The 230,686-nt window shown below is 59.3% G+C and carries 206 protein-coding genes, 11 pseudogenes and 1 riboswitch (1 of these 218 only partly in view); of the genes and pseudogenes, 113 read left to right on the forward strand and 104 right to left on the reverse strand.

Annotated elements, in window-relative coordinates; translation table 11 throughout:
- A protein-coding gene (locus tag AARI_RS14830; protein ID WP_013350090.1) for a cupin domain-containing protein crosses the window boundary here: on the reverse strand, positions 1-313 show its 5' portion. 35 nt of this gene lie to the left of the window's left edge; 313 of the gene's 348 nt are visible here — the first part of the coding sequence; the start codon lies at positions 311-313; its stop codon lies off the left edge, out of view.
- Between the two features lie 246 nt (positions 314-559).
- Here AARI_RS14830 and AARI_RS14835 point away from each other — a divergent pair, with 246 nt between their 5' ends.
- Together AARI_RS14835 and AARI_RS14840 are read left to right on the forward strand one after the other, a co-directional pair.
- Complete coding sequence (locus AARI_RS14835; protein WP_013350091.1) at positions 560-1,246, forward strand: IclR family transcriptional regulator; 687 nt, start codon at positions 560-562, stop codon at positions 1,244-1,246.
- Between the two features lie 47 nt (positions 1,247-1,293).
- Positions 1,294-1,989, forward strand: a complete 696-nt coding sequence (locus AARI_RS14840; protein WP_049862661.1) for a hypothetical protein — start codon at positions 1,294-1,296, stop codon at positions 1,987-1,989.
- 68 nt (positions 1,990-2,057) lie between these two features.
- Here the strand turns inward: AARI_RS14840 and AARI_RS14845 are convergent, their stop codons facing one another.
- Positions 2,058-2,876, reverse strand: a complete 819-nt coding sequence (locus AARI_RS14845; protein ID WP_146041035.1) for a hypothetical protein — start codon at positions 2,874-2,876, stop codon at positions 2,058-2,060.
- A gap of 492 nt (positions 2,877-3,368) precedes the next feature.
- Here AARI_RS14845 and AARI_RS14850 point away from each other — a divergent pair, with 492 nt between their 5' ends.
- Positions 3,369-4,160, forward strand: coding sequence for a MerR family transcriptional regulator (locus tag AARI_RS14850; RefSeq protein ID WP_013350093.1), 792 nt, complete (start codon positions 3,369-3,371; stop codon positions 4,158-4,160).
- 18 nt (positions 4,161-4,178) lie between these two features.
- Here the strand turns inward: AARI_RS14850 and AARI_RS14855 are convergent, their stop codons facing one another.
- Positions 4,179-4,385 carry a helix-turn-helix domain-containing protein gene (locus AARI_RS14855; RefSeq protein WP_041649024.1) on the reverse strand — a complete coding sequence of 69 codons (207 nt, stop codon included), beginning with the start codon at positions 4,383-4,385 and terminating at the stop codon, positions 4,179-4,181.
- Positions 4,386-4,611: 226 nt separating this feature from the next.
- On the opposite strand from AARI_RS14855, the gene AARI_RS14860 reads away from it, so the two are divergent.
- A complete protein-coding gene (locus AARI_RS14860; protein ID WP_013350095.1) occupies positions 4,612-5,094 on the forward strand; it encodes an Lrp/AsnC family transcriptional regulator in 483 nt (160 codons plus the stop codon).
- Between the two features lie 76 nt (positions 5,095-5,170).
- Here the strand turns inward: AARI_RS14860 and AARI_RS14865 are convergent, their stop codons facing one another.
- From AARI_RS14865 to AARI_RS14885, 5 genes are all read right to left on the reverse strand, one after another.
- The gene (locus tag AARI_RS14865; protein WP_081461168.1) at positions 5,171-6,376 is read right to left on the reverse strand and encodes an MFS transporter; all 1,206 of its coding nucleotides are present in this window, start codon (positions 6,374-6,376) and stop codon (positions 5,171-5,173) included.
- Positions 6,377-6,378: 2 nt separating this feature from the next.
- Positions 6,379-6,783, reverse strand: coding sequence for an arsenate-mycothiol transferase ArsC (locus AARI_RS14870; RefSeq protein ID WP_013350097.1), 405 nt, complete (start codon positions 6,781-6,783; stop codon positions 6,379-6,381).
- 154 nt (positions 6,784-6,937) lie between these two features.
- Positions 6,938-8,461 (reverse strand): APC family permease, encoded by a 1,524-nt coding sequence (locus tag AARI_RS14875; RefSeq protein WP_013350098.1) that lies wholly within the window; start codon positions 8,459-8,461, stop codon positions 6,938-6,940.
- A gap of 151 nt (positions 8,462-8,612) precedes the next feature.
- Positions 8,613-9,485, reverse strand: a complete 873-nt coding sequence (locus AARI_RS14880) for a universal stress protein (RefSeq protein ID WP_013350099.1) — start codon at positions 9,483-9,485, stop codon at positions 8,613-8,615.
- A gap of 3 nt (positions 9,486-9,488) precedes the next feature.
- Positions 9,489-10,916 (reverse strand): flavin monoamine oxidase family protein, encoded by a 1,428-nt coding sequence (locus AARI_RS14885; RefSeq protein WP_013350100.1) that lies wholly within the window; start codon positions 10,914-10,916, stop codon positions 9,489-9,491.
- Between the two features lie 106 nt (positions 10,917-11,022).
- Here AARI_RS14885 and AARI_RS14890 point away from each other — a divergent pair, with 106 nt between their 5' ends.
- Positions 11,023-11,670: a TetR/AcrR family transcriptional regulator gene (locus AARI_RS14890; RefSeq protein ID WP_013350101.1), complete on the forward strand. Its 648-nt coding sequence runs from the start codon at positions 11,023-11,025 to the stop codon at positions 11,668-11,670.
- Positions 11,670-11,897: a LapA family protein gene (locus AARI_RS14895; protein ID WP_041649027.1), complete on the forward strand. Its 228-nt coding sequence runs from the start codon at positions 11,670-11,672 to the stop codon at positions 11,895-11,897. Before AARI_RS14890 ends, AARI_RS14895 begins: the two co-directional genes overlap by 1 nt.
- Here AARI_RS14895 and AARI_RS14900 read toward each other — a convergent pair.
- The 9 genes from AARI_RS14900 to AARI_RS14940 form a co-directional block, all read right to left on the reverse strand.
- On the reverse strand, positions 11,894-12,082 hold the full coding sequence (locus AARI_RS14900) for a hypothetical protein (protein ID WP_013350103.1): 189 nt from the start codon (positions 12,080-12,082) through the stop codon (positions 11,894-11,896). The two genes, AARI_RS14895 and AARI_RS14900, sit on opposite strands and share 4 nt — an antisense overlap.
- A gap of 161 nt (positions 12,083-12,243) precedes the next feature.
- On the reverse strand, positions 12,244-12,615 hold the full coding sequence (locus AARI_RS14905; protein ID WP_013350104.1) for a hypothetical protein: 372 nt from the start codon (positions 12,613-12,615) through the stop codon (positions 12,244-12,246).
- Between the two features lie 354 nt (positions 12,616-12,969).
- Positions 12,970-13,215 carry a hypothetical protein gene (locus tag AARI_RS14910; RefSeq protein ID WP_013350105.1) on the reverse strand — a complete coding sequence of 82 codons (246 nt, stop codon included), beginning with the start codon at positions 13,213-13,215 and terminating at the stop codon, positions 12,970-12,972.
- Positions 13,216-13,414: 199 nt separating this feature from the next.
- Positions 13,415-13,903 (reverse strand): Lrp/AsnC family transcriptional regulator, encoded by a 489-nt coding sequence (locus AARI_RS14915; protein ID WP_013350106.1) that lies wholly within the window; start codon positions 13,901-13,903, stop codon positions 13,415-13,417.
- On the reverse strand, positions 13,900-14,469 hold the full coding sequence (locus tag AARI_RS14920; protein WP_013350107.1) for a DedA family protein: 570 nt from the start codon (positions 14,467-14,469) through the stop codon (positions 13,900-13,902). The genes AARI_RS14915 and AARI_RS14920 overlap by 4 nt, the downstream gene beginning before the upstream one ends.
- Before the next feature lie 2 nt (positions 14,470-14,471).
- The gene (locus tag AARI_RS14925) at positions 14,472-15,728 is read right to left on the reverse strand and encodes an MFS transporter (RefSeq protein ID WP_013350108.1); all 1,257 of its coding nucleotides are present in this window, start codon (positions 15,726-15,728) and stop codon (positions 14,472-14,474) included.
- 7 nt (positions 15,729-15,735) lie between these two features.
- Positions 15,736-16,860, reverse strand: a complete 1,125-nt coding sequence (locus AARI_RS14930; RefSeq protein WP_162094126.1) for an NAD(P)/FAD-dependent oxidoreductase — start codon at positions 16,858-16,860, stop codon at positions 15,736-15,738.
- 9 nt (positions 16,861-16,869) lie between these two features.
- Entirely contained in the window at positions 16,870-17,187 is a 318-nt protein-coding gene (locus tag AARI_RS14935; protein ID WP_013350110.1) for a bifunctional 3-phenylpropionate/cinnamic acid dioxygenase ferredoxin subunit, read from the reverse strand.
- A 95-nt stretch (positions 17,188-17,282) separates the two neighbouring features.
- Complete coding sequence (locus AARI_RS14940) at positions 17,283-18,212, reverse strand: BadF/BadG/BcrA/BcrD ATPase family protein (RefSeq protein ID WP_013350111.1); 930 nt, start codon at positions 18,210-18,212, stop codon at positions 17,283-17,285.
- A gap of 606 nt (positions 18,213-18,818) precedes the next feature.
- Here AARI_RS14940 and AARI_RS14945 point away from each other — a divergent pair.
- A complete protein-coding gene (locus AARI_RS14945) occupies positions 18,819-20,768 on the forward strand; it encodes a S8 family serine peptidase (RefSeq protein WP_013350112.1) in 1,950 nt (649 codons plus the stop codon).
- Positions 20,769-20,866: 98 nt separating this feature from the next.
- On the opposite strand, the gene AARI_RS14950 is transcribed toward AARI_RS14945, so the two are convergent.
- A complete protein-coding gene (locus AARI_RS14950; protein ID WP_041650145.1) occupies positions 20,867-22,651 on the reverse strand; it encodes an L-lactate permease in 1,785 nt (594 codons plus the stop codon).
- 371 nt (positions 22,652-23,022) lie between these two features.
- Complete coding sequence (locus tag AARI_RS14955; protein ID WP_013350114.1) at positions 23,023-23,820, reverse strand: dioxygenase family protein; 798 nt, start codon at positions 23,818-23,820, stop codon at positions 23,023-23,025.
- 502 nt (positions 23,821-24,322) lie between these two features.
- Between AARI_RS14955 and AARI_RS14965 the strand changes: the two genes are divergently transcribed.
- Positions 24,323-24,766 carry a MarR family winged helix-turn-helix transcriptional regulator gene (locus AARI_RS14965; RefSeq protein WP_013350115.1) on the forward strand — a complete coding sequence of 148 codons (444 nt, stop codon included), beginning with the start codon at positions 24,323-24,325 and terminating at the stop codon, positions 24,764-24,766.
- A gap of 65 nt (positions 24,767-24,831) precedes the next feature.
- Here the strand turns inward: AARI_RS14965 and AARI_RS14970 are convergent, their stop codons facing one another.
- Positions 24,832-28,047 (reverse strand): DEAD/DEAH box helicase, encoded by a 3,216-nt coding sequence (locus tag AARI_RS14970; RefSeq protein ID WP_013350116.1) that lies wholly within the window; start codon positions 28,045-28,047, stop codon positions 24,832-24,834.
- A 139-nt stretch (positions 28,048-28,186) separates the two neighbouring features.
- Positions 28,187-28,308, forward strand: a riboswitch (SAM riboswitch).
- 30 nt (positions 28,309-28,338) lie between these two features.
- Between AARI_RS14970 and AARI_RS14975 the strand changes: the two genes are divergently transcribed.
- Positions 28,339-28,890, forward strand: a complete 552-nt coding sequence (locus AARI_RS14975) for an OsmC family protein (RefSeq protein WP_013350117.1) — start codon at positions 28,339-28,341, stop codon at positions 28,888-28,890.
- A gap of 81 nt (positions 28,891-28,971) precedes the next feature.
- On the opposite strand, the gene AARI_RS14980 is transcribed toward AARI_RS14975, so the two are convergent.
- From AARI_RS14980 to AARI_RS14995, 4 genes are all read right to left on the reverse strand, one after another.
- Positions 28,972-30,000, reverse strand: a complete 1,029-nt coding sequence (locus tag AARI_RS14980; RefSeq protein WP_013350118.1) for an L-idonate 5-dehydrogenase — start codon at positions 29,998-30,000, stop codon at positions 28,972-28,974.
- Between the two features lie 13 nt (positions 30,001-30,013).
- Positions 30,014-30,784, reverse strand: a complete 771-nt coding sequence (locus AARI_RS14985; protein WP_013350119.1) for an SDR family oxidoreductase — start codon at positions 30,782-30,784, stop codon at positions 30,014-30,016.
- Positions 30,785-30,955: 171 nt separating this feature from the next.
- The gene (locus AARI_RS14990) at positions 30,956-31,663 is read right to left on the reverse strand and encodes a FadR/GntR family transcriptional regulator (protein WP_013350120.1); all 708 of its coding nucleotides are present in this window, start codon (positions 31,661-31,663) and stop codon (positions 30,956-30,958) included.
- A gap of 24 nt (positions 31,664-31,687) precedes the next feature.
- Entirely contained in the window at positions 31,688-33,364 is a 1,677-nt protein-coding gene (locus tag AARI_RS14995; RefSeq protein WP_013350121.1) for an L-lactate permease, read from the reverse strand.
- A gap of 146 nt (positions 33,365-33,510) precedes the next feature.
- On the opposite strand from AARI_RS14995, the gene AARI_RS15000 reads away from it, so the two are divergent.
- From AARI_RS15000 to AARI_RS18725, 5 genes are all read left to right on the forward strand, one after another.
- Positions 33,511-34,275, forward strand: coding sequence for a (Fe-S)-binding protein (locus tag AARI_RS15000; RefSeq protein WP_013350122.1), 765 nt, complete (start codon positions 33,511-33,513; stop codon positions 34,273-34,275).
- Between the two features lie 17 nt (positions 34,276-34,292).
- Positions 34,293-35,744, forward strand: a complete 1,452-nt coding sequence (locus AARI_RS15005) for a LutB/LldF family L-lactate oxidation iron-sulfur protein (RefSeq protein WP_013350123.1) — start codon at positions 34,293-34,295, stop codon at positions 35,742-35,744.
- Positions 35,741-36,373, forward strand: a complete 633-nt coding sequence (locus tag AARI_RS15010; RefSeq protein WP_013350124.1) for a LutC/YkgG family protein — start codon at positions 35,741-35,743, stop codon at positions 36,371-36,373. Before AARI_RS15005 ends, AARI_RS15010 begins: the two co-directional genes overlap by 4 nt.
- A 199-nt stretch (positions 36,374-36,572) precedes the next feature.
- Entirely contained in the window at positions 36,573-37,751 is a 1,179-nt protein-coding gene (locus tag AARI_RS15015) for an MFS transporter (protein ID WP_013350125.1), read from the forward strand.
- A 125-nt stretch (positions 37,752-37,876) separates the two neighbouring features.
- The gene (locus tag AARI_RS18725) at positions 37,877-38,323 is read left to right on the forward strand and encodes a DUF4190 domain-containing protein (protein ID WP_013350126.1); all 447 of its coding nucleotides are present in this window, start codon (positions 37,877-37,879) and stop codon (positions 38,321-38,323) included.
- A 138-nt stretch (positions 38,324-38,461) separates the two neighbouring features.
- On the opposite strand, the gene AARI_RS15025 is transcribed toward AARI_RS18725, so the two are convergent.
- Positions 38,462-39,004, reverse strand: coding sequence for a YceI family protein (locus tag AARI_RS15025; protein WP_013350127.1), 543 nt, complete (start codon positions 39,002-39,004; stop codon positions 38,462-38,464).
- Between the two features lie 219 nt (positions 39,005-39,223).
- Here AARI_RS15025 and AARI_RS19740 point away from each other — a divergent pair, with 219 nt between their 5' ends.
- Positions 39,224-39,382, forward strand: coding sequence for a hypothetical protein (locus AARI_RS19740; protein ID WP_013350128.1), 159 nt, complete (start codon positions 39,224-39,226; stop codon positions 39,380-39,382).
- Between the two features lie 152 nt (positions 39,383-39,534).
- Here the strand turns inward: AARI_RS19740 and AARI_RS15030 are convergent, their stop codons facing one another.
- Genes AARI_RS15030 through AARI_RS15045 form a run of 4 tightly spaced genes read right to left on the reverse strand, consistent with a single transcriptional unit; the run spans position 39,535 to position 43,130 of the window.
- Positions 39,535-40,512: a glycine betaine ABC transporter substrate-binding protein gene (locus AARI_RS15030; protein WP_013350129.1), complete on the reverse strand. Its 978-nt coding sequence runs from the start codon at positions 40,510-40,512 to the stop codon at positions 39,535-39,537.
- Positions 40,509-41,237 carry an ABC transporter permease gene (locus AARI_RS15035; protein ID WP_013350130.1) on the reverse strand — a complete coding sequence of 243 codons (729 nt, stop codon included), beginning with the start codon at positions 41,235-41,237 and terminating at the stop codon, positions 40,509-40,511. Before AARI_RS15035 ends, AARI_RS15030 begins: the two co-directional genes overlap by 4 nt.
- Positions 41,234-42,436, reverse strand: coding sequence for an ABC transporter ATP-binding protein (locus AARI_RS15040; RefSeq protein ID WP_081461222.1), 1,203 nt, complete (start codon positions 42,434-42,436; stop codon positions 41,234-41,236). The genes AARI_RS15035 and AARI_RS15040 overlap by 4 nt, the downstream gene beginning before the upstream one ends.
- 52 nt (positions 42,437-42,488) lie before the next feature.
- The gene (locus tag AARI_RS15045; RefSeq protein ID WP_013350132.1) at positions 42,489-43,130 is read right to left on the reverse strand and encodes an ABC transporter permease; all 642 of its coding nucleotides are present in this window, start codon (positions 43,128-43,130) and stop codon (positions 42,489-42,491) included.
- Between the two features lie 219 nt (positions 43,131-43,349).
- Here AARI_RS15045 and AARI_RS15050 point away from each other — a divergent pair, with 219 nt between their 5' ends.
- The 4 genes from AARI_RS15050 (at position 43,350) to AARI_RS15060 (ending at position 47,209) form a co-directional block, all read left to right on the forward strand.
- Complete coding sequence (locus AARI_RS15050) at positions 43,350-44,207, forward strand: fumarylacetoacetate hydrolase family protein (protein ID WP_013350133.1); 858 nt, start codon at positions 43,350-43,352, stop codon at positions 44,205-44,207.
- Positions 44,208-44,317: 110 nt separating this feature from the next.
- Positions 44,318-45,379 carry a GTP-binding protein gene (locus AARI_RS15055; protein WP_013350134.1) on the forward strand — a complete coding sequence of 354 codons (1,062 nt, stop codon included), beginning with the start codon at positions 44,318-44,320 and terminating at the stop codon, positions 45,377-45,379.
- Positions 45,369-45,491, forward strand: a complete 123-nt coding sequence (gene ykgO / locus AARI_RS19350) for a type B 50S ribosomal protein L36 (RefSeq protein ID WP_081461171.1) — start codon at positions 45,369-45,371, stop codon at positions 45,489-45,491. Before AARI_RS15055 ends, ykgO begins: the two co-directional genes overlap by 11 nt.
- 227 nt (positions 45,492-45,718) lie before the next feature.
- Positions 45,719-47,209 carry an alanine/glycine:cation symporter family protein gene (locus tag AARI_RS15060; protein WP_013350135.1) on the forward strand — a complete coding sequence of 497 codons (1,491 nt, stop codon included), beginning with the start codon at positions 45,719-45,721 and terminating at the stop codon, positions 47,207-47,209.
- A gap of 86 nt (positions 47,210-47,295) precedes the next feature.
- On the opposite strand, the gene AARI_RS15065 is transcribed toward AARI_RS15060, so the two are convergent.
- A complete protein-coding gene (locus AARI_RS15065) occupies positions 47,296-48,141 on the reverse strand; it encodes an HpcH/HpaI aldolase/citrate lyase family protein (RefSeq protein WP_013350136.1) in 846 nt (281 codons plus the stop codon).
- Positions 48,142-48,754: 613 nt separating this feature from the next.
- On the opposite strand from AARI_RS15065, the gene AARI_RS15070 reads away from it, so the two are divergent.
- Positions 48,755-50,236, forward strand: coding sequence for an amino acid permease (locus AARI_RS15070; protein ID WP_013350137.1), 1,482 nt, complete (start codon positions 48,755-48,757; stop codon positions 50,234-50,236).
- A gap of 24 nt (positions 50,237-50,260) precedes the next feature.
- Here AARI_RS15070 and AARI_RS15075 read toward each other — a convergent pair whose 3' ends face one another.
- The 3 genes from AARI_RS15075 to AARI_RS15085 all read right to left on the reverse strand — a co-directional run bounded on the left by AARI_RS15075 (position 50,261) and on the right by AARI_RS15085 (position 52,534).
- A complete protein-coding gene (locus AARI_RS15075) occupies positions 50,261-50,668 on the reverse strand; it encodes a DUF4262 domain-containing protein (RefSeq protein ID WP_041649039.1) in 408 nt (135 codons plus the stop codon).
- A gap of 52 nt (positions 50,669-50,720) precedes the next feature.
- Positions 50,721-51,185 (reverse strand): DUF4262 domain-containing protein, encoded by a 465-nt coding sequence (locus tag AARI_RS15080; protein WP_013350139.1) that lies wholly within the window; start codon positions 51,183-51,185, stop codon positions 50,721-50,723.
- 173 nt (positions 51,186-51,358) lie between these two features.
- Positions 51,359-52,534, reverse strand: a complete 1,176-nt coding sequence (locus AARI_RS15085) for an NAD(P)-dependent malic enzyme (protein ID WP_013350140.1) — start codon at positions 52,532-52,534, stop codon at positions 51,359-51,361.
- A gap of 381 nt (positions 52,535-52,915) precedes the next feature.
- Here AARI_RS15085 and AARI_RS15090 point away from each other — a divergent pair, with 381 nt between their 5' ends.
- The 3 genes from AARI_RS15090 (at position 52,916) to AARI_RS15100 (ending at position 55,548) form a co-directional block, all read left to right on the forward strand.
- Entirely contained in the window at positions 52,916-53,305 is a 390-nt protein-coding gene (locus tag AARI_RS15090; protein ID WP_013350141.1) for a helix-turn-helix domain-containing protein, read from the forward strand.
- On the forward strand, positions 53,302-54,159 hold the full coding sequence (locus AARI_RS15095; RefSeq protein WP_013350142.1) for a hypothetical protein: 858 nt from the start codon (positions 53,302-53,304) through the stop codon (positions 54,157-54,159). Before AARI_RS15090 ends, AARI_RS15095 begins: the two co-directional genes overlap by 4 nt.
- A gap of 153 nt (positions 54,160-54,312) precedes the next feature.
- The gene (locus AARI_RS15100; RefSeq protein WP_013350143.1) at positions 54,313-55,548 is read left to right on the forward strand and encodes an aminotransferase-like domain-containing protein; all 1,236 of its coding nucleotides are present in this window, start codon (positions 54,313-54,315) and stop codon (positions 55,546-55,548) included.
- 96 nt (positions 55,549-55,644) lie between these two features.
- Here the strand turns inward: AARI_RS15100 and AARI_RS15105 are convergent, their stop codons facing one another.
- On the reverse strand, positions 55,645-56,577 hold the full coding sequence (locus AARI_RS15105; protein ID WP_013350144.1) for a LysR family transcriptional regulator: 933 nt from the start codon (positions 56,575-56,577) through the stop codon (positions 55,645-55,647).
- A 72-nt stretch (positions 56,578-56,649) separates the two neighbouring features.
- On the opposite strand from AARI_RS15105, the gene AARI_RS15110 reads away from it, so the two are divergent.
- Positions 56,650-57,708, forward strand: coding sequence for a YeiH family protein (locus AARI_RS15110; protein WP_013350145.1), 1,059 nt, complete (start codon positions 56,650-56,652; stop codon positions 57,706-57,708).
- A gap of 37 nt (positions 57,709-57,745) precedes the next feature.
- Here the strand turns inward: AARI_RS15110 and AARI_RS15115 are convergent, their stop codons facing one another.
- Positions 57,746-58,525 carry a 3-hydroxybutyrate dehydrogenase gene (locus AARI_RS15115; protein ID WP_013350146.1) on the reverse strand — a complete coding sequence of 260 codons (780 nt, stop codon included), beginning with the start codon at positions 58,523-58,525 and terminating at the stop codon, positions 57,746-57,748.
- 236 nt (positions 58,526-58,761) lie between these two features.
- On the opposite strand from AARI_RS15115, the gene AARI_RS15120 reads away from it, so the two are divergent.
- Positions 58,762-59,466, forward strand: a complete 705-nt coding sequence (locus AARI_RS15120; RefSeq protein WP_013350147.1) for an NUDIX hydrolase — start codon at positions 58,762-58,764, stop codon at positions 59,464-59,466.
- Between the two features lie 11 nt (positions 59,467-59,477).
- Here AARI_RS15120 and AARI_RS15125 read toward each other — a convergent pair whose 3' ends face one another.
- Complete coding sequence (locus tag AARI_RS15125; RefSeq protein ID WP_013350148.1) at positions 59,478-60,614, reverse strand: acyl-CoA dehydrogenase family protein; 1,137 nt, start codon at positions 60,612-60,614, stop codon at positions 59,478-59,480.
- A 120-nt stretch (positions 60,615-60,734) separates the two neighbouring features.
- Here AARI_RS15125 and AARI_RS15130 point away from each other — a divergent pair, with 120 nt between their 5' ends.
- A complete protein-coding gene (locus AARI_RS15130) occupies positions 60,735-61,244 on the forward strand; it encodes a GNAT family N-acetyltransferase (protein ID WP_013350149.1) in 510 nt (169 codons plus the stop codon).
- On the opposite strand, the gene AARI_RS15135 is transcribed toward AARI_RS15130, so the two are convergent.
- Complete coding sequence (locus AARI_RS15135; protein WP_322786087.1) at positions 61,241-61,552, reverse strand: winged helix-turn-helix transcriptional regulator; 312 nt, start codon at positions 61,550-61,552, stop codon at positions 61,241-61,243. The two genes, AARI_RS15130 and AARI_RS15135, sit on opposite strands and share 4 nt — an antisense overlap.
- Positions 61,553-61,694: 142 nt before the next feature.
- Between AARI_RS15135 and AARI_RS15140 the strand changes: the two genes are divergently transcribed.
- The 5 genes from AARI_RS15140 to AARI_RS15160 all read left to right on the forward strand — a co-directional run bounded on the left by AARI_RS15140 (position 61,695) and on the right by AARI_RS15160 (position 67,424).
- Positions 61,695-62,303 (forward strand): NAD(P)-dependent oxidoreductase, encoded by a 609-nt coding sequence (locus AARI_RS15140; RefSeq protein ID WP_013350151.1) that lies wholly within the window; start codon positions 61,695-61,697, stop codon positions 62,301-62,303.
- Positions 62,304-62,434: 131 nt separating this feature from the next.
- Complete coding sequence (locus AARI_RS15145; RefSeq protein ID WP_013350152.1) at positions 62,435-64,099, forward strand: ABC transporter substrate-binding protein; 1,665 nt, start codon at positions 62,435-62,437, stop codon at positions 64,097-64,099.
- A 6-nt stretch (positions 64,100-64,105) separates the two neighbouring features.
- On the forward strand, positions 64,106-65,038 hold the full coding sequence (locus tag AARI_RS15150) for an ABC transporter permease (protein ID WP_013350153.1): 933 nt from the start codon (positions 64,106-64,108) through the stop codon (positions 65,036-65,038).
- Positions 65,035-65,832, forward strand: coding sequence for an ABC transporter permease (locus AARI_RS15155; RefSeq protein WP_013350154.1), 798 nt, complete (start codon positions 65,035-65,037; stop codon positions 65,830-65,832). Before AARI_RS15150 ends, AARI_RS15155 begins: the two co-directional genes overlap by 4 nt.
- Positions 65,829-67,424 carry a dipeptide ABC transporter ATP-binding protein gene (locus AARI_RS15160; RefSeq protein WP_013350155.1) on the forward strand — a complete coding sequence of 532 codons (1,596 nt, stop codon included), beginning with the start codon at positions 65,829-65,831 and terminating at the stop codon, positions 67,422-67,424. The genes AARI_RS15155 and AARI_RS15160 overlap by 4 nt, the downstream gene beginning before the upstream one ends.
- Before the next feature lie 103 nt (positions 67,425-67,527).
- Here the strand turns inward: AARI_RS15160 and AARI_RS15165 are convergent, their stop codons facing one another.
- Positions 67,528-68,316 carry an ABC transporter ATP-binding protein gene (locus AARI_RS15165; protein ID WP_013350156.1) on the reverse strand — a complete coding sequence of 263 codons (789 nt, stop codon included), beginning with the start codon at positions 68,314-68,316 and terminating at the stop codon, positions 67,528-67,530.
- A gap of 229 nt (positions 68,317-68,545) precedes the next feature.
- Here AARI_RS15165 and AARI_RS19745 point away from each other — a divergent pair.
- The 4 genes and pseudogenes from AARI_RS19745 to AARI_RS19370 all read left to right on the forward strand — a co-directional run.
- Positions 68,546-68,767, forward strand: a pseudogene (locus AARI_RS19745) (aldehyde dehydrogenase family protein); the annotation flags it as partial.
- Positions 68,768-68,875: 108 nt separating this feature from the next.
- Positions 68,876-69,165 (forward strand): annotated as a pseudogene (locus AARI_RS19360) (alcohol dehydrogenase catalytic domain-containing protein); the annotation flags it as partial.
- Between the two features lie 33 nt (positions 69,166-69,198).
- Positions 69,199-69,429: an MDR/zinc-dependent alcohol dehydrogenase-like family protein gene (locus AARI_RS19365; protein ID WP_157867164.1), complete on the forward strand. Its 231-nt coding sequence runs from the start codon at positions 69,199-69,201 to the stop codon at positions 69,427-69,429.
- A gap of 7 nt (positions 69,430-69,436) precedes the next feature.
- Positions 69,437-69,871, forward strand: a complete 435-nt coding sequence (locus AARI_RS19370; protein WP_041649044.1) for a zinc-binding dehydrogenase — start codon at positions 69,437-69,439, stop codon at positions 69,869-69,871.
- A 139-nt stretch (positions 69,872-70,010) separates the two neighbouring features.
- Here AARI_RS19370 and AARI_RS15185 read toward each other — a convergent pair whose 3' ends face one another.
- On the reverse strand, positions 70,011-71,699 hold the full coding sequence (locus AARI_RS15185; RefSeq protein WP_013350157.1) for a long-chain-fatty-acid--CoA ligase: 1,689 nt from the start codon (positions 71,697-71,699) through the stop codon (positions 70,011-70,013).
- Between the two features lie 122 nt (positions 71,700-71,821).
- On the opposite strand from AARI_RS15185, the gene AARI_RS15190 reads away from it, so the two are divergent.
- Positions 71,822-73,525 (forward strand): nuclease-related domain-containing DEAD/DEAH box helicase, encoded by a 1,704-nt coding sequence (locus AARI_RS15190; protein ID WP_041649046.1) that lies wholly within the window; start codon positions 71,822-71,824, stop codon positions 73,523-73,525.
- Here AARI_RS15190 and AARI_RS15195 read toward each other — a convergent pair.
- Together AARI_RS15195 and AARI_RS15200 are read right to left on the reverse strand one after the other, a co-directional pair.
- Complete coding sequence (locus AARI_RS15195) at positions 73,522-74,622, reverse strand: alanine racemase (RefSeq protein ID WP_013350159.1); 1,101 nt, start codon at positions 74,620-74,622, stop codon at positions 73,522-73,524. The two genes, AARI_RS15190 and AARI_RS15195, sit on opposite strands and share 4 nt — an antisense overlap.
- A 109-nt stretch (positions 74,623-74,731) precedes the next feature.
- Positions 74,732-75,568, reverse strand: coding sequence for an IclR family transcriptional regulator (locus AARI_RS15200; protein ID WP_013350160.1), 837 nt, complete (start codon positions 75,566-75,568; stop codon positions 74,732-74,734).
- 55 nt (positions 75,569-75,623) lie between these two features.
- On the opposite strand from AARI_RS15200, the gene AARI_RS15205 reads away from it, so the two are divergent.
- The 5 genes from AARI_RS15205 to AARI_RS18730 all read left to right on the forward strand — a co-directional run bounded on the left by AARI_RS15205 (position 75,624) and on the right by AARI_RS18730 (position 81,485).
- Positions 75,624-76,079, forward strand: a complete 456-nt coding sequence (locus tag AARI_RS15205; RefSeq protein WP_013350161.1) for a VOC family protein — start codon at positions 75,624-75,626, stop codon at positions 76,077-76,079.
- Positions 76,080-76,243: 164 nt separating this feature from the next.
- Positions 76,244-76,948 carry a CoA transferase subunit A gene (locus tag AARI_RS15210; protein WP_013350162.1) on the forward strand — a complete coding sequence of 235 codons (705 nt, stop codon included), beginning with the start codon at positions 76,244-76,246 and terminating at the stop codon, positions 76,946-76,948.
- A 2-nt stretch (positions 76,949-76,950) separates the two neighbouring features.
- Positions 76,951-77,601, forward strand: coding sequence for a CoA transferase subunit B (locus AARI_RS15215; RefSeq protein ID WP_013350163.1), 651 nt, complete (start codon positions 76,951-76,953; stop codon positions 77,599-77,601).
- A complete protein-coding gene (locus tag AARI_RS15220) occupies positions 77,598-78,767 on the forward strand; it encodes an acetyl-CoA C-acyltransferase (protein WP_013350164.1) in 1,170 nt (389 codons plus the stop codon). The genes AARI_RS15215 and AARI_RS15220 overlap by 4 nt, the downstream gene beginning before the upstream one ends.
- Positions 78,768-79,004: 237 nt before the next feature.
- The gene (locus AARI_RS18730) at positions 79,005-81,485 is read left to right on the forward strand and encodes a polysaccharide biosynthesis protein (RefSeq protein WP_013350165.1); all 2,481 of its coding nucleotides are present in this window, start codon (positions 79,005-79,007) and stop codon (positions 81,483-81,485) included.
- Positions 81,486-81,582: 97 nt separating this feature from the next.
- Here AARI_RS18730 and AARI_RS15230 read toward each other — a convergent pair whose 3' ends face one another.
- A complete protein-coding gene (locus AARI_RS15230) occupies positions 81,583-82,143 on the reverse strand; it encodes a histidine phosphatase family protein (protein ID WP_013350166.1) in 561 nt (186 codons plus the stop codon).
- A gap of 64 nt (positions 82,144-82,207) precedes the next feature.
- Positions 82,208-83,041, reverse strand: coding sequence for a metallophosphoesterase family protein (locus tag AARI_RS15235; protein WP_157867165.1), 834 nt, complete (start codon positions 83,039-83,041; stop codon positions 82,208-82,210).
- Positions 83,042-83,285: 244 nt separating this feature from the next.
- Here AARI_RS15235 and AARI_RS15240 point away from each other — a divergent pair, with 244 nt between their 5' ends.
- The 8 genes and pseudogenes from AARI_RS15240 to AARI_RS15275 all read left to right on the forward strand — a co-directional run bounded on the left by AARI_RS15240 (position 83,286) and on the right by AARI_RS15275 (position 90,922).
- A complete protein-coding gene (locus tag AARI_RS15240; protein ID WP_013350168.1) occupies positions 83,286-84,236 on the forward strand; it encodes a beta-ketoacyl-ACP synthase III in 951 nt (316 codons plus the stop codon).
- A 181-nt stretch (positions 84,237-84,417) separates the two neighbouring features.
- A pseudogene (locus AARI_RS15245) lies at positions 84,418-84,714 on the forward strand (ArsR/SmtB family transcription factor); the annotation flags it as partial.
- A gap of 106 nt (positions 84,715-84,820) precedes the next feature.
- Entirely contained in the window at positions 84,821-85,690 is an 870-nt protein-coding gene (locus AARI_RS15250; RefSeq protein ID WP_226910621.1) for a TIGR03086 family metal-binding protein, read from the forward strand.
- Complete coding sequence (locus AARI_RS15255; protein ID WP_226910614.1) at positions 85,656-86,135, forward strand: SRPBCC family protein; 480 nt, start codon at positions 85,656-85,658, stop codon at positions 86,133-86,135. The genes AARI_RS15250 and AARI_RS15255 overlap by 35 nt, the downstream gene beginning before the upstream one ends.
- A gap of 137 nt (positions 86,136-86,272) precedes the next feature.
- A complete protein-coding gene (locus AARI_RS15260) occupies positions 86,273-86,977 on the forward strand; it encodes a FadR/GntR family transcriptional regulator (protein ID WP_013350170.1) in 705 nt (234 codons plus the stop codon).
- Entirely contained in the window at positions 86,974-87,969 is a 996-nt protein-coding gene (locus AARI_RS15265; protein WP_013350171.1) for an asparaginase, read from the forward strand. Before AARI_RS15260 ends, AARI_RS15265 begins: the two co-directional genes overlap by 4 nt.
- A gap of 44 nt (positions 87,970-88,013) precedes the next feature.
- On the forward strand, positions 88,014-89,429 hold the full coding sequence (locus AARI_RS15270) for an aspartate ammonia-lyase (protein WP_013350172.1): 1,416 nt from the start codon (positions 88,014-88,016) through the stop codon (positions 89,427-89,429).
- A 14-nt stretch (positions 89,430-89,443) separates the two neighbouring features.
- Positions 89,444-90,922 (forward strand): annotated as a pseudogene (locus AARI_RS15275) (amino acid permease).
- Positions 90,923-91,008: 86 nt separating this feature from the next.
- Here the strand turns inward: AARI_RS15275 and AARI_RS15280 are convergent.
- Positions 91,009-91,812 (reverse strand): hypothetical protein, encoded by an 804-nt coding sequence (locus AARI_RS15280; RefSeq protein ID WP_013350173.1) that lies wholly within the window; start codon positions 91,810-91,812, stop codon positions 91,009-91,011.
- 205 nt (positions 91,813-92,017) lie between these two features.
- Between AARI_RS15280 and AARI_RS15285 the strand changes: the two genes are divergently transcribed.
- Positions 92,018-94,075: a S9 family peptidase gene (locus tag AARI_RS15285; protein WP_013350174.1), complete on the forward strand. Its 2,058-nt coding sequence runs from the start codon at positions 92,018-92,020 to the stop codon at positions 94,073-94,075.
- A 6-nt stretch (positions 94,076-94,081) separates the two neighbouring features.
- Here the strand turns inward: AARI_RS15285 and AARI_RS15290 are convergent, their stop codons facing one another.
- From AARI_RS15290 to AARI_RS15325, 8 genes are all read right to left on the reverse strand, one after another.
- Positions 94,082-96,628, reverse strand: a complete 2,547-nt coding sequence (locus AARI_RS15290; protein WP_157867166.1) for a hypothetical protein — start codon at positions 96,626-96,628, stop codon at positions 94,082-94,084.
- Complete coding sequence (locus tag AARI_RS15295; protein ID WP_013350176.1) at positions 96,628-98,085, reverse strand: hypothetical protein; 1,458 nt, start codon at positions 98,083-98,085, stop codon at positions 96,628-96,630. Before AARI_RS15295 ends, AARI_RS15290 begins: the two co-directional genes overlap by 1 nt.
- Before the next feature lie 59 nt (positions 98,086-98,144).
- A complete protein-coding gene (locus tag AARI_RS15300) occupies positions 98,145-99,041 on the reverse strand; it encodes a sigma factor-like helix-turn-helix DNA-binding protein (RefSeq protein WP_013350177.1) in 897 nt (298 codons plus the stop codon).
- Entirely contained in the window at positions 99,041-99,481 is a 441-nt protein-coding gene (locus tag AARI_RS15305; RefSeq protein ID WP_013350178.1) for a carboxymuconolactone decarboxylase family protein, read from the reverse strand. Before AARI_RS15305 ends, AARI_RS15300 begins: the two co-directional genes overlap by 1 nt.
- 134 nt (positions 99,482-99,615) lie before the next feature.
- Positions 99,616-101,031, reverse strand: a complete 1,416-nt coding sequence (locus AARI_RS15310) for a dihydrolipoamide acetyltransferase family protein (protein WP_013350179.1) — start codon at positions 101,029-101,031, stop codon at positions 99,616-99,618.
- Between the two features lie 21 nt (positions 101,032-101,052).
- Positions 101,053-102,030, reverse strand: a complete 978-nt coding sequence (locus tag AARI_RS15315; RefSeq protein WP_013350180.1) for an alpha-ketoacid dehydrogenase subunit beta — start codon at positions 102,028-102,030, stop codon at positions 101,053-101,055.
- Positions 102,031-103,173, reverse strand: coding sequence for a pyruvate dehydrogenase (acetyl-transferring) E1 component subunit alpha (gene pdhA, locus AARI_RS15320; RefSeq protein WP_013350181.1), 1,143 nt, complete (start codon positions 103,171-103,173; stop codon positions 102,031-102,033). It abuts the gene before it with no gap.
- A gap of 127 nt (positions 103,174-103,300) precedes the next feature.
- Positions 103,301-104,410, reverse strand: a complete 1,110-nt coding sequence (locus AARI_RS15325; protein WP_013350182.1) for a histidinol-phosphate transaminase — start codon at positions 104,408-104,410, stop codon at positions 103,301-103,303.
- A gap of 82 nt (positions 104,411-104,492) precedes the next feature.
- Between AARI_RS15325 and AARI_RS15330 the strand changes: the two genes are divergently transcribed.
- Entirely contained in the window at positions 104,493-104,879 is a 387-nt protein-coding gene (locus AARI_RS15330; RefSeq protein ID WP_013350183.1) for a phage holin family protein, read from the forward strand.
- Positions 104,880-105,040: 161 nt separating this feature from the next.
- On the opposite strand, the gene AARI_RS18735 is transcribed toward AARI_RS15330, so the two are convergent.
- Together AARI_RS18735 and AARI_RS15340 are read right to left on the reverse strand one after the other, a co-directional pair.
- Complete coding sequence (locus AARI_RS18735) at positions 105,041-106,390, reverse strand: hypothetical protein (protein WP_013350184.1); 1,350 nt, start codon at positions 106,388-106,390, stop codon at positions 105,041-105,043.
- Positions 106,391-106,392: 2 nt separating this feature from the next.
- Positions 106,393-106,665: a hypothetical protein gene (locus AARI_RS15340; RefSeq protein WP_013350185.1), complete on the reverse strand. Its 273-nt coding sequence runs from the start codon at positions 106,663-106,665 to the stop codon at positions 106,393-106,395.
- Positions 106,666-106,804: 139 nt separating this feature from the next.
- Here AARI_RS15340 and purB point away from each other — a divergent pair, with 139 nt between their 5' ends.
- Complete coding sequence (purB, locus tag AARI_RS15345) at positions 106,805-108,214, forward strand: adenylosuccinate lyase (RefSeq protein ID WP_013350186.1); 1,410 nt, start codon at positions 106,805-106,807, stop codon at positions 108,212-108,214.
- Between the two features lie 184 nt (positions 108,215-108,398).
- Here the strand turns inward: purB and AARI_RS15350 are convergent, their stop codons facing one another.
- The 6 genes and pseudogenes from AARI_RS15350 to AARI_RS15375 all read right to left on the reverse strand — a co-directional run bounded on the left by AARI_RS15350 (position 108,399) and on the right by AARI_RS15375 (position 116,221).
- Positions 108,399-109,163 (reverse strand): hypothetical protein, encoded by a 765-nt coding sequence (locus AARI_RS15350; protein WP_013350187.1) that lies wholly within the window; start codon positions 109,161-109,163, stop codon positions 108,399-108,401.
- 127 nt (positions 109,164-109,290) lie between these two features.
- Positions 109,291-110,109, reverse strand: a complete 819-nt coding sequence (gene xdhC / locus AARI_RS15355) for a xanthine dehydrogenase accessory protein XdhC (protein ID WP_013350188.1) — start codon at positions 110,107-110,109, stop codon at positions 109,291-109,293.
- A 2-nt stretch (positions 110,110-110,111) separates the two neighbouring features.
- Entirely contained in the window at positions 110,112-112,445 is a 2,334-nt protein-coding gene (gene xdhB / locus AARI_RS15360) for a xanthine dehydrogenase molybdopterin binding subunit (protein ID WP_013350189.1), read from the reverse strand.
- Positions 112,442-113,947, reverse strand: a complete 1,506-nt coding sequence (locus AARI_RS15365) for a xanthine dehydrogenase small subunit (protein WP_013350190.1) — start codon at positions 113,945-113,947, stop codon at positions 112,442-112,444. The genes xdhB and AARI_RS15365 overlap by 4 nt, the downstream gene beginning before the upstream one ends.
- A gap of 272 nt (positions 113,948-114,219) precedes the next feature.
- Positions 114,220-115,683, reverse strand: a complete 1,464-nt coding sequence (locus AARI_RS15370; RefSeq protein ID WP_041650205.1) for an NCS2 family permease — start codon at positions 115,681-115,683, stop codon at positions 114,220-114,222.
- Positions 115,684-115,718: 35 nt separating this feature from the next.
- Positions 115,719-116,221: pseudogene (locus AARI_RS15375) on the reverse strand (nucleoside deaminase).
- Between the two features lie 436 nt (positions 116,222-116,657).
- Between AARI_RS15375 and AARI_RS15380 the strand changes: the two are divergent.
- From AARI_RS15380 to AARI_RS15390, 3 genes are read left to right on the forward strand one after another with little or no spacing between them, the layout of a single operon-like run.
- On the forward strand, positions 116,658-118,067 hold the full coding sequence (locus AARI_RS15380) for an MFS transporter (RefSeq protein ID WP_013350193.1): 1,410 nt from the start codon (positions 116,658-116,660) through the stop codon (positions 118,065-118,067).
- A gap of 1 nt (position 118,068) precedes the next feature.
- Entirely contained in the window at positions 118,069-120,204 is a 2,136-nt protein-coding gene (locus AARI_RS15385) for a molybdopterin oxidoreductase family protein (RefSeq protein WP_013350194.1), read from the forward strand.
- Positions 120,201-121,691, forward strand: coding sequence for an FAD-dependent oxidoreductase (locus AARI_RS15390; protein WP_013350195.1), 1,491 nt, complete (start codon positions 120,201-120,203; stop codon positions 121,689-121,691). Before AARI_RS15385 ends, AARI_RS15390 begins: the two co-directional genes overlap by 4 nt.
- Positions 121,692-121,874: 183 nt before the next feature.
- Here AARI_RS15390 and AARI_RS15395 read toward each other — a convergent pair whose 3' ends face one another.
- Both AARI_RS15395 and AARI_RS15400 read right to left on the reverse strand, forming a co-directional pair.
- Positions 121,875-122,318, reverse strand: a complete 444-nt coding sequence (locus AARI_RS15395; RefSeq protein WP_013350196.1) for a hypothetical protein — start codon at positions 122,316-122,318, stop codon at positions 121,875-121,877.
- Positions 122,319-122,641: 323 nt separating this feature from the next.
- Positions 122,642-123,019 carry a nitrite reductase (NAD(P)H) small subunit gene (locus AARI_RS15400; protein ID WP_013350198.1) on the reverse strand — a complete coding sequence of 126 codons (378 nt, stop codon included), beginning with the start codon at positions 123,017-123,019 and terminating at the stop codon, positions 122,642-122,644.
- Positions 123,020-123,377: 358 nt separating this feature from the next.
- On the opposite strand from AARI_RS15400, the gene nirB reads away from it, so the two are divergent.
- Positions 123,378-125,993 carry a nitrite reductase large subunit NirB gene (gene nirB, locus AARI_RS15405; RefSeq protein ID WP_013350199.1) on the forward strand — a complete coding sequence of 872 codons (2,616 nt, stop codon included), beginning with the start codon at positions 123,378-123,380 and terminating at the stop codon, positions 125,991-125,993.
- A gap of 22 nt (positions 125,994-126,015) precedes the next feature.
- Here the strand turns inward: nirB and AARI_RS15410 are convergent, their stop codons facing one another.
- Positions 126,016-127,005 carry an aldo/keto reductase gene (locus AARI_RS15410; protein ID WP_041649058.1) on the reverse strand — a complete coding sequence of 330 codons (990 nt, stop codon included), beginning with the start codon at positions 127,003-127,005 and terminating at the stop codon, positions 126,016-126,018.
- A 133-nt stretch (positions 127,006-127,138) separates the two neighbouring features.
- Between AARI_RS15410 and AARI_RS15415 the strand changes: the two genes are divergently transcribed.
- Entirely contained in the window at positions 127,139-128,026 is an 888-nt protein-coding gene (locus AARI_RS15415; protein ID WP_013350201.1) for an SPFH domain-containing protein, read from the forward strand.
- Between the two features lie 73 nt (positions 128,027-128,099).
- Here AARI_RS15415 and AARI_RS15420 read toward each other — a convergent pair.
- From AARI_RS15420 to fdhD, 3 genes and pseudogenes are all read right to left on the reverse strand, one after another.
- Positions 128,100-129,582, reverse strand: a pseudogene (locus tag AARI_RS15420) (nucleobase:cation symporter-2 family protein).
- Between the two features lie 151 nt (positions 129,583-129,733).
- Complete coding sequence (locus tag AARI_RS15425) at positions 129,734-132,055, reverse strand: FdhF/YdeP family oxidoreductase (RefSeq protein WP_013350202.1); 2,322 nt, start codon at positions 132,053-132,055, stop codon at positions 129,734-129,736.
- A gap of 57 nt (positions 132,056-132,112) precedes the next feature.
- Positions 132,113-132,943, reverse strand: a complete 831-nt coding sequence (gene fdhD, locus AARI_RS15430; protein ID WP_013350203.1) for a formate dehydrogenase accessory sulfurtransferase FdhD — start codon at positions 132,941-132,943, stop codon at positions 132,113-132,115.
- 95 nt (positions 132,944-133,038) lie between these two features.
- On the opposite strand from fdhD, the gene AARI_RS15435 reads away from it, so the two are divergent.
- Positions 133,039-133,878 (forward strand): GNAT family N-acetyltransferase, encoded by an 840-nt coding sequence (locus AARI_RS15435; protein WP_013350204.1) that lies wholly within the window; start codon positions 133,039-133,041, stop codon positions 133,876-133,878.
- Here AARI_RS15435 and AARI_RS15440 read toward each other — a convergent pair.
- A complete protein-coding gene (locus tag AARI_RS15440) occupies positions 133,856-134,626 on the reverse strand; it encodes a VOC family protein (RefSeq protein ID WP_013350205.1) in 771 nt (256 codons plus the stop codon). The genes AARI_RS15435 and AARI_RS15440 overlap by 23 nt on opposite strands.
- A gap of 191 nt (positions 134,627-134,817) precedes the next feature.
- Here AARI_RS15440 and AARI_RS15445 point away from each other — a divergent pair, with 191 nt between their 5' ends.
- On the forward strand, positions 134,818-136,377 hold the full coding sequence (locus AARI_RS15445; protein ID WP_013350206.1) for a long-chain-fatty-acid--CoA ligase: 1,560 nt from the start codon (positions 134,818-134,820) through the stop codon (positions 136,375-136,377).
- Between the two features lie 6 nt (positions 136,378-136,383).
- Here AARI_RS15445 and AARI_RS15450 read toward each other — a convergent pair whose 3' ends face one another.
- Entirely contained in the window at positions 136,384-137,178 is a 795-nt protein-coding gene (locus AARI_RS15450; RefSeq protein ID WP_013350207.1) for an enoyl-CoA hydratase/isomerase family protein, read from the reverse strand.
- 72 nt (positions 137,179-137,250) lie between these two features.
- Positions 137,251-137,496 (reverse strand): annotated as a pseudogene (locus tag AARI_RS15455) (ABC transporter permease subunit); the annotation flags it as partial.
- Between the two features lie 142 nt (positions 137,497-137,638).
- Between AARI_RS15455 and AARI_RS15460 the strand changes: the two are divergent.
- A complete protein-coding gene (locus AARI_RS15460) occupies positions 137,639-138,202 on the forward strand; it encodes a DUF456 domain-containing protein (protein ID WP_226910667.1) in 564 nt (187 codons plus the stop codon).
- Here the strand turns inward: AARI_RS15460 and AARI_RS15465 are convergent.
- The 4 genes from AARI_RS15465 to AARI_RS15480 are packed head-to-tail and all read right to left on the reverse strand — an operon-like array spanning position 138,199 to position 141,621.
- Complete coding sequence (locus AARI_RS15465) at positions 138,199-138,804, reverse strand: response regulator transcription factor (RefSeq protein ID WP_013350209.1); 606 nt, start codon at positions 138,802-138,804, stop codon at positions 138,199-138,201. The two genes, AARI_RS15460 and AARI_RS15465, sit on opposite strands and share 4 nt — an antisense overlap.
- On the reverse strand, positions 138,801-139,955 hold the full coding sequence (locus tag AARI_RS15470; RefSeq protein WP_013350210.1) for a sensor histidine kinase: 1,155 nt from the start codon (positions 139,953-139,955) through the stop codon (positions 138,801-138,803). Before AARI_RS15470 ends, AARI_RS15465 begins: the two co-directional genes overlap by 4 nt.
- Positions 139,952-140,707 (reverse strand): ABC transporter permease, encoded by a 756-nt coding sequence (locus tag AARI_RS15475; protein ID WP_013350211.1) that lies wholly within the window; start codon positions 140,705-140,707, stop codon positions 139,952-139,954. Before AARI_RS15475 ends, AARI_RS15470 begins: the two co-directional genes overlap by 4 nt.
- Positions 140,704-141,621 (reverse strand): ABC transporter ATP-binding protein, encoded by a 918-nt coding sequence (locus AARI_RS15480; RefSeq protein WP_013350212.1) that lies wholly within the window; start codon positions 141,619-141,621, stop codon positions 140,704-140,706. Before AARI_RS15480 ends, AARI_RS15475 begins: the two co-directional genes overlap by 4 nt.
- Before the next feature lie 347 nt (positions 141,622-141,968).
- On the opposite strand from AARI_RS15480, the gene AARI_RS15485 reads away from it, so the two are divergent.
- Positions 141,969-142,643 carry a DedA family protein gene (locus AARI_RS15485; RefSeq protein ID WP_407637045.1) on the forward strand — a complete coding sequence of 225 codons (675 nt, stop codon included), beginning with the start codon at positions 141,969-141,971 and terminating at the stop codon, positions 142,641-142,643.
- Between the two features lie 3 nt (positions 142,644-142,646).
- On the opposite strand, the gene AARI_RS15490 is transcribed toward AARI_RS15485, so the two are convergent.
- Positions 142,647-143,126: a DUF2695 domain-containing protein gene (locus AARI_RS15490; protein ID WP_157867168.1), complete on the reverse strand. Its 480-nt coding sequence runs from the start codon at positions 143,124-143,126 to the stop codon at positions 142,647-142,649.
- Here AARI_RS15490 and AARI_RS18740 point away from each other — a divergent pair.
- From AARI_RS18740 to AARI_RS15525, 9 genes are all read left to right on the forward strand, one after another.
- Positions 143,119-143,976, forward strand: coding sequence for a helix-turn-helix transcriptional regulator (locus AARI_RS18740; RefSeq protein ID WP_013350215.1), 858 nt, complete (start codon positions 143,119-143,121; stop codon positions 143,974-143,976). The two genes, AARI_RS15490 and AARI_RS18740, sit on opposite strands and share 8 nt — an antisense overlap.
- Before the next feature lie 379 nt (positions 143,977-144,355).
- Positions 144,356-145,552 (forward strand): IS110-like element ISAar2 family transposase, encoded by a 1,197-nt coding sequence (locus AARI_RS15500; protein WP_013348203.1) that lies wholly within the window; start codon positions 144,356-144,358, stop codon positions 145,550-145,552.
- Positions 145,553-145,945: 393 nt separating this feature from the next.
- On the forward strand, positions 145,946-146,494 hold the full coding sequence (locus AARI_RS18745) for an alternate-type signal peptide domain-containing protein (protein WP_013350216.1): 549 nt from the start codon (positions 145,946-145,948) through the stop codon (positions 146,492-146,494).
- Between the two features lie 38 nt (positions 146,495-146,532).
- The gene (locus AARI_RS15510) at positions 146,533-147,066 is read left to right on the forward strand and encodes a signal peptidase I (protein WP_157867169.1); all 534 of its coding nucleotides are present in this window, start codon (positions 146,533-146,535) and stop codon (positions 147,064-147,066) included.
- A 17-nt stretch (positions 147,067-147,083) separates the two neighbouring features.
- A complete protein-coding gene (locus AARI_RS15515; protein ID WP_157867170.1) occupies positions 147,084-147,695 on the forward strand; it encodes an LPXTG cell wall anchor domain-containing protein in 612 nt (203 codons plus the stop codon).
- A complete protein-coding gene (locus AARI_RS19375; protein ID WP_081461177.1) occupies positions 147,688-148,275 on the forward strand; it encodes a SipW-dependent-type signal peptide-containing protein in 588 nt (195 codons plus the stop codon). The genes AARI_RS15515 and AARI_RS19375 overlap by 8 nt, the downstream gene beginning before the upstream one ends.
- Complete coding sequence (locus AARI_RS15520; RefSeq protein ID WP_013350220.1) at positions 148,275-148,835, forward strand: signal peptidase I; 561 nt, start codon at positions 148,275-148,277, stop codon at positions 148,833-148,835. Before AARI_RS19375 ends, AARI_RS15520 begins: the two co-directional genes overlap by 1 nt.
- 322 nt (positions 148,836-149,157) lie before the next feature.
- On the forward strand, positions 149,158-149,670 hold the full coding sequence (locus AARI_RS19750; RefSeq protein ID WP_013350221.1) for a hypothetical protein: 513 nt from the start codon (positions 149,158-149,160) through the stop codon (positions 149,668-149,670).
- Between the two features lie 418 nt (positions 149,671-150,088).
- The gene (locus AARI_RS15525) at positions 150,089-151,396 is read left to right on the forward strand and encodes an ISL3 family transposase (protein WP_013350222.1); all 1,308 of its coding nucleotides are present in this window, start codon (positions 150,089-150,091) and stop codon (positions 151,394-151,396) included.
- A gap of 65 nt (positions 151,397-151,461) precedes the next feature.
- Here AARI_RS15525 and AARI_RS15530 read toward each other — a convergent pair whose 3' ends face one another.
- The gene (locus AARI_RS15530) at positions 151,462-152,658 is read right to left on the reverse strand and encodes a pyridoxal phosphate-dependent aminotransferase (RefSeq protein ID WP_013350223.1); all 1,197 of its coding nucleotides are present in this window, start codon (positions 152,656-152,658) and stop codon (positions 151,462-151,464) included.
- Positions 152,659-152,894: 236 nt separating this feature from the next.
- Here AARI_RS15530 and AARI_RS15535 point away from each other — a divergent pair, with 236 nt between their 5' ends.
- On the forward strand, positions 152,895-154,790 hold the full coding sequence (locus AARI_RS15535; protein ID WP_013350224.1) for a metallophosphoesterase family protein: 1,896 nt from the start codon (positions 152,895-152,897) through the stop codon (positions 154,788-154,790).
- A gap of 42 nt (positions 154,791-154,832) precedes the next feature.
- Here AARI_RS15535 and AARI_RS15540 read toward each other — a convergent pair whose 3' ends face one another.
- A complete protein-coding gene (locus AARI_RS15540) occupies positions 154,833-155,957 on the reverse strand; it encodes a YkvI family membrane protein (RefSeq protein ID WP_013350225.1) in 1,125 nt (374 codons plus the stop codon).
- Between the two features lie 266 nt (positions 155,958-156,223).
- Between AARI_RS15540 and AARI_RS15545 the strand changes: the two genes are divergently transcribed.
- The 4 genes from AARI_RS15545 to AARI_RS18755 all read left to right on the forward strand — a co-directional run bounded on the left by AARI_RS15545 (position 156,224) and on the right by AARI_RS18755 (position 157,506).
- Entirely contained in the window at positions 156,224-156,481 is a 258-nt protein-coding gene (locus tag AARI_RS15545) for a hypothetical protein (protein ID WP_041649066.1), read from the forward strand.
- A gap of 158 nt (positions 156,482-156,639) precedes the next feature.
- The gene (locus AARI_RS19755; RefSeq protein ID WP_157867172.1) at positions 156,640-156,783 is read left to right on the forward strand and encodes a hypothetical protein; all 144 of its coding nucleotides are present in this window, start codon (positions 156,640-156,642) and stop codon (positions 156,781-156,783) included.
- A 69-nt stretch (positions 156,784-156,852) separates the two neighbouring features.
- Complete coding sequence (locus AARI_RS18750; RefSeq protein WP_157867173.1) at positions 156,853-157,158, forward strand: hypothetical protein; 306 nt, start codon at positions 156,853-156,855, stop codon at positions 157,156-157,158.
- A 78-nt stretch (positions 157,159-157,236) separates the two neighbouring features.
- A complete protein-coding gene (locus AARI_RS18755; RefSeq protein WP_049862667.1) occupies positions 157,237-157,506 on the forward strand; it encodes a hypothetical protein in 270 nt (89 codons plus the stop codon).
- Between the two features lie 57 nt (positions 157,507-157,563).
- Here the strand turns inward: AARI_RS18755 and AARI_RS15555 are convergent, their stop codons facing one another.
- Positions 157,564-157,980 carry a carboxymuconolactone decarboxylase family protein gene (locus tag AARI_RS15555; protein WP_081461178.1) on the reverse strand — a complete coding sequence of 139 codons (417 nt, stop codon included), beginning with the start codon at positions 157,978-157,980 and terminating at the stop codon, positions 157,564-157,566.
- A 317-nt stretch (positions 157,981-158,297) separates the two neighbouring features.
- Between AARI_RS15555 and AARI_RS15560 the strand changes: the two genes are divergently transcribed.
- From AARI_RS15560 to AARI_RS15570, 3 genes are all read left to right on the forward strand, one after another.
- Complete coding sequence (locus AARI_RS15560; RefSeq protein ID WP_013348684.1) at positions 158,298-159,743, forward strand: IS481-like element ISAar22 family transposase; 1,446 nt, start codon at positions 158,298-158,300, stop codon at positions 159,741-159,743.
- A gap of 160 nt (positions 159,744-159,903) precedes the next feature.
- A complete protein-coding gene (locus tag AARI_RS15565) occupies positions 159,904-160,566 on the forward strand; it encodes an HAD family hydrolase (RefSeq protein WP_049862669.1) in 663 nt (220 codons plus the stop codon).
- An 89-nt stretch (positions 160,567-160,655) separates the two neighbouring features.
- Complete coding sequence (locus AARI_RS15570; protein ID WP_013350227.1) at positions 160,656-161,243, forward strand: HAD-IA family hydrolase; 588 nt, start codon at positions 160,656-160,658, stop codon at positions 161,241-161,243.
- Positions 161,244-161,346: 103 nt separating this feature from the next.
- Here the strand turns inward: AARI_RS15570 and AARI_RS19760 are convergent, their stop codons facing one another.
- From AARI_RS19760 to AARI_RS15580, 3 genes are all read right to left on the reverse strand, one after another.
- On the reverse strand, positions 161,347-161,514 hold the full coding sequence (locus AARI_RS19760; RefSeq protein WP_157867174.1) for a hypothetical protein: 168 nt from the start codon (positions 161,512-161,514) through the stop codon (positions 161,347-161,349).
- 89 nt (positions 161,515-161,603) lie between these two features.
- Positions 161,604-162,272: a hypothetical protein gene (locus AARI_RS15575; RefSeq protein WP_013350228.1), complete on the reverse strand. Its 669-nt coding sequence runs from the start codon at positions 162,270-162,272 to the stop codon at positions 161,604-161,606.
- A gap of 186 nt (positions 162,273-162,458) precedes the next feature.
- Positions 162,459-163,205 carry a formylglycine-generating enzyme family protein gene (locus tag AARI_RS15580; RefSeq protein ID WP_013350229.1) on the reverse strand — a complete coding sequence of 249 codons (747 nt, stop codon included), beginning with the start codon at positions 163,203-163,205 and terminating at the stop codon, positions 162,459-162,461.
- A gap of 182 nt (positions 163,206-163,387) precedes the next feature.
- Here AARI_RS15580 and AARI_RS15585 point away from each other — a divergent pair, with 182 nt between their 5' ends.
- Positions 163,388-163,783 carry a hypothetical protein gene (locus AARI_RS15585; protein ID WP_013350230.1) on the forward strand — a complete coding sequence of 132 codons (396 nt, stop codon included), beginning with the start codon at positions 163,388-163,390 and terminating at the stop codon, positions 163,781-163,783.
- 47 nt (positions 163,784-163,830) lie between these two features.
- Here the strand turns inward: AARI_RS15585 and AARI_RS15590 are convergent, their stop codons facing one another.
- Positions 163,831-164,373, reverse strand: a complete 543-nt coding sequence (locus AARI_RS15590) for a GNAT family N-acetyltransferase (protein ID WP_013350231.1) — start codon at positions 164,371-164,373, stop codon at positions 163,831-163,833.
- Positions 164,374-164,608: 235 nt separating this feature from the next.
- On the opposite strand from AARI_RS15590, the gene AARI_RS15600 reads away from it, so the two are divergent.
- Positions 164,609-165,759 (forward strand): IS3-like element ISAar43 family transposase gene (locus AARI_RS15600; protein WP_096257316.1). Its coding sequence is split into 2 segments (ribosomal slippage): positions 164,609-164,879 and positions 164,879-165,759, totalling 1,152 coding nucleotides; the frame shifts between segments, so codons are not numbered across the junction.
- A gap of 335 nt (positions 165,760-166,094) precedes the next feature.
- Here the strand turns inward: AARI_RS15600 and AARI_RS15605 are convergent.
- Positions 166,095-166,457 (reverse strand): hypothetical protein, encoded by a 363-nt coding sequence (locus tag AARI_RS15605; RefSeq protein ID WP_041649068.1) that lies wholly within the window; start codon positions 166,455-166,457, stop codon positions 166,095-166,097.
- A gap of 601 nt (positions 166,458-167,058) precedes the next feature.
- Between AARI_RS15605 and AARI_RS15615 the strand changes: the two genes are divergently transcribed.
- Together AARI_RS15615 and AARI_RS19385 are read left to right on the forward strand one after the other, a co-directional pair.
- Positions 167,059-168,003 carry an alpha/beta fold hydrolase gene (locus AARI_RS15615; RefSeq protein ID WP_013350236.1) on the forward strand — a complete coding sequence of 315 codons (945 nt, stop codon included), beginning with the start codon at positions 167,059-167,061 and terminating at the stop codon, positions 168,001-168,003.
- A 230-nt stretch (positions 168,004-168,233) separates the two neighbouring features.
- Positions 168,234-168,446, forward strand: a pseudogene (locus AARI_RS19385) (integrase core domain-containing protein); the annotation flags it as partial.
- Positions 168,447-168,602: 156 nt separating this feature from the next.
- On the opposite strand, the gene AARI_RS15620 reads toward AARI_RS19385, so the two are convergent.
- Together AARI_RS15620 and AARI_RS15625 are read right to left on the reverse strand one after the other, a co-directional pair.
- Positions 168,603-169,610, reverse strand: coding sequence for a restriction endonuclease subunit S (locus AARI_RS15620; protein ID WP_013350237.1), 1,008 nt, complete (start codon positions 169,608-169,610; stop codon positions 168,603-168,605).
- A complete protein-coding gene (locus AARI_RS15625) occupies positions 169,607-171,472 on the reverse strand; it encodes an HsdM family class I SAM-dependent methyltransferase (protein WP_013350238.1) in 1,866 nt (621 codons plus the stop codon). The genes AARI_RS15620 and AARI_RS15625 overlap by 4 nt, the downstream gene beginning before the upstream one ends.
- Before the next feature lie 433 nt (positions 171,473-171,905).
- Between AARI_RS15625 and AARI_RS15635 the strand changes: the two genes are divergently transcribed.
- Positions 171,906-172,514, forward strand: a complete 609-nt coding sequence (locus AARI_RS15635; RefSeq protein WP_013350240.1) for a tetratricopeptide repeat protein — start codon at positions 171,906-171,908, stop codon at positions 172,512-172,514.
- A 634-nt stretch (positions 172,515-173,148) separates the two neighbouring features.
- Here the strand turns inward: AARI_RS15635 and AARI_RS15640 are convergent.
- From AARI_RS15640 to AARI_RS19395, 7 genes are all read right to left on the reverse strand, one after another.
- The gene (locus AARI_RS15640; protein WP_013350241.1) at positions 173,149-173,451 is read right to left on the reverse strand and encodes a hypothetical protein; all 303 of its coding nucleotides are present in this window, start codon (positions 173,449-173,451) and stop codon (positions 173,149-173,151) included.
- 300 nt (positions 173,452-173,751) lie between these two features.
- Positions 173,752-175,029, reverse strand: coding sequence for an ISL3-like element ISAar13 family transposase (locus AARI_RS15645; protein ID WP_013348761.1), 1,278 nt, complete (start codon positions 175,027-175,029; stop codon positions 173,752-173,754).
- A gap of 231 nt (positions 175,030-175,260) precedes the next feature.
- Positions 175,261-177,201, reverse strand: coding sequence for a heavy metal translocating P-type ATPase (locus AARI_RS15650; protein WP_013350242.1), 1,941 nt, complete (start codon positions 177,199-177,201; stop codon positions 175,261-175,263).
- A complete protein-coding gene (gene cmtR / locus AARI_RS15655) occupies positions 177,198-177,566 on the reverse strand; it encodes a Cd(II)/Pb(II)-sensing metalloregulatory transcriptional regulator CmtR (protein ID WP_013350243.1) in 369 nt (122 codons plus the stop codon). Before cmtR ends, AARI_RS15650 begins: the two co-directional genes overlap by 4 nt.
- A 159-nt stretch (positions 177,567-177,725) precedes the next feature.
- Positions 177,726-178,973, reverse strand: a complete 1,248-nt coding sequence (locus AARI_RS15660) for an ISL3 family transposase (protein WP_013350244.1) — start codon at positions 178,971-178,973, stop codon at positions 177,726-177,728.
- 165 nt (positions 178,974-179,138) lie between these two features.
- Complete coding sequence (locus AARI_RS15665) at positions 179,139-179,768, reverse strand: HAAS signaling domain-containing protein (RefSeq protein ID WP_013350245.1); 630 nt, start codon at positions 179,766-179,768, stop codon at positions 179,139-179,141.
- Positions 179,765-180,103 carry a PadR family transcriptional regulator gene (locus tag AARI_RS19395; protein ID WP_013350246.1) on the reverse strand — a complete coding sequence of 113 codons (339 nt, stop codon included), beginning with the start codon at positions 180,101-180,103 and terminating at the stop codon, positions 179,765-179,767. Before AARI_RS19395 ends, AARI_RS15665 begins: the two co-directional genes overlap by 4 nt.
- Positions 180,104-180,217: 114 nt before the next feature.
- Between AARI_RS19395 and AARI_RS20150 the strand changes: the two are divergent.
- From AARI_RS20150 to AARI_RS15700, 5 genes and pseudogenes are all read left to right on the forward strand, one after another.
- Positions 180,218-180,833: pseudogene (locus AARI_RS20150) on the forward strand (transposase); the annotation flags it as partial.
- Positions 180,834-181,146: 313 nt separating this feature from the next.
- The gene (gene istA, locus AARI_RS15685; protein ID WP_013350247.1) at positions 181,147-182,610 is read left to right on the forward strand and encodes an IS21-like element ISAar7 family transposase; all 1,464 of its coding nucleotides are present in this window, start codon (positions 181,147-181,149) and stop codon (positions 182,608-182,610) included.
- Entirely contained in the window at positions 182,607-183,338 is a 732-nt protein-coding gene (istB, locus tag AARI_RS15690) for an IS21-like element ISAar7 family helper ATPase IstB (protein WP_013348174.1), read from the forward strand. Before istA (AARI_RS15685) ends, istB (AARI_RS15690) begins: the two co-directional genes overlap by 4 nt.
- Positions 183,335-183,667 carry a hypothetical protein gene (locus tag AARI_RS15695; RefSeq protein WP_013348173.1) on the forward strand — a complete coding sequence of 111 codons (333 nt, stop codon included), beginning with the start codon at positions 183,335-183,337 and terminating at the stop codon, positions 183,665-183,667. Before istB (AARI_RS15690) ends, AARI_RS15695 begins: the two co-directional genes overlap by 4 nt.
- Positions 183,668-183,800: 133 nt before the next feature.
- Positions 183,801-185,189, forward strand: coding sequence for an IS256-like element ISAar6 family transposase (locus AARI_RS15700; RefSeq protein WP_013350248.1), 1,389 nt, complete (start codon positions 183,801-183,803; stop codon positions 185,187-185,189).
- Between the two features lie 34 nt (positions 185,190-185,223).
- Here AARI_RS15700 and AARI_RS15705 read toward each other — a convergent pair whose 3' ends face one another.
- Entirely contained in the window at positions 185,224-186,294 is a 1,071-nt protein-coding gene (locus tag AARI_RS15705; protein WP_013350249.1) for an IS1595-like element ISAar1 family transposase, read from the reverse strand.
- A gap of 436 nt (positions 186,295-186,730) precedes the next feature.
- Between AARI_RS15705 and AARI_RS15710 the strand changes: the two genes are divergently transcribed.
- Together AARI_RS15710 and AARI_RS15715 are read left to right on the forward strand one after the other, a co-directional pair.
- The gene (locus AARI_RS15710) at positions 186,731-186,973 is read left to right on the forward strand and encodes a hypothetical protein (protein WP_013350250.1); all 243 of its coding nucleotides are present in this window, start codon (positions 186,731-186,733) and stop codon (positions 186,971-186,973) included.
- 426 nt (positions 186,974-187,399) lie between these two features.
- Complete coding sequence (locus tag AARI_RS15715; RefSeq protein ID WP_013350251.1) at positions 187,400-187,702, forward strand: hypothetical protein; 303 nt, start codon at positions 187,400-187,402, stop codon at positions 187,700-187,702.
- A 90-nt stretch (positions 187,703-187,792) separates the two neighbouring features.
- On the opposite strand, the gene AARI_RS15720 is transcribed toward AARI_RS15715, so the two are convergent.
- The 3 genes from AARI_RS15720 to AARI_RS15725 form a co-directional block, all read right to left on the reverse strand.
- Positions 187,793-188,992: an IS256-like element ISAar5 family transposase gene (locus AARI_RS15720; protein WP_013348199.1), complete on the reverse strand. Its 1,200-nt coding sequence runs from the start codon at positions 188,990-188,992 to the stop codon at positions 187,793-187,795.
- A gap of 119 nt (positions 188,993-189,111) precedes the next feature.
- On the reverse strand, positions 189,112-189,759 hold the full coding sequence (locus tag AARI_RS19765) for a hypothetical protein (RefSeq protein WP_096257432.1): 648 nt from the start codon (positions 189,757-189,759) through the stop codon (positions 189,112-189,114).
- Positions 189,760-189,922: 163 nt separating this feature from the next.
- Complete coding sequence (locus AARI_RS15725) at positions 189,923-191,230, reverse strand: ISL3-like element ISAar23 family transposase (protein WP_013350252.1); 1,308 nt, start codon at positions 191,228-191,230, stop codon at positions 189,923-189,925.
- Between the two features lie 940 nt (positions 191,231-192,170).
- Here AARI_RS15725 and AARI_RS18765 point away from each other — a divergent pair.
- Genes AARI_RS18765 through AARI_RS15740 form a run of 3 tightly spaced genes read left to right on the forward strand, consistent with a single transcriptional unit; the run spans position 192,171 to position 195,236 of the window.
- The gene (locus AARI_RS18765) at positions 192,171-192,887 is read left to right on the forward strand and encodes a hypothetical protein (protein WP_157867175.1); all 717 of its coding nucleotides are present in this window, start codon (positions 192,171-192,173) and stop codon (positions 192,885-192,887) included.
- Complete coding sequence (locus AARI_RS15735; protein ID WP_013350253.1) at positions 192,862-194,622, forward strand: type IV secretory system conjugative DNA transfer family protein; 1,761 nt, start codon at positions 192,862-192,864, stop codon at positions 194,620-194,622. Before AARI_RS18765 ends, AARI_RS15735 begins: the two co-directional genes overlap by 26 nt.
- The gene (locus AARI_RS15740; RefSeq protein ID WP_013350254.1) at positions 194,619-195,236 is read left to right on the forward strand and encodes a DUF4913 domain-containing protein; all 618 of its coding nucleotides are present in this window, start codon (positions 194,619-194,621) and stop codon (positions 195,234-195,236) included. Before AARI_RS15735 ends, AARI_RS15740 begins: the two co-directional genes overlap by 4 nt.
- Positions 195,237-195,447: 211 nt before the next feature.
- Here AARI_RS15740 and AARI_RS20155 read toward each other — a convergent pair whose 3' ends face one another.
- Together AARI_RS20155 and AARI_RS15750 are read right to left on the reverse strand one after the other, a co-directional pair.
- A complete protein-coding gene (locus tag AARI_RS20155) occupies positions 195,448-196,017 on the reverse strand; it encodes a DUF6036 family nucleotidyltransferase (protein WP_013350255.1) in 570 nt (189 codons plus the stop codon).
- Complete coding sequence (locus AARI_RS15750) at positions 196,014-196,595, reverse strand: helix-turn-helix domain-containing protein (RefSeq protein ID WP_013350256.1); 582 nt, start codon at positions 196,593-196,595, stop codon at positions 196,014-196,016. The genes AARI_RS20155 and AARI_RS15750 overlap by 4 nt, the downstream gene beginning before the upstream one ends.
- Positions 196,596-197,655: 1,060 nt before the next feature.
- On the opposite strand from AARI_RS15750, the gene AARI_RS18770 reads away from it, so the two are divergent.
- From AARI_RS18770 to AARI_RS15765, 3 genes are all read left to right on the forward strand, one after another.
- The gene (locus AARI_RS18770; RefSeq protein ID WP_013350257.1) at positions 197,656-198,444 is read left to right on the forward strand and encodes a hypothetical protein; all 789 of its coding nucleotides are present in this window, start codon (positions 197,656-197,658) and stop codon (positions 198,442-198,444) included.
- An 18-nt stretch (positions 198,445-198,462) separates the two neighbouring features.
- Entirely contained in the window at positions 198,463-198,705 is a 243-nt protein-coding gene (locus tag AARI_RS15760; RefSeq protein ID WP_013350258.1) for a hypothetical protein, read from the forward strand.
- Between the two features lie 204 nt (positions 198,706-198,909).
- Positions 198,910-200,217, forward strand: a complete 1,308-nt coding sequence (locus tag AARI_RS15765) for an ISL3-like element ISAar23 family transposase (RefSeq protein WP_013347623.1) — start codon at positions 198,910-198,912, stop codon at positions 200,215-200,217.
- Positions 200,218-200,772: 555 nt separating this feature from the next.
- On the opposite strand, the gene AARI_RS18775 is transcribed toward AARI_RS15765, so the two are convergent.
- Positions 200,773-202,491 carry a C-terminal helicase domain-containing protein gene (locus tag AARI_RS18775; protein ID WP_102598997.1) on the reverse strand — a complete coding sequence of 573 codons (1,719 nt, stop codon included), beginning with the start codon at positions 202,489-202,491 and terminating at the stop codon, positions 200,773-200,775.
- 35 nt (positions 202,492-202,526) lie between these two features.
- Here AARI_RS18775 and AARI_RS15790 point away from each other — a divergent pair, with 35 nt between their 5' ends.
- Entirely contained in the window at positions 202,527-204,095 is a 1,569-nt protein-coding gene (locus tag AARI_RS15790; RefSeq protein WP_013350259.1) for a recombinase family protein, read from the forward strand.
- Positions 204,096-205,310: 1,215 nt separating this feature from the next.
- Here the strand turns inward: AARI_RS15790 and AARI_RS15795 are convergent.
- A complete protein-coding gene (locus AARI_RS15795; RefSeq protein WP_140393397.1) occupies positions 205,311-205,565 on the reverse strand; it encodes a hypothetical protein in 255 nt (84 codons plus the stop codon).
- A gap of 328 nt (positions 205,566-205,893) precedes the next feature.
- Between AARI_RS15795 and AARI_RS15800 the strand changes: the two genes are divergently transcribed.
- Entirely contained in the window at positions 205,894-206,583 is a 690-nt protein-coding gene (locus AARI_RS15800) for a hypothetical protein (RefSeq protein WP_041649090.1), read from the forward strand.
- Positions 206,584-207,299: 716 nt separating this feature from the next.
- On the opposite strand, the gene AARI_RS15810 is transcribed toward AARI_RS15800, so the two are convergent.
- Positions 207,300-208,510, reverse strand: a protein-coding gene (locus tag AARI_RS15810) for an IS3-like element ISAar25 family transposase (protein WP_076611950.1) whose coding sequence is annotated in 2 segments (ribosomal slippage) — positions 207,300-208,264 and positions 208,264-208,510 — 1,212 coding nt in all. Because the reading frame shifts where the segments join, the coding sequence is not laid out codon by codon here.
- Positions 208,511-208,620: 110 nt separating this feature from the next.
- Between AARI_RS15810 and mobF (AARI_RS20160) the strand changes: the two genes are divergently transcribed.
- Both mobF (AARI_RS20160) and AARI_RS15820 read left to right on the forward strand, forming a co-directional pair.
- Entirely contained in the window at positions 208,621-209,514 is an 894-nt protein-coding gene (mobF, locus tag AARI_RS20160) for a MobF family relaxase (RefSeq protein WP_231849401.1), read from the forward strand.
- Between the two features lie 54 nt (positions 209,515-209,568).
- Entirely contained in the window at positions 209,569-212,124 is a 2,556-nt protein-coding gene (locus AARI_RS15820; protein WP_231849402.1) for an ATP-dependent DNA helicase, read from the forward strand.
- A gap of 4 nt (positions 212,125-212,128) precedes the next feature.
- Here the strand turns inward: AARI_RS15820 and AARI_RS15825 are convergent, their stop codons facing one another.
- Both AARI_RS15825 and mobF (AARI_RS15830) read right to left on the reverse strand, forming a co-directional pair.
- A complete protein-coding gene (locus AARI_RS15825) occupies positions 212,129-212,644 on the reverse strand; it encodes a ClbS/DfsB family four-helix bundle protein (protein WP_041650241.1) in 516 nt (171 codons plus the stop codon).
- A gap of 192 nt (positions 212,645-212,836) precedes the next feature.
- The gene (gene mobF, locus AARI_RS15830; RefSeq protein ID WP_049862675.1) at positions 212,837-215,482 is read right to left on the reverse strand and encodes a MobF family relaxase; all 2,646 of its coding nucleotides are present in this window, start codon (positions 215,480-215,482) and stop codon (positions 212,837-212,839) included.
- A gap of 603 nt (positions 215,483-216,085) precedes the next feature.
- On the opposite strand from mobF (AARI_RS15830), the gene AARI_RS15835 reads away from it, so the two are divergent.
- Positions 216,086-216,520 (forward strand): hypothetical protein, encoded by a 435-nt coding sequence (locus AARI_RS15835; RefSeq protein ID WP_013350266.1) that lies wholly within the window; start codon positions 216,086-216,088, stop codon positions 216,518-216,520.
- Between the two features lie 280 nt (positions 216,521-216,800).
- On the opposite strand, the gene AARI_RS15840 is transcribed toward AARI_RS15835, so the two are convergent.
- On the reverse strand, positions 216,801-217,223 hold the full coding sequence (locus tag AARI_RS15840; protein ID WP_013350267.1) for a hypothetical protein: 423 nt from the start codon (positions 217,221-217,223) through the stop codon (positions 216,801-216,803).
- A 1,648-nt stretch (positions 217,224-218,871) separates the two neighbouring features.
- On the opposite strand from AARI_RS15840, the gene AARI_RS15845 reads away from it, so the two are divergent.
- Positions 218,872-219,783 carry a GT-D fold domain-containing glycosyltransferase gene (locus AARI_RS15845; protein ID WP_013350268.1) on the forward strand — a complete coding sequence of 304 codons (912 nt, stop codon included), beginning with the start codon at positions 218,872-218,874 and terminating at the stop codon, positions 219,781-219,783.
- Positions 219,784-220,191: 408 nt separating this feature from the next.
- Here the strand turns inward: AARI_RS15845 and AARI_RS19775 are convergent, their stop codons facing one another.
- Positions 220,192-220,362 carry a hypothetical protein gene (locus AARI_RS19775; RefSeq protein WP_157867177.1) on the reverse strand — a complete coding sequence of 57 codons (171 nt, stop codon included), beginning with the start codon at positions 220,360-220,362 and terminating at the stop codon, positions 220,192-220,194.
- Between the two features lie 414 nt (positions 220,363-220,776).
- Between AARI_RS19775 and AARI_RS18780 the strand changes: the two genes are divergently transcribed.
- From AARI_RS18780 to AARI_RS15910, 11 genes and pseudogenes are all read left to right on the forward strand, one after another.
- Positions 220,777-221,901, forward strand: coding sequence for an amidase domain-containing protein (locus AARI_RS18780; RefSeq protein ID WP_013350270.1), 1,125 nt, complete (start codon positions 220,777-220,779; stop codon positions 221,899-221,901).
- 33 nt (positions 221,902-221,934) lie between these two features.
- Positions 221,935-222,354: a hypothetical protein gene (locus AARI_RS15860; protein WP_013350271.1), complete on the forward strand. Its 420-nt coding sequence runs from the start codon at positions 221,935-221,937 to the stop codon at positions 222,352-222,354.
- Between the two features lie 91 nt (positions 222,355-222,445).
- Positions 222,446-222,865, forward strand: a pseudogene (locus AARI_RS15865) (recombinase family protein); the annotation flags it as partial.
- Between the two features lie 1,068 nt (positions 222,866-223,933).
- Positions 223,934-225,399, forward strand: a pseudogene (istA, locus tag AARI_RS15870) (IS21 family transposase).
- Positions 225,396-226,127, forward strand: a complete 732-nt coding sequence (gene istB / locus AARI_RS15875) for an IS21-like element ISAar7 family helper ATPase IstB (protein ID WP_013350273.1) — start codon at positions 225,396-225,398, stop codon at positions 226,125-226,127. The pseudogene istA (AARI_RS15870) and the gene istB (AARI_RS15875) overlap by 4 nt, the downstream one beginning before the upstream one ends.
- Complete coding sequence (locus AARI_RS15880) at positions 226,124-226,456, forward strand: hypothetical protein (RefSeq protein ID WP_013350274.1); 333 nt, start codon at positions 226,124-226,126, stop codon at positions 226,454-226,456. The genes istB (AARI_RS15875) and AARI_RS15880 overlap by 4 nt, the downstream gene beginning before the upstream one ends.
- An 888-nt stretch (positions 226,457-227,344) precedes the next feature.
- Positions 227,345-227,761 (forward strand): hypothetical protein, encoded by a 417-nt coding sequence (locus tag AARI_RS19780; protein ID WP_096256523.1) that lies wholly within the window; start codon positions 227,345-227,347, stop codon positions 227,759-227,761.
- 286 nt (positions 227,762-228,047) lie between these two features.
- Positions 228,048-228,299: a hypothetical protein gene (locus tag AARI_RS15890; protein WP_041649099.1), complete on the forward strand. Its 252-nt coding sequence runs from the start codon at positions 228,048-228,050 to the stop codon at positions 228,297-228,299.
- Positions 228,300-228,570: 271 nt separating this feature from the next.
- Positions 228,571-229,692: a hypothetical protein gene (locus tag AARI_RS15895; RefSeq protein WP_013350276.1), complete on the forward strand. Its 1,122-nt coding sequence runs from the start codon at positions 228,571-228,573 to the stop codon at positions 229,690-229,692.
- A 51-nt stretch (positions 229,693-229,743) separates the two neighbouring features.
- Entirely contained in the window at positions 229,744-230,055 is a 312-nt protein-coding gene (locus tag AARI_RS19785; protein ID WP_141392956.1) for a hypothetical protein, read from the forward strand.
- Between the two features lie 240 nt (positions 230,056-230,295).
- A complete protein-coding gene (locus AARI_RS15910; protein ID WP_013350278.1) occupies positions 230,296-230,643 on the forward strand; it encodes a hypothetical protein in 348 nt (115 codons plus the stop codon).
- Positions 230,644-230,686 lie beyond the last annotated feature (43 nt).

A 230,686-nucleotide genomic window follows, 5' to 3' on the forward strand; every position in this document is an offset into this window, starting at 1 on the left:
GGATCCGTGCGTACACCGCATGCAGGACGTTGGCTTCAACGAATATGCAGCCGCCAACGGCCAGCGGATATTTGCGCCCTTCTACGGTGAACTCGATTTTGCCTTCAATGACCGAGACGATGATCGGGGTGCGGGCTACATGTTCTTTCAGCTCGACATCCGCGTCAAAGGCAATTTCCGTAATCTGCGCTTTTTCCCCTGCGAAGATTCGCTTGGCCGCATATTTTCCCGGTTTCATCGGGTTGCGTTCCGCATTGCCCAGCGCTGAAACCGAAATCAGCTCGTATTGTTCAGCAGCTGTATTTTTACTCAAGTGAATTCCCGCTTTCGGGTGTATATGAATCGGCGTCGATTTAACTACTAGCATGCTCCTTTTCCCCTTCGGGGTCCAACTGCCGCCGCAAACCTGCAGGCTTCTGCGCTGCCACACGTCAAGGCGTAAGCTTCCGAATCCAGGAACCCACGGCTGGCAGCTGCACCTTGCAACGCCGTGTTCTTTTTTACACGGGGTTTCCCGTTCAAGAAGCGCGGCAAATCCGGTCTGTGCCATGATCAGAGCGTGAATAAAGACGCTACCCCACCCTCTCGTACCGCAGGGTCGCAAACTCTCGCGCGCGGTCTAGCGGTCCTCCGCTTGGTCACGGAAGCTGCCGACGGTTTGTCTCCCGCTGAGGTAGCCGCAGCAGCCGATGTGCATCGCACCGTGGCGTACCGGATTCTAAATACCTTGTGTGATGCCCAGATGCTGCACCGGGGATCCGATGGCCGCTACCGCGGCGCGGCCGGCTTGCTCCCCTTGGCCGCGGCTGGCCACCAGCATCTTCGCACCGCGGCTTTGCCTTTGCTGCGCGAAGCGGCCGATGAATTGGGCATCACCGTTTCGCTCTTGGTGCGCGAAGCAGATATCGCTGTGGTCTCGCCACGTCACGGCACCTATCACGTTGCTTTTTCCGAAGGCTCGCATCACCCCATCACACAGGGAGCCGCGGGCCTGGCACTGCAGGCTGCCGAACCCGAGCGCGCCACCGATTCCGAGCAGATCCGCGATGTGCGCAAACTTGGCTATGCACAGACCTTCGGGCAAGTGGAAGAGAACATGCATGGCTTGGCTGTGCCCCTGAAGCTCGGCGCCGGCCAGCCTTTTGCATGTCTGAATGCGATTACCGTTCGCGAGCAGCATGCTGCGGATTCGGCCAAGACTCTGCAACGCATCGGGGCCGAACTTTCTCGGACTATCCGCACCTGATCCACTTTTCGGCATCAACCGATGAACGCCGCGACCACGCAAAGGCGATGGTTGACCTGTCGCTGACCATGGGCAAGGTCATCAAGATCGCCAACCCACTGGGAGTATTCGCTCGCGATACGGCCTCCAGCGTGCTGAACCTCTTCCCTTCGGTGAAGAGCTACTTCGCCGACATGCGCTTCAAGCCCATGCCCCGCTACGTCAAGGGCGTGCTCGCTGACCCGAGCACTAAGGCTTCAGGAACCGCCAACGGCAAACTGACAAACAAGCTGATCCCCTTCACCACAGCAAACACCAACATTTCTCCAGTGGGCGTACAGTTCATCCAACCCAAGGTACGCACCGATGAACTCGGAACAGTGCTGCTTGATGAGGCTGTCGGAAAATGGTGGACATTGCTGGTCTGTGGCAATGATCCCGTTGATGTCCTGCCTGCCGAAACCCTCGCCAAGCTCAAGGATCTGGGCGCACGCCTCGTGGCCGTCGTTCCAGAAACACAGTATGAGTGTGCCAAGCGGGATATGCACGAAGAAACATTGGTCCTTGCAGATACTGCCGGGCGCCTGAAGAAATGGTTCGACGACCGCCCGACACCGATGCTGTTGATCCGTCCGGATCGATTCGTTGCTGGCGCCTGCCTGAACCAAGATGGCCCTGAAACCATCGATGCGGTCTTAGCGGCAATGAACTTCCATAGCTCAGCGCGCTCCGAGCAAGATCCAGCACCTGCACTAGCCAACTAGCATCAAAAGCGCGGGGCTTCACTGATCTAATGATCAGTGAAGCCCCGCGCTTTTTGCCGCGATACGGTCTAGCGGCGGCGTACCTTGCGTACGATTAGCAACACCACGCTGGTAAGCATCGCAGCAGCAAGGCTGACCAGAAGGGGCGTCTGCCACGGCACTTCAAGAACGCTGCCGGTAAATTCGTTCCAGAATGAACCCAAGGATTTCCAACCCACTGCTTTGGATTCAATGACACGGGCTATGCTTTCTACAATTGCCGGCATCACCCATTGGGTGGCCAGAGCAAAGACCCACATCAGCAGATTCATGATTCTCAAGAACCCAACGAATCCCAGAATCAACCCGAGGATTAGCGGTCCGGAGTACCACAGGTACACGTAGAAGGACTGGGCCCCGGCAACAAGTGAAGCGACAATCTGCAGCCAATAGCTCACACCGACGGTGAGCGTTGCATAGAAAAGCACGGCGATCGGCAACCGTAATTTCACGCTTAGGAAGTACCAAGCAAGGCTAATGATCAGCAGGCCGGAAAATACCCACAGATGGTAGGTAGAGCCCGCGGAAATCACTCCGCTGAAGAGCTCCGGCTCAAGCGCATAGAGCCCTTGGAACCCCAGGCCCAAAAGACCTAAGACCATGCCCACGGAAGTCACAACCGTAAAACTGGTGCGGCCATATCCAAAGGTCCTGGCAAACCAGCTGCCCCAGAGCGTCACCACGGCGAAGACCACCAAGAGTCCTTGTGCATCGTCGCTGCTGTGAGGCAGGATCGATTTGTCCTCCTGGCCTATCCATAGCCACGGCAACACGACGATCGCATTGATCAGCAATCCAGCAACCACTTGCATCCACCAGTTTCGCCAGACGCGCCTCATTGAACCCACTTCCGCTTCTTTGTGTTCCTACCGGCTCATTGTTCCAGAGCCGTGGCGATAGAGCATGAAAGCATTGGGGCGTTTCCCCGGATTGGGATAGCGACGGCGAGAGCCACCGGGCCATGGGTGATTAAAAGCCAGATAGCTCGTGGCCATTCCAGAATTTGGAATGGGCACGAGCTATCTGGTCTAAATCCATGTCCTAGCCTTAGCGTGGGTGGCCAGCGCTCCTGGATGGCGTAAATGCAGATGGTCTACGTCAGCAGGCGGTCCTCGTTGATTCCGGCGGTAACCTTTTCAACTTCATCTGTTTACAGTGAACTACACATAGATCACACTGTGCAACAGGCATGCGATCGAGTAGTCAATATGATCAAGGAGCAAAGGAAACTCCCGTTATTATTCATCATTTTGCCATGAGGGCTGAATCACACCCTGCTCACCGGTGGCACAGAAAAGGCTGTTGACTTTGACGTAGCGTCAACCGATACCGTGTAAGTCATGAAGGATCCAACAGCCCGCCGATCGGAAGCCATCCACCCGATTGCGCACGTCTCGAAATCTGCTGGCATCAGCAGCCGTACATTGCGGCACTACGACCAAATCGGCTTGCTGGTTCCAGACCATGTGGCTGCCAACGGCTACCGCTATTACACCGATGGACAGCTGGTCAGGCTGCAGCGGATCCTTCTGCTCAAGCAACTTGGCCTCAAGCTGGAAACGATCGCCGAAATCCTAGATGAGGAACGCGATGAACTGGCGGCATTGGGTACCCATAAGGAGCAGCTGCACCAACAGCAAGCAGCCTTGGAACGACAGATCGCCGCTCTGGAACACAGTATTTCAGCACTTACTACAGGAGATCCCATGGAACCCGGCAAAAGCTTTGATGGATTCAACGAACAGTACAAGCAAGAAGTCACCGAACGTTGGGGTGGCGATGCCTATGAATCCTCGGCTAAGTGGTGGAACGCTAAAACAACGAACGAACGCACTTCCTTCATTGATGAAGTCAAAGAGCTGAATGCCGCATGGATCCAGGCTGGCGAACTGGATGTGGCTGCCGACAGCCAACACGCACAGGATCTTGCCGCTCGCCACGTGCAATGGCTGAACAGCGTACCCGGCACGCCAATGACCTCCGGGGACCAGCAACAGCACAAAACATTCATCTGCGGCCTTGCCGAGATGTATGTAGATGATGCGCGTTTTGCGAAGAACTACGGTGCTTATGCCACTTTGGTCCGCGACGCGTTGAAGATCTTTGCCGAACGAAATATCAACGTTGGGTAGAAGCCACCACTAGTGCACTTAGGCCTGGGATTCGTTAGCGATATCGCTGCGGGCCTGAGCGTAGCGTTCCTCAATGTAGTTCTCCAGCGCTACGCGTTCCACGCGCCACATGCCCCGTCCACCAATTTGAATGGCTGGCAGTTCACCGCTTTTCACCAGGGCGCGAACCTGAGGAAGCTTTACATTCAGTTCCTCTGCCACGTCTTCTAACCGCAAAAACCTCATATCAAAAGGTTACTGTGCTTAGCGCTCATTTGATCTCAGATCAGGTAATTTGTGGACAAAAGATGATGATCTGCCCATTGACTTCTCCGCCGCTCCTTGCAGCAGGCCGGCATGCAACATAATCAGCCAATCCGCGCAACACATTTGGGATTCACTGGTCATATTGACTAAAATCTAAGTTGGTACTTATGCACGCGCAATACAACCTGTCACAGGAGACCAGCACATGAATTCGGATACGTATCAGCTCGATGAAACCGACCGACGTATCCTATTGGCACTCGACGCGGATCCACGCGTCCCCATCATGATGCTGGCACAACAGTTGGGACTTGCCCGCGGAACAGTGCAGACCCGATTGGAGCGCTTGGCCCATTCAGGTGCCTTGCGCCCGAACACCGCTCGAATCCTTCCTGCAGCTATGGGCCGTGGCGTAAGCGCCTTCGTTAGCGCAGAACTGAATCAGGCCAATTTGAATGATGCCATCGCGGCACTGCGCCAGATCCCAGAAGTGCTGGAATGCGTTGCACCTGCAGGCGATACCGACCTCTTGATTCGGGTGGCCGCCACCGACCCAGATGACCTATACCGCGTAAGTGAAGAAATCCGTTTGTGCCCGGGTATTACCCGCACTTCCACCTCAATGATTCTGCGCGATGTCATCCCCTTCCGCACTACCGAGCTGCTCAAGAAGCTGAGCCGGGATTAATTCTTTTTCCCCGCTCAGGCCAATGCGTGAACGCCGTTGCCGTCACCTTAGAGGTGATCGGCAACGGCGTTTGGCATTATGGGCTGTTCCGGACTTCTTCAAGGACGACATTCGGCAGATATTTCCGTGAGCGGTACACCTGCATCATCGACAGCAGACAGAGCACCGCAAGTATCCCGATGAATATCGCGGGGTGGGCAATAGAGCGCCACAGGGCGAAGAAGGTCGGGAAGGTGAACCCGATGAAACAGCACATGTAGAATCTGCCGGTCAATTTTCCAACGTCGGCGCTGCCAGCAAGATCCAAGACCTGGCTGAGCCCTGCAACCAGCAAAATGCCATTGGCCGCGCCAGCAATGACGAAAGCAATGGTTCCCAAGAATTCCGAACCGCTCAGGGACACCACGATCATCAGCAAGAGCCCTGCGAGCGAGGTAGCTAGCCCTGCCATCAGCAATTGGATTTTACCCAAGTCGTTGAATCGCTTCACGAATGGCTGGATCAAGGTTCCCATGCCCATGGTTACCGCTACCGCCAAGGTGGTGTAGAACAGGCTGGATTCACCTGCTCCATTGCTCAGTGCCGGGACGATAGCGAAGCCAGTTGCAGCCATCCCAAATACCCATGGAGCTGCGGGCAAGACGATGCGGTAGAAGCGCTGAAGATTCTCCGGAGTAGTTGGTTCTGCTCGTGAATGATTCCCTGCTAGGTCAACAGAAGAGTCTTCTTTGGCAGTGAATAGCAGCAATAACCAGGCGAAAGCCGCTACGCCGTGAACCGAATATGCCAGTTCGGGACTCGCTGTTGCACCGACGATAGCTCCGGAGATTACCGGGCCAAGCGCGAACCCCAGCGACGTGCATAGCGCCGCACGAGTTGCTCCGGCAGGTCCTGGGCTGATCAGCTTCACCCAGCTGGTGATGGCAACCATGGCCAGGCCCATGCCAAAGCCGGTAAAGACGCGTCCGGCATACAACCCAGAGTCGTGCATCGATCCGAAGATCAGCCCGGCAGATCCGAGAATTGAGCACATCAGCGCCAGCAGGGAAAACGGCTTGCGCCCGAATTTGTCGGCTAGCGGGCCGCCGAAAGCCAACGCGGGAATCATCCCCAGCAGGTAGCTGGCCATGACGAGCATCGCTTCGAACTCGCTGAGCTCACGGAATTGCTGGTACCAGCTGATCAGCGAGACGTATTGGTTGGCACACCAACCGGTGAGTACAAGGCACGCACTAGGAAGCCACCATGGAGTTGTCTTGTTGGTGGTTGAGCGAAGGTTGATTTTTACCGCTCCAACTCGTGGAACAGTTCACGCACACGGTCAGCGATTTCATCACGGATCATGTTCATTCGTTCGGCGCCAGTGATGCCGTCTTCGCTTGGCTCGTAAGTCACCCAGCGTTCGGTTTTGATCGCCGAGTCGAATTGCGGGTTCGCATCCGATCCGAGGATCACTACCCGGTCGACCTGCCCGACAAGGCTGGGGTCGATGCCCTTAGGCGTTCCCTGGGACATGTCGGCACCAGCTTGTGAAAGCGATTCAACCGCTTCTTGGTTGATACCTGAACCTGGGTTGGTTCCAGCAGAATAGCTGGTCACTTTCCCTTCAGAAATGTAGTCCATCAATGCGGCCGCCATTTGCGATTTGCCGGCATTGCGAGAGCAGATGAAAAGTACCGAGTTAGCCATGAACCTATTGAACCATTCACCGAGCAAATAAGAGCCTTAAGGTTTCAAGGTTGCGAAGCAAGGCACCTGCCGCCCATGGCGTCAATCTCGTCCATAAGTGCTTTGAGCCACCGGCGACCAAGTCGCAGGTGGCTCAATGCGTTTTATCCCAGCGCTATTTCAGCACCTTGTACGTCTTGATGGTCTCTCCACGGAAGAACGCGGGCCGGCGTATCCGCATCCACAACATGATGGCCACGCCGATCAACAGCACGCCACCCCCGAGGATGAACACCATACCTACTCCCCCAATGTTCGAACCCGAGCCGTACTCCGGATCCATGGATTCAATCGCAGTAGCAAAGAACATCACCAGCAGCACGACGCCGCCCAACAGCGGAGCCAAGAACTTGCAGAAGAAGTTTCTGGCATTGGCGAACAGCTCCCCACGAAAGTACCAGACACAAGCCAAAGCGGTCAGTCCGTAGTAGAAGCAAATCATCAGGCCCAGCGCGGTGATGGTATCCCACAACGCATTCTCCGAAAGCAGCCGGGTAATCACATAGAATGCTGCCGCCGCGGCGGCTGCCGCAAAGGTCGCTACCGACGGGGACATGAAGCGAGCAGAAATCTTGGCGAAGCTCGATGGCAACGCCTTGTAGTAGCCCATGGCCAGCAAGGTACGCGCCGGAGAAACCATAGTGGACTGCAGGGAAGCCGCCGAGGAGGACAAGATCGCCAAGGACATCAGGATGGCCAACGGCCCCATGATCGGTCCGGAAAGCACCGCAAAAATGGATTCTTGGTTCTCCGGGTTGCCTGCACCCAGACCGGTTGTCCCCACACCGGCCCAGTAGATCACCCCGATGGAGACAGCCAGGTACAGGGCGATGATCACCAGCACGGTCCAGGTGGCACCTTGGCCGGGGACCTTCTTCGGGTTTGTGGTTTCCTCGTTCATGGTCAGGGTGACGTCCCAGCCCCAGAACACGAAGATGGACAATGAAATGCCAGCGGCGAACGCAGTGAAGGAATCGATGCCAGTCGGGTCAAACATCTGCCAGGTAATGGGCGTTGCATCATTGGGCGTATTGGAGGTCAATGCCATGTAGGCGAAGAGCAACAGCACGCCCACCTGGAACCCGACCAAGAGGTATTGGAAGACTTTGGTGGTATTCATTCCCCGGTAAGAGATGCAGGCAGCCACCGCAATGAATACCAGTGTGGTGGGGATATTGATCCAGAGGTTGTTAGTCAGGTCCGCAATCCACTGCTGGCCGGTGATCTGGGCAATCAGGATATAAAAGAAGTCAACTGCCACGGCGGCCAGATTGGACAGCACAATCACCGTCGCGGCGATCAAGCCCCATCCGCCCATCCAGCCAATCATGGGGCCAAAAGCCCTGGTAGCCCAGGTGAAGGAGGTACCCGAATCCGGCATGGCATTATTCAGCTCGCGGTAGCCCAATGCCACCAGGAGCATCGGGAGGAAGCCGGCCAGCAGGATCGCTGGAAGGCTGGTACCCACTTCAGCCACGGTAGCCCCCAAACCTGCAGTGAGGGTATAGGCCGGGGCGATGCAGGAAATGCCGATAACGACAAGTCCCAAGACCCCTACGGTGCCTTTGGAAAGTCCTTTTTCGTGCAATCCGCTCTCGGAATGTGCAGGCGGCGATGCCTGACTCAGGTCTTGCGACATGGTGATTACCTTAAATTATTAATGAGGTGTCCGTGCGTCGGTCAGAAGTACCGAGCCACCTTCCAAATCGTTCAGAGGGACACGGATCTGCTAAAGGCAGACCAACTGTGTCCGAGGACAAAGGGATCGTGCAGGAATTATGTGTTTACGGTCAGCCGTTGGCATCAAGTGTTGGGATTACGCCTATCGGGACATTCAACTGGCTGAGAATCCGTTGGGCCTTGGCCCCGATGAACAAACGGCGCGGGGTTGCCAGCCTGGCCGAACCAAGCAGGGCCAGATCGCCGTCCTGCCAAGATAGCTGGGCGGTAGCTTCGTCTAGGCCGGTACCAGAGACCACTTCGATGGCCGCGTTCAACCCCAGTGATTGCGTCAGTTCGCGAAGATAACTCTCGGTAGCAGCAAGATGCGAATCCAGTTCTTGAGCCGGGTCAGCCATTTCCGCATGGGCCACCAAAGTGGCCACACGAAGCGGCAGCGAGCAGGCTGCAGCAATTCGTGCTGAGAGGTCGATGACGTCCCGAGCGCCTGGTCGGTCTCCGACAAAGGCGGTCAACCGGGTAATCTTCCCGTCTGCCGCACGCAGCGTAGCCAGCGAAGCCGGCGATGACATGAACACGGCCATCGGTGAAGAGTGCAACAAGGCATTGGCGATGGCCCCTGGTGTGAAGAACCCCGCCCGGTGGCGCTTGCGTCCGCCAAGCACGATGCCGTGGGCCCCGAACTCTTCGCCCAATGCGATGAGCCCTTCGGCCACAGAAGGCACGGAGCGGGCTACCACCGAAGTGCTGATTGAGTCGGGAACCATGGCCAGCGCTTCGGAGGCCCAACGATCTACTTGGGCTGAGAGGATGGAAGAAAATCCATGATCCCCACCCGGGTAGACAGCGCTGAACGGGGTCGCCGCGGGCAGCACGATGGCAATGCGCAAGGATGCGTCGCGGGTACCGGCCACCAGGGCGCTGGCCAGTTCAATAGCTTCGGCACCGCGTTGATCCGCGGTGTATCCTACGAGTAATTTCATGGTTTAGGCGTTGACCTTGTCTTTGCCTGCGGTCAGCGTGGCCACTCCGTCATAGCTCTGGTCATAGGTGGTTCCATCCAGTGCTGCAATGATTCGTGCGGCACTGCGCCGACCCATGCGAACCGCTCCATCCACGTGCTGGAAGCCTTCGCCTGCCAGATCCGAGGAGGAGAAGTAGATCGGACCGACATTCTCGTTTTGCGCTGGGCCAAAGCGGTGCAGTCCGCCCAGGTCATAGCTGGTGGCATAGGCGCCGCGAGTCCACTCTTCGGCGGCGAAGTCCGAGAGGTAGAAGACTTTCGGTTCCAGGGCCTTCTCGCCCAGGTACGCGGCCATGGCCTTGAGGATCGCAGCGCGGCGCTGCTCCTCATCCAGTTCCCACATGGCATCGGCGTTCAAATCCGAGATGAATCCAACCAGGGTGCCCGTCTCTTCACCAATGTAGGTGTTGTCGTAGAGCTCCTGGACCAAGCTGTTGGGTCCGAAACAGGTTCCTGACAATCCTTCATTGCGCCAGAACGGGGTCTCGTAGACAGCATGGACCTTGATCACCAGTCCCATCGACTGGTGCTGGTGGGTAATTTGCTGCTTGCGAGGCAGCGCCGGAACATAGGAGATGCGCGAGTACAGGTTTGGCGGCACCGCCAGCACAACCTTCTTGGCCGAGACCGTGATGCTGCTGCCATGAGCAACCACTGCATCTTCAGACCATTCGAGCTTCAGCACAGGGTTGTTCAGGAAGACAATATCTTCTCCCAGCCTTTCGGCCATGGCCTTGGAAACGCCCTGCATGGAACCCACAATGCGCCGGTCCAGGATGAAGTCCTCATCCACCAAGTTGTCGAAGGATCCGGCCGAGGAGGCCATGAGCACAGCTTGCAGGGCAGAGAAGGTATGAGCTGGCTTGGTCAGCATGCCGCCGGCAATGAACAGTCCCACGTTGTTGCAGGCCAGCTCATCGGTGCAGTGCTGCCGCAGGAAATGGTGGAAGGAAATCTTATCCAGTTCTTCTGCCTGCGGGTGTTCCCATGGCTTGTCAGGATCCATGTCAGCAGCCAGCTCATTCATGAGCTTTACCAGCTTGTCCATTTCGGCCACGGTACTTTCGGCCACGGGGAAGTCCGCCCCTTCATAGGCGATCGCCTCGCCTTCCTCGGTGAGGTACACGCTCTTGCCTTCTTTATAGCGTTCAAAGGTTTCGATGCCCAGTTCATTGATCAGCGAGTAGAGTCCGGTCTGGTCTGGACTGATCCATTGGCCGCCGATTTCGATGGTTGCACCGTCCATGACATCAGTCCAGGTACGTCCGCCCACGCGGTCCCGGGCTTCGAGCACTGCTACGGACTTGCCAGCCTTGTTCAGTTCATAAGCTGCACTCAGTCCGGAGGGCCCAGCTCCGATGACGACGACGTCGCGTTCTAAATGTTCCATGTTCGACTCCCTTGAACAATAAAATGAATCCGATTCATTTACCTGTCATATAGCATAGAGTACGAACATCCAGTTGTGAAGCAACCCACGTCAGGAAGAGATACGCATGAGCGAGACGGAAGCGAGGCGAGCCGGCCGTCCCCGCAAGGCAGTGCTTAACCGCGAACGCATTACCGAGCATGCGCTGGAACTCGTTTCCGACGATGGCTACGAGTCTTTTACCATGCAGCGACTGGCTAAATCCTTAGGTGTCTCACCCTCAGCCCTGTACAACCATGTCGATTCCAAAAACGACCTTTTGCAGTGGATCCAGGAACTGGTCATGGCCGATATCGATACGTCAGTTTTTGACGAAGCAGATATCAAGGAAGCATTGCTCCAATGGGCCACGAGCTACCGCAACGTCTTCGCGCGGCATATTCCCTTGATTCCGGTTATTGCGGTACTGCCCGTTTCCGATTCACCGCGCACCTTGGGCATGTACGAGCGCGTTGCTGAAGCGCTGAGCGATTACGGCATGGCAGAGAGCGAAGTTGTTCCAACAATTGTCGCACTGGAGTCATTCATCTTTGGTTCGGCTATGGACACGGCTGCTCCACATGACATTTTCGATACCCGAAACCATCAGGACCTCACCCCGCATTTCACCCAGGCGGTGGCAGCGCAACGGCGATCGAAGCTAAATACCAGCGACGATTCATTCCAGCACGGGCTTTCGGCTCTCGTGACCGGACTACTAGCGATTCGGAGTTGATGTTGAGCTACCATCCTGAACAACGAAAGCCCCGTAAAGGCCCCGCTCCCAAGCAATGGGCCGCGATTGCGCTAGTAATCGTCGCGCTGGTCTTCATCTTGCAGAACTTGACCTTCGTGCGTGTGGAATTCTTCCTGATCCACTCCACGGCTCCGCTCTGGCTTATCTTGCTCATCACCTTGGCCGTAGGCTATGCCATCGGGCGGTTCTCCGGAAGACGCGGCTAATCTTCGAGGATTGCCCACTCCCCCACTTGCTCATTATCGGAGTCGTAGACATCCTCCTGAGCGCCGGCAACGATCGGATACATGGCGACGTTCGTTGACCAATCGCGCAGAATCTTCTGAAGCTCTTCCAACGGCTTGAGCTGCATGTTCTCGGTATCGAAGTTAACTTCCAAAACAAAACGCATGGCTGCTCCATCCTTCTCGTTGCCGCCATCCTATGCCCGCAAGCCAAGAATTACGAGACTTGTCCCAAACGCTTTGGTGCAGTATGCATTGTGTATGGAGAATCGAAAACGGGACCCCGAAGTGCCTTCGGAATCCCGTTTTCTAGAAATGCTTTGGAGTGCTACTGGGATGCGCCCATGTAGGTCAGCGACTGGATAGCTTCATTGCCACCGATCTTGTACAGCGCCAGCACCAGGCCACCGAAGACAATGCCCATGACGGCGGAGAATCCAAGGGAGATCTTGACCAGGGAACGTACTTCGCCTCGGCCGACTTCTGCTTCATCATTCAGGTAGCGAACTGCGCCTTGGCTGAAGCTGGCTGCTGGTGTCAATGCTGGAACGGGAGCGGCAATCAAGTTCGAAGCGCTGTCGATCGCTCCGTCACGCAGGTATGCAACAGTCATGCGGTTCTTACGATCCTGGCGAAACTTGACGATGCTGGCACCATGGCGCGCCAAAAGAATATCTTCGCCGAGGGGGATCGAAGCCATTGCTGTTGCTCCTAAATAATTTTCATTGACGCATTTCCAGTCATATCCATCATTTCCGACCATTTATCTATTGAGAAGTGCTTTGTTCAGAAGCCCACATGCACTTGTGATGCAATCCGCATGTTTTCGGGGCTAAATCGTGTTTTCTGGTGACCGGGGACATAGTTTTAGAGAATTGTTCTTCACTAATTATTTGGCGTCATTTCTCCTGCCGCCGACTAGTTTCCCGATCATATATCCTGAATTGTTCACGGCCTATAAATGCGGTGGCCAGCACGCATTTTCTTCAAGACGCACTTGAGCCCCCGTCCAAAATGGACGGGGGCTCAAATGACTCTTTAGATCAAAGCAAACCTAAGCTGCTTTGAGATCCTGGCCATCGCGTTTGCGCTGGCGCTTTGCTGCGCGAATCTGCATTGCCAAATCATGATTCGACAGGTCCTCTGGCGAAGCAACACCACGTTTGCGCGCCTTAGCTATCAAAACTTGGCGAATCTCAGCCTTATGCGTGCGCTTGTAGCGCATAACCAGCACGGCGGTTGAGACTGATAAAACAATCAGCATCACCAGTGCAGTGAATACAGCTGCATCAAAATTCATAGTCTTCTCGACCTCCCCATTCTTTCAGTAGTAGCTGCGGTGGGGCCGTCGCCTTGCTGGGCAATCTTTCCCAACGGACAACGGGCCGCAGCGTACTAAGAGAAGAACAACAAGTTTAGCATGTTTCTTCGAAGAATGCAGTGTCGGGAGTAACTCCTGCGAACACCTGGTTCACGCAAAAAGTCGCCAAGAGTCAAGGCTAGAACTCTCCGCTGCCGTGTCCATGTTCGAATACCAGGGATGTCTGGGTGGTCGCGACCGCAGGATTAGCAGAAAGGTTGTCGAGCACGAACTGCCGCACATCCGAGGAGTTGCGCACCGCGACGTGCAGTACGAAGTCATCTGCGCCGCCGAGGAAGAATAGCTGTCGCACACCGGGCTTGCTGCGCATGTCAGAGGCGAAGTTGGACATCAAATGGCGAGCGCCGGGGCGGATCTTCACAAAGATCAAGGCTTCTAGTTCCCGGCCCAGCACCTGTGGGTCCACCTCAATGGTGAAACGGGAGATCACACCGGAATCGCGTAAGGCATTTAGCCGTGCCAGGCAGGTTGACGGGGCTATCCCCAGCTCTTCAGCCAAGGAATTATTCGTCCGCCGCGAGTTCTTGGTCAGCAGCGCCAGCAGCTTCCGATCAATGTCATCCAGCTGCGCTGCTCGGCTCTCACGTCCGGATCCACTCATCGTCATTCAGCCGCACCTGCTCCCATTTGTCGCGGTTCGCTTGATTCATCATACGACCGGTCAATCGTTGATTCCGCCGTACTGCGGCTAGGGGCATCATCTTCTTGCCGATTGCGGCGGCGCAAGCGCAACATCAGGAACACCACCACGCCGATTACCACGGTCCCTGCTACCAGCCATGGCCAGTCCAAGGCGATCCAGGCATAGATGACCGCCATGCCAACCGTGGTGTAGATCAGCGCCCAGAGCAGGGATCCGATGATGACCGCCGGCAAGTACCGCCGCAACGGCATGCGGCTGGCACCAGCCGAAGCATTCACCGCCGTTTGAATGCCGATGGTCAGAAAACTCAGTGGAACTGCCAGCACGCCCCAGCGACTGATGAATCGCTGGGCACGCCGATAGCCCGGACCTTGCAGATGCTTATCGAAACGCGTGCGCTCCATGCCCTTGGCTATCCCCCGACCAACCCAATAGGTCGCGTTTCCGCGGGCAAAAGCCCCGCAGAAAAAGAACGCAAACGTCAACGCGAACGGTGCGTCATTGACCAGCCATGAGATTGTCTCGAGCATGCTCAGGGGACGCTTTTAATCTGGCGAACCAGAACTGCACCGAAGAGGCTGACCACCACGGAGCATAGGAACAGTGTTGAGTAGCCACCGAACCAGGTAACTGCCAGCCATGCGATCAGCGGGGCAGCTACCTGCGGCAGCGAGTTGGCGATGTTGATCATGCCCAAGTCCTTGCCTCGCGAATCAGCGTTGGGCAGTACCTGGGTCAGCAGCGCAAAGTCCACGGCCAGGTAGGCTCCAAAGCCAATACCCAGCAGCACTGCTGCGATCACTGCGAAGGTGAATGTCGAAGAAACTGCCAAGACACCTGCAGCGGCGGCGACAATCACCGAGGAGATGATCACGTACTTCTTGCGCTTGCCATCCTTATCCGAAAGCTTGCCGGAGATGACCGAGGAGAAGATCACGCAGAAAGCGTAGATCGCGGTCAGCACCAGCACGCCTTGGGCCGGGTCCGGGTGGCCGATTTCGTCTTGCAGGAAGAACAGCAGGTAGACCAGGCATAGCTGGCAGCCCAGATACAGCAAGAAGCGCGTCAGCCATGCCCATCCGAAGTCGGCGTGCTTGACCGGGTTGATCCAGAAGCTCTTGGCGAACTCCAGCGGCTTGATTGGCTCCAGCGTTCCCTTGGGCAGCGCCACGTCCTGGCGCATCAGCACGAACGGAATGGAACAGATCGCCACGGCGGTAGCCACGATAGCGTAGCCGAAAACAAGATTGCTCGCAGCGACCATGCCGATCACCGCGCCAATCAGCGAACCGCAGGTCTGGCCCAGGGCAACTAGCCCGCCAACCATTCCGCGCTGCTCTACCGGCACCTTGTCCGGGATCGCGGCGAAGATTGCAGCCAGTGCGGCATTGCCGGCTGCTTGCATCAGCGCCCAGCCGATGACCAGCATGCTCACGGTCTGCGCAGTGGACATCAGTAGCAAGGCCAGCGCACCGCAGATGGTGCCGAAGAAGACCCATGGTATGCGGCGCCCGAATTTCGAAGTGCTTCGGTCACTCAGTGCACCGAAGAGCGGATTGGCAACCAACGAGACGGCTGCACCCACACCGGTGACTAGGGAGAGGATCGCGTTCTTCTGGCTGGCATCCAGCTGTTCTGCATGCAAGCCCAGCAAGACCTGGATGGGAGCGAAAAAGCCCACATTGATGCCTATATGGACTATGACAACCGCGGCGATCCAACCTGGGCCAACGCGTTCGCTAGGCGCTTGCAAGGCAAGTGGAACCTTGAAGGGTTCTGCTGCACTCATAGAATTCTTACCGGCCTAACTCGCGAGGACCCACCGTTGGGTCCTTCAACTGTTCAACGCTTGGGGTCAGCGATTTTTCGATTAGCCGTCTGACGGCCTTAGCCATCAAGCCACCATCAATCATGGAAGCGGAAACCAGTGAGCCGTCGGCATCCAGCCCGAAGACCGTCTGGATCCTGCCCCGGCGGTTCATCCGGGTCACGGTGCGGGTGGCTTTGCTGAAGTCCCCAACGGTTTCCACATGCATTTCGTGGCGGTCGCTCCAGAACCAAGGGACCGAGCGTTTGGGTGCGGCAGTGCCCATGATGGTGGCCGCTGCTTGGGCGGCATCTTCCATGGCCGATTCCCAATGCACCGCGCGCGGCTGGTTTTCCTGCCGCGCGGCATCACCGATCGCCAGCACCTGCGAGTTGCTCGGCGAACGCTGTTGCGCGTCCACCAGAATTCCGTCAGCTACGCTCAAGCCCAGCTGTTCGGCGAGCGCAGTTTCCGGTTCGACGCCGATAGCCGCCACGATCAGTTCTGCTTCGTGGCGCTGGCCATCGACCACGACGTGGTTTGGACCCACTTCAGTGACCGCTCCGCTGAGGGTGGCTATGCCGTGGTTGGCATGATCTGCGTGCAGCTGTTCGGCAAGCTCCTGGCCCAGCACATGGGCCAGAGGAGCGGCAGAGCTGGAAATCAGGGTGACCTGCGCGCCGGACATCTTGGCAGTAGAAGCGAATTCGGCGCCTACCAGTCCCGCTCCGATGACAAGCACGCGTTGGCCGAACATTCCCGATTCCAAGACGTCTGAAATAAAGGCTGCGTCAGCGGCACTGTGCAAACTGCGTGCAAGGTGTCCGCCGGAGACATCCAATGCCTTGGGCGTGGTGCCGGTAGCCAGCACTAGCCAGTCTTCAGCCGACTGCGGCAGCTGCAGGTTTTCCACTTCTTCCTGGATTAGACCGACGTTGTTCTGCTGGTACCAGGACAGCGGTGCAAACGGTTCAACCTGCAGGGATTTGCTCAGCGGAGGGCGGTCATAGGGCAGACCTTGGGCATCGCTGATCTTGATGGATCCGGGGTAGTTCTGCTGCACCAGATGCCGGGCCAGGGTGTACCCGGCGACCCCGCCTCCGATAATGTGCACTGAAAGCATCTAGACTTCAAGCTCCAAGAAGCCGTCCACGACGTTTACCTTGTAGGTCCGGGCATCCACGGTAGCTGGCATGCACAGCACCTTGCCGGTCTTCAAGTCGAAGCTCGATGAGTGCAACGGGCATTCCACGGTGCAGTCTTCGATCCAGCCATCGGAGAGCGACGCGACTTCGTGCGTGCATTCATCCTGCAGGGCATAGAAGTTGCCGTCTTCGGCGTGGAAGATCGCGATGTCTTCGCTCGCGCCGCTGTCTTTGGCTTCAACCAGCAGCGATTCGCCTTCTGGGATAAGATCTACGGGTCCGACTCGGAAACTCACGATGACTCCTTAATAATCACGACGTTTACCACTAATCTTGTCACCTATTGCGCAACAGCGCCTACTTGATGATGCGCGGCCCCGCTGTCAGCGATTTACCGCTGCGTTCCGAAGCGTGATACCAGCTCTTGCAAAGCATGATCCTCAGGTAGCCGCGACAGCCTTTGTGCACCGTCCAGCCCATTTCCGGAACTGTCTTGAAGCTGTGCGGCTGGGATTAGCCGCTCTAGTTCTTGGGCAAAGCTGTTCTTGACGTATTCACCGGCAAGCACTCCCCCGATGCCCGCGACCAATACCGGCCCGGCCCCCTGGGCCAAAGCTACTCGGCGCAATGCGGTTGCTGCTGAATTGGCCAGTTCACTTCCTGCACGCGCGCAGATCTGGGCGGCAATCGCATCGGTGGCGGCCAGGTCTGCGGCAACCTGAGCAAAGGAGGCAACCGTTGCTACCCGTTCCGGCATAGCTTGCAGTTCAATATAGGCTTCGGTCAGGTCTGGCCAGCGCGCGGCCAGCTGATCGGTCAGCGCCGTGGCAGGCCCCCGGCCGTCAAAACCACGCATCGCAGCGTCCATGGCTTGCTGGCCGATCCAGTAGCCACTGCCGATATCGCCCATGATGTGGCCCCACCCGTCGATTCGTGCCACGGCGTCGTGGCCCACTGCCAGGGTGACTACTCCGGTCCCTGCTGCAACAACAACCCCGTGATGGTCACCTAACGCACCTAGATAGCTGGTCACCGAGTCGTGAGCCAATGCGATTTGGCCAGTAGCTGGGGAATCGATGAGTTCAAAGAGCTGGCGGGCATCGTGTTCAGCTTTCACCAGTCCGGTGGTGCCTACGCTGATTACTGCGGAAGGCGCGTTGTGCTCCGCAATTGCTTGATTGATCGCACGGGCAAGTTGAGGAAGTACTGGTTCTTGGGTTTGTACGCCGGGAAAGCGAAGTTCTTGCGTCTCATCACCGTGCTCGAAACGCATTTTAATGCCGGTCTGCCCGCCGTCTACTGACAAAAGCCCAGATACCATTTACCTATTCCCTTCTTTGACCAGCTTCAGCCTACGCCTTCGGGGCTCATCGGGCTCGGCACTATTGCGCCTTACTGCTGCGCGATTCGATTCTTGCAATAAATGCGGCCTCTTCGAAGTTGGCTTGACCATCCCAGCCACCCACCTCACTGATCAGGTTCGGCGGAGAACAACCCCTTTCGATCTTGCGCATTCCCAAGAATTCGGTTTCTCAATGAATTAGATATCCAACTGAGCCTCTGCAATCGCATCTATCCGGCCAGATTTACCGGCCAAGATGCATCCAGTAAACTCCCCCTCATCTTTGGATAACTTCGCCTGCGTCGGATATTACTTGACACGTTTGCTGTAGTCAGATCAAATCTGAAAATTTTCATCCAAATTCTTCGACAAATAACTATCATTCATTTCGCTAATCCGTGATTCCGCCGGGGTACACGCACGTAAATATGTGAAACACCTTTTTAGTACATGTGTGAATATAAAAGATTTATTTGAGAAATACTTCCATTAGGTGTTACCGACCAGTTACGCTCCTACCGGCACACACCTGGTCGATTGATCACCGAACCTTGTGCGCCCAAAAACCCAACAAGGAGAACATCAATGGCACGTTTTTCTACCCCTCTTCGGAGAACCCTGGCCGTCTCTGCGGCCGTCGTGATCGGAATGAGCGGCTTCGGCGCCGGCGCATTGCCAGCCAACGCCGCCCCAGTAACCGCTCCGGCGGAAAAGTCCCTCCCCAAGGCTCAGGGAGAAGCAAAGGTCAAGATTGGCTCGGTCGAATCAGCTGAGTCCTACGACCAGTTCATCGTCACCTACAAGGCTTCAGCCAACACCGCTGGCAAGTCATCCCGCGCTAAGGCCTGGGGCAAAGCCGCCAAGGCAGCTGGCGTTTCCGTCAAGGAAATGCGCGCCATGGCCACCGGTGGTTTCGTAGTGAAGGCCGACGAAAAGCTCAAAGGCAATGGCGCCAAGGAGTTCATGGCCGATATCGCAAAATCTGGTCTTGTGGAGTCGGTGGAACCCGATGCCATCATGAAGATTTCCATGACGCCAAACGACACCCGGTACGACGAGCAGTGGCACTACAGCGGCACCAACGGAATGCGCCTGCCTTCAGCTTGGGACATCGCCACGGGCCAGGGCAGCATCGTCGCTGTCTTGGACACCGGCATCACCTCGCACTCGGATCTAAATGCAAATGTCATCTCCGGCTACGACTTCGTGTCCAGTTCTTCTTCGGCACGTGATGGCAACGGCCGCGACTCCAATCCTCAGGATGAAGGCGACTGGTACGCCGCCGGTGAATGCGGCGGTAGCTACGCGGGCAGCTCCTCCTGGCACGGCACCCACGTGGCGGGTACTGTCGCGGCTGTCACCAACAACTCCAGCGGTGTCGCTGGCGTTGCCCCGAACGCCAAGATCCAGCCAGTGCGTGTTCTGGCTAAGTGCGGCGGCAGCCTCTCTGACATCGCTGATGCAATCATTTGGGCTTCGGGCGGTTCAGTGTCCGGTGTTCCCAATAATCCAACCCCGGCAGACACCATCAATATGTCCCTAGGCGGTGGCGGCGCATGCGGCACCACCTATCAGTCAGCAATCAACGCTGCGGTTTCGCGCGGCACGTCGGTAGTCGTGGCCGCAGGCAACGAAAGCCAGAATGCTTCAAACTCTCGTCCAGCCAACTGCGATAACGTCATCACCGTAGCGGCCAGCAACCCATCGGGCGCACCGTCGTACTACACGAACTACGGTTCAGCCATTGACGTGACTGCACCAGGCGGCGACACCCGCTACTCCGGCCAGGGCGTACTTTCCACCATCAACACCGGTTCCACCACCCCATCAAGCCAGGGCTACGCTTTCTACCAGGGCACCTCCATGGCTACCCCGCACGTAGCGGGCATGGTCGCCTTGATGAAGTCGGTGGATCCTGCAATGTCCCCTGCCGCTGTTGAAACTGCATTGAAGCAGGGCACCCGCTCCATGCCAGGTGGTTGCAGTATCGGTTGCGGTGCAGGCCTGGTGGATGCCACCAAGATCATGAATGCGTCGGATGGCACCGAGCCAACTCCAAACCCAGATCCAGAGCCAAGCGGCAACCTGCTGCTGAACCCAGGTTTTGAAAGCGGATCTGACCACTGGACTGCTAACCGCGCTGACACCTTCGAGTCGGGTACGGCCGCCCGTTCCGGCAACGGACTGGCTGGCCTGAATGGCTGGGGCAATTCCAACACCTACACCTTGGATCAGAAGGTCACCATCCCAGCAGATGCCAGCAATGCACAGCTGAAGTTCTACCTACGCGTGCTGACCAATGAAGGTACTTCCTACAGCCAGTACGACAAGCTGACCGTACAGGTACTGGACGGCTATGGAACTTACAACATGGGCACCTGGTCTAACTTGGATGCCAGCTCCTCGTATCAGTTGCAGACTGTCGATCTGGACAACTTCCGCGGCAAGACCGTAACCCTGCGCTTCAAGGGCGTCGAAGACAGCTCGCAGGCTACCTTGTTCCGCATTGACGATGCATCGGTAACCGCCAACTAGCACCAAGCTCAATTTGATTCTTGCATGACAGGAGCGGGGCATCGGATTCTCATCCGATGCCCCGCTCCTTTGTGCCTATTTCCGCCTTCTTGCGATGCCTAGCGGACTGCGGCCTGCTTCGCCGCATTGTCACGCTTGATCATCCATGCTCCGATGGCGATCAACGCCAGCAGGAGCAGAACCAACATGATGGTCCCCGGGTTCAAGCCAATACCGTACACGAACAGGTACGCGATGACGCCACCAGCCAGGCAGTAGTAGCTGGTAACCAGAATCGTCTTGCGCAACAAGTCACCCTCGCGACCCAGCAAGCCCACGGTTGCCGAAGCAGCCACGATGTTGTGGATCGAGATTGGATTGCCACCGGCACCGCCGACAGCCTGGGCTGCCACAATCGCTTCCGGATCGACACCGATTTGCGCACCGGTGGAGAACTGGAACTGCGAGAAGGTCAGGTTGGAGATGGTGTTGGAGCCCGCAACGAACGCACCCAAAGCACCGATCCACGGCGCGATCAACGGCCACACACCGCCAGAAATCGCCGCTGCACCCTCGGCCAGCGTCACCGGGATACTTGCCAGACCCGAGTCATTCAGCTCAGGTCCGGACTGGATCAAGATGCGTACTAGCGGTACCGCGAAGAGCAGGGCTACCGCAGTACCCCACAACTGGGCTGCCGAAACCTTGAAGGCTCGGGCAATCTGCGCTCCGCTCATCTTGTGCAACACGAAGGCGAGGCAGGAAGCCAAGATCATCATGAAGCCAGGCAGGTAGAACGGCTGAATGGAAGTGGTGATTCCGGTACCGAGAATATCGGCCACTGGAATCTGCAGACCGGTCAGGAAGGTTTTCACTTCCGGAATTACGCGGGTCAGAACCAACAGCACACCCATCAACAGGTACGGCGACCAAGCGCTGAGCTTGCCAACGGTAATGGTGCTGTCAACAGCGTTTTCCGGATCCAGCTTGCCGCTCCATCGCTCGTTCCAACTCGGACGAGGACCGAAGTCAAAGACATCCTTTGGCATCAGGAAGCCACGGCTGGAGGTGAACATTACCAACGCCAGGCCGACCAATCCACCAAATAGCGATGGGAACTCTGGGCCGAGGAAACGAGCGGTCAGCACCGAAGGCACGGTGAAGGCCAGCGATGCATAGATGGCAAATGGCCAGATTTTCAGGCCATCGCTGAAACGGCGTTCCGGGCCGAAGAAGCCAGTGAGCATGCAGACCATGATCAGCGGGATCAGCAGACCGATAATGCCGTGCATAAGTGCTACTTGGAAGCCGATGCTGCTGACGAATTCAGGCATGGTCAAACCGAGCACATTGATACGTTCGGCCACGGCTGGATCGCCCCCAAGACCCTGATTCACACCAATCAGAATTGGGGTGCCCACGGCACCGAAGCTAACCGGAGTGCTCTGGATGATCAGGCCAACCATGACCGCTGCCATTGCCGGGAAGCCCAGGGCCAGAAGCAGTGGTGCAATCACCGCTGCAGGAGTACCAAAGCCGGAAGCGCCTTCGATGAAGCTGCCGAAAAGCCAGCCAATGATGATGGCCTGAACTCGCCGGTCGGCGGAAATGTTGTTGAAGCCTGCTCGGATGGTGTTCATGGCACCACCCACCGTGAGGGTCGCGAGCAAGAGCAATGCGCCGAAGACGATATAAAGCATCGTTGAGGCAATTACCAGGCCTTCGATGGATGCTGCGAGCACGCCATTGAAGTCCATTTTCCAAACCCATAGCGCCACGATTACTGCAACGACGTATCCAACGGGCATGGCGTATTTAGCGGGCCAACGGAGGCCGGCAAGAAGAATGCCCACCACGAGAATTGGTGCCAGCGCCAACAGTGCGAGCACACCTAGGTTGTCCATATCCATGGTCCTTTCTGCCATACTCGCGCAGGGAATCCGCCCACACGCGGATTCGATCATTGCAACAAGATGACCTCTTATGGTCAGACCACTATGGTCTGACCATAAGAGCATACAGTGAAGCGCGTCACTTAGTGAGCGCACTCACGGGATTTAGGTGACGTAAATCATATTCACAGGCTATTTATCTACCCGTAGATTTGGACTGACTCTGTGTTTCTCGAATCGACTCCACAGTGGATTGCCATTTTAAATTCTCAAAAATTTTTTAGAACAACTGCATCGTCCGCGCCTGCAAGGTCGCTTAATACGCAAGAGGTGCGGCACCTTGCGGTGCCGCACCTCTTATCCCACCTACCCTCGGGCGGTGATTAGCTCAATGTCCACGAGCGCTTGGATAGACCGAACCAGAAGCCATCAATGGCGGTTTTGGCATCAATCCCACCTGACGCGTAGGCCGCGCCCAAGGCGACGTACAGCGGAGCCCAGTGCTCGGATCGCGGGTGCGCCTCACGCGCAGCCGGAGCCTTATGTAGGTAATCAAGGATGGAGTCCACATCCCCGCGGGCCATAGCCTCCTCGGCCCAGTGGTCAAACTCGCTGGAAGCTGAAGGCGGGGTTGAATCCGGTCCCCCAGCTGGGTTGAACCAGCGCAGATTGTGGGTGGTGAACCCGGAACCGACAATCAAGGTTCCCCGCTCGCGCAAAGGCGCCAGGCTCTTGCCCAGCTCGAAGAGCCCTGTAGGATCCAGCGTTGGCATGGACATCTGCACCACTGGCACATCGGCCTCCGGGAACATTTCCTTCAGCGGAACATAAGCGCCGTGGTCCAGCCCGCGTGACTCATCGCGCTGCACGTGATGACCATGGGCCGAAGTCAGCCGCTCGACTTCGTTGGCCAGCTCAGGCGCCATGGGGGCGTCGTACCGAACGTCGTAGTACTTCTGGTCAAATCCCCAGAAGTCATATACCAATTCATTCTTCTGGACAGTGGCACTCAGTGACACCGGCGCATTTTCCCAGTGCGCGGAGATCATCAGAATGTCTTTTGGCTTCGCAAAGGTGTCGGACCATCCGGCCAGTTCCTGGGTCCAGCGTTGATCGTCAGCCAAGGGCGGCGCGCCATGGCTCAGGAACAAGACGGGAGGAGTATCGGGCCGCTGATTCATGATTTAAACTTACCAACCATTAGTTGAAGCGTCAAGAAAGTTAAATGGCTATCTTCCACACCGTTTAACACCACCAGACAGCTTGTCCAGATCATCAAGGAAGTCATGGCGCAATTCAACTTCCGATAACACCGATTTCACCAGAGCTTGGATCCTCTTGAAGATCGCGTTTCCCGGGAGCCAGAGCATTTGTCCTCCGAAATGGAATTTGCCTGGCGCAAATTTGCGCTTGATCAAATCCTCGCAGATCAGCAAGCTTGAGCAATGAGAAATTCATCTAAATGCACGAGTGAATCATGCAAGATACCCCACTATTACCAGTGACTGAATCGATAGCATGGAAACCGCTGACCTCCCTCCTGCCTTCGTGCTGCACTGAGTCCTGGCGCCAGCGCAGAGCTATCGCTGACTCGGGTGGATATCCATGGCCGGAGCCCGGAGCGTTGAGCATCAAGCCCGTCAAAATCGTCTTTGGAGAACATTGAACTTTAGAATGGTTTCCATGCACGAAGAAGACTTGATGCAGACCGTTGAAGATGAATTCACGGCCATCTTATTGCGCGCCCGCCAGATGCTGATCCGTCGCGCCAAGATCATCCATCCCGATCTGCAGGATCCGGGATACCGCCTGCTTGCAGTTGTCATCCGTGACGAGGCACAGCAACAAGGAGCCCTGGCAGAAAAGCTGCGCCTGGATAAAGCCACCGTCTCGCGCCTAGTGCAGCATCTTGAGTCCTTGGAACTTGTCACCCGTACCCAGGACCCATCCGATGGCCGCGCCCAGCTGGTCTCGGCGACCACTCGTGCCAAGGAAAAGTGGCGTACCAGCGGCAACACGCTGCGTCAGGAACTGCGCCGCCAACTCAAAGAGTGGGAAGCTGCCGAATTGAAGAATTTCGGCGACCTGCTGCACCGTCTGAATACCAGCTTCGACGAGATTCTCTAGCGAACTTTCGAGCACCCAGATCTAGGAAACTCTTAGGTTTTCAAGACTTCAAGTTCGTGGCCCGCTTATTCCATCAGCGCCAAGAAGTCGCTCGCGTTCAATGAGGTGCTCTGCGCTGCCTCCGCGCTCTCTCCCAAGACATCATTGAACAGCTGGGTCTTCTTGGCTTGCAGCGCCAGCACCTTGGATTCGATGGTGTCTTTTGCTACCAAGCGATACACATAAACCGGACGCGTTTGTCCGATGCGATGAGCACGGTCAATAGCCTGCGCCTCAGCCTGCGGGTTCCACCAAGGATCCAGCAAGATGCAATAGTCCGCCGAAGTCAGGTTGATGCCGAAGCCGCCAGACTTCAGCGAGATGAAGAAGACCGGGAACTGCTCTGCGCTGAAGCCATCAATCAGTTCCTTTCGCTTTACTCCACTGGTTGCCCCATCAAGGTACCCGTGGTCGATACCCAGCTCCTCAGCGACCTGGCGAGCCTTTTGGAGGAAGCCGGTGAACTGGCTGAAGACCAGAATCTTGTGCCCTTCAGAGACCGCATCTGCCATGAGCTCTCGCAGCATTTCCAACTTCGCGCTCGGGGCATCGCCCTCCCCCACGAGGGATGGGTCCAAGGCAAGCTGGCGCAGCAGGGTCAGCGATTGCAGGATCTTGAATCGGTTCGAATCCACGTCATCAACTAAGCCCAGAACTTCTTGGCGTACCCGTTGGAAACGGCGGTCATAAGCCTTGCGATGCCCGGGCTCCAATTCAACTTCCAGCACCTGTTCTGTCTTGGCTGGAAGCTCTGGAACGACCTGCTCCTTGGTGCGGCGCAGCACGAACGGACGCAGGCGGCTCTTCAACCGTTCAAGCCGTTGCTGGTCCCCGTCGGCAATTGGCTTCTGGTAATTATCTTTGAAGGATTTCGCCCCGCCCAGCAGGCCCGGTGCTGCCAGCGAGACCAGCGCCCACAGTTCCAAGAGGTTGTTTTCCATCGGGGTACCAGTGACCACGAATTTGCACGGAACCGGCAGCTGGCGTGCTTGCTTATAGCCCTTGGAAGCGTGGTTCTTCAGCTGCTGCGCCTCATCCATGATCATCACGCTGAAACCGGCGGCTTCAAAATCTTCGTAGGCCAGGCGGAAGATCGTATAGCTGGTGACGACCAGCTGGACGTCGCCGATCTGCTCGGTGATGCTCTGTCCGCTCTTCTTAGCCGTCGAGGTTATGCCGGTGACGCTCATCTGAGGCGCAAAGCGCTGCGCTTCATTGATCCAGTTGCCCACCACCGAGGTCGGGGCCAGCACCAAGAACTTCTGCGCTGGATCTTCAACCCGGGCTTGTTCAAGGCAAGCCAGAAGCTGAACTGTCTTGCCCAACCCCATGTCGTCGGCCAGCACACCGCCCAGACCGTGGACGCGCAGGAAGTTCAGCCACGACAGGCCCTGGCTCTGATAAGGACGCAGCTGGGCGTTGAAGGACTCCGCTAGCTCGACCGGCTGCATCTGTTCGTTGCCGTCCAGCTCTTTCATGGTCTGCAGCCACTGGTTGTGCTGGGCTTCAATAATTCCCAGATCAACCAGTTCCTGCCACCAGTCGATGCTCAACTTATGGATGCGAATTGTTTCGCCTTGGACCGTGCCCAGTTCCCCGGCTTCCGTGATCAGCTGGCGCAGCTGAGTGAAGTCGGCACCAGCAATCGGGATGACCGTCAGGTCATCCAAGATGAGGTATTCGTCTTGCTTGGTCAAGGCCTCCAGCAACTGGGCGAACGGAACCTTGATTTCATCGATAAGCACTTCCACCGACAGGTCGAACCAGTCTCCGGTGCTTTCCCCAGCTTCAACACTGACGGTGGCTGGCTCATGATTGATCCGGTACTTCGGGAGCCTGTTCTGCTCATCAATGACCACATCGGGATGCTCAGCCAGCAGTGGCAAGACGTAGACCAAGAAGTCGATGGACTCGGAGGTGGTGAATTCCTTGGACGGGAAAATACCCGAAGAAGTCAGTTGGCCCAAGGAAGCCTGGGCACCGAGCTTATCCTGGACCGAATCGGCGATCTCCTTTTCGACTGCACGCTGGCGCGGTCCCTTGCTGGTGTATTCCCACGAATAGCGCACGGTTAGTGGAGTTTGGATGCTCTCCAACCAGACCTTGAGGCTAGGACGTGCTGGAACCGGAATCGGGTAGCTTTCATCTTCGCTTTTCAACGGTGCCATTAGGCGCAACCGGTCCAGATGCTGTTGTTCAAAAAGTTCGATGCTTTGCTGCGGAACGGTTTGCGCTCCGGATTCAATAAACGTCGCCAGTTCCTTCGTCACCGGTTCAGCAAAGAGTGCCAAACCGATTTGCTTGGACTTCGGCAAGGGGCTGGAGGCATAGGCCAGCAAGGTCGGAGGGTTGCCTATCGGCAGCAGGTAGGTATGCTCTGCGCTTGGTCCATGCAGTTTGCCTTCCATGACCAGCCCATATTCACCGCGCCGCAAATCCACATGGGCCAGGGCTGGCTGCTCGCTGAACTCTACTGGCACTTTGGCCGCTGAACCGCCGTTGACGATCTGCACCCCGGCTTCGCGCAGGGATTCAAAGGCATCCAGCAGGTCCTGGCCGGGCAGGTTCATCAGCGAGATCCAGTCCTTGGGATCCCAGGAATGGCGGTAGGTATCTTGTTCTACGTGCTCGCGCAGCCGGTCCAGTTCAACCAGCGCACGGCGCTGCTTCTTGGAAAATCGCGCGTCGAAGGCCACACTGCGCCAGCTGACCCCGGTCTGGATCCACGGGCTCTTGGTGCCTTGGCGGGCCGGACGCGCCTGCAAGGTCAGCGCGTCCTCGCCGCCGTAGCGTGGTTCACTGACCACCTTGAGGATCAGCCCCAGTGGTTCTTCGGCTGCCAGCGGCTCATCAACAATAGTTGGAAGCAGGCGGTCCAAAGTGTGTTCCCACTGCGGCTTGCTGTTGCGTTTCCACGCGTGGGGGTCCACCCCGGAATCAGAAACGTAGAAGCCTTGGTCCTCTTCGGTAGTCACCTCGATGAGCAAGGCGGCGACATCCTCGCAAGACTGCACACCTGGATGCTTCCCGCAGAAGCTGCTGAAGCTGATATTGCCCCCGTGGATTTCCAGCTGGGCCATCACCGAATCGCGCAGCACCACTGCCGAGATGCGGGTGGAGCCGGGTTGCATGTCCCGGTTGGCAATCTGCACTTTTCCGGAATCGCACAGGAACTGACCCAAGTCGTATTCGGATTCGGTCACCAGTGTCTGGGCCGCAGAAAGTGTCAGCTGGAATTCCATACTCGCCGTTCGTTGTTCGTGCAGTGGGCACCCGAAAGCTAAATTCCATCTTAGCCAGCTCCCCGACAAGATGCTTAGTGAAGAAAAGTTACCCCGCCCTTTACTCACAGGCAACGTGGCCGGTAGAAAAGAACCATTGAATCACGAGTTCCACTGCTTGAGCCCTGGCTGAGTGGACGGCAACCCTCCTTCGTCATTGTGCGGGGTGCCCCAGGTGAAGATTCGACGCATCTTGACCGCCAAGGTGCGTAAGCGATGGCGCCCCTTGCGCCAGAAAGGGGATTAATTCCCATGACTAACGCAGCATCTACCCTCAGCATTTCCGAGGACCGCGCCCAGCGCCTGCAAGAAGCAGGCCATGGCTGGGGCAAACGCATTTCAGCCGCCCCGCAAAGCGCCAAGCTGACGTTCACCGTCGAAGGCGAGGGCTTCGATTCGGTAGCCAGCAACATTGTGTCCGGCAAGCATTCCTTCCAGGTCGATGAGCCTGCCGCATTGGGTGGCAACGACGTGGCCGCCAGCCCAGTGGAATACGCGCTGGGCGCACTCATTTCCTGCCAGGTCGTGGTCTACCGCTTGTATGCCCAGAACCTTGGCATCCAGGTGGACGACGTGAAGATTGTGGCCAATGGCCACCTCGATGTCCGCGGCCTGTTCGGCATCGACAAGGCCATCCGTCCGGGCTTCTCCTCTGTGGATCTGGACATCCAGATTGCCGGCCCGGAATCGGCCGAACGCTATGAGGAGCTGCGCCAGGCAGTGGACGCCCACTGCCCCGTGCTGGATTTGTTCGCCAACCCGGTACCGGTGCGTACCGCGGTGAGCATTGCAGCGGCCAATTAACGTCCGCTAAACCAACCAAGTAGCCGCCGCGGGCCCTGGCTTCGGGGGCTGCGGCGGCGCACTTGCGGTAAAGGCGGGCTACTACCCGAGGAAGTTCAGCAAGACCTTGCCGGACTTCGAAGAATTCTTGGCTGTTTCAAAGGCTTCGAGGCCCTCGGCCACCGGGAATTCGTGGGTTACCGCCGCGGAAATCTGCAATGAGCCATCGGCCAGGGCAGCAAGCACCTGGTCGATTTCGCCGTTGAAGCGGAAGGACCCGGCAAGTTCCAGCTCGCGGGTAATCGCCAGGGAAATCAGTGCAGGTTGCTCTCCCGAAGGCAGCAACCCGACCATGACCACGCGCCCGCCGCGCACAGCACCGCGCACCGCCGAGGCCAATCCGCGGTAATTGCCGCTGGCCTCGATCACCACATCGGCGTTCACCTTGGCAATTGCATCCTGGTCATCGGCACGCAAGGTGGATGTGGCACCCAGTTCCTTGGCAATTTCCAGCGGCTTATCGTGCATGTCCACCGCGATGATTTCCTCGGCTCCGGCACGCTTGAGCACGGCCACGGCCAGCGCTCCGATCGGGCCAGCGCCAATGACCAACGCCTTCTTGGCGGCAACCTCGCCGGCTCGCGATACCGCATGCCAAGCCACTGCGGCTGGCTCGGCCAGCGCAGCGTCGCGCAGCGACAGTCCGGCAGGCAGTTCGCGAAGCATCCGGGAGGGCAGATTCACCTCGCGCGCAAAGGCGCCCTCGGTATGCGGGTAGCGGGCAGCCGAGCCCAGGTAGGTGCATCCCGGTGAAAGGTTCGGGCAGGCCTCCGGATAAGGTTCCCCGGTCTCCCCTGGTGTTGCAGGGTGCACCGCAACTTTGGTTCCGGCTGGCGGACCACTGCCATCGGCGGCGGCTTCAATGACAGTTCCCACGATCTCGTGTCCGAGAATCATCGGTGCTTTGAGGATGGATTCCCCGGCGGCGCCGTGGCTCCAGTAGTGCAGGTCCGATCCGCAGATGCCGCCGTACGCGATGGCGATGCGTGCCTCATTTGTTGCCGGTGCTGGCAGCTCGATCTGCTCGATGCGCAGGTCCCCGGCCGCGTGCGCCACGACGGCCAAGGTCATGTTGGACAGGGTGCTAGACGACAACGCTCATGCCTCCGTCGATGAAAATGGTTTGCCCGTTCACGTAGTTCGATCCACCCGAGGCCAACCACACTGCTGGGCCTGCCAGGTCCTCGACGGTTCCCCAACGGCCAGCCGGGGTGCGGCCCAGGATCCAGGAGTTGAATTTCTCGTCATCCACCAGATTCTGCGTCATTTCGGTGTGGATATAGCCCGGTGCGATGCCGTTGATCTGAAGTCCTGCTCCGGCCCATTCTGCGGTCATGGCGCGGGTGAGATTGCGCAGTCCGCCCTTGGCCGCGGTGTAGGCGGAGATGGTGGGTCGGGCCAGGTCGGTTTGCACCGAACAGATGTTGATGATCTTGCCTTCGCCGCGTTCTACCATGCCACGTGCGACTTCTCGGCCTACTAAGAAGGCGCTGGTGAGGTTGGTATCGATCACGCGCTGCCAGTCGGCGACTTCCAGTTCCAGCATGGGCACGCGGTGCTGGATGCCTGCGTTGTTCACCAGGATGCGGATGGGGCCGATGGTCTTTTCGATGGCGGCGATATTCTCGCGCACAGCGGCGTCATCGGTGACATCGAAGCAGACGCTATGGATTCTTTCTGCGCCGTAGCAGGCGGCGAATTCGGCGGCCGTTTTGTCAAGCCTTTGCGCATCGCGGCCGTGCAGGATGATGGTGGCACCGGCATCGGCCAGTGCTTTAGCAAGTTCGCGGCCAATGCCGCGGGAGGACCCTGTGACCAAGGCCAGTCGTCCGGACAGGTCAAAAAGTTGGCTCATGAATTCCCTCGCAAGAAGTTTCGATGGTAAATCGACGGGAACTGACCTGCGATATGAACCTGCTGTTGCATCCGAAAAAGTAGCCCCGTCGCTGTCCAAGAATATATCAGATATATAAGGGTCGAGGGGCAATAAAGTCCGACTTATACGGTCGAAGTTTAGCTGTGGGCGCTAGCGGGTCTGCGAGTAGAACCAGTTGATGTGCTCTTCGAGCAGCTGGGCTGCGCGCTCGCGCTGCCCGGTGGCAAATGCGTGGTGGATGGCCTTGTGCTGGCGGCGCAACACGCGCACCACCGGCTGCCAGGCCTCGTCGCTGGGCACCGAGTCGGAGACGTAGTCGCTGATCGAGTTTCGCAGGGATTCCATCATGGATTCAACCACCGAATTCCCGGCCATGGAGGCCAGGAGCACGTGGAACTCGGCGTCAATGCGGTGGAATGACTCGCGGGAAAGCTGCGGATCGTCCATGCGCATGATCAGCACCGCGGTGCGGTCGATGACCTGCTGGGCGTAGACCGGGTCGCGGGGGTTCATCTGCGCGGCCCAGGTTTCCAGCAGGATGCGCGACTCGACGATCTCGCGGACGTTGATCCCCTTGGCTGCCAAGTGCAGCCGCAAGGCCTGCGAAATGCCGGCCGAGGGATTGGAGATGATCACCGCTCCGGAGTTCGGCCCGGAGCCAGCAGAGGTCTTGATAATACCCATCACATCAAGGATGCGGATGGCATCGCGGACCGAAGCCCGCGATATCCCATGCCGCTCCGCGAGCGCACGCTCGCCGGGAAGCTGGTCCCCTACGGATAGCTTCTCTGTGCGCAGATCCTCTTCAATTGCTTGGAGAACGATCTGGTACGCACGCGGAGCTGGGTTCATTGACATCGGATCTATTTTAGCCGGTCAGGGCTATGGCAGCATCCAGGACAGTACCGGCGTGGACTGCAGATACACCAAGCAGCACAGCACCAGCAACATGCCTACGGACCAACCGGCAACCTTCTTGAGGATCACCGATTCCTGGCCTTCCATCTTCACCGAGGTCGCGGCGATGGCCAGGTTCTGCGGGGAAATCAGCTTGCCGACCACGCCACCGGAGGTGTTAGCGGCAACCAGCAGGTTCGGATCGATGCCGGCGTTGATGCCAGCAGTCTGCTGCAGCTTGGCGAACAGTGCGTTGGCCGAGGTGTCCGAACCGGTCACCGCGGTGCCGATCCAGCCCAGGATTGGGGACAGGAAGGCGAAGAACGCGCCGGTGCCGGCCAGCCAGGTGCCAATGGTGATGGTCTGGCCCGAAAGGTTCATCACGTATGCCAGGCCGAGGACCGAGAGGATGGTCAGGGCTGCGAAGCGCATGTTGTAGATGGTCTTGCCGATTTCGGCAGCGCCTTCGCCGAAGGTCATGGCGTACTTGCCGTTGCCGTCGTTCTTTGCGTAGACCAGGGCCACGATCAGGCCGGTGATCAGCAGCAAGGTACCTGGCGAGGAGAGCCACTGGAAGTTGTAGATGGTAGAAGTTACCGCTTCGCCCTCGGCGTTCAGGATCTTGCCGTCCAGTCCCGGCCAGCCGAACTTGATGTCAGTGCTTGCCAGCCATGCGGGAATGTCCACGCCCAGCTTCCACAGCTTGGCCACGCCGAAGATGACGATAACCAGCAGGTACGGGAACAAGGCCATCCAGGTGTTGCCCGGGTGCAGCTTGGCGTTAGCCTCGTGGGGAATTGCGGCAGCCTCGGCGGTCAGCACGCGCTGTCGTGCTTCGTCGGCACCCTTCGGGGTCCAGAAGCGCAGCAGGATCACTGCCGCGGCCAGGCCGATCAGCGAGGCGACGATATCGGTCAGCTCGTAGGAGAAGTAGGTCGAGCACAGCCACTGGGCGACGCCGAAGGAGATGCCGATGGTCAGGGTTGCTGGCAGGGTCTGGCGCATGCCGCGCCAGCCGTCGAGGATCAGTACCAGGATCGATGGCACGAACAGTGCCAGCAGTGGCGATTGGTGGCCGACAATGGCACCGATGTCAGCAGCAGGGATGCCGGTCAAAGCACCAGCGGTGGTGATTGGGATCGCCACGGCGCCGAAGGCTACTGGGGCGGTGTTGGCAATCAGCACTGCGCAGGCAGCGCGCAGCGGGGACAGGCCCAGGGCCAGCAGCATGGTGGCGGTAATGGCCACCGGGGCCCCGAATCCGGCCAGTGCTTCAAGCAGGCCGCCGAAGCAGAAGGCGATCAGCACGGCCTGGATGCGCACGTCGCCGCCGCCGATCACGTCAAAGACACGGCGCAGGTCCTCGAAGCGGCCGGACTTCACGGTCACCTGGTAAAGGAAGATCGCCATGACGACGATCCAGACGATTGGGAAGGCACCGAAGACCATGCCCATCAGTCCGGAATTCAATGCCATTCCGACTGGCATGTTCCAGCCGAAAATGGCGACAATAATAGCTACGACTAGCGAGCCAAGGCCTGCCCAGTGGGCCTTGACCTTGATAACTGCCAGGAGCACGAAAAATGCTACAAGCGGGATCAGCGCGACAAGTGCTGAAACAGCAATGCTCCCCGCAATCGGATCCGTGGATGGTGTAAACACGGTGTGGGCGTCCTTACTCGAGATGGTCTGACCATATGTGGTCCGACCACCTACGGTACAAGGTGAGTGCCATCACAACAAGTCTTGACTATTACGAAGATTCTCGCATAGTATGGTCTGACCACACCCTGAAAGAGTCATTTATTATGCGAATTGCTCTCTTTGCCACGTGCATTGTGGATGCTATGTATCCGGAAACCGCCAAGTCGACCGTGAAAATCCTGGAACGCTTGGGCCATGAAGTAATTTTCCCGAAGGCGCAAGCCTGCTGTGGGCAAATGCACATGAACTCCGGCTACATGCCTGAAGCCCTGCCAGTGGTAGAAAACCACATTAATGCTTTCGACACCGAAGACTACGATGTCGCTGTTGCCCCATCGGGCTCCTGCGTCGCTTCGGTCAAGCACCAGCACCCTTACCTGGCGGAGCGGCTGGGCAAGCCTGAGCTCAAGGAGCGCGCCGTTGCCGTTGGCAAGCGCACCTATGAACTGAGCCAGCTGCTGGTCGATGTCCTGGGAATCACCAACGCAGCCGAGCAGCTGGGCAGCTACTTCCCGCAGACCATCACCTACCATCCTTCGTGCCACGGCATGCGTTCGCTGAAACTCGGCGATCGCCAGCTGGATCTGCTCAAGACCGTGGGCGGGATTACCGTCAACGAGCTTCCAGAAGCAGATCAGTGCTGCGGCTTCGGCGGTACCTTCTCCATCAAGAACTCCGATGTATCCTCGGCGATGCTCGAAGACAAGATGAAGAACATCTGCTCCACCGGTGCTTCGGCCTGCGCAGGCGGCGATGCCTCATGCCTGATGCACATCGGCGGCGGACTCTCGCGCACCGGTGCCAAGCCAAAGACCTTGCACCTGGCCGACATCCTGGCCAGCACCATGGAAGAGACGGTGTCACTGTGACTCAGGTATTCCTCGGCATGCCAGCCGGCGGACAGGGCAACCTGTTCGAGACCGAGCCCTTCCCCAAGGCGGCGCACCGCGAACTGGGCAACACCCAGATGCGCAAGAACCTGCGCCACGCCACCCACACCATTCGCGACAAGCGCCTGAACGTCGTGGGCGAACTTCCTGACTGGGAAGAACTGCGCGACGCCGGCAGCGCAATCAAGAACACAACCATGGCCAACCTCGAAGATCGGTTGGAGGAGTTCGAGAAGAACTTCACCGCCCGCGGAGGCATTGTCCACTGGGCACGTGACGCCGACGAGGCGAACAAGATCGTCACCGAGCTGGTCAAAGCGACCGGTTCCCAAGAGGTCGTCAAGGTCAAGTCCATGGCCACCCAGGAAATCGGCCTCAACGAGCATCTGGAAACCGAGGGCATCGAGGCCTTCGAGACCGACCTCGCCGAGCTGATCGTCCAGCTGGGCAACGACAAGCCAAGCCACATCCTGGTCCCGGCCATCCACAAGAACCGCACCGAGGTGCGCGACATCTTCCTCAAGGAGATGCCGGTGGTGGATCCGAACCTGACCGATGAGCCGGCCAAGCTGGCCGAGGCCGCCCGCAAGCACCTGCGCAAGAAGTTCCTCTCCGCCAAGGTCGCCATCTCCGGCGCGAACTTCGCGCTGGCTGACACCGGTACCCTGGGCGTTGTGGAATCCGAAGGCAACGGTCGCATGTGCTTGACCTTGCCAGAGACCCTGATCACCGTCATGGGCATCGAGAAGGTCCTGCCCCACTGGGAAGACATCGAGGTGTTCATGCAGCTGCTGCCCCGGTCCTCCACCGGCGAGCGCATGAACCCGTACACCTCGCTGTGGACCGGCGTGAGCGAAGATGACGGTCCGCAGAACGTGCACATCGTGCTGCTGGATAACGGGCGAACCCGTGCCCTGGCCGACCGCTTCGGCCGCACCGCGTTGAACTGCATCCGTTGCTCGGCGTGCATGAACGTGTGCCCGGTCTACGAGCGCACCGGTGGCCACGCCTACGGTTCGACCTACCCGGGCCCAATTGGCGCGATTCTTTCGCCATTGATGACCGGCATCGAGGTCGAGGAAAATGGCTCCCTGCCATACGCTTCCTCGCTGTGCGGCGCGTGCTACGACGCTTGCCCGGTGAAGATCAACATCCCGGAAATCCTCGTGCACCTGCGCGGCGAAGATGTGGATGCCAACCGCGATAAGCACAAGCTCCCTACCCAGATGGATCTGCTGATGAAGGGCGGATCCTGGGCATTGGGCAAGGGCAAGAACCTGGGCCTGCTCGAAAAGGCCTTGCCATTAGGCCGTTTGGCTGCTGGCAAGGATAAGAAGATCAAGAAGCTTCCGGGTATCGCCGCAGGATGGACCGCCAGCCGCGACATCCCTGCCCCGCCAAACAAGTCCTTCCGCGACTGGTGGAGCGACGAGAAGGAGTCCAAGTGAGCGCAAAAGACGAAATCCTAGGACGGATCCGTTCAGCGTTGGCCGACGCTCCGGTCGCCGATGAGATTCCCCGCGAATACCGCAAGACCTCGGAGATGGGCGAAGCCGAACTCATCGAGCTGCTGGTCGACCGCCTGGTCGATTACAAGGCCGGTGTGGACGTCATCGACGCCGCGCAGATTCCGGAATTCGTAGCTGCGAAGCTCACGGATGCCAACAGCGTGGTCTACCCGCACGGCTTGGATGCCGGCTGGCTGTCCGCACTGGGTGCGGATATCGAACAGCGCGTCGATGCCCCAGGCGCACGCCTGAGCATCGCTGAGCTGGACGGCACCAGCGCCGTGGTCACTTCCTCGGCCGTTTCGGTTGCCGAGTCGGGCACCATCATCCTTGATGGCGAGCCAGACCAGGGCCGCCGTGCGATCTCGCTGGTTCCGGACCACCATGTGTGCATCGTGCCGATCTCCTCGATCGTGCGCCTGCTGCCAGAAGCCATGCCCCGGTTGACCATCACCCGTCCGCAGACCTGGATCTCAGGTCCGTCGGCAACCAGTGATATCGAGCTGGAGCGCGTCGAAGGCGTGCACGGTCCGCGTACCTTGGATGTCCTGATGGTTCGCGGCCTGTAAGGCTGGCATATATAAAGCTTTCGTGGCCGGTTCCCTCCTCCTAAACCTCCAGGGAACCGGCCACGAGTGCATTTAAAACCAAATATCGCTCCGCCTTCGCGTCATGTGCCCGGTGTTGCTGTCATCCAAGTCAGCATCGCGGGGCGCATTCTGCTTTCATGGGGTAGGAATGCGAAAGAGTCTCGGATGAAGGACGGGCATGAAGACGCAGCAGGAGCTTGAGCCTTCAATAGGTTCAGTCCCGGATTCGGCTTTGCGCTTTGTAGGCTTCCTTTCCTTCTTTGACCGCTATGGCACTGCGCCGATGCTGGTCGCGCTCTCGCTGGGCACTTCGCTCAGTTTCGCCCAAGCGGTCCAGCTGATCGCTTCCTATGCCCTGTTCTATGCCATCGGCCAGCCGATCTGGGGCGTACTCAGTGATCGCTTCGGTCGCTTGGCGATATTGCGCGCCGCGCTTACCGGTGCAGGCCTCAGTGCAATTGCCAGTATCCTTTTCACCGGCTTCATCCCGCTGCTCATTGCCCGCTCGCTCACCGGACTCTTGTTCGGCGCATTGTACCCAACGCTGATGACGCTGCTGGGTGATACCCGTACCGGGGTGGAACGCGCGCGGGGCCTGTCTGACTTGCAGATCTATTCCTCGCTGGGCACCACCTTGGCAACACTGGCTTCTGGCGCGGTGGCGACCTATGTGGACTGGCGGCTGGTGTTCGCGCTTCCTGCATTCGGTTGCGCCGCGGCCTTGTTCTCCTTGCGGAAGGTCGCGGAGCCTGCGCATTCGCGTGCCAGGTTCAATTTCCGTGCCGCTGTACGTCCCATGAATTTGGCGCTCTACGCGATCGTCTTCCTCGAAGGCGGATTGCTGATGGGACCGCTGACCTATATCGTTCCGGCTCTGCAAGAGTCGGGTGTCGAGATCGGCCTGGCCGGAGCGCTTGGCTGCGCTTTCGCCCTGGGCGTGATCCTCGGTGCACGCCTGATGCGCAAGTTGGTGGCACGCTTTTCTCGAACCTGGCTCATTGGCGGTGGAGGCCTGCTGCTCAGCGTGGCATTCCTTCCCTCGGCGCTCTTCCCCTCCCCTGCCTCATACACCGTCACCGCATTTTTCCTGGGGGCCGCGAACGCGATCATGCACTCATCGATGCAGGGGTGGGCCACCGACATCTCCCCCGACGCGCGGGCTACTACCGTTTCCCTGTTCGTTTTCGCCCTTTTCGCGGGCGCTTCTGTAGCAACATACCTGACTGCAGATTTGGCGCAGCACGCTCAGTACGGACAGATCTTCGGAATCGGTTTGGTACTTAGCTTTGCCCTCGTGCTGCTGGCAACTGGCACCCACGCATTGTGGCGGCGCAAGAATCCCCCAGCTTCGCTTTAGGCCACGGTATTTTTCAGCGTTCTAGCTTGCTGGCGCTTTTCCTGCTTATGGATCAGCCACGGTGCGAGAGAAGGTGGGAGAATACTATTTCAAGGGATTCACTCGTACTTTGAGAGCAGGCTGCCATGACAACTCCGAATAATGAACCACGCAATCCTTACGCCACGGGTCAGCAAGGCCAAAATAGCCAGTATTCACAGTATCCGCAGTACCAGGGCAATGCCCAGAATCAGGGATACCCGCAATACCAGCAGAGCCCTTACCAACACCATCAGCCCGGCTATCCGGGATACCCCGGCTATCCAGCAGGGCCGAACATGGCTGGAATCCAGATGGCCCAGACCTCTATGGTCTTGGGCATCCTCTCAATCTTCTTCATCGGCATCATTCTGGGCCCTCTGGCCATTGCCAAAGCGAACCGTGCCGAGCGCGAATTCAACACCCCTGCCACAGCAGGCAAGATTACTGGCTGGATTGGTCTGATCCTTGCTCTGGGCTGGGTCGCCTACGTTGCCTTCATGATCCTCGTAGTATTCAGCGTCCCAGCCGTCTCGACTCCCCAGGGTTTCTAGTCCTTGAGCTATCTGGCTGTGCGGGCCATATCCCAATCCCGCTTTAACGGCAAAGCCTCCGGCTCGATTTCTCGAGTCGGAGGCTTTGCCGGTATCGGCCCTTGCACCGTCATCCCCATGACGGCCTACGGGAAACTCTTACTCTGCAGTTGGCAGTACGAACGAAGCGTCGATTTCGATCTTGACCTTGTCGCTGACCAGAACGCCGCCGGCTTCCAGGGCAGCATTCCAGGTGATGCCGAATTCCTTGCGGGAGATGGTGGTCGAAGCGAAGAAGCCAACGCGGGTTGCGCCGAATGCGTCTACTGCTTCGCCGCCGAGCTCGGCTGCGAATTCAACTTCCTTGGACACGCCGCGGATGGTCAGATCGCCAACGAGAACGAAATCGCCTGCATCGCCCTTGACCGAGGTGGACTTGAAGGTCATGGTTGGGAACTGCTCGGCATTGAAGAAGTCTTCGCTCTTCAGGTGGCCGTCGCGGTTGGCGTCCTTGGTGTTGACCGATGCGATCTGGACGGTTGCCTCGACCGAGGAGTCAGCCAGGGTCTCGCCGGTGGTCAAGGTTGCGTCGAATTCGGTGAACGAGCCGCGGACCTTGGAGATGCCAGCGTGGCGAACCGAGAAGCCAATCTCGGAGTGCGATGCGTCGAGGTTCCAGGTTCCGGTGGTCAGTGCAGTCATGTCTGATTCCTTTCGTCGCGCCATCATGTAGTTGACGCCTCAATTTGTTTTGCTGATACCAGTATGACACTAATGAAGTTGAAGCGTCAACCACTTAGTTCAAAAAACTTTCATTTCCGTCAGCAGAAACTCAACTTTCGTCCCTGACTAGTGTGAATTGAAAGAAAAATATTCTCATTCTCCCCTTTACTCTGTTGCATTCATGGCTAGACTGAGGCCATGAGCGCAAATATCTCCGACCCCGACCATGCCCGCGAAGAAGCCGATCTATCTGCAGAGCTAGAGGAAGTTTGGCAGGAAGAATCCATTACCACCGCTGTCACGACCGAAATCGCCGATGAAGTCGATGGCGAGCTCGGCACCCGTGAGCAGCACTAAGTTCATGCTTTCTACCTGTCTCCATCCTGCAACCAAAATCAGTGAGGCGACACCAATCTCCCGTGAATCCTCGGCAACATTAAACTAGATCCCCGGCATCGGATTGAAGCCGGGGATCTAGTACTTGGTGCGTTGAATTATCAGCCTCCACCTTAAGGTTCAGAGATCAGCCCCTGGTCGATCATCCATTCGAAGGCCACATCGGCTGGTTCGCGTCCAACAACGTCCACCTGGTAGTTCAAGTCCATCAGAACCTGATCGGTGAGCAATGGTGCGATCTGCCCCATCACCTGCTGAACTTCCGGGTGCTTTTCCAAGAACTCGCTGTTGAATGCCGGAGCCGCGTTGTAGCTCGGGAAATACTTGCGGTCATCTTCCAAGACGGTCAAGTTCAATGCCTTGATACGTCCGTCGGTGGTGAAGACTTCGCCGAAGTTGCAGGCTCCATTGGCCGTAGCCTGGTAAATCGCGCCCACATCGTACAGACCGATATTGTCCTCAGGAACTTCCGAGCCACGTTCAATGCCGTAGTGTTCCAGCATTGGAGTCAGCCCATCACGACGCGAGTTGAACTCCGGGTCCACACAGAACGTCAGTTCATCGGATTCAAGCTCCTGAAGTTCAGAAAGCTTGGCAATTCCAAGTCGCTTGGTGGTTTCTTCGTTCATCGCCAAGGCATAGGTATTGTTCAACGGCGCTGGTTTTCCCCAGGTAATGCCGTTGGCAACATCTTCATCATGTACCACCTGCCACTGTTCCTGTTCACCGACCACCGGCTTTTCATGCCCAAGATAGGTCAGCCACGCGGTACCGGTATATTCCCAAAGCACGCTCGCATCACCAGCAAGCAAGAGCTGGCGGGCCGGCTGGGAACCAGGCACATTGGTCAGGTCGGTGACGTCATATCCAGCGGCCTTGAGCGCGATCACGGTGATCTTGCCCAGCAGCAACTGCTCGGTAAAGGCCTTGGACGTCACGGTCACAGTGGTTTCTTCAGGGTTCTCGACCAAAGGTTTGATATCGGCCGGTCCAGCTTTGGGCACCGTACCGGTCGAAGGGCTCAGTCCACAGCCGGTCAGGCCAACCAGCCCAGCGGCGAGTAATGCGGCGAATTTCAGTTTGCGGTTCACGAAAGTCCTCTCGGTCGAGCCACCTGTTCAACGACGCGGCCAAGCCAGTCAATCGTCAAAGCCAGAAGGGCCACAAGCAACGAGCCAGCAATCAGCACCACGTTCAGGTTCAGGTTCACGCCCGTGGTGATCAAGATGCCCAGCCCGCCGCCATTGATGAAAGTTGCCAGCGTTGCGGTACCGACCAGCAGTACCAAGGCCGTGCGGATACCTGAAAGCATCACGGGGACAGCCAAAGGCAGCTCAATCTTCACCAGTACAGCCATTTGGCTCATGCCGATTCCACGCCCGGCTTCCACCAAGCGTTCATCAACCTGTTGCAGGCCCACGATGGTGTTGGAAAGCACCGGAAGGATCGCGTAGATCACCAGGGACACAATGGCAGTCTTTGCACCGAAGCCCAACCAGAATGCCAAAAGCACGATCACGCCAATGGCAGGTGCGGCCTGTCCGAAGTTCGCGATAGCGCGCACCGCAGGGGCCGCCTTGCGCAACCCTGGACGGGTCAGCAATACGCCGAGGGGAATGGCAATCAGCAACACGATCAGCGCTGAGACAACGGTCAGCTGCAGATGCTCAAGGGCATAACCCCAAATCGTCCCCGGATCCAGCGTTTGTCGTTCCGTTTCGGTGAGGTCCGCTGTCACCAGCCACCCCACCAATATGGCAAAAGCAGCTGCGATTCCGGCTATTTGCCAAATCAAGCTGCGAGTTTCGGACCTCATGCAGATTCACCACCCTGCGCGGCGGCCGAGCTATCGATATCCACGACATTGATAGCTCCTGAGTTCAAGCCCACCGGAGCCTCATGTTCGGCATCCGCGGAGTTATTCGCTGCAGCGATCGCTTCCATCACGGTCTGGACGGTGATGATACCGGTAAGCACATCACGGCGCCCGGTAACCAGGGCCGATTCAGAGCTGGAGACCAGCATGGTGTCCAACGCATCGTTCAAGGTCGCCTGTTCGCCAACTACCGGCATATTTTCATCGTAAGTGCCCTCGATGATCTGTGCCCGCGAAAGCTGGCGGCGGTCCATCCGGCGCAGCGGACGTCCACGTGAATCAAGCACCACGGCATATTTGCGTCCCGCACCCTGAAGCTGCGAGAGCACCTCCGAAGCATTCTTGCCCGGAGTCGTGGTCAGCGCTTCCTCTAGTTCTACTTCGTTCACACGTGAAAGCGACAGCTGCTTGAGCCCTGCGCCTGAGCCAATGAAGTTCTCCACGAACTCGCTGGCCGGATTAGCCAGGATTCGCTCTGGGGAATCATACTGTTCCAATTGCGCACCCTCGTTGAAGATCGCGATCCAATCCCCCAGCTTCACCGCTTCATCGAAGTCGTGGGTCACGCACACGATCGTCTTTTGAACTTCAGTCTGGATATTCAGCAATTCATCTTGCAGTCGCTGGCGCGTAATCGGGTCAACGGCACCGAAAGGCTCATCCATCAGCAAGACAGGAGGATCGGCAGCCAAAGCACGGGCCACACCCACACGTTGCTGCTGCCCACCGGAGAGTTCCTTGGGGAACCGGTCGCGGTAAAGTTCTGGATCCAAGGACACCAGCTCAAGCAGCTCATCTACTCGAGCGGCGATCTTTTCCTTCGACCAGCCCAGCATCTTTGGAACCATTCCGATGTTGGTTGCCACGGTCATATGCGGGAACAGGCCACCGGCCTGGATCACGTAGCCGATACGGCGGCGCAATTCATCGCCGTTCATGCCGGTCACGTCTTCTCCGTCGATGACGATCTTGCCGCTGCTCGGCTCGATCAGACGGTTGATCATCTTCAGCGTCGTTGTCTTGCCGCAACCCGAAGGCCCGACGAACATCACGATGGAACCGGCGGGGATCTCCAGAGTCAGGCCACCCACGGCCGATTTCTTCTGCCCTGGGTAGGTCTTTGTTACCTCTTCGAGCATGATCGAAGCGCCGGTGACGTTTTCGGCCACGGTATTTTCAGAAATCTTGTTATCAGACACGGATACCTCGCGGGGTAGTCAGTCGGCCAACGCCGAGCAAAATCAGGTCAAGGATGAGCGCTAGGATGACGACGCCAACGACGCCGGTAATCACGGAATTCAGGGAATTTGCGCCGCCAAGGCGCGAGAGCCCTTGGAAAATGAATCCGCCAAGGCCTGGGCCCAGTGCATAAGAGACTACGGCGGCAACGCCCATTACCATCTGGGCTGAAATTCGCACGCCGGTCAGGATTACCGGCCAAGCAATGGGAATTTCTACCGATATCAGCGTCTTCATCCGGCTCATGCCGATACCGCGCGCTGATTCGATAATGGTTGGTTCGATATTGTTCAGCCCTACGATCGCGTTGCGCAAGATCGGCAGGGCCGCGAAGAACGTCACCACGATGACTGCTGGCGTGACGCCAAAGCCCACCGGGACAATAAGCAAACCGATCAAGGCAAAGGATGGAATGGTTAGGCCGATGGCGCTGATGCCGTTAGCCAATCCCGATAAAGACTTATTGCGGTATACCAATACGGCAATAAGCACAGAAATAATTGTCGCTAGAATCAAGCACTGCGCAACAAGCGAGAAGTGCTGCCACGAGGCGAAGAGGATATGGCGAGATCGCTCGCCAAAAAAGTCACCCACATTAAAACCTACTTCACTTTAGTTTCGTATACAGATCAATAATTTACATCTGGTCTTTCAGACCGGAGCATGCCATGAGTTTAGCCGTGTCCACGAGCCTTGGCCATGTTGACAGCGTCGCGTATGACAGTGATTCGGCCCTAGCCGAATCAGCAGGTGCTGTATATCCGAGTACGCAATATGGTGCACTTTCAGCAAGAAATGTAGTGAGATAGAGTCATGAAACTTGCCACGCTCCGCCTCGCCAGCGAACCCGGCCATACCACTGCAGCTGTCATTGAAGATGGCCGCGCCTATTACCTGGACAATCTGGATACGGTGCAGCGCTTCCTGCGCCTGGATGACTCCAACCAGCAGGAAGTGATTGCTCGCGCTTTGGTGGGTGATTCCATCGCCGAGGGTGAAGCAGACTATGCGCCGCTGATTCCGAAGCCGGAGAAAATCTATTGCGTCGGGCTGAACTACAAGACCCATGCGGCTGAGGTCGGCGAAGAGCTGCCCAAGTACCCGACGATATTCGCAAAGTTCGCTTCCACGCTTTGCGGCGCCAACGACAGCATTGAAATTCCCGTAGAAGACCACAGGGTGGACTACGAAGCCGAGTTGGCAATCATCATCGGTAAGCCGGGCCGCCGCATCTCCCAAGAAGATGCCGCCTCGCATATTGCCGGCTACGCCGTCTCAAGTGATGTGTCCATGCGCGGATATCAAGGCCGCACCCAAGAATGGCTTCAAGGCAAGATCTGGGATCGCTCCACTCCCTTGGGCCCTTGGCTCGTCACCGCCGACGAACTGGATCCGGCGGCCCGGATTACCAGTACGGTCAATGGCACCGTGGTGCAGGATGAGAAGATCGACGACCTGATTTTCTCGGCCGCCGAGCTGGTTTCCTACCTTTCGACGTTCAACGAGCTGCAGCCAGGCGACGTCATCCTGACCGGCACGCCTTCAGGTGTCGCCTTGGGCCGCCGCGACGAAAATGGACGCCATCCCTGGCTCAAGCATGGCGATGTGCTTGAAACCTCGATCGAAGGCCTGGGTACGTCAACGGTCACTTTCCACGCACCGCAGAACTGATTCCCTTGCTCCCTCCTGGGCCTGCCCGCAACTGCGGGCGGGCCCCGGGCGCTTTAAGCCACCCTTTCCCTTTTTGCTATTGAGACCCATTCTCATATAAATTGGACATTGTGAATCTTATCGTCCTCTCCGCACTTGATACTTCCAGCCGCGACTCCGGCATGGAGCACCTGCGCCGTCACCATCGTGATGCGATCACCCTGCGCTACGACTTCGGCGACGGCAACCGGCTGGTTCGAGATGTTGCCGGTTCAGCAGCCACCGAGCATGCCGAAGCAGCCCTGGAACATCCGTGCATCGGCTGCGCCACGAAATACGAAATCCTGCCGACCATCCAACGCCTCGCGCCGGCAGACTCCGAGACCACCATGATCTTGGGATTGCCAGCGACATGGCCTAGTGGACGGTTGCTGGAGATGCTGGGCAACAAGCTCGAACCGCTGAACATCCAGATCAGCAGCATCACCTTGGCGCTGGACCCCATCGAGCTGGAAAACCAGATGTGGGACCGGCATACCCTGTGGGAGTCGGGATTCAACGCCATGGAACACGACGAAAGAACCTCAGGCGAGTTCTTCTTCACCGAACTAATGCAGGCAGATACCCTCGTTCCGGTCGAAGGGCTGGAAACCCAACTGCTTGAAAGCGCCGCAAGTCCACGACGCGCTGGCGGCTCCGACTTCACGGCAGGCGTAGAACTGGCCCGGCAAATGGCACCGCATGCCCAAATCTGCGTGCACGATGAGGAACCCGGTTCTTTCCATCCCGCCGCAGCACGCCGACGCACCCAGGCAGGGCATCTGCCTCGGATAACGGCAGCTGCCGGCAATGCCCCGATCCGACTGCTGGCCGAAAGGCCCCTTCATCCCGAGCGCTTCCGCGAAGCGCTGCCTTCGCTGGCCGAATCCTGCACCTGCATCCGCGGGGTGCTCTGGGTCTCGAGCACCTTGAGCGAACGCGTGGCCATCGGCGGGGCTGGCCCACGCGTCTGGATGGAAAACACTGGCGCCTGGGATTCGCATATCGCCGTCTCTGAACTACTGCTCTACGGATCCGAGCACGAAGCTTCGCAGATTGAGACGGTCTTCGAGCAATGCCAGGTCACCGAAGAAGAACTCAAGGACCTGTTCAGCTCCGCACATCATGAAGGAGGTGAATGGCATGAAAGTTAGGAATTCCATCCGCGCATTGAAGAAGGCGCCCGGCTCCCAGGTGGTCAGACGACGAGGTCGCGTCTTCGTGATCAACAAGCAAAATCCGCGCATGAAAGCGCGGCAGGGCTGAAGCCCGGAAATTGCCGGCGTCCACTTCGGTGGATGCCGGCAATGCAGCAGCCAGCCCGAACCCTTGGCCTTTTCGTGAAATTAAGTTAACGAACCGGACATGGCATCGTCCAGCGCGCTTTGTGACACGGCTCTCCCCTTGTCATATGATGGCACTCACATAAGGGGATCGGCTTCTGGCTTGAGACTCTTGATCATCAGTCACTCGCAAATAAGGATGTTAAATCCATGGACGATTTGGGCGCTCTCTTCGGAGATATTTCCTCCGTCATTTGGGGACCGTTTGTCCTCATCCCGCTACTTTTGGGCACTGGCCTGTACCTGACTATCCGTTTGGGCGGACTGCAGTTCATCAAGCTCGCCGCAGCGTTGCGGCTCGGGCTGCTCAAACGCAAAGATGCTGAAGCCGAAGGTGACATCTCGCAGTTCCAGGCACTGACTACGGCGCTGGCCGCCACTGTTGGTACCGGCAATATTGTCGGTGTTGCGACCGCCATCGGTATCGGTGGCCCGGGTGCACTGTTCTGGATGTGGGTTACCGGCCTGCTCGGCATGGCATCGAAGTACACCGAGGCCTACCTCGGCGTGCGCTTCCGTGGCACTGACGCAGCCGGTGAAAAATCCGGCGGTCCGCAGTACTACCTGGAACGCGGCATCAAGGGACCGTTCGGCAAGTTCTTGGCGCTGTTCTTCGCTATTGCCGCTACCCTGGCCTGCTTCGGCATCGGCAACATGACCCAGGGCAACTCCATTGCCGCTAACTTGGATAACTCCTTCAACGTGACCCCATGGGTTACTGGTGTCGTCCTGACCGTGCTGTCCATCGCCGTACTGGTTGGCGGCATCAAGTCCATCGGCCGCGTTACCGCTGGTTTCGTTCCGGTAATGATCATCTTCTACGTCGCTGCATCGATTTACATCCTGATCTCCAACGTCAGCGGCATCCCTGCCGCTTTCGGACAGATCTTCACCGACGCTTTCACCGGCACCTCGGCTGTTGGCGGCTTCGTCGGTTCGGCGATCATCATCGCTGTCCAGTACGGTGTGGCTCGCGGTATCTTCTCCAACGAGTCCGGCATGGGTTCGGCTGCTATCGCGGCTGCTTCGGCACAGACCACCCACCCTGTTCGTCAGGGCCTGGTCTCCATGACCCAGACGTTCATCGACACCATCATCGTCGTTACCTGCACCGGCTTGGTCATCGTCACCACCGGTACGTGGAATATGATCGATGAAGAAACCGGTGAACAGATCTCCGCCGCGCTGATGACCGGTCAGGCATTCACCAACGGCCTGCCTGGTGAGTGGGGCCACTGGATCGTGACTATCGGTCTGGTCATGTTCGCATTCTCCACCATCCTGGGCTGGTGCTACTACGGTGAGCGCAATATCGAGCGTCTCTTCGGCCGCAAGCTGGTCATGCCATTCCGCATCGTCTTCTCGCTGGTCGTCTACGTAGGCTGCACCACCGAGCTGACCGCCGTCTGGAACTTCTCCGACATGATGAACGGCCTGATGGCCCTTCCAAACCTTGTCGGCCTGCTGATCCTCTCGGGCATGGTTGTCCGCGAAACCCGCTGGTACCTCAAGCATGATCCGAAGCTGGAAGCCAACAAGGCCCAGATCGAGGACTTCATGAATGAGCGTCCAGGCTGGGCTGAGTGGAAAGCCGGCGATGTAGTCGGCTCTTCGCACCACCGCGGTGCTCACGAGGTATAACCCCCGTAGACTAAAAGAACCCGTTCAGCAGCTGATTGATTTCAACTGCTGAACGGGTTCTTTGCGTTCTAGCTAAAGTTAGATTCCTATGCGTTCCACAAACCGTAGGAGTCGGCCAGGTCGGCAATCTTCTGTGCACGGGCCAGACGTGGCAAGTACGAGCCATCGCCCACCGAAGCACCGGCAGCGTGCGCTTCGAGCAGTTCCATGGCCCAAGACAGCTCATCCTCACTAGGCGCCAGGGCAGCGTTGATGCCATCAACGTGCTCGGTGGACAGTGAAAGCTTGCCGGTCATGCCCATGGAGGCGGTCACACGGGTTTCCTCGGTCACCTTGGCTGCATCGGCACCTGCCGGCGGAGGTCCGTCAATGGCGCCTGGCAGCTTGCCCACACGTGAAGCGATCACCAATCGGCCGCGTGCATAGGCCAAGGCCATTGGGTCATCGGAAACACCGGTGTCCTTGCGGAAGTCGTTAATGCCGAAGGCCAAGCGGAACGTGCCCGGAGCCGAGGCAATCTTGGTTGCGTTCTCGACACCCAGTGCGGTTTCAATCAGGGCCAGTACCGGGGTACCTGCACGCAAGCGCATAGCGGAGTAGGTGACTTGTTCAGGCTGCTCGGTCATGGCCAGCATGATTCCGCGCAGGCCCGGGGTGCCAGAAAGTGCTGCAAGGTCATCGGCCCAGAAGTCAGTATCGATTCCGTTAACGCGAACCCAGGCGGTCATGCCGTTGGACAGGGCACGAACCACGTTGTCGCGAGCTTGGATCTTCTGATCATCAGGAACGGCAGCTTCCATATCGAAAATCACCGAGTCTGCTTCGCATGCCAGCGAAGGAGCGAAGGTCTCCTCCTTGGCCGCATTGACCAAGAGCCAGGAACGGGACAATTTTGCAGGAAGAGCCGCTGCTCGATGATTTCGGAAAGCCATGCTTCCTACACTACTCACTTGACCCTCTAAGCTTCCACTGGCCATGCACAGTATTTGATTCAAGTCCGCCAAAAGCCGTGAAACGCTCCGCTGAAGCCGTTGGTTTCCACCCTTCCAGTTTCACTGCGCAAGCAGCAGCATCAGCCACCTCGACATGCATCCAGCAGTACAGCCCTGCACTTCCCGCATCGTTTTCCCTGCTCTATACCGGTCTGGAAATTTGCGGAACTAGGCATCGAATGAGCTGAACCTACTACTCAACTAGCTTCCGTTTATTCCACGTGTGATAAACGGAAGATTTTGCTCGAAGAATTCCGGCCACATTCATCCCTTCCGGCCGCTTTCATCCCTTGAAGGTTCATGGTCCCAAGATCTTCTTGGCGCAAAAATCACCACTCGCGTGCAGATGCCTTCTGCCGAAGCAAATCTCCCGATCGCTTATTCTCCGCCGGATTCCAGTGGCATATAACCAAATTCACAACTATTAAGCTCGCTCGCAGTGGCCGATGACGACCAAATATAGCTAGCCAATGCATCTGTTATAACCTCATTCCGCGGTCTTGTTCGTCCTCCAAGCAGACCGTCTCCTTCGAAAGGCCGAAGGAATCTGCTCATGAAAGGCGCAGCCGTGGCGAATGCTCCCACGCAACTGAAAACCGATTCCGACGGAACGAAACTTGAGCGCGGCCTGTCCAGCAGGCACATCCAGCTCATGGCGATCTCCGGAGCAGTCGGCACCGGATTGTTCATGGGCTCAGGAAAGACCATTTCTGCCGCTGGACCGTCGGTCATTTTCGTCTACATGATCATCGGTTTCATGCTCTTCTTCGTCATGCGCGCCATGGGAGAAATCCTGCTCAGCAACCTGAGCTACAAGACTTTTGCGGAATTCGCCGGTGATCTTCTGGGACCTTGGGCTGCCTTTTTCACGGGATGGACCTACTGGTTCTGCTGGGTCGTCACCGGCATTGCCGACGTAGTTGCGATCGCGCAGTACGTTGCCTACTGGTGGGCTGAGATCCCGTTGTGGATCCCTGCACTTTGCTGCATTCTGTTGCTTGTCGGATTGAATCTGCCTACGGTGAAGGCGTTTGGCGAAACCGAGTTCTGGTTCTCCTTGGTGAAAATCGTTGCAATCTTGGCATTGATCGTCTGCGGGCTAGCCATGGTCGTCACCGGGTTCAGCTCTTCGGATGGCGATACCGCTTCCTTCGTCCACCTGTGGGCCCACGGCGGCATGTTCCCAACCGGTTTCATGGGTTTCGTAGCAGGCTTCCAAATCGCGGTCTTCGCGTTTGTCGGCATCGAATTGGTTGGTACAGCGGCTGCCGAGACCAAGGATCCTGAAAAGAATCTGCCCAAGGCCATCAACTCAATTCCACTGCGCGTGATCCTCTTCTACGTCGGCGCTTTGACAGTCTTGATGGCTGTAACGCCTTGGTACAAGTTCACTGCTAATGCATCGCCATTCGTTGGCATGTTCTCCATGGCTGGTTTGGCCGCCGCTGCTGGTCTGGTCAACTTTGTTGTACTGACCGCCGCCGCTTCCAGTGCGAATTCCGGGATCTACTCGACTTCGCGCATGCTGTTCGCTTTGTCCCAAGATGGCGACGCTCCACGGAAGTTCGGCAAGCTTTCTGCCACCCAGGTGCCACGTAATGCTTTGTTGTTCTCCTGCATTTTCCTTCTTGCGGCCGTCGTGCTGTTGTACGCAGGTGACTCCGTAGCGCAGGCCTTCACGTTGGTCACCACCGTATCGGCGTTGTGCTTCATGTTTGTCTGGTCAATGATTCTGATCAGCTACTTGGCTTTCCGCAAGTGCCGACCACAGCTGCATGACGCCTCGGAATTCAAGGTTCCCGGTGGCATGGGAGCCCCTTACATGGTGCTCGCCTTCTTCGTCTTCATTTTGTGGGCTTTGACCACGCAAGCCGATACTCGCGCAGCATTGCTGGCTACGCCCCTATGGTTCCTAGTTGTTGGAATCTTCTATCTGAAGGTGCGCAAGTCCAAACGCCATCAGCAGCTGCGTGCAGCGCATCGAGCAAAAGCTCTCTCTGAGAACAAAGCTGCCGAGGCCTACCGCCGTGGCTAACCGCTTCAACGAGCAAGTAGCAACCTAATTGTGCCGAGCCACGACGTATTCATGCGGCATGTCCCTGCCGACAAACAAAACTTCTAGCAGTCCCGTGCTTTCGCCGTATCGCTGGTAAGCCATGGGAACTTGCTTGCGGATCCCGGAACTGATTTTCGAGAAGTACAGCAATGTCCCGTCTTTCCACCGCCCGGTATGCCCGTGCGCGAAAACCTCATTGCAGTCCAGCACAGAGTCGGAATATCCGTTGAGCAACTGGATACTGTCTTCTGCGTTCAGCCCTCGAACGATGAATTCGGGATGACCGATGCGGGACAAGCCAACTGTGTAGGCAAAGGGTTGGCTCATGCGGTCTGGCTCAACAAAAATCACGACTCGTCCATGGTCGCGGATCTGCCGATCCGCCTTGGCTTCGACTTGCTTGCGGGTCATTCCATTGCACATATCGCACATGTTCAGGTTCCTCTCTTTCCTCCGCTTTTCCTCAAGCAATGCGGCGCAGATCCCGGTGAGCTGGCCGTTGCTGGATTACGGTGAAGTCCCTGGGAGCAATGCAGGACAGAGCCGTTACCGGGGTGTCGCCAAGGACTTGCTCCATGAGTGGTAGATTGTGCGGTTCCGCCTCTTGATCGCAAAAGACGAGCTCGCTGAATAGCGGTGTGTCGTGAATACCCTCGGAAAATACTTGGCCATGTTCGACGACCTGTGTCGCCAGATAAGTCAAAAGTCCGAAAACATCATCTTCTTCTCCACCAACGCTGACAATTTCAGGATGTCCACGTTTTGCCAGGCCCAGTGTGTACCCAACGACTTGTTGCCGCTTTGCCAGGCTTCCGAGTACTACGGCAAACCCTTGCGCTGCTATTTCGCTGGAAGCAATACAGCCAAGTAACTGCATTTCAGGCAGAGAGCTGCGGACGCTGAGGTGGACGCCATCCAGATCGCTCATCGCATTCCTCCTTGGTTGATCTGATGTCAGCAAGTGTGGCGCGAAATGATGGCACTGGCAGGAATTTCTTGCGATTGTGGATATCTGTTGGCCAAAGCCTCGAAATAGGCCAAGGCGCGAAAAAGCACTGCCAGCAACGAGTCGTTGCCGGCAGTGCTTTTAGTGCGAGGTTTCTACTTGGTCTTTTCCGCTTCAGCAGCCACTGCGGCGGCTACAGCAGGCATCACCCGATCGTCGGTTGCCGAGGGGATGATGTAATCCGCGGCCAGATCTTCGCCAACCAAATCGGCAATGGCATGCGCGGCAGCCACCTTCATGCCTTCGGTGATCTTCTTGGCTCCGGAATCCAGGGCTCCACGGAAGATGCCTGGGAAGGCAAGTACGTTGTTGATCTGGTTCGGGAAGTCGCTGCGGCCAGTCGCGACCACGGCCGCGTACTTGGCAGCAACATCCGGCATGATTTCCGGGGTTGGGTTGGACAGGGCAAAGATGATTGCATCCTTGTTCATCTTCGCAACCGCTGCTTCTTCGAAGGACGAGGAAGACAGGCCGACAACAACGTCAGCACCGTCCAAGGCCTCGGCCAGTCCGCCCATGACGTCTTCGCGGTTGGTGCGGCCAGCCAGATCGGCCTTGATCGGATTCAGGTCATCGCGTTCACGGTGGATGGTGCCACGCGAATCAAGCACGATGACGTCATCTACTCCAGCCGAAAGCAGCAGGTTGGTTACCGCGACACCGGCCGACCCTGCACCAGAGACCACGACCTTCAACGAACTGATATCGCGCTTGGTTTGGCGGGCCGCGCCGATCAAAGCGACCAGAACTACCACGGCGGTGCCGTGCTGGTCATCGTGCATCACTGGGATATCCAGTGCTTCGATGAGCCGCTTTTCAATTTCGAAGCAGCGCGGGGCGGAGATGTCTTCCAGGTTCACTGCACCGAAGCTGGGGCGCAGGCGGATGACCGTTTCGACGATTTCATCAACATCGGTGGTGTCCAGAACCAGCGGGATGGAGTCCAGTCCCCCGAATTCCTTGAACAGCGCGCTCTTGCCTTCCATCACCGGCAGGGATGCTGCCGCACCAATGTTGCCCAGACCCAGTACTGCGGTGCCGTCGGAGACGACGGCGACCAGGCGGGAGGCCCAGGTGTGGGTGGCGTGCTTGGACGGATCATCGGCGATGGCTTGGGAAACCTTGGCTACACCCGGGGTGTAGGCGATGGACAGATCGCGCTTGGTGTTCAGTGGCATCTTGGACTGGACAGAGAGTTTGCCACCCAGGTGGGCGTCGAAAACCTCTGCGTCGGTGATGGTGGACAGGTCTTTAGTGGATTCAATAGACATTGAATAGCTCTTCTTTCAAGAAAGTTCTGATTGACGAAAACGCAGTACCCACGAAGTTGGTGGCAGAGCGTAGGAACGCGCATGACCATTCATCCGACCGCAACGGAGCGTGACCCGCAGACAATTAAGCTGGGCTTCAGGCTTCCATATACACAATTCCCACAAGGGCTCCGCCGGGTGAGACTGGAGTATCCGCCGTGGTGTGCCGGAAGATGGTTGGTCAGTACTTTCTTTAGACCTACAATTTCCACCATACGGGAACCGTTCGGCGCGATACAACCCCCATTCGTCGCATCGGCGTCATAAACGATTTGCCATCTGCCAAAGGCAACGGGCCGTCATGAGGTGCGCCAAAAGCACATCTCAGGCAAAATAAGGGCCATGGCATCACCGACTTCAGCACTGGGCAAGGTCCGCACTTTCGAGGCATTGGACGAGAAGACCACGAAGCGACTTCGCCGCGCCTTGGACGAGTCAAACGACACGACGGTGTTCGTCAACGGCACCGCACTGCAGCTGCCAAAAGAAGCACATCAAGCGTTGATTGAGGTGCTCTCGCGTTTTGCTGATGGCGAGCCGGTCAGCATTGGTACGCCAGAGCTGCTGCTCAATACTTCGCAGGCAGCTCAGCTGGCCGGGATCTCCAACAGCTACCTGCGTAAATTGGCCGATGCTGGAATCATCGAAGTGGAATACCGCGGCACGCATCGCCGCATACGCCCGAGCGCAATTCAAGCTTGGTTGGATTCGCGCGCCGAGACCGAGAGGTGAAACCGTCTTCCGTCGGGGCGGCCAGCGCCCCTCAGGAAGTCGTTTGGTGGGACCGGCTGCTGATTCGGCTTCCAGGCTATTCGCTCTTTGCGTGGATGGGTGCCTATGGCATGTACCAAGCCGGCTACGTCACCTTGGGCTCCGCGGTACTGCTCTTCTTCACGGTGGCCCTGCCCTTGCTGGCAGGTTGGCAGGTTTTCCAAGTCATGCGCAGCCGCAAACGTGTTCAGGCTTGGCGAAGTTCCCAACGAATTGCCCAGGGCAATCTGGGTGTTCCCAACGTGCCCGAAATCCGGGCGAAGCTTGAACAGATCCGCACATCCGGGCTCTATCGCCCGGAGCCCCAAAAGCCACGGTTTGGCTCCCTGGCCATTTTCTGCATCATCCTTGCGGTGGCCGCGCTCGCTATTACCGTGGGAATTTTGCTGGCTAAGCTGGGTATTGTCGCGTTGACTGCGTTCGCAATCGTCGGGTTGCTCATGGCTGCAATACGTCCGCTGCAACTCATGGGCGTCCAGAATCGGGCGTACCGGGCAGTGGCCTCCATTTCCGAGAAGCTGCGCGAAGTTCGAGAACTGGTGGTCCAAGAGCGCCAGCTGTCCAGCCGGCAGCGCACCACGCAAGCTGTTAACAGCGTATTGGATATGTCCTTGCAAATCATCGACATGGCCATTGACCATTCCAAGTCCGGCTACTTTCGGGCTTCGGTGGATTGCGTTGATCTGCTGGATCTCTTGGCGCAAGAGTGCTGGCTAGGCGGGAGCAAGCCCCAGAACCTCGTTGAGAAACTTCGCGGACGCGTGAACGCGGCGCTGGGCCAACTGCACATTGAGGAACGCAATTCCTTGCGCTGAGGAAGAAGAATCAAGGCGTTGGGGGCGCAGATCTTGCCAACGCGTGAATTTCCTGCTGGAATACCAAAGTATTCTATTTGAAAACAAACCATGTGCCGCACCCAGCGCAGGAACCCCGCTCCCCGGCCCCGGGAGCTTTCGCCAAGGAGAACCATGACCACCGCACCAGAATCGCTGACTACTTTGCATGAAGCCTTGCTTTCCGAGCGCGCCGCCGGAATCAAGCAGTCTGCGGTGCGCGACGTTTTCGAGCTCTCGCTGGACCCTTCATTGGTCTCCCTGGCCGGAGGCAACCCCTTCCTGCAGCTGCTCCCGTTGGAAAAGGTCGGTGAGATTGCTCGGCGCATCATCGTCGAGCGGGGTCCCGAAGCGTTGCAGTACGGCTCTGGCCTTGGCACTCCTGAGCTGCGGGCACAGATTATCGACGTCATGGCAGCCGAAGGCATCACCAATGTCAAGGTCGAAGATGTTGTTGTCACCAACGGCTCCCAATCAGCACAGGACATGGCTTGCAAGGTTTTCTGCGATCCCGGTGACACCGTGCTGTGCGAAGACCCCACCTATGTCGGTGCGCTGAATACCTTCGAGGCCTACCAGGTCAAGGCCCGCCCAGTAGGCACCGATGGCAATGGTTTGATTCCAAGCGCTCTGCGCGAGCGCATTGCCGAACTGCGCGCGGCCGGCGAGCGCATCAAATTCCTCTACACCATCCCGAACTTCAACAACCCATCGGGCATTACCTTGGCGGCCGAACGCCGCCAGGAAATCGTGGACATCTGCCGCGAGGCCGGGATCTTGATTCTGGAAGATAACCCGTATGGCATGCTGCGCTATGAAGGTACCCCCGCTCCGACCCTGCGCAGCCTGGATCCCGAGAATGTCATTTACATGGGTTCCTTCTCCAAGATCTTCGCTCCGGGCCTGCGCATCGGCTGGGCTGCGGTCCCGACCCACCTGTTCCGCCGGTTCTACCTTGCCGGTGAAGCGGTAGCCCTGTGCCCGCCGACCTTGAACCAGATGATTATCAGTGCCTACCTGCAGGAGCATGATTGGAAGGGACAGATCACCAAGTACAACGATTTGTACCGTGCCCGCCGCGACGCGATGCTTGAGGCCTTGGCGAAGTACCTGCCGGCAGGCGTCACGCACACCCATCCTGAGGGCGGCTTCTTCGTTTGGCTGACCTTGCCAGAAGGCATCGATACCTACGCTCTGCTTCAGCAGGGTGTGAAGGCTGGAGTCATCTTCATTCCAGGTGCGGCTTTCAGCCCGAGCGGGGCGGCCGACAACAAGCTGCGTCTGGCTTTCTGCTCGGTTGATGAGAAGACCATCGACGAAGGCGTCAAGCGCCTGGCGGACCTGCTCACGAACGAGATCTCCAAGCTCTAGGACCGGCGGCTCGTACCGGGAACCCACACGTCCCTGTACAGACGGCCGCTCACCGCATTTCCCTGCCCTGTTCCAAAGTGCCGGTTAAACTGCCGATCAACCCTGCGCGGTTTTGGAGTCCACCGAAATCTCAAGCAGCTTCTGCTCGGTGGCATTCAATACGCGGTGTGCAGGCCAGATCGCCCTCAGCTCGCGCAACAGCGCAGGCCCGTCAAAAGGGATCTCGACTAGCAATCCCTGCTCCAGTTGGCTTTCCACCGCCAAGTGGCTGAGCACAGCCGGACCCATCCCGCGTGCCACGCACTGGCAAATTATGGCGTTGGAGTTGAAGACTGCTACCGGATTCGGTCGTTCGGCATGGGCAATGTAATCCAAGAACGCACGAGTGCCAGAGCCTTCCTCGCGTTCAATCAGCGGCGTGCTTTGCAATTCGTGCAGGCTCAGGGGTTCTTGGCGTTGCGCCCATGCATGCTCCGGTGAGGTGACTACGAGCATTTCATCCTGGAGTATCTGCCGGCTTTTCAGTCCCAGAGGAATATGCGGGGTTTCCACGAATCCCAGCCCGAGCTGCTCTTGCTGCACTGCGCGAATGACATCTTGCGAATTCATGATCTGCATTCGCGGCTTGACCTGTGGCAGGACGCGATGAAGTTGGCCAATCCAATTTGGCGCCAAAAATTCAGCCACCGTCATGCTGGCTCCGAACTCCAGCTCGCCCTCTCCGGATTCCGCCAGGGAGCGTGCTCCGTCGGCGAAGGCTTCCAGGCTTGCCAGGACTTCCCGAGCCCACTGGACGGTCAGCACCCCTTCAGCAGTCAATCGGGATCCCGTGGTTTTGCGGGCTACAAGCTGGTATCCGAGTCTGCGTTCCAAGGTTTTCAAGGCACGGGTGGCATTTGGCTGGGCCACGCCCGCCGCTCTGGCACCAGCGCTTAGGCTTCCGTGATCGGCGATGCCAACCAGCAGTTCAAGTGAAGAGGGTTGAATCCAGCGGGCAATGTCTTCAAGAGATGACGAACTGCTTTCCATATCATGATCATATGCCTGCAATAGCCAGAACGGGTATACCGCAATCGGCTAGGCCAGCGAAGAATTAAAGGCATGCACGACCCCACAAGTCCCGTCGACGAATCTGCCGCGTCAAGAACCGACGAGAGCACGCATCGAAAACCGGCTGCACGCCTCGCGTCCGCCCTTCCGGGATTGCTCCTCTGCTTGCTGGTCGGGGCCCTGTGCATGTTCGCCAGCCACTATGCCAACGGCTTGAGCGCACTGCTGCTGGCCATCGTCCTTGGTGCCCTGTGGCGCAACATTGCCCCAATTCCGCAGGCCTTTGAAGCCGGAACAGCAATCGCCGGCAAGCAGTTATTGCGTCTGGGCATCGTCTTGCTGGGTCTGCAGCTGTCTCTGCACACCATATTCGGCTTGGGTCCCGGAGCGCTCTTGGTGGTCGCTCTCTCGGTCGGCGTGACCTTCCTAGCCACACTGTGGATAGGCAAGAAGCTCGGCATGGACCTGCAGCAGCGTCTGCTGATCGCCACCGGCTTCTCCATCTGCGGCGCCGCCGCGGTCGCCGGGACCGAGAACGTCATCAAGGCCAAGCAGGAACAGGTCGCCACCGCCATCGGACTGGTGGTGCTCTTCGGTACCCTGATGATTCCGCTGATGCCCGCGGTGGGCTTGCTGCTCGGCATGGAAGAACGCAGTATTGGAATGCTCATCGGCGCCTCCACCCATGAGGTCGCCCAAGTAGTCGCGGCCAGCGGTTCAGTCGGCGCCGGGGCCTTGGCCGTCGCGGTAACCGTCAAGCTGGCCCGCGTGGTGCTGCTGGCTCCGATCATCGCCGGTGTAGGCCTGTACATGCGGCGCAACCAACTGGTTCAAGGCGGCAAGAACCCGCCATTGATTCCGCTGTTCGTACTCGGGTTCCTGGCCGCAGCGGTGCTGCGCACCACCGGAGTGCTGCCCGAGATCCTGCTTTCTGCTGCGGCCAGCTTGCAGACACTGTTGCTTGCAGCTGCCATGTTCGCCTTGGGGCTCGGAGTCCACCTGCGCGGCATGCTCAAATCTGGTGGACGGGCCTTACTGCTGGGATTGCTGGCCACCTTGGTGATCATCGCCGTATCCATCGCAGGCACCCTATTGCTGCCGCCGGCCTAGGAATGCCACCGGCTTTACCAAGAACAGTGCTTCCGGCTTATTTAGCACTCCAGCCACCATCCATGGTGTAGGAAGCGCCGGTGACCATGCCGGCGGCATCTGCGCTGAGCCATGTTGCCAATGAAGCGACTTCTTCGGGCTCCACCAGGCGTTTGATGGCTGCTTCGGCGAGCATGATTTTCTGGATAACTTCCGATTCGCCGATGCCATGGATCTTCGCTTGGTCGGCAATCTGCTTTTCCACCAATGGCGTGCGCACATAGCCCGGGTTGATGCAGTTGCTGGTGATGCCGTGCTCTGCGCCTTCCAAGGCGGTGACCTTGGACAGCCCCTCCAGTCCATGCTTGGCCGAGACATAGGCACTTTTGAAGGCACTGGCTCGCAGCCCGTGGATCGATGAGATATTGATGATCCGCCCAAATCCGCGTTCTCGCATGCCGGGCAATGCGGCACGGATCAGCAAGAACGGGGATTCAAGCATGAGCCGGTGGATCAGTCGCCAAGCTTCGGGATCGTATTCGTGAATTGGGGCCACTCTTTGCACGCCGGCGTTGTTAATCAGAATGTCGGTATCTATGCTCAGCTCTTCCAAGGACTTGGTATCGGCCAAATCCACGGCCCACGCCGTGCCGCCCAACTTCTGCGCCGCGTCTTCCGCGGCCCGCTTATTCAGGTCGGCAATCGTCACGTTTGCTCCAGCTTGGGCCAAGGCAGTTGCGCAGGCAAGCCCGATTCCCGAGGCGCCGCCGGTGACCAGTGCACGGCGTCCTGCCAACCGCGCAAAGTGCCCGCCAGCGGATCCTGTCTTTTCGCTCATCGATGTTTTGCCTTCCCGGTTGCTGAATATCCATTGCCGGTTTTTGCACCGGGTCCTTGGTTTCAAATTAGGCTCCGGGACTGAACCCGGTCAACGATATGAGCTGTGCAGATTCCGCAGGCAAATGTGCAAGCACGCACAGCAAGTCCCTCTGGTTCTGCAATTGCAGTGCGCCAGAAGCTAAGCTGGCCATGAATAAGCAATTAAGCCCCGCAGCACCAAGGACATGGTAGACAATGACGACTTCCCCGGCGCAGGGCGCCTCCGCTGACATCCCGATCCGCAAAGCGGCCAGCGTTCTGCTGCTTCGCGAAGCAGCGGACGGGTTTGAGGTTTTCATCCAGCATCGGGTGAGCACCATGGACTTCGCAGCCGGCATGGTGGTCTATCCCGGCGGGCGCGTTGATGCACAAGATGGCCAAGCGGTGAGCGAAGGCAAACTCGATGGCGCGCCCCTAGCGGAGCACGCCCAGCAGTGGAAGCACACCTCCGTTCATGCCGAAGGTCCCGAGCAGGCCCAGTATCTGGCCGGTGAAATTCTGGCGGCAGCGCGCCGCGAGGTCTTCGAGGAGACGGGTCTGCTGCTGGATCCTGGCCAGCTGCACCCGTGGGCGAACTGGGTGACCCCAGCTGGTTTCCCCCGGCGTTTCGACACCTACTTCTTCGTTGCGGCATTGCGTGCGGACCAGGACCCGCGCCACCAGACCACTGAAGCAGTGGTCTCCAAGTGGGTGAGCCCGGTGGCACTGTTCGCATCGCTGGAACGCGGCGAGGTTAAAATGATGCGCCCCACCCAGCGCACCTTGTTGGATGCGATGGAGCGGGGCAGCATCGAACAGATCATCTCCAGCAAGCCGGTGATCTCCTCGGTTCATCCAGACCCTAAGGACTCCCAGTCAGGGAATGCTGTGCGCAGTACCGAACAGCATTTCAACAGCTGAACCGCTGCAGCTCAGGATTCCAAAAGGGTACGTCCCACGATGAGCGACATGATCTCGTTGGTGCCCTCGAGGATCTGATGCACACGCAGATCACGGGCGATCTTCTCCATCCCGTAATCGGCAAGGTAGCCGTACCCGCCATGCAGCTGGATGGCACTGTTCGCGGCGTTGAATCCGGCATCCGTTGCCATCTTCTTGGCCATTGCGCACAACCGCACCCGGTCCGGACTCTTGGCATCCAAGGCCGCTGCGGCGCGGCGCAGCAGTGACCGCGCGGCTTCCAATTCCATGTCCATTTCGGCCAGCTTGAAGACCAGTGCTTCTTGGCGGGTCAATGGTCCGCCGAAAGCCTGGCGCTCCTTCAGATACAGCGCTGATTTTTCCAGCGCGCTCTGCCCGCCGCCCAGCGAGCAGGCTCCGATATTCAGCCGGCCGCCGTTCAGTGCCTGCATGGCCATGGAAAAGCCTTGGCCTTCTTCGCCCAGCAGGTTCCCGGCGGGAATGCGCACGCCTTCCATGATGACCTGTCGGGTGGGTTGTGCTTTCCATCCCATCTTCTTTTCGTTCGGGCCGAAGCTCAGGCCTTCAGCGTCCCCTGGAACCAGGAACGCGCTGATGCCGCGTGATCCGGTATCGGCGGTGCGGGCCATGACGATGTAGAGCGCTGAGCTGCCGGCACCCGAGATGAACTGCTTGACCCCGCTGAGCACATACTCGTCTCCGTCCCTGCGGGCGCGAGTGGACAGGGCCGCCGCGTCGGAGCCGACACCCGGCTCGGTCAGGCAGTAGGAGCCCAGGTCTTCCATGGCGGTCATCGACGGCAGCCATTTGGCACGCTGTTCATCGTTGCCGAAAGTGTCCACCATCCACACGACCATGTTGTGGATGGAAATATATGCGGCAAGGGTCGGATCAGCCTTGGCGAGTTCTTCGAAGACCAGCACCGCGTCGCTGCGACTCAGTCCGGATCCGCCATGGTCTTCTGAAACGTAGATCCCGCCCATGCCCAGCTGCCCGGCTTCGGCCAACACGTCGACCGGAAAATGCTGCTCTTGGTCCCATTTCAGGGCATTGGGAGCAATCCTGGTCTCGGCAAAGTCATGGACCATCTCAATCAATGACTTCTGGTCTTCGCTTACTTCAAACAACACCGGCTCCTTTGCCTGCTACTTGCCGTCTTTGACCTCAGTCTATGTGATGGAGGATACAATTAGGGCAAATCAAATAAGATCCGAAGCATTCATTTCGAAAGTGTTGGGCTAACCCCTATGCAGATCCGAACAAGCACTGCCGGCGATTGGCCTGAGATCTTCAGCTTCTACCAAAAAATCATGGATGAGGGACAGACTTACGCCTTTCCGCTGAACCAGGCATTGGAGGAAGCGCGGCCCTGGTGGATGGAGCAGCCGCCGGGACAAACGGTCGTTGCCGTGGCTGATAAAAGGATCATCGGCTCGGCCAAAATGGGACCCAACAAGCCCGGAGCCGGCTCCCATATTGCCACCGCCTCATTCCTGGTTGACCCGCAAGCGCGCAATCGCGGCGTGGGACGATCCCTGGGCCAATATGTGATCGATTGGGCTAGGCGGGAAAATTACCACGGCATCCAGTTCAACGCGGTGGTCGAGACCAACGAGCCGGCGGTGCATTTATGGCAATCGCTGGGCTTCAAGATCCTGGGCACTGTTCCAGGTTCGTTCAACCACCCAACCAAGGGCCTGGTGGGCCAGCACTTCATGTTCCTGGACTTGCGCCCGGCCCCTGCCTCAAGCTCCTAGCGGAGGGCGTCGAACCGTTCCCGCGCGGCGAGCACCTTGGGCACATGCTCCTCGGACCAGAGGCGCAGGATTTCCATGGGCTCCAGGATCCCTCGGCCCAAATCGGTCAGCTCGTAGTCGACCCGCACGGGCACCTGCGCGTATACGGTGCGCTGCACCAGTCCGTCGCGTTCTAGGTTGCGCAGGGTATTGGTGAGCACCTTCGGGGTAACCGCTCCGATGCCTTGGCGTAATGCGGAGAAACGATGCGCACCGCCAGCAAGGGTCAAAAGGACCAGCGGTGTCCATTTATCGCCTAAACGCTGCATAATTTCACGTGAAGGACACTCCTGCACGAACACGTCAAAAGAGCCATGGCTATCCATGAGGAAACCTAGTTTCGTTGTAGTGGCCGGTATCTAAAAGATACCATTGTGCTGAACCCAATCCCTTTCAAGGAAAGAGAGCACCATGAAGATTGCAGTTTACGGAGCTACCGGCATGGTCGGCTCGGAAGTTGTTGCCGAAGCCATTTCCCGCGGCCATGAAGTCACCTCCGTATCCCGTTCGGGCAAAGAGGTCGCAGGCACCACCGCGGTGGCTGCCGAACTGTCCGATGGCGCGACCTACCGCGACCTGGGCAAGAACAACGACGTGATTGTCATTGCCGTTCCGCCATCGCGCACCGGCGGGGACCACCAGGAATACCTGGACGCTTTCGAGCAGATCACCGAAACCCTCATCCCTGCCCGCCTGGTGGTTGTCGGCGGCGCCGGCGCTACCGAGGTCAACGGCGTGCGCCGGGTCGACACCCCGGGCTTCCCCGAGGAATACAAGGCCGAAGCCACCACCGGCGCCGAGGTCTACGACATGTTCACCTCGGTCTCCGGGATCACCTGGACCGTAGTGGCTCCTGCCCCGGTCATCATGCCGGCACGCCGCACCGGAAGCTACACCCTGGGCACCGACTCGCCAGCTGGCGACTTCGTTTCCAGCCAGGATTTCGCGGTAGCGATTCTCGATGAAATCGAGACCCCGGTCCACGCCAACCGCCGCATGAGCGTAGCCAGCGAAAAGTAAAACCGCTGGCAGCTGGCAGCAATGCGCACGTCGCCAGATCGGAGCCTTTGGCTCCGATCTGACGAATGCGTCCCGGATGACTAGAGTTGGATAGGTCATCATCACTAGTTCATCGAGGTAAGCCCTTCCCCATGCAACGTAACTCGCGCGCGTCCCGAATCCTCAGCTGTGCCATTGCGCTTCCGCTACTTGGTTCCCTTCTAGCCAGCTGCTCCGCAGGAACCGGGTCCGACCCCGCAGCCCAGGAGGTGCAGCCAGTTTCCGGCGGCACCCTGGTCTATGCATCGGGCGACGCCGAACCTGCCTGCTTGGATCCGCATGTGGGTGGAAACTACCCGCAGGCCCTGGTTGCCAGCCAGTACCTCGAATCCCTGTTCACCAAGGATGAGGACGGGAAAATCATCCCGTGGCTGGCCGAAAGCACCGAGGTTTCCGAAGACGGACTGGCCCGCACCATCACCTTGCGCGAGGGCATCTCCTTCACCGACGGCACCAAGCTGACCGCCGAAGCCATCAAGGCCAATATCGAGCACCTGCAGGACCCGAACACCGCTTCCTCCACCGGCTACCTGGCCGTGGGCAAGGTCGTTGACATCGAGGTCATCGACGAGCTGACCGCCAAGCTGAAGCTTTCGGCCCCGGATAACGCGCTGCTCGAATCGCTGTCCATGCCGTGGACCGCCATCGAATCCCCCAAGGCCCTGGAACGCGACCAGGCCACCAACTGCGCCTCCCCGGTAGGCACCGGCCCGTTCAAGGTCGAGTCCTGGGAGCACCAGCAGGCCGTGAACCTGGTCCGCAACGAGGACTACGTGCTGCCGGTGGAAAACGCTGAACGCACCGATGACCTGGCTTACCTGGACGCCATCACCTGGCGCTTCATCCCGGAAGCCGCAACCCGCTATGCAGCCCTGCAATCCGGCGAGGTCGATGTCATCGACAACGCCCAGCCAGATACCATCGCCACCGCGTCGAAGGATGACGCCCTGGGCCACCTGGATGCCCCACGCCCGGGCGCTTCGAACCGCATCGAGCTGAACAGCGCCAAGGCGCCATTTGATGACCAGCGCGTGCGCGAGGCATTCATCCGCTCCGTAGACGCCAATGCAGGCATCTCCTCGCTGTTCTTCGACACCACCAAGCGCAGCTACTCGCTGCTCTCCTCGGTGGAGCCGCTGGGCTACTCCGACGAGTCGCTGTTCACCACCGACGTCGCCAAGGCCAATGCGCTGCTCGATGAAGCAGGCTGGAGCGAACGCGACGCCGAAGGCTACCGCGTGAAGGACGGCAAGCGCTTGTCGCTGACCTTCCCGGTCTCCACCAACCAGTCCGTTCCTGCCGAGCAGTCCCTGTTCGAGCAGTTCCAGGCCCAGGCCAAGGCCGTGGGCTTCGAGGTCAAGATCGAGCTGCTGGATCTGTCCAGCTGGTACGGCGCGCTGGCCAAGCACGAATACAACCTGGTCTCCGCTCCGTACACCAAAGTCGGACCGTCGGTGCTGCGCATCCTCTACCACTCCAATTCGACCGTGCCAGCACCATCGGGCTACTTCGCCAACAACGCCCAGGTGAAGGATGAGAAGCTCGATGAGATCCTGACCCAGGCCGAGGAAACCAGCGACGAAGCAGAACGCGCCAAGCTCTACGAGCAGGCGCAGAAGATCGTGCTGGAAGGCTACTACGTGCTGCCGCTCTACGATCAGCAGAACCACTTCCTCTACGGCAAGAACGTGCACGGGGTTGGCGCCACCACCGCGGTGTCCTCCCCGATCTACTACGACACCTTCATCACCAAGTAGCAGTACGTGGGCACGATTGCTTGGGCCGGGCGCAAAGCCGGTGGCGCACTGGTGGTGCTGTGGCTGGTAGCCACCACCATCTTCATTGCCATCCGGCTGATTCCCGGCGACCCGGCCGAAGCAATCATGGGAGGGCCCGGCTCGCAGGCCTCGGCCGAAGCGCTGGCCGCCGCCCGCGCCGAATACGGGCTGGATCAGCCGCTGGCGCTCCAGTACCTGATGTATCTGGGCAAGCTGGCCACCTTGGACTTCGGTACCTCGTATTCGCTCAAGCAGCCGGTCACCCAGATCATGGGCGAGGTCCTGCCCAATACCCTGTGGCTGTCGCTGCTGGCTCTGGGGGCCGCTTGGCTGCTGGCCCTGTGCTTCTCGGCCTTGGCCATGCGCGTCAACCGCGTGGGCGCGGTGATCGGGAACATCCTGGAAATCATTGCCGCCGCGGTGCCGCATTTCTGGCTCGGCGCGGTGCTGATCATGCTCTTCTCCTCGGTGCTCGGCTGGCTTCCGGCAGTGGATAACGGCACCGCCAAGGGCCTGGCGCTGCCAGTGCTGACCCTGGCCTTGCCACTGGCCGGATTCCTCACCCAGCTGATGCGCGATTCACTCTCCGAAGCCATGAGCAGCCAGTTCGCGCTGGCCGCCCGCGCCCGCGGCGAAAGCAAGCTGGCCGTCTTCTGGCGCCATGGCCTGCGCCACGCAGCCTTGCCTGCTTTGAGCCTGACCGGCTGGGCCTTCTCCTCGCTGCTTTCCGGCGCCGTGGTGGTCGAAGCGATCTTCGCCCGTCCGGGCTTGGGCCGCTCGCTGCTTTCGGCGGTGCTGGCCCGCGACATCCCGATGGTCACCGGCATCGCCTTGTTCTCCGCGCTGGTGTACATCGTGGTCATGGCGATCACCGAAGGCATCGAACGCGCCATCAACCCGGCAGGGGCAAGCTCATGAGCCGCACCGCCAGAGTCCTCTGCGCAGCATTCATCGCCCTGTGGCTGCTCATCGCCTTGGCCCCCTCGGTGCTCGCCCCGGGAGACCCATTGGCCATTAACCCGGTCGAGGCATTCCAAAAACCCGGCGCCGCGCATTTGTTCGGCACCGACGAGTCCGGACGCGACATCTACACCCGGGTGATCCATGGTGCCCGCGATTCACTGTCCATCGGCTTGGCTGCCACCGGTCTGGGCATGGGATTGGCCATCATCCTGGGCACCGTCGCTGCGCTATCCCCGCGCTGGTGTGACGAGATCATCCTGCGCGTGCTCGAAGCCCTCTATGCGATTCCTTCCTTGCTGATGGCCTTGTTGATCATTGCCTTCACCGGCCCCGGTGTTGGCCCGGCCATCGTCGCGGTCGGATTGTCCACCGCTCCGGGCTACGCCCGGTTGGTGCGCAGCCAGATCCGCCTGCTGAAGAATTCTGAAATGCTTGAAGCCGCCACCGTGCTGGGCCGCGGCACCTGGCTGCTGGTGCGCAACCATTTGGTGCCCAATGCCCTGAAACCCCTGCTGGCGCTGGTCACCTTGGGCATTGGCCAGGCCGTCATCTGGGCGGCCGCGTTGTCCTTCCTTGGCTTGGGCACTCCCCCGCCAGCTCCCGAATGGGGTGCCATGCTTTCAGCCGGACGCACCTATCTGCACTTCGCATGGTGGATGAGCCTGTTCCCAGGTCTGGCAATAGTTTTCGTGGCCGCTGGTGCCACGATGATTGGCCGTGCCTTAGGCGCAAAGGCCAGGGCCCTATGAGCGAGCAAGCAATGATTACCGTCAGGGATCTTTCGGTCAGCTTCGGCACTACAGCTGCGGTGAAGAACATTTCCTTCACCGTGGTCCCCGGACGCTGCCTGGCATTGGTCGGCGAATCCGGGTCGGGGAAATCCGTGACTGCGCGCAGCCTGCTTGGCCTCTCCGGCGGTACCGTCAGCGCCACCGAGCTCTCTGTCTGCGGGCAGAATGCCTTGGCGCTGCCTGACCGCAGCTGGCAGCAGATCCGCGGGAATTCGGTGTCCATGATCTTGCAGGATGCCCTGATGGCCTTGGACCCCTTGCGCCCGGTGGGCCGGGAAATCGGTGATGCGCTCAAGGTCCACGCCAAGCTGCCCAAATCCGAACGCACCCAACGGGTGCTGCAGGTCCTTGAATCGGTGCGCATGCCCGAACCTGAGCGCCGCGCCAAGCAGCGTTCCACCGAGCTATCCGGCGGCATGCGCCAACGTGCCCTGATTGCCCAAGCATTGGCCGGCAACCCCCAGGTGGTCATCGCCGATGAGGCGACTACCGCCTTGGACTCGGCCTTGACCGCTCTGGTTCTGTCGCAGCTGCGCGAGCTCAAAGAACAGGGCCGCGGCGTGCTGATGATCAGCCACGATCTGGCCCAGGTAGCTCATCTGGCCGATGACATTGCGGTAATGCGCCATGGAGAAATCGTCGAGGCAGGCACCACCGAGCAGATTCTAGGCAACCCCCAGCACGAATACACGCGCCAACTGCTGCGCGCGGTTCCCTCGGGGGTGCCGCGCTTCACTGCACTGTCGGCAGCCAGCAAGCCGTTGACGGCACCGCTGCCAAATCAACCCGTGGATGCTGACCCCGCACTATCCGTGACGCAGTTGTCCAAAGCCTTTGGCAAGCATCAGGCTGTGGAGGAGATCAGCTTCGAGCTGCCGAGAGGAAAGACCTTGGGGATTGTCGGTGAATCCGGGTCCGGGAAGACCACCACCGCACGCATGGTGCTGGGCTTGCAGATGCCTGATGACGGCAGGGTCCAGCTGCTCGGCGAGCACTTCGCCCCGGCCCACGAATCCCAGCGCCGAATGCTGCGCGAACAAATGGGCGCGATCTACCAGAACCCTCTGGGATCTTTTGATCCTCGCTATTCGGTGGGACAGTTGCTGACCGATGCGCTCAGCCGCGGCACGTCAAAGCGCGCCGCCGAGTACCGCAAGACAGTGGCCGAGCTGCTCGAACAGGTTGAGTTGTCCACCGATTTACTGGGCCGCAATCCACGCGAGCTCTCCGGCGGCCAGCGCCAGCGCCTTGCCATTGCCCGCGCCTTGGCACCTAAGCCATCAGTGCTGGTGCTCGACGAGCCGGTTTCCGCCTTGGATGTTTCCATCCAGGCCACGGTGCTGGATCTGCTGGATCGGATCCAGCTGGAAACCGGAACCAGCTATCTGTTCATCAGCCATGATCTGTCGGTCATCGAGCACATGAGCGATGCCGTCGCGGTGATGAACCAGGGCCGCATCATCGAGCAGGGTGCTACTGCCCAGGTGTTCGGCGCCCCGCAACAGGAGTACACTAAGCTCTTGCTTTCGGCGATGCCGCGGTTGCGCTGAAATCTCCTGGCACACTGCCACGAGCCCGCAATCAGCGCTGCCCTGTAAAACAACGCCTGGAGGCGTTGTTTTACAGGGCAATTCGCCGCAGCGGCCACGCTTCTTAGATCGAGGCGTGCGACTTCGCGTTCTGGATCAGGGTGAATACCTGCTCGCGGACTTCTCCGAAACGATCCAGGCGCTTGGTTTCCAGCTGGTTGCGTGGATTTGGCAGCTCGGTGCGGATATTTTCGGTAATCTTCGTAGGGGCACCGGAGAGCACCAGCACCCGATCCGCCAGGTAGACGGCTTCATCGATATCGTGGGTAACGAACAGCACCGTCGTGTTGTACTCATCGCGCAAACGCAGGACGAGGTCTTCCAGCTCAATGTGCGTCTGGGCATCGACTGCGGCAAAAGGTCCATCCATCAAGAGCACATCCGGGTTGTAGGCCAGGCCGCGCGCGATCGCCGCACGCTGCTGCATGCCGCCGGACATCTGCCACGGATAGACCTTGCCCCTGCCAGCCAGTCCTACCGATACCAGCGCTTGGTCGACCCGGGTCGCAATCTCTTGTTTGCTGCCTTTCCCTTTCAGGGGAAGCGCTACATTGTCCGACACACTCATCCACGGCAGCAACGACCGGGAGTAGGCCTGGAAAACCACTGCAAGCTTGGCCGGTGGTTCAGTAACTTCCTGCCCCTCGAAGACGGTCTTGCCGCTGGTCGGCGGCTGCAAGCCGGCGATGTTGCGCAGCAGCGTCGTTTTGCCCGAGCCCGAAGGACCCACAATGCAAACGAATTCGCCGCGGTTGACCTCGAAATTATTGCCCTCGAGAATGGCCACATCTCCATAGCTCTCGCGCAATTCTTCAACGCACAGCAGAGTCTGTGCGGGATATTGATTGTTCATGATGGATCTCAGGCTTTCTCGCTAGCGGCATACATTCCGTGGTGCCAGGAAATAACGCGGAGTTCTATCAATACGAAGATGAGGGTCGCAACATAGCCGAGCAGGCCCAGCACAATGGTTCCTACCCAAGTTTCCGGAACTGCGAAGAACTGCTGCGAATTCAGGACGTAGAAACCAATCATGACCTACACGGATGAAGACGAAGTGATCGCCCGATTCAAATGATTCCGACTACGGGCTCTCGGCCTCGGTATGGACCGAGAATCTGGCCCGGGGACATCGTCTGGCGGCGCGGATTTCGGCGGGTGCTGTGCGCGTGAATACCGCTTCCGGCCTGGACCCGGCGGCCCCATGGAGCGGCATGCGTGCCTCGGGCTGGGGTCGCGAAATGGGCGAGGAAGCCTTAGAGGCCTACACCGAAGTCAAGGCAACCTGGATTGGATTGGAATAGAAAATGAAGCTGCAAGCTGCCGTTATTGACGGGGTCAACGCCAAATGGGACGTGCTCGAAGTCGAACTGCGCGAAACCGAGATCCGTCCCGGAGGAATCCTGATTCGTATGGGAGCCGCTGGCCTCTGCCACACCGATGAGCACATCCGCCACGGCGAACTGCCCGCGCAGTTCCCTCTGGTCGGCGGCCACGAAGGCGCCGGAGTCGCCGTCACCGTGGGCGAAGGGTTACCCACATCAAGCCCGGCGACCACCTGGTCTTCACCTTCCGTCCCAGCTGCGGGCTCTGCCGCTACTGCGCGGATGGCAAGGCCCACCTGTGCACGGAAATCGAGCAGATCAAAACCGGAGACACGGACCCTCGTTTCTCCCAGGACGGCATTGCGCTCAATGCCCAGAGCCTGATCGGGACCTTTGCCGAGCACGCCATCGTGAAGGCCACATCGTGCGTGGTCATCGACAAGTACATCTCCATGGATGTCGCGGCTCTGCTGGGCTGCGCCATTCCTACCGGTTATGGCGCTGCGGTCCACGCAGGAAAGGTCCAGCCCGGCGACCATGTGATCGTCGTGGGCATGGGAGGCGTGGGCACCAACGCGGTGCAGGGCGCCAAAGTTGTTGGTGCTTCAACCGTCGTGGCTGTGGACTTATCCCCGCAATAAGTTGTAGTTGGTCCGTGAATTCGGTGCCGATGCCGCATTCGCTTCCTTGGATGAGGCGGATGAGTACATCGACGCCGCCAGCCATGGACGCAAGGCCACCGTGGTGATCCTGACCGTTCCGGTCGCCCCGCTGGCAACGCAGGCGATCTCCGTCCTGGACCAGGGCGGACTGCTGGTCCTCGCTGCCTTGGGCAACCCCGCCAAGTTCCGCTTGGACATTCCGGTCAACCAGATGGTCATGAACGACATCACCGTGCGTGGCACAGTGATGGGTTCCTCCTCGCTGCGTCGCGATCTCCCGACAATCCTCGCGCTGTACCGGCAGGGCAAGTACAAGCTCGATGAGCTGATCACCCACCGGTACAGCCTCGCGAATATCCGCGAAGGATACAGCCAGCTCGACCAAGGCGATGTCGTGCGCGCGGTTATCCAATACAACTAGCCACCGCAGCTGTATCGTCCACGGCAAAGCGCATGCTCCGCATTCTGGCTCCAAGCAGCGTTCAGAATGCGCAGCATGCGCTTTGCAGTTTCCCTATAGCCCAAGACTGCCCGGTTGCCGAAGGGCTGGTCCTGCGTCCCTAGACCAAGTCGACCATCTGGTCCTTGACCTGCTTGCGCAGGATCTTGCCCAGCAGCGAGCGTGGCATCTCCTCGATCTGCACGATGCGCTTGGGCACCTTGTAGGCGGCCAGCAGCTCGCGGCAGTGGGCGCGCAGCGCATCCTCGTTCAAGCCTGCACCGGCTTCGAGCTGCACCGCGGCAACGACCATCTCCCCGCCGCGGGCCAGCGGCTTGCCGAACACCGCCGCATCGGCAACGTCAGCATGCTGGCGCAACGCGATCTCCACCTCGGTCGGCGAGACGTTGAAGCCGCCGGTGATGATCAGCTCCTTGGCCCGATCCACCACCTGGGCGAACCCGTCCTCATCCACGGTCACCACGTCGCCCGAACGCAGCCACCCGTCCTCGGTCTTGGTCTTGGCCGTTTCCTCCGGATTGTTCCAGTAGCCCTGGAAAACCTGCGGGCCCTTGATCAGCAATTCGCCCGGCTCGCCCTGGGCCACTTCCACCGAAGGATCCTCCACATCCACGACCTTCATCAAGGTCGAAGGGAAAGGCACACCGATGGTGCCGGTGCGGCGGCTGGGGTGGAACGGGTTGCCCAGAGCCACCGGCGAGGACTCGGTCATGCCGTAGCCTTCCACCAGCAGTCCGCCGGACATCGATTCCCACAGTTCCACCACGTGGTCCGGCAGGTTCATGGCCCCGGAAATGCAGTACTTGGCGCTCTTCAGCGACATGCCGCGTTCCTTGGCTGCCAGCGCGGTGCGCTCGTAGATCGGTGGCACGGCGCAGTACACGGTGGCCGGGGACTTCTTCCAGGCATCCAGGATCATGTCCGGGTCGAATTTCGGGAAGAGCACCAGCAGTCCCTGCTTCTTCACACCGAAGGTCAGGTAAAGGGTCATGCCGAAGGCGTGGAACATCGGCAGGATCGCGTAGAGGATTTCCTCGCGCTCCTTGGCGCCGAGCATCCAGGCCTCGCCCTGCAGGGCATTGGAATACAGGTTGAAGTGGGTGAGCATGGCACCCTTGGGGTGGCCGGTGGTCCCCGAAGTGTATTGGATGACCGCCAGGTCATCGACGCCCGGGTGCGGGTGGCGCGGATCCAGTTGAGCACCGGAGAGCAGGTCCTTCCAGGCAACGGTGCCCGAGGTGCGGGCGGTGAGCGAGGCCTTGGTCTCGCGCAGCTTCTTCACCGGCAGGTTCAGCGCAATGCGCTTGACTGCGGGGAAGGCTTCGAGCAGGTTGACCGCGACGATCGCATCGAGCTGCACGTCCTTGGGGAATTCCTGGATGCTGGACACGACTTTGTCCCAGACAATCGCGATGCGCGCTTGGTGGTCTTCGAACTGGTGGCGCAGTTCCCGTGAAGTGTACAGCGGGTTGTGCTCCACCACGACGGCGCCCAGGCGCAGGATGGCATAGAAAGCAACCACGTGCTGCGGGCAGTTTGGCAGGACCAGGGCGACGCGGTCTCCGGCGCGCACGCCGAGCTTGCGCAGGCCTTCGGCGGCCTTGGCAACCTGTGCGCCCAGATCGGCGTAGCTGGTACGGCGCCCGAAGAATTCGGTCGCTGGGCTGTCGCCGGCCTCGCGCACGGAGCGTTCGAACATGGCGCTCAGCGGCTCGGTTGGCAGGTCGATTTCGGCGGGGACTCCCGGCTGGTAATTCGCCACCCATGCGGGCGCAGCACTATTTTCCATACTTCTAATCATGCCTTGTTACGGGACGCTGCGCGATTTGTTGGTGCGACTCGCGTTGAAATAACTTCCCCGTGTTGTCTGGGTCACTGGATAGACTGCTGTTACGAGACCAGGAGGCCAAGATGGTGCGCTGCTACCCGCCGGAACCGGAGTTCACGGACAAGACTGCCGCAGAGAAGAAAGTCTGGGAGTTTCTGCGCCGCAGTTTGCCCGAGGACGCACTGCTGTTCCACTCCGTGCAGTTGCGCCATCAACGTGCAGAACACGAAATTGATCTGCTGGTGCTCATGCCAGGTGTCGGCGTTGCCGTCATCGAGGTCAAGGGCGGCCTGATCAGCGTGGAGAACGGCACCTGGTACCAGTCGGGGAGCAAAGACAAGCATGCCCTGAAGCAAAGCCCAATGGCCCAGGTGCAAAGCGCGTCCCACGCGCTGCGCGAACTGCTGGGCACTCACATGGGCACCCGCTTCACCAGCCGTATCGCCGATGTCGTTTGCTTCCCCTACACCGACTGGCCTGAAGACTATTCTTCGGTGGGCCTGCCCCGGGATTTGGTGATCGACCGCGATCAAGTGGAGCAATTGGTAGCGCACCTGCACACGGCAATCGAAGAACGCGGGGTTGGCTCCTCGACCTTGGCCGCCGAATTCGCCGAACGGATGGTCAGGCATTTGAGTGGCGATACCGGTCCGTTCGGGGCCTCTGCTGCCGAAGTTGATTATGCGCAGGCCATGTCCAATGAGGATGTCCAAGAAATGCTCACCTCTGGCCAATCCACTTTGCTTTCCTGCACCCGGTCCCTGACCCGTGTGCAGTATCTTGGCGGGGCCGGAAGCGGCAAAACCTGGATGGCCATGAAAAAGGCCAAGGACCTGGCCAAAGACGGCAAGCGGGTCGGGATCTTCTGCTACAACAAGGGCTTGGGGCTCTACCTGCAATCCGAGGTGGAAACCTGGCGCCAGAACAAGCCGGTGCATGTCGGAGAATTCCACGAATACGCCCGCAAACTCGGTGTCCCCGACGGCTCAGGTCCAGAGTACTTCGAAGTCGAATTACCGCAGCACCTGCTTGCCTTGGCTTCCAAGCTTCCCGAAGCCCAAAAACTTGATGCGGTGATTGTGGATGAGGCTCAGGACTTTGCCAGCAGCTGGTGGGAAGCGCTACTGGCTTGCACCAAGGATCCGGCCAATGGCGAGGTCTACGCGTTCATGGATGACCGCCAAGATGTCTACCGGCGCTGGGATGGGCAGTTCTCCTCAGAAGGCACCCCGCTGGTCCCGATCCACGTTGATGATAATTTGCGCAACACCCGGCGGATTGCCGATACCTTCAAAGAGATCATGGGCCATCATTCAAAGCTGCGCGGCGGCGAAGGCTGCGCTGTCCGCTACGTCAATTGCGCAACCGAAGATGCTGTAGACGTAGCCTCCGATTGCATTGACGCGCTCCTGGACGAAGGATGGGCGAATAATCAGATCGCCTTGCTGACCACCAACCGGCGCCACCCGATCCACCAGGACCACTTCGATAACAGCACCATCGACAGCGAATACTGGCCAGCTTTCCACCGGGATGAAGAAGAGTTCTACGGCCATGTTCTTGGTTTCAAGGGACTCGAACACAGCGTGGTGGTCTTGTGCGTCAACGGTTTCAAGGACATGGAACGCGCCACCGAGCAGCTCTACGTTGGTTTCTCCCGCGCACGCAGCCTGCTGGTAGTTGTCGGAGACAAGGAACTGATCGATGAGGCCAGCGGAGCCAATCGGCAGATTTCCTTGAATGCGGCGCTGGAATGGTGGCCGTACGGGGAAACAGCCAGCGGCTAGAAGTTCAGCCCGCGGGCTGCCACATCCCAGACCTCGTGGCTGCCATCCTCATGCACGGCCAGCACCGTATCGACCAAGTTCACCGCAACACAGACGTGGTTCGGAATGACCTGCAGCTGCTGGCCATGGGCTGGCAGCGGCAAGTGCTCGGGCCACAGCACGGTGGCGTGATGCTCCGAGAGTGCGCTGATGCGCGCTTCAGGGCACTCGGCAATGCGCCCATAGCCGGTGGCCCACGCCGGGCGATCCCCGCCGAGCACCTTGCTGCCGGCATCCAGCACGATCCGGCGCGGGATTTGCCCATCGCCTTCGTGGCGGCTGATCACGGTGGACGCCACGGTCAGCGAAATGTCTTCCCAGCGCACGCGTCCCAGTTCGAATTGCTGTGCGTCACCGAAAACGTAGACTCCTGGGCGCACCTCGGTCAGCACCGCGTTGTCGCTCAATTCGGCGGTCGGGGTGGAGCCGCCGCTGATGCGCTTGATCGTATGCCCTGCATCGCGCAGCAGGCACGCTGCTTCGGCCAGGGCCTTATGCTCATCGTTTAGCGCGGCGTCGATGCCTTCCGGTGCGTAGCTGTGTCCGGGGAAGGTGAAGACCCCGTGCACGCGCATCCCCACGGCACGGGCGGCCTCGGCAATTTCAACTGCTCCCTGCGGGCTGACTCCGCTGCGGTGGTGGCCGCTGTCGATTTCAATGATGAGCTTGACCTTGGAAACCTTCTCCCCCAGCATCTTCGCCATCTGCTCGACTGCTTCAACGGAGTCGGTCCCGATGCTCAGCTTCGCCCGGCGCATCAGTTCCAGGATCCGCGTTGCCTGGGCCTGATCGACCCATAGAGGATAGGCAATGAAAATCTTCGCAACCCCGTGCAGCGCAAAGGAAAGGGCTTCACCCACGGTAGCCACGGTGAGTCCGGCAGCCCCGGCGTTCATCTGGCGTTCGGCAATTTCCTGCATCTTGTGGGTCTTGGCATGCGGGCGCAGCTTCAGGCCCTGGCTTGCCACACGGTGTGCCACCCGGTCAATATTCTTTTCCAGTTTCGCCACGTCAACAAGGATCTGCGGGGTACTGATTCCGACCGGGATGGTGCTCAAATTTGCCGTTCCTTCATATTTTTGAATTTGCCGCGGACTATCTTCAAACCAAGCAAGCCCGCCGATCAGACAGACTACCGCAGGAAGATTTATAGCGGGGAAGGAGGAATTAGCGCGTGACCAAGTTGTTCCGCGCCGAGAGTTTGGTGGACAGTTCATGGGCGTGGTGCAGCAAGAGCTTTCCCAGCTCTTGGCGTCGTTGGGCTTCAAAACGGGTATGGATCCCTGTCAGGCTCAAAGCCCAGGCAGGCTGTCCTGAATTATCAAAAACCGCTGCTCCCATGCCCCAGCTGCCTTCGACGATCAGCCCCGGGTTGACCGAATAGCCCAACTGCCGGGTTTCGGCGACCTTCTTGCGCAGCTGCGCAGGTGAATGCGCAGGACCGTATTCTGGTTCCAGATCCGCATTCTTCAAGTAGCGTTCGGTGCTCTGCTCGGGCAGGAAGGCAAGGATGGCGATACCGGCAGAAGCGACACCCAGCGGGAAGCGCCGTCCCTCATAGAGGACAAACGAGCGGATGGGGAATGCACCATCTTGGCGCAGCAGGCACACTGTTTCATCTCCCCGCCGTGCCGAGAGGAAGGCGCTCTCTCCGGTTGCTTCGGCAAGCGCGGCAACGTGTTCGCGGGCAAGCTCGCTGATGTCATAGCGTTCAGCTGCCACTGCGCCCATGAGGTAGAGCTCTGGGCCGAGCAGCCAGCGACCGGTGCGATTGTCATGGTCGCAGAATCCCTCGGTTACCAAGGCACTGAGCAAACGGTGCACCGTAGGGCGGGCCAATCCGGTGCTTTGGGCAGCTTGGGTCGTGGTAATGCCTTCGGGCATTGAGGTGCTCACGGCACGAAGCACGGAAGCCAGCCGTCCTACTACCTGGGTTCCAGCCGGGGAATTGCTCATGACCACATTATGGACGATGTGCTCGGGTCGAAGTAATTTCTGCTTCATAGTTTGTCTCCATAGCCCTGTTGCCCGCAGACTTATCGGCGGATAATTTGGGCACATGGGAAATACATGGCAGATCGTCGTTGACTGCGCTGCTCCGCAGGCAATGGTGAAGTTCTGGGCACAGGCCTTGCACTACGTTCCCGAGCCGGCCCCAGAGGGGCATCGCACATGGCGCACCTACTGGCAGTCGATGGGTGTGCCAGAGGACGAGCTGCCACCTGGAGCCGGTGAAATTCCGGAGTCGCTGGTCGATTTACAAGGTGGTGGGCCCCGGATTTGGTTCCAGCAAGTTCCAGAATCCAAGAGCATCAAGAACCGGCTGCACCTGGACTTGCTGGTAGGCGGTGGTCGCGGCGTGCGCTTTGAGCAGCGCAGGCAAACCGTCACCGACGAGGCGGAGCGCCTGGTCGGCTTGGGCGCCACGGTCCGCGCCGTTCACGACATGCCGGAGATGGGTCATTTCGCGATCTGCATGTTCGATATCGAAGGCAACGAGTTCGACATCGTCTAACCTGAGTAATGACCGTTCATAATATGGACACCCTGCTCATTTTTCCTCACCATCCGACCAATACCCCAGCAATGCTCCAAGTGCTATTGAATGGGCACCGGCCACTACGTACGTTAGGAAGTAAGCAGATCCGCGCTCCACATAGTGGACACATGGAGGAATCGATGGCAACGAAGTTTCAGGATGACGCAACTGCCGCCTTGGCTGCAGTCGTAGAAGACGGCATGACCATTGCCGTGGGTGGTTTCGGCCTTTCGGGCATCCCCAACCGGCTGATCACAGCCCTTAGGGACTCCAAGGCAACGAATCTGACCATCGTTTCAAACAACATGGGTGTCGATGGAAAAGGACTGGGCATCCTGTTGGAGAACAAGCAGGTCTCCAAGGTCCTGGCTTCCTACGTTGGCGAGAATAAGCTCTTCGCCCAGCAGTTCCTCAACGGGGATTTGGAAGTTGAATTCTGCCCGCAGGGCACCTTGGCCGAGCGCCTGCGCGCTGGCGGCGTGGGCATTCCGGCCTTCTTCACGCCCACTGGAGTGGGAACTCCAATCGCCGAAGGCAAGGAAGTCATGGAGTTCAACGGCAAGCCAGCCATCCTTGAGCGTGGCATCTTCGCTGACATCGCCTTGGTCAAGGCCCATCAGGCCGATGCCGAGGGCAACCTGCGCTACCGGATGACCTCGAAGAACTTCAATCCGCTGGCGGCCATGTCCGGCCGGCACACCTTTGCCGAAGCCGAAGAGATTCTCGACGGCTATTTGGATCCATCGCTGGTGGAAACCCCGGGGATCTTCGTGCAGACCCTGGTCCAGGCCGATGAGGTCAAGGACATTGAACAGCGCACCGTGCGCGCCCGAGAGGAGGCCTAAGCATGTGGACACGAGATGAAATGGCGGCCATTGCCGCCAGCGAGCTGACCGACGGGCAATACGTGAATCTCGGTATTGGCATCCCCACCATGGTGGCTAACAACCTGCCTGAGGGTGTTTCGGTCAAATTGCAAAGTGAAAACGGTCTGCTGGGCATGGGACCCTTCCCCTATGAGGGTGAAGAAGACGCGGATTTGATCAACGCAGGCAAGCAGACCGTCACCATTTTGCCCGGCGGCAGTTTTTTCGATTCGGCGACGTCCTTCGGCATGATCCGCGGCGGACACGTCCAGACTGCCATCCTCGGTGCGTTGCAGGTGGCCGCCAACGGTGATCTGGCCAACTGGACCATCCCGGGCAAGCTGGTCAAGGGCATGGGAGGCGCCATGGACCTAGTCGCAGGCACCCCGCGCGTGATCGTCCTGACCGATCATGTGGCCAAGGACGGAACTTCCAAAATCGTAGAGAAATGCGACCTGCCGCTAACCGGGGTGGGCGTGGTCAATCGCATCATCACCGACCGTGCGGTGTTTGATATAGAAAACGGAAGCTTGACCTTGCGGGGGGTTGCCCCGGGTGAAAGCGTAGAAACAATCAAGGAAATCACGGCAGCAGAATTTGCCGTGGACATGGTGGAGGATCTGAAAGCATGACCGCAAAGATTGTGGGCTACGCCCGCACCCCATTCGTGAAGTTCAACGGCGTCTTCGCATCCGTGCCTGGCACCGAGCTCGGTGCCCACGCGGCCAAGGCCGCGCTGGCTCGTGCCGGTGTTGATGCCAATGAAGTCCAGCAGGTCATCGCCGGCCAGGTGCTGCAAGGCGGTGCCGGGCAGAACCCTGCTCGCCAGTCTGCGGTGGGTGCCGGGGTACCGCTGGACGTTCCAGCAATTGCAGTGAATGCCGTGTGCCTCTCTGGTGCTGAAGCCGTGGTGGCTGGTGCCCGCCTGATCAACAGCGGGGAAGCAGATGTCGTTCTGGCCATCGGCCAGGAATCGATGTCGCTGGCGCCGCATGTGCAGCGCGCCCGTGCCGGGGCCAAGTACGGTGCCATCGAAATGATCGACACCTTGGAATACGATGGCCTGACCGATGCCGCAGAGAAGCGTTCCATGGGCGCTTCCACCGAGGAGCACAATGCGAAGCTGTCGATGACTCGCGAGGCACAGGATCAGGTTTCGGCCGCATCCCACCAGCGCGCCGCAGCTTCCCGCGACTTCGCAGCTGGCGAGATCGAGCCGTTCACCATTTCCAGCCGTCGCGGCGACACCGTGATCAGCGAAGATGACGGCATCCGCGAGGCAACCACCGTTCAGTCCTTGGGCAAGCTGCGTCCCGCGTTCGCCAAGGAAGGCACCATCACTGCGGGCAACTCCTCGCAGATCACCGACGGTGCTGCCGCGGTAGTACTGGCCAGCGATGCGGCCATCGAGCGCCTGGGCTTGAAGCCACTGGCCGAAATTGTTTCGCACGCTTTTGTTGCCGGTCCGGACCGCACCTTGCACGAGCAGCCCTCCAATGCGATCAAGGCTGCTTTGGCGAAGGCCGGCGCCGAGGCCAAGGACCTGAAAGCCGTGGAAATCAACGAGGCTTTCGCAGCTGTTTCGGTGCAGTCCACCAAGGCGCTGGGTCTTGATGCTTCGATCGTGAACCCTCATGGTGGAGCAATCGCGCTGGGCCACCCGATTGGCGCTTCCGGTGCACGCATTATCGGAACCTTGGCTCGCCAGATGCAGGATTTGCCAGCCGGTTCCCTCGGCGCCGTTGGCATCTGCGGCGGCGGCGGCCAGGGTACCGCTGTAGTACTGCGCTCGCTGTAGCCACCGATCAATTAGCCGGCGCGGCAGGTTCCATTGAGATCCTGCCACGCCGGCTCTTTGCTGACCAGTGATCTAACGATTAACAATTTCGTCCTATTTATCCCGCATTCATTAACCGGACTTTGTTCTTCCACAAAATTTGTTATGTAATTGGAAGATCAAATTCCAATTGTTCGACTTTAACTTTCCAAGAACACTCGGATTTGGCATCATCATCGCACCATGTGAGGACTCACCTTGGAAAATAAGCAAGTGCCAGACGGGGCAAAGGTGCCGCCGGCACCCTTGGAGCCACGGCCTGAACCGTCCAATCCGTTCCAGAACGCTGGACAGAACCCGCAGGTAAAGAAATTCAGCAACGCAGTTCTGGAGTTGAAATCCCGGGCCGGCCTGCAGCTGCTTGGATTCCAAGCCGGAAGCATTGCGGCCATTGGCATCGTTCTGGCTCTTTGCTACTTGATCCCGTTCGCATCGCTGGCCAAGGAAGACGATGCCAGTAGCTACGCGGACTTCAACGTAGCTGCGCAGCTGAATTCATTCAAGGCCTTCATCTTGATCTTCGGTGCAGTTCTGGGCGGCGGGCTGAAGGTAGCCGGGTCCGGCGGAGCATTCGACATGTATGGCGAAATGAGCCTCGTGCTTGCCTTCGTTTCGGTCACGTTCATCCTGGCCATTTGCGCCGTGAACTATGCGATCGTCCGCAAGCTTTCCCGTGGCGTTCGCAAGGGCGGCTGGAAGAGCGCAGCGTTGGCATCCGGGCTGCACGCGCTGGTATTGGCCTTGCTTTTCCTGATCATTTCACTGTTTGGAAAACTCAGCTTCGAGGGCGGCGAAATGATCTCCGCGTCGGTCTCTCCGCGCTATGCCGGTGTCTTCTTCACCATCGCCTTGGCCGTCTTCTTCTCGCAGTTCCTTGCTACCGCGCCCCAGCGCGCCAATACCGGTTCTGCGTGGCTCAATGGTGTCCGTGAGGCAGTTCTCCTGGCAGTTTCAACTCTGGTTGCCTTTGCCTTGGTTGGCGTCATTACTGCCGTCATTCAGCGTCCAGATGACATGCCGTGGAGCATGAGCCTGTTCTTGCTCCCGCTTTTGGGGACCATCGGTTCCTATGTGGGCGCGCTGGGCTTCCTCGGCGCATTGGCTCCAAATGTTTCGGGCATGGCCAGCTTCATCGGTGACTACGCCGGAGAGTTCATGCCTGAATCGGTCCTGCGCATCTGGGACATCGCCGAGGGCAAGGGCGCGTGGCTCTTGGTCCTGACCGTTGTCCTGGTTCTGCTGGTGGCCATCCGTGTTGGCGTGCGCCGTGGACGCCTGGCTTCAGGTTTCAACGTGCAGCGCGCGTGGCAGTTGCCGGCAGCAGCCCTGGTGCTGTGGATGGTGCTGTCCTGGCTCACCAACATCTCTCTGGGCGGAAACCTTTCTGCTTACGAGATGGGTGAGATGAGCGGCAGCATGTCCTTCGGCATCACCTGGTACTCGGTCATCTTCCTGGCGCTCGGTGCTGCGGTTGTCTCGCTGCTTGCCGAGGTCTTGCCGCTGCAGGTCTACCGTTACGCACCATCGCTGCTGGCACTGATTGCCGGCAAGGATGCTGCTGCGCGCTGGGTTTCCGGTCAGCCAGCCCCTGTTGCCCCGGTTTCGCCGGCTGCAGCTGTTCCAGCCGAAACTGCTCCAGTCGCCAAGGGCGAGCCGGAGCTTGCTGAACCAGCTGCGGCGTTGGCCCCGGCCTCTGCAGAATCCAGGAAGAAGGCCAAGGCCGTTGGCTTCTCGGTTCTCGCATTGGCAGTCATCGCAGGTATTGGATTCGGAGCCGTCGCCTACTTGAACAGCCAGCGCAAGCCGGAAGCCGAGGTTGAGAAATACCTTTCGCTGCTGGCCGAGGGCAAGGCAGAGAAGGCAACTGAGATGGTTGATCCTGGGATCGACAATGCCTCACGCGTCTTGCTGACCGATGATGTGCTGGGCAGTGCCAAGCAGCGCTTGGAACTGGTTGATGTTGTCGAAGAATCCCGGGACGGCAACGGGGCATACGTACGTGCGTCCTACGCTATCAATGGGGAGCGCCATGAGCGCGGCTTCACCGTGGATGCCGGTGAGAAGGAGTTCGGGCTGCTCGATACCTGGGTGCTGGATGAGTCGCTGATCGTTCCGGTACAGATCAGCGCAGATCAGTCCGAAGACGTTGCACTGGGCAAAACCACCGTCAAGTTGGCCTCCGACGAAGACTACTATGGTGACGGGACTTCCTTCTTCGGTGAATTCTATGCCTACCCGGGCATCTACGAAGTCTCGGCACCGGGCAATGAATATCGCAAGACCGAACCTCAGGAATTGCGGGTCGACCATCCTGATTCTCAGCTGGCACAGGTCGCACTGACCACAACAACTACCGAGAAGCTCAACGAGCTGGTCTTGGAAGAGGTCAAGAAGTTCGCAACGGCCTGCGTCACCGTTCCGACCAACCTCGAAGATGGATGCCCCAGCTCTCTGCAGTCCAAGGACCTCGCATCATTCTCTGTGAAATCACAGGCTGAGAGCGTCTCGATCGATGAATCGGGAGAATTCACGAGCTCTGACATCGTCTTCAAGTTCAAGCGCAATGACTCGGAGTACATGGATTACGACGAAGAGGAAATCACCCGCAGCTTCACGGGAAACGTGGATTGGTACGGCGAGAAGCCACAGGTTACCGTCGAAGGTGCCTCTTGGTGGTAAGCCGCTATTCTAGCTTCTGCTAGGCCAGAACCACCGAATAGGCGCTGCCAAGGGCCGGTCATGATCCATGACCGGCCCTTGGCTATTTCTTTGCTGCCTAATGCCACAGCGGCTCACGCGATACGTGGTTGACCAGCAGCTGCGCGTCCACCTCGACATAGCTTCCGTTGGCCATGCGCGGGTTGCTTTCACCGGTAAGCGCAGCGATCACCGAGCAGATCAGGGCGCTATGGCTCACTACCAGCACCTTGCCGCCAAGATGCTGGTGGCAGATCTTGAACAGCGCGTTCACTGCGCGCCCCACCAGATGCTCTTCGGTTTCCCCGGTCCCAACTAGCAACTGGCGCTGCTCATCGGCGCCGTCGCCAACCAGCGTGCCTTCAAGATCGCCGAAGTCCTGTTCCATCAGTTCTTGGTTCTCGTGAAGGGCACGGATATCCAAGTCATTGGCGATGATCTGTGCGGTTTGGCGGGCGCGGAAGAGCGGGGAGCAATAGACCGCTTCCCATGGGCCCTGCCCACCCAGCTCGGCAGCCAGCTGCTTGGCCTGGCGGACTCCGGTCTCGTTCATCGGCAGGTCGCTGCGGCCATGCAGTCGTCCGGCTTTGTTCCACTCGGTCTGTCCGTGGCGGATGAGGATTAGTTTTTGTGCAGTCATCGTCTTCTTCTTTCTGGCATGCACCGCAGCTTCGCGTGCACGGTGCGCAATTCTGTTCTTCGGGTTAGTCGCTGGGCTGCGAACTCTTAACCGGTGCAGGCAAGCTCGGGCCGTCATTCAGGCCCAGCGCCTGCGCGCTTGATACGGCAAATGAGTCCACCGACGATTGGGAAACCTGATGGACCGCAAATGCGGCACCGGGTTCGTCCAGGATCTGGGTTGGGGCAAATGGGTTCATGTTGTAGGACACCGCTGGCGCCATGAACACCGGAGTATTCATCAACTGGCTGGTGGCCATCTGGTGGTAGTGGCCGCTCAGAATCATCCGGATATCGCTTCCGGCAGTGATTGCGGCCAGTTCCATGGGGTTGTGCAAACCGCGTCCGGCCCGGGCCTGGCTGGTGGCTTCAACCGGAGGGTGGTGCAGTAGCAAGAAAGTTCCCCGCGGTGCCGGTACGGTCAACAGCGAAGCGAGCCAATCGAGCTGTTCGCGATTCAGCTGTCCTTGGGCCTGCTGGAATCCCCCGGTGTCCAAGCCGATAATGCGAAGCCCCATGACTTCGTGCACCGTGTCAGCCGGATAGGGGCCGGTCGATAGCCGTTTCGTATTGAAGGATTCGGCGATCGCACCCAACGGATCATGATTGCCCGGAATGGTGATTACCGGGCAGCCCAGGTCTTGCTGCGCTTGGTTGAAGATCTGCGCAGCCCGCCGATGGATCTTCGCTCCCCGATCGGAGACATCCCCGGTGACCACCACCGCGTCCGGGGCAAACGAAGCAGCGGCTTCAAATGCCTGCTCGGTGAGTTGCCAGGTGTCGATGCTTCCGTGAAGCAGCTGGCCTTCGGGGCACAGGTGAGTATCGCTGACTTGTACTACGGTCAGTGGCTTCATCATTCCTTCCCCGTGCAGGTGGTGCATTCCTTCCCATTGAAGCCCGGGGGTCTGACCGGCAGGTTAACAAGGCGTCGACACCATATGAAGTCCTGGCGAATCAGATTTCTCGATTACCGAACAAATTTGGCCCAATTTCATAGGAATCCGGGCTGATACATGCTTTGTGGTGCATATGAACGGCAAGTAGCATTCAAAACGACTAATCTTGGAAGAGAAGATTTGAATCCACCGAGGAGCTATATCCATGACCGGCAGCAAAGTCGTCGCCTTTGGCCACTTCCAGCCAGAGCGCATCGTCCCTAACACCGAGCTGGAAAAGTTGGTGGAAACCAGCGATGAATGGATCACCCGACGGGTCGGCATCGAAGAACGCCGCTGGGGCACCGGTGTTGAAACCGTTGACTCCATGGCTATCAAGGCCGCCAAGATGGCGCTGGGCAACGCAGGCGACATCAAGGCAGCGGATATCGATATGGTCATCGTCGCCACCTGCACCGCGACGGACCGTTCCCCTAATATGGCCGCTCGCGTAGCCAATGCACTAGGCATGGATCAGGGCCCGGCAGCTTTGGACGTCAACGTAGCTTGCGCTGGCTTCGCCCACGCAGTTGGCTTGGCGCAGGGTGCCATCGCCGCGGGTTCGGCCAAGAATGCTTTGGTTATCGGCTCGGAGATGCTCACCGATTACACCGACTTCACCGATCGCACCACCTGCGTCTTGACCGCAGACGGCGCCGGAGCTTTCATCATCACCGCTTCGGAAGATAATGGAATCTCGCCGGTAGTTTGGGGCTCGGTGCCGTCGCTTTCCGATGCAGTGCGCATTGAAACCGAGAACAACATGAAGTTCGCGCAGAACGGCCAGAGCGTTTACCGCTGGACCGTAACCCAGTTGCCAAAGATCGCTTCGAAGATCATTGACCGCGCAGGCATGAAGCCAGAAGAATTGGATGCCATCGTTCTGCACCAGGCGAACCTTCGCATCATCGAGCCGCTTGCCGAGAAGATTGGTGCACCGAATGCACGTGTGGCCACCGACGTGGTGTACTCGGGCAACACTTCGGCAGCTTCGGTCCCCCTTGCCCTTTCCAAGCTGATGGCTTCGGACGAGCCTTTGCCTTCGGGCTCCAAGGCGTTGCTCTTCGCCTTCGGTGGCGGCCTGGCTTATGCAGGCCAGATCATCACCATCCCATAAGCATTTTCACCACTAGTGGGCGCCCCGGCAGCAATGCCGGCGCGCCCACTAGTTCATTAACGGCTCTTGAGGTTTCGCTCCAAAATTATCCGAGAGATGACCTTGCTTAAATGCGTTAGTGACTGCTAACGCATCTTTCATGCTCGATCTACTGGAAGTCGCATCCTAGCCAACGCGAAGGCGCTTGGTTCAGCTGCTGGGTTCCGGGGAACGCACCGTGACGGAACTGGACGCGAACTTCACAGTCAGCTGCTCCGCCATCTCGCAACACCTGCTGCTGTTGATTGATGCAGGACTGCTCCACGCCCGCAAGGATGGCCGCAGCCGCTACTACTCGCTGGACCCTGCAGGCATCACGAAGCTCAAGGCCCTCCTTGACTCGTTCTGGAATACCGAACTCGACCTGCTCGTTGCCGAGGCCGCCGAATTGGCGTCGTCCAATGGGCCACCGCACCAGCCACCAGGAGAAAAGCCATGAGCTTCGAACGAACAGTCATCCTCCCCGTTGACGCCGACACCGCCTTGAGCTTGTCACCAACCCGGAACGGCTTCGCCGCTGGCAAACCGTTGCCAACCGCGTCGACCTGCAGATCGGCGGCAGCTACCGCTTCACCATGGGGCCTGGCCACCAGGCATCGGGCACTTTCACCGAAATCGAGCCGGGCAAGCGCATGGTCTTCACCATGGGCTGGGAAGGTTCGGATGCCGTGCCGCCCGGCGACTCGACGGTTTTCATCACCTTGGAACCGCTGGAGACGGGCACGGCCTTGACCCTGCGCCATGAGGGGCTGAACGCCGAGCAGTCTTCGGGCCATGCCGAGGGATGGAACCACTTCCTGGACCGCCTGAAGGACTTTGCCGCATCCGGCGAAGCAGCCATCGATCAGTGGAACGCAGTTCCGGACCCCGAGAACCCGATCGTTTCCGCTGAGGGATCCTTGGCAGCCCTGCAGTTCGCCCTGAACAACATCTCGGAAGCGGACCTAGGCAAGGCCACGCCTTGCTCCGAATTCTCGGTGAGCGGGCTGCTGGACCACCTTGCAGGTTCTGTCTCGATGATCGGCGGCGCCCTGGGCACCGCGGTATCCGATGACCCGTCCCTGGCGCCGGAAGCACGCATCGCCAACCTGGCGCAGCCAACCCTGGAGGCTTTTGCCGCTCGCGGCGTTGAGGGCGAGATTGATCTCGGATTCGCCGTCATGCCAGCTTCAGTGGTTGCCGGCATCCTGAATCTGGAACTAATGGTTCACGGCTGGGACTTCGCGCAGGCCACCGGCCAGGTGTTCGAGATCCATCTCGGCCACGCGGAATACGTACTGGGCTTGGCACGCAAGACTGTCGTTCCGGCCCAGCGCACCTCCGGTTCCTTCGCAGAAGAAACCCTGGTCGCCGAATCCGCCAGCAGCATGGATCGCCTGATTGCCTTCACCGGTCGCGTTCCCGCAGGAGCCTGAGGACCCCATGGTTGATGTCTCCACCAGCATCGTGATTGACCGGCCACGTTCCATGGTGACCGGTTACGCGATGAACCCGCTGAACGCTCCGAACTGGTACCAGAATATCCACTCCGTGCGCCGACTGGAGCAGGATGGTTTCAGCCTCGGCTCGCGCACCGCCTTTGAAGCCAGGTTCCTCGGACGGAACCTTTCCTACACCTACGAAGTCATCAGGTTCTCGGAGAACGAGGAACTGGTCATGGCCACCGCGCAGGGCCCGTTCCCCATGCGCACCACCTATCGCTTCGAAGCGATAGCGCCGACGGCGACTCGGGTCCACCTGCGCAATGATGGCGAGCCGACCGGCTTCGGCAAGCTCGTCGCCCCGCTGATGGAAACGATGATGAGGCGAGCCAACATGGCTGATCTGAGGGCATTGAAAGGCATTCTGGAGAACGCCTGAGGCTCAGCCGCGAACACCGCGCACGCCCTGCCTTCGGTATCGTGTTCGCGGTGTTCGCCCGTCATTGACCTGAGTATTCTCGATCGCTTCAGTTTTCGACTTGACGTTAAGTGCATCACACCCGCACACTGGTACACGTGAACCTGTCTGACAGCTGGACACCCGGACAGCAGCCGATCGAACGACGATCCGCTGCCGAAGGCGTCTTCCATGCACTCCGCCTAGCCATTGAAGCCCAGGAAATCCCGCTCGGGAGCAAACTGGGTTCCGAAGCAGCGCTCGCCGCCGACTACCGGGTCAGCCGCTCGGTGATCCGCGAAGCACTGCGCTCCTGCGCGGCCCTGGGCCTGACCCGCACCGAGACCGGGCGCGGCACCTTTGTTATTTCGCACAGGCCCACCCGCGAATTGAAGCTGGGCAATTTCTCCTCCGACGACCTGCTTGAGGCCCGTCCCCATATCGAGATCCCCGCCGCCACCCTGGCAGCCACCCGGCGCACCACCGAAGACCTGGAGCGCATCAGCGGGCTGCTGGAGCAAATGGACCAGGAAGACGACGCCGCCGCCTGGGTAGAACTGGATGCCGCCTTCCACGCCGCCATCGCCCAGGCCAGCGGCAACTCGGTGTTCACCAAGGTCGTCGCCGACATCCGCGAGGCCATGGCGCGCCAGTCCGAGACCGTGAACCTCGTAGCCAGACGCCGCAGCCCGTCCAAGGACGAGCACCTGGCCATCTTCCGCGCCATTGAAGCCAAGGATCCGCAGGCCGCCACCGCGGCCATGAGCGATCATCTATCTGCAGTACAGCAAGCCGTGTCCACCATCGTCAGGAGCAATAAGTGATCCCCGACCATCCTCAGCCGCAGACCGACCCGCTGGCCAACCCGGTGTTGCCCCAGCATGTGCCACTGGTGGCAGCCACCCGCGGGGAGGCAGTGGAATCCATCCACTACGGCTCGGCAGTGCTGCTGGATGCGCAGGGCCAGGTGCTCGTGAGCTTGGGCGAGCCGCAGGCCGCGTACTACCCACGCTCTGCCCTCAAGCCGCTGTTCGCGGTGGGCATGCTGCGCGCCGGTCTTCAGCTCGATGACCAGCAGCTGGCGCTGGCTTCGGCCAGCCACTCCGGCGCCCCGATCCACCAGCAGGTGGCCAGCTCCACCCTGGCAGCGGCCAACCTGGATGAATCTGCGCTGCGCAACTCCACCGACCTGCCCTACGGCGTGGCCGAACGCGCGGACTACCTGGCCGGAGGCGGCACCGCCACCCAGCTGGCGCAGAACTGCTCGGGCAAGCACGCCGCCCTGGCCGCACTGTGCGAGCTCAGGGGCTGGGACACCGCCAACTACCTGCACGACGAGCACCTGCTGCAGCTATTGCAAGACACCGTCCAAGAACTCACCGGCGAGCAAATCAGCGGCGTGAGCACCGACGGCTGCGGCACCCCGGTCTACCTGATCAGCCTGCTGGGCCTGGCCCGTGGCTTCGCCCGCCTGTCCGCCGCTGAACCCGGCACCCCGGAGGCCCGCGTGGCCGCGGCAATGTCCCGCTACCCGGAACTGGTGGCAGGCGTTGGCCGCGATGTCACCGCCCTGATGCGCGCCATTCCCGGTGCCGTAGCGAAGGACGGCTTCGAGGGCATCCAGGCCGTGGGCCTGCCCGACGGCAGCGCCCTGGCCGTGAAAATTGCCGATGGCTCGGACCGGGCGCGCATGCCGATCACCGCCAAGCTGCTGGCCGAGCACCTCGGCGATGCAGCCGGCGCGGCCCTGGCCGAACTGGCCAGCTCCCCTGCCTTGGGCGGCGGCGTCCAGGTGGGCGTTCTGTCCGCCCTCTAGATTCCACTTTCCCGAACAACTACCTTTTTGGAGATACATCCACCATGCCTGAAACCTTGCTCAGCGGCGAAACGCGTAGCGAGCATGATCTGATTGGCGACCTTGACATCCCTGTGGAGGCCTATTGGGGCGTGCACACCCTGCGCGCCAAGAACAACTTCGACATCACCGGCGCCACCCTGGCCGGCAACCCGCACCTGATCCGCGCACTGGCGCGCGTGAAGCAGGCCGCGGCCCGGGCCAACCACGAGCTGGGACTGCTGGATGCCGACCGCGCCCGCGCCATCGACCAGGCCTGCGAGTCCATCGCCCAGGGTTCGCTGCACGACCAATTCATCCTGGACCCGATCCAGGGCGGCGCAGGCACCAGCACCAATATGAACGCCAACGAGGTCATCGCCAACCTGGCACTGGAAATCCTCGGCCATGAAAAGGGCGAGTACCAGTACCTGCACCCGAACGACCACGTCAACCTGTCGCAGTCCACCAACGACGCCTACCCGACAGCGGTGAACATTGCCACCCACTTCGCCACCCAGCCGCTGCTGGCAGCTATCGAGGTGCTCCAGGCTTCCTGCAATGCCAAGGCCGACCAGTTCCGCACCGTGGTGAAAATGGGCCGCACCCAGCTGCAGGACGCCGTGCCGATGACCGTGGGCCAGGAGTTTCGCGGCTGGGCCGTGACCCTGGGCGAGGACCGGGCCCGCTTGGCCGAGTCGCTGTCGCTGGTCACCGAGATCAACCTCGGTGCCACCGCCATCGGCACCGGGCTGAACGCGCCGGCCGGCTACGCCGAAGCCGCCTGCCGCCACCTGCGCGAGCTGACCGGTCTGCCGCTGACCACCAGCCCGGATCTGATCGAGGCCACCTCCGATGTAGGCGCCTTCGTGCACCTCTCCGGCGTGCTCAAGCGCGTGGCGCTGAAGATCTCCAAGATCTGCAACGATTTGCGCCTCTTGTCCTCCGGTCCGCGTGCGGGCCTGAACGACATCCAGCTGCCAGCGGTGCAGTCCGGCTCCTCGATCATGCCCGGCAAGGTCAACCCGGTGATCCCGGAAGTTGTCAACCAGATCGCGTACCAGGTGGTCGGCCATGACTTGACCGTGACCATGGCAGCCGAAGGCGGCCAGCTGCAGCTGAACGCCTTCGAGCCGGTCATCGCCCATTCCATCGGCCTGTCGCTCAAGCACCTGACCAACGGCTGCCTGACCCTGGCTGAAAAGTGCATCGACGGCATCACCGTCGACGAGCAGGCGCTGCGCCGCGAGGTGGAGAACTCCATCGGACTGGTGACCGCGCTGAATCCGCGCTTGGGCTACGCGGCCTCTACCTCGGTGGCTCTGGAAGCGCTGCACACCGGACGCGGCGTGGCCGAGCTGGTGCTCGAACGCGGACTGCTCTCCGCACAAGATCTCAACGAGCTGCTCTCCCCCGAGCGCCTCGCCAACCTCTCCGACTAGACGCAAGGATCCCGATGGATAATTCCACCCCGTACGCCACGGCGGCGCACGTCCCCGATGCCGCGCTGACGGCCGGCGACAACGATTACCACAAGGGCCTGTCCTCCCGGCAGATGCAGATGATTGCCATTGGCGACGCCATCGGCACTGGCCTGTTCATGGGCGCCGGAGGCCGCTTGGCCTAGGCTGGACCGGGCATTGTCATCAGCTACGCGGTCTGCGGCTTCTTCGCCTTCCTGATCTTGCGGGCGCTGGGAGAATTGGTGATGCACCGGCCATCGACCGGCTCCTTCGTCTCCTATGCCCGCGAGTTCTACGGAGAGAAGGCCGCCTTTGCCACCGGCTGGCTGTACTGGCTGAACTGGGTGATGACCGCGATCGTGGACATCACCGCAGTGGCGCTGTACATGGGCTTCTTCGGCAAGTACGTGGGGTGGATCAGCTCGGTGCCGCAGTGGCTCTGGGCATTGCTGGCACTGGCATTGGTGCTGACCATGAACCTGATTTCGGTTAAGGCCTTCGGCGAAATGGAGTTCTGGTTCGCGCTGATCAAGGTAGTGGCACTAGTCGCATTCTTGGTCGTCGGCTGCTACTTCGTCATCTTCGGCACCCCGCTGGAAGGCCAGGATGTCGGGTTCTCCCTGCTGGCCTCCAATGGCGGGCTGCTGCCCAATGGCCTGCTGCCGGTACTGGTGCTAATGCAGGGCGTGGTCTTCTCCTACGCCTCCATCGAGCTGATCGGCACCGCCGCCGGCGAAACGGCGAATCCCGAGAAGGTCATGCCCAAGGCGATCAATACCGTGATCATCCGCATTGCCGTGTTCTACGTCGGTTCGCTGGTGCTGCTCTCCCTGCTGCTGCCCTACACGGCCTACAGCTCCGGCGAGTCACCCTTCGTGACCTTCTTCGGATCCATCGGCGTGCAGGGCATGGACGTGGTGATGAACCTGGTGGTGCTCACCGCGGCACTGTCCTCGCTGAACGCCGGTCTCTACTCCACCGGGCGCATCATGCGCTCCATGTCGCTGAACGGGTCGGCCCCTAAATTCGCCGGACGCATGAACCGGGCCGGCGTTCCCTACGGCGGCATCGTGATCACCGCTGTGGTCGCAGTGTTCGGCGTGGTGCTCAACGCCGTGGTGCCGGCGGCGGCCTTCGAGATCGTGCTGAATTTCGCCGCCGTCGGCATCATCGCTTCGTGGGCCATGATCGTGCTGTGCCAGATGGCGCTGGTGAAATCCGCCAAGCGCGGCGAGCAGGAACGCCCCGGCTTCCGCATGCCGCTGGCCCCGGTCTCCGGCTGGGTCACCCTGGGGTTCCTGGCCCTGGTACTGGTGATGATGGCCTTCGACAACCCCATCGGCACCTGGACCATCGCTTCGCTGGCCATCATCATTCCGCTGATCATCGGCGGCTGGTACCTGTGCCGCGGAAGAATCAACGAGATTGCCGCGGCCCGGCTGCGCAACGAGCAGTCGGCGAACCAGCACTAGTCTGAGCCGCACGGTTCTTGACTAGCTACCGGCCCGGGAAGCAGCTAACCGCTGCTTGCCGGGCCGGCTTCGTTGGCGGCTCCGGACTACGAGGCCGGCTTGACGCTGAGCAGGATCCCGCGGACCAGCGCATACTGCGAGCTGTCCATGAACTGCTGCGCCTGTTCTTGTGTCGGATCGTCATTGACCCCGTAATCTTCCATGTAGTCCTCTTCGACCCACATCATCGGAGACTGCTCGCCGACCTTGAAGAAATTCAGGTCCGGATTCTCGTTGCGCTGCTCGAGCATCTGGTCATCGGCCAGGGCAATGTCGAATCCGCTGTCCTTCTCGCCATCTTCCTGGCTGGTGGATTCCCAGAACTCGGCGATGAAGCTGGTGGGGTGGAAGCCCGTGCCGGCTCCGGGATCCGGCAATTCGGTGCGCTCAAGCAGCTCCCGCTGGTACAGGGACATGTCGCCGTCCGGGGAAGTTGCTGTCGTCGGGATCAAGGTCAGCACATGCTTGCCATCGGCGTCCTTGATTTCCCATTCGTCCCATTCGGTGCATTCGCCCTCGCAATCCTCACCGGCCGCGCTCCACCCTTGGGGAGTCTTGAATTCGATGCCATGGATCTGCTGGACCTTGCTTAGTTCAGCTGGCTTCGCGTTCTCCGAGGCCGACGCGGTAGGCTCCGGGGCCGAGCTGGGGGCCGGGGTTGGCTCCATCGAGTCATCTGCTGGTTGAGAGGCTGCAGCGGTACCTTGGGTGCTGCCATCCGGTGACGGGGCAGGCTGGTCACCAGCCGTGCACGAAGCCAGCAGGAGCGCTGAGGCCGATAGCAGCGACAACGCGCCAAGCCGGGTACGGTTGCGGTTGCGGTTGCGGTTGCGGTTGCGGTTGCGGTTCATGATTATCAACTTCCTCGTTGAAGACGTGGCGATGCCCTCGGAGCATCTTGCTTTCCCCATGAGCCAATCCTCCACGCTCTGCCTTGGATTTGCGATAGCGAGCGCGTCACGCCTTGATGACAAATGTTCCCCATCTTGCCATTGGGCACGCGTAATTTTCGCAAAGCAGTAGTGCCAAGCAGCGAACAGTGGCAAGATATGTGAAGTGGAACACTCTAAGCATTCATTTCATAATTTAGATTCGTATATTGGCCTGAGTCGGCTCAGCGGCCTGGCGCTCTCACCCGACGGCACGAAACTCGTCACCACCCTCAGCACCCTTTCCGAGGATGAGACGAAGTACGAAAGCGCGCTCTGGTCCTTGGATCCCAAGGCAGGAGCCCCAGCACGCAGGTTGACCTTCGGCGAAAACGGCGAATCCCAGCCCCAGTTCACCGCCAACGGCGACCTCATGTTCGTGGCCAAGCGCTCCTCCGAGGAGGACGCCAAGGCTGAAGGATGGATCTTGCCGGTCGCCGGCGGCGAGGCCCGCCCGGTGATCTCCCACCCTGCCGGTGTGCAGTCCTTGAGCCTCTGCGCCCATGCTGCAGATACCGTCGTGCTGCGCACCGCGGCGCATAGCCGGGCCAAGGATCTGGAAGCCGAAGCCAAGCTGCGCACCGGCCGCAAGGACAAGAAGGTCTCTGCCATCTTGCACACCGGCTACCCGGTTCGCTACTGGGACCATGATTTGGGCCCCTCCACCCCGCATTTCTATGTTGGCTCCCTGCCAGCGTTGCAAGATACCGGCAAAACGCAGCTCACCGATCTGACCCCGGGCATCGGAGCGAACCTGCAGGAAACCGCCCACGATGCGGCCTCCAATGGTGATTTCCTGATCACCGAGTGGCTGGTCAGCGAAGGCCGAGCTTCGATGGCCACTGGCCTGATGCGCATTGATTTGCACTCTGGCGCCCAGGAAATGCTGTTGTCACCGGATGGCACCTTCGAATACACGATGGGCAAGATCAGCCCGGATTCCACCCACCTGGCTTACGGCCGCTGGCACCGCTCAACGGCCGAAACCGCCCCGGTCTTCGAGCTGTGGCTGATGGATCTGGCCGACGGCTCCACCCACCAGATCGCGGCCGGCTGGGACCGCTGGGTCAATGACATCCAGTGGGTGCCCAACGGCCGTTCCCTGCTGCTGACCGCCGATGACCAGGGGCACAGCCCGATCTTCCAGCTGAGCCTGTACAACGACAAGATCACCCGGCTCACTGATCAGGGTTCCTTCACCAATGTAGTGATCAGCCACGATTCACGCACCGCCTACGCGCTGCGCTCCAGCTATCTGTACCCTGCTGAGCCGGTGGCCATCGACCTGACGCACACCCAGGATCTGGAAGCAGGAGAATTCGCGCCGCTGCTTGAACTGCGCTCCCCTGCGCCGCGCCCGGCTCTGCCCGGCACGCTCACTGAAGTCGCCACCACCGCCGAGGACGGCTCAACCGTGCGCGCGTGGCTGGCATTGCCCGAATCCGCTTCTGCCGCCAATCAGGCGCCGCTGCTGCTGTGGATCCACGGCGGCCCGCTGGGTTCGTGGAATGCCTGGAGCTGGCGCTGGAGCCCGTGGCTGCTGGTGGCCCAGGGCTACGCGGTGCTGCTGCCTGATCCAGCCCTGTCTACCGGCTACGGCCAGGACTTCATCCAGCGCGGCTGGGGCCGCTGGGGCCAAGAGCCCTACACCGATCTGCTGGCCATCACCGATGCCGCCGAAGCCCGCGATGACATCGATGAAACCCGCACCGCGGCCATGGGCGGCTCCTTCGGCGGATACATGGCCAACTGGGTGGCCGGGCACACCAACCGCTTCAAGGCCATCGTCACCCACGCCAGCTTGTGGGCGTTGGAAGGCTTCGGCAAGACCACTGACGCGGCTTTCTACTGGACCCGGGAAATGAGCCCGGAAATGCGCGAGCTGAACTCGCCGCACCATTCGGTAGGCAATATCACCACCCCGATGCTGGTCATCCACGGCGACAAGGACTACCGCGTGCCGATCGGCGAAGGGCTGCGCCTGTGGTACGAATTGCTGGCCGATTCCGGGCTGCCGCAGAAGGAAGATGGCAGCACCGAGCACCAGTTCTTGTACTTCCCGGATGAGAACCACTGGATCCTCACCCCGCAGCACGCGAAGATCTGGTACCAGGTCGTCACCGAGTTCCTCTCGCAGAAGGTCCTGGGCAACGCACCTAACGAGCTGCCCGAATTGCTCGGGTAGCCGGATCTAGGCCAGCTTCACCGGTGCCGGCGCATCACCGCCGGCACCGCGGCTGGCCACCACCAGTGCCTTGGCGCGGCGTGCAACATCGGCGTCGCGCTCCCCGAGCAGTTCCACCAGCTGCGCCAGATGCGCGGTTCGCCGTTCATAGCCCGGCGACAGCCGCTGGCCCAAAGTCATCGTGGACAGTTCCTCTGCCTCGCGCCAGGCCATCATCAGCGCACGTTCGAACAGACGCTGGCCGGCCTCATCGGCACGGCCCGAGCTACTCGCACCGAGCACCGCGACCGCGTTGATCTGCGTTTCCTCCAGTCCCAACGCCAGCTGTTCCAGCTTGCGGCGCGAGCGCTGCACGGAGCGCGATCCGCGGGAGAACCGGCTGAACCTGGTGGTTGCACCCAGCAGGTACTGCACCACCTGAACCAGGTTGAGCACGCTGAAGAACAGCATGAACACGAGCATCCAGTACAGCAGACTCACGTTGTAATCCGGCTTTTCATAGCCGGCGCGCTTGAGCACCACCGCGAAATCCTCGGCCGCATTGGCCGCTTCCATGGCCGGGTACTTCGATTCGTGGATGCTTCCGTAGTCCCAGCCGCTGGTCGAGCCCCAGGAAGCTTCACCGCTGATCACGGCCCCGGAAATCAACCCCGGCATGATGCCGTCGCCCGCATCAGTGATCAGCAGCGGAATAATGGTCAGATCCCCATCCAGCTCACCACTGGCAGGATCCTGCCGATCCGGGTATTCGTCCTTGATCCGCCAGATCGCCTCGCGCACGCTTTGCGGCGTGGAATCGCGGTACTCGCTGCCTTCAATGCGGGTGAATTCCAAATAGGACTCGGCGTCACGCACCGCAATGAGCAAGTCCTGGCGTTCGGCGAAGTCCTCATGCATGTACCTGCGGATCTCTGATTCATCGACCAGCTTCGCCTTGTCATCGATCTGCAGCACCATCCCTTGGCCGCTGCCCTCATAGGTGGCCTTGGGAGCCTGGGGCAGGCTGGCGACTACCAGCCCTGCGCAAATCAGGCTGGCAACCAGCAGCCCTGCCAGCAGGCCGTACTTGACCAGGCGGCTGGTTCCGCGCACCAGCTCCTTGTGGTGTGCGGGCTTGCCGGATTTCTTCGGCTTCGGCGCTGACTCCTGACGATCGCTGTCCAAGGTGTCGCCCAGGATTGCGCGGGTCATCGAGTTGGCCACGCGCAGCCGATGCAGCGCGCCCTTGGCGCTTGCCGCGCCCAGTCCCAAGGTGGCGCGCAAATCATCAAGCGACTCATCCAGTGGTTCCACCGTTGGCCGCTTGCCATGAGGATAGTGGCGCAAACGGCCGATAATCCTGTGGGCTGCCTGTGCCAATTCTTTCTCCGCAGCGGCCCAGCGCTGCACCGCCACGCTGTGCTGGGCGTTGCCGCGTGCGGCCTGCAGCAGCGAACCCAGCGCATCGCGCAGCTGCTCAATGTCGGTGCCGCGGACCATCTGGCCTGGAGCGTTCTCCAAGCGGATCAGCAGCTTGGTGGCCGCATCGTTGATGGGCGTACTGAGCTTGTCGAATACCGAACCGGTTCCGGCCAGGTCTGCGTGAACCGAGCCTGCACCCATGAGGCTGTCGGCCAGGCTGGTCAGCTTGCGAGCATCGGTTTCGAATTCGCTCAGCAGGATGTTCGTGGTCTGATCGAGGCAATTCTTGCGATCGAACACTGAACTGACCACAGCATCCTCGCGCCGGGCGAGGGAGAGCGAAAGCTGCTGAAGCTGCGACCAGGCTTTGGTGAAGCCTTGGGGACGGCGGGATTCCGCGGTGGCGTAGTAGGTGGCTTCCAGCGCTTCGAGGTCCAGCACTACGCGCGCCAGCTTGCGCTGCGCGGCAGCTAACCGGCGATGGCGCGAGGACCAGCGTCGCCGGAAGGACAGCGAGCGAGCGAAGAAGGCCGCGGTGATCATTGCGCTCGCGCCCACCACGGTGAACCAGAAGAGCATGCTGCGCGGTGTCGTATCACCGGTGGCCACCGCCGCGGTATGCGCTGCGGCGATCACGGCCTTGGGCCCGTGGCCCACCGAGACGTTCTTGGTGAAGGACCCGGCGATGTCGTAGCTTGCGTCGTCGAGTTCTTCCTCGCTGCCCATCAGCCGGTAATCCACCCCGGCACCGTCGAATCGTTGCTCGGAGAACTGCGGATCATCATAGTCCTGCTCCAGGTTTTCGAGCTGGGAGCTGAGAATGATGGTATTTTCCGGAACTTCGCCGCGCAGCAGTTCATCGCCGGTGAGCCAGCGGTCGGTCAGCACCAGAGTCAGCGGTATCGAGGAGCGGACGGGATGGCCTGCCAGCTGCGCATCAACGGTCCCCTGGCTGATGTTGTAGTCCTGCTCGCCTTCCACGATGATCCGTACTTCGTGTTCCAGCGGCTTATTCGCCGCGGCGATGGACAGGCCGGCTTGGATGCCGAACAGCGCGGTGAGCACCGCCATGATGATCGCGGCCACCCCAGACCAATGCCATGGACGGCGCAAGCGGCGGCCCATGGAGTCATGCAGCATTCTTGTTGGCATCAGCGGCTACCGCCCTTGCCTGCCAAGCCGATGAGCAGCCCCAAGCCGTCTTCGCCTTCGGGCGATTCGAAAAGATGCGTGCTCTTGGCGCGGTGTTCGCCCTTCACACTTCCTTTGCGCAGTTCGCCTCGTGCCTCCTTGCAGACTTGGTCGAGTTCTTCACGCAGCGGCCACAGTTTCTCCAAAACCGCTAGTGATTCCCGCATTCCAGCGCCGCGCTGTTCCACCTCTCGGCGCAGCTGCCGCAGGGCATCGGTATGGGTGATGATCACGGTGCGCACCGCGGGCGCGCAGTGAGAATCACTGGCTCCTGGCAGGTCCAGGAACAGTGCCAGCTCTTCCACCTTGGCAGTGTGCGCCCCGAAGATTCCCCGCCAGGTATCCCGGTTCTTCGCCGGAGTGCCGGCTAGTTCAGTGCACAGTATGATGGCGCTGCCCAGCTGTGATAGTTCCTGCTCGCGGGCGCGCAGCTCATTCAGCTCTCGCTCGGATGGGTTCTGTGATTCGGCCGTTGGAGGCAGGGCCAGAACCTGGGTGCGCCGCTCCTGGATTCCGGCGAAGATGGCGCTGGTGGTGCGGGTAGAGGGCAAGCCCGGGTCCGGCACATGCCGGCGGGCCAGGAAGTTGCGGCCGCGGTGGATTTTCGAAACAAGCACTTCGGCTTCTTTGGCCCGCCGCGCCACCTGCACGCCCTTGGCCTTGCGCTTCTTAGCCAGCAGCGCCCAGATGATTCCAACGATCGCCAACAGTGCGAGCACGCCCAGGGCGATGAGCTTAACCAAGGTCTTATCGGCAGGAGCTTGCAGCTGCTTGGTGGCATCCAGCGCTACTGCGATGGTGCCTTCGGTGTAGTCCCCGGCCGCGAATTCAGCTGCGCCGGCCTCCATGACCGCGTCCCGGCCGCCAGGCTGGGTTTCGCTCACGTCGCGTCCCGGGTCAACGTAGACCTGGACCGGATCTCCGCTCGTCTCCGGCAGCATCACGCCAATGGCAATCCAGCCCTTGCCGACGTAGCCCAGCTCCTTGCCGTTCTCCAGCCAGTCATCGGCCATCGCGTCGCTGTCTCCGAACAACAGCATGCCGCGCACCAGCTGGGCCGCGCCCTTCAGGTTGTTCGGTTCCTGATCCACTCCGAGCAGGATCTTTGCGTTCTGCCCGGCGACAGCTTCACGGACCGCATCCATGATTTGTTCTTGGTCCACGTTATCCAGTGCCGCATCGGTGACTGCCAGATAGAACTGTCCTTCCTGGGACGTGACACTCGGGATCAGCACGCTGCCTTCATCCTCGGAGTCCTGCGCAGGCGGCGCCGAGGGGTAGACCGGCTCGGTGGTTTCGCCAGCGGCTTGGGCAGGAAAGCTCAGTGCGTTCAATCCAGCCATCAGCAGCAGCGCGCCCAAGCAGGCGCAGATGATCCTTGTTGCAGAAATCTTGCCAGGGCTGGTGGTGCGGTCCATGAGTTCCATGGTATCAACACGAGATTGACTAACTTAGTTCCCCGGGCAGGGTCCTGCCGCTATCCGGGCAGTGGTCCGAATGCTGCGCCCAGATGCCCCAGTTTCTGGGGGTTGGCGATCAGCAAGATGCGTGTGGCCGCTCCTGCCGCCATGTCCACGGTGAGCAGGTCCGTGCGTCCTTCGCGTTCCATCAGCAGCGCCGGGGCGCCGTTGACCTGTCCCAAACTGACGTTGCCTACCGGGTTCTTGCGCTGCACGCCAATCAGGAACCGGGCCACGCGGTCGGCACCGGAAACCGGATTCAGGGCGGCGCGCACCTGCCCGCCGCCATCGGAGTGAAGGACGACCTGTGCATCGAGCAAGGCGACCAGCTCGGGGACATCTGCGCGTTCAATGGCCTGCACGATGCGGGCCAGCAGGCCTTTGACCTCGGCTTCCTCACGTTGCGGGGCTTGGGCTCGGCCCAGTTTCCGCGCGGCGCGGCTGAGCATCTGGCGCACCGCGGCCGGCTTCACCGCCAGCACGTTAGCGATCTGCGACGAGGAATAGCCCAGCCCGTGGTGCAGCACGTAGGCGGCGCGCGCCGGTGCGGAGAGTTCTTCGAGCAAGAAGAGCACTCCCAATCGCAGCATCGATTCGTTGGCCACCGCGTCCTCGGGCAGCAGTGCCTGGTCTACCGGCTCGGGCAGCCAAGTGCCGACGTATTCGGTGCGCTGCTGCTGCACCGAGCGCAGCGCATCGATGGCCCGGCGTGTGGTCAGTGCCCGCAGATATCCTTCCCAACGGCGCACGCCAGTAGCCGTGGCAGGATCCATGGACAGGATCTGCTCGCCGACGGCGCTGACCACGTCTTCGGCCTGCGCCCACTGCCCGAGCATGCTGTAGGCCAGCGCGGTCAGTTGACCGCGCTGGGCATGCCACTGCTCCACCCCGGGCGATGGAGCTGCTTCCGGCATTAGCCGCGCACAGGTGGCTCGAGCTGCGTGGTGATGGCGATGCGGTTCCAGACATTGATGGTGGCGATGGCCAAGATCAGGTTGCCCACTTCTTCTTCGCTGAATTCTTCTGCGGCGGCATTGAAGACCTCATCACTGACGCCTTGCAGCGGATCCAGCCGGGTTACTGCGTCGGTCAATCGCAGGGCAGCGCGTTCGGCAGCGCTGAACAGCGGGGAATCGTTATAGGCAGCCACCGCGAAGAGCTTCGCTGCCGGCATGCCCATTTCCAATGCGTCGTGCGAATGCATGTCGGTGCAGAAGGAGCATCCGTTCAGGATCGAGGCACGCAGCTTGACCAGTTCGTAGAGTTCCTTGGGCAACGATCCGCTGGCGTAGCCTTCCAATCCCAGCACTGCGGCGTAGCCCTTCTTATGGGTCTTGCTCAAATTCATGCGCATGGCATGGCTCCAATCCGTCGTGGTGTCCAGGCAATCTCATGCCCTTCAAAAGTACGTCGGATTCCGAGCTTGAACTGTGACACCCCGAGGAAAACTTTTTCAGGAGTTTTCCCCGGGGTGTCATTTTCAGGCGTTTAGTCCAGCAACAGGGCTGGTTCCTGCAGGATCGAGGCGACATCGGCCATGAAGCGGGCCGAGAGGTCCCCGTCCACCACGCGGTGGTCGAAGGAGCCGCCCAGGGTGGTGATCCAGCGCGGGACCACGTCCCCATCCACAACCCATGGCTTCTGGCGGATGGTGCCGAAGGCAACGATCGCGACCTCGCCCGGGTTGATGATCGGGGTGCCGGTATCGATGCCCAGCGCACCGATGTTGGTGATGCTCAGCGAACCATCGCGCATGTCCTCAGGACGGGTCTTGCCGGCACGAGCGGTGGTCGCCAGCTCGTTCAGGGCAATGGCCAGTTCCTTCATGCTCAGGTTCTGGGCATCCTTGATATTCGGCACCAGCAGGCCGCGCGGGGTGGCTGCGGCAATGCCCAGGTTCATGAAGCGCTTCTGGTGGATCTCCGCGCCATTCTCGGTCTCCACCCAGCTGGCGTTGACCGATGGGTTGCGCGCGGCAGCCCAGATGACCGCGCGTGCCAGCACCAGCAATGGCGAGACCTTGATGCCCTCGAAATCGCGGGACTTCTTCAAGCGCTGCACGTATTCCATCGTGCGGCTGGCATCCACGTCCACGAAGATCGAGACATGCGGTGCGGTGAATGCCGACTCCACCATGGCTTTCGCGGTGGCCTTGCGCACCCCGCGCACCGGTGTGCGCTCGATGCGGGCATCGGCCAGCTGGCCATGGGCCCAGTAGGTTGGCGCCGCGGCGTGCTCGGCTTCGCGCTGGGCCTGGTAGCTGTTGATATCCTCACGGGTGATTTCGCCCTGGCTGCCGGTACCGACGACATCATTGATATCGATGCTCAGGTCCTTGGCCAGGCGGCGTACCGGCGGCTTGGCCAGCACGCGGTCAACAAAGTTCGCGACCGCCGGCTTGCGGCGGTCCACCTCGCGGGTGACCGCGTTGCCCAGCGACTGCGCACGGCGGGTGATGTTCTCCGCCAGGGCCGAACCCGAGGCGCGTACTGCTGCCGAGCGCTGTCCGGTGGCCGACGGGGCCGGACGGCTGGTGCGTACCCGGCGTACCGAGGAGTCGGCGGTCGGACCCGAACCGACCAGCGGGCCAGGTTCTTCCGAGGCCTGCGGCGCGGCCGTGCTCAAGGCTTCGGCTACTTCGGGCACACCGGTTGGAGGGGCGGCGTTGCCCTCTTCGTCGATGGTGATCAGCGGGTTGTCCACCAGCACGGTGTCGCCTTCGGCGGCGTGCAGTTCGGTGACGACGCCGGCGAAAGGGCAGGGAAGCTCGACCAGGGACTTCGCGGTTTCGATTTCCACGTACACCTGGTTGACCTCGACGGTGTCGCCGACCTTGACCTTCCATGAGGCGATATCCGCTTCGGTCAGGCCTTCACCCACATCGGGGAGATTAAAGACTGTCATTTCTACTCCTTGGCTTCCGCATCAGTACGCGAAGGACCGGTCGAGGGCTTCAAGCAACTTGTCGATATCCGGCAGGTACTGGGACTCCACCTTGGAAATCGGGTATGGCATGTGGAATCCGCCCACGCGCAGCACCGGAGCTTCCAGCGAGAGGAAGGCGCGTTCGGTGATGCGAGCGGCGATTTCGCCGCCCAGGCCGCCAAAGGTCGGGGCTTCATGGGTGACAATCAGCCGGCCGGTCTTCTGCACGGATTCGGTGATGGTGTCGAAGTCGATCGGCGAGAGCGAGCGCAGGTCGATGACCTCGATGGAGCGTCCATCTTCCAGCGCGGCATCGGCGGTAGCCAAGGCGATCGGCACCAGCGGGCCGTAGGCCACGATGGTGGCATCGGTGCCCTGGCGTACTACCTGGGCTTTGAAGGCATCCAGTGCCGGGGTTTCGGTGTCGACCTCGCCCTTGAGCCAGTAGCGGCGCTTGGGTTCGAAGAAGATCACCGGGTCCTGGCAGGTCGCGGCCTGCTGGATCATCCAGTAGGCGTCATGCGCGTTGGATGGGGTGATGATGCGCAGTCCCGCGGTGTGCGCGAATAGCGCTTCCGGGGATTCGGAGTGGTGCTCGATGGAGCCGATGCCGCCGCCGTAGGGGATGCGGATGACTACCGGGGCGGTCAGTCGTCCCTCGGAGCGGGCGTGCATCTTGGCCAGCTGGGTGGTGATCTGGCTGAAGGCAGGGAAGACGAAGCCGTCGAACTGGATCTCCACCAGCGGGTTGTATCCGCGCAGGGCCATGCCCACGGCGGTGCCCACGATTCCGGCTTCGCCCAGCGGGGAGTCGATGACGCGGTGCTCGCCGTACTTTGCCATCAATCCGTCGGTGATGCGGTAGACGCCGCCGAGGCGTCCGATGTCTTCGCCCATCAGCAACGACTTGTCGTTGGATTCCAGCACCTTGTCCAGGCCGCTGGTAATGGCCTTGGCCAGAGTCATTGTGGTGGTCATTTAGTGCTCTCCCTCGGCCGCGTCGGCAAATCCTGCTTCGTATTCCAGATGCCAGGCCAGTTCTTCCTGGATCAGTGGATGCGCTTCGGCGTAGACCTGTTCAAAGGACTTGGCCAGCGGTGGGACAGGGAATGCCATGGCGTCTTCGCGGACCTTGGCGGCCATTGCGTTGGCGTCGGCGGAGAGCTGCTCGAAGAAGGCGTCGTCGACGAGGTTGTTTTCGCGCAGGTAGGTTTCGAGGCGGATCAGCGGATCCTTCGGCGCCCACTGGGCTTCTTCTTCGCTCATGCGGTACTTGGTCGGATCATCGGCGGTGGTGTGCGCTCCCAGGCGGTAGGTGACGGCCTCGATGAGCACCGGTCCCTTGCCGCTGCGGGCATGTTCCAGTGCCCAGCGGGTGACTGCCAGGACTGCAAGCACGTCGTTGCCGTCCACGCGGATCCCCGGCATGCCGTAGCCGGCGGCGCGCTTGACCAGCGGCACCTTGGACTGAACTTCGAATGGCACCGAGATGGCCCACTGGTTGTTCTGGCAGAAGTAGACCACCGGTGCGTTGAAGGAGCTGGCGAAGACCATGGACTCATGGGTCTCGCCCTCGGTGGAGGAACCATCGCCGAAGTACGCCACGACGGCGTTGCCTTCCTTGGCACGGCGGGCTTCATCCCAGCCTCGCTGTTCCATGTTCAGCGCCATGCCGTAGCCAGCTGCATGCGGCATTTGGGCGGCGAGCACCATGGTGTACATGTGGAAGTTGTTTTCCCGTGGATCCCAGCCGCCGCCGGAAATGCCGCGGAACAGGCGCAGCATCTCGGAGAACGAGACATCGCGGGTCAGCGCCACGCCATGTTCGCGGTACGTCGGGAAGATGTAGTCGCTTGGACGCGTGGCGCGGCCCGAGCCGATCTGCGCCGCTTCCTGTCCGCGCAGTGGGACCCAGAGGCACAATTGGCCCTGGCGCTGCAGTGCTGTGGCCTCTTGGTCGAATCGACGGGTCAACGCCATGTCGCGGTAGAAACAGCGGAGCATGTCATCGTCAACGTCGCCCAGATACGCATCGTACGTTTCGTGGGACTGACGCTGGCCGTCCGGTGTCAAGATCTGAATCAGATCCGTCTCCGACGCCTGGGTCTCAGCACGCGTCATCTATCATCCTTCGGTCATGAATATGCCCCACGCGGAATACATTCCGCATGGGACATATACGGCTTGTCTACTTCCTAAGCCTATAGGCATCGACCGCTAAAGCGCGAGAAAACAGCCCCAGTTACACCTATGCCAGGTCTAGTGATTCCTTGCACAGTTCAATAAAACGATCGTTTGCCTCGACTTCGCCGATGGAGACACGCACCCCTTCATCAGCGAAGCCGCGCACCGACAGGGCCACCGCGTTTGCCCGTTCGACAAACTGTTCGGTGTTCGCACCCAGTGGCAGCCACACGAAGTTCGCCTGCGTGGATGGAATCTTCCACCCCTGCTCGCTCAAGGCAGCCACCACGCGTTCGCGTTCGGATACCAACCCTTCAACGCGCTCAAGCACCTGGTCGATGTTGGCCAGCGAAGCGACCGCAGCGTCTTCAGCCACGCTTGAGACGGCAAACGGCGTGGCTACGACACGGATATTTTCAGTGATCTGCGGGTGAGCCACCGAATAGCCCACGCGCAGGTTCGCCATGCCGTGGGCCTTGGAGAAGGTACGCAGCAGAACGACGTTTTCGTTCTCGTTGTAGGTGTGGATGCCGTCCACCGACTTCTCGTCGCGAACGAACTCGATATACGCCTCATCGAGGACTACCAGTACATTCTTGGGAACCCGAGCCAGGAAGTCATCAACTTCGGCCTGCGTCAGCACTGGGCCGGTTGGGTTATTCGGGGTGCACAGCAAAATCACCGACGTGTTCTCGTTGACCGCGGCAATCATGGATTCCAGATCATGGCGTCCATCCTCAAGCAACGGGATTTCCACCGGAAGAGCTCCGGCAGTCTGCACCAGAATCGGGTAGGCCTCAAAGGAACGCCACGCATAGATCACTTCGTCCTGAACGCCATCTTCGTTCTGCCCCGCGAAGGTATTGAGGATCTGCACCAGGGCACCGAGCGAACCTGCACCGGTCACAATGTCCTGTGCCGGAACGTCCAGGTAATCGGCGAGCGCATCGCGCAACTTGGTGGACAGCGGATCCGGGTAGCGGTTCAAGCTGTTCTGCTCGACCACGGCCTGATGCACCGCATCCAATGGTCCAAAGGGAATTTCATTCGACGACAGCTTGTAGGCTGTCATGCCCTGAACAGACGCTGGCGGCTTGCCCGCTGCGTATTTTGGCAAACGTGCAACTACAGAGCGTGGCTGCACCTGATCTTGGGTCACCGGGTTCTCAGTCATACTTCAAAGCCTAGTCCTCACTACGGCCTTAGCGATATCTGCAGTTCATCTTCATCTCTGCTTTATATGACAAAATTAAGGCATGAGCTTCCTGATTCGAGTCATCGTCAATGCACTTGCCCTCGCGGCGGCCGTTTGGATTGTGCCCGGCCTCAAAATCGTCGCGACAAATGAAGGGCTCACGAGCACGGTGATCGCCTATCTGGTGGTTGCTGCAATCTTCGGCTTGGTCAACGCCCTGGTACGTCCGGTCGTCAAGCTGTTCTCCTTGCCAATCACATGCCTGACCTTGGGCCTGTTCACCATCGTGATCAATGCCGTGATGCTACTGCTGACTTCATGGCTGACTACCTTCACCCCATTCGAACTGATCATCGAGAAATTCTGGTGGGACGCCATCGCTGGCACGATCATCATTTCCATCGTCTCGGCGGTCCTGGGATTGTTCGTCAAGAGCGGGAACGAGTAAAGCCAGAGAGTTCAACACTTCGCACTAGAGGAGGGCATCTACCCGATGCCCTCCTCTAGTGCGTTAATCCGCTCAATACGGCGCTGCTGAACAGCTCTTGTCTCCGCAAATCTTTTACCGAGCTGACATCAGGAACTTGTTCTCTTCCATCCGGCCTCGGCCTAATGCGGCGGCGCCACCTGATTGAGGCGTTCTTTGTCCTCTTCTTTCAGCGGTGGACGCTTCTTTTCTTTGCGTTCAAGCCTGAACATCCGTATTTTCACCAGCGGTTCAGGCAGGTAGAAATTCTTCAAGTGCTCGCGAATTTCGGTCTTTGGTTCTTGGTCAAGCTCCAGCAGATGATCACCGTAATTCTTGAGGTTATGCGGCGGACCGAATAAGCCATCCTCTGGCAGGATTCCATTCATCTGCTCACGTGGACCGGGAAAGGTTGTCGTGTACTGCTGATCCTTATTGGGATTAGCGGTCCCGTCAGTGCCGGGCACCATGTCTTTCCGGTCTTCGACATGCAGGCTGCGAACATCCTCAGGCAAGTCGATGTTCCCGATGGGCGAACCCAGGGTCAGGACTTTGTTCATCTTGTACTTGTGCTTCAGGAACTTGTTCTTCATCAGCTGGGCGACGTGAATGCCTCCTTGCGAGTACCCGGAAAGAATTACTTCATCACCCTCTTTTGCCCCGCTGATCTCCAATGCCTCGTCGAGGGGATCCACGAAGTTTTCAGATTCAAGACCGAAACCATCGGCAATGCCTTCCAACCCAAAGGGCGAGGGAACGTCCAAGTCGTTCTGGGTTCCCGGGAACAGTGCAAGATACGTATCAGGATCAGCCTGCACGATCATGATCTTCCCGTTATTTTCTGTCCCCTTTCCTTCCAGTATTTCGTGCAGCTGGAAGTAGCTGGTCAGCTTGCCATCAACTTCGACTGTTTGTTCCGGGTCCTGCTGCGTGAGTTCAACTTCGGTATTCCGGTTCGGTCCCAACCCCTTGATTGTCTGGGACAGGAATTTGGTGACACCTTCGATCTGGTCGTTCAGTGTTCTATCGGTGTTGAATCTCCAGTGCGGCATGTAGGTCATCAGCAACCGCAGAAAAGTCTGCATGTTCTCCCGCGGTGGGCGCCACCCGTTTTCGCGGGTCTTGGAAATGAAGTCCCCTATCAGCACGCTTCTGGTGCTGGTGAGCATCATGCGTTCCACGGCAGCTTCGGCAGCTTCATAATTGCGCATGGCCTCAGAGACTTTTCCTGTCAGTTCGAACGCTTGGATTTCACCTTCTCTGGCTTGGTGATAGCCCTTTCGGATCAAGTCTCCTAAAATTCCAACGCTGTAGCCCCGTGCTCCGATACCAGACACCATGCATTGAAGATTCATATCCGCCTCGCAGCGATCTGCCGTTTGCGAGGCATTGGCCAATGCATCGACCACGTCGTTGATATCGCGGGCAACCTGCTGGCATATTTCGCCAGCTTGCGCGTAATCCAATTCGTTGTAATTGACTTCATATCCCATGGCTACGAGGCCATTCGCTGATCCATGATTTGTGCTTCCAAGTTCTGGATCTCACGCATGGCGATCCCCAAATATTCTTCAGCGTTGGACAACTCGCCGGTGAGCATTTCTAATCTTTCGCTGAGCTCGTTGACATTATCGAGAAAGGCCTTGCCAACCTTTGAATTCCAAGTCAATGTACTGATTGAACCCAATTGCGCGATGGCGAACTTCGTAGTTTTCTGGGCATCATCCAACTGGCTGGCCACGCTCAGCAGCGTTGCTTGAAACATCATTTGCCTACTCCGCATCTCTAAGGATTTGTCCACCATCATGGATCGCTTTGTGAGCCGGACAGCACTGTTTGCCGCTAGCTGTGGAAACAGCGGTGAAGTAAAAGATGTGATGTAGCGCCGAGGATGGAAGAATATGAGTATGGCTGAGATTGCGCGCACTTCCCTTGCTAATGAACCACTGGCTTTGACTGCCCTTGACGGACGCTACCGCAGCGCCGTGGCACCGCTGGTTGACTACCTTTCCGAAGCGGCTTTGAACCGCGATCGCGTTCACGTTGAAGTTGAATGGCTGATCCACTTGACCGACAACTCCGTACTTCCAGGCACTTCCCCGCTGACTGCGGAACAGAAGACCGCCCTGCGCAAGATCGTTACCGATTTCGATGCAGATTCCGTCAAGGAACTGGCCGAGATCGAAGCGGTCACCGTGCACGATGTGAAGGCAGTGGAGTACTACATCGCCAACCGCTTGGAAGCGATCGGCATTGGAAACCTCAAGCCGCTGGTGCACTTCGGCTGCACCTCCGAAGACATCAACAACCTCTCCTACGCTCTGGGCGTCCAGGGTGGCGTACAGCAGGTATGGCTGCCAGCCGCCCGCGATCTGGTGGCCCAGCTGACCAAGATGGCCGAGGATTCCCGTGAAGTGCCGATGCTCTCGCGCACCCACGGCCAGCCAGCTACCCCAACCACCTTGGGCAAGGAACTGGCAGTACTGGCCTGGCGCCTGACCCGCCAGCTGGACCGCATCGAGAAGACCGAGTACCTGGGCAAGATCAACGGTGCAACCGGCACCTACGCAGCCCATTACGCTTCGGTTCCAAACGCCGACTGGCAGCAGATCTCGCAGGGCTTCGTCGAGCACCTGGGCCTGACCTGGAACCCGCTGACCACCCAGATCGAATCCCACGACTGGCAGGCAGAGGTCTACGCAGACATCGCACGCTTCAACAGCATCCTGCACAATCTGTGCACCGATGTCTGGAGCTACATCTCCATCGGCTACTTCGCTCAGATCCCAGTCGCTGGCGCCACCGGCTCCTCGACCATGCCGCACAAGGTCAACCCAATCCGCTTCGAGAACGCCGAAGCCAACTTGGAGATCTCCAACGGCCTGCTCAACACCTTGGGTTCCACCCTGGTGACCAGCCGCTGGCAGCGCGATTTGACCGACTCCTCCTCGCAGCGCAACATCGGTACCGCTATCGGCCACTCGGTCCTGGCGATCTCCAACGTCGCCAAGGGCCTGGATCGTTTGTCCGTCGCCGAAGCTGTGCTGGCTGAGGATCTGGACCATAACTGGGAAGTTCTCGCCGAGGCCATCCAGATGGTCATGCGCGCCGAGGCTATCGCCGGCGTTGAAGGCATGGACAACCCATACGAGCGCTTGAAGGACCTGACCCGCGGACACCGCGTGGATGCAGCCCGCTTGAAGGAATTCGTCGGCGAGCTGGGCCTGTCTGCTGAAGCAGAAACCCGCCTGCAGTCCCTGACCCCGGGCACCTACAACGGCATCGCTTCGCAGCTGGTCGACCACCTGAAGAAATAACCCAAAATATCAGCCTGTGGCCCGTTTGACCCTTCGTGGTTCAATGCGGGCCACAGGCTTTTGAACAGCCCTCCACCAAGCACCCAGATCAAAAACTCGGGCGTAAATTTCCAGTTGCGCGGGCGGCGCGAATGTAAAAAGCCGGCAGCAACACGTAGTTGCTGCCGGCTTGATATCAGTGAATCTAGAACTCGAAGTCGCCGAAGTCCCCGCCGCCACCGCCACCGAGGAAGTCCCCGAAAGCTCCGCCTGCCTGGTCTCCGAATCCTTCGCCAGCTGCGGAAATCTGCTCTCCGGCACCGGCTACGGTATCGCCCAGGCCATCGGCCATGGAGCCGAACTCTTCGCCGATGCCGGCGAACCCATCAAGCAGCGGTCCGGCAATGGCGGTACCGATGAACGCACCGGCCACACCGCCAAGCAGGCCAACTCCCAAGCCGCCAGCCGCGCCAGCAGCCATCCCCATGCCACGGCGTCCGCCGCCGGAGCCCAGCAGCTTGTCCATGAATCCAGGACGGGACATCTCCGCACGGGTCGCCGAACGAGCCAGGTCCCTTGGATCCTGGGTCATCGGACGCTCGGCCGGAGGCAACTGCTCGGAAAGCTCGCGATGCAGCAGTTCGCGTTGCTGCGGGGTCAGCCGGGCGAAGGCCTCAGCGTGGGCACGTTCCATATCCTGCGGCGGAGCGGTACGCAGCATATAGCGGTACTTCTCAATTGCTGCTTGGTCCTCGCGCGAGACACCCGAAGCCTGCGCATTGCCATAGCCGCGGTCACCGTAGTTCTGCTGCTGCGGCTGCTGGTATCCGCCGGGGTTCTGCTGGTAGCCTCGCTGGGAGTTTCCGTATCCGCGCTGGTTGCTATTGGAGCTGCGCTGATTGAGCTGTTCGCGGACGTACTCGCCGGCCATTTGCTTGCCCTTGCGCAGTAATTTGTCGAACATGGACATGAAGTTGGCCTCCTAGGCATTGCCGGCGCGATGCACGAAGCATCACTCTCTACCTGCTTAAACTCCCCAGCAGGGCCCCTTGTTCCCCACGTTAGACTATTCTCATAATTGCCCGGCACCAACGTAGCTAAGCGCTGCGCACCGGCTGCTTCACCTTGGCAGTCAGCCGGCCCAGCAGTTCGGCGGCCACGCTCACGGCAATCACTGCCGGCTGCTTGCCGCGCACTTCTGGAAGCCCAATGGGGCACTGGATGGCGCTAACCTCCTCGGCGCTGAAGCCACTGGCTTCCAGATTCTTCTGGAAGCGGATCCACTTGGCGCTAGATCCAATCAGCCCGATGGATCCCAAGCCAGGGTGGCGCAGAGCGGCATCGCAGAGGTGGAAATCCTCAGCATGATCATGGGTCATGATCAGCACATGGGCTCCTGCGGGCAAGCAGCTGAGCACTTGTTCGCCAAGTACCGCCACATTCGGATGGACCCGGGCGACACTTGGTTCAAGAGCCGATAATTCTTCCAGAAATTCCGGACGGGAATCGGTCAGGTACAGATCCAAGTCATGGCGGCTGAGAATCCGCGCCAACTCCATGCCCACATTTCCCACCCCGAAAATCGCCACCGTGGCAGAAACAGGCAGGGGTTCGAGCAGCACCGTAATTTCGCCTCCGCAGCATTGCCGCCCGTATTTGGCAGGCGCCTTGTCGCTCAGCTTCATGCTGATACTTTCCGGTTCGCTCGCAGCCTGGTCGATCATTTCCCGGGCGCGTTCCATTGTTGCCATTTCCAGGTTGCCGCCGCCAATGGTTCCAAAAACCTCTTGGCTGGCAATGACCATTTTCGCGCCTGCTTCACGCGGGGCATGGCCCCGTACAGCGGTAATGGTGGCCAGTACCGCTGGACGTCGTTCATTGCGCAGTACCGTGACCGCTTCAATCCACGACAGCATCGTCAGGCTCCTTTCCGCACCGATTCAATCGCCCAGAAGACGGCTTCGGGTGTGGCTGGCGAGGCCAGTTCCACCGGCTGTCCGGCCAGGCCGAACTCTGCCACGGCCTGGCGCAACGCCTCACGCACCGAGAATGCGAGCATCAGCGGCGGTTCACCTACCGCCTTGGACCCATAAACCGCACCTTCCTCATGTGCTTTTTGAAGCAGCGAAACATTGAATACCTCAGGCATCTCGGAGAAGCTGGGGATCTTGTAGGTGCTGGCCGCAGCGGTGGCCACTCGGCCGCGTCCCGGACCATCTGAGGTATCCCAGCGCAGGTCTTCGAGGGTCAACCAGCCGGAGCCCTGCACGAACCCACCCTCGATTTGCCCCAGATCCACCAGTGGCGAAAGCGAATCTCCGACATCATGGACAATATCCACCCGGCGCAGCACGTATGAACCGTCGAAGCGGCTGACTTCTACCTCGCTGGCCGCCACCCCGTAGGCGAAGTACTTGAATGGGCTGCCGGTCATGCGCGACAGGTCCCAATGCAGTCCTTCGGTGCGGTAGTACCCAGCGGCCGAAAGCTGGATGCGCTGGAAGTACGCGGCGTTGACGACTTCCTTCCAGTCCAGTGATTCGCTCTTACCCAAGGCCGTCACCTGGCCGTCGCCAAAGCGAACTTCATGGGCTGGGACCCCAAGTTTCCCGGCAGCTACCTGGGCCAAGCGTGCTTGGATCTGCTCACACGCATCTTTGACCGCACCACCGTTCAGGTCGCTGCCCGAACTGGCTGCGGTGGCCGAGGTATTGGGAACCTTATCGGTACGCGTCGCGGCGATGCGCACCATCGATAGCGGGACGCCCAAGGCGGTGGCGGCCACCTGCAGCATCTTGGTGTGCAGGCCCTGGCCCATTTCGGTGCCGCCGTGGTTGACCAGCACCGACCCATCCTTATAGACCAGCACCAGGGCGCCGCCCTGGTTGAAGGCAGTGAGGTTGAAGGAGATGCCGAATTTCACCGGGGTCAGCGCAAGCGCCCGTTTGGTGTGCTCATGCGCGGCATTGAATTCACGGATCTGCGCTTCGCGCTGTGCGATATCTGCGGTGTCCAGTACCTGGCTCCATGCTGCTTCCAGCCGTTCGGGGTGCCTCACCGGCTGGTAGTACGGGGTGTTTTGGCCTTCGGTGTAGAAGTTGCGGCGGCGCAATTCCCTGGCGTCCAATCCCAGCTGCGGGGCCACCCGGCCCAGGATGTCTTCCATGACCAGCATGCCCTGCGGACCGCCAAAGCCACGGAACGCGGTTTGGGAGGTTTTATGGCATTTGGCGATGCGCCCCTTGACCCTGATGTTCGGGATCCAATAGGAATTATCAATATGGCACATCGCGCGGGTCAGCACCGGTTCGGACAGATCCAGGCTCCACCCGCCGTCAGCTGTCAACTGGGCGTCAAGTCCCAGGAACCTGCCTTGCTCGTCAAAGCCGATCTTCCAGGTGGCATGGAATCCGTGCCGCTTGCCGGTCATGGTCATGTCCAGGGTGCGGTCCAGCCGCACCCGCACCGGCCGTCCGGTGAGCACCGCGCCCAGCGCCGCCACGGCGGCATAGCCATGGGGCTGCATTTCCTTGCCGCCGAAGCCTCCTCCCATGCGCAAGACCTGCACGGTGACCTCATTGGCGTCGATTCCCAGCACATGCGAGACGATGTCTTGGGTTTCGGTGGGGTGCTGGGTGGAGCAGTGGATCATAATCTGCCCGTTCTCATCCACCAGGGCCAGTGAGTTCTGGGTTTCCAGGTAGAAGTGCTCTTGCCCGGCGAATTCAAAATCCCCCTCGAAAACATGGGCCGCTTGCGCGAAGGCGCCTTCTGGATCTCCCTTGGCGATCTCCGGCTGGATGCCGTGAAAGCTGTTGGCTGCCATGGCGTCCTTGATGGTGATCAGGGATTCCAGTGCTTCATAGTCCACGGTGACCGATTTGGCCCCGGCCTTGGCCGCTTCCAGGCTCTCGCCCAAGACCCAGGCCACCGGTTGCCCGTAGAACATCACTTCATCGACCGGGAGCATCGGCTCATCATGCTTGGCTCCCTGGTCATTGACTCCGGGAATGTCTTGGGCGGTGATTACCTTGATGACTCCGGGCGCTGCCAGCGCTGCACTGGTTTCAATGCCCAGGATTTTGGCGTGGGCGTGGGTGGACTGCACCGGGTAGGCGTGCAGGACCCCGGACAGTCGCTGGGACAGATCATCGGTGTACAGTGCGGTGCCGGTAACGTGCCCGTCCGCCGATTCATGGCGGTGCCGCTGGCCGACAACCGATATGCCGGGTCGTTGGGATAGCTGGCTCATGAGTTCTGCTCCCCTTCTTCAGCCGCACAGCGCGAATGCTGCTGGGCATAGAACCGTTCAAGTGAATAGGCCAGCATGGCCTTGCGGTATTCGGCGCTGGCTCGGTGGTCATCCATGGGTGTTCCTTCTAAGCCCATGGTGTGTGCGGCCGCCCGGATGGTTTCCAGGTTCCAGGGCTTGCCTTCAAGCATTGCTTCGGTGGAAATGGCGCGCAGCGGGGTGGCGGCTACTCCGCCCAGCCCGATACGGGCCTTGGTGATCAGTCCTCCTTCAGCACGAACTGCATAGCCGATGGCCACCGAAGAGATGTCGTCGAAGCGCCGTTTGGAGATCTTCTGGAAACTGGTCAGTTCCGAGAGCGGGAGCGGGATACGGATCGCCGTGATCATCTCCCCCGGCTCGCGCACGCTCTGCCGGTATCCGGTGAAGTAGTCCTCCAGCGCCACCATCCGGTTGCCGCGGATGCTGGAAAGCACCAGTTCGGCTTCCAGCGCCAGCAAGGCAGGCGGGGTATCGCCAATGGGTGAGCCGGTGCCCAGGTTTCCGCCCATGGTCGCACCGTTGCGGATCAGCCTCGAAGCGAATTGCGGAAAGAGCTTTGAGAGCAGCGGAACTTTTCCTGCCAGCTGGCGTTCCACCTCGCTCAGGGTGCATCCAGCACCGAGTTCAAGGAACTTTTCGGTCCAGCGGCTCTGGCGCAGTTCTGCCAACCGGTCGATGGCCAGCACCGAGCGGGCGCGGGCTCCCTTGATATTGACCTCCACACCCCAGTCGGTGCCGCCGGCCAGCAGCACGGTGTCGGGTTCTTCCGCAAGGATCTGCAAGGCCTGGTCCAGATCCGTCGGCCTGCGGAAACGGCCCAAATCCCCCGTGGGGGTATCGGCGCGCTGGATGTCGGTAGCTGGTGGTTCCGGGACCGGCTGAGCTTGCCGGGCTGCCAAGGGGTCTTCGGTTTCCGGTGTGCCCAATGCGTAGGCGGCGTCGCGGATCGGACGGTACCCGGTGCAGCGGCAGAGATTGCCCGACAGCGCGTGCAGGTCGAATCCATTAGGTCCGCACTGGTGCGCCTCGCCATCGCCCGCGCTGACTGCGGGTTGGCTGGAGCGCTCGGGGCGGTAGTATTCGGCGGCCATGGAGCACACGAATCCGGGAGTGCAATATCCGCACTGGGATCCGCCGCGGTTGGCCATCTCTTCTTGCACCGGGTGCATCGCCGCGACGCTGCCCAGCCCTTCGGAGGTGATGATTTCCTGGCCATCAAGTGCTGCGGCCGGCAGCAGGCAGGCGTTCACTGCCGTCCATCTGCTGCCTTGCCCGTCACTGCGTGCCACCAGGATGGAGCAGGCGCCGCATTCGCCCTCGGCGCAGCCTTCCTTGCATCCGATCAGTCCCTGCCCGCGCAAGAAATCCAGCGCGTTGGTATGCGGGGGTCCGTCGATTTCCTTGGCCGTTCCGTTGACGGTAACCAGGCATTTTGTCTCTTGTGTTGCCTCGGCGCTCATGCCGCTGACACCTCCTGCGCCCGGGTATCGCCCGGCGCACCATGAATGAATTGGATGATGGGTGGGAACTGGCGCCCGGCCGGAGATTTCAGGCTCGGCCACGGCACCGCCGCATGCTGCGGCGGGTTCAGACTCCGTGCGCGATCTGGCCCTTGGACCAGGCGAGGCATCCGCCCATGATTACCCTCCAGATTTCGGGTCATGCACTTTCACTCAACCCAGCAAGGTGACCTGGATCACCATGATGGGTTCTTACTATAGCCCGGATTGCTTCAGGCCAGCAGGGCGGTGATGGGGCCTCGGGCGAAGTACACCAGGAACCCCAGAGCCACGACCCACATCAACGGGTGAATCTTGGAATACCGCCCTGCCGCGCTGTTCACCACCACCCAGGCGATGAACCCGGCGCCAATGCCATTGGCAATGGAATAGGTCAATGGCATGGTGATCAAGGTGAGGAACGCCGGCATGGCCCTGGAGAACCGCTTGAAGTTGATTTCGCGGATCTGCGCGCACATCAAGGTGCCCACCAGAACCAGTGCCGCGGCGGCCACCTCAATGGGAACCACAGAGGTCAGCGGCGTGAAGAACATCGACCCCAGGAACAGCACCCCGGTGATGACCGAGGCAAGTCCGGTGCGCGCGCCTTCGCCAATGCCGGCGGCCGAATCCACATAGACGGTATTCGAGGAGGACGAGCCCATGCCGCCGGCCACCGCGCCCAGGCCCTCGACGACGAACGCCGCCTTGAGCCGCGGGACCGTTCCGTCCTTATGCGCCAACCCGGCGGTCTTCGCCAGCCCGGTCATTGTGCCCATGGCGTCGAAGAAGTTGGTGAACACCAAGGTGAAGACCAGCATGGTGGCTGCCAGTGCCCCGATCCGCGCGAAGGAGCCGAACAGGTCGAATTCTCCGGCCAGCGATAAATCAGGCAGCGAGACGATATTGCCCCGCAGTACCGGCATATTCAGGTGCCAGCCATGCGGATTACCCGCCCCGCCCGGCCCGATCTTGAAGACCAGCTCGGCGATCATCGCCAGCACCGTGGAGATCACGATGCCGATCAGGATCGCGCCTTGCACTCCGCGGGCCACCAGTGCGCCCATGATCAGCAGGCCCACCACGAAGATCATGGTGGGGATCGATACGATCGACCCGCCATCGCCGAGCTGCACCGGAGGACCGGCGGCGGTGCGGGTGACGAATCCGCAGTCCACGAACCCGATGAAGGTGATGAACAGCCCGATGCCCACGGTGATCGCGGCTTTCAGGTCCTTGGGGATGGCCCGGAAGATCGCGGTGCGCACCCCGGTCATTCCGAGCAGGACGATCAGCAGTCCGTTGATTACCACCAGTCCCATGGCCTCGGGCCAGGTGACCTCCTGGATGACCGAGACGGCGAGGAAGGAGTTGATGCCCAGCCCGTCGGCCATGCCGAAGGGCAGGTTGGCGACCAGTCCGAACAGGATGGTCATCAGTCCGGCGGTCAGGCCGGTCATGGCACCGACCTGCGCGGCCGGGAGCCAGTTGCCGGCCACATCCACGGGTGCGGCGTCGTCGCTGAATCCTCCGAGGATCAGAGGGTTGAGGATCACGATGTAGGCCATCGTGAAGAAGGTGACGACTCCACCGCGCATTTCCCGCGCCAGAGTGGACCCGCGTTCAGTGATGCTGAAGAACGCGTCCAGGATGCCGCCCGGCCCGCCTGGACGGCGCGGCTTGCTACCTCGCTGCATGCCCTTGGGGCTAGCTGGCAAGCGACTTGTCGTGGTCATGATCCTGGACCTTCTAGTTCGGTCCGGGATTCTTGGGAATCCCATGCCTTGAACGGCAACAGGTGCTCTCCGCTTTCGGATTGGAAGCAGTTCACCGGCATCAGCGAGCGGTTGGACTTTGATTCGAAGTATTCATAGAACACCGCATCATCAAATCCGGCAGCTGCCGCATCATGCCTGTTGGCCGCGAAGAAAACCTTGCCGATACGGGCCCATAATGAGGTGGCCAGGCACATCGGGCAGGGTTCGCAACTGCTGTAGAGCACGCAGCCGCTCAAATCAAAGGTCCCCCCAGCGCAGCCGCTGCCGTGCGGATGGCGACCACCTCGGCGTGCGCCGATGGGTCGTTGTTGGCCGTGACGCGGTTGACTCCTTCGAAGATCTGGCCGTCGGCCGTGACCACCACGGCGCCAAATGTCCCGCCGGCGTTGTGGACATTTGTGGTGGCAATATCGATGGCCATCGAAAGATAGTCTTGGCCAGTGGTAGTAACGCTCATCGCGTGGCTCCTCATGCTTTGGACAAGAACTCCGCAGCGCACTGCTTGGCGCTAGATACCGGTTGCACTTGTCACCTGAAATCGATCAGTTGCATGCCCGGTAGATAGCGACCCATCAGGTGGGTGCCCGCCATAGACAGCTACGAGATTATCAGCGGATTGTGATGCACACAACACTTCTTTTGAAATCTCTTTTTCGCATCATGAACAAAAACTTGCCGTCTTGCCGCTCATCCCCTCTCCCACTTGCAGCGATCCGACGGGACTGGCCCCTCCCTCCAGCACCGCGAATCCCAAAGCTGGATCGTTGCCCCGGCGCTCGGGTTTCCAACACATTACAGCCGCCTATCGGCGCACCGATCCGGCGGGTGAATTTAAGTTCCCTTCGGCGCAACAACCTGAGCACCTAGGCGAAATACCTCTTTGAGAAGCTCAGATGCATCAAGTGCTAGAGAAGGGATCGGATAACGTGAGCGCACAGCTAGAAGCATCTGACACATCGCAGGCACTGCAAGTGCAACCGGGACGCTGGGTCAGCAACTGGACCCCGGAGGATCCAGAATTCTGGAAGCGCACCGGATCTGCGGTAGCCAGCCAAAACCTCAAGTGGTCCATCTTCGCCGAGTTCCTCGGATTCAGCGTTTGGCAGCTTTTCGCCATTGTCGTGGTCTATCTTCCAGTAGCGGGATTCAGCTACAGCACCACGCAGCTGTTCTGGCTGATCTCCATCCCGAGCCTCGTCGGTGCCACACTGCGCATCCCCTACACGTTCATGGTGGCCCGTTTCGGCGGGCGCAACTGGACGGTCATTTCCGCGCTGCTCCTGCTGATTCCGGCCGGCGGCATTTCCCTGGCCCTGGCTGATCCGTCCACGCCATTCTGGGTCATGCTCAGCCTTGCGGCGCTGACCGGCTTCGGCGGCGGAAATTTCGCTTCCTCGATGGCTAATATCACCTATTTCTACCCCGCTTCCCGCAAGGGATGGGCGTTGGGCCTCAACGCCGCCGGCGGCAACCTCGGCGCGGCGGTCGCCCAGCTGCTTGTACCGGTCATTGTCACGGTCTTCGCCGCCGGGGCGTTGCAGCTTCCGCTGGCAGGGATGCTCTGGATCCCGTTGATTCTGCTCTCCGCATGGGGTGCCTGGAAATACATGCACAACCTGTCATCGGCACGCTCTGATATCCGCGGCGCCATTGCTTGCCTGAAGGTAAAGCACCTGTGGATCATCTCCGCCCTGTATGTGGGAACCTTCGGCTCCTTCATTGGATTCTCGGCAGTATTCCCCAAGCTGATCGTTGACACTTTCCCCGAATACGCGGCCTTGCCGCTGGGCACCGCAACCATCACCCTTGCCTTCCTCGGCCCGCTGGTCGCGTCCCTGGCCCGTCCATACGGCGGCAAGATCGCTGACAAGCTCGGCGGCGCACGCATCACCGTGGCGACCTTCGGAGCCATGGCCTTGATTACCGCTGCGCTAGTGCTCAGCCTGCCACGGGCCAACTTCTGGATGTTTCTATTCCTGTTCTTGCTGCTCTTCACCGCAAGCGGCATCGGCAATGGCTCGACCTACCGGATGATCCCGGTAGTCTTTGCCCTGAGCGGCGAAGGGAAACCGGCGGGCCAGGTGGATTCTTCACGCAAGGCGGCCGCGGCCTTGGGCTTGATCTCGGCCATCGGAGCCTACGGCGGCTTCCTGATTCCCCAGGCCTTGGGCCTGTCCATCTCCAGCACCGGCGCCTACACCACCGCATTCATCATCTTCATCGCTGCCTACCTGATGCTCATGGCCACCGCGTGGTTCACCTACGCACGCCCAGGCACCCGCTTCGCCCAGCACGGAGTCTGACATGACCGACACACACTGTCCATATTGCGCCTTGCAGTGCGGCATCACCTTGGAACCCAACCAGCCAGAGCACAGCACCGAACCGGTGAGCTTGAAGGGACGGGACTTCGAGACCAATGGCGGGGCGCTGTGCCGAAAAGGCTATAGCGCTGCCAAACTGCTGGATCACCCAGAACGCCTGCAAACACCGCTGCTTCGCCAACCCGACGGAAGCCTTGCACCGATTGATTGGGAGCAAGCGCTGGATCTGGTGGCCAGCAAGGCATTGGGCATCCGCGCTGAATCCGGAGCCGACGCGCTAGCGGTCTTCGGCTCCGGCTCACTGACCAATGAAAAGGCCTACCAGCTGGGCAAGTTCGCACGGCTGGCTCTGGGCACCTCGCGCATCGACTATAACGGCCGGTTCTGCATGTCCTCGGCCGCTGCCGGCACCAACCGAGCTTTTGGCTTGGACCGGGGATTGCCCTTCCCGCTGGCCGATCTGGATGGGGCCGGGATGATCCTGATGCTCGGTTCCAACGTGGCCGATACGATGCCTCCTTTTGTCCGGCATCTAACCGGAGCCCGGGAAAACGGCGGCTTGATCGTGGTTGATCCGCGGCGTTCTGCCACAGCCAAGCTCTGTGCCGATAATGCCGGCTGGCACTTGCAGCCGACCCCGGCCACCGATCTTCCGCTGCTGCTGGGCTTGGCTCACGTACTGGTGGCCGAATCCCTGGCCGACACCAGTTATCTGGCCGCCCGCACCAATGGTTTCGGCTCCTTGAAAGCTTCACTGGCCAGCTGGTGGCCGGAGCGAACGGCCCGCATCACCGGTGTTCCTGCCGAGCAGATCCGGCACACCGCCAGGGCTCTGGCCCAAGCGGCCAGCGAAGCGAAGGCCGGCGGCAAACCGGTCTACATACTCACCGGCCGCGGCATCGAGCAGCATTCCAACGGCACCGATACGGTCACCGCCGCCATCAACCTCGCGCTGCTGCTGGGCCTGCCTGGCACCCTGGCCGGCGGCTACGGCACCATCACCGGCCAGGGCAACGGGCAAGGCGGACGGGAGCACGGGCAAAAGTGCGACCAGCTTCCGGGCTACCGCAAGATCACCGACCTAGGACACCGCGCGCATGTAGCCCGTGTCTGGGGTGTTGAGCCCGAGGCCATCCCCGGTCCCGGGCTTCCAGCCGTTGAACTCTTCGATGCGCTCGGCACCCCTCGCGGTCCGCGCATGATGCTGATCCACGGGGCTAACCCGGTGATCTCCGCACCCGATGCCTCACGCGTGGCCAGCTCCCTGACCAAACTGGATTTCCTGGTGGTCTGCGACTTCTTCCTCTCAGAGACCGCAGCCCAAGCAGATCTGGTCTTGCCCGTACTGCAATGGGCTGAAGAAGAAGGCACCATGACCAATTTGGAGGGACGGATCCTGCGCCGCCGCGCAGCCTTGACGGCACCGGAAAATGCGCGCAGTGAACTATGGATCTTCTCCCAGCTCGCCCAGCGTCTGGATGCCCCAGGCTGCTTCTCCCCCGATGCCCAAGAAGTCTTTGAAGAACTCAAATTAGCTTCGGCCGGCGGACTCTCCGACTACTCGGGTGTGAACTGGGATGACCTTGATGCCGGGGCAGCGATCTACTGGCCATGTCCTGCAGGCACCGACGTGAAGGCCCAGCCAGGTATCCGCAATGGCACCCCGAGATTGTTCCTTGAGGGTTTTGCCCATGAAGACCAGCGTGCCGTGCTGGTACCTGTCTATTTCCAACCAGCACCCCGGATGGACAAGTCCTCGGTGTCGCTGGTGACCGGCCGCCTGCTTGAGCACTACCAATCCGGCGCCCAGACGCGCCGGGTTCCGGAGCTGGCTAAGGCGGCACCGGAACCACTGCTGGAAATCCATCCAGCCACAGCCTTGGCCCACCAGATTGCCCAAGGGCAAAAGGTCGTGATCAGCAATGAACGCGGTGAAGTCACCGCCCGCGCACTGCTGAGCTCCGATGCCCGGCTGGACACAGTCTTCCTGCCCTTCCACTACCCGGATTCAGGTACCGCAAACCTGCTGACCGAGGCGAAGGTCGATCCGCACAGCAAGATGCCGGAATTCAAGCACGCCCATGTTTCGCTGAGCGCTGTGAAAGAGGAACAATGAACGAGCAACGCCCGCAACGCATCGCCATCATCGGATTCGGCCCCGTCGCCGCTTCCCTCATTGAAGGGCTGCTGCCCGCGGCAGCAGCAGGCCACTGCGAAATAACGGTGATCAGCGCCGAAAACCACCTGGCCTACAACCGCGTGCTGCTCGCTGAACTGGCAGCCGGAGCCGCCGAGTTCGAACACCTTAGCATGGTGGATCCGCAGCGCTTGGCTGATGCCGGGGTCCAAGTACGCTTGGGCGTGCAGGCTACCGGCATCGATCGCGCACGGCGCCGGATCCATCTGGGCGGCAACGACTATGTGTCCTACGACCGGCTTGTTTTCGCCACCGGCGCCCGAACCGTGATCCCCACGCTCAACGGCCTGAACTTCGATCCGCATGCTGATGCTTCACTGCCAGCCGGAGTCTTTGCCCTGCGTACGGTGGATGACGCCCACCAGCTGCGCAAATCGATCGAGCTGGGCCAGCGCATTTTGATTCTCGGCGGCGGTGTTCTGGGCATCGAGGCGGCCTTGGCCATTGCGCGTACTGGGGCGCAGGCGGTGCTGGTGCATCATGGTCCGGCCCCGCTGGGACGCGTCGTGGATGCAGATGGAGGGGCGTTGCTGTCCCGTAATCTGCGTGAAGCAGGTGTCGAGGTGATCCCGGGTGCGAAGGCCAGTGGCATTCAAAAAGATGCACAAGGTTTCACTGGCCTGATGACTTCCACCCACGGACTGATCCAGGCAGATGCCCTGCTCATTTCCACGGGCGTGAGAGCCAGAACAGAGCTGGCCTCGGGCTGCGGATTGCCGGTGGGCCGCGGTATTAAGACCGATGAATTCCTCTGCGCCGATACCGAGCAGCGAATTTTCGCCCTCGGCGACTGTGCCGAAGTTGCCGGACAGCCGCCGGTTGGACTGCTGGCCCCGGGATGGGCTCAGGCCGCATGGTTGTCCCAGCAACTGTTGCAGCTTACTGGTTCCGGGGCATCCGAACCGCTTGCTGCCCCGGACTTCTCTGCTTCTAATGTATTGATGCTCAAGGGCCAAGGCATCGAGCTGACCGCTGCCGGCGATATCAGCGCCGGTTATTGGGACGATACCGATCTGCAGGCAACAATCTATGCGGATCCTGCGCGCGGACGGTATCTGAAGATCGTCACCCGGCAGGATGCGGTCACCGGATTCCTTGCCATGGGACTGCCGCAAACCAGTGCCGAACTTGTGCTGGCTTATGAACGGGCCACCGCCTTGCCTGAAGACCGCTCCAGCCTGTTGCGGTTGGATGATCCGGCAACAGAGCAAATCTCGGCGATCCCGAGTGATGAAGACCAGCTGTGCCGGTGTTCCGGTGCCACCTACGGCGAGGTGGCCCACGCGGTGGGCGCTGGATGCGCAACCGTAGCGCAGGTAGGCGAAAATTGCCGTGCGGGCACCGGTTGCGGCGGGTGCAAATCAAAGATTGAAGAGCTGCTGGCCAAGGCTCCTGCCCTGGCGTAATGGTTCTGCTGGCGGCCGGCTCCTAGCGAGCTGGCCGCCTTTCTGCGCGATCGCGCCTGAAACGCAAAATCGTAGGTGGCATCAAACGTTGGCCAGTGCCGCGATCATGGAGAGCAGAATTATCGGAGCTGCGTATAAGCCTGCTGGTAAGCAACTAGCCTCGAGCCAGTTGCCCAGCCAACTCTATTTAAGGAATTTCGGCGTTTTGGTCCAGCGCTGGAAACGAGTCAACTCGTGTTCGACTTCTGAAACTTCGACATCTGTATCAGGTGATTCAGCTAGCGGAATGACGCATTCGCCGATGGATTTCGAAATTGCCGCGATCATCTTTTCATAGCAAATTTCGATCGCGCGAATGGCTTTGTTCTCGGAGCCAGGAACATCGGCAATTGAAAATGAGTAGTTCGTTACCAGAGTCTCTACATATTCGAGCCGGGGTGGCGTAGGCATACCCGCAAATGCTTTCTGCAAGAAGTTGTCAAAATCTTGTGCGTTATCTGACTTCGCTTCCCAATTCAGATCGCCAACCCAATCATTTTCGGTGCGGGCAACTACGGCGTTCCATACCTGCTCGGAAGTCGAATCTTTATGCGCAGCTAGCACTGCTAGGAATTCTTCGTCTGTCATCGTTTTGACCTACTCATACGCAATTTTTCCAGTACTTACATCGTAGGTGATGACGACCTTTTCCCTTTTTGCATTTCCAATCTACCGTCGGCACCGCTTTTCTGCGCGATTGCGTCTGAAACGCAAAATCGTAGGGACGAAAGCCATGTGCTTTCGTCCCTACGATGATTTGATGATGCGAGTTCTATTATTCTTGCACGCCAACGCTGGAAAATGCGGTAACCGGCTCTAGCTCGCAGCAAGCAGTTCCGTCTCCTCTTGGAGCTCGTACCAGCCCTGCCAGGCCGAATGCTCAACGTCGATGGCTTGATCTGTTTTCAGGCTCATTTGGTCTGCTCCATCCATAGCTGCCCTTCAATTTCCATGAGCCGCTGCACGGGCAACGGCAGCGAATCGGCGTTCAGGCATTCCCCGGTGTCCAGTCGATACACTTCCTTGTGCAGCGGGCAGGCAACGGTGGCCACGTGGACCGACTCGACCACGGTGTCCCCCAGGATGCCTCGGGCCATGACTTTTGCCCCGGTGCTGGGGCAGCGGTGCGAGGTTGCGTAGAACGCGTCTTCCTCGGTGCGGAACAGTGCCAGCTGGGTGCCTTCAAGCCAAAGGGCCTCTCCCCATCCGCGTTCCAGCTCTGCGCTGCGGCAAAGCGGAGCCAGGCTCAAAGTCGCTTCACGAGTTATTTCTGCAATTTGCGTGCTCATGACCGTAAGTCCTTCGTGGTTGGGGTTTGCTGATATATCGAGCTTAGAAGCGCCATGTTTCGCCGAATGCTTCTGGCGGTTGCCAGTCCGTAAAGCATGTCTAACAGCAAAATTGAGCATGGTGAGCCCGTGATCCAACCGAGATTCCAATGTTTTTCGTTGGCCATTTGGCTCTTTGCAACGCGCTTTCATTCCAAATAATTCGAGAATGTTTCAGTCGCTTCACTTGGCCTTCAGCCGGTGGTGGAGAGAATTGCTCAGGTCGAAACACAAGGGTAATTGCTGCGCAAAACGCACTTTCTACAGTGGTCTCATCAGCCTGAAACTCACCGTTTCCCAGCGAAAGTCGAAATTGATCATGGGTACTCCACACAATGCACGCAACATCCTGGTTATCGGCGGCGGCCCCGCAGCTCACCGCTTCACCGAAGCCTTGGCCAGCCGCGCTCCTCAAGATTTGCGCATCACGGTCCTGACCGAGGAAACTCATCTTCCCTATGACCGCGTGGCGCTCTCCCAGGCGTTGACTAACCCCGGGGTCGACCTGACCCTTGGCGATCCGAAGCTGTGGGAAGCGGAGCACGTCACCTTGGAGACCAACGCCAAGGCCGTGGCTATCGACAGTGCCAAGCGCACGGTTACCACTGCTGATGGACGCATCTTCAACTATGACGAATTGGTGCTCGCCACCGGTTCCAACGCGGCCACGCTGCCGATTGCCGGCAACGAACATACCTTCGTGTACCGCACGCTGGAAGACGTCTGGTCCATCGCGCAGAAGGTCAAGGAACTTTCAGCTTCCTTGGGCCGTACCCCGGTGGTGGCTACCATCGGTGGTGGGCTGCTCGGGCTGGAAGCGGCCGCTGGGGCGCAGGCATTGGGTGCAGAAGCAGTCGTCATTGATGGCGGCAAATGGCTGATGGGCACCCAGCTGGATGAAGGGGCCGGCCAGGCCATGGGCCGGCTCATCGAGCAAACCGGGTTCACCGTCCACAACGGTGTTTTCCCGCAGGAAATCCTCACCAGCCAGGACAATGGCGGCACCGCGGTCACCGGCGTGCTGATGGCTGATGAACGCACCATCGATGCGGATATGGTGGTCGTCTCGATCGGCGTGCGTCCTCGCGATGAGCTGATTCGGAACTACAACGCGGCCCTCGACGAGGCCGGCAGCCAGGCACCGCGCTTCGGCATGGGGCCTCGCGGCGGCGTGGTCATCGACTCGCATTGTGCCACGGACATCGATCACATCTGGGCGATCGGCGAAGTCGCGAACTACGACGGATTCTGCATCGGCCTGGTGGCCCCGGCCAATGCCATGGCGGAAATCGTCGCCGAGCAGCTAGCTGGCGGACAGGCCGAATTCGCCGGTTTCGATACCGCTACCAAGCTCAAGCTCTCCGGCGTGGATGTAGCCAGCTTCGGCGATGGCTTTGCCCGCACCGAAGGCGCGCTGGAAGTGGTCTACGCCGATGCTCCGCGCGGCCTGTACCAGAAGCTTGTGGTTTCTGCCGATGCCAAGACCCTGCTCGGCGGCATCTTCGTTGGCGATGCCACCCCGTACCAGTCCTTGCGTCCGCTGCTCGGCCGCGAACTGCCAGGTGAACCCGGCGCCTACCTCAGCGCGTTGGGCGGCGAAGCACCCGAGGGCGAACTGCCCGATGACGCGGTGCTGTGTTCTTGCAATTCAGTGACCGCCGGAACAATCCGCGATGCGGTCTCCGGATGCGGCTGCTTCGAGGACGAAGCGCCGGTGACCACTGTCTCCGGCCTGAAAGCCTGCACCCGGGCTGGCACCCAGTGCGGCTCGTGCGTGCCGATGATCAAGAAGCTCATGGAAGCGCAGATGCTCAAGGACGGTGCAGAGGTTTCCACGGCTCTGTGCGAGCACATCTCCTTCTCCCGCCCGGAACTCTACGAAGCCATCCGCGCGGGCGGACTGCAGACCTTCGGCGAGGTGATGGAGCGCTTTGGCACGGGCAAGGGCTGCGATATCTGCAAGCCGGTCATCGCCAACATCCTCTCCTCCCAGACCAGTGTGCACCCGATGGATGCAGGACTGGCCGGCGCGCAGGATACCAATGACCGCGTGCTGGCAAATATGCAAAAGGATGGCACCTACTCGGTGGTTCCGCGCATCCCCGGCGGCGAAATCACCCCGGAAAAGCTCGGCGTGATCGCCGCGGTGGCGCAGAAGTACGGGCTGTACACCAAACTCACCGGCGGCCTGCGCATCGACATGTTCGGTGCACGGCTTGAGCAGTTGCCGCAGATCTGGCGGGAACTGGTGGACGCAGGATTCGAGTCCGGACAGGCCTACGGCAAGTCGCTGCGCAATGTGAAGACCTGTGTCGGTTCATCCTGGTGCCGCTACGGCATGCTCGATTCCACTGCGTTGGGCATCGAGATGGAGCTGCGCTACCGGGGGTTGCGTGCACCGCACAAGCTGAAGATGGGTGTTTCGGGCTGTGCCCGAGAGTGCGCCGAAGCCCGGGCCAAGGACATTGGCGTGATCGCCACGACCGATGGCTGGAACCTTTATGTGGGAGGCAACGGCGGCGCCAACCCGGCCCATGCCCAGCTGCTCGCGGGCGGCTTGGATGAGCAGACGCTGTTCAAGTACATTGACCGCTATCTGATGTACTACATCCGCACCGCCGACAAGCTGCAGCGTACCGCGCACTGGCTGCAGGATCTGGATGGCGGATTGGAGCGGGCCAAGCAGGTGGTTATCGAGGATTCCCTCGGCCTGGCCGAAGAGCTGGAAGCGGCCATGGAAGCCCATGTGGCCAACTACCAGGATGAGTGGGCCGCGACGTTGGCTGACCCGGTGAAGCTCAAGCGTTTCCGCTCGTTCGTGAATACCGCGGCGCCGGACACCGAGCTGGAATATGTTTCCGAACGCGGACAGCAGCGCCCCGCCGAGCCAGTGGCACTAGGTGCCAGCATCCCGGTCGGTGCGCCGCAAAGCTAGGAACGGATTCCCACCCGCGTTGCTACCAGCGTGGGTGGATCTGTTCGCGCAGCTTGGCGTCGTAGAGATCGCGCACGGACTTGTTGAAACCCTCGCTGATCTTCAGCGAACCGGCGGCCGCGTTGGAGCGAGCCTGCTGTGCGTTGCGGGCTCCAGGGATGATGGTGCTCACTCCGTCCTGGGCAGCCAGCCAGGCCAAGGCCACCTGGGCGCTGGTGGCATCGGGGGCTTCAACGGCAGCCAGCTTAGCGAATTCGCCGGCCGCTTCCAGTCCGGTGGCGTAGTCCACCCCGGAGAAGGTCTCGCCCACGTCGAAGGCCGAGCCGTCGCGGTTGTAGTTGCGGTGATCGTCCTTGGCGAACTCGGTGTCCAAGGTGTAGCGGTTGGTCAGCAGGCCGCTGGCCAGCGGTACTCGCGCAATGATGCCCACCCCTGCCTCACGGGCTGCCGGAAGCACGGTTTCCAGCGGCTTGTGGCGGAAGGCATTGATGATGATCTGCACGGTGGCGATGTTCGGGCGGGCAATCGCGGCCAGGGCCTCGTCTACCGTTTCCACCGAGACGCCGTAGTTGGCCATGCGGCCTTCCTCAACCATGGTGTCTAGCGCGTCGTAGATCGCATCGGTGGAATACACCGGGGTCGGAGGGCAGTGCAGCTGGACCAGGTCCAGGGTGTCGACTCCCAGGTTCTTGCGGGAGCGGTCGTTCCAGGCGCGGAATGCATCCATGTTGTAGTTTTCCGGCAGCTGTTCCACGCGGCGGCCCATCTTGGTGGCCACGGTGACCCCGGCATCCGGGTTGGCTTGCAGCCATTTGCCGATCAGCTGCTCGCTGCGGCCATCACCATAGACATCCGCGGTATCGAAGAAGGTCACGCCGGATTCATAAGCGGCATCCAGCACTGCAAGTGCGGCTGCTTCATCAACCGAGCCCCAGTCAGCGCCCAGCTGCCAGGTACCCAGACCGATGGCCGACACATTGCGGTGGGTACGTCCAAGTTCTGTGTATTCCATACCCATGAGTCTAGTACCCGCGACGCGATAAACCGCGTGATGGCTAATCAACTCAACGCATTGGCAAGCCCAAGTTGGTTATCTATTATCCAAACGATAGAATATCGGATACCGTCACACTATCGAGGAGATCATGTTTCTCACCATCGTTGCAGTTCTTTGCGCCATCATCGGACTGATCGTCATGGCCGCAGGCAAAGCCATGAAGCCAGAAAACAAGAACCGCAGTTCCACGCGCTTCACCGGCATCAGCATCTTCATCGTTTCACTGATCGTGCTGGCCATCGCATGCACCACCATCGTTCAGCCGCGTACCGTCGGCGTGAAGGTTGCCCTGGGCAAGCCGACGTCCGTGGTGAGCAACGGATTCCACCTGAAATGGCCATGGGAAAAGGTCGAGAAACTGGACGGCTCGGTGCAGAACGACGTCTACACCGGCGATAGCGCCATCCCGGTTCGCCTGGGGAACAACGGACGAGCTGACGTTGACGCCTCGATCCAGTGGCAGCTGAAGACCGACGATGCCATGGACGTATTCTTGGACTACCGCACCTTTGAGGGCATCCAATCAAACCTGGTTGACCGCAACTTCCGCGCCTCGCTGAACGAAGTCATGGCCACCTATGATCCGCTGGAATACGGCGATTCAGCCAGCGGCGGGCAGGATCTTGAAGGGCTGGCGAAGTCTGTCCAGGAGAAGATGCAGGCCAAGGTCAAGACCCAGATCGAGATCCGCTCGGTCACCTTGCCGATCATCAACTTCGATGAGCCTACGCAGAACCGCATCAATGAATTGCAGGCAGAAACGGCTAAGACCCGCGTGGCCCAGCAGCGCAAGCAGACCAGCACGGCGGAAGCCGAAGCCAACAAGATCCTGGAACGCTCGCTGACCAACGAGACCTTGACTTCCAAGTGCTTGGATATCGTTGCCGAGTCCGGCCAGAGCCCCATCGGCTGCTTCCCGAATTCCGGAGTCCAGCCGATCACCATGACCGGTGATAAGCAAAAAGAATCCAACTAGCCTTAGCGCTTAACGCCAAACGCCCCAGTTCATTGAACGGGGGCGTTTGGCTATTCAGAGCGCATCCAGGATGCTAGCCCTGCGGCATCGGACGGTCTCCGGCATGCCCTTGCTGCTCGGAAATCACCTGGATTTCCAGGCCCTTCGAGTCGTACAGCTTGCCGTCGATCAGGCGGTCGCCGTCTTCCAAGCCAGCCAGCTGGTACTTGTAGACGCTGCGCAGCGATGTCTCCTTCTTGCCCCAGTTCAGCTCATTGAAGATGATGTTCAGCAGGACCGCCATGATGGTGGCCGAGGAGATGGACGACTGGAAGATGGTGCCGAACCAGGTCGGGAATTGGGCGTAGAAGTCAGGCTTCACCATCGGAATGCAGCCAAAGGCCAGCGAGGTCGCGATGATCAGCATGTTCATGTTGTCATCCTTGGCCTTGGCCAAAGTGCGGATGCCCGCAGCGGCTACCGAGCCGAACAGCACCACTCCGGCGCCACCGAGGACTGGGGATGGGATGGAAGCGACCACGCGGCCAAGCACTGGCAGCAGGCCCAGGATGACCAAGATGCCGCCGCCGGCGGCAACCACGAAGCGGCTCTTCACACCGGTAATGGCCACCAGGCCCACGTTCTGCGCGAACGCGGACTGGGTAAAGGTATTGAAGATCGGAGCAACGGTGGAGGAAAGCATGTCGGCACGCAAGCCATTGGCGATACGGCGCGAGTCCACCTTGGAGCCGGTGACCTCGGCGACCGCAAGCATGTCTGCAGTGGTTTCGGTATAGGTCACCAGGATGACGATCATCATCGAGATGATGGCGCCGAGCTCGAAGACCGGGACGCCGAAGGCGAACGGGGTCGGCACGGCGAAAATGTCGCCGGTGAGCACCTGGGAGAAGTCCGCCATGCCCATGAAGACGGCCACCACGGTGCCCAGCGCAATGGACAGCAGAATCGATAGGCGCGAAAGCGCCGGGATGCCGGATTTGGACAGGGCCAGCAGGATCAGCAAGGTCATGGCGGCCAGCGCAATGTTCTTCAGCGAACCGTAGGAATCTCCGGCAGCCGCGCCCGCCCATGGCCCAGTCAGCGGTGACCGGGAAAAGCGAGACGCCGATGATGGTGATCACCACGCCGGTGACCACCGGCGGGAAGAAGCGCAGCAGCTTGGCGAAGAACGGTGCGATCACGATGCCGATGGCTCCGGAGGCCAGCACCGCACCGAAAACCGCAGGCATGCCGCCGCCGCCGTTGAGGATCGCGATCATGGTGGCTACCCCGGAGAAGGAGGTGCCCTGGACCAGTGGCAGCTGGGCGCCGAAGAACGGGATGCCCAGGGTCTGCAGGATAGTGGCCAAGCCGCCGATGAATAGGCAGCTGGCTACGAGCACGCCGATCTGGGCGGTGTTCATGCCCGCGGCGCCTCCCATTACCAGCGGCGGGGCGATGATTCCGCCGTACATGGTCAGCACATGCTGGAAACCATAGGCGACGGTTTTCGGCGCGGACAGGCGTTCGTCCTCGGGTCTGATGCTCTCAGCGGGTTGGCTGCGGGCAGCACTCATGGGGAATTTCCTCTTCGGTGGACTGCAGATCGGCGCTCCACAGGGTGTGGTGGGGCGCGCCACTGACAATTCTCCCGCAAGAGTGCGCCTGGTGAACAACAGGTTGAGCGGTTGCCGCTGCGAGTTGCATTACGTCAAGCGCTTGCCTTCCTTAGCTATCCAGGGTCCGTCCCGGCTGCTGGGTGTGTTCCACGAAGCGGACCATCATGGCCTTGAAGCCCGGGGTGTTCGATTCGCGGGCCACAAGGTCGCGGTGCACCAGCGCGTTGGCCTCCGGATAGTAGGCCGCTACGCAGCCTTTCGCCGTCGGGTAGGAGACCAAGCGGAAGCGGTTGGCCCGACGCTCGGTTCCGGCAAAGGTCGAGATCACATCCACCAGCTCGCGGTCCGCGAAGCCGGTCTCGGCCAGGTCCTCAGGGTTGATCAGGATGACCCGGCGTCCGTCCTTGATCCCGCGGTAGCGGTCATCAAGCCCGTAGAACGTGGTGTTGTACTGGTCGTGGGAACGCATGGTCTGCAGGATCAGGTGGCCCTCGGGAGCCTCCAGCGCCTCGAACTCGGAGACAGTGAAGCGGCCCTTGCCGATATCGGTGGCAAATGAGCGGGTATCGCGCGGCGGGTTGGGCAGCACGAAGCCGTTCTTGTCGCGCACCCTCTTATTGAAGTTCTCGAAGCCGGGCAGTACGCGCTCGATGTGGTCGCGGATCACGTCGTAGTCCTCGGCCATCGCCCGCCAATCCACCGGATGCCCATCGCCCAGGATCGCCTGGGCCATGCGTGCGACGATGACCGGCTCGGCCAGAAGGTGCTCGGAGACCGGGGTGAGCCGGCCGCGGGTGGACTTGATGACCGACATCGAGTCCTCCACCGAGAGGAACTGGGCACCGCCAGGATGCTTGTCATCCTTGTCGGTACGGCCCAGGGTCGGCAGGATCAGCGAGGTCTTGCCGTGCACCACATGCGAGCGGTTGGGCTTGGTGGAGATGTGCACGGTCAGCTTGGCGCGCTGCATCCCCGCCTCCAGCGCTTCGGTGTCCGAGTTGGCCAGCGCGAAGTTTCCGCCCATGGAGACGAAGACATCCACTTCATCCTTTTCGAAGGCGTGCAGCGCTTCGGTGGAGTCGTAGCCGTGGGCGCGCGGGGAGTCGATGCCGAATTCGGCATCCAGCGCCGAAAGCAGCTTCTCGGTGGGCTTCTCCCAAATGCCCATGGTGCGGTCGCCCTGCACATTGGAGTGCCCGCGCACCGGGCAGGCACCGGCGCCTGGCTTGCCGAAGTTGCCCTGCAGCAAGAGCAGGTTGATGATTTCCTTGAGCGTTGGCACCGAGTGCGGCTGCTGGGTCAGTCCCAGCGCCCAGCAGATGATGGTGGCCTTGGACTTGGCCAGCAGCATCGCGATCTCGGTGATCTGGGTGCGGGTCAGCCCGGTGGCTTCTTCGGTTGCTTCCCAGTCCAAGGTGGCACGGGCGTCCTTGTAGGCATCGAAGCCGTCGGTGACCTGGGCGATGAATTCATGATCCACCACGGTTCCCGGATGCTTCTTCTCTTCCTCGAGCAGCAGGTGCCCGAAGGCCTGGAACAGGGCCAGGTCTCCGCCGACCTTGATCTGCAGGAAGTCGCTGGCTACTGGTTCTGCCTTGCCGAGCATGCCGCCCACGGTCTGCGGGTCCTTGAAGCCGAAGAAACCGGCCTCGGGCAGCGGGTTCACCGCGACCACACGGGCGCCGCGCTTGCGCGCATCGGCCAATGCCGAGAGCATGCGCGGGTGGTTGGTGCCCGGGTTCTGCCCGATGACGAAGATCAAATCAGTGTGCTCGAAGTCTTCCAGCGAGACGGTGCCCTTGCCGATGCCGATGGTCGGGTTCAGTGCCGTGCCCGAGGATTCGTGGCACATGTTCGAGCAGTCCGGCAGGTTGTTGGTGCCCAGGGACCGGGCCAGCAGCTGGTACATGAACGCGGTCTCATTGGCGGTGCGCCCGGAGGTGTAGAAGACGCATTTATCCGGGGTGGTGGCGTTGACGTGCTCGCCGATGGTGGAGAAAGCCTGCGCCCAGCTGATCGGGGTGTAGTGGTTTTCGCCTTCACGGATGATCATCGGCGAGGTGATCCGGCCTTGGGATCCCAGCCAGTATTCGGTCTTGTCCTGCAGGTCCGCGATGGAGTGCTGCGCAAACCATTCCGGGGTCACGGTGCGTGCGCTGGCTTCCTCAGCGATGGCCTTGGCACCGTTCTCGCAGAATTCGGCAGGCTTGCGCCGCTCGGTAATGGATTCGGGCCACGCGCAGCCCGGGCAGTCGAAGCCGTCATGCTGGTTGACGCGAAGCATTGAGCGCAGGGTGCGCGAGGGTCCAGCCTGGCTGAAGCCGCGCTCCATCGAAACCATGACGGCTTTCAGGCCCGCAGCGGCATGGGCTGGCTCGCTGACTTTCAGATCATCTTCGTTGATGTCTTTCTTAGGTGCCGAACGATGCATGAGACCCTCCTCTGGGTTGCGCGGCTGGTACTGATATCCAGCTCACATATTACTAGGCTACGCCTTGATCACGCGATGTGCATGCGTATAAATATTCACGCTGTGGTTGCGAGAAAATGCTGCCAGTGTCAGGCCCGCTTCCTCGGCCAAATCCACGGCCAGCGAAGAGGGCGCGCTGACCGCGGTCAGCAGCCCGATTCCGGCCATGGCCGCCTTCTGCACCAGCTCGAAGGAGGCCCGCCCGGAAACCTGGAGCACGGCATCATGCAGTGGCAGCATCCCGGCGCGCAAGGCCGCGCCGATCACCTTGTCGACCGCATTATGACGCCCCACGTCCTCGCGCAGGATCAGCAATTCGCCGGTGGCGGAAAACAGCCCCGCCGCATGCACTCCCCCGGTGGAGGAGAACAGCTGCTGCGATTCGCGCAGGGTATCGGGCAAATCCAGCAGGGTTCCCAGCTCGATGATGCCGGTGCCGGAATCCAGTTCGAATCCGGCCTTCTTGCGCACCTCGTCGATTGAATTGGTGCCGCAGATACCGCAGGCCGAGCTGGTCAGCACATTGCGCGCGGCGGCCAGATCCGGTGGCGTGGCTCCGGGCCCGAGCTGCACCTCGATGACGTTGAAAGTCTGGTTGCCCTCCTCGTCGGTGCCCGCGCAGTAGCGCATGGAGACCAGCTGGTCGGCCTGCCGGATCACTCCCTCGCCTACCAGGAATCCCGCCACCATGTCGAAGTCGTCGCCCGGGGTGCGCATCGAGGTGGTGTACGAGGTGTACCCGAAGCGGATCTCCAAGGGCTCCTCGCCGGCCAGCCTCTCCTCGCGCGGGCGCCAGCCGCCATCGCGCGTTGCCCGAATTACCCGGCGGCGGATGATCTTACGGCCCATGTACTACTCCTCGACAGCTACTCAACTCCCCTGAGTGTGGCACCGTTGCCGCCCCTCTGGCAACGCGGGCGGGGTAGTAACCGTAAACTATCCAGATGGACACCACTCTCGAGCGCTATCTGCGGCTCTACGATGAACAGTTGCGGACCGAGGCCGAGACTTCCAGCGCCCTATCCGTTGACAAGCTGGGTCCGCTGCGCTTGGGAACCTTTGCCAATGGGCGCGGCTTCATCACCTACCCGCGGTTCACCGGGCGCGAACCGCAGACGCTAGCCCAGCTGGCCGGTCCGGCGCTGGAGCATTTCGCGGCGCAACCGCAGATCTCCAAGGTGGAATTCAAAACCCGTGGACACGACTACGCACCCGGGCTGGCCGAGCGCCTGCACTCGCTGGGCTTCGTTGCCCAGGAGACCGAATCGATCATGATCGGGCCGCTGCAGGCGTTGTTCAGCGATGAAATCTCTCCTGCAGGTGTGGAATTGCGGCGTGCGAGCAGTGCGGATGAGATTGAAAAAATGTGCCGCGTGGTCGACCGGGCATTCGGCGAACCCTACGATCCGGCGACAACCCAAGCGCTGGTTTCGCGCATGGCGAGAAATGACGGCATGGAACTGTGGGTTGCGTGGGCCGATGGGCAGATGGCCGGCGCGGGCCGCCTGGAACCCGTCGCAGAAACCGAATTCGCAGGCCTCTGGGGAGGCGGGGTACTGCCCGAATACCGCGGCCGCGGCATCTACCGGGCTCTGGTCGATGCACGGGCACGCAGCGCGGCGGCCAGGGGCATCCGGTATGTGCACAGCGACAGCACCGAGTATTCCCGTCCGATCCTGGAGCGCCAAGGACTGGTAAAGGTTTCCTCCACCACCCCGTATCTGTGGAAGCGCACTGCAACCCGAACCGCGCTGTCGCCAGCTACTTCTGCGAAGGCTGGATAATGGCGAATTCGGCGCCCGTCAGGTCGCCGAGCACGGCCATGCGGCCAAAGTAGGAATCATGGGCTTCGTGGATGACCGTGCCCCCGAGCTTTTCGGCGAGCGCCACAGTTGCATCGGCGTCCTGAACCGCGAAGTAGGCGCGCCATCCGGACTTGGAATCCGGATAGCTGGAGATGTCGAAGATTCCAGCCACCGCCTCGGATCCCTGGCCGTAGGTATGGTAGCGGAATTCGTCGGTGTCCGAGACCGGGGACAGGCACCAGCCCAAGGCTATCCGGTAGAAGCGGGCCACAGCCTCGAAGTGCTTGGTATGCAGCTCGCTCCAGATGCGCGTGCCAGGTGCCAGGGTTGCGGCGGTGTCCGCTGATTGGAATGCCTGGAAGAGCCCGACTCCGGTACCCGCTGGATCCCCGATGATCGCCATGGTTCCCTGGCCGGGAATCTCGATGGGCTTGAGGTAGACCTTGCCGCCGTGCAGCTTGGTCGCGTAGGCGGCAGCGTGCACATCGGTCACATTCAGGTAGGTGGTCCAGGCGTCATCCACCTCGGAATCCGGGTCATTGGCGATGAAGTCCGTGACCATTGCCCCGTCAAGGTAGACCTCGGCGAATCCCTCGTCCTCGCTTGGCGCCTCTTGGCGTACTTCCCACCCGAAAAGCTTGGTGTAGAACCGGGCGGCACCCTGCACGTCGCTGGTGATCAAATCGACCCAGCACGGCTCGGCCCGTGGCTCCCTTGGTGCCGGCATCGCTCCCCATTCCACAGTTCATCCAGCTCGTTTGGGCTGAGTCTATGTCCTTTTTATTCAGATCAGCAACGGAAATTTTGCTGCTGACCAAGATATTACGAAACTCAATCCCTCGGAATGAACCGTAGTTCCATTATGCTTTAATGTGATATAGCACACAAATCCCCACTGGCCCATCCGAGGAGTTCCCCATGAGCGTTTCCACATCCAATCTCACTGTTTCAGTAGCGGCCATCCTTGCCGAAGGGGCTACCCGGTATGGAGACCTGAACGCCATCACCGTCGATGGCCGCAGCACCACCTATGAGCAGCTGTGGGCCCAAGCCCGGCAATACGCCGGAGCCCTGCAAGCCCGAGGCATCGAGGCGGGCGACCGGGTGGCCTTGCTCATTCCCAACGTCACGGACTTCGCCCGCGCCTACTACGCGGTTCTGGCCCTGGGCGCCGTGGCGGTACCGGTCCACGCGCTGCTCAAGGCGCGCGAGATCTCCTACATCCTGGAGGATTCCGGAGCCAAGCTGCTGATCTGCGCCGCACCACTGCTCGCCGAGGGCGCGTCGGGGGCTACCGCTTCCGGGGTGCCGGTGCTCAGCGTGCTGGCCCCGGAGGAAGCGGGCACCATCCGGCTCGAAGACCTCGCCCGGGAGGCCGAGCCAATTGGGACCTACCTGCCGCGCCGCCCCGAAGACCTGGCCACGATCCTGTACACCTCGGGCACCACCGGCAAGCCCAAGGGTGCGCTGGGCACGCACCTGGCGTTAATCGAGCAAACCCACACCACGTTGCTGAACACCATGGAATTGCGCCGCGGCGACAAGCTCTTCGGCGGGTTGCCGCTGTTCCACACCTTCGGCCAGACCTGCGTGCTCAATACCGGGCTGCGGGTGGGGGCCGAGGTCATGCTGTTGCCCAAATTCACCGCCGAAGGGGCCCTGGAACTGTTGTTGGAGGCTGACATCGACGTCTTCTTCGGGGTGCCCACGATGTATGTGGCTCTGCTCGAAGCGGGCAAGCAGCGCGATGGGATGCCCGAAAAGCTGCGCTACGCCATTTCCGGAGGGGCCTCGCTTCCGGTATCCATCCTCACCGCCTTCGAGCAGCGCTTCGGCGCACGCATCCACGAGGGCTACGGGCTGACCGAGACCTCGCCGGTAGCCTGCTTCAACCATGTAGGCGTCGACCCGCGGCCCGGAACCGTGGGCACCCCGGTCTGGGGCGTGGATGTGGAAATCGCCGATCCTGCCTGCCCCGATGAAATCCGGCTGCTGCCGCGCGGGGAGCTGGGCGAGCTGGTGGTGCGCGGGCACAACTTGTTCTCCGGCTACCTGAACCGGCCCGAGGCCACGGCCGAAGCGGTGGTTGATGGCTGGTTCCGCACCGGGGATCTGGGGACCAAGGACGAGGATGGCTACCTGCGCATCCTGGACCGGACCAAGGACATGATCCTGCGCAACGGCTACAACGTGTACCCGCGCGAAATCGAAGAGGTACTGGTTTCCCATCCGGAGATATCCAATGCCGCCGTGTACGGGGTGCCGCACGAAACCCACGGACAGGAGATTGCCGCTTCGGTGACCCTGGAATCTGGCTCCACGCTGTCAGTCCAGGAGCTGGTGGCGTGGGCCAGCGCGCAGATGGCCGCGTACAAGTACCCGCGGCTCATCGAGATTGTGAAGGAATTCCCGCTGGGCCCCAGCGGTAAGATCCTCAAGCGCGAACTAGTTGCCCAGTTCACTGCCGAGGATGCCTAGAGAACGCTATTCGCCCGCACCGCCGTAGTTCGGGGCGCGACGTTCCAAGAACGCGGATCTGCCTTCGGCCAGATCCGCGTTCTCCCCGTTTTCCTCCCACATCGCTTCCCACCAGCTCTCGGTTGCTTCACCCTGGCTGAGCAGGTTGATCGCTTCCTTGGTGCGGGCAATGGAATACGGCGAATTCGCGGCGACCTGCTGGACAAGGGCAGCAACCTCCGCTTCCAATTGCCCGCTGCCGACCACCTTGGTGAACATGCCCCAGCGTTCTGCCTCGGCAATGGAAATCTTCACTCCGGAGAACAGCAGGTACTTGGCCCGGTGCTCCCCCACGGTACGCACCAAGCGCTCGATGCCCGGACGCGGGAAAACCAGACCGATTTTGGCCGGGGTGATCGCGATGCGCACATCATCGGATGCCAGCTGGATGTCGCAGGCCGAGGCCAGCTGCCAGGCCCCGCCAAAGCAATTGCCCTCCACTACCGCGATGGTGGTTTTCGCGCAGCTGGAAATGGTCTTGTCCAGCAGGTCGAAATGGTTGATCAGCTCCCCTGCAGAATCCCGGTCAAAGAGCACCTGATCCATGTCATCAATGGCGATGCCAGCACAAAAGTTCGCCCCGGCACCGCGAACCACGATGGTGCGCACCGTTTCGTTGGTCGCCAAGCCCGCAAAGGCACCCACCAGATGCAGGCACATGTCCTTGGTCAGCGCGTTGAACTGGCGCGGGTTATCCAGCAGTACCGTGGCAACAGATCCGGAAATGCTCACGCCCACTTGTGCTTCTTGGTCCTTGCCCATTCGGATCCTCCCCGATTTTCATGCGTCATTGGCAATCTATCGCGAATCAAGGAGTTTGCAATACCTCCGGAGCTAGGTGCGTCGCAGCGAAAGCACCCGTTGCAGGACCACGAAGATCAGCAGCAGTACGCCGATGACGATCTTGGTCCACCAGGAACTGAGAGTTCCTTCGAAGGTGATGATGGTTTGGATCAGCCCCAGCACCATTACGCCGATCACCGAGCCAAGGATGAAGCCCATCCCGCCGATCAGCAGTGTTCCGCCGATGACTACCGCGGCAATTGCATCCAATTCCATGCCCACACCGGTCAGCGCATAGTGCGGCCAGTGGCAACCCCATTACGAATCCGGAGGCCAGCTTGCTCAATGGCGCGCTGTTGACGGTAGTGATCTGGCCGTTGCCTATCAGCATGGCCGATCACCGCACCGGCGAAATTCGACAAGTTTGAATCTGCAGAACATGAACCGGTGGCGAAACCTGGAAGATGGGTTTGCGCGAACCTACATGTGCGAAACTGAGCATGTGGACGCACAAATCATTTACACAATCATCGCTGGGCTCTTGCTGGTCGTTTCAGCGTTGGGCACCATTTTCCCGGTATTGCCCGGCTCGCTATTAGCCATCGGCGCCTTGCTGGGCTGGGGCTGGCTGCTGGGCTCGGCCGCTTCCTGGTGGGCAGCCGGACTGGGCATGGCAGTAGCCTTGCTGGGTTGGTCCGCCTCGGCAATTCTGACCGGCAAAAAGCTCAAGGAACATCAGGTTCCCACCGGCTCCATACTCTTTGCAGTCCTCGGTGCCATTATCGGCGCGTTCCTCATTCCGATCGTTGGCATGTTCGTCGGATTCGCGGTGGGACTGTTCGCTGGCGAAAGCGTGCGCCGACGCGACTTCTCCGGCGCGTTCGGCTCTTCCTGGGCTGCGTTGAAGGCCATGGGACTGGGCATCGTGGTTGAATTCGGCTGCGTTCTGCTGGCCTCATCCATCTGGGTGATCGGATTGATCACCCACTTCGTGACGCGCTAGATCCATCCCATCTCACGGGCCCGGCGGGCCGCTTCTATCCGATTGGCCGTATTGGTTTTGCCGATCGCATTAGATAGATGATTGCGTACAGTACCCGCCGACAGATGCACGCCTGAGGCGATCTGCGACACCGGCGCTCCGGCAGCGGCCAACCCCAGTATTTCGCGTTCACGCTCAGTCAAGGGGTTTGCTTCGGCGCCTACGCTGCGCATGGCTCGTTGCGGGTCCACTACTTTGTCGCCGGAATGGACCCTGCGGATGGCAGCGATCAGCTCCGCCGGTGGTGAATCCTTGACCAAAAATCCGTGGGCCCCCGATTCAAAGGCCTGGCGGAAATACCCAGGACGATCAAAGGTCGTCAAAATCAGGACTTTGACCTCAGGATGGCTGAGTTTAAGTTCTGCTGCCGTGCGCAGGCCATCTTGCCGCGGCATCTGGATATCCAGCAGCGCGACATCCACTGGGTAGCCGGTCAAGGCCGGTACCACTTCATCCCCATCTGCGCATTCAGCCACTACCTGGATGCCTTCTTCAAGATTCAGCAGGGCAGCCAGAGCGCTGCGCACCAGGTGCTGGTCATCGGCAATCAGGACCCGGATCATTGTGTTTTCCCCTTATCGGCAAAGACGACCTGTACGCTGGTTCCGCCGAGTCGAGAAGCCCCGACGCTGCAGCTGGCATTGAATTGCCGGGCCCTTTCCTGCATCCCGCGAATGCCATGTCCCACAGCATTTGGTTGCAGCCCGTCCCCGTCGTCATCCACGCTGACTCTAGTTGAACCGATGTGGATCACCACAGTGCTGGCGTGTGCATGGCGCAGCACATTGGTGACTGCTTCACGCAGGATCCACGCGATATGCGAACGCAATGTCAGGGGAATCTGCTCTGCGGTGCCGGCCACCGTGAATTCAAGATTATTATCCGTGCAGGCCTGCTGCAGTTCGGCCAATTCCGCTGCAAGGTCCTGACGGCTCAACCCCTGCACCGTAGTTCGCACCGAATCCAGGGCATTCACCGCCAAGGCGCTAAGCTGTTCCAGTTCCCCGCGCACCTGACCATAGTCTTCTTCATCAAGCAATCGCAGGGCCAGCTGCGCTTTGAGGTTCAGGGCCGTGAGCGAATGCCCAATGCCATCGTGGACATCCCTGGCGACGCGTTCTTGTTCTGCCACCAGCAGGTAGTCACTGCGGATCTTCTCGGCCGACGCTGAGCGCGAAATTGCGGCAACAGTAATCGCATAGACCACCATGAGCACGATGTTCAGGCCAATCAGGAAGATTGCATCGAGGAATCGTCCAAATGCCAATGGCAAGGCAAAGCTGAGTACCAATACAATTGCATACGTGCCAATCAACCACTTCCTGGTCAGCAAGAACGCCGCATAGGAAGTGATGAACGGGAACAATCCCATGGCGGTCAACCCGGTGACCGGGATGCCTACGAGGATAATGACGCAGAGAATCAAAAAATTCACGTGCGCCCGGCGGGTGCTTGTTCCTCCGCGTCCGATGGTCCAGGAGAACTTCGCATAAGACTGCAAGTAGACGCCTGCAAAGAGGGCTACCATCCCCAGCCCGATAATTCGGGTGGACAACGGATAGTCCTCGACAAGCAAATCCATGATCGGGAAGACCAGGAAGATCACCCAGACACCGGCCACCAGCCAACCACGGCGATCCCAGAATTTCTGGTCATCATCCAAGCCGCATGCTTCCTGGCTGGCGCCGTTGCCATCGGGCGGGCATTGGCTCATTGGCGAGCCTTGGCCTTGCGCGTGGCGATCACCGCGAACACGACGAAGATAATTGCCCATGCCACTAGGTTAGTCGCTGGCATCCATAATGGATCCGGCGCCATCTCAACTCCTTGAGGCATATCTTTCAACAGCGGGTAACGGGCTAAGGCTACATAACCGAACATCGGTGTGAAGCGAGCAGCGTCCAGCATCGCACCTTCCAATGGCATGAAGACATTGCCGAAGAAAGCGAAGAACACCATCAGCCCTGAGGCCAAGCCCAACGCTGATTCGGATTTGAACAGCATTCCCACGCCGATGCCGTAGCAGGCGAAGATCATTGCTCCGAGCAGGATGATCAAGTAGCTTGCAGCCCAGATCCAGTCCTCAACCACTTCGGCGCCGGTAGCCGCACCCAAGGCGAAGACGATGGCCGCCGAAATTCCGGCGACGGTGGCAGCGACAATCATTTTGCTTCCCACGAACATCGCTGGTGGCATCTTGGTCAGTGCTATCTGGCGACCCCATCCCTGCATGGTTTCGGTTGCCACGGTGCCTGCGATAGCCACCGTACTGACCGCAGCACCATAGGCTGCCATGGAAATCATCAGATAGAACTTGACGTTTCCGGAGCCCAGAGAAAATTCTGTGTAGCTGGGGATATTGCCAAACAGGATATACATGGCAGCCGGCAGCAGTAAGGCAAAAATCAGGTTGTATCCATCGCGGAAGTGCCGGGCGAATTCCACGCGAATATAGGTGCTCATCATGATGCGTCCTTGGTCAGCTGTATAAATGCGTCTTCGAGGCTAGGTGCAGAAATTTCAAGGTCATAGCCTTGATGTTCCTGCAGGATGAAGGAGGCAAGACTGTCGGAATCAAGACATTGGAAGGAGAACCGCGACCCCATGCGCGCGGCGATCGTTGCTGATGGGTGAGCCCTTGCCACCTGCTCGGCAATTTCTTCCGAGGGGAAGGAGGCGCTGACTGTACGTCCAGAAATCAGCTTGCGCAGTTCTTCGGTTGCCCCGTCCGCGACGATCTTGCCTTGGCTCATCAGCACAGTACGTTCAGCGAAGTTCTGTGCTTCTTCCAGATAATGAGTTGCAAAAATGACTGTCCGGCCGCTAGTCGCTTCACTTCGCATGGTGGACCAGAACTCGCGGCGGGCCATCACATCCATGCCCGCGGTGGGCTCATCGAGGATCAGTACGTCTGGGTCAGGCAGCAGCGCCAGCGCGAACTTGATGCGTTGCTGCTCGCCACCGGAGCATTTGCCCACACGACGTTTGGCGATCTTGGCCAGTCCGGTTCGTTCTATCACTGCGTCGACTCGGTCAGATTGCTGGTGCATGGCCGCAATGACTTTGACCGTTTCTTGGACCGTCATGTCTCGAAGCAGGCCACCGGTTTGCAGCACTGCGGAGACCCGTCCCGAGGAGACAGCCTGGTGTGGCTCCAGCCCGAGGATCTTCACCGATCCCGCGGTGGGCTGGGTCAGTCCAAGGATCATGTCCACAGTAGTAGTTTTTCCGGCACCATTCGGACCCAGGAAGGCCACGATTTGCCCCGTTTGAATTTGGAGGTCAATGCCCTTAACGGCTTTGACCTTGTTGCGCGGAGTAGAGAATGTCTTTTTCAATCCGCTCAGCGAAACTGCGTCGGTTTTGATCAGCGTTTCCATGACTCATAGTCTTCCGTCTTTGCCCGGTGCTCAGAAGAGCAGAAAGTCATGTATCGCCCATGACCGTTGTCATGGGCGGAAACTAGTTGCACCGAAACAACCATGCCGTTTATTGCGCTGGAACTAGTTGTGAGCTTGGCAACTGAGGATTTCTCGATGCTAGATCCCCGCTCCGATCCTTTGCTGCGAAAAGCCATGATCCATCCGGGTCAACGAACAAATTGGAAATTTCTGTCCTTGTGATCGGGTTATCCCCTACCAGACTCTACGGATAGCAATCTGGGAAACTCACAGCGTATTCCCGTAGGATTTTTGCTGTGCTAGATCATTCTTTGTTTCTTTCCCTTGTGACCGATTATGCGACCCCGACCATGGGCGCGGCGTTCCTGCCCGACTGGTTGAACCCGGCGGTCTTCCTGAACGACCCTGCGCTCGGCCCTTGGGTTCTGCTGCTGGTCTGCGGCATCGTCTTCGCCGAGACCGGTCTGCTGGTTGGATTCTTCCTGCCCGGCGATTCAATGCTGTTCACCGTGGGCATGCTCATCGCCACCGGCACCATCCACATTCCGCTGTGGCTGTTCTGCCTGGCGATCTTCATCTGCGCCTTCGCGGGTGACCAGACCGGCTACATGATCGGCAAGAAGACCGGCCCGGCGATCTTCAAGAAGCCCGACTCCCGCTTCTTCTCGCAGGCCAATGTGGAACGCGCCCACGATTTCTTCGAGAAGTTCGGTGGCCGCGCAGTGATCCTGGCACGCTTCGTTCCAGTTGTTCGCACCTTCGTCCCAGTCATTGCCGGCGTTGCCAAGATGAACCACAAGACCTTCGTGATGTTCAACCTGATTGGTGCCGCCCTGTGGGGCATTGGCGTGACCCTGCTCGGCTACTGGCTGGGCCAGTTCTCCTGGATCGAGGAGAACATCGACTTGATCTTTATCTTGATCGTTTTGATCTCGGTCGTCCCAATCGGCATCGAGCTGCTCAAAGCTCGCAAGCCGAAGAAAAATACCATCGAAGACTAGAACTCAGGCACTGCGGCGGCGGAATTGTCCGCCGCCCCACTGCACGCCGCGGCGCATCAACCAATGTTCACAAGGTTGGGTTGTGCCGCGGCGTACTCCTTTGCAGACAAGATCCACGTCATCCTCCAGGGCCTGATTCGCCTCGCGCGTGATCGGTCGGATGGCGTTGGCCAGCACTTCGCAGTCGCAGTATCCGCCCAACAGGCGGACCTTCCTCTCCAGCGCGGTGGCTCGCGGGGCATTGTGGTCCCGGTAGAACGCCAGCAGGCGCAGGCTCCCGTCGCATTCCTCGGTCTTGGTGCACCGGTAGAGGTAGCAGGGTAGGCATTCGTGGTCTGCCGGTTGCAGCATCGTTTCCATGGTGGACTCCTCGTCATTTCGTGGTTCTTCGGTCTCAGCGGGTGCCTGCCCGCCTACCCGATTGCTTCGATCTTCGACCGTTTGACGGCTGTGCTCCCGGCCGCAGAGGCGGAGTGTGGACAACGTCCCCGCCAGCACCGGGGGCAACATGTGCGATGATTCAACTGACCACGTTGGCCAAGATCACGCCGGGAAGGGCCGCGCCATGGACGCCGAGACGCTCACCACCATTTCGCAACAGCTTGCCGCACTGGCCGAAGGCCTGCGGGATGGCAACCTTGCCGGGACCCCACAAGCGGCAACATCAGCGGACCTGCCAGTGCGGTTGATCCATACCCGCGCGGATCTGCTGCAATCCTTCGATTCCATGATCGACCGTGCCGTGCACTCCATCGATGCATTCGACCGCGGTGAACGGCCCGAGCAGTCCCAGCCGCAATCCGCGGCGCAACCGGCCGCGCTGCAGCGAGGGGTGCGTTTCCGCGTCGTCTATGATCCTCTGGTATTCAGCCGCGACGACCTCACCCGCGGCATGCTCAATTCCGTGCGGCAGGGCGAGCTGGCCCGTGTCTCCACCAACATTTCCGCTCGGCTGCTCATCAGGGACCGCGAGGAATTCATCATCCAGCCGGCGGAGCCGGCAGCGGGGCAGCCACTGGCGATGCAGTTCAAATCCAGCGAACTGGCCGATTTCATCAATGGCGTATTCTCGACCATCTGGGACACCGCATTGCAGGTGGGCAACCGGCAGTTCGAGTCCGGGCGGCTGCTGGACGACGACGAGATCCAGATCCTGCGGCTGCTGGCCGCCGGGCAGAAAGACGAAGCGGTGGCCCGGGTCCTGGGGGTGAGCGTGCGAACGGTGCAACGCAAGGTCCAATCCCTGCAACGCAGCTTCGGCGCTGCCAGCCGGTTCCAGCTCGGTGCCATCAGCGCGCGGCACCTGCTGGTGGACCAGACGGGGCAGCCCTGACCGGTACAACCCGACGTGTCGGTTTTACGACAGCGTTCTGGCACTTCCCAGGCGGCGACTCATGGCAGGCTGGGAATAGGGCACCCATGCCCGAACATGCCGCCTAATTTCCGTGCCCAAGGAGCGCCCGTTATGTTGTTGACAGCTCCTTAACTCCGAGGAATATAGGAGCTGTCGGCCGACCAATCTCGGCATGGTGTCTTGCCCCTGCTTATCCAATAGTCCGGGGGGTGTTGCCACCGAGATTGGGATGGCAGCGAGGTGATTGCTAATTAGGGGCGCGGCGCCAAAATGGACGCCTGTCATAACGTGGATGTAAGACTTTGCTACCGACGGTTGGTCGACCTTGAACAAAAACTAGTTCAAAGGAGCACTAGTCATGATCACCACAGACATCGAGATTTTCCTCGGCCTGGACGTCGGGAAAACCGACCACTGGGCCTGCGCTGTCACCCAAGACGGCACCAAAATCTGGAACAAAACCCTACCCAACGACGAAGCCAAACTCACCGCCGTGTATCAGAAGCTTTTAGCTCTAGGACATGTCTTGGTGGTCGTGGATCAGCCAGCCACCATCGGCGCCCTGGCCGTTGCGGTCGCTCAGCACCTCGGCATTCCGGTGGCATACCTGCCTGGGCTCTCGATGCGGCGCATCGCAGATATGTATCCTGGGACGGCGAAAACAGACGAAAAAGATGCCTTTATCATCGCGGATGCGGCCCGTACCATGCCGCATACCTTGCGTAGCATCCAGGTCTCTGACGAGGACGAAGCCACCTTAGGCATGCTCACCGGTTTCGACCTGGACCTGGCCCGTCAGATCACTCAGACCAGCAACCGGATCCGCGGGCTATTCACCCAGATCCACCCACCCCTGGAACGAGTGATCGGACCTTGGCTGGAGCATGATGCTGTTTTGGAGGTCCTCGCCACCTGGCCCACCCCAGCGCAACTGAAGCACGCGGGCAAAGCGCGGATCGATGCGAAGCTGAAAAAGCAGGGAGCCCGCCGTCACACTGCTTGGGCCGGAGCCATCATGGATGCACTGGATGAGCAAACAGTGGTCGTGGTCGGCACCGACGCAGCCGGCCTGGTCCTCCCGCATCTGGCCCGCCAGATGATCTCGTTGCATGCTCAGCGTGTGGACGTGGCCACGCATTTGGAGGCAATGGTGGAGGCCCACCCTCTTTACCCGGTCCTGACATCCATGCCCGGGGTCGCCGTCAGGACCGCCGCGATCATCATCGCCGAGACCTCCGGCAAGACCTTCGCCAGTGCCGCATCACTGTCCTCTTACGCTGGGCTTGCGCCAAACACGCGCCAGTCTGGCACCTCGATCAAGTCCGAGCGCGTCAGCCATTCAGGCAACAAACGGCTGAAGCGAGCGCTCTTCCTCTCGGCGTTTGCCTCGATCAGGTTCGACCCGACCAGCCGGGCCTACTACGACCGGAAACGTGCTCAAGGCAAACGCCATAACCAAGCACTTATCGCACTGGCCCACCGACGGCTCACAGTCCTGTTCGCCATGATCCGTGACGGGTCACTCTATGACGTGCCAGAGCTGAAAATAGCTTGACTTTTTACATAGGGGCACCCCCCGACCGCGTGGATCAACCAATCGGTAAAGCTGGAAGAAGGTGAAAAATGTAGGCCGCTTAGCACCCACTCGTCTCACTTGAATTGAAAATTTGCGACCTCACGGTGAGTGCAAGCTCTTGTTTTTAACCCGGGTTGCATGCCTAAGCCTCCTGCCCGCATGGGCACGAGGACCAAGTTATCGATTCTCTACTTCCACATGAACTAATCCCATGATGATTCAAGGCAGTGAAGGAGAACTCTGCGCTGAGGAAAGCTCTCTTGAGATCAAGAGCACTTCAAATTGAGCTTAATTCAAGGTATTATGAAAAGCTGATCATAACACTTGCCCTCGGCCGGCTTAGCCAGTTGAGGGTTCTAGGCCGGGGGCATAATGAAAAAAACAACTAAAGGGGCATTAGCCGCGGCAGCAGCAGGGTTTCTGCTTCTCGGAGGAGCCGGAACTATTGCTTACTGGAGCGATAGCTCCACCATCAGTGGTGGAACAGTGAATACCGGCAACCTGGCCCTTAGTGATGCCGCTTGTTCCGAGAACTGGCTCTACGCCCCGGGGAATTCTGGCGCTGGCGATCCAGTAAGCTTGCTGGTCCCGGGAGATGCGATCACTAAGGAATGCACCTTCACGGTTTCCGCAACTGGTGACAACCTCACCGCAACTCTTAACACCCCTGACTCGGCATTGATCACGGCCGAGGGTACTGACACTTTCGAAGCCAGCGTCGCCGCTACCTATAACCTCGCTGGAAGTCCTGTAACAGAGGACACTCCGATCACCGACGCCAATGATGGCCAGACGCTAACCGCGACCGTTACCGTAACGTTCCCATTCGGCGACGAAGCCGCCGTCAACGCGAACGACACCCAGAACGTCACCGCTTCTTTGAACGACATCGCAGTCACGCTGGTGCAGACAGAATCCTGATCTGAGCTATGCACCGTGTGAGAACCGCCGGAAGAGGGGTGATCCGAATCATTTCTTGGGTCACCATCCTCAGCTTCACCGCAGCTCTTGTGGTTTCTGTGCTCATTCCACGGCTTGCTGATGCCACGCCGTATGCGGTTCTCACTGGCTCCATGCAACCGCATCACCCGCCAGGTTCGCTAGTTGTGGTTCGTCCGGTGCCAGAGTCGGACATCCACGAAGGCGATATCATCACCTACCAGTTGGAATCGGGAAAGCCGACGGTGGTCACCCACCGAGTGATCCATCGCAGTACCAACTTAGAAGGGCAGGTTCTCTTCACCACCCAAGGTGACGCCAATAGTGTCGCCGACGCTAAACCAGTCGCCCACGTGCAGATCAAGGGAAAGCTATGGTACTCAGTGCCGTATCTGGGATACGCCAACACGATCATCACGGGCAAGGAGCGCGACATCGCGCTGGCTATTGTTGTATCGATACTGCTGGGTTACTCGGCTTACATGTTTATCAGTGCAGCCGGTGTAAAGCGGAAAGAAGGCAAGACCTGTAGAACAAACGGGGCTTCCTCATGAGGCGCTACTCTACGATCATGCTGTTGATGCTCATCTTCATGACGGGCACTATGGCTCCAGCTCGAGCCACTGATGGATTTGGAGTCAGCAGTGATGGCATGAATTGGGGCCGCACTGTAACGGAGCCACTTGTTCATTCTCAGATGCTTTGGGTTCCTGGAGATGAAATGTCTGGGACCTTCTATATCCGCAATCGACATGATGGGCCTGCTTCGCTCACCGTCGAGGTTATCAGTGCCGATACTGGTTCTCTCATGGACACCGGTGACCTTCACATCAGCGCGATCGGTACAGAGAATGAATGGAATACAATCTCGCGGCCCGGAACTCACGAAATAGTGAGCTCACCGAAATTAGCGCCCGGTGTGGTGACACCGGTTCAAGTGAATGTTTCCTTCGCGGCAGCCTCAGGAAACATCTCGCAACTGCGATCCGCGAAATTACATTTTCGAGTGACCTTAGCAGATACGACTCCGCCCGATTCAGATAATGACCGTCCAGGGGGTTGGTTACCGGAGACCGGCATACAGGACTCGATCTGGTTCGCGATCCTAGCAGCGATACTCATCAGCGTCGGATTGCCTCTGATCATTTGGCGTAAAAATTCGGAAGAGAATCCTCATGACTAAAAATACGACACAGCGCGCAGCTCTGGCGCGCAGAACTTCTAGCTCCGGGAAAATCCGCGCACTTTTATCCCTTGGCATCATTCTGGGAGTCGGAGCTGTCAGTACCATGGCAGCCTGGTCTGATTCCGCGACGGTTCAAGGGGGAACTTTTACCACCGGCACTCTCGACTTGAAAATCGGCACCCCGCCGGTGGATAACAATCCACCCCAATTCACCACAGACTTCGCCATGAGTAATATGCGTCCAGGAAGCACTACAGACGCCGTCTTGAAAGTCACGAACAGCGGAAGTATGCCTTTCGGGTTTACTGCTACCGCTTCGGCTACCAACTCAGGAGCCGGCGCTGATCAATTGGGATCCGCGTTGACACTCAAGGCTTATAGTAATAGCAGCTCTGGATCATGTACGGGAGAACCGGTTAGCACTGGTAACACGGCAGCTGATTTTGCTTTACCTCCCCAGCAACTCGCCGTCGCAGCAACACAAAACCTCTGCTTTCGAGCTACCTTACCAACTAACGCGGCGGCCGCACTGCAAGGCAAATCAAGCGTCATCACTCTGACATTCACTGCTAAGTAATGCTAATCTCCAAAAACATCGCACTGACCTTGAAGAACGCGCTCAGGTCCAGGTTGATACATATATGCCGTGAAGTCCTACTCACCACAGGTGCGATCCTGGGCGCCCTATGCATTCTTCTGACCGTGGCCTCGCTCGTGTGGAACATCAAGCCGCTCGTGTTTCGTTCGGGATCAATGTCCCCAACCATCGAAACCGGCGCTCTTGCCTTCTCCAAACCCGTCCCTGCCTCGGAACTCGCGGTCGGTGATGTCGTCAGCGTCGAAACCGCCGACGAGAGCCGTGTCACCCATCGCATCACTCGGATTGAGGTTGAAGGTCCTGACTTCGCACTGACCCTTCGGGGGGATGCCAATAACGTTGATGATGCGGAATCTTATGTGGTGGATTCCGCTGACCGGGTCTTCTTCACGGTACCAAAAGCCGGATACGCGGTGTCGTGGCTATCTGGCTCGGCTGGGACGTTCGTTGGAGGAGTGGTCGTTGGACTCGTAGTTATTGTATTCCTGCGCCGTCCAAGAACTCCTTCAGAGGAAGCCGCCACGAGGGAAGATCTGTGATGTTAGCGCTTTCTAAAATTTATCCGCACCACTCCGAAATGCCTGAATCGCTCGTTCCGTCTATCCCGTCAGTAACTACCTCGGAGATTCGAGGTTCCTTCGTTGAGTCCTTACCGATGATCCGTTCAGGACGTCGAGACTTCTTGGAATCAGAACCAAGGTTCGGTGGTCGTGTTTTCTGTGTCGATGGGAAATTTCTGACCGCTCTGCCCCTCGCCCAGAACTCCTGTTGTGCCACGGGCTACGGCCCTTCTGAGATAGCTCCGCCCCAGCGCAACATCGAAATGCTCCGGAAGACCGTCTATAGAAATGGGCAAACGCGGTGAAAACATTAGAGACACTCACTGTTGCTACCCGTATCAAGGTGCTTCTACTTGCTGTTGGGGTCATGCTTCTGGCGTTCAGTCCCGCTCCGGTTCAGACAGACGCCGCTTGGACCGATACAGCCCAAGCCTCGGCAGGAATGGGCACGATCACCCTTCCGGAAGTCACTGAACCTAAATGCCAAACAGTGGGAAGCGATGCCGTTATCACTTGGAATCCACCATCGGGAGGGCTACCCGCGGGGATGCGCTACAAAGTCACCCTTGACAATATCCCCGCCAGACCTAATACCCAAGGGGTCGTGTATACGAAAGATACGACCCACACCTATGCAAAACGTGGCCTCGGTCATCCACACCCTAATGGCACCATTCTGAACGTAAAAATATTCGCTGTCATCGACACTTCGACCGCGCCACCAGGCGCCGTGGAATGGTCCAGTTCCGGCAAGCCGACTTCTTCCCTAACGATTCAATATGTGCACTGGGGCAAAAAATACAGTTGCCAATAAGACCACAAATCCTCCGCTGGAGCAGAATACGATGACTAAGGGGGCCGGACCTTAGCTCCCTGCCCCTTTCGCTCCCATTCTTCAACGCCTCAGGGCGACGTTCGGATCTGCGGCAGGGCCTTCGAAGGTAGCGAACTATGCATACTCGTACAAATGCCCCTCTTCGTCTTGGATTCCTAGATATACGTCTTGATTAGCATAGTTCGTGAGTGTCCAGTTCGTCCGAGATAGCTCGGTTCTTCATCGGAGTCACTTCGCTACTCTCCAAAAACGGTCGTTTATGGGCTCTTCAGGATTGAGAGTGTAGCCACCTAAAACCAACACCCGGGATCCCGGGCATGTCGCCAAAACGCGAAAAAGTCGAGGTCTTCCAGAAGAATGGAAGTTACCACACAAACATTCTTGAAAGACCTCGACGTTGCTCAATTCTACCTTCACCGAACCAGACCTCACCACATTCACCGGACTTGATGGCTTAGGACTCACCGCAATTGGGCAGTACCTGGGCGCAGCGAAAGCCGAGATCCTCTGCCACGTCACCACCCCGAACCCCTGGTGCCGCACCTGCGGGGGCGAAGGAACACCGAGGGATACCGTCACCCGCAGACTTGCCCACCAACCCTTCGGTTGGCGTCCGACCGTCCTGGTCATCAAACACCGACGCTACCGCTGCGGCCACTGCCAACGGGTGTGGCGCGAAGATCTGTCCAGAGCTGCACCGGAACGCCAGAAAATCAGCAGGACCGGCCTGGCCTGGGCCTTGAACGGTTTGGTCTGCCAACACCTCTCCGTCTCACGGATCGCCGAAGGCCTCGGCGTCACTTGGAATACCGCCAACGACGCAGTGCTGGCTGAAGGCCAACGCCTGCTGATCGATGACCCTGCACGGTTTTCCGGCGTCAAGGTCTTAGGCGTAGACGAACACGTATGGAGACATACCCGCACCGGCGACAAATACGTCACCGTCATCGTGGATCTCACCGCCGTGCGCGATGGCACCGGCACCGCACGCCTGCTGGATATGGTTCCAGGAAGGTCCAAAGCCGTATTCAAGACCTGGCTGGCCGGACAAGACGACCAGTGGAAGCAGGGCATTGACGTGGTCGCGATGGACGGGTTCACCGGCTTCAAAACCGCAGCTGCCGAAGAGCTTCCCCACGCGGTGGAGGTCTTGGATCCGTTCCATGTCGTCAAATTGGGTTCCGAGGCCCTGGATCAATCCCGGCAGCGGGTCCAGCGCGAACAGCATGGCCGGCGAGGACGCAAGGATGACCCGCTGTATAAGTGCCGTCGGACCTTGACCACGGGGCTGTCCTTAGCCACTGACAAGCAGAAAGCCAAGCTTGAAGACCTGTTCAAGGAGCCGGAGTATGAGCCGGTTCAACTGGTCTGGAGCGTGTATCAAAAGATGGTGGATGCCTACCGGCAACCGAAGCCCGAGGTCGGACGGTGGGCCTTGGAGCAACTGATCAACGAAGTTGGCACGAAGGTACCGAAAGGGTTGCCGGAGCTGAAAAAGCTCGGCGGCACCCTGCGCAGGAGGAAGACGGACATTCTCGCGTACTTTGATCATATTGGTAGTTCGAATGGTCCTACCGAGGCTTTGAATGGCAGGTTGGAGCATCTGCGAGGTATCGCGTTGGGGTTCAAGAATCTGGCGCACTATATCGCACGGTCGTTGCTGGAGACTGGCGGGTTTAGGCCTTGGTTACACTCTCAATCCTGAAGAGCACGAAAACAGCAGCCAACCGCGATCAGCGGTTGGCTGCTGTTTTCGTGCTCTACGAAGGACTAATCCGTCGGAAGCGCCTGGCGCAAGAATGCCGCCACGCGTTCCAGCGACTCGGCCACCTGCTCGTATCCTGCGGCGAATGACAGCCGGATGAACAGGTGCCCTTCGAACGGGTCGAAGTCGCCGCCCGGGGTCAGGGCCACCTGGGCACATTCCAGCACCTGGCGGCAGTACTCCCCGGCGGTGCCGAAGCGGTCGAGCACACGCTCGCTGAGCCGCCCGTAGAGGTAGAACGCGCCGTCGGCCGGCGCTGCTTGCTCGATGCCCAGTTTTCCATAGTTGGCCAGCACCAGGTCACGGGTCTTCGCGAGCTCAGCGACCCGTTGCTCCGCCTCGGCAAGGCTCGACGGCTCAAAGGCAGCTACCACCGCGCGCTGGGCTGGAGCCGGGGCGCACAAGGCAAGGTTCGAGGCCAGCGCGTCAACCGTTGGCATCAGGTCATCTGGAACGATCATCCAACCCAATCGCCACCCAGTCATCCCCCAATATTTGGAGAAGGAAGAGACCACGATGGATGAACGGGAGAACTCCCACGAGGTGTGCGCCTTGCGGTCCTCGACGAATTCAATGCCGTGATAGATCTCGTCGCTGATCAGCCGCACCTCATTAGCTTCGCACCACGCGGCCAGCTCAGAGAGCTCCTGGGCGCTGAACATGGTTCCGGTGGGATTGTTCGGCGACGCTACTACCAGTCCGTCAAGGCGCCCATGTTCCTTCTTGGCTTCTTCAAGCAACTGCACCGTGGGTTGGAAACGCTGTGCTGCACCGGTGGGCAGGTCCACAACTTCCAGCCCCAGGGCGCGAAGAATATTGGCGTAGGCAGGATAGCCCGGGCGGGCCAAGGCCACTACGTCCCCGGCGTCGAAGGCGGCTAGGAACGATAACTGGAATGCTCCGGAAGATCCCGTGGTCATCACGAAGTTCTCTGCCGGAACCTGCACGCCATAGGTACCGAGGTAGTGCTTGGCCAAAGCCTGGCGGGTTTCGAGCAGACCTGCGGTCGAGGTGTAGCCGAAATCCGCGTGCTGGGCATGGAGCGTGGCAGCCAGTTCATTCACCGCCGCTGGTGCACCACCGCCAGGTTCGCCCACGCACAACGAGATCACGTCGTAGCCGGCAGCTCGCATGGTGGCGACCTGATCAACAATTTGCATCACTTCAAAGGGAGCAACTTGGGAACGCTGGGAGGCTTGCACTATCAGTCCTTCGTTTTACTGGCGTGGAAAACCGACGCATCCTTGCCTTGGTCTTCTCAGCTATCTGGTTCAAGGCTATCTGTTCATGCTCGGTATTACATTGGCAGGCAGCCGGTGAGCAGGCTCACCGGCTCGGTTCACTCTCCGTTTCCCTTGCGTGCACTTTCTGGGCATCGGCACCAACCATCCTCGAAGTACCCCGTCTTTACCGGCGATACCTCGCACAGGAGACAAAATTGAAGAAGCCTGTTTCGGCTGCCCTGGCCGCGGCCGTATTGATCCCGCTGGTTCTTGCCCCGACAGCCAGCGCCGTTGCGCGGCCAGGCAAAGCAGCATCCGTGTCACCAGCGTCCGTGGCAAAGGATCCTGAACCCGGTTTCCGTGTTCTGCCCTACTTGCAGGCCCCCGCATCTGATTCCATGACCATCAACTGGATCAGCGAAACCGACGAGCCGGGTACCGCCACCATCACCGGCCCCGGCGTGGGAAAATCCGGAACGCTGAGCAGCGAGCCGATGTACCTTGACCTCATGGGATACACGCAAGCCGAACTTGATCAGCAGATCGAAGGTCTTGAGCAGGGTTCTTGGCTGAAATCGAGCTCCAATTACAAGCACTCGGTCACTTTCCAAGACCTGTTGCCAGGCAAGACCTACAGCTACACCGTTTCGCAATCCGGGGAAACGCACCGCGCGGCATTCAAAACAGCTCCCGAGGGTAAATCTTGGAAGAACGTGCGCATCGTTGCGTTCTCTGATTCCGAGACCGAACCCAGTGGCCGCACCGAACACCGCGAGTGGGAGCTCTCCCCGGTCAACGGATACGCCGCGGATTCCCTGCAGCGCCCAGGCACCGGTTCCCTCTGGGAGCAGAAGTTCGGCATGACCACCCGCTACGGGCAGCCGACGCTACGCTACCCGCTGGATCAGTCCACCGCCTTCAACGAGAACCTCAAGCACATCCAAGCCGCAGATCCTGATCTGGTCATGATGGCCGGGGACCTGACTCAGGGCTCGGGCTACCAGCCGGCCTGGGATGAATTCTTCGGCCACGTGGCCGGCGAGCACTCGGACCTGGCCTCCAACGTGCCGTTGCTGCCTGCGGTGGGCAACTGGGAAACCTATGCGGCGCTGAACGGCGGCTACGGCTGGGATGCCGACCGTACCCCGGCGGTCATCTCGCCCAACCGCTTCCTGGACTACTTCTCGCTGCCGCAGGAGCCGGCGCACCCCGAATACAAGGGTTCCTACTACCGGGTGGACCACTGGCCGGTCACCGTACTGACCTTGGACTCAACCAATGGCCGCCCGGATGAAGACACCAAGACCGGCACCCTGTCCGGCGAGGTCTTCTCCGGCGATGACACGAATATGACTGCCGAAAACCTCTCCACCGACACCCAGGGCGAGTTCACCTTCGAGTCCTACGTCCAGGGCTTCAAGGACCTGTTCCCGGGCTCCGCTGAAGAGGACGTGGACCTGCCGAACATGGATGCCGCCTCGGCGCAGTGGGATTGGGCCGAGCAGCAGCTGGCCGAGGCCCGCGCCGCCGGCCAGATCGTGCTGGTCCAGTTCCACCACTCGGCCTACTCCAACGGCGTGCACGGCACCCCGCCGAACCACGAGCATCCGGACAACCAGTCCGGCACCGCGATGCGTGCCTACACCCCGATGTTCGAGAAGCACGGCGTCGCCGCGGTGATTTCCGGCCACGACGAAATGTTCGAACGTTCCTGGGTGGATGAGGATGGTGACGGCCGTGGCTTCCACTCCTATGACGTGGGTGTGGCCGCAGACGGGCTGCGCGGTGAGAAGCTCGTGAAGAATGCTGAGGGCGAGTATGAGCCGCTGCGCTTCAATTCGCATTCAGAGTGGTCCGCACCGGCAGACCAGCCCGAGACCTGGGCCGAAGATGAGAACGGGGTTCCGCAGCTGGTCTCTGGCGGCTTGCACTACGGGCATCTGCAGATCGACGTGGCCAACACCGCGAAGGGCGCGGAACTGACGCTGACCCCGGTGCACATTTTCCCGCAGCTGGACTCCGAGTACCAGCTTGAGAAGACCGAGCGTCGCGTCTACGACGACGTGGTTACTTTCTCGGTGGACGCCGATGGCGTTCCACTGGCGCAGTAGCAGCCCGGAGCGTAGCCAACACTCGGCAATTGCCGGTGCAGCTTAGACCGGCTGACGGCGCACGACGCGCCTGATAGTTTTGACCATCATCAGCACCAGCAACAAGATGCCTACATAGCCGTTGATGACGTAGACGATATTTACCATCTGTGAGAACGGCAAGACCAGACCAATGATGGTGCCAATGACGGCCAAGGCGATGGTCAGGTATTTGAACCGTGGGGTCTTATCAGCGAAGAAGCGCGAAGACACGGTCCACAGCAGCGGCACCGCGGTGGTGTAAATTCCGGCAAGGACCATTACCGAGATTCCAGCGGCCATAACCGGGCTAATGTCATTGGCCAGCACCAGCATCGGAATTTCGGTGCCACCGACCTTCGTGATGTTGGCAAGCAGCCCTAACCCGACGACGATGCAGGCCAGCGAGAAAAGCACGGAACCGACGATGCCGCCGGCGACTGCTTCCTTGCGGTTGCGTGCAGTCTTGCCCAGCGCGGTGAGGAACGCGGCCAACCACAGCATGCAGAACCCGACGTACGACAGACCAGCCATGAACCAGTTAGTCGAGGCTTGGGTCAGATCCAAGGACGGCAGCAGTGCCTGCCCTTCAGCGATTCCCGCCGGGTTGCGCATGATGCCCAACAGCCCCAAGGCAATGGCGACAATCACAATCAGCGGACCAATCTTGCCGATGACATCCACAAGGCTCTTCAGTCCGAACCAGACGCTGATGCCCACGGCCAAGGCCAGACCGATTCCGCCGAAGTACTTCGACAGTCCGTAGTGCTCCTCGAATACGGCCCCAGCTCCAGCAACCATCACGGTGAAGCTCAGGAAGACGAACAACACAGAGAAGTAGTCGAAGAAGGTTCCCACATATTTGCCACAGTAGTAGTGGAAAATCCGTGATGGACGTTCAAATTTCTTTGCCTGCCCGACTATGAAGAACTCAACGGCGACGTAGCTCATGAGCAGCAGGACGAGCAGACCTGTACCGAAGACGCCCCAGTAGCCGTAGGCGGTGAAGTACTGCAGGATTTCCTGTCCGGTGGCGAAGCCTGAACCAATGAGGAAGGCAATAATGGCGCCGGCGTAAGTTAGCACCCGCAGGGAGCCTCCCTTTTCTACCGTGTCCAGATGCGCACGGGTTGTGGAATTACTTGACATGAGGTCTCCTGTTGAATGGGTTCTGCTCCCGCACACGACCAACACTCCGTGTGATATATCAATATGTGATTAAAGATATATTCATGCACGTGATCTGGTCAACAGATTTTTGCAATGAGTCTTTCCTGCGACGTGAAAAAGCCAGATTCAGCATCAGGCGAATTGCACAGGCCTTACCGCAGGGCGCACTTGTCGGCACGGCTGCGGGTAGTGGAGTATTGAAGCGGACGGTATGTCACCAAGCAGGGTAGAGAGTAGGACGACAGATGAGTGAACAGCGCGTTTTCAAGGCAGTAGTCGGCAAGGAAGCCGGTTGGTGGAACATCTGGGTACCTGAACTGGATCATGTGACTTCCACTCGCAAGTCCCGCAAGATCGCCCTCTACACCCGCTCCCTGATCGCAGCGGTGCTGGGAGTCGAAGAGTCCTCGTTCCGGGTGGAGCGTGAATTGGTCTCCGCTGAAGAATTCGAGCGCCGCTATACCGAAGCCGTTCGCGCGGTCAACGTGCAGGAAAAACTGTAGGCAATACGCCAAACGCACATTGCCCACCACGGCCGCCGTTTCCCCTTGAGGGAAGCGGCGGCCGTGGCCAATTCAGCTCAATCCGCGGAATCCTCCTACGCCTTCGGCATCATCGGGACATTCCTTACGGCCCTGCCCAGCTCGCCGAATCCCCGGGGATGGTCAGTGAACTCACCGAGCAAACCGACCTGCGTTTCATTGCGCATGTCGGGGACATCAAAGCTGGCTCCGAACAATGCACCGACGAGCGTTTCGTCGTCGTGAAGGATGACTTGGACCGCCTAAGGACACCGCTGGTGTAAACGCCCGGCGACAACGAATAGGTTGACTGCCACCGCGCCAACAATGGCGCCTACAATCCGCTGGAGCGCTTGGATACCCTTCGCGAAATGTTCTTCCCGGTTCAGAACAAGACCTTGGGCGGCAGCATGCGCGTGGAATCGCAGTCCGGCATCGGTCTCCCAGAAAATGTCCGCTTCACAAAGTACCGGATCGCTTTTTCAGTGGTGATTGTGCAGGGGTCCACCAACTCGCTGGCACTATGGTCCGGACTCGGACTCACCGAGCCAACTGATCTGAAACTCCAGGAAGCCCAGTTGCGCACCGAAGCCAAACTCGAGTTGCTCTCCGAGACCTTCGCGGATGCTAAACGTTCCCAGCTCGGGCCGTCGTCGTGATGACCCAGGCGGACATGCCACCCAGGGTTCGAAGATCAGTCACTGGCCAGCCCCGAGACCGTTTCCGGTTTTAAGCCTATGGTCGAAACTCTGGCCGAGGAATCGGCCAACTTCACTGGTCCGGTCTACCTAGTCAATGGCGACAGCCACCAGTTCAACGAAGATGCGCCCCTGGCCGCAGAGTCACCATGGCTCGATGTCTACTTCGTCGACCCGGTGCCGAATTTGCAACGAATGACTGCGGAGGGTGCCGCGACATCCCGTGAGTGGCTACGCGTGAGCGTCGCACCGAACTCGGCTCAGGGCGTCGATGTCCTTAGCTGGGAGCGGGTTCCGTTCAGCGAATAGATCCGCTGACCTCCTTTCAGTGCTTCTGGCTTGCACCGCGTTTCTGGCTCTCCGGATTCAGGACAGTTCGCGTTCCTTGACCGGATGGCGCAAGAGGATGGAAATCCTGTTGAAGGCATTCATGGCAATGGCGATCCATTGGATCGCGGCCACCTGCTCGTCGCTCAAGACCAGCCGGGCCGAAGCCACCGCCGCAATGCGTTCTTCCGGATTCGGCAGGTCGGTAGCCGCTTCGGCAATGGCCAGCGCCGCGCATTCTTCCTCGGTGAACAGCCCGCCGCATTCATCCCACGCACGCAGCAGGGTAATGCGCTGCAGGGTTTCGCTGGCTCCCAGCGCCTTGCGCGCATGAAGGTCCAAGCAATAAGCGCAGCCATTGATCTGCGATACCCGTAGATTTATCAGTTCTGCGGTGCGGTCGCTGATCCCAGCTGCGCGGTAGGACTTGGCGATATCTTTGGAGAATCTGCCAATCGAATTTCATAGCTCTGGTGTCAGTTTCCGAAGTCCTCAGCACTTTTGTCCGTAGTTCTCAGCACTGCGCCGAGTCGCCCGCAAGAGGAACGTTCAGCGGGACAGCTAGCCGGGAACGATAGCAGATGGCAAATCCGATAAGTGAAATTCGACGCTAGCTAGTATAGGTGTATGGAAACTCGAGCTTGTCCTCTCTCAGAACATCGCTTACACCCTGACTCACAACATCGCTTACAGGATGTATCAGCACATCGCTGACAGGTAGCAAGACATGCTGGCAGGCCCCTTCTGGTCAGCGATCAATTTGATAATTAAACGTGTCAAATTCATTATCGGCGTCGATACGCCGCCAAATCATCGAGTTCGATCCGGGCCTGCCAGACTCCTTGAGTATCTCGCAGTTCTGCAAGGAACTGGGAATCAGCAGACCCTCCTACTACAAAGTCAAAGAGCGATTCGTTGCCGAAGGGAACAAAGCACTCAACCCGCACTCCAGAGCCCCGAAAACAGACCGGCGCATCTACAGCGACCAAACCAAAACCACGGTCCTACGCATCCGCAAGCGACTGGCCAAGGACGGGTGGGACAACGGGCCCTTATCTATCTGGTTCGAAAGCCTTGATACTCAGGAGTTCGGTGAGCTACGCCCCTCGGTGGCCACGATCGGCAGGATCCTTGCCGAGGCCGGAGCTACCAAGCGAAACCCGCGCAAACGCCCCCGTAAATCATGGCTGCGCTTCGCCCGTTCGCATCCGATGGAAATGTGGCAGATCGACGGACTGGAATATCGATTGTTCGACCAGGACGCGACCAAGGCGATGATCTATCAGCTCATTGATGACGGCTCCCGATTCGACGTGGGTACGCGGTGCTTTGAGCAAATGGAGAACGCGCAAGATGCGATGGAAACGCTCAAGGCAGCGTTCGCGGAGTATGGGGTGCCGCAACAACTTCTCAGCGACAATGGTGGTGCTTTCAATCTTTCTCGGCAGGGCCTGGTGAACCAGACTGAAATATTCTTGGCTAGCGTGGGCTGCGAAGCGATTACGGGCCGGTTCAGTCATCCGCAAACGCAAGGCAAGAACGAACGCAGCCATAATACGTTGACCCGGTTCCTCGACGCGCATGCACCACATAACCTGGCGGAGCTTTCCACGTTGTTGGAGCAGTATCGGAATCACTATAACCACCGTCGGCGCCACCAGGCGCTGAAAGTGGGGCACACGTATCTGACGCCTGCTCAAGCGTGGGAAGCCGGTGATCATCGTGGTTCGGATGGCGTGGCCATCGATATTGCCAGGATACAGGCCAAAGCCCAGTCGTACTTGGACAAGGCTCTGGCCGTGAAAGCCGATTTGGTTCCGGAGGGCGTAGTGGATGATGGGCTTCAGGTGTTGGGACGTACGAAGGTTGAAAACTACACCGGTAGCCCCAGCGTACTGACGGATCAACGCGATGATGTGATCCAGATTCGACGGACGAATCCGCAGATCTATTTTCGTGGCCGTGTTTTCAAGGTGCCAGCTCACCTGATCGGTGAATACCAGCTGGTCTTGAGCAAGGATGCTTATACGCTTTACAGCACTGTTGATGGTGAGCAATCACTGTCATTTCCGTTACCGGTCAGGCTGCATTCCAGTGCGCGTTTGGTGCCGTTGTGGCAGGTGTATGGAGCCCGGATCAGGGATCCGAAGCCGGCCTGGACTCAGAAGCGGATCGAGTATGAGGACATCTACTATTCGTCTGACGTCGCCGTTTCCTAGCTAAGGAGATTCGTTGCGCACGGTGTCAGCGATGTTGTGAGTTTGGTTGTCAGCGATGTGCTGATGCCGCGTGTCTACGATGTCCTGAGTTTGGTTGTAAGCGATGTGGTGAGTTCGTGTGTAAACAAACTACCGAGTGATTACAATGGAAACTCGAGCTGTGCTATTCGATCTGGACAACACCCTGTTCGATCACCAGACATCAGCCCGTAGTGGCCTGAAAACATTCGTTCGAAGTTTCGGGGTGGAACTGACACCCGAACTCTCACGATTGTGGCTCGAGATTGAACATGCCACCTACGATCGGTATCTCTCGAAAGAGCGCAATTTTCAAGAACAACGCCGCGAACGACTCCGCCAGTTCCTTCCCGTAGTAGGGCATTCGGGAAGGTTCGAGACACTTGAGCTTGATGAAATGTTCGCCATTTACCTGCGAAGTTATGAAAATTCCTGGACTGCGTTTCCAGACGCCGTTCCGACCCTGCAGCTGCTAAAAGGCATTGGGATAACGGTAGGTATCATCACGAACGGTAACCACGAGCAACAGGCAAAAAAGATAAGTAGGATCGGTATCTCGCCACTGCTTGATCTGTTTTTCACTTCTGAACAGATGGGCCATGCTAAACCGACACGTTCGGCGTTCATCCTTCCGTGCGAGAAAACAGGGTTTTCCCCGAGCCAGGTACTTTATGTTGGCGACAACTTCCATGTGGACATCGAAGGAGCGCGAGCCGCGGGTCTTCAGGCCATGCATCTGGACCGCGAGGGTGCTGAGCAGCCGATGACTCTGCGCCACCTGACGGATCTCGTCCCGTTGCTTTAAGCTCGCAGCGACTGCTCCGTATAAGGAACCCTGACTGGGACTGTAATTTCCAGTTTTGTAGGAATCCGAACACTTGGCAGGATGTGAGCATGATTCGTGCAGTAGTTTTTGACCTTGACGGCGTCATTCGCCACTTCCCGTTCGGCCATTCAGACGAAATTGAACATTGTCACCATCTCGAAAACGGTATCCTCGATGCCACCGCGTTCTCCCAGCCACTTCTTACCGAAGTTACGACCGGGCTCATCTCACGTGAGCAATGGATCTGCCGAATAGGACAGATTGTTGGTTCCTGCGATGCAGCAAATGAATGGGGAGAACAAATTCCCCAGCTCGACCAGTCAATCCTGCAACTTATGGACATTCTGCGAAACCGTGGAATCACAGTCGCAATCTTGACGAACGGTACAGACACCATCCCGGACGAATTAATAGCTCAGGGCATCCGGAAGCATATCGACCGCGTATTCAACTCCGCTTTTATCGGCTACATTAAACCTGATCAACGCATATTTCGACATGTTCTTGATGCGCTTGACCTCAAGGGGCCAGAGGTCTTTTTTACAGACGATTCTCGGTCAAAACTTTGTGGTGCCGCCGAGCTAGGTTTCGTGACCCATCATTTCCAAGGTGTTGCACCTCTGCGGGAGGCACTAACCAATGCGGGCGTTTTATAGCTGAGCGCCCGTAAGCCGAACGCTCTACGGGAAATCAACCGGCACGCGGAGTGATAGCCACATTAGACACAGCGGGGATGAATGATTTTTAAGCTGATGTGATTCAATTTTCAGATTCCTTGCTTGTCCTGAAGAAGATGTAGCCAAAGGTACCCGCAAACATGGCGGCCCATATGAAACGCACTGCTTCGTCGAGTTCCCATGCACCCAAAACAGCGAAGAAGGTTACGAATGTGAGCAGGGTGCATGCAGCGTTGACTATCTTTTCCATTGGAAGCCTCTGTTTGTGATTGGAGTAGTGAGTGAGGCACGCCTTTGGCGTCGCCAAGTTGCGCAGTGAACGTGCTTGGACCCAGCTGTCTAGAAAGGCAGGTTGTTTGCCTGCATTGGGTGCACGATGAGAATTCCGGTGACTTTCCCGGCGCCATTGTAGGCAACTCGCCCGAGCCATTCGCCTGCTTCATGATTGATTTGCGTTTGTCCTGTCAGGCCGCCGCCGAGGTACTGGTTCAGTTTCTGTGCAACAACATTCGTGCCGTCGGCAGTTTGAATGGTGGTGTTGGAACAAGATTCGAACTGTCCACTGTCTGCCACCACTTGGTCCCAGACATCCATAACCTTTTTCTTCGTCAGGACGCGGGAACAGGTGAAGGTCATCAGTGATTTCACGGAACCGTAGTCACCTTTGCTGAGGTGCTCAAAGATATTTTCGGTTCGCGAGGTGAGGTCAATAATTGGGTTAGCCATGGTTTCTTCTCCGATGCCTGTCGTTGAGATGGTTCCGAATCGCTTGAATGCCGCCTGTCGAGTAATACCGAATGCGTTGCCTATGGCTTGCCATGACACGCCTCGCGCCCTAGCTACGGCAACGGAGCTCTCCAAATGTGCTTGGGCTGCCTGCTCTATTTCGATGCTAAGTGCGACCGCCTTGACGGAGTTCGCCTCATTGGTTGGTAGGGGTCCCAGGCTGGAGGCGACAGTTAGCAATTCAGCAAGCCGCTCAAGTGGGGATTCTGCGCTTCCGATCATTGCTCAAACATAACGCAATTATGTGAATTGTCAACTCATGGATGACGATTCACTCTATGGAGTAGTTGAGAGATCGAATCATATCTCATAGTCCCGCAAGCCGGTCCCCGAGAGGAACGCCCGTAAGAGGAACCTCCTGTGGGACACCCGTCGCCGTGTATATGGGCTGGCCTGCATTGGTCACTCTCAGTATCGCCGAGGCGTCCACCCGGATGGCAGCATTCCAGTGATCTTTCCCCGTTCATAATCAGCCTCGGCTGACCAGCCTTGCGTTGCCTGTGCATCATCGAAGGCACCCCGGGCCATGCGCAGACCAAGGTCTGGGTGGCTCATCCCAGGCGCACCACCGCGACGCGTCGAAGCCCGCACGCTCCACGAGTTATCAGCAAAACCTCCCCCACGGAAGACTCGGTAGTCGTCGTAGCGGGCCGGATCGAGTAGATCCCAGCACCATTCCCAGACGTTTCCAAGGGTGTCGTGGAGCCCGAAGGCATTGGGTAGGTTTTGACCAACTTCTTTCGCGTTCTCTAGCTTGTCGTTCGCTGTCCAAGCAATGGCATCGAGGTGGCCATAATGTGGCCCCACTGTGCCAGCGCGGCATGCATATTCCCATTCGGCTTCGGTGGGCAGCCGGTACCCCGAGGCGTTCGTCTGCCAAATCACTTCGTCTGCCTCGAAGATGTATGCAGGGGAAAGGCTTTCGTTCAATGACGCTTCATTGCAAAACTTGATGGCTTCCAACCAATTGATATCTACCAGAGGTGCTTGGGTGCCCGTTTCGCTATCGCCCATGAGTTGCGAATACTGAGCCACGGTGACGGGAGCAATCCCAATCTCGAATGGTTCCAGATGGACGGTCCAACGGCGTTTTCGTCGTGCGTCGTGCAATTCCACTTGTCCGCCTGGTAGCGGACGAAGATCAAAGGTAGACATTTCACAATGCTCCCATGCCGTCTTGTAAGACGGTCTGTCGGAGGCTGATTTCTCCATAGACGGATGTTTGAGGATCAGAGTGTGACACATCCGTAAACGGAACCATCTACGGGCCGCTCATCTCTCCTTTTGAGGCTCCCGCGTCATCCTTATATCGGGGGCCGCCCGGGACAGTGGATTCTATGCCTTTCACGCTTATGCTCACAGTCGTCCTGGCACTACTGGCGGCCTTCCAATTGGCGCTCGTTTTCGGTGCTCCGCTCGGCCGCTTCGCGTGGGGTGGCCAGCACCGCGTACTTTCGAAGCGTTTGCGCATTGGCAGCGCGATATCGATCATAATCTACGCGCTGATCGGCGTGATCTCGTGGGACCGCGTAGGAGCGGTCGATGTGTTCCCCGCGCCGTTCGCCGAGATCGCAATGTGGGTGATCTTCGCCTACTTCGTGCTCGGCATCCTGATGAATGCCATCTCGCGCAGCAAGCCCGAGCGTTACACGATGGTGCCTGTCACGCTCGTTCTGGCCGTACTGTCGTGCCTTATCGCGATGGGATATGACATGCTCGCGATGGCGATCTGAAGCACATGCACCCCTCCCGGTTGCCCAACCTTCTGTGGGACGGCATTCTAGATCTTGAGGTCGTCCCATTCGAAATGGGTCACGGTTCCGTCTTCCCAGTCTTGGCGCAGGATCGAGTAGGCGATTGAGGCAACGTGCCCGCCGTCGTTGGTTGGCCATCCCAATCGGTAGTGCGCTTCCTTGAGGAAGCCTGCGCGGAGGAAAGTTTTGCGCATGGCGATGTTGTCTTCTCGCGTTTGTCCCTCGAAACGGAGCATGTTCGGCATCGACTCGAAAACCAAGTCGCATAGCGCACGCAGCACTTCCACTCCCACGCCTTTGCCGCGTTGGGCTTCGTCCAGGCGCAGGTCGAAGAGCGGAGAATCGCCTTCTTGCAAATCCTCCAGAACAGCCATACCGATACGATGTTCGTCCCTCAATACCCAATAACCTTGGGTATCTTCGTTCCAGAAATGGCCATTCTCAATCTTCGTCCGTATGTCCGCGGCCTGGGGCGTTGCCTGAACATGGAACGGGAAACGATTTGAGGTCAGGAAGCCGATGAGATCTTCGGTGTCGGCTGGTGTCATTGGAACAAAGACGATGGACATGATCCTACCCTAGCTGCATCAACGGAAACTGTCCCGAATCAGGAACGCTCTATGGGACAGGAAACAGGTGGTGCCGTGCCTGCCCGCCAGACCGGCATAGATGAGAAATGGTGGTGCGACCACGTCCCACTTTGTTATCTCGGCGAGCATAATGGGCTGACCCCGTTTGGTAGGTCCGGTGGTTGTGTGAGTCGTCCTGTTGCCCGGGGGTCCGGGCAGTGAGACTGGTCAGATCATGACGAACAGCAGGAAGCGTCACACCTCGGAGCAGGTCGTCCGTAAGCTCGGGCAGGCCGACAGGATGCTCGCGGGCGGTAGCGACATCGCCGGGGTGTGTCGAGAGCTCGGAGTGTCCGAGCAGACGTACTACCGGTGGCGGAACCAGTACGGCGGGCTGAAGGCCGACGACGCGAAGCGGCTGAAGGAGCTCGAGAAGCAGAACGCCACGCTCAAGCGGCTGCTCGCCGAGGCAGAGCTCGAGAAGGCCGCGCTCAAGGAGCTGGCTGAGGGAAACTTCTAGGCCCGGGCAGGCGCCGCGCCGCCGTCGACCACCTCAAGCGCAAGCTGCGGGTGAGCGAACGAATGGCGTGCCGTCTGGCCGGGCTGAGCAGGTCCGCATACCGTCGCCCGCTCCAGGGTGAGACGACAGCCGACCCGGACCTGGCGTTGCGGGACTGGCTGCGGGCGTATGCGAAGAAGCACCCGCGGTGGGGATACCGCAGGGCCTACCACGATGCCCGCGGCGAGGGGTGGGTCGTGAACCACAAGAAGATCCAACGGCTCTGGCGCGAGGAAGGGCTGCGCGTCCCGCAGCGGCGTCGCCGCAAACGCGTTGGGTCTTCGACCGTCGACGCCCCGGCAGCGGTCGCACCGAATCTCGTGTGGGCGGTGGACTTCCAGTTCGACGCGGACGAGCAGGGCCGTCCGATCAAGATCTGCTCCATCGTCGACGAGCACACCCGCGAGTGCATCGGCGGGCTCGTCGAACGGTCGATCACCGCGGACCGGCTCACCGCCCACCTCGAGGACCTCGTCGCCGTCCGCGGCGCCCCCGCGGTGCTCCGATCCGACAACGGCCCCGAGTTCATCAGCGACGCGATGGCCGACTGGGCCGGCACCCGCACCGGCCTGTTCTACATCCCGCCCGGCTCGCCCTGGCACAACGGGTACGTCGAGTCGTTCAACAGCAGGCTCCGCGACGAGTGCCTGAACATCAACAGCTTCTACTCGCTGCTCCACGCCCAGGTCGTGATCGGCGACTGGAAGACCGAATACAACCACGACCGCCGGCATTCATCGCTCGGCTACCTCGCACCCGTCGACTACGCTCGGCAATGCACCCATCAATCGGAAACCGACGACTCGCACAGCGACCGGACCGAATGAAGGGGGCGGCCCAGCCTCCCCCGGCATCTCGGGGGAACGTTCACAGTGTTCTCACGCGAAGGGACGCTGCTGCACGACGCGGAGAAGAGGTGCCAGGCCGCCCCGCAACACCGCGCGGGTCCCAGGATCACCGAGAGGCTGCCGCCGAATTCGATGGCCGGGCCGAGTGATTCGACCCATGAGGGCGCCGGTCCCGGACTCACCCCCGAGGGGCGGAGCCGACATGCGGCGACGGCGCCACCCTCGCAAGGGTGACGCGTCGCTCGGCCGGGCTCGGCGATGCAGGCCCGCCACAGGTGGGCGTGGTGGTGATGGCCACGCCCACCTGTGGTCGCTCAGGAGCGGGCGAAGAACATCTGGTTGACGGACTTGTTCGCACCCCAGGCGGAGGTGGGGCGGGCGCCCTTGCCGAGCTCCCACGCGATCGTCACCGAGCGACCACGCGTGATGGAACGCAGGCGCGAACCGGTGTGCACGTCACCCACACGCGAGGACGTCTTGGCGTTGATCACGGCCATGACCTGCGCCTTGCTCGCGTCGGCGGGCACCCGCACCGTCACGAACTGCCAGTTGTTCGCGCCCCAGAGGGCGCGGTCCTCGCGGTAACGCAGCACGCCGTCGTCGTCGAGGCGCGCCACGACCCGGGCCTGAGCCGCGGTCTTGGGCATGTACCGGTCCACCTGGAAGGTGCGCTGCACCGCCTTCACTGCGGGGACGCTCGGACGGGTCGTCGGGCGCGTGGTGGGCGTGGTCGTGGGGCGCGTCGTCGGCGCGGGCACCGTAGTCGCGGGCGACGTGGGCCGCGGCGTGATCGCCGGGACCGAGGTCGTCGGCGCCGGGCTCGTCGGCCGGGGGGGCCGTCGTCGGGTACACGCAGCACGGGAGCGGGGACGCCGTTTCTCCATGTGATGTCCCGTGTCGCCTGTCTGATCGACCCCGGCCTCACCTTCCTTAGCCGCGATGCCGAGGCCTGGTCCACGTTCTGCGGGCCGTCCGGGCGTGGACGGGCACGCCCGGCGCCGGCACAGAGCGTCCGAAGTGCCACGGGGCGGGCCGGCAGGCATGATCCGGGCGGGACGCGGCCCCCCACCGGGGGTGACCCTGCCGGGCCGCCGGGTCCGGACCCGGTCACGCGGCTCTCGGGACGGGCTGGGCGCGTACCTGCCGCTCTCAGCGCCCGCGGCAGGGAGTTCCGCGAGTGGGCGACGGAGGTCGGGGGCCGGACATCCCGTTGTCGGCAGGTATGGTAGGGTCATACCGTCGAGCTCCCCGCCCGAGGGGCATGACGAGGAGGTCAGCATGGCTCTGCGCGAACTCGAGTTCACGTCGCACAACGGCACCGACACCATCCAGGCCTGGGTGTACGAACCGGCGGTCACGCCGGTGGCGGTGGTCCAGCTCATCCACGGTCTCGGCGAGCACTCCCGCCGGTACCTGCACATGACGGCCGCGCTGGTGGATGCGGGGTTCGTCGTGGTCGCGGACGATCACGCGGGTCACGGTCGGACGGCGATGCAGTCGGGGACGTGGGGTGACGCCGGTGACGAGTCGGCGACGGTCATCGTGCAGGACGAGGTGACGCTGTACCGGAAGGCCAAGGAGCTGTTCCCCGACCTGCCGTACGTGGTGTTCGGCCACAGCCTGGGGTCGATGATCGCGCGGGCGCTGGTGCTGCAGCCGGGTGTCGAGGTCGACAGGCTCGCGCTGGGCGGTATCGCCGCGGGCATGCGCGGTGTCGAGTCGACGCTGGATCGCGAGGCCCTGAAGGCTGCCGTGGCGGCCGACGGTTCCGCCCCCGCTGCGGATGCGTTGGTGGGCCAGCTGTTCGACGGCTTCTACGACCGCCTCGGCCCGGACTTCGGCCCGACGGACTGGGTGGCGCGCAACGCGGACGTCGTCCGTGATCACGGCCGCGACCCTTTCAACAACTTCGGCGCCCCCTTGAGCAACCGGTTCCTGCAGGGCTTCGTCGACGTGTACGACCAGGCCAACGGCGACGACTTCTTCGACCGCCTTCCGCAGGTTCCCGTCGCGATCTTCGCGGGCGCGGAGGACCCGGTGACCAACTACGGCGAGGGTGCGCGCGAGGTCGCCCGGCGCCTGGAGGAGAAGGGCCACGACGTCGAACTCCACATCTACCCCGACGTCCGCCACGAGGTTCACAACGAGCCCGAGACCCTCGCCGAGATGGAGAACTCCCTCATCGAGTTCGTCCACCGCGCCGCCGGGCGGGACGACGCCTGACCCCCGAGGCGCACCCGGCCGCTCGCGCCCAAGCACCGTGACGGGGCCCTGCCGTGAGGATCGTCTCTCGGCAGGGCCCCGTCGGTGATGTGAGGTCTCAGGCCATGACGGGACGCACGCGTCGCCCAGCGAGGGGCTCGTCCATGGTGACCTCGCGAAGCGGAGGATGTCGCCGGTGGCGCAGCGAGGGCGAGAGGCCTGGCCACGGGTGACCTCGCCGAAGTGAAGGCGAGGATGCCGAGAGCAGGCTCCGCGACGAGTGCCTGAACATCAACAGCTTCTACTCGCTGCTCCACGCCCAGGTCGTGATCGGCGACTGGAAGACCGAATACAGCCACGACCGCCGGCATTCATCGCTCGGCTACCTCGCACCCGTCGACTACGCTCGGCAATGCACCCATCAATCGGAAACCGACGACTCGCACAGCGACCGGACCGAATGAAGGGGGCGGCCCAATAACGCGCGGATGCGACCGACCTCGCGGCATGGTGGGCTCCACGAGCCAATCGGTGGGCACGACCTTGTCTGTACCAACTCAGGTGAGTCGATCATCAGCGGTTGTAGAGCGCTACAACGGATGGAAGACAGCGTCAAACTGTCAGCGAGGCCTGCTCTTCCTCGTCCATGTTGCGCACATCGCCGATCCGCGAGGCGACGGCCGCCGAGAACGGCAGGCCCGCATGATGGAGTCCATGTACGCCCAGTCCGGCTCCCCGGACGCATCCGCGGGCAGGCGGATCGTGGTCTTCTTCATGCGCGCCATGTTCCACTTGTAGCCGTAGCTGAATCGGGTCTTCTCGACCCGGATGATCGTCGCCACGAAGAGCAGTGCCCACCGCGTGACTTCTTCTTTCGGGATGAGAACCTGCACATCGTCTGAAGCGCAGAAGGGACGGTCTTGGTAGAAGGCAAATCCCACTGATCCGTTGTAGGGCACGGTGAGGCAATGAGAATCAAACATCGGTTCCAGATCACACATGTCTGTGATGCCGTTATTCTTCTCAGACGCCCCAATGAAGCGCGTGGTACCGGGCACGCGCTGCGCCTTCGTCACCCGCCGCCCCTTCTTCACCGTAAAGAGGTCCTCGAGCACGAATCGCGGCCACTCATGCGGGTCATTGAGGTCGACGTCGGGCGCGATCGCACGTGACAGCCCGCTATAGGTAGGGATCTGAGCCGTCGACACCCAATCAGGCAAATCATCTGGAACCTCCAGCGTCCCGAGGGTGCGGTTAGCCTCACGTCCGAAAGCACTGTACCGAAATGCGTTCGCCCGAATGCACATCGCATAGAAGAGGCGCCCCTTGGTGCTCATCTCTTCGTTACGCGGGGAAAGCACGGCCACGTTCTGAGCTCTGTAGAACGGCAGCTGTTGGACATAGGTCGACAAGAGCCGCGACCCGCCGAGTGCGACGGTGAGCAGCCCAGGCGAGTAAGGTTTCACACCAGCGAGAGGCTCGACGAAGCCCGCGATCCCCGACTTCCCATTGAGCCCTCCGATGCGACCGACGAATGCAACACCAGCGAGTCGATCAGTACGGGTCATTTTGTTCATGTCGAACTTGTTGCCGTACTCGATCTGGAAAAGGTCATTGAGCGTGCTCACTCGCCGACCTCATCCGAGACGTCGTCGATTGAGCTGCCGACTGTGAACAGCGCGTAGTCGAACAGAACCTTTTCAAAATCTGACTTGTCAAGTTTCGAGTAGTCAGTCTTCATGTAGGCCTCGGCGACCCACTCGTCGTCAGCGCCGACGCGCTGCATGACAGCCTCGCCGGGGTTAACCTCGCGGTTGCGGTACGTGTCGACCCAGCGGTCGCGGGTTGCTGCCCATGTTCGGTGTCGGTCGACGCGCCCGAGATTTTTGACCTTGATGAAGGTGTCGTCGCGCCAGTAACCGAAGCACGTCTTGCGGTCGTTCTTCTCGTGAGACACACCCGCAGTAAACACCATGATGCACGTGATCACGCCGACCGGGTAAAAGACCTCGGGAGGCATAGACATGACGGCTTCGAGCGTGTGCTTCTTGAGCAGGTTATTCTCATGGACGCTCGGAGCAGTCGCGCAGGTCACAGGAACGATGGCGATGCCGGTTCCGCCGGGCGCGAGGCTGTCGAGCATCTGCTCGACGAACCGCAACTCATGAAGATCTTCCTTGGTCTTCGCGTACGGCGGGTTGATCATGCCCACGTTCGCCTTGTTCTTCTTCACCGCGGCGCTAATGGCCGTGTCGAAGCACGAGCCTTGGTGGAGGTTCGCCTTCCCGTCGCCGCGCAGGATCATGTTGGATGCACCTAGCGCGTACATACTCGGGCTCTGCTCGACACCGATCAGGCGGTTCTTCTTGATGTCTTCGACCTCGGCCTCGGTGGTCGCGGTCTGGATCATCTTGACCATGGACGAGATGAGGAAGCCGCCTGTGCCCGCACAAATGTCCAGGACCTTGTCATCCTTGGAGACGTTGGCGATGAGGGCGAACAACTCGGTGACGTGTTTCGGGGTGAGCACGATGCCCAGGCCCTTGCCGTCGCCACCGGTGTACTTCAGGAACTCGCCGTAGAACGCGCCGACGACATCGAAGTCTTCGTAGACCGTGAGGAACGGCATCACCTTCTCGGCGAGCAGGGTGACGATCTCGTTGAGCAGGCCCTTCGGGTAGCCCTTGGTCGGTTTGCGCAGCTCAGGATGCACCTGGATGCCCGTGAAAGGCTGGGTCATGTTTTCGAGCTTCGCGACCGGGAGCTGCGCCTTGTCGATGACCTTCTTGATCGACTGGATCCAGAACTCCGGCAGATCGCCCGCAGGGTACGAGTCGTACGTCTTGGCGAAGACAGGATCATTCAGTGCGATGAGGGTGCCCGCAACGACGAGGGGCTTCTCTTTCTCCTCGAGCTCGGCCTCGTCGCGCATGAACTCGTGCATTTCCATCGCGAACTGGATGAGGTCATGCTCGCGCTGTTTCTGGACCTGCGGGTCGAACGCAGCAGCGGCGAAGAGGTCGTTCAGGCCGATCATCTGGGTGATCGGAGCACCGGAGGGCGAGACGAGATCGCGCTCCTGTGTCGTCCCCTTGGGCGTGACAAAGAACGACCAATCGTTCGTCTGCGGAGTGCCGGAGACGGCGATCGAGATCACTGTGTAGTTCGGCGTCAGGTGTCGGGCGTAGTGAAGGACTCCGTCCACTGAGTAGTCACGCGGCTGACCGCGGTTCGCAGACTCATGGTACTTGACGTCGGCCTTGCACTCGACGAGGACGACCATGTCCGGCGTCGCCGGTGAGGTGATGATGAACTCGGGGTAACCGGCCGTGATGCCCTTACCGGTCTTCGACGCCTTCGAGAGCCCCTTACGGATGGACTCGATGACCGACTGCTGTTTCTCGACGACGATCGCGTCAGGGTCGGCGTAGTAGGCGAGCGCACGCAGCTGCGCATCGACGAGATCCTCGGTGATCCGTTCGTTTGCCATGGCCGACTACTTCCTGCTTCCAGACGTAAGACCCGTGCGGAACTCGACAGAACACTGGTTATCCTTTGGCTCGTCGAGGGTTGAACGCACCGACAAGTATGAATACAAACGAAGCTATGCAGGACCCAGCTAGGATCAACATTCCGCCGTTGGCCAATGACCACAACTTCACTAGGAGAACAGCAATGGTGATGAGGGCAGCTACAAGGAAAACACCCATGATTGGGTTGTGCTTCATGAGGGTGGAGAACGGCCATATCTTCGGAATAGAGTTCGTGCTGGCGATCTGTGTGTCATTCGGAGGCATGTTCATAGGTCTATTCTGCCTCAGAGCATTTATAGTGCGGTTTACCCGTCCTGGAGGGGAACCCTCTACGGGGCATGAGGCCGGACCCTCAAACCAGTACCTCTGACTGCGGCTAAGCTTCTAGCCATGTCACAAAATTCTCCCACCGAGGAATCTCGAAAAGCTCGCTACATCATAGATCCTGTCTCCCTGCGCGAAGTCGTGAGCAACGAAGCCGCAGTAGAATCCCGGATTGAAGAACTTGAAAATATTGGTGAGCCAGGCGACGCGGAACGCATCTCTTGGCTTCGGATGCTCGGAAGGCTGCAAGAAGCTGAAGAACTGGGTTGGATCACATTAGTAAAATCGGGCGGAGTGACAGATAACCGGCAAATCGTCACACCACTTCCATTCCAAGCCGTAGCCGGTGCTTTACGACTGGCTCACGTCCTGCACTGGCAGAAGAGATACAGCCAGGCCGATCGGCTATTCACAGCGGCGCTGGAATCTGCACAGTCTGAGATCGATAATTCTGAAATGAACCCCGTCGCTGCGCGTTCATTGGCAGCCTTCGCTTGGCAGCATTTAGGCAAGCTGCACTTCGACCAAGGACAGTTCGCCGATGCTCTACAAAGTTTCGAATCTGCATTGGTCCTGCGCCAAGAACTGAAAAGCCCTGAAGACCAACTCGCATCAACCCGACAAGCCATCTGTACTGCCGAAGCCTGTTTGGCGCAGAAAGTAAAGCCTTTATAGACATGTTTTCATCGACTTGGGTCACGGACGCCTCGAATTTGCGTAAGAACAACGTCAAATCTTGAATGCCCCACTTGGTGACGGACAACCCTCGAAGATCCATATAGGGAACCTCAGCTGGGACGCTGTTTCCGACTCTGATAGTCGAAGGTAACTAGGGCGACAGTATTTCCCAGTAACGTACTAGTGCATGCTTGTATATTGGTCCCATGCGCGCCATAGAAACAGTTCACGCGGAACCACGCGACTCGGATGATTCGCCCTGTTACCGAGTCAATTTTTGGGAACAACCTCGTCCTGGGTATAGCTGGAACTTAGATGCTTTTGTACTGGTTGAAGTGCAGGACGTATCAAAGGCACTCCGTTGGGTGGAGGAGCACGCGAATGGACGGCCCTTGGAACTGTTCGCAGAAATGGGCTCCGAGCCCGAGAAACCGCTCGGTACTCCGCGAAAAGCATCTCTTATACGTTTACTCGGAAACAATCCCAATGCCGGTTAAACCTGCGAGGGTTATTAACAGTTGACGTTCGGATCGCAGCGCTGAATAACATTAGGTGCCCTCTCAGCAGAGGAATGCATAGCGGCATGGCATGGAACGCGTTTTGTTCTCCGTATTCTGCAGTCTGTGCCTGATTACTGCCGGAAATAGGGGTCACTGGCAGAAGGCGAGCCCGCCTCTGTTGGTTCCCACCCGTGGAGACGAGCCATGCCGATTCCGCCTTCATAGATGTACTCAACCCAGATCACGGCATAGCGGCCGTAGCGGTTTGCTTCTGCCCATGCGAGGACATCAACGATGCTTTTTGCGTTTTCAATGCGGTTCTCGTAGCAGGCACGGTTTTCGTCCCAGAAATCTACCCGATACACGGGATCTGGATTTTCCTGACTGACGTATCGAGGATCAATGAGAGTTGCCTTGATTTTTTCTGCACTCATGCTCACAGCCTATCCCGTTCGAGGGTAATCATGCAGGAATTCTCGACCTGTCCCGTAAGCCGGTCGCCATACGGGACACTCGATCCGTTGGCTTGTTAAGTTTTCGAAACTCCGAGTTTTCAACGATTTCAGATTCCCATATACCCCGCTCGAGAAAATGCCCGGTGAAGGGGCCTTATACGGACGCCAAGAACGGTCGTTTTTGACCAGACAACCAAGAACCAGGAATCCCCGGCGTATGACTGTTAGTTTCAATTGGCGGTTTATCGGCTCTTCGAGTTTAAGCGTGGTGCAGGATGCTCAGCACGGCCGTAGCCCCGCCGTGTATAACAATATCCTGACCCGGTAATGACCATGATTCCGATAACCCCGACCGATCCGTTTCAAGTTCTTCGCCGTCAGGTTCGCCGCCTCGCTCCGAGCATTCGTCAACCGCGTACGAATGAACACCAGCAACTCGCGCCTCCACGCAGTCAGCGTCCGGAACAACGACTTCGCTTCCACCATTTTCGTTGTCTTCACCGATTTCTCCAGCACCGCCCACCTCGATTGAAAATCATGGATATCCCTGGTTTTCAACAGCTCCCGCACGTGTTCCTTAATCCCATAAATCACGCCCAGCTCAGGATCTGCTTCAAGGATCAACTTCAGCCGCTCAACTTGCCTAATCGACAAGTTCTCCAAATTGCAGGTCAACAGTTTCCGATACTTGTAGGCCGGATCAGCGGCCCTTCCTCGGCGCTGGAGCACCTCGTGGGAGCGACGCCGGCGCACCTGAGTAATCATGAGATTCGCCCGCTGAATGACATGAAAATGGTCCACGCTGATCTTTGCTTTCGGCAGGTTCTCCCGCACCGCTTTGCGGAACTCAGCAGACATGTCAATGGCCACGTACTGTACTCGTTGACGCCAGTACCGTGGCCGGGACTTCAACCACTTCTTCACCGCTGCACAGCGTCGTCCGTCCACAATATCTAGAATTTTTCCGGTATCCAGGTCGGTGAAGACAATAGACCACGGCTCAATACGGACCACTTTCCCGGTGCGGCCGCGTGCGTAGCGGACCTTACGAAAACGGTGCTCATCAATACCGAGGCGGCGGATGAACATGCGGTCCACGTTGCCTACAAGCTCACCGACCATGTTCACTCTTGCCATCACGGTTGGCCAGGAAACTTGGTACGCAGAAGCGACCCTGGACACGGCTCGCAGTTCGCAGCTCATCTCGTCCACGAGCTTTTGAGAGAGCCTGGTAGTGATTCTGGCCCTCAACGGTAGCTGTTCGGTGGTTTGCACGAACGAGCGGCGTTCGCAGGCGGTCTCTTGGCAGGCCATCCGGCGTTTACGCACCAGGACCTTAATGTCGTTGCCACCGGTTGGGAGGTCTTTGACCCGGTGCACTGGTCTGGCGTGGATGCGGGTGGTGATCACCCCACAAGTTGGACAGGCTGCCTCTGTGGCTTTGGGCTCGATAAGGACTTGTCGTCCGGCTGGTTCTTGAGTTGCGTCGATGACGCGGTAGTCAGTGAGGTTGAGAAGAATCGACGCAGCGTCGTTTCCACCGGTATCCTTAAACACGGCTCGTAGTTCCTTGCTGATGGTTTGTCTAGACAACATCCATTTTCGCAGAGGACTGCGGGCCTTACTTATTTTTCGGGCTCACCACGCTAAAACTTGAAGAGCCGGTTTATCACCGTTAAAAATGGCGCATCGCACAGCACCACCCTCTTTGGTTTTAGATGGTTGAAGGCGGGGCGCTAATTTCCCGGTGGAAATAGTGCCCCGCCTTCAACGGCAACGAAACCAGCGCTAATGCAGGACGTTGCCCGGCTGCTGGGTGAGCTGCTTGCGGTGGATACGGGCAGCACGAAGGCCGTTGGCAATCACGATGACTTCTGCGACCTCGTGAACCAGCACTACCGCGGCTAATCCAAGCACTCCGGTAATAGCCAAGGGCAGCAGGACAACGATGATCGCCATTGACAGGACGATGTTCTGATTCATGATCGCTCGGCCCCGTCGGGCATGGGACAAGGCTTGCGGGATCAGTCTCAAGTCATGGCCGGTGAAGGCTACGTCGGCTGATTCTATGGCGGCATCGGCACCGGTAGCGCCCATCGCAATCCCCACGGTAGCGCTAGCCAAGGCAGGGGCATCGTTGATCCCGTCACCGATCATCCCTGTAGGAACCTGCTGCACCGACGAAGCGATTTCACGGGCCTTGTCTTCAGGTCGCAGTTCGGCATGAACGGTGTCTATACCGGCGATTGAAGCCAGCGCGTGGGCAGTACGGGAGTTATCGCCGGTGAGCATCACCACGTCGATTCCCTGGTTATGCAGGTCTCGAATTGCCTCGGCCGCTTCAGGGCGTAGTTCATCGCGCACGCCGATCACGCCAATGACCTGCTCTGCACGGGTGACCATGACGCAGGTTTGCCCGGAGGCCTCCATGGATTCAACAGCGGAAGCAAGCGATCCTGGGGCAATCCATCGAGGACTGCCGACCCCGACCTGAACACCATCCAGGACGCCGGTAATGCCGTGTCCTGGCTCTTCGTTAACCGCCGCTGCCTCCGGGATCGCGGGTACTGCTGCGGTGATGGCCGTAGCTAGAGGGTGGGTGCTGTGCTGTTCCAGGGCGGCAGCAACGGCGAGCACCTCTTCGCGAGTCTCATCATCAACGGTCTGGACTTGCGTGACCACTGGCTGATTGCGTGTGAGTGTTCCAGTTTTATCTACCGCGATGCGGCGCAGGGAACCAAGCCGTTCGAAGGCTGCTCCGCTTTTGATGATGACACCGAACTTGCTGGCAGCTCCGATGGCGGAAACAACGGTGACAGGAACGGCGATGGCCATCGCGCAAGGCGAGGCTGCGACCAGCACGATCAGTGCGCGGGTGATCCAGGTTTCGGGATCGCCGAAGATCGCTCCAAGCACAGCAACCAGTACGGCCAGTACGATGACACCGGGAACCAGCGGGCGGGCAATGCGGTCAGCGAGCCGTGCCCGTTCGCCACGTTCCGACTGGGCTTGCTCGACCAGGCTCACCAACGTGGTCAGGGAGTTGTCCGTGCCGTTTGCCGTTGCAGTGACTACTAGCGCGCCGGATGAATTGATGGAACCAGCAGCAACCTGGTCGCCTACGGTTACTTCCACGGGAATTGATTCCCCCGTGATAGCGGAGGTGTCCAAGCTGCTTGATCCTTGGCTGACCACGCCATCGGTTGCCAAGCGTTCACCAGGCTTCACGCGCAGGGCATCGCCAATCTTGATCTCTGCTGCACTGACCACGACCGGTGCGTCGTCACGGATGACGGTGGCCGTTTCCGGGACGAGCTTCAACAAAGAGCGCAGGCCCGAGCGTGCCCTGTCCATGGCTTTGTCTTCCAGGGCTTCGGCAATGGAATACAGGAATGCCAGGGCTGCGGCTTCTTCGATATATCCGAGGATGACCGCACCGGTGGCGCTGATGGTCATCAGCAGCCCAATGCCGAGTTTCCGTTTCGTGAACAGGTTTCGCAGGGCGCCGGGCACAAAGGTAAAAGCGCCCAGCAGCAGGCCGATCCAAAACAGCACCAAGGCCACGATGGCGGCGCTTTCGCCGTGGGTGCTCCATTCAAGGACGAGCCCAGCGAGGAAGAAAACGCCTGAGGCTATGGGAACGAGCACGTGCCAATCCCGCCACCAGGGCAGTTCCTCTTCGAATTCTTCGGTGGGTTCCGGTGAATCGCAACCGCAGGCGGAACTCATGCTTGCTCCTCGTGTTCTCGATCGGCGCTGGTGGCGCAGTCAGGGCAGGAAGAGTCCAGGCAAGGTACTTGATCATCGACGGCCAACGTCACGTCAACCAGGGCGCTCAGGGCGGTGGTGAGGTGAGGATCGGTGATTTCGTACCGGGTTTTGCGGCCTTCCATTTTCGCCACGACAATTCCGCAGCCGCGCAGGCAGGTCAAATGGTTGGAAACGTTGGCGCGGCTCAGTCCTAGGGCCTGGGCAAGTTCCGCTGGGTATCCGGGTTCGTGCAACAAGGACAGGAGGATGCGTGACCGGGTGGGGTCGGCCATGGCGCGGCCAAGCCGGTTCATCGCATCGATCCGTGATTCAATGTTCATCATACGATGTACTGTACAGCACTTGATGTACTAGTGGCACCGCCCAAAATCGGTCGTTTATGACACAACTCAACCACCATTTCTCAGAATTTTTCCGGCTCTTCACAATTCGGGGTGTAGGTGTGGTCTGAATCCGCCGGCTTCGAGGAGTGCGCTGGCGATCTAGTTGGTGAGGTTGCGGAAGCCGAGGGCCAGGCCACGCAGGTGCTCGAGGCGACCGTTCACGGCTTCGGTAGGTCCGTTGCCCTTGCGCGGCCGGTCGAAGTAGGCCAGGACGTCGCAGGCGCGTCTGGTCAGGGTGCGGCCGAGCTTGCGCAGTTCTACCAACGCCTCAGGCACACTGTCGGCGAGGGCGTCGATCACGGAGCTCATCTCGACGCGGCCGGCTGCCCGGTCGGGGTGACGGTAGGCGGAGATCATGCGCTGGTAGATCCCCCAGGTGCACTCGACTTGCACGTGCCGGTCCCCAGCGAAGAGCTTGTCAAGGCGCTCGCGCTGGCGGTCGGTGAGCAGGTCAGCCCCGGTGTGCAGGGTCCGCCGCGCGGTGTAGAGCGGGTCGCCCTTGCGTCCGCGGTGTCCGTGCAGTTCCTGCTGGACTCGGCGGCGGCACTCATCGAGAGCGTCCCCGGCCAACCGGATGACGTGGAAGGGATCCATAACCGTGACGGCGTCCGGCAGCTCCTCGGTGGTGGCGGTCTTGAAGCCCGCGAACCCATCCATGGCCACGACCTCGATCCCATCGCGCCAAGCCTGATCCCGCTCGGCCAGCCAGTCCTTGAACGCCTTCTTCGACCGACCTTCGACCACGTCCAGCAGGCGTGAGGGCCCGGTGCCGTCCCGGACCGGGGTGAGGTCGATGATCACGGTGACGTACTTGTCACCGCGCCGGGTGTGCCGCCACACGTGCTCATCGACCCCGACGACCTTGACACCGTCCGGGCGGGTCGGGTCCTCGATGAGCAGACGCCGGCCCTCAGCCAGGACCGCGTCGTTGGCGGTGTTCCACGCCACGCCCAGTCCTTCGGCAACTCGGGCCATCGACAGGTGGCCGACGACGATCCCGACCAGACCCCACCGCAGGCCGGCGCGGGAGATCTTGGCCCGCGGCGGCGCCGCAGCGGTGGTGTCCTGACGCCACACGTGCGAGCACTCCTTGCAGCGGTAGCGGCGCACGGTGAGCACCAGCGTGGTAGGGCGCCACCCGAACGGCTCGTGCGCCAACTCCCTGCTCACCGTGCCACGGGGCACGCCCTGGCAGCCGCACCGCCTGCACCAGTCGTCCGGCTCCACGACCCGGCACGCCAGCACGGACCGGTCAGGCTCGAGCAGCTGGCCGGTGACCTCCAGACCGAGGCCGTCGAGGCGGGTGAAGGTAGTCAGGTCAGGGCGCGTGAAGGTAGCGTCAGGCACGCCGAGGTCTTCCGGACGGGTTGTGTGAGAACTCCCATCATCGGAAGACCTCGGCCCTCACCCCGACACCGACGCGCCGCCCCAGGTCGCACCACAGCTACACCCTCATCTGTGAAGAGCCCCGAAACCCGGCCCAGCGCGACGTGCGATGGGGCCCAGGGTGGCTCAGCTTCGGACCAGTTTGCGAGCGGGGTTCGGTGCGGTGTAGCGCAGGACGAGGACGACCCCGATGGCACCCATCAGGAGCGGGAGGGCGCTGAGAGGGAGGTTGACTCCGACCGGGACGCTCCCGCCCGCGATGCCGAACACGATGGCCAGCAGCGAGGAGGCGATCCACGAAGCGGTCAGCAGAACCCGCTGCTGTCCGGTCAGCTCTCTGACGAGGAAGGACAGCACGGTCGAGAAGACTCCTGTCATGCTGCCGGCACCGAAGGCGAGCAGGATGAGCATCGGGTGTAGAGCGTATTCGGAGTCATCGTCGAAGTACGCCGTGAAGCACAGCAGTGCCCCCAGGGCCATGAAGCCTCCCACTGTGGCCACGGCGCTTGCTACGGCAAGCAGCCGCAGCCACCGCGGTGTGCCGGCCGTCTCTGCCCCGGCTTCCAGGGCGATCTGCTCAGGTGGGCCGAGACTGTCGAGTGCCGCCTGGATCACGCCTCGCTGTTCGGCGTCCCTGAGGTGTTCCTCGATTCCGGTGAGAAGATCCAGCTGCTCGCTGGAGGGGAGCGATTCGGTCAGGGCAGTGAGGCGCTTGAGGTAGGCCTGGGCGGCGGCGGACGAGGGCAGAGTGGTCATGCGTGGTCTCCAATGACGAGGTCGACGGCTTGCCGGAAGCGGCCCCATTCCTGGGTGAATGTAGCAAGTCCGGTCTTGCCTGCCGGGGTGATGTGGTAGTAGCGGCGCGGGGGTCCACTCGGGGACTCTTGCCAGGCAGTGGTCACGAGGTTGCGTTTTCGGAGTCTCGACAGGAGCGGGTACAGCGTCCCTTCGCTCTCGAGGAGTCCTCGTTCGCTCAGCGTTCGAGCCAGGTCGAGACCATAGGTCGGTTGCTGGGCGATGACGGCGAGGACACATGGTTCGAGAGCGCCGCGGCGCAACTGCCCTACGAGGTGAACAGCGTCAGGTTCCATGCACTACAAGGTAGCACACTCCGCCAGGATCTGTTCGGTGTGGGGTAGTCGAGGCCAAGGATCCTGCGCGCGGGTGGTCTCCGCCCTGCAAGCCCGCCGTCGCATATCGGGCCGCACTGTACGGTGATCATCGACTTGACCACGGTTCGCCAGGACAGCGGCCCTTCCAGGCTGCTGGACATGGTCGAAGGCCGCTCCAAGGCAGTGTTCAAGACCTGGCTTGCCGCCCGCCCCTAGACTTGGCGCGAGGCAGTGGAAGTTGTTGCGACAATCGGCTTCACCGGGTTCAAAACCGCCGCAGCCGAGAAATTCCCGGACGCGGTCGCGGTAATGGACCCCTTCCGCGTCGGGCGGCTCGCCGGGGAAGCGGTCGACGTCTGCCGACGGCGCATCCAGTTACTCCTGCACGGACACCGCGCCGCGCCGGCGACCCGCTCTATTCCTGCCGATGCACCCTTCACACTGGAGCAGCGCTAATCACAGACCGCCAGGTCGAACGGATCCAGGACCTGTATGCCGACGAGCAACACGTCGAAGTGGAAGCGACCTGGGGCATCTACCAGCGCATGATCGCCGCCTCCCGGACCGCACACTCGGGAAACCAGAGATGCAGGCCGTCATGGACGTCCTCCGCACGGCTATCCCCGAAGGCCTCGACGAACAGGCCCGCCTCGGTCGAGCTCTGCGTCGGCGAGCCAGCGACGTGCTGGCATTCTTCGACCTACCCGGCGCCATGTGTGTGATCAACTTTAAGTAAGCCATCACGGCTGAAGAAATAGGCCATTAAAGCGGCCACATTTGAGCCATTAAAGCGGTAAAAGTAGGCCACCTACGCCACCGGGCCTGCCAAGAATCCTTCGCAGCCTCGACCGCGGCCACCACGTTGATCACCACACCCAGACAGTTCCCGCCCTTTGCTTGTCGTTCCTGTCACGAAGAAGACAGCAAAGGACATGGGCCCGTCTGGCCAGATAAGTTCCTTACGGCGCCCCATTTTTGCCTATGTACGGCGCCGGAAGGTCTGGAAGGAAATGACGGAACCCATGTCCGTGCAAGAAACTATCAGGAAATTAGACTCAGAGGGTATCTCCGGGCGAAAAATCGCCGTTCAGCTGAACCTCAGCCGAGCCACTGTCGCCAAATACTTGAGCATCACTAACTATTCACCGGCCCCACCCAGAACGGGTCAACGTCCCGCGGGCTCAGTCATCACAGGCTTCGAGGAGACTATCAGTACCTGGCTCGAAGGCGACAGAGGCCGGCCACGCAAGCAACGCCATACCGCCCAACGCGTCTTTGACCGGCTCGTGGATGAAGAAAACTATCAAGGCACGTATTCACCGGTGCAGCGATTCATCAAACGATATAAGCAGGAACGCCAAAGCGACAACGACGGATTCCTCGAGCTGGATTGGGCTCCGGGCACCATTCAAGTGGACTTCGGCGAAGCTGAGGTCATCTTGAATGGCGAACAAAAAGTCGTGCACCTTTTCGTAGTTACCTTCCCGTATTCGAATATGCGCTTCGCGCAGGCTTACGGCGGGCAGACTGCTGAATGCGTGTGCCACGGGTTGCGGACCGTCCTCGAACACATCGGTTCGGTGCCGCATCGGATGATCTTTGATAACGCCACCGGAGTGGGGCGCAGGGTCAAAACCAAGGTGCTGGAAACGAAATTATTTGCTGCGTTCAAAGCGCATTACCGGTCCGAGGCGAAGTATTGCAATCCATATTCCGGTAATGAGAAGGGCAATGTTGAAAATGCGGTCGGTTTCTTGCGCCGCAATCTGATGGTTCCACTGCCTGTTGCAGCGAGCTTGGAAGGGCTCAATAAAGTACTGCTCGAACGTTGTGACCGGCTCGGAGACAAGCCGCATTGGCGGCGCAAGATTCTGATCAAGGACCTCTTCGCCCAAGATGTTCAGGCTGGTTTGGCGTTACCGGGGGTAGGTTTTGATCCGGTGCGTTACGAGAGCCGTAAGGCCGATAAATACGGCCACCTGAAAGTGGGATCCAATACGTATGCCGCTGGCCCGGTGTTCGCTAGGAGGTCGTTGACGGTCGGGATCCGTCACGACGTCGTGGAGATCCTCGACGAACAAGCCTCGGTGTTGAGAAGGTTTCCCCGAATTTTCGGGGATCACCCGGAAATAATCATGGAACCATCCGGGGTGCTCGCGTTGCTGGCTCACCGTCCGGGAGCGTGGGCTAACTCCCCAGTGCGGGCGGTGGTTTCTGACCCCGTGCGTGACTGGATGGATACCGCGCACACCGAGGACCGGCGCCGGCTACTGACCGCGCTGGACAAGGCCAGCGAGACTGCCGGGTTTGAAACCGCAATACAGGCAGCAGGGCAGATCATTGAGCAAGGTGATGATCCTGGCCATGAAACGTTAAGCATGCTCGCCAGGAGGTTGGCCGAAGGTACCGAACCGGAAACTGGGGATGTTGACCTGTCTGTTTATGATCGGCTCTTCGCAGCCCAGGAAGAATCGGTGTTGGCATGAATCCGGTGAGCGTTGAAGAGTTGGTGCAGGCTGGACGGGCGGCTTCGATGACCGCTTCGGTGATCTCTGAGTGGGCGCATAAAGGCACCCCGAAGCAGCGTGAATTCCTTTATGAGCTGCTCCAAGCCGAGCATGAGTCCCGCACGGCGTCGCGTCATCAACGGTTGTTGAAGGCTGCGAAGTTGCCGGCGTTGAAATCGTTGGTGGGCTATGACTGGACCTCGGTGACCTTCCCGACTGATTATGGGCGGGAAGCGTTGAGTGATTTGGATTTCTTGGACCATGCCCAGGATTTGGTGCTGTTCGGCGACGTGGGTACCGGCAAAACGCATTTGGCCACTGCGTTGGCTGCCGCTGCGTGCCTGCGGGGTATTCCGGCGAGGTTCTTCACGACTGCGTCGCTGGTGATGACGCTGCGCCGGGCGAAAGATGAGGGGCGGTTGGATAAGGAGCTCGGCTCCATCGCGAAGAATCAGCTCCTTGTCATTGACGAATTTGGGTATCTTCCGATCGATAGTGACGGGGCCAGGCTGCTTTTCCAGGTCATTGCTGACGGGTATGAGAAACGCAGTCTGGTGTTGACAACAAATTTGGAGTTCAAACGTTGGGGTACCGTCTTTGGCGATGACAATATGGCTGCCGCGGTCATTGACCGGATTGTTCATCACGGGAGGCTGTTGCAGTTCCGTGGGCAGTCGTACCGGGTGAAGCACGCGTTGATGAAATGAGCGTAGATCATGATGAACCAGTTGAGGAACATAGCGGAGAACACGTTGAGGAAGGGCAGGTGATGGGCGTGCAGATACCGGGGCGGTGGCATCCTGAAGGGCTCACTTTGGAGGAGGATTTGGCGTTGCTGGCCAGCGGGGAAGGAACTGGCTGGTGGGATGAGTCCGGCCGGCCAGCTCCATGGCCACAGGATTTTCTTGACCCTGCTGCGGGCTGGTCCCAAGACGGGGTGCTGGCTGTTGACTGGGTGCAAGGTGCCCAGGTTCCGGAAGTGAAGCCCCTGGAGCAGTTACTGGATGAGTGGGACGGTGCCGAGCCACCGTTCTAAGTCGTGCACTATTGCCGTGGCAGGCCATGGATCGTTGTGTTTACGGGGTTTTTGGCCTGCCGCGGGAGCCTGTCAGGTGGATTGTGTAAGACCCCTAGTCAATTGATAGAAAGAGACTAGGAAAAAACACGATATGACCATCCAGAAAGACCAGGCCGAACAGAGCATGGAAAACGCCTCAGACATCGCCGAGAAGATCGCAGCCCTCGGCTCCATGGACGCCGTGAAGGAATCCGGGGCCTTCGACGAGCTCATGGGATTCATCGACCGCGGAGAGATCCAGCTCGACGGCAAGAACGGCTTCATCCAGCAGATCATCCGCGCCGGCCTGGAACGCGGCCTGAAATCCGAGCTGAGCAGCCACCTGGGCTACGAGCAAGGCGAAAGCCATGGGCGATTCCTCCCGAACTCCCGCAACGGCTCCTACGCGAAGACCGTGTCCACAGTGGCCGGGGATATCGACCTGCAGATCCCCAGGGACCGTGCCGGCACCTTTGTCCCGACCCTGGTGCCCAAGGGCTCACGCCGCACCGGCGGCCTGGATGAAATGATCATTTCCCTCTACGCCGGCGGCATGACCGTCCGGGATATCGCCTACCACCTAGAAACCACCGTCGGCACCCAGCTGTCCCACGACACGATCTCCAAGATCACCGACGAAGTCCTCGACGAGGTCGCTGCTTGGCAGGAACGCCCGCTGGAAGAGTTCTACCCGATCCTCTACCTGGATGCGATTGTCATCAAGGTCCGCGACGGGCACCAGGTGCGGAACAAAGCCGCGCATATGGCCATCGGCGTCACCGTGGAAGGCATCAAGCACGTGCTGGGCCTGTGGGTCACCGAGAATGAAGGGGCGAAGTTCTGGGCGCAAGTCTGCGCGCAGCTGGCTAACCGGGGTGTGAAGGATGTCCTGATTGCCTGCTGTGACGGCCTGACCGGTTTCCCCGAAGCGATCGAAGCGACCTGGTCGCGGGCCACGGTGCAGACCTGTGTGGTGCACTTGATCCGGGCTGCGAACCGGTTCGTGTCCTATACCGATCGTCGTGCGGTCAGCGCCCAGTTGAAGAGCATTTACACGGCTCCGAGCATTGAATCCGCGTGCAAGGCGTTGGATGATTTCGAAGCGTCCCAGCTGGGCCAGAAATATCCGTCAGCGGTGGCGACATGGCGCAACGCGTGGGAGCGCTTCACCCCGTTCTTGGAGTTCCCTCCGGAGCTGCGCAAGGTCATTTACACGACCAATGCGATCGAATCAATGAACTACCAGTTGCGCAAGGTCACCAAGTCCCGGGGCCATTTCCCGTCGGACGTGGCCGCGGTGAAGATGCTCTGGTTGGCGATCTGCAATATCGAGGACAAGCGGGCCCGGGAGCGAGCCAAAGACGCGCAGAAGAAGGGGCGGACCCCGCGGGCCGGAGCCGGTTCGCACCTGGTTGAAGGGGCCGGGACGAGTGGCTGGAAGCAAGCGTTGCAGCAGTTGGCTATGGCTTACCCTGAACGTATTGAGCCGTATTTGAAGTAAAAGGGGTATCCATTTAGTGGCCGAGGGAAAAACGCTATTCTAGCGTTGCCCGAGGTGATCGCCACGGCCGCTCCGAGGCCTCCCGCTCCATCGACCCGGGCAGGGCATGCGGTCCGGAAACACCGCGAGGATGAACAGCCTTCGGCTCCGGCTTACGCACCAGGTTCCGATAGGTTACTGGACCTCGCTTCACTGCGCGCTCGAGCAAGCGCATGAACACAAGTCCCCGATGGGTACTGTGCCTACGGTTGAACCGAAAAACGAACTCATCCAGATACTCCTGCAAGTGCCCCACGCTGCCCGAGCCCTGGTAAGTCCCTTCGATCATCCTTTTCACCAACGCAAACAATCGGTGCACGGCCGGCAGCGAAGCATGCGCTTCAAGCCCTGATTTCCAGACACTCACCGGTTCATGCGCATACCCTTCCACCGCGTTTCCATATCCCCTCCACCCGTCAGAAACAATCGTGGAGCCAGGAGCAATATTCGCGGCGATGAACTCACGCAACGATGCAGCCGAAGCATCAGGGATGATCGCCAACCGCGCTCGCCCCCACCCATCATCTGCAATTTCAATCGCGCCCGCCACCAGAGTCTTTCCTGCCGCACCACGTCCTGTGCGACCAGGGCGATGGCCACCGAAGAAACTTTCATCGACTTCGACCCGCCCAGAGAGCAACGAGCTGTCTTGCGTGCTCATGACACTACGCAACTTGCCCAGCATGCTCCAGGCAGTCTGATACGAAGATATTGGCAGCACACGGTGCAGATGCGCCGCGCAGACTCCGCTCTTTCCTGCGGTCATCAACCACGCGGTTTGGAACCACACGGTCAGCGGCGTGCGGGTCTTGTCGAAGATGGTGCCAGCGGTAGCAGAGAAGCGGTACCAGCACTTCTTACAGCGAAAGCGATTATCAGGCTCGTTGTTCACGAACGCGCTAAGGCATCGAGGGCAACAGATCCCCTCCGGCCAGCGTAGCCACTGCAAGTAGTCCACGCAGGATTCATCGTCGGAAAACCAAGCAAGCAGCTGGGCAAGATCTGCCGGGTAGTCCCGCCCGGCCAGCGGTCGGTTTCCTGTCGATTCAGGGGTAGGCTGAGTCATGACGAACACCCCTCCACGGTGTGTAGTCCATGCTCCCGACTGTTGACGCAGCGCGGGAGTTTCTTAGCTTCTGATCGTACTCCTGATATCGGCCACTAAATGGATACCCCTTTGAAGTAATTGTTACGAAGCCCTGAATAGCGGACGTGACTAGGGGCTTACACAAACTATCTGACAGGCTCTGCCGCGGTGGCGTTAGCGCTGTTATGGTCTATTTCTGCGCTGAGATGGCCTACTTTTTAGCGCTTTAATGGCCTACTTAAACTTGACGAAACACAACCCCACAAATTCACGGACAGGCCACCGCCCGCACCCCGCACTTAGTGCACGTGGTCTGGGAGGACGAGAAAGGGGAGACCTACGGGACGTGGCTGCCGCACTTGTCGGTCACGTTCGATAATCTTCCTCCGTACCCCACCACCGAAGGACAGCAACCATGACTCGCAACGCCTCAGAGATTTTCGATGATCTCAAAGCCCTGGCCAACGAGCTGGAAGACCTCGCCGCTACCGGACGCATCACCATGAGCACCGACTCGTGGAACAAGGACTATCCCGACACGAAACAAGCCGTCGCCCAAGCCCTGGCAACGCTACAGGTCGCGATCAACGCGACCTGCTGGATGGAAACCCTACCCGAAGCCGAATCAACCGCGACGAAACCAGGGCATCGCGGTTAAGCCTCCTGCCCACCTGTGCACAGCAAAAGCCCAATCGCTGCGCTGCTTTTCCTGCACCCACGTGGACAGCAGGAACCAAACGACCTCCCGCACACAAGCCACAAGCTGCGGTACCTGAGTTCTCCTTCGACGGCGGATCGTGGCCCGTGCATGGCCTCTGATAAGCGAATATCACTTGCCAGGCCACGAGGAACACCTATCATGGGCACATCATCTTAAAGGAGTAAGACCACGTGGAGGTATCAGAGTTAACCCTTGGCGCTGCTGGGGTTCGTATGATGCTAACTGTGAGAAAGCTCTAACAATGACAGTTCGTGGCGAAAAAAGATCCTTGGGTCCATCGCAATCGTAACCTGTCGGAATTCATTATCAGAGATCTTCGCTACCGTAACTAGATTGTTTGCTTGGAGGACTTAGGATTATTCTATGGAGACATTTAAGCGTCAAAGGTATGTTGATTACCTAGTGAACGAACGTGGGTATGAAGCTCGCCTAACTCCGTGGGGAATCTATATCGAATATCCCAATTTTGACGATAATGGCACGGCGGTCGTCAAATGGAGGGTTACGGAAAATGAACTTGCCGGTTTGAACGGGATTAGAATGCCGCGAGGCTTTACCGGCGGCGAACAGTATGCGTTCTCGGAGTTGATAGCAGCTCTTCATACTTTCACTGGTTCACGGGGAACCATGTACGGGGCAAGTATGAGAATAGAAGCAGAAGACTGAGAAGGGCTATGGCGCACATGCGGGGCTATAGGCAATAAAGTGTGTCTGGCCCGGGCGTGTTCCCGGGCCAGACAACCTTAAAACCCTGCTCTAGTAGATATTTCTCATCCAACCACTGCGAATGAATTGCCCGTCCTCAGCGCTGGGGCCGGTGCCATAAAGCTCCGGGCCGATTGGTGCTTCATCAACCATGTGCTGCGCCTTCTTCTTCGTTTCGGGAGTGTAATGCTCCGGACGCAACAGTGTCCGCAAGGCCGGGCGGTTTCCTTCATCCGCATGAGTCCAGCAGAACCACTCGCACGCCCGCCGGCGATGCTCAATGGGCATCCCGCGGTGATAGAAAATCATGGCCCGGATGCCGGAATTCACCGCACCTTCAATCATGTTCGTCGTCGCGTTGATTCCCAAGCCGTTCAGGTCCTTGTCCAGGTAGGTGAACAGATGCCCGCGTCGCAGGGCTTTGTTCATCGACTCGTAGGCGCTGCGTAGCCGATCGTGGGTGTACCACCACTTGCGGTTGCGTCGCAGGCCCCGCGGCCAGGCACCGGACCAGTCAGCAGCGTAGGTGCGTTCATTGATCAGCTCGTGGTTTTCGGCATGCCACGCAGCGAAGGCGGCAATCCATTCTGCCGCAGCTTCCTGGGTCCGGATTTTCGTGAGTTTCAGGCTCAAACGACGTAACGACTTCCCTGCAGGCAAACGCGGATTCAGGGTCAGGTAGGTGCGCACGTTGCGCTGGATATGCACCAAGCAGCGTTGAATTTTCACGTTCGGCCAGAACTCTTTGAGCGCTTTCATCAAGCCTGATCCGCCGTCGGTCACCACGACTTTCGGTTCGGGGAAATGCTGCACCAACACGGTCCACGCCTCGGCTTTTTCGCGGTCGCACCACTGCCATCCGATGACACGTCCGTGAGCGATGGCGATCAGCAGGCACCAGCCTTGGCGCAGATAGATGCCGTCGACTTGGATCTCGTCGAAGACCTCGCCGGTGTGATGCAGGTAGGGGTGCACGTTCCAGCACCAAGCGGTCTGATGCCGGAAGGTGCGGCCGGTTCCGCCGCCGAATTCGGCTTGGGAATGTTTGCTCATCAGCCAGGAGACGAAGCCGGTGAGTTGGTTGCGGGCGGTGGTGTCTTCGCGTTTGAAAACGGTGCTGGCATTGCAGGTGATGCAGCGCCAGCGCTGGGTTCCTTTGGAGGTGGTTCCGTTTTTCTTCAGTCGGGAATGACAGATAATACAAGTATGGGATTGTCCAGTAAGCTTCACACTTATGGATTCAATACCCATGTGAACCTTGATCCTGCCCCGGCTTTCCGGGGCAGGATCAGGTTTTCAGACATGCTTTATTGCCTATAGCCCCACATGCGCCATAGCCCTTCTTGTTAGAACTTACCAGCGAAGCTTGATTATTTACCGCAAGCTCGGTTCACACTGTCGGGATGAGATGTGATGAGACGGGAATTTGTGGCTGAAACTGATGCCGTGACGCCGACTTTTTTTATGATCCGCCCACGGGAATCTCGAAGTTCATAAACCCCACCGTACCGAATAGTTTTATTGCCGCTTTGGTATTTCTTTAGGCATGACCATTTTAAGGCTTCGTTTGTTGCCCAATCCGCGAAGTCCCTCCAGTTCGCACCTAAGGATTCCGCCTGGTTGTTCCAGTCGTTCATGTGGCCAGCTTTGATATGCCGATAGCCCCAACCGATATTTTTACCTTTGACGACTTTGTTTGTGCCACAACGTAGATAGGCTGTACGTCCCGAGACTCCTTTAACCGTTTGCCTACTGAAAGTTCTGACGAGCTTTTCGTTCTTATCGAAAACGCCACAGGGTGACCAGTATGCTGCGGGTTGCGCGACCCCTAACTTCTGTTCAATGTTGTCAAAGTAGAACCGTTCTCCACTTTCCCCGACAGCATAGGCTGGGACTGCCTGTGTTTCTACGAAATTTTCTGGCTCCATCTGGGCTGCATTAGCTGGCGCGCTCAGCAACGAGCTACCTAGCAGAAGAGCGCCGAGAGCAATTGAAGTGATTTTTTTCAAAAGTTTCACCCATCGATCTGTTAGTTGCCTTAGTCAATCATATTGATAAGCTTATACTGAGCTTCAACATTTAATCCGTATTTGACGAGGTATTGAGCGCAATTAAAAAATTTTGAACAGTCGATGCTTTGAGTAGTGTAGATGATTCAAAAACGATCGTTTATGGGGCTCTTCAGGATTCAGGGTGTAAACGCGATCTAAAGCCACCGGTTTCCAACAATGACCGTGCGATATAGTGCGTCAAATTCGTGAACCCCAAAGCGATACCCCGCAGGTGCTCCAACCGCCCATTGAGTGCTTCAGTAGGCCCATTGGAACTGCCAATGTGATCAAAATACGCGAGGATATCCGGTTTCCGCCTGCGCAGCGTACCACCGAGTTTCTTCAACTCCGGTAAACCCTTCGGCACTTTGGTACCGATCTCGTTGATCAGTTGTTCCATGGCCCACTTCCCGATCTCGGGCTTCTTCTGCCGGTAGGCATCAACCATCCTCTGGTAAACGCTCCAGACCAATTGCACAGGCTCGTGCTTCGCAACGTTGAACAGGTCTTCAACGCGCTGTTTCTGTTTCTCTGTGGCCAGCGATAAACCTGTAGTCAGCGTACGCCGGCACTTATACAGCGGATCATCTTTCCGGCCACGCCGCCCATATTGTTCACGCTGAACTCGTTGTCTGGCCTGGTCCAACGCCTCGGAGCCGAGCTTGACCACATGAAAAGGGTCCAAGACTTCTACGGCTTGGGGCAGTTCCTCAGCAGCAGCGCTTTTGAAGCCGGTGAACCCGTCCATCGCGACCACCTCAACATTGTTTTTCCATGCTTCACCGCGTTCAGCAAGCCAGGTCTTGAACACGGCCTTGGAACGTCCGGGAATCATGTCGAGCAATCGTGCGGTGCCAGTGCCAGCCTTCACCGGGGTGAGGTCAACAATGACCGTCACGTACTTGTCTCCACTTTTGGTATTCCGCCACACGTGCTCATCAACTCCCAACACTTTGACTCCGTTGAACCGGGTTGGGTCATCTATCAGCAGGCGCTGGCCTTCGGCCAGCACTGCTTCGTTGGCGGTATTCCAGGTGACACCGAGCCCTTCGGCAATCCGTGAGACTGACAGGTGCTGGGTGACTAGCCCGGCCAAAGCCCAGCGTAGCCCGGTCCGGCTGATTTTCTGTCGTGGCGCTACCGCTTGGCTGAGGTCTTCACGCCAGACTCGTTGGCAGTGGTTGCAGCGGTAGCGGCGGTGCTTGATCACCAGGACGGTGGGCCGCCATCCGAACGGTTCGTGGGCCAGGCGCCGGGTGACGGTATCGCGTGGATTTCCGGGCGTTCCGCACGTTTGGCACCATGGGTCAGGGTTGGTCACTTGGCAGAGGATCTCAGCTTTCTTCGGCGTGAGGCGCTGCCCGATGGCGGTGAGTCCCAGTCCGTCAAGGTTGGTGAAAGTCGTGAGATTTGCGGGGGTATAGATAGAATGGTGCACAGTCGAGGTCTCTAGAAATGGTTAGTGTGGTAACTTCCATTCTTCTGGAAGGCCTCGACTTTTTAATGCATTGACGACATGCCCGGGATCCGGGGTGTTGGGTTTAGGTGGCTACACTCTCAATTCTGAAGAGCCACTTATCTGGCCAGACGGGCCCATGTCCTTTGCTGTCTTCTTCGTGACAGGAACGACAAGCAAAGGGCGGGAACTGTCTGGGTGTGGTGATCAACGTGGTGGCCGCGGTCGAGGCTGCGAAGGATTCTTGGCAGGCCCGGTGGCGTAGGTGGCCTACTTTTACCGCTTTAATGGCTCAAATGTGGCCGCTTTAATGGCCTATTTCTTCAGCCGTGATGGCTTACTTAAAGTTGATCACACACAGCAACCTCGCCGTCCCCTGGTCCCCCACCTCCTACAAAGGCCTGCTCTTCGGCCTAGACCTGGAATCAGGGTGGGGCGTCATGCACGACCCGATCTTCGCCTACCCGAACACCGTGAACAACGCCAACGTCATCCTCATCGGCGACCTCGGCTCCGCCAAAAGCTCGGGAGGTAAAACCTGGGGCTGCCTGCGCCCGCTGATCCTGAACCGCAACGTCATCGTCGTCGACAAGAAACCCTCGGACTCCAACCCGGAAGAAGGCGAATACGCAGCCCTGTCCCGGTTCTTCGGGCGTGAGCCGATCACTTTCAAGATCGGTGGCGGCGGAGCCTGCCTGAACATCTTCGACCCGGCTATCTCCCCCGAAGTCGAGGACACCCTCACAACAGGTTCCGAAGCACCACCAGCCAAGCCCAACTGCTGCGGTCGGTCGCCACCGAAGTCCTCGGCCGGCCAGTGTCCTCCCGCGAAGGCAAAGCGATGCGCACCGCCCACCACCGCGTCCTCAAAGAAACCCATGCTACTGGCCGTACCCCCACCATCGGGCTGGTCATTGCCCGCATGCTCGCCCCCTCCCCGATCGACTGCGAGGAACTGCAGATCGACCGGACCGTCTTGCGCGAATGGGGGTACGATCTGGCGTTCGAACTGGAACGGTTCGTCGATGAGGACCTCTCCGGCCTGATCGACGGCGAAACCTCGGAAAACGTGATCCTCGCTGACGGGCTGACCGTCTTCGACGTCTCCCAACTGCCTGAGACCGGGCCGGCGTTGGCGATCATCATGACCGTTATCAACACGTGGATGACCAACCGGCTCTTCCGGGCCAAGAACCGGCGCCAAACCCACTTCATCGTCGAAGAAGCCTGGCACGTGGTTCAAACCTCCGTCGCCAAAGTGATCCGCCGCAACCAGAAAGTCTCCCGCGCCATCGGCCTGTCGAACTGGTTCATGTTCCACCACGTCTCAGACATCCCACCCGGCACCGAAGCCGAGGCGATCATCAAGGAATGCGACACCGTCCTGGTCTATCAGCAGAAGAAAGCCCCGGACGCTAGGGCTGCAGTGGAAATGTTCGACCTGCCCGCCTCCAGTTACGGCACGATCTTGAACTTGGCCACCGGCACCTGCCTGATGAAAATCGGCAACGAAGCACCGTTCGAGGTCAAGCATCTGCGCAGCGACGTGGAAAAGATCCTCGCCGACACCGACAAGGCCCTCACCGCCCAGAAAATGAACGAGGTGATCACCGATGAGCTCGAACCCCACGCAGCGTAACCGCGAAATCCCCGCCTGGCTGATCATCGCCGCCCTGGCCGGCCTAGCACTGGTGGCGTTGAACTGGGGCGAACGCCTCACCCCCACCGGCACCGGGATCTCGTGGAACCCAATGGACCTGATCCAAGCCGCCCTCGACAAAAACCTGGGATGGCCGACCGCGTCGTGGTTCATCCTCGGTGGCTTCGCAGCCGTGCTGATCGTGGCGTATGTGCTGTTCACCGAACTCTGGACTGGCTCGCGGGACGAGGCGAAGAAATTCACCCCGCAAGGGGCTGCGATTACGTCGATGATGGGCTTCACCTCCGCCTGGCGCAAAGCCCGCCAAATCTACGGGGCGCAGGTCACGAAGAAGACCGCCGAAGCGTTCATCGCCCTGGCGGTCTATGCCAATGCGTCGAAGAAAATCCCGCTGTATATCCAGCTGGAAGACAGCATGTGGGTCTACGCCCCAGCCCGCGGTGGCAAGACCTCCAGCATCGTCATCCCCATGATCCTCAACGCCCCCGGCCCAGTCCTGGCAACGTCGACCAAACCAGATGTGGTTGCGTGGACTGCTATTGCCCGGGAGAAACAAGGGCAAGTGTTTGTGTGCGACTGGGAAAACATCACCGGCTGGCCCAATACCGTGAACTGGACACCGATCTACGGGTGCAAGGACGAAGATGAAGCTTTGGAGCGCGGCAAGGCATGGGCTAACGCTGCCCCGATGGAAGGAACCAAGAATGGTTCCTGGTTCAGCGCCAAAGCCGGCACCGTCCTCGGCCGCCTCCTGCACGCCGCCGCACTGGAAGACCGCACCATGGATGACTTGCTCATGTGGATCTTCGACTCCCACAACCCCGAACCCATCACCATCCTTGAAGACCACCACAAATCCCGGGCCTTCATCCAGCCCCTGCGCGAACGCACCGAATCGCGGGCCGGCGAAACCGAGGACTCCATCAAAGCCACTCTCATCTCCCTCGCCGAACCACTGGTCACCGAACGGGTGCTCTCCCAGTTCCGCTTCCGCAAGGAAGAAGCCTTCGACATCAACACGTTCCTTGAAGGGCCGAACACCTTGCACATCGTGGTCGACGGGGAGAACTCTCCGTTGGGGACCTTGAGCACGATGTTCGCTGACCAGGTCTATCGGGCGGCACGCCGCAAATCCAGCCAGTTCGCCTCCGGACGGCTCTGGCCCGTATTCCGCATGGTCCTGGATGAGGCACCGAATGTGGCGGCGTTCAGCAACATGGGCGAGCTGATCACCGACACCGGAGGCCGAGGCATCCAAGTGATCGGCATCAGCCAATCCTTCATCCAGAACGAAGCACGCTGGGGCAAGGAAGAAGCCAAGACCATTGAATCCAACGCCTCGTTGAAGCTGATCTTCCCCGGCATCAACAGCGAAGACTTGAAAACCTACGCGAATGACATGGGCGTACGAGACACCCCGCGTATCAGCCACTCCTCGCGCAAGACCGGTGGATCGATGACCCAAAGCACGGAGGAAAAGGCGGTCGTGCGTGCTGAGGAGCTCAAGCACCTGCGGTTCGGGCAAGCCACCGCCGTCTACCGGAATCTGCCACCGCACGTGGTGCATACCGAGATGGTGTGGCATCGCAAAGACCATAAGGACTTGAAAGACATGAAAGACCAAACGTTGCGCAGGTGCGGAAAGATCTTCCACGAACCCACCCAAACCCATGACGGTAATCAGTCGGCAGAAACCCTTGGCGGTGCCCGATGAGCGAACCACAAACCCACGATGACCTCGTCGAGCTGATCGTTCCGCTGGTTGAGCCGCTGATCGAACGTCAAGAAAAGGTCGAGCAAGGCCTCGCCGCACAAGAAACAGTTCTTGTGGAACTCACGAACCAGCTGGAACGGCTCACCAGCATAGGGCCCGAACAGGATATTTCACCGTGGAATCTCTATGCGGCCAACCCGAAACAAATCAGTGAACTGCTGACCAAGATCAACCAGTGGCTGCCATGGATGAACGCAACCTACGGTGCGGGGCAAAGCACGAACATGATCCCAGCTTGCTGGTTCCTCCACCCGAACGTCGTAGCTCACGTGGTCGGGTTATATACGTCGTGGACGGCCGCGAACTACGGGTCCGAGACTCCGAATAGCGATCTGGTGTATTGGAACCTGCGCTACCTACCCGACGTACTCGACATCATCAACGCACCAGCGGATAAGGGCGGCATGGCCGGCTGCCGGCGCGAACACCGCGCGCCGGAACGGACGGATCCAGTTCCCGAGGCATTCACGGATGAATTCGACCAATGGGTCATGCAAAAATATCCTCTACCCGATGCCCAAGCCGATTCCATTCCACAAGAGACCTCCGAATGAGATTTTCAAAGCTTCTCGTTTCGGCTGAGAACGCCGTCTGGCCCTTTGGCCATTGCATTGCGACCGCGCGGGACCATATGCCCCAGGTGTAAACTTGTACTAATAGCAAAGGGACAAGGATTCTTGCTCTTATACGTCGAAGAAACCCACGGATTCCGTGGGTTTCTTAGGTTAACAGTGGAAGAAAATTTCTTTAGCTCTTCTACGATGATTATGCGTCGTCTTCTCGATTTTGCTGCTTGAATCGTCGGGCTGCCGCTATCGCTTCCTCCGCGACAATCTCATAGTTCAAGCGGCCCTGCGACAGGGGAATGGAGTCCTCTCCATACTTCTCGTATGCCAGATCAACGAGCTCTGCAGGATCAGTAATGCCCATCGCATTGACCAGATAGCCTAAATCGATGATGTCCTTATCGCGCTCTGCCGCAACTTTCATCGCTGCCAGCGTCGGCAAATCAGCAAGCTTCACAGCGGAAGACAAGCCCTCCGGGTAGGCCATCCAGCGAACGTTGTCCGGCAGGAATGCTGCCGCACGCGAATTCAACCATTTTTTCGGCAGGTTGTAGTCTTCGGCCATGGCGTCAACAACCTCATCGACGACAGCAGTGCTTTGATATTTGGCGTCGATATCCTCGGTCACTCGGTCCAACAGTCCGTGTAGCAATAGTGCGGCGCCTCCGACGATCTGAATATCGAGGGCTACGCCGCGTTCAGCCAATCGGCGCTCAAGTTCGCTAAGGAACTCAACGATCTTGTCTCTGGTAAATCCATCCCCGTTCATGCGGTGGCCAAGCTTCGTTCGCGCATCCATACGTTCATTTCACGAAGTTCCTTTGGGGTTTCGGATCGGATGAGTTGCTTCATCCGGTCTCCGACGGGATAGATTTTTTCCGAGAGGAACACAGGTTCAGCAGACGCAGCGGTTTTCCGTGCCCAAGCAGGCGTGATGCTATCGGTCTTCGAAGCGACCCAGCGTGTCAGTGCTGCAAGAGTCACCAAATACTGCGCATCATCAATCGCAGGGCGCTGCCGCAAGAGCGGCCGCCCTTCTTGGAGTGATTCGGCAGCGTATTCTCCGACCAACCTCAGAGCGTACTCATAATCTTTCGCTGCAAGAGACCGGCGAAAAATGCCGGAGATCTCTTCGCCACGATCAGGGACTTTTCGGAGTGCTGGCTCTTCGAATCCGAGCTCGTGCAGCACTTTCAACGTCAACCCCAGTGAGGCTGAGTCTTTTCCTGATTCCAGCTCGCTGATGAATTTGCGGGAAACACCTGCCGAAGCAGCCAGCTCGCCCTGTGTCATGCCCAATGCTTTGCGTTGCGCTTTGATCCGCGTCCCCAGCTCAGAGGACATCATTGATACGTACTCCATACAATCATTATGGCACCGTACGGTTACATTTCACAGTAACCTGCCCATGCTAAGCTCAATCCAAGAATCTCGTTCCCCTATTGACTCTGGGGCGTTTGACCACATGCCTCAGTTCAGTACCGTGCAACTTTTCCATCTTGAGCTCACGCTCACCTAGTCAAGCTGCGGCCCATAACACCGTAGCTTCGGCAATTGCTCTCGATTAACAAGTCATATCCGTCGCTAGTTTGCGGCGGCTTGATCCGCGAATCTCCTTGCCTATAACTTGCAGATTTAGTCACCGAAGCGCATCAGGATGAGCCACGAAATGTCGCTCGGTCAAGTATTCCGTTGAAATCGAACGGAGTGAACTTCGCCGGAGCTATCGGAACCGCTGAGCAGCCAACGTGCGGAATCCTAGAACGCTGAGCCCAGCACATCATCCAGATCGAAGTTCTGGGGATTGCTCGCCAAGATCTCTATGGCATATTGGCCTTCGAATCGGAGTTCATTATCAAGCCGTGCCCACGCTGGTTGGCGCGGGTCAGAGATCTGGTTATACAAAGTGATGATTCGTGAGCGGTCAGACCTTTGAAGCCGTGGCACCAGCGCCAATGGGTCCCCCAACAACGTTGATAACAAAGCTGTATCTTCCAGGTGACGCTCACGGTCCTTGAAGTCCTCTCGATAGGCGGTGCTTTCAAAACCACTGCGCCCAGGACACCCGAGATTCTCAGCGTCGCAACCAGCTCTCCAGATACATCCATGACACTGCAGTTGATGGTGCGTTTCAGCGCCTGCGTGCCGGCCGGAATCTGGAATGGTTCACGACCGCCCAGTTTCAGAGTAGAGCCGGACACCTACAAAAATTTTGGAATCCTTTAGTCCAATGACCTGACTTTTTGATATTCTTCAAATAAGATCAGTAACGTTAGGAACCATATCCAGGGTTCAACAGGGGTCAAATATCGATTTTCGGAGAACTATGCGGGCAAATCTAACTTTCATTCGAGGCACAAAGCTATTAGGCATTAGCGGAATCTGCCTTTCCCTAACTCTCTTTGGCATGAATATAGCTTCTGCTGCGGAACCAGCACCACTCGACCTAGAAAATTATTCCTCCGAGAAACTCATCGTTGACCAGTCTTCTATCGAAGTAACTGATGGCAACGCTTCCATGAGCCTTACATTGCCAGGAAAGCCCGCAGAGCTGGCAACGCCAGATCTATCGGGAGTACCAGAAACTCTAATTGCACATGCCACCGAGCCTGCTCTGACGACAGAAACGAAGGAGGCTTCGATTTCAAGTTTTGAGACACCGAACGGTTCTCAGACGCTGATTTCAATTGAATCTGCTGAAGCTTCCCACACCTATAATTTTCCTTTTGAGGCCCCATCCGGCTCTGTGAGTCAGCTAGAAAAAGATGGCTCAGTAAGCTTCATCAATGATGAGGGAGAGTATGTTGGAGGCATATCCGAGCCATGGGCTTATGACGCTAACGGGAAGCAGCTAGAAACTAGTTTTAGCTTGTCAAATGGTATTTTGACTCAAACTGTAGAGTTTGACGAGCACACGGCGTTTCCTGTCGTAGCAGATCCCAATACGGTCTGGGGTTGGACTGTTTGTGTTGCTACAGTGGGTGCCAACCTAATGCCTTGGGGAGCTGCTGCAAAAGTTGGATATAAGTTAGTCAAGCGGTTCGGATCCGTCAAAAAAGGCGTGAATATTATATGGCGTGCGTACCACAGCAAAAAGGGCGCAACCGCAAAGCGAAATGCAGCTGTAGCTGTAGCTGGTGGCCTGTTCGCCGAGCTTATTGGTATTAACGACATCAAGCAAAACTGTTTCTCCTAATCCGGAAAGAAGTTCCCAATGGCTACTGAAGCTAACCCAACGTCGCAAAATAAACGTAAGCCGAAGGCTATTCTTAGCGACTACTTTTATCTCGTCCTTGCTCTCTTGGGCCTTTCGCAGCTTCCTGCTACCTTCCAGACCAACGGACTATGGATAGGTCTTCTTCAGCTCGGCGCAATTTTGTGTTTCACCTATCTCATCGCAGCTGGCAACAAAGGTCGTTTTGTTCCTTGGCTAGATCACGATAAGCACCGTATTTAAGTGCCCGGTGGCTATGAAAGAGAGCACTTACCGCTATCTTTCATAGCCACCGTCCTTTGGACGTATAGCGGCTCTTCAGAATTGAGAGTGTAGCCACCTAAACCCAACACCCCGGATCCCGGGCATGTCGTCAATGCATTAAAAAGTCGAGGCCTTCCAGAAGAATGGAAGTTACCACACTAACCATTTCTAGAGACCTCGACTGTGCACCATTCTATCTATACCCCCGCAAATCTCACGACTTTCACCAACCTTGACGGACTGGGACTCACCGCCATCGGGCAGCGCCTCACGCCGAAGAAAGCTGAGATCCTCTGCCAAGTGACCAACCCTGACCCATGGTGCCAAACGTGCGGAACGCCCGGAAATCCACGCGATACCGTCACCCGGCGCCTGGCCCACGAACCGTTCGGATGGCGGCCCACCGTCCTGGTGATCAAGCACCGCCGCTACCGCTGCAACCACTGCCAACGAGTCTGGCGTGAAGACCTCAGCCAAGCGGTAGCGCCACGACAGAAAATCAGCCGGACCGGGCTACGCTGGGCTTTGGCCGGGCTAGTCACCCAGCACCTGTCAGTCTCACGGATTGCCGAAGGGCTCGGTGTCACCTGGAATACCGCCAACGAAGCAGTGCTGGCCGAAGGCCAGCGCCTGCTGATAGATGACCCAACCCGGTTCAACGGAGTCAAAGTGTTGGGAGTTGATGAGCACGTGTGGCGGCATACCAAAAGTGGAGACAAGTACGTGACGGTCATTGTTGACCTCACCCCGGTGAAGGCTGGCACTGGCACCGCACGATTGCTCGACATGATTCCCGGACGTTCCAAGGCCGTGTTCAAGACCTGGCTTGCTGAACGCGGTGAAGCATGGAAAAACAATGTTGAGGTGGTCGCGATGGACGGGTTCACCGGCTTCAAAAGCGCTGCTGCTGAGGAACTGCCCCAAGCCGTAGAAGTCTTGGACCCTTTTCATGTGGTCAAGCTCGGCTCCGAGGCGTTGGACCAGGCCAGACAACGAGTTCAGCGTGAACAATATGGGCGGCGTGGCCGGAAAGATGATCCGCTGTATAAGTGCCGGCGTACGCTGACTACAGGTTTATCGCTGGCCACAGAGAAACAGAAACAGCGCGTTGAAGACCTGTTCAACGTTGCGAAGCACGAGCCTGTGCAATTGGTCTGGAGCGTTTACCAGAGGATGGTTGATGCCTACCGGCAGAAGAAGCCCGAGATCGGGAAGTGGGCCATGGAACAACTGATCAACGAGATCGGTACCAAAGTGCCGAAGGGTTTACCGGAGTTGAAGAAACTCGGTGGTACGCTGCGCAGGCGGAAACCGGATATCCTCGCGTATTTTGATCACATTGGCAGTTCCAATGGGCCTACTGAAGCACTCAATGGGCGGTTGGAGCACCTGCGGGGTATCGCTTTGGGGTTCACGAATTTGACGCACTATATCGCACGGTCATTGTTGGAAACCGGTGGCTTTAGATCGCGTTTACACCCTGAATCCTGAAGAGCCCGTATAGCTTGCACCGGTACATATGGCGTCGCAATTTTCCGAGGTGGCTAGCAGGGTTTCGAGTAGTCGGCAGGGTCGGGAAACTGAAGGCACGCCATTTCGCGAGGCGCACTGCTCTCGCTGCCACGTTCTGAGCCTCTCGTTCCTTTTGCGCACGTTGCACGGCAGCCAACTGTGTTTTTAACCAGACGTTCTCGCGCTCCACCAGCTCCAGCTGTTTCATTTGTTTTCGAAGTCGCGGCGCAGTCTCCAGCCCATAAGCCTTTTCCACACTGGCGCAGGCTTTTTGAGTTACCCGGAGAGCGTTCTTGGCATGCCATAGCGGACCTAGGCCATCCTGATAAGACGATGATATAGACATGGTCTTCCCTGTGACGCACCATCACCCACCGCTGATCCGCATGCCCCATCTCCTCTGCAAACAACTGCCATTGTCAGCATGCTGCTTATTGCTCAATGTCCGATTTCCTTCTGTCTTGCGAGGGGCAGGATGTTAGACCACGTCATTAACCCAAGCGTGCATTCAACACGATACGTAGTTCAAACCCCTTATCTCAGGGTCGGTCCGGATGGTCCGCGACGCTGCGCTTCATCGTCCTTGAGCTTGCGCTGCTGATCAGCTGCCTGCTGCTGCGCCTCTTGTGTCTTGCGCAGGCGGGCCAGCAACTCATTCGTCTCAGCAGCCCCCGACCTTTCCTGGCCTGCATGGTTTTCGCTAGTACTCATGGCGTTCTCCTTCTCCTGCGGGGTGGTCTCATTACGGGTTTGGGCTCGTTGGCGTAACGCCGCGATCTTCGCCGCCGCATCCGACTGATGCACGGCTGTTCCCGCTTCATCGGCCTTCTGCTGTGTTAGTTGTTCCTTGGCGTCGTCGGGCATTGGCTTGCGCGTGGTCAGCTCTGAATGCTTATGAAGCTCGGCGGCACGGTTGCGCAGGTGTTGGGCCACCGGGTTGTCCTTCAGATGCTGTGTGGGCAGCAGGGTTGGTTCTGAGTTAGGGATGTTGTAGGTGCGGCGGTAGGTGGCGATCTCAGCTGCCAGCCGGCGCCACTCTTCCGCCCGGTCAGCCCGCCCCGGTACTGGACCCAGGTCTTCAAGCCATGCTGGCGGGTTTTGGGCGAGTTCTGCTCCGAGCCTCTGGTGCTCGGCATCAACCACAGGACGGTACGCTTCGATCTGTTCCTTCCAGGCTGCTGGCAGGCGCGGATCAGCCAGTTGTGTGCGGGGGGCGAACCATTCACCCAACCGGTTGGGTTCGCGGGGCTGCTCGAACGGGGTTTGTTCCAGTTCGCGCAGCTTCAGCTCGGTACTGATGCGCCGCAGGACGGTGCCGCTGGTTCCGGCCAGTGTCCGATGCTCACGGCCCCGGATCTCTGCCTGGGCCAGTGGTTCTGGCATGTCCTGACGCAGCTGCTGCTCGTGGCGCAGCTTGCCCAGCGACCAGGAAAGGTACGCTTCGTTGTTGTCCACGTCTGAGGGGATCTGGCGGATCAGTTCGTTATCGGTGTGCTTGATCCGGGCCGCTAGTTCTTCGTCGCCCAGGTGGCCGTACAGCCGGCGGGTCAGCGGTGAGATCTTTTCAGCTTCAGCAAGCTCGACCGCGCTCTTGCGGGACGAGGAGCCGGCAGCTTCGGAGCGGTCCAATGCGCGTTCCTTCAATGCGAGCAGGTGGTCTTGGTTCACCTCGCGCAGGGGGCGTTCGGCTGTAGTGAGAGTAGCTTCGCGGTTCTCGAGCAAGGTGTCCATGCGCCAGGCCAGGATCGCGGCGATGCTGTCTGCTTCGGTGAAGTCGTGCTGTGAATAGGCGTCCTCGATGAGGGTTTCCAGCTTCACCCCAGCCTCTTCGGCCCGTTCCAGATGCCGGGAAACTGCGCCCCAGGCCGGGTCTTCAAGGATTGGCTGGGCAATCGGGGTACTGAGGGTGGTGCGCAGGATCTGCTCGTACTTGGCGCTCTGGGCTTGGTCTACCAAGTCCCGATAGATCATTCCGAGGCTGTTGATGTCTCGGGCCTGCTCGAATTCGCGGGTGACGGTTTCGTGGGCGGTGAGGTTCAGGTCGGTACGCTCGGCAATACCGTTCAGGACCGTGTCGGCTCGGTCCCCGCCGGCCAGGCCCACATAGATGCGGTTGTCGTATTTGCCGCGGCTGGTCGCCACATACGCGCCGGCACGATCAGTGCTTTTGGTCAGCAGTGCGTGGGCGGTGTCGACGGTGGCGCCCTGGGCACTATGCACGGTATCTGCATAGCCGAGGTTCCCTAAACCCACCTACCTCTCACACGAGAAGGAAGGCGGGCCGAAGCATGGGCCACAACGAACAAGAACAGACCACGGTGCCACTGCGGGCGGTGGTGTACGTCAGGATCAGCGACGACCCCGAGGGTAGCGGGCGTGGCGTTGATCGGCAGGAGACGGACTGCCGCGCCTACGCCGCCGCGCATGGGTGGGAAGTCGCAGCCGTGTTTCGTGAGAACGACACGTCAGCGTTTAAGCAGCGCACGATCACACTGTTGTCGGGTGAGCGGGTGCGGCGGGTGATCCGGCCCCAGTTCCGGGCCATGCTCAAACACCTTACTGATGGGCAATCGCAGGTGATGATCGCGTACGACCTGGATCGGGCGGTGCGTGACCCGAGAGACTTGGAGGACTTGATCGACGCGAAAGTCCTCGGCGGCTTCACCGTCCGCTCGGTAACTGGCTCACTACGGTTGGACACCGACTCCGATGTGGCGATGGCCAGGGTGCTCGTCGCGATGGCGAACAAGTCCTCTGCCGACACGGCCCGCCGTGTGGCGAGGGCGGCGAAGCAGCAAGCCATCGAGGGGACCTGGCATGGAGGCAGGGTGCCGTTCGGATACCGCGCCGAGAGCGGTGTCCTCTTCATTGACCCGGTGACCGGGCCGCTGGTGGCCGAGGCCATGCAGCGGGTGCTGGCCGGTGATTCCCTGTACCGGATTCGCAAAGACTGGAACGAGCGCGGCATACTCACCACCCACGGGTGCGCATGGTCGGACAGGACACTCAAGCTGATGCTGCGCAACCCCTCCAACAAGGGAGTGCGTGAGTACCGGCCCGTGCTACCCGATGGCACGCGTGCGAAGTCCTCGAAGATGCAGGTGCAGGCGGCGTGGCCTGCGATTGTCGATGAAGAGACCTGGCAGCAAGTGTCCGATGTGCTTGACGCGAGGAAGCAGGCCCGAAACTTCCATCAACCCGGCAGTGGCGCTGCGAAACGCATGTACCCGTTCTCGGGTCTCATTCGTTGCTCCGAGTGCGGAACAGCGATGATTCACCGAGGCAACGTGTACCAGTGCGTGCCACCGACGCCGGGCGGGTGCAACCGGTCGATTCGTTCCGCCGACATCTCAAAACTCGTAGAGGAAGCGGTGCTGGCGACCTTCGAACAGATCACTCTCCACCCGACTCAACGCCAAGCCTCCGGTACTGACCTGGCGGCGCGCGTCGGGCTCACGGCGACGCTCGAAGCAGATCGTGAACGTCTGGCGCAGTTGGATGATGATCATTATGACGGGCTGATCGATAAGGCGATGTGGGTGCGGCAACGTGCGAGGATTGCGGAGCGGATCGAGGCCACCCGTCGCGAGTACACCGCTACGATGCCCGAGCACACCGGGCCGAGCATCGACGTCACCACGGTTGCCGCTGAATGGCAAGGCCGTACCCCACTGTGGCAGTATAAGGCGACGAGCCTGATCATGCAGGCGGTGCTTGTTCATGCGCTCCCGGAGGGTATGAACGGTGCGACTCCGGCTCGTCGGCGCAACGAGAGCGTTGAGGCGTTTCATCTTCGCCGAGCTGCGTACCGCACCGAAGTTCTTGCTCACCGGGTCGAGTTGATCTGGCGCGCCTAACTCCCAGCATGATCAGGCGTGGTGAAATTCCTCGCTCTGGACTACTCGACGGTTCAGGGCGCGGGGCTTTCTCGCGTCTCGCCTAAAACACGGTTCGTCGTTCGAGGCGCGGAGCACAGCCCTCGCAGTTCAGCCAACACAACCGGATCACGCACCACCGCTGCCAGACCCTGTGCGTGACGTGACGCAACAGCCAGTCGCGCACCAAGCGTGGCGGAAGCCTGCGCGCGCGGCGTCTGCGAGTACCGCAACCGGTCGCTTGCGGGAACAGTTCGGCCCGGTGTGGGATCGGTAATGATGTCCATACCCGATAGGTGCGCAACCACAGCATCTGGTATCCCTTAGAAACGTGAGCTACTATATATGCTCACACAACTCAATCAGGGGCCGCACGGCTGACGCGGTTCACAACCAGCGGGAGTGTTGATTCAAGACCACGCTGGCGCACCAGAGTCGGACTCACCTCCGAACCGCTTTTACGTAGATGAATCACGGGGGTGCTGATTCGGCACCCCCGTGATTCATCCAGATGGAGGCTTTCCCCGGGACACACGGTGTCGCCGAATCGACGGGACCGTAGAACGCTCACGGTTCACCTGGAGACAAAGAAAGCCCTGGTCGCACGGTGGTGCCACAGTGGCTCCACCGTCACGATTCACCCCGAAACCGTAAAACCCCTGATCCTGCGGTGCCGCCACAGTGGCGGGACCGAAAAGAACTGACGTCATCCAGAGAGACTCCCTTGGGCGCGAAGTAGGAGCTTCCGCGCCCACCCGCATTACTGCTGCGAAAGGGGAATCGGCTTGCCCGACAGTGTTTCTGCCTGTTTTTTTAGGGAGTTTGAGCGTGTCAAGTGCGACGGGGAAAGCCTCGTCGCTAGCGTTCGTTGCCAGGATGTCGCCACATTGCCGCCCCACGGAGGCGGATGATCTGAGACTTCTGAGCGTCTGCCGAATGCGGATACGAAACGGCTACAAAGTGCTGCGTCTAATCTGCTCCCAGCCTGTGTGATTGCGCCATGAGGCCGTCACTAGAGCTTGCTCCGAGGAAGTGAGCTGCCCGGTGAAGCACACGGCGCAGGACTGGTTTGCATGACATTCGCTTCGAAGGAGCGCTCTGACGAGATTTGGTCGAGCTTGAACCGGCGCATCTCGGCCGGTGGGTCGCAGGTTTTGGTCTTTTAGTGAGAACACCCGCACAGTTCAGAAGGGTGCCTCAATCCCGCTCAGGGAGCCGACGCATGATCATTGCTCCGGCGAGCAGTGCCGCCGACAGTGGCAGCGCGAAGAAGGTGGCGACCCTGCTAAAGAATCTCAGTACAGCCAGCAACTCCTGGTAATGGACGTTGAGCTGGGTGAGGAGCTCCGTCACACCCATGGTTCCGATGATGCCAAGCACGAGGAGCCAAATTGCGGAAGTTTGCATTTTCTTTGCGAAGGCTGCGTTGGTCTGCGTGGTCTGTTCGATCATGTTCACGGTCCTGTATCCTCCCGGCGCTCCTGCCCCCGAACTCGCTTCTCGACAGGGTGTGGCGTCGGGGTCTGGTTCCATTCCACCTTGCCACAATTGATCAGGAGTCACTACTGGTGCGCTTCAAACGTTTCTCGGGTCCTGGGCTCCGACATCGGAGAATAGCGTTGAGGTGCCACTTCACGCTCAAGGCTCGACGAGCGTTGATGATCAGAGATGGAAAATTAACACAAGTGGCATTTTGAGTTTTCATGACATACGTTGAAGGTAGCGCTATCGAAGAGGACCTCGCCTAATTGAAACTCAATGTGATTTAGGAGTGATTGTCGTGAAGACATCCTGGAAGACTCGTATCGGGATCGGTGCGACGGCCGCACTGTCTGCCATGATACTTGCGCTGGGTAGTCCTGCGTATGCAACCGAAGGCTCTGCGCCGCCAGAGCCGGGCCAGGCTGAAAGTGATATCGAATACACCCCCGTGAAGCCGACCGCAGACAAGGTCTTCATTAACGGAGAGCCAACCGATATCGCTGTGATGCCCGGCTTTGATCCAACGGCCCCTGCCGTGGTGATCGACGATAAAGGCCCGGTAGCGGTCGATGACCTCTCGGTCGTCAGTGCCGACGGCCTAGTTAGCGAGCTGTCGATGGTGTCAATCACTGACAGGGCAGCCCTCGCAAGCTGCTGGACGGGCTGGGTAGCTCCGGGGACCGGAACATGGTACACCTCCAACCCGGGATGCTCCGTTATCGGCATCTCGCCTTCCGCCACCGCGGGCTACGACTGGACGGTCGACTTCAATTCTCTCGGTTCTGCGTGTCTGCAGGGACGCGGCTACCAGGCTCGTCATCTGCCGGGCGGTGGCACCGCTTGGGATGAATACTTCGCCGGACTCGGCTGCGGCGGCGGCGGAAGCTTTGGCGGTGGCACCGTGAGCTGGGGCGAAGTAGCCTCAACGAAAGTCGTCAAGGCATTGTCCTACTCGGTGCCTACAGGTGCCGCTGGCATGTACCAGTAATCAGCAAACTGCGCTATGACGCTGGGCGGTGGGGAGGTTCCTCACCGCCCAGTTGATTTTCTCGGCGGGAGGGAAGCTCATCGCTAGGGAAAGGGTGCCCAATCTCCACGCTCTTCGGTGAGGTTCCATCAACGCGCGGTGTTTGGGTGCGTCCCAGATAGATCTGGTTCATGTCGTGGAAAGCATCAAGCGGCTCGTGCTTCTGCTTAGATCCCCTCACGACCCGAACCACCAAGCCTATGCCGATCACAGACCAAAGAACGATTGTAAACCACGGCGTCCACGGTGCTCGAATCGCCAACGATATAGCCCAAGCGATGAACGCAAGGACCACCACAATCCAAATACCAATCCTAATCAGGCGTTGACGTGCCAAAATAACCTCCAAAATATCTCCCTTGTCCCGTACGATACCGGCCAAACATAAGCAGGACATCACCTCCCCATTGGCGCTCAGCAGCTGACTTCTCGACCGGCAAGACCAAGAAACTCATCTCGCTTCTGCCTTGTTATGACTCCTGAACTGAATCATTCACAAACCCTCTCGCCAATCCGATGGCGAATTATTTTCAAGCGAACCACCTCCAAGTGCTCGCCCGATTTCCAACCTCTTCTTTCGGACACAACCGCCGATTCGGATACTTCCAACATCTCACATACTCTCCTTGAGCTGGTCAAGTTCTTGAGACACGATCTTTGATCTTTTCTAAATATTCTCAAGCCGCCAAGGCTAAAGAATTTCTTTCCTGGTACGAGTCCAGAACTGCCTGAGGGCTGAGCCCTCCGTTAGCTGTATGCGGTCGCTTCCGGTTGTACCAAACCTCGATGTATTCCATCACCGCGGTACGCGCTGCTACTCTGCTGGTGAAAGCCCGGTGGTGATACATTTCGTTCTTGATCGTCGAGAAGGTTGACTCTGCGACGGAGTTGTCCCAGCACACCCCCGTGCGCCCCATCGACTGCCGCACCCCTTGCTCAGCGCACCATGCCTGGAACGCGCCAGAGGTGTACTGCGTGCCCCGGTCTGAATGGAACACGGTGCCAGGCTGGATAAAGCCCCGCGACGCGGCAAGCTCCATCGCGTCAATGACCAGCTGAGTTTGCATGTTCTCGCCCATTGACCAGCCCACGATCTGACGCGAATACAAATCGATGACCGTCGCCAAATACAACCAGCCTTCGCCGGTGCGCAGGTAGGTGATATCGCCAACCAGTTTCGCCCCAGGACGGCAAGAGCGGAAGTCCCGCCGGCCGAGCTTATCGACCATATGGTTCTTGATATGCGCCGTCCGGGCCTGATGATCACGAACCGTCGTGGTCTTGAACGCGCTCATCCGTTTGGCTTGGATCCCCAGGTCTTTCATGATCGAGAGGACCGTAGACTTCGGGATCTGTTCCTCATGGTTGTTGCGGAGCAGGTCCACCAGTTGACCTGCCCCAGCAACCTGGTTGGATGCTTCGAATTCGGTGTGGACCAGTTCGGTGCGGCGCCTGCGCAGTGCTTGGGCTTGGCTCAGCTCCTCGCAGGGGTTTAGCCACCGGTAATAGGACGCCCTGGAAACCTGCAGTTTCTGGCACATCCAGTTCACCGGGTACTGGCCGGCATGGGCTTTGATGAAGGTGAAGATTGCGCTTATTTCTTGCTGTTCGAGGCGAAATAGGCGCTGACATCTTTTAAAAAGTCGTTCTCCCGTTTCACCTCCAGCAGTTCCTTGCGTAGCTTTTCGTATTGGGCCCATTCCACCGGTCCGCGTTCCTCGGTTTCCGCTTCGGGGTGCTCGGTGCGGTAAGCGCGGACCCAGTTGCCCAGGGTTCCTTCGTTGATGCCTAGAGAGGCTGCGACCTCGACCAGGCTCTTCTGGGAGGAGATCACTAGTTCGACTGCTTCGGCACGGAACTCCGGAGTGAACTTCTGACGTTTGGACATGCACTCATTCTCCTACGAACGCGTGTCTCACAACATCATGACAGCTCACCTGAATTCACATACTCTCCTGAATTGAATTGAATTGAATGCACGTATGCCACGGCGGGGCCGTGGTGCGCACCTTCCTCATGAGACGACTCATGAGGGAGGCCAGGGTGAAGGGCGGGGTGATCCTGTTCCGCGGCAGCGGTGCTGCCGCGCGCCGCTATGTCGAGGCCGACCGCTCCCGCGCTGACGAGTACTACCTCGGCGCTGACAACGCGGTGGCTGAGTATGCGGTGCTCGACGGCAGAGGCGAGGTCACCGCCACCCGATCGCTCGCGGCGGACGAGTACGAGGGATGGGTGGACTGGACCAACCCCGTCACCGAGGAGTTGATGGGCACCCCACGCACGGCCACCGAGGGCGCGAAGGGGTCGCCGTTGTTCGCGGAGATGACGATCAACGCCCCCAAGAGCTTGTCGGTAGCCGCCGCCCTCCACCCCGACGTGTCGGCAGCGCTGGACGCCGCCCAGCAGGACGCTCTCTCAGAGATACAGCGGTGGCTCGGCCAGCACTCCGTGACCAGGGTCGGCTCTCGTCAGGCGCGAGAGGTCGTGCCCATCGAGAGCATGCAGGTCGTCGGCATCCGGCACAAGACCTCGCGTGCGGGTGATCCGCACCGGCATATCCACATGCAGATCGGCACGCGGGTGTGGGCGGCTGGAAAGTGGCGGGCGCTGGATACTGCCGCGTTGTTCAAGCAGCAGGGCGCGATCCGCGCGTTGGGTGCGGCGGTGATTGCCGCGCACCCACAGCTCGCGCGCACGCTCGCCGAGCACGGCCTGACTCTGAATCCGGCCAGCGGTGAGGTGACCGAGTTGGAGCCGTTCAACGCGGTGATGTCGAAGCGGTCGGCGCAGATCAGACGGAATCTCGACCGGCTCGAAGCCGAATGGGAAGCCCAGCATCCGGGCGAGGCGCTTGGCCCGGTGATGACGGCGCGGTTGCAGGGCATCGCGTAGACGCACCAGCGGCCCGGCAAGAGGCCCGCTGACCTGAAGAACGAGCGATGGTGGATGCAGGAACTCCGCGACGCCGGATACGACCCCGCAGGCCTTGAACGCCGTACGGTGCTACCGGTGGTGTCGGTGGATGACCTGACCGTGCGGGAGGTTGCATCGCGGGCACTGGACCGTACCGCCGCCGCATCCTCGACGTGGACACGGCACGTTATCCAGGAGCACGTCACTCGGATCATCACCGAGCACGGCGTGCAGGCGACGTCCGCTGAGTTGCGGGAGTTCATCACTATGGCGACCGGGCTTGCCGTCTCGGATTGCTTCTCCGTCCTCCCGCCAGACGCGGCGGCGCCGGAGCATGTCGCGCACCTGACCAGCCTCAGCGTGGTCGCTGCCGAGACCGCACTACGCGACCAACTCACCGCCGCGACACCGCAACGGGAGCCGGAACCCCCGGATATAACCGAGGCCGCGCAAGCGGCTGGGCTGGATGAAGGGCAGGCGGTCGCAGCAGCGGCGGTTGCTTCGGCCGATCCGCTGGTGATCGTGGAAGGAGCGGCGGGTAGCGGGAAGACGACGATGCTGCGCACCGCCATCGAAGTGGCCGCTCAGCACGGCCGAGTGTCGCGGGTGGTTGCGCCGACGAAGAAGGCCGCGCAGGTGGCTGAGGAAGAACTTGGAGTTCCTGCAACGTCGGTTGCGGCGCTCGTGTACGCGCACGGATGGCGATGGAACGCTGACGGCGTATGGACACGCCTCAACCCCGGCGACAGCGACCCTGACAGCGGACGGAACTACACCGGCCCGCCGAGGCACGCGCGACTGTCGCGGGGGGAGCGAGTGCTCGTCGACGAGGCCGGGATGCTCGACCAAGACACCGCCCGCGCCCTCCTGACTGTGACGGCTGAGGTGGGGGCGACGGTCGCGCTCGTCGGCGACCGCGCACAGTTGCCTGCTGTGGGCCGTGGTGGGGTGCTCGACATGGCCGCGCAGATCGGGGGCCGCACCTATGACATGACCGAGCTGCACCGCTTCACCGATGCCGAGTACGCGGCGTTGACGTTGTCGATGCGTGACCGCGACATCCCCGGCAAGGTGTTCGACCAGCTCGCCGCGATGGGGCTGGTGATGTTGCACGCTGATGACGAGCATGCCCGCGAGCACATCGCCGAGCATGCCCACGACGGCGAAGCCATCACCGTCGCCACCAACGATGAAGCCGCCGAGTTGAACGAGCGCATCCGCGCTGGGCGCATCGAGGGTGGCGAGGTTGATGACGCGGTGACGGTGACCGGCAGTGATGGCCTCCCCATCGGTCGAGGCGATGCGATCCAGACCCGGAGGAACGACACCGCGCTTGGAGTCGCGAACCGGCAGCAATGGGTCGTGCAGCAGGTCACCGATGACGGCACCGTTTACGCCCGCGAGGTCGGCAGTGGCCGCAAGAACCCCCGCACTGTCACCCTCCCATCCGAGTATGTGGCAGAGCATGCGCACCTGTCCTACGCGGCGACCGCGTACGGTGTCCAGGGCGCAACCGTCACCACCTCCCACACCTTCTTGTCGGAGGCCACGAGCGCGGCAGGCGTCTACGTCGGCATGACCAGAGGCCGCGAAACCAACCGGCTGCACGTCGTCGCTGATAACATCTCAGACGCCCGGGCGCGGTTCATTGAGGCGATGGAACGCGACCCCGCTGACCGGGGTCTCGATCACGCCACCGCCCAAGCCGTCGAAGCGGTGCGAAGCCTCATCACCGATGGCCCAGTCAAGCTCGTTACCGAAGAACTGGCTCGCCTCGACCGGGAGGCCGTGCGCGCCCAGAGTCAGGCGGAAAGGTGGGAGCGGATCACCGCACGCCTTGATGCCCAACGCGACGCGCATCGCGCCGAAGATGAGCAAGACGCCGCCGCGATCCACGTGGCCGAGGTCGCGGCCGAGCAGGTGCGCGCCGAGCTCACGGGACCGCTCGTTCAACAAGCAAAGCAGGACGGCACGGCCTACCTCGATGCCGTGGAGAACGAAGCCACCACCAGTGCTCGAGCCTCGACTGTCGGCAGATTCGGCAAGCGCAAAGTCCGCGCCGAGCACCAGGCCGCCAAGGAGCAGGCGCAGGCTCAGTGGGAGTGGGTACGCGACGGCTGGGGCGATGAACCGCCCCGTACTCGCCTGGGGCTCCACACATGGGCGGCGCAGGCAGCGGCACGGAAAGCCGAGGATGACCCCCGCGTGAGCGATGCCGTCCGTGCTGTCGAAGCAGCGCACGCCGAACGCAGGATGACTCAGCAGCGACACCGCCAGGAGCGTATGGCATTGCTGTTCATCGAACTCGGAGCCGACGAAGCCCGCCGCGACCAGTTCGGAATGCGCACCACCAACCCGCACCGTAACGCCCAGAACGCCCGCACGAGAGCCGCCCTGAACCGCGCCGAGGCCGACGAACTCCGCAGCCTTCCCGTCAACGCCGCCGCCCGGCGCATCGAGGCTAACCGCGCCGAACAGGAGCAGAAGCGGCAGCAGGCAGCAAGGCGGGCGCGACAACTCCAAGAGCCGTTCGAGCGAGACTCTCACCCCAGCAATTCGCGACGGGAAGGACCGGGGCGCGGACTCTGATGCGCTACGCGGTCGTGGACTGCTCTCGAAGCCAGGCCCTGATACGGCGGCGCGCGTTGGCGTATGGCGAAGAAGTGTTGAACTGGATCATCCTGCCTGCCGTGTACTTGCCGTACCAGGGCTCTCCATACAGTTCCTCGTCACTGAGTCCGGTAATGAGGGAGACAATGCCGGACTTCGCTTGCTCGAAACGCTCAAGCAACTCGGGCCACGACAGGTCGGCGTAGTCGCGGTAGAAGCGTTGAGCAAGGTCACCGAGCTGATTCCACGTGAGCCCCGGAGCTGGAAACTCGGGTTCAATCCCACGGCTCCGCAGCTCGTGCCAGGACAGCACCGTTTCGTTCCAGCCGATCAGATACGCCACCAGATCAGCCGGGCTCATCATCGTTTCGGCTTTGTGCCCTGGCAATGACATCTCACGCGCCCGCGTCTCGGGCACCCGGACAAGATCGCGGGCAAGCTTGCCGTATCCGTCCTCGACGGCGTACAGCAACTCAGCCTTGGACTGCGGAACCGCCAAGCCATGCTCCAATCTCCGGTTACGTGTCTTCTCCCAGTCTCCCATTGTACGCTGACCGCCCGGGAGAGAGGCCAGCGACCTCCGTGCGGTCAACGCATCACCGGCGCTTAGGCGGCATGTCCGTGAGTCGCCAGTAGACTAAAACTGCGCACACGCGCAGGATCACAGGTGAGTGTGTTTGGGGCACCTCGGCTACCCGAGGATCACGCTTTCAGCGACATAATCGGCGGGGATGACGGCCAGTCCGTGGTGTTGCTGGTGTCGGGCGAGCAGGTGCCCTGATTCGATGCCTTCGACTATCCAGGAGTCGTTGTTCTTCACGAAGTCCTTGCCCTGGTGGACGCTGAGGCGGCGGTCGTTGTTCTTGGTCAGGATGACATCGCCAACATAGATCTCCGTGTCATGCCGGCCAAGAATCTTTTGGGTTGGATCCAGTTCATTGTTGCCCAGCCGATAGGCTTGGGCCTTCTGATTCAAGGCAGCGACTTGTTCGTTGGTGCCGGCCAGCATCAGGGAGGTGCGGTGTTCGTTGGTGTCTTTCTGCCAGGCGGCGAACACGTGGTCGGCCATGTCGCAGGTGGTGCCGGCTTTGATCTTTCCTTCACTGCGGTAGTACGCCCACGGGTCGTCCTTGCCCACTGCTGGGGCTTCGCGCAGGGCCAGGGAGGCGGCAGCTTCGCCAAGGTTGGGAGTGCCGTCAAGGTTCCTGAACCGGTGGATTTCCTCCAGGTGGGTGAGCTGTTCTTCGTGGTTGAGCAGGCGCAGGATCCCGCCAGATCCAACCGCGGCGAGCTGCTTGTCATCGCCAATGGCACGGACCAGGGCGCCGTGTTCTTGGGCTTGCTCGATCAGGGCCAGGAATTGGGTGGTGCCGATCATGCCGGCTTCGTCGATGATCACCACGTCCCCTGGCGACAGCTTGTCCTCGCTGGCCAGGAGCCGGTCGACAGTCATCGCTTCCACCCCGACCTCATGGCCTAGCAGGGTGGCGGCTTTGGCTGAAGGGGCTACGGCGATGACGTGGTGATCGGCTTGTTTCATGGCGTTGACGGTCAGTTTCATGGAGGTGGTTTTGCCGGTGCCAGCCGGCCCGATGCCTGCTACGAGGAGTTTGGGGCTGCAGGAGAATTCATGGGCCAACGCCACCTGCTGCTCGTTCAGCCGGCCCTCGGAACTGTCGAGGACGCTCTGGAAATGGTCGACCGTGACCGCGGGAATGACATCAGTGCGCGCGGCCTGCAGGACCTTGTGTTCGGCTTCCAGCACCGTCTCGGAGGTATAGAGGGCGGCGTGGGGTTTCTGGTACTTGTGCACCGCCACCACTGCTCCCGCTACCGGTGCTGGCACTGGAAGATCAGGGGTCACTTTCAGACTCAAGGAGTCAATCGCGGTGGCCCGGACTTGTGCGATGACCGCATCAGATACGGGTTGGGCTTGGTACTGGTTGGTGATTTGGCGGCGCACTTCTGCTTCCACATGCGCCTGATTCCATGTCGCCCGCGACTGCTCCAGGCGGGTGATGGTGGACTGCGCCAGCTCACGGATCTGCTCCTCTGGCAGCTTGTCGATTGGCGTGTAAACAGGTTCCTGGCGGGCGGAGTACTTGCGGGCCGCAGCGAATAATTCATCGCCCACCAAGGCTCCGGGGACAGTGGAGAATTTGTCTTGCCAGTGCTCGGTGAGCTCTGAAAGGGAGAGGCCTTTCTTCTTCTCCGCACGGGTTTCCAAGGTCGCTTGCTGGGAGAGCTTGATCAGCTGCTTCGGGCTCGGAGCCCTTCCATGCTTCTCTTCGAATTCATCCACGAGGGTCTTCAGCTGGGCTTTGATGTTGGTCCGGCGTGAGGACGCAGCTTCAATGCTGGCCAGGGGGATGCCGCCAATTTCGGTGATCGGGCGTTTGCCTTCCACCGTGCGTTGAGTGGTGGCCAGGCCGAGGTCGCGGCAGATGTTCTGCATGACCCTTGCGTTGTAATGCTCCGAAGCAGACACCGCATACTTGTGCAGGACGGTCCCGTCGATGGCACTCCACTTGCCATCCATCCCCAGTACTTTGTTGGACACAACGATATGGTCATGCAGCTGCGGATCCCCGTCACGGGAGTCATAATGCCGGAAGGAGGTGTAGATCAGTCCGCCGTCCACGTCTTCTGAGCGGATCCCGTTCTTGCCGCGGCGGGTGAAGACCGCATTGTTTTCCAAGTACTTCATGGCGTCTTCGATGGCCTCATGCTGGGCTTTCTCAATGACTTCCTGGACCTTGCGGTCGCTGACTCCCCAAAGGTAGGAGATGCTCTTGGACGGGGAGAACACCATGTCATACCCGGCCACGGCGTTCGATCCCTTATGGGTTTGCCGGGAGATGAATTGGCTTAGTTCTTCCTTAGTCTTCGGCTTGCGGCCGTGCAGCTTGTAGAAGTGCTCGCCACCGGCCTTGGCGCGCAGGACACGTCGTTCATCAGCGGTCGGTTCGCGGTGCTTGAGCCGGGTGAAATCGCCCAGGGCGGTGTTGATCTTCTTAGCCAGTTCGCCGTCGAACTGGTCGAAACGCTTGTAGCGTTGGCCCAGCTGCGCGTGGATCTTCTCCCCCGACACCGGATCTATCTGGCCGGCTAATGGGTGTTGTCCTAGCCCGTAGAGCAGCTCCATTTGCTCTTCGGTGACTTCACCATGCACGCCGAGGTTCTTAGCACCCCGTCCTCCCCAGATGCCGGGCGGGTGGCCGGTGACGGTGTAGTAATCCCCGAGCTTCCGATCCGGTGAGCGCAGCTCATCAGCGGAAGCAACTTCACGGGTGTAGTAGAGATAGCCGTCCCCTGCACTGAGCTTATGCAGGGTCATCACACGTTCGATTCTAGTAATTCCGGCCAAAGTTATCGAGGATGCAAGAGGTGTGACAGATCTAGTCTTGATGGATCGGGGAGAAGTAGGGCCGGAGGACTTCGACGATGCGTGAGAGATCTTGAGACGGCCAAATCGAGGTACGAGTGGAAACTGGCGGGTCAAGGCTCTTGCGTGTCGGCGATGGCACTGACCGGAGGGCTGCTACCGATCCATGAAGTTGGTCGGATCTGCATCCTTTGAGGAACGAAGAAGAAATAGTGCAGAACCGGGCAAAGAGATCTGGCCATCAAAAGAAGGATGTTTTTGGTGCGGTTTTGCACCTGCGATCTTCGCTGTGTGCAGGTGCGTCCAAGGTGGGTTTGATAGGGTCGCAGCTGTGCCCAGGGCAAGTCTCTTGTGTAAAACCGTGGCCCGATGTTTTCCACGTGTGGGCGGGTGGAGACAGCTCTTAATCTCAAAGCCGTCCACAGGTGGGAAACATCGGGCAGGACAGAGCCTGAGCGTCAGCGAAGCCCGTTAACGCGTTTTTTGGGTGGGGTGCGCGAGGGGTGTCCCCTCGCAAAATTTTGTTTTCGAGTTGGTGAAGGATGAAGTGTTTTGATGAGTAAGCCACGCAAGTCTGCTGCAGCGGTGGCCGCCCGGGAGAAGGCGCGGGCGAAGGCTGAGGAGATCACGCGTCGTAATGAGCAGTTGATCGAATTGGCGGCGAAGTTCTTCATCCATGAGGAAGAGATCGAACTGATCGATGAGGACGCAGCGAAGAAGATCGCCGAGCTGCAAGCGACTGCCGAAGCGAAGAAGGATAAGGCACGCGCTACAGCGGCGTCCGTAATTGAGCAGATGCTCGGTACGGGTGAGTCTAAGAAGTCGATCGGTGAGCGCCTGGGGCTCAGCGGTTCGGAGTTGAAGAGCTTCCTGCCGCTGGCGGCTCCAGCGAAGGAACCTAATGCGTCCGAAGCACAAAACGAAGACACTGCCCAGGACCCAGCTTCGACTACCGCGGGGCAAGCTTCCGGAGTTGCGGCCAACGCCTAAGGCCGAGTGCTGAGCGCGGTTCCGATTCTCCCGATGCAGCGGGTTTGAGCTTATGTGTTCGGGCCGGTGATTGGCCATGGATTGCGGATCTTGGCGCGCGAACGGGCTTGTCCTCAGACAGGCACCTGCGCAAGCCATGCAACGAAGCAGCGCCGGTGCTTTTGCGCTAGAAGAACATCCTCAATCGAGCGGCGGAACATACAGCACATCGCCATTGGCAGAATGACCGTGACAGAACTTTGGCCCTGAACGCGTGAGCGTTCAGGGCCAAAGCGTTAGGTTAGTTCCCGAAGTCCGGGATGTACGGTTCACACAATCCGTCGACCTGTTTGAACTCTTGCGGGTTCATCCCTTCCAGCGCTTCTGGTCCGTCCGCTTGTCCGCTGGCCCAGTACCAGAAGGCTTCCTTGCTGATGGCCAGGTTGCGGGCTTCGCAGCTGCGGTACCAGCGGGCGGTCACGTCGCCTTCCACGTACGTGGTGTATCCGAACAGTTGGCCGGGTTCGTCTTCTGTTTTGGCTGCGGCGAAGATGATGTAAGGCCAGGATCCCAGGTCCCATCCCTCGCGGCCCCATCCTGGCACTTCGTGCCATCCGGTGCCGGCCAGCGATTCCATCCAGTCATACCCTTCGCCGTACATGTCACGCTCGACAGTCGCTGGGACGGTTACGGTTTCACGGGTGTCCTTGGTCGTGGTCTGCATAGGTTTTTGCTTCCTTTCGCTTCACGGAAAGAGGGGCAGGTTGCCAGCCACCTACACGAGCCCTCCCCCGGTTGTTTTTTGCCTGCTGGCGAAATGCAATGAAGCGGGGCCAGCCGGAAAACCCATCAACCCGTCAGGGGTGCGCAATCCACGAAAATCTTGGGCCGAAAGAAGCGACGAAGGAGCGCGGCCCAAGAATTTCTGGTGGAGCACGCCCGAAGCGCAGCGAGTGGCTTGTGGGTTTGTAGGTGGCCCGTACACTCCGAAGGACAGCAGCAAGAAACAGGAAAAGACCGGACGAAGTCCGGGCCAACAGCCGGCCGCGCCAGCGGACGCCCGATACACCCTGGAGACGAGCTTGCGAGGAGCCAGGGTGCTCAGCGGGACGGGCACCTCATGGCATAACCTAGTCCGTGTCTAACGTCCACGACTATCCTGGACGGGGAATGCTCGCATGTTCAGGACCACCAGCGGGGAATTGTTGCCAAAGTTCGGGACATCGGGTTCACACAGCCCTTGAAACACGGGAAACAATCAGCCCACTGCAAGTCGCCCATGATGCCCCACAGATCAACTACGAGCAGCACACGAAAGCGTAAAGTACTCGTGCACGACGGTATTCCATCCAGCTCAATCCTGGAGCAACAAGAGCGCAGCACCATGCGCGGTGAGTATCTTCCGGCCTACCGACTCAGCGCGTGAGAACTGGTCCACCGGTAACTGGCTTAATGAAAAACCAGAAATCTTCAGGGCGTGGTGTGCAAGTAACCATACAGCTGGTGGTTTAGCCTAGATTCATGCGTGGTTCAGTCTCATGGCGACACCACGCACTGTTCGGATTGAGCGTTTCACCTCTCTCATCCGTGCGGGAACCCTGCATAATGGCTAGGTGCCCTATTGGGCACCTAGCCATTTGCATCTGCAAGCACTGAACAGGCTGAGATTGACGTTCTGTGGACCAGAGTGGCCACACTTCAACGGTCCAAAACCAGCGATGAACAACCACGAGCAAGCGACGTTTACTTCTTGTTCAGCGTCATCACCACTGTGGCATATCTAGGCTTCGAGGCAGTTAACCAGACAGTCAATTTCTTACCAGCACCCTTCTTGGTCACGGTGTAATTCGGCTGGTGGCCTCGCTGATAATCTTTCCCGAGCGCAGCCACTGATACGAAACTTTCACGCCCTTCGCGTTTCAGGTACCAGCGCTTACTTTGAGCTCCCTGCCAGTGGCTTTCCTGCCAGTAGTCGCAGACTCCTTTACTACTTTCAGCTTCGCTGGAACGTCCGTTGCAGTAGACGCACTCGTGGACACGGGTTTGGTGGGGTAGTCCACCGCGATCACAGCATTCGATCCTTCTCAGATGGACGGTAAGACGCGCCCGTCGCCACTGAAATCGCTTTACCATTGCGCGTCCACTGCAGACTCGTAAAAGGATAATTGCCCACATTTGAACCGCAGATACTTCGCTTACCATCCATCTAATTGTTTGAGCGACACGATCAAAGCCCTGAACTGGCATCGAAGCGCATCGTAAGATGAATCCAAACGCATAGAATCAATGCAATACATTGCAGCCTCTGCGCATCACCCTGCGGCCCTGCAGTGCGGGATAACGCGACTCCTCCGCGAGAACGGATACTAGTTTTGCTGTCAAAGATCAAAGAAATCGCGAATCGAACCTTCCACGTGGAGATCCGGAATAAGAAGCCCATTCCTGTCAAGATGGGCGGCCAAGAGGAACTGCCGGCACTGCTCAAGCAAGTGATCGCCGAGCTGAAGAAAAGTCGCAACGAGCTGACCGCGATTCGCACTGCTACCACTGGCCGGTACATGGACGAAGTGGCAGAAGTCTACGCGCACCAAGTCCTGCCCTTTAAAGAGTCTCTGGAGCTACTGGCCACGTCTAACGCCTCCATCGCACGATTCGGAGATGGCGAATTCCGGCTCATGCTCCGCCCAGAGTTCAACCTAGGCTTCCAAAGCAACTCCAAGGAACTCCAGTATCAGCTCCGGGAAGTCTTTGAAACTCAATCCGAAGACCTGCTCATCGGCTTCCCCTTCTTATTCCGAGATGCCCACTGGTCCAACGTGTATGCCGAGCTGTGGCCCAGCTTGAAGCCACTGGTTAACCCTCAGCAAAAATACATCAATGCCTATATCACCAGGCCCCGAGTGTTTGAAGTCCTGGGCCAGGAAGCAGTAGAGCTATGGCGCAAAGTCTGGGACCGGAAAGATGCCATCATCATCACCGGCGAGGGCTCACGGTTTGATTTGGTCCCGGAACTTTTCGATAACCTGAAAACCGCAGACTTTATCCATTCAACTCCCAAGGACGCATTTACCGATCTGGAACGAGTTGTCTCCGAGACTCTGGAAAAGAATCCGGACCTTGCCGTCATTTCCCTAGGCCCGGCCGGAACCGTTTTGGCCAAAAAACTCTCCGAACGCGGGATCCGAGCACTTGATATCGGCCATTTAAGCAGCAGCTACCTCAACGTGGTGCAAGGCCACGCACGTCCGGAACATACTCCCGCAACGCGGCAACTACGCAAATAGCCCGGGCCGTTGCCCCGATGCCGCCTCCGGGAAGCTGCGCATTCCCATGATCATAATCTGTCGCGCTCGGGCTTGAATATGCAGGAACTTTCAAAATATTCTCTAAAGAACGGCTGTTGAAACGGTATATCATTCGTCATATTACTCGTCAGTTGCGCGTGCTTGTCCTTTGACAGAACCTATGGAAGGGGTCGAACTTGCATGTGAATGCCGCCAGCAACATCGCCCAGGCTGTGACAGCCCATGTTAAAGCTGAGCACCACCTGGAGCAGACCCAAGCCACAGAAAAGCAAGCTTTCACCGACGCATTGGAGAAGAGCTGGACTCAAACCGAGCTGAACAAGATCGGCTCTCGAACGCGTCGCCGGACTCGCAAAAGTCCGAAGAAACGAATCCAAAAACCGATAGTTAACCGAGCACACAACAATGCACCGCCGCTCGCCTCTCGGTGAGCGCCGGTCTATTTTTCATTTCTGGTTCTGCACATAACCTCCTGCCCATTTGTGCACAACAAAACCCCAATCCGCTCCGCTGCAGTTCCTTGATGATCTCGATCATCGGACGGCCTTCGTTGAGCATCTTCTATCCTTGGCGGACTTTAACGATGAACTGGTCTGAGGTGTGTCTACGTCCAATTCTCCGCGGTTCCTTCTGAGTCCATTGTCGGACACGAATACTCACAAAGTCACTGGACTACTTTTCGGGGACCCAACCAGAGCAATCCTGACTAGCTCGAGCTTTCCTGCAGGACTGATCGAACTAGAGCGCTACTCCATCAACCCTTACGCCCAGGATGTGAAGCTATCTCAGGAATTTTACGATTCACTTTCTTTCTGAAATTTGTGGATCACCGACCGAACCGTCAAAACTTTATAAAAAATTCTTTAAGAAACCACAAAAATTACATTGCTTTTAATCTATTATATTGATTTGAGCGTTCACGGTGAGCGCAAGAATCAAACTGGAGATGTCATGCGCACACTCAGAATATCCATGGCTGCAGTAGCCTCTTCGGCCCTGCTTGTCAGCTCTCTTCATGTCGCCAATGCAGCAAGTGCGCCCGAACCCGCAATTGAAGCTCCGCAAGGCAAAAGCAATTCACTTGACGTTGGGACAGTCAAGGATATAGGGGGATTCCTGGAGGATCAGCTGCAAGCAGTAGAGGATGTCACCTGGGAAGAGAAGGCAACCACAAAGAAATTCTCCGACCGTCATTTTCCTGAGCTGATGTCGCGCTCAGCCAAGCAGCTGAATCTCATGTCGGCGAAGAATCTGGGCGTGCAACAAGAGACTATTGACGTAGTTAATGTAAATTCTTCGGAAGTAGTTGTGGAGAATTCCGAAGTTCTTTCAGAAACAAACGAAGGAACTAAGGTCGAATACCTGGTTCGGTTTACAAGAGATATTGCAGAGCTCTCTGATGCCGAAGATTGGAGCGAACTCATCCCCTATGAGCTAACGATCGACGCCACAGGAACGATCAGGGACATCGTGGCGAAAGATGATGAGTATCTGACAACTGAGGCTACGATGCAATCCCTAACCTCCGAAGAGGAAGAAATCGAAGTCGACCCCACTGTTCCTGGCAGCGAAAACGACAGTGGTACCTCGGTCTCACCCCTCCCACCGAACGTCGGAGAAATGGCGGTCGCGAAACTTAGCGCTTCGAACAAGAAAAAGGTTGTAAACTACGCAACCAAATGGGCGAAATCATACAACCCTGCCTACAGGAAGTACGGTAATGACTGCACAAATTTTGTTTCTCAAGCTTTGTACGCAGGTGGCTGGAAACACGTTAATGGTTACTACAAAAGTGATGCTAAATGGTACGGAAATAGCTCCTTTACCAGCTGGACTTGGAGCGGTGCAGAGAATTTTTACAGGTTTGCGCGAAATGAATCAAAGCGAGCTTCACGTCTCGGTAGCGTATACAGTCTCGTACCTGGGGACGTTCTTCAGTACAAGTCAGCCGGTCAAAAGAACATGTCTCATACCATGGTGACAACTAAGAAAATCAATGGCGTACCGTACCTTTCGTACCACACCAACAACACTTTGAATAAACCCTTCACTCAAATGAAATCTCTCAAAGTAACTTGGTTCGCGCATAGGATCTAGTTATACCTCCCGTTCAAACAGTGAAGGCTTCTAGTGAATCTACAAAACTTACCTAGGCTTGCCGCAACATTATTAGTTCTGCCGCTGGTCTTCGCTGTTGTTGGTTGCTCAGCCAACGATGAGCTAACTTGTGACGGTGGAAGACCTGTTGACGATCCTCAAACAGCAGTGCGCGGCCTCCTTGAAGCTGCTGAAACTACCGATTACGACAAGGCATGTTCAGTAATCAGCCTAAAGTTGACCAACGAAGCCATGAACGGACCGTTGACTGCTCTGAAGCACGAAATGGACTCGAAGGAGGTCACTTCGTCAAACTTTAAAATGATCGAGTACGATCGTGGAGGTTCAGCGCACTTCTACAACATATACGCCGAACAGCCTGATACTCCCATCGAAATGACCATAGTCGAGATTGGTAAGGGGTACAGAATAGCTTTCGGCGAGGAACCATAAACCGCGCCATCCAACGGCCTCTTCAGCGATGAGGACGTAGCTTTGAATGGAATTCGGAGTTACGTCCTCAATTCTGTTTAAGGAGCCAGCAATGCCACGGATAGCCCCTTCGAAGCTACTCCAGAACTTTCGTCAGACCTTAAAAATCCGTGGTTTTGACGGCCACTTACTACCCATCTCGACTCAACGTGAATTACTGTGTCAGCAGATGGAGGCCGACCGGCAAATCCAAGATCTTCTTGCCGCCGGAGTCCGCCGCGATGACCTCTATATCGACCACGGCCAGTCCGGAGCACTCGCTAAACGACCCGGACTGGATAAAGCGCTCGAAGCACTGCATCCGGACGATACCCTCGTGATCACCACCTTGGACCGGCTCGGGCTCTCAACCCAGAAAATGCTCGAGCTGGCAGAAGAGCTACGCGAACGCAATATCGGGCTGCGAGTGCTGAACCTCGGCGGCGGAGACGTAGACACCAAAACACCCATGGGCGCCATGGTTTTTACCGTCAGAGGCCTCGAACATGACAATCCCATTGCTGCGCCATGGTTGCTTTAGCCTCAACAGACGTGTTCAGCACGTCAACATTCGTATCGGAAGAAACTTTCGACAAATTTAAGAGCGCTTTGTGGGAAGAATCAGGAGCTTCTAAGGCCACAGCAGCATTTGCGTTGCCAATCAGCAGGGCGGCTATCGATAAAGCCGCGAGACCTTTTAGACTTTTCTTTGACAAGATTTCACCAGAAGCAAAATAGGCAATTTTATGGACAAAATAATGAAACCAGAAGACAAGCGATTTTTCATAGTTGTGTCGCTCATCGTTGCGGGCTTAGTTTTACTTGCCTTCATCATTGGAGCGTCCGGAATTCTCTCGTACATTTTTGACCCCGAACCAGAAACTGACCTTCTGTTCATGCTGGTTCGGTAGGAATTGAAGGCCTACTAGCACTCAGTGCTTCTGTGCGACACGCTCAAACAGAAATCGAATTTTCTTCGGTGCGAGTTCGACCCTTCCCCAATAGATCCGGGGATGTCTGCTAGGGAACTAGTCAAGGCGCTTAAAAAGGTGATGCCCAACCCCGGCAAGGGTCAGGCATCATTATTTTTGAACAAAAAATTCAATTTAAGAGTACCTTGAGTCCGGCAAGATTGCGAAGGTACACGCTCCAGCATGTCGAAGCTTAACATGAGCGTCAAGGCCACCGGCTAGCCCCCGGGTGTAGAGAGAACAAAGGGTTTACCGAGAGAGATCGACGGCGCGTAAAGGCAGACTCTGTGTGTGATCAACTTTAAGTAGGCCATTACGGCTGAAGAAATAGACCATTTCAGCGGCCATATTTAGGCCATTAAAGCGGTAAGAAGTAGGCCACCTACGCCACCGGGACTGCCAAAAATCCTCGCAGCCCCGACCGCGGCCACCCATTGATCACCACGCCCAGACGTTGCCCCCCTTTGCCCCTCTCCTGTCACGAAGAAGACAGCAAAGGACATGGGCCCGTCTGGCCAGATAAATTCCTTACGGCGCCCCATTTTGCCTATGTTCGGCGCCGGAAGGTCTGGAAGGAAATGACGGAACCCATGTCCGTGCAAGAAACTATCAGGAAATTAGACTCTGAGGGTATCTCAGGGCGTAAAATCGCCGTTCAGCTGAACCTCAGCCGAGCCACTGTCGCCAAATACCTGCGCATCACCAACTACTCGCCAGCCCCGCCCAAAGCGGGTAAACGGCCAGCTGGTTCGGTCATCACCGGCTTCGAGGAAACCATCAGCACCTGGCTCGAAGATGACATCGGCCAACCACGCAAACAACGCCATACCGCCCAACGCATCTTTGACCGGCTCGTGGACGAAGAAAACTACCAGGGCACGTATTCGCCGGTGCAGCGATTCGTCAAACGCTATAAGCAAGAACGCCAGAGCGAGAACGACGGGTTCCTGGAGCTGGAGTGGGCCCCGGGCACCATCCAGGTGGACTTCGGCGAAGCTGAGGTCTTCTTGGCCGGCGAGCGAAAAGTCGTGCACCTTTTCGTGGTCACTTTCCCGTACTCGAATATGCGCTTCGCGCAGGCGTATGGGGGGGTGAAACCTCGGAATGTGTTTGCCACGGGTTGCGGACCGTCTTTGAACACATTGGGTCCGTGCCGCATCGGATGATCTTCGATAACGCCACCGGTGTGGGGCGCAGGGTCAAGACCAAGGTGTTGGAAACGAAATTGTTTGCTGCGTTCAAAGCGCATTACCGGTCCGAAGCGAAGTATTGCAATCCATATTCGGGCAATGAGAAGGGCAACGTTGAGAACGCGGTGGGGTTCCTGCGCCGGAATCTGATGGTCCCGTTGCCTCATGCGGCGACGTTGGAAGGGCTGAACAAGGTGCTGCTGGAACGGTGTGATCGGTTCGGAGGCAAACCGCATTGGCGGCGTAGGACTCTGATCAAGGACCTCTTCGAGCAGGATGTTCAGGCTGGCTTGGCGTTGCCGGGGGCGGGGTTTGACCCGGTGCGCTACGAGTCGCGTAAAGCCGATAAATACGGCCACCTGCAGGTGGGCTCCAATACCTACGCGGCCGGGCCGGTGTTCGCTAGGAGGTCGTTGACGGTCGGGATCCGTCACGATGTCATTGAGATCCTCGATGAGCAGGCGGCCGTGCTGCGACGGTTTCCACGAGTCTTCGGGGTTCATCCGGAAACAATCATGGAGCCCTCCGGGGTGCTCGCGTTGCTGGCGCACCGTCCGGGGGCGTGGGCGAATTCCCCGGTGCGGGCGGTGGTTTCTGATCCCGTGCGTGACTGGCTGGATAGCGCCGTGGCCGAGGACCGGCGTCGGTTGCTGACAGCGTTGGACAAGGCCAGTGAAGCTGCAGGGTTTGAAACCGCGGTGCAGGCCGCAGGGCAGATCATTGAGCAAGGCGATGATCCTGGCCATGAAACGCTGGGCATGCTGGCCAGGAGGTTGGCCGAAGGCACCGAGCCGGAAACCGGGGATGTTGATCTGTCGGTCTATGACAGGCTTTTTGCTGCGCAAGAAGAGTCGGTGCTGGCATGAGTCTGGTGAGCGTTGAAGAGTTGGTGCAGGCTGGCCGGGCGGCCTCGATGACCGCTGCGGTGATCTCTGAGTGGGCGCATAAGGGCACGCCGAAACAGCGGGAATTCCTTTATGAGCTGCTCCGCGCCGAGCATGAGTCCAGGACGGCGTCGCGTCATCAGCGGTTGTTGAAGGCCGCGAAGTTGCCGGCGTTGAAATCGTTGGTGGGCTATGACTGGACCTCGGTGACGTTCCCACCGGACTATGGGCGTGAAGCGTTGAGTGATTTGGATTTCTTGGAGCATGCCCAGGATTTGGTGCTGTTCGGCGACGTGGGCACCGGCAAAACGCATTTGGCGTCCGCGTTGGCGGCCGCTGCATGCCTGCGGGGCATTCCGGCGAGGTTCTTCACCACCGCGTCGCTGGTGATGACGTTGCGCCGGGCGAAAGATGAAGGCCGGTTGGATAAGGAGCTTGGCTCCATCGCGAAGAACCAGCTCCTTGTCATTGACGAATTTGGGTACCTTCCGATCGATAGCGAAGGTGCCAGGTTGTTGTTCCAGGTCATTGCTGATGGGTATGAGAAGCGGAGTCTGGTGCTGACGACGAATTTGGAGTTCAAGCGTTGGGGCACCGTGTTCGGTGATGACAATATGGCTGCTGCGGTCATTGACCGGATTGTTCACCATGGCAGGCTGTTGCAGTTCCGTGGGCAGTCGTACCGGGTGAAACACGCGTTGATGAAATGAGAGGCAAACACGATGAACAGCGCCAGGAACATGCCGAAGAACACGTTGAGGAAGGGAACCTGATGGGCGAGCAGGCCACGGGACAGTGGCACCCTGAAGGGCGCACTTTGGAGGAAGATCTGGAATTGCTGGCCAGCGGGGAAGGGACGGGCTGGTGGGACGAGTCCGGTCGGCCGGCTCCATGGCCGCAGGATTTTCTTGACCCTGCTGCGGGGTGGTCCCAAGACGGGATGCTGGCTGTTGACTGGGTGCAGGGAGCCAAGGTTCCTGAGAGGAAGTCCATGCGGCAGTTGATAGAGGAGTGGGACGGCGCCCAGCCACCTTTCTAAGTGCTGCGATGCTGCTGGGGCAGGCCGTGAATCCTTGTGTTTACGGGGTTTTTGGCCTGTTTCCGTGGCGTTAGCGCTGACATGGCCTATTTCTGCGCCGAGATGGCTTACTTTTTACCGCTTTAATGGCTCACTTAAACTTGACGAAACACACAGACTCGGAGCGCTAGAAAATCCATCGGGGTAAGAGCAGTTCGGCTCCCCCTCGTTGATCCTCACATCCCAGTCCTGATAGCCGAGTAATTCCCGGCTATGGAGCCTGTCAGGTGGATTGTGTAAGACCCCTAGCCAATTTATAGAAAGAGACTAGGAAAAACACGACATGACCACCCAAAGGACACCGCCGGATGAGTGGGTTAGAGAGAATCAGTTAGCTATCGCATAGCTGCTGGACTGCTTAAAGGGACCCAACCACGGGTGCCGTGTTACCAAGCCTTCGTCGAGTGCAGGTGACATAAATATTTCTCGCCCCCAAATTGTAAAATCTGGGACAAAGATTTATGCGTATGCTCGATACAATTGGAAGAATGCACCCTTTTCCGAGTGTCCACGCGGCAAATCTCAGATCGGTGGACCCGACGGGCTAGCAATTACGTTCAACCGCGCCGTCACCAACAAGGGTGTTTCCTTTGTGGGGTGCAACAGCTATAACAAGTGTGAGAAAACTGGATGGCTGGAAACCAACAATCAATATGGTGCGGGTTGGGCGTTCCAGGATTGGGGCTATGCCGCGCTTTACGGACACAGTCCTACATATAAAGGAACTTTGACCTATACGCTAACCACGAGTTCAACTAAATGCCTTCAAGCTTTTGCGAAATATGGGCATTCTTGGAACTCTACAAAGCTGACCGGTTTTAGTATAGGTAAGTCTTCAATCGGAATCTCATGGAATACGAGCTCAAATCTATGGCAGAAATCAAGCCAAGCCGGGTCTTACCGATGCTAGGACGCACCTGGGCAAAGGGATTAGCCCTTGCATCATTTGCTCTGATCGCAGCTGGTTGCTCAACTTCAGATACATCCCAGTCACTATCTGTGGATGCCGTCATGGATGTTTGTGCAAAAAATGATTGTTTTACCGTAAAAGTTCCTGCGAACCTTTCAGTAACGGTCAACGGCCATGAAGTGAGCATTCCATCTTCCAACGGGTCTGGGACAGTGGCTTTGGAATCTGTCGGTGCTGTCCAAGTGACGGCACGCTGGAATTCGTTTGAGAAGACAGCCGATCTGATGATAAGTGATGGATCAGCGGAGTCAGTCACCATCAAGTTTGATGAAATAGCGAGAGTAACCGAACTATAGAGAAAAGTCTGAGGTCAAACCCCTGATTATTCTGATCGTCTGCATCACACGGCTGAGGTTTCTGTCGCGGTGCTGGTGATGGTTGATATCGTCGGAGCCGTCCAGGATTGCTGAATCCCCATGAGGGAGAGACCTCATCTGCAACGACAGTGGCTATGATTGTTCATGTCTCAACAGACTCTTTCGCATGGAAGCATCCCGCGGTCTTTGCAGGATGCTTCCATGTTTAATGCCGAATCCAGAAAATCGCACGTGCCATCCATGAGTCGGTAGAAAGAATTGTCCAGTGAGTCCGCGGGATTTCACCTGCACCACGGCCTTTGACCTCCCCACCGCCAACTCCGAGATTGCCGAAGATCTAGTGCAGCTCGACGACTCTCCCGTCATCGACTACACCCACTTCTCCCTCGCGTTGAGCCGATCACGCAAGTTCGCCCGATGGGTGAGCTGGAACATTGACGGATTACGCATGCAGTTGCTCTCCCGTGCCGGTATCAACTTCACCAAAGAGCAGCTACGGACCCGAGTGGAAACTTAAGAAATTTAGCTAAAATACCAATGACGGGTGTCGGCCCCCCCAGAGTCATCCATACCTTTCCGAAGTCCCCCAATCTGCGTCGTGCCGTCCGTATGAGGAACGCTCTGCGGGACGATAAATTGATGTATGTGCCCGATGGGTATTCGCCTTGTGAGTAAGGCGAGATTCCTCCAAAGAAAAGCTCCCCACCTGATATCTAGAAATCTGTTGAAGCCGACGGGGAGGCTTTCGGGCGTTACGACGTTAGCCGAGTGGCTGTTAGCATCGGGTCATGACAGACCTGATGTCCGCCCTGCCTCGAACCACCATTGGCACGACAACGTTTTATATCGACGAGGCACGCCCCGTGGCCCTGGTCCGCCGAGAAGCCATGCCGGATCTCTTCCTCACGTGGCCGGATCTTGACACGGGAATTCTGGCCCCAGATGTTTCCGTTTGTGCGACGACCGACGCCCTCTGGGTGCTGTACCAAAGCGGCCCCGATGGGCAGGAAATCGACTACCCGGCTTTACACAGCCCCACCGTCGTGGTCGCTGTAAGGATTGGTGTGGACGGTTCACTGGGTTTTGTTCGCACTGAGGAAACCACCGTCGTGGGAGCAACAAGCGCCGGACTATGGACGAGTACATCCATAGTCGAACAAACGGACGACAACTATCGGGGCGGCGAGCTGCCGGCGGACTGGGCTGCTCCATCGACATTGCAAATCCTGTTGCCAGGTCAGGTCCAACGAACGCTGGAAGTCGACCGGTACGTCAACGCCGTCCGCGAGGACGAGCACGGTCATGTGCTATTCGTGAACCCGTCGCCGCCGGTAGCCCACCATGACTCCGACACGATCAGCTATGAGTACCGATGTACGGCGATGGTAATAGGTACGGTCGACGAAATACCCGAGCATGTGAAATTTAGGGAATTTGTTCCCCAAGGATGGGGAACCCTCGTTGCGTCGGAACAGCTCGGCCTTGACTACGATTCTTATGGACCGAGACACGATTCTGCACGAGTCGACCTTTCCGAGATCGCCGGGACGCACTGGAAACGCGTGAGCTTGACTGATGCCCAGAAGACCCAAGCTGTGAAGGCGCTAACGGATCAGTTTGCCGACGCTGACGCCTATTGGCGCGCAGCAGATGGAACTACCGCCCCGCTCGCTGATGGCGTCCAAGAAACACACGTGGAAACCATCGGAGAATGGCCTGAATCCGAAGTTCATGTGACCTGTCGCCACCCGTATTTTCCCGCGGGCTGGATCCGCCGCAGGATCAGGGTCTTTGACGATGCTGGACGCATCAAGTTCGACCGATACGCGAGTCTTGAATTCATGGAAGACCTCGACACACATGCACTCCCCGACATTCGTGAAGCGAAGGATGGGATCCTGGAGGTCTAGATCTGCTTGGCAGACCCAGGCCCGCAAGCCGAACGTCTACTGGGACGGTGGATGGTGCGAACGGATCCGGACCGCCAATACAGCAATCTTGCTCTCCTGACCGATGTGACGACGCCAATTGTGTCGGCCCTTGGCGACAACGACGAAACTGATCCATTAACGGATCTGCGTAGGGAACCGCCACCATTGACCGGTCTCGATAGGATGGTGATCCCGCACGTCAAAGACAAGGAGCTCATCGGTAATGCCTACAAGAACCTCAAGACGGCGACCTACAGCATGGTCGATCATCATATTCGCCCTCGCCCTGTTCATGTTTGGACTCAGCGTCATGGCGGTAGCGTTCTGGACGCCCATCGATGAATTCTTCGTCAATCGAGCGGACGAGGCAGGAAACATGAGCCTGTTGCTTCCGAACCAGAACGAACTGTGGCTCGTCCTCCACGCGCAGGCCTTCGCTGCTTTCCTTATATCCGTGTTCGCGTTCGTCACAATGTGGAAATCGCGGCCGGAGCGCGCCAACCTCCAGGGCGGCCGCCGGACATCCAATCAACTGTGCCTACCTACTCAGGAGCATGAGCCCGCCCCGTAGAGGAACCCCTCATGCGTGATGATGGAACAGGTCTACCGCAACTGGGCTCGGCTTCCATCCGCAAGGGTGCCATTGAATGGTACGGGGCAGGAAATGCAATATTTACCACTGATCTGAAAACAGGCGAAACGACCCATAAGTTCAATGTGGAGGGGCACACCAGTCAAGCATCCTCATCCCAAGCAGTCTTCACTCCCTCTGAGGTTGTCCAGTTGGTGGACAACAACGACGGTTCCGACTACAGCATCATTGCCTATGACCGTGACACCGGACGCGAAGTTTCTCGAACAGTCCTTCCGGGCCTAGTTGACGAGTTCAGCAATGACCTCATCCTCCGAGGATTCGCGGTGCGCCCGTAACTTTGTTCCAGGCAGCCAAGTTGAATCCGGGTCGCCGCAGAAA

The sequence above is a fragment of the Glutamicibacter arilaitensis Re117 genome (assembly GCF_000197735.1).
In the GTDB taxonomy this organism is placed as follows: Bacteria; Actinomycetota; Actinomycetes; order Actinomycetales; family Micrococcaceae; genus Glutamicibacter; species Glutamicibacter arilaitensis.

Excerpts from the sequence above, each read along its gene's own strand:
- AARI_RS14840 (WP_049862661.1), top strand. The coding sequence starts at position 1,294 with ATGGTTGACCTGTCGCTGACCATGGGCAAGGTCATCAAGATCGCCAAC.
- AARI_RS14850 (WP_013350093.1), top strand. The coding sequence starts at position 3,369 with ATGAAGGATCCAACAGCCCGCCGATCGGAAGCCATCCACCCGATTGCG.
- AARI_RS14855 (WP_041649024.1), bottom strand. The coding sequence starts at position 4,385 with ATGAGGTTTTTGCGGTTAGAAGACGTGGCAGAGGAACTGAATGTAAAG.
- AARI_RS14860 (WP_013350095.1), top strand. The coding sequence starts at position 4,612 with ATGAATTCGGATACGTATCAGCTCGATGAAACCGACCGACGTATCCTA.
- AARI_RS14870 (WP_013350097.1), bottom strand. The coding sequence starts at position 6,783 with ATGGCTAACTCGGTACTTTTCATCTGCTCTCGCAATGCCGGCAAATCG.
- AARI_RS14875 (WP_013350098.1), bottom strand. The coding sequence starts at position 8,461 with ATGTCGCAAGACCTGAGTCAGGCATCGCCGCCTGCACATTCCGAGAGC.
- AARI_RS14880 (WP_013350099.1), bottom strand. The coding sequence starts at position 9,485 with ATGAAATTACTCGTAGGATACACCGCGGATCAACGCGGTGCCGAAGCT.
- AARI_RS14885 (WP_013350100.1), bottom strand. The coding sequence starts at position 10,916 with ATGGAACATTTAGAACGCGACGTCGTCGTCATCGGAGCTGGGCCCTCC.
- AARI_RS14890 (WP_013350101.1), top strand. The coding sequence starts at position 11,023 with ATGAGCGAGACGGAAGCGAGGCGAGCCGGCCGTCCCCGCAAGGCAGTG.
- AARI_RS14895 (WP_041649027.1), top strand. The coding sequence starts at position 11,670 with ATGTTGAGCTACCATCCTGAACAACGAAAGCCCCGTAAAGGCCCCGCT.
- AARI_RS14900 (WP_013350103.1), bottom strand. The coding sequence starts at position 12,082 with ATGCGTTTTGTTTTGGAAGTTAACTTCGATACCGAGAACATGCAGCTC.
- AARI_RS14905 (WP_013350104.1), bottom strand. The coding sequence starts at position 12,615 with ATGGCTTCGATCCCCCTCGGCGAAGATATTCTTTTGGCGCGCCATGGT.
- AARI_RS14910 (WP_013350105.1), bottom strand. The coding sequence starts at position 13,215 with ATGAATTTTGATGCAGCTGTATTCACTGCACTGGTGATGCTGATTGTT.
- AARI_RS14915 (WP_013350106.1), bottom strand. The coding sequence starts at position 13,903 with ATGACGATGAGTGGATCCGGACGTGAGAGCCGAGCAGCGCAGCTGGAT.
- AARI_RS14920 (WP_013350107.1), bottom strand. The coding sequence starts at position 14,469 with ATGCTCGAGACAATCTCATGGCTGGTCAATGACGCACCGTTCGCGTTG.
- AARI_RS14925 (WP_013350108.1), bottom strand. The coding sequence starts at position 15,728 with ATGAGTGCAGCAGAACCCTTCAAGGTTCCACTTGCCTTGCAAGCGCCT.
- AARI_RS14940 (WP_013350111.1), bottom strand. The coding sequence starts at position 18,212 with ATGGTATCTGGGCTTTTGTCAGTAGACGGCGGGCAGACCGGCATTAAA.
- AARI_RS14945 (WP_013350112.1), top strand. The coding sequence starts at position 18,819 with ATGGCACGTTTTTCTACCCCTCTTCGGAGAACCCTGGCCGTCTCTGCG.
- AARI_RS14950 (WP_041650145.1), bottom strand. The coding sequence starts at position 22,651 with ATGGACAACCTAGGTGTGCTCGCACTGTTGGCGCTGGCACCAATTCTC.
- AARI_RS14955 (WP_013350114.1), bottom strand. The coding sequence starts at position 23,820 with ATGAATCAGCGGCCCGATACTCCTCCCGTCTTGTTCCTGAGCCATGGC.
- AARI_RS14965 (WP_013350115.1), top strand. The coding sequence starts at position 24,323 with ATGCACGAAGAAGACTTGATGCAGACCGTTGAAGATGAATTCACGGCC.
- AARI_RS14970 (WP_013350116.1), bottom strand. The coding sequence starts at position 28,047 with ATGGAATTCCAGCTGACACTTTCTGCGGCCCAGACACTGGTGACCGAA.
- AARI_RS14975 (WP_013350117.1), top strand. The coding sequence starts at position 28,339 with ATGACTAACGCAGCATCTACCCTCAGCATTTCCGAGGACCGCGCCCAG.
- AARI_RS14980 (WP_013350118.1), bottom strand. The coding sequence starts at position 30,000 with ATGACCTTGGCCGTCGTGGCGCACGCGGCCGGGGACCTGCGCATCGAG.
- AARI_RS14985 (WP_013350119.1), bottom strand. The coding sequence starts at position 30,784 with ATGAGCCAACTTTTTGACCTGTCCGGACGACTGGCCTTGGTCACAGGG.
- AARI_RS14990 (WP_013350120.1), bottom strand. The coding sequence starts at position 31,663 with ATGTCAATGAACCCAGCTCCGCGTGCGTACCAGATCGTTCTCCAAGCA.
- AARI_RS15000 (WP_013350122.1), top strand. The coding sequence starts at position 33,511 with ATGCGAATTGCTCTCTTTGCCACGTGCATTGTGGATGCTATGTATCCG.
- AARI_RS15005 (WP_013350123.1), top strand. The coding sequence starts at position 34,293 with ATGCCAGCCGGCGGACAGGGCAACCTGTTCGAGACCGAGCCCTTCCCC.
- AARI_RS15015 (WP_013350125.1), top strand. The coding sequence starts at position 36,573 with ATGAAGACGCAGCAGGAGCTTGAGCCTTCAATAGGTTCAGTCCCGGAT.
- AARI_RS18725 (WP_013350126.1), top strand. The coding sequence starts at position 37,877 with ATGACAACTCCGAATAATGAACCACGCAATCCTTACGCCACGGGTCAG.
- AARI_RS15025 (WP_013350127.1), bottom strand. The coding sequence starts at position 39,004 with ATGACTGCACTGACCACCGGAACCTGGAACCTCGACGCATCGCACTCC.
- AARI_RS19740 (WP_013350128.1), top strand. The coding sequence starts at position 39,224 with ATGAGCGCAAATATCTCCGACCCCGACCATGCCCGCGAAGAAGCCGAT.
- AARI_RS15035 (WP_013350130.1), bottom strand. The coding sequence starts at position 41,237 with ATGAGGTCCGAAACTCGCAGCTTGATTTGGCAAATAGCCGGAATCGCA.
- AARI_RS15040 (WP_081461222.1), bottom strand. The coding sequence starts at position 42,436 with ATGCTCGAAGAGGTAACAAAGACCTACCCAGGGCAGAAGAAATCGGCC.
- AARI_RS15050 (WP_013350133.1), top strand. The coding sequence starts at position 43,350 with ATGAAACTTGCCACGCTCCGCCTCGCCAGCGAACCCGGCCATACCACT.
- ykgO (WP_081461171.1), top strand. The coding sequence starts at position 45,369 with ATGAAAGTTAGGAATTCCATCCGCGCATTGAAGAAGGCGCCCGGCTCC.
- AARI_RS15060 (WP_013350135.1), top strand. The coding sequence starts at position 45,719 with ATGGACGATTTGGGCGCTCTCTTCGGAGATATTTCCTCCGTCATTTGG.
- AARI_RS15065 (WP_013350136.1), bottom strand. The coding sequence starts at position 48,141 with ATGGCTTTCCGAAATCATCGAGCAGCGGCTCTTCCTGCAAAATTGTCC.
- AARI_RS15070 (WP_013350137.1), top strand. The coding sequence starts at position 48,755 with ATGAAAGGCGCAGCCGTGGCGAATGCTCCCACGCAACTGAAAACCGAT.
- AARI_RS15075 (WP_041649039.1), bottom strand. The coding sequence starts at position 50,668 with ATGACCCGCAAGCAAGTCGAAGCCAAGGCGGATCGGCAGATCCGCGAC.
- AARI_RS15080 (WP_013350139.1), bottom strand. The coding sequence starts at position 51,185 with ATGAGCGATCTGGATGGCGTCCACCTCAGCGTCCGCAGCTCTCTGCCT.
- AARI_RS15085 (WP_013350140.1), bottom strand. The coding sequence starts at position 52,534 with ATGTCTATTGAATCCACTAAAGACCTGTCCACCATCACCGACGCAGAG.
- AARI_RS15090 (WP_013350141.1), top strand. The coding sequence starts at position 52,916 with ATGGCATCACCGACTTCAGCACTGGGCAAGGTCCGCACTTTCGAGGCA.
- AARI_RS15100 (WP_013350143.1), top strand. The coding sequence starts at position 54,313 with ATGACCACCGCACCAGAATCGCTGACTACTTTGCATGAAGCCTTGCTT.
- AARI_RS15105 (WP_013350144.1), bottom strand. The coding sequence starts at position 56,577 with ATGGAAAGCAGTTCGTCATCTCTTGAAGACATTGCCCGCTGGATTCAA.
- AARI_RS15110 (WP_013350145.1), top strand. The coding sequence starts at position 56,650 with ATGCACGACCCCACAAGTCCCGTCGACGAATCTGCCGCGTCAAGAACC.
- AARI_RS15115 (WP_013350146.1), bottom strand. The coding sequence starts at position 58,525 with ATGAGCGAAAAGACAGGATCCGCTGGCGGGCACTTTGCGCGGTTGGCA.
- AARI_RS15120 (WP_013350147.1), top strand. The coding sequence starts at position 58,762 with ATGACGACTTCCCCGGCGCAGGGCGCCTCCGCTGACATCCCGATCCGC.
- AARI_RS15130 (WP_013350149.1), top strand. The coding sequence starts at position 60,735 with ATGCAGATCCGAACAAGCACTGCCGGCGATTGGCCTGAGATCTTCAGC.
- AARI_RS15135 (WP_322786087.1), bottom strand. The coding sequence starts at position 61,552 with ATGCAGCGTTTAGGCGATAAATGGACACCGCTGGTCCTTTTGACCCTT.
- AARI_RS15140 (WP_013350151.1), top strand. The coding sequence starts at position 61,695 with ATGAAGATTGCAGTTTACGGAGCTACCGGCATGGTCGGCTCGGAAGTT.
- AARI_RS15145 (WP_013350152.1), top strand. The coding sequence starts at position 62,435 with ATGCAACGTAACTCGCGCGCGTCCCGAATCCTCAGCTGTGCCATTGCG.
- AARI_RS15155 (WP_013350154.1), top strand. The coding sequence starts at position 65,035 with ATGAGCCGCACCGCCAGAGTCCTCTGCGCAGCATTCATCGCCCTGTGG.
- AARI_RS15160 (WP_013350155.1), top strand. The coding sequence starts at position 65,829 with ATGAGCGAGCAAGCAATGATTACCGTCAGGGATCTTTCGGTCAGCTTC.
- AARI_RS15165 (WP_013350156.1), bottom strand. The coding sequence starts at position 68,316 with ATGAACAATCAATATCCCGCACAGACTCTGCTGTGCGTTGAAGAATTG.
- AARI_RS15185 (WP_013350157.1), bottom strand. The coding sequence starts at position 71,699 with ATGGAAAATAGTGCTGCGCCCGCATGGGTGGCGAATTACCAGCCGGGA.
- AARI_RS15190 (WP_041649046.1), top strand. The coding sequence starts at position 71,822 with ATGGTGCGCTGCTACCCGCCGGAACCGGAGTTCACGGACAAGACTGCC.
- AARI_RS15200 (WP_013350160.1), bottom strand. The coding sequence starts at position 75,568 with ATGAAGCAGAAATTACTTCGACCCGAGCACATCGTCCATAATGTGGTC.
- AARI_RS15205 (WP_013350161.1), top strand. The coding sequence starts at position 75,624 with ATGGGAAATACATGGCAGATCGTCGTTGACTGCGCTGCTCCGCAGGCA.
- AARI_RS15210 (WP_013350162.1), top strand. The coding sequence starts at position 76,244 with ATGGCAACGAAGTTTCAGGATGACGCAACTGCCGCCTTGGCTGCAGTC.
- AARI_RS15215 (WP_013350163.1), top strand. The coding sequence starts at position 76,951 with ATGTGGACACGAGATGAAATGGCGGCCATTGCCGCCAGCGAGCTGACC.
- AARI_RS15220 (WP_013350164.1), top strand. The coding sequence starts at position 77,598 with ATGACCGCAAAGATTGTGGGCTACGCCCGCACCCCATTCGTGAAGTTC.
- AARI_RS15230 (WP_013350166.1), bottom strand. The coding sequence starts at position 82,143 with ATGACTGCACAAAAACTAATCCTCATCCGCCACGGACAGACCGAGTGG.
- AARI_RS15235 (WP_157867165.1), bottom strand. The coding sequence starts at position 83,041 with ATGATGAAGCCACTGACCGTAGTACAAGTCAGCGATACTCACCTGTGC.
- AARI_RS15240 (WP_013350168.1), top strand. The coding sequence starts at position 83,286 with ATGACCGGCAGCAAAGTCGTCGCCTTTGGCCACTTCCAGCCAGAGCGC.
- AARI_RS15270 (WP_013350172.1), top strand. The coding sequence starts at position 88,014 with ATGCCTGAAACCTTGCTCAGCGGCGAAACGCGTAGCGAGCATGATCTG.
- AARI_RS15280 (WP_013350173.1), bottom strand. The coding sequence starts at position 91,812 with ATGAACCGCAACCGCAACCGCAACCGCAACCGCAACCGCAACCGTACC.
- AARI_RS15290 (WP_157867166.1), bottom strand. The coding sequence starts at position 96,628 with ATGCCAACAAGAATGCTGCATGACTCCATGGGCCGCCGCTTGCGCCGT.
- AARI_RS15295 (WP_013350176.1), bottom strand. The coding sequence starts at position 98,085 with ATGGACCGCACCACCAGCCCTGGCAAGATTTCTGCAACAAGGATCATC.
- AARI_RS15300 (WP_013350177.1), bottom strand. The coding sequence starts at position 99,041 with ATGCCGGAAGCAGCTCCATCGCCCGGGGTGGAGCAGTGGCATGCCCAG.
- AARI_RS15305 (WP_013350178.1), bottom strand. The coding sequence starts at position 99,481 with ATGCGCATGAATTTGAGCAAGACCCATAAGAAGGGCTACGCCGCAGTG.
- AARI_RS15310 (WP_013350179.1), bottom strand. The coding sequence starts at position 101,031 with ATGACAGTCTTTAATCTCCCCGATGTGGGTGAAGGCCTGACCGAAGCG.
- AARI_RS15315 (WP_013350180.1), bottom strand. The coding sequence starts at position 102,030 with ATGACCACCACAATGACTCTGGCCAAGGCCATTACCAGCGGCCTGGAC.
- pdhA (WP_013350181.1), bottom strand. The coding sequence starts at position 103,173 with ATGACGCGTGCTGAGACCCAGGCGTCGGAGACGGATCTGATTCAGATC.
- AARI_RS15325 (WP_013350182.1), bottom strand. The coding sequence starts at position 104,410 with ATGACTGAGAACCCGGTGACCCAAGATCAGGTGCAGCCACGCTCTGTA.
- AARI_RS15330 (WP_013350183.1), top strand. The coding sequence starts at position 104,493 with ATGAGCTTCCTGATTCGAGTCATCGTCAATGCACTTGCCCTCGCGGCG.
- AARI_RS18735 (WP_013350184.1), bottom strand. The coding sequence starts at position 106,390 with ATGGGATATGAAGTCAATTACAACGAATTGGATTACGCGCAAGCTGGC.
- AARI_RS15340 (WP_013350185.1), bottom strand. The coding sequence starts at position 106,665 with ATGATGTTTCAAGCAACGCTGCTGAGCGTGGCCAGCCAGTTGGATGAT.
- purB (WP_013350186.1), top strand. The coding sequence starts at position 106,805 with ATGGCTGAGATTGCGCGCACTTCCCTTGCTAATGAACCACTGGCTTTG.
- AARI_RS15350 (WP_013350187.1), bottom strand. The coding sequence starts at position 109,163 with ATGTCCATGTTCGACAAATTACTGCGCAAGGGCAAGCAAATGGCCGGC.
- xdhC (WP_013350188.1), bottom strand. The coding sequence starts at position 110,109 with ATGCTGTCGTGGATTGAAGCGGTCACGGTACTGCGCAATGAACGACGT.
- xdhB (WP_013350189.1), bottom strand. The coding sequence starts at position 112,445 with ATGAGCCAGCTATCCCAACGACCCGGCATATCGGTTGTCGGCCAGCGG.
- AARI_RS15365 (WP_013350190.1), bottom strand. The coding sequence starts at position 113,947 with ATGAGCGCCGAGGCAACACAAGAGACAAAATGCCTGGTTACCGTCAAC.
- AARI_RS15370 (WP_041650205.1), bottom strand. The coding sequence starts at position 115,683 with ATGCAGCGAGGTAGCAAGCCGCGCCGTCCAGGCGGGCCGGGCGGCATC.
- AARI_RS15380 (WP_013350193.1), top strand. The coding sequence starts at position 116,658 with ATGCATCAAGTGCTAGAGAAGGGATCGGATAACGTGAGCGCACAGCTA.
- AARI_RS15385 (WP_013350194.1), top strand. The coding sequence starts at position 118,069 with ATGACCGACACACACTGTCCATATTGCGCCTTGCAGTGCGGCATCACC.
- AARI_RS15390 (WP_013350195.1), top strand. The coding sequence starts at position 120,201 with ATGAACGAGCAACGCCCGCAACGCATCGCCATCATCGGATTCGGCCCC.
- AARI_RS15395 (WP_013350196.1), bottom strand. The coding sequence starts at position 122,318 with ATGACAGACGAAGAATTCCTAGCAGTGCTAGCTGCGCATAAAGATTCG.
- AARI_RS15400 (WP_013350198.1), bottom strand. The coding sequence starts at position 123,019 with ATGAGCACGCAAATTGCAGAAATAACTCGTGAAGCGACTTTGAGCCTG.
- nirB (WP_013350199.1), top strand. The coding sequence starts at position 123,378 with ATGGGTACTCCACACAATGCACGCAACATCCTGGTTATCGGCGGCGGC.
- AARI_RS15410 (WP_041649058.1), bottom strand. The coding sequence starts at position 127,005 with ATGGAATACACAGAACTTGGACGTACCCACCGCAATGTGTCGGCCATC.
- AARI_RS15415 (WP_013350201.1), top strand. The coding sequence starts at position 127,139 with ATGTTTCTCACCATCGTTGCAGTTCTTTGCGCCATCATCGGACTGATC.
- AARI_RS15425 (WP_013350202.1), bottom strand. The coding sequence starts at position 132,055 with ATGCATCGTTCGGCACCTAAGAAAGACATCAACGAAGATGATCTGAAA.
- fdhD (WP_013350203.1), bottom strand. The coding sequence starts at position 132,943 with ATGGGCCGTAAGATCATCCGCCGCCGGGTAATTCGGGCAACGCGCGAT.
- AARI_RS15435 (WP_013350204.1), top strand. The coding sequence starts at position 133,039 with ATGGACACCACTCTCGAGCGCTATCTGCGGCTCTACGATGAACAGTTG.
- AARI_RS15440 (WP_013350205.1), bottom strand. The coding sequence starts at position 134,626 with ATGCCGGCACCAAGGGAGCCACGGGCCGAGCCGTGCTGGGTCGATTTG.
- AARI_RS15445 (WP_013350206.1), top strand. The coding sequence starts at position 134,818 with ATGAGCGTTTCCACATCCAATCTCACTGTTTCAGTAGCGGCCATCCTT.
- AARI_RS15450 (WP_013350207.1), bottom strand. The coding sequence starts at position 137,178 with ATGGGCAAGGACCAAGAAGCACAAGTGGGCGTGAGCATTTCCGGATCT.
- AARI_RS15460 (WP_226910667.1), top strand. The coding sequence starts at position 137,639 with ATGAACCGGTGGCGAAACCTGGAAGATGGGTTTGCGCGAACCTACATG.
- AARI_RS15465 (WP_013350209.1), bottom strand. The coding sequence starts at position 138,804 with ATGATCCGGGTCCTGATTGCCGATGACCAGCACCTGGTGCGCAGCGCT.
- AARI_RS15470 (WP_013350210.1), bottom strand. The coding sequence starts at position 139,955 with ATGAGCCAATGCCCGCCCGATGGCAACGGCGCCAGCCAGGAAGCATGC.
- AARI_RS15475 (WP_013350211.1), bottom strand. The coding sequence starts at position 140,707 with ATGATGAGCACCTATATTCGCGTGGAATTCGCCCGGCACTTCCGCGAT.
- AARI_RS15480 (WP_013350212.1), bottom strand. The coding sequence starts at position 141,621 with ATGGAAACGCTGATCAAAACCGACGCAGTTTCGCTGAGCGGATTGAAA.
- AARI_RS15500 (WP_013348203.1), top strand. The coding sequence starts at position 144,356 with ATGATCACCACAGACATCGAGATTTTCCTCGGCCTGGACGTCGGGAAA.
- AARI_RS18745 (WP_013350216.1), top strand. The coding sequence starts at position 145,946 with ATGAAAAAAACAACTAAAGGGGCATTAGCCGCGGCAGCAGCAGGGTTT.
- AARI_RS15515 (WP_157867170.1), top strand. The coding sequence starts at position 147,084 with ATGCTGTTGATGCTCATCTTCATGACGGGCACTATGGCTCCAGCTCGA.
- AARI_RS19375 (WP_081461177.1), top strand. The coding sequence starts at position 147,688 with ATGACTAAAAATACGACACAGCGCGCAGCTCTGGCGCGCAGAACTTCT.
- AARI_RS15520 (WP_013350220.1), top strand. The coding sequence starts at position 148,275 with ATGCTAATCTCCAAAAACATCGCACTGACCTTGAAGAACGCGCTCAGG.
- AARI_RS15540 (WP_013350225.1), bottom strand. The coding sequence starts at position 155,957 with ATGTCAAGTAATTCCACAACCCGTGCGCATCTGGACACGGTAGAAAAG.
- AARI_RS15545 (WP_041649066.1), top strand. The coding sequence starts at position 156,224 with ATGAGTGAACAGCGCGTTTTCAAGGCAGTAGTCGGCAAGGAAGCCGGT.
- AARI_RS19755 (WP_157867172.1), top strand. The coding sequence starts at position 156,640 with ATGGTCAGTGAACTCACCGAGCAAACCGACCTGCGTTTCATTGCGCAT.
- AARI_RS18755 (WP_049862667.1), top strand. The coding sequence starts at position 157,237 with ATGGTCGAAACTCTGGCCGAGGAATCGGCCAACTTCACTGGTCCGGTC.
- AARI_RS15570 (WP_013350227.1), top strand. The coding sequence starts at position 160,656 with ATGATTCGTGCAGTAGTTTTTGACCTTGACGGCGTCATTCGCCACTTC.
- AARI_RS19760 (WP_157867174.1), bottom strand. The coding sequence starts at position 161,514 with ATGGAAAAGATAGTCAACGCTGCATGCACCCTGCTCACATTCGTAACC.
- AARI_RS15575 (WP_013350228.1), bottom strand. The coding sequence starts at position 162,272 with ATGATCGGAAGCGCAGAATCCCCACTTGAGCGGCTTGCTGAATTGCTA.
- AARI_RS15580 (WP_013350229.1), bottom strand. The coding sequence starts at position 163,205 with ATGTCTACCTTTGATCTTCGTCCGCTACCAGGCGGACAAGTGGAATTG.
- AARI_RS15585 (WP_013350230.1), top strand. The coding sequence starts at position 163,388 with ATGCCTTTCACGCTTATGCTCACAGTCGTCCTGGCACTACTGGCGGCC.
- AARI_RS15590 (WP_013350231.1), bottom strand. The coding sequence starts at position 164,373 with ATGTCCATCGTCTTTGTTCCAATGACACCAGCCGACACCGAAGATCTC.
- AARI_RS15615 (WP_013350236.1), top strand. The coding sequence starts at position 167,059 with ATGGCTCTGCGCGAACTCGAGTTCACGTCGCACAACGGCACCGACACC.
- AARI_RS15625 (WP_013350238.1), bottom strand. The coding sequence starts at position 171,472 with ATGGCAAACGAACGGATCACCGAGGATCTCGTCGATGCGCAGCTGCGT.
- AARI_RS15635 (WP_013350240.1), top strand. The coding sequence starts at position 171,906 with ATGTCACAAAATTCTCCCACCGAGGAATCTCGAAAAGCTCGCTACATC.
- AARI_RS15640 (WP_013350241.1), bottom strand. The coding sequence starts at position 173,451 with ATGAGTGCAGAAAAAATCAAGGCAACTCTCATTGATCCTCGATACGTC.
- AARI_RS15650 (WP_013350242.1), bottom strand. The coding sequence starts at position 177,201 with ATGAGTTCCGCCTGCGGTTGCGATTCACCGGAACCCACCGAAGAATTC.
- cmtR (WP_013350243.1), bottom strand. The coding sequence starts at position 177,566 with ATGATGAACATTGAATCACGGATCGATGCGATGAACCGGCTTGGCCGC.
- AARI_RS15665 (WP_013350245.1), bottom strand. The coding sequence starts at position 179,768 with ATGACCACTCTGCCCTCGTCCGCCGCCGCCCAGGCCTACCTCAAGCGC.
- AARI_RS19395 (WP_013350246.1), bottom strand. The coding sequence starts at position 180,103 with ATGGAACCTGACGCTGTTCACCTCGTAGGGCAGTTGCGCCGCGGCGCT.
- istA (WP_013350247.1), top strand. The coding sequence starts at position 181,147 with ATGTCCGTGCAAGAAACTATCAGGAAATTAGACTCAGAGGGTATCTCC.
- istB (WP_013348174.1), top strand. The coding sequence starts at position 182,607 with ATGAATCCGGTGAGCGTTGAAGAGTTGGTGCAGGCTGGACGGGCGGCT.
- AARI_RS15695 (WP_013348173.1), top strand. The coding sequence starts at position 183,335 with ATGAGCGTAGATCATGATGAACCAGTTGAGGAACATAGCGGAGAACAC.
- AARI_RS15700 (WP_013350248.1), top strand. The coding sequence starts at position 183,801 with ATGACCATCCAGAAAGACCAGGCCGAACAGAGCATGGAAAACGCCTCA.
- AARI_RS15705 (WP_013350249.1), bottom strand. The coding sequence starts at position 186,294 with ATGACTCAGCCTACCCCTGAATCGACAGGAAACCGACCGCTGGCCGGG.
- AARI_RS15710 (WP_013350250.1), top strand. The coding sequence starts at position 186,731 with ATGACTCGCAACGCCTCAGAGATTTTCGATGATCTCAAAGCCCTGGCC.
- AARI_RS15715 (WP_013350251.1), top strand. The coding sequence starts at position 187,400 with ATGGAGACATTTAAGCGTCAAAGGTATGTTGATTACCTAGTGAACGAA.
- AARI_RS15720 (WP_013348199.1), bottom strand. The coding sequence starts at position 188,992 with ATGGGTATTGAATCCATAAGTGTGAAGCTTACTGGACAATCCCATACT.
- AARI_RS18765 (WP_157867175.1), top strand. The coding sequence starts at position 192,171 with ATGCTCGCCCCCTCCCCGATCGACTGCGAGGAACTGCAGATCGACCGG.
- AARI_RS15735 (WP_013350253.1), top strand. The coding sequence starts at position 192,862 with ATGAGCTCGAACCCCACGCAGCGTAACCGCGAAATCCCCGCCTGGCTG.
- AARI_RS15740 (WP_013350254.1), top strand. The coding sequence starts at position 194,619 with ATGAGCGAACCACAAACCCACGATGACCTCGTCGAGCTGATCGTTCCG.
- AARI_RS20155 (WP_013350255.1), bottom strand. The coding sequence starts at position 196,017 with ATGAACGGGGATGGATTTACCAGAGACAAGATCGTTGAGTTCCTTAGC.
- AARI_RS15750 (WP_013350256.1), bottom strand. The coding sequence starts at position 196,595 with ATGATGTCCTCTGAGCTGGGGACGCGGATCAAAGCGCAACGCAAAGCA.
- AARI_RS18770 (WP_013350257.1), top strand. The coding sequence starts at position 197,656 with ATGAATATAGCTTCTGCTGCGGAACCAGCACCACTCGACCTAGAAAAT.
- AARI_RS15760 (WP_013350258.1), top strand. The coding sequence starts at position 198,463 with ATGGCTACTGAAGCTAACCCAACGTCGCAAAATAAACGTAAGCCGAAG.
- AARI_RS15790 (WP_013350259.1), top strand. The coding sequence starts at position 202,527 with ATGGGCCACAACGAACAAGAACAGACCACGGTGCCACTGCGGGCGGTG.
- AARI_RS15795 (WP_140393397.1), bottom strand. The coding sequence starts at position 205,565 with ATGATCGAACAGACCACGCAGACCAACGCAGCCTTCGCAAAGAAAATG.
- AARI_RS15820 (WP_231849402.1), top strand. The coding sequence starts at position 209,569 with ATGCAGGAACTCCGCGACGCCGGATACGACCCCGCAGGCCTTGAACGC.
- mobF (WP_049862675.1), bottom strand. The coding sequence starts at position 215,482 with ATGACCCTGCATAAGCTCAGTGCAGGGGACGGCTATCTCTACTACACC.
- AARI_RS15835 (WP_013350266.1), top strand. The coding sequence starts at position 216,086 with ATGAGTAAGCCACGCAAGTCTGCTGCAGCGGTGGCCGCCCGGGAGAAG.
- AARI_RS15840 (WP_013350267.1), bottom strand. The coding sequence starts at position 217,223 with ATGCAGACCACGACCAAGGACACCCGTGAAACCGTAACCGTCCCAGCG.
- AARI_RS19775 (WP_157867177.1), bottom strand. The coding sequence starts at position 220,362 with ATGCTCAACGAAGGCCGTCCGATGATCGAGATCATCAAGGAACTGCAG.
- AARI_RS18780 (WP_013350270.1), top strand. The coding sequence starts at position 220,777 with ATGGCTGCAGTAGCCTCTTCGGCCCTGCTTGTCAGCTCTCTTCATGTC.
- istB (WP_013350273.1), top strand. The coding sequence starts at position 225,396 with ATGAGTCTGGTGAGCGTTGAAGAGTTGGTGCAGGCTGGCCGGGCGGCC.
- AARI_RS15880 (WP_013350274.1), top strand. The coding sequence starts at position 226,124 with ATGAGAGGCAAACACGATGAACAGCGCCAGGAACATGCCGAAGAACAC.
- AARI_RS19780 (WP_096256523.1), top strand. The coding sequence starts at position 227,345 with ATGGAATACGAGCTCAAATCTATGGCAGAAATCAAGCCAAGCCGGGTC.
- AARI_RS15895 (WP_013350276.1), top strand. The coding sequence starts at position 228,571 with ATGACAGACCTGATGTCCGCCCTGCCTCGAACCACCATTGGCACGACA.
- AARI_RS19785 (WP_141392956.1), top strand. The coding sequence starts at position 229,744 with ATGGTGCGAACGGATCCGGACCGCCAATACAGCAATCTTGCTCTCCTG.
- AARI_RS15910 (WP_013350278.1), top strand. The coding sequence starts at position 230,296 with ATGCGTGATGATGGAACAGGTCTACCGCAACTGGGCTCGGCTTCCATC.